The following is a 216,375-nucleotide window of genomic DNA, read 5'->3' as shown; positions in this document are numbered from 1 at the left end:
TGCGCGTGGTGGCCGGTCTGGGTGAGCAGCCAGCTCGGCAGGCCCTCCCACCTGGCGGGGGCCGTCCTCTGCGAAGGGGTCTCCATGCGGCGAGTCTAACAATCGTTTGGCGCTCTAATGATTGTGTTACTGTTCGGGGGTCAAACGTTAGCCCGTCGCACGTTCTGTCGGCGGACGAGTCCTCCCCTGGAGCCGACGCCATGATCACGCCGTTCCGCATCGACATCCCCCAGGCCGACCTGGACGACCTGGCCGACCGCCTCGCCCGCACCCGCTGGCCCAACGAGGTCGCCGGCGCCGGATGGGACTACGGTTTCCCGCTCGCGCGCCTCAAGGAGCTGGCCGAGTACTGGCGCACCGGCTACGACTGGCGCGCCCAGGAGGCGCGGCTGAACGAACTCCCGCACTACACCACCGAGATCGACGGCCAGACCATCCACTTCGTCCACGTCCGCTCCCCGCGGCCGGACGCGCTCGCCCTGGTCCTCACGCACGGCTGGCCCGGCTCGTTCCTGGAGTTCCTCGACGTCATCGAGCCGCTCTCGCGCGACTTCCACCTGGTGATCCCGTCCATCCCCGGCTTCGGCTTCTCCGGGCCGACCAGCGAACGCGGCTGGGACGCGGCCCGGACCGCCCGCGCCTGGGCCGAGCTGATGCGCCGCCTGGGGTACGAGCGCTACGGCGCGCAGGGCGGCGACTTCGGCGCCGGCATCTCCGTCGCGCTCGGCGCCGCCGCGCCGGAACACGTCGTCGGCGTGCACGTCAACTACCTGCCGACCAGGCCCGACCCCGACGTCGAGGTCTCCGCGGCCGACGAGGCCCGGCTGGACACGGTCCGGCGGCTGATGGCGAACCGCCCGCCGTACCAGGCCCTCCAGGCGCTCACCCCGCAGACCATCGGCTACGCGCTGACCGACTCGCCGGTCGGCCAGCTCGTCTGGATCGCCGAGCGGTTCGCGCAGTGGACCGACCCGGCGACGCCGGTCGACGACGACCGGATGCTCACCGACATCTCGCTGTACTGGCTGACCGCGACGGCGGCCTCGTCGGGCCGGTTCCACCGCGACAACCCGCGGGGGAACGCGCCGCGGTGCCGGGTGCCGCTGGGCGTGGCCGTCTTCGCGCACGACATCACGCTGTCGGTGCGGCCCCTGGCGGAGCGGCTGTACGACATCAGGCACTGGTCGGAGTTCGACCGCGGCGGCCACTTCGCGGCGATGGAGGTCCCGGAGCTGTTCGCCGAGGACGTCAGGGCGTTCTTCCTCGACCGGCTGAAGGAGGGCTGACGGGGCGCCGGTTCGGGACGGTCAGCCGGCACCGGCCGTGTTCGCAGGCGCGCTCCAGACGGCCCCGCGAGACGGCCGACACAGGAAGCCCGCGCGTTTACGCGTGGGTGGAGTCACGAGCCCAGTTCACAGTCCTTCGACCCGCATGTCACGGGCGTGTCCTGAGAGGAGCCGGCGTGCAACTGGGGCAGGCGGGGCAACGTCTGGTGGGTCGTACTGCCCGTTCGAACAGAGCGGGGCACCCCCACACGGAGGAAGACAGCATGCGCGTCCGGAAGATCTCGGTGTTCACCACAGCCGCTGTGGCCGCCTGCCTCGCGCTGACGGCCTGTGACGGCGGCGGTTCCGACGACACCTCGGCCTCCGCCGAGTCCTCGACGGCCACCGACTCCAAGGAGACCGGCTCCGACGCCAGTTGCACCGACCAGCTCGACTACACGGGGGACCCGCGGTCGAACGCGGAGATCAACTCCATTGGTGAGGAGACCGGTACGTGCCCGGAGCCGCAGGTGGGTGGTTCGGAGGCGGGTTCTTCGGGGGACGCCGAGGTGAGCTGCACGGACGAGTTCGACTACTCGGGGGACCCGCGGTCGAACGCGGAGATCAACTCCATTGGTGAGGAGACCGGTACGTGCCCGGAGCCGCAGGTGGGTGGTTCGGAGGCGGGTTCTTCGGGGGACGCCGAGGTGAGCTGCACGGACGAGTTCGACTACACGGGGGACCCGCGGTCGAACGCGGAGATCAACTCGATCGGTGAGGAGACCGGTACCTGCCCCGACCCGCAGGTGGCCGACGACCAGGCGGGCACGCCCCGCGAGCCCGGCATGGAGTGCACGGACCAGATCAACTACGCCGGGGACACGCGGCCGAATGCCGAGATCAACTCCATCGGTGAGGAGACCGGCTACTGCCCCCCGGTCCAGCAGCAGTGACGCCTCAGTGGTCGGTGGCGAGGTGGAGTTTGAGCAGGTCCACCCCGTAGTCGTTGCCGTTGGGTGTGCGGATGATGGTGTGGATGTGCTGCTGCGTCGGCTCCCCGCCCATGCCGCCCATGCCGCCACCGGGGGCGCCGCTGCTTGAGGCGTCGTCCCCGGTGTTGTAGGCGAGTGGCGACTGGGCGTCGTACTCGATGAGGACGACCGGGCTGTGGACGCGGTAGTAGAACGCCGAGTCGTCGTCCGTCTCGCCGAGCCAGTAGAAGTACGTCTCGTCCAGGTGGTCCTCGATCTCCCGCATCCGCACCTCGGCGTGCCCGCTGTCCATGTAGCCGACGTACACGCGCACCAGGTCGAGGAGCTTCTCCCGCTGGGCGGAGTCGAGTTCCGAGCCGGCCAGGCCGGCGTAGGGCAGTTCGAGGTTGTCCTGGCCGGCGCCCGCCTTCATGTCCGTGCCGCTCTTCCCGGTCTCCGAGTCGATCACCTCGGCCTGCTGCGCGCTGCTCAGGGAACGCAGCAGCGCGAGGCCGGCCTCGGTCTCGTTCGTGAAGAGGGTGATCTCCTCGCCCTCGTAGGTGGCCGAGGTGGGCTCGGAGCCCATGAACGTCGGGGTCATGACGACCTGGTCGCCGAGGACGAAGTAGTTGATGGCGAGGTGGTGACCCTCGTACTGGAAGCCCCATGGGTCCGTGGTCGAGGGGGTGCCCATGAAGGTGAAGAAGTAGTGCCCCTCGGTGAGGGTCTCCTTGCCGCCGCCGTTGTAGTCGCCGAGGAACGCGTTGAGCTTCATGATGTTGCGGGACTGTTCGAGGCCGTCGGCCGACAGGGCCTCGCCGAGCAGGGCGTAGCCGAGTTCGCGCTGCTCGTCGGTGAGGTCGCCCATCCGGACGCCGGCGCGCTCGTAGCCGTCGACGTTGCTCCAGGCCAGCCACTCGTCCGCGTCGATCTCGAAGGTGCACGAGCGGCGCTCGCTCGACGACAGCGCGTCCAGGAAGCGCTGGGCCGCGGTGACGGTGCCGTCCGTGGAGACGCCGGTGGAGTGGATCGAGTAGAGGTCGTCGACGACCGTGCCGTCCGTGGTGAGGCCGACGAAGTCGGCGTACTTCACCTCCTCGGCGCCGGGTCCCATGCCGCCGGGACCGCCGGACGGCATGCCGCTCGGGGAGTCCGTGGCCGCGGACGTGCTCGACGTGTCGGAGGAGTCCGTGGAGCAGCCGGTCATGGTCGCCACCGCGGCGACGCCGCCGGCGAGCAGTGCCTTGTTCATGAACCAACGACGCGTGTGCTCGGCCTGGGGCGAGCGGGGCTTGTGTCCGTGCATGGGGCTCAGTCTGCACGGGCAATATGAGGAAACCATGAATGTGCGCTGTGACGGCGATCAGTGTCGGTGCCGGGGTGGGATTCGCCGCAGGATTGCGGAGAGCGTGCAGGTCAGAGCGGTGAAGCGGGCTGATTCCCTATCTCGTCGCGCCGAATTCCGGCCCGTGGAACGGCTTTTTGAATGAATAGCCGTTACGCCTTCCGTGGGGCGCGGCGTTGTCCGGGCCACTTTCTTTTCCTTGCATGAGCCGGATGCGTCAGCCGGTGGCGAGGAGGGTGCGGGCGAGGGCGCGGAGGTCCTCGTCCGGATGGCCTTCGTCGAAGGGGAGGGAGTCGCCGAGCACGCGGCGCGGGGAGTCCGCGAAGGATCGGAGGGCGGGCCGCAGCTCCCCGGGTATGTCACCCGCGGCGGCCAGGGCTCTCAGGGCGCGGAGGCCGACGGGTGTCGCCCCGACCAGTCCGGTGAGGACGGGGACGGCGCGGTCGGGGGAACCGGTGATCCGGTGGTGCGCCTCGGCCGCCGCCGCCCGGGTCCACTCGTACCCGGAGGTCAGCATGGGCTCGACGAGGGGCAGCAGCGGTACGGCCGCGGCGCCCAGCGGGTGGAGGGCGTCGAGGTGCCAGTGCGTCGGACCCGGCGAGGTGAGCAGGTCGTCGAAGGTGCGCAGCGCCGGTCCCGCGTCGCCGGTCAGCCGGTGGTGTGCCGCGGCGGCCGCCGCGCGCAGCGCGGGCTCGGCGCTCCCCGTGGCCTCGGCCAGCAGGGTGATGACCTCCTGCTCCGGCGTGCCGTGGAGCCCCAGCAGGCGCGCGGCGGCGACGGGCGCGCGGCGGGTCCGCAGGCAGTCGAGCAGTTCGGGCTGCGCGGCGCGGGCGGCGGCGCCGAACGCGCCGAGGGCGTCGACCAGGGCGGATCCCTCGTTCCCCGTGGCGCCCGCCGCCAGCTCGCGGCGTATCACCGGTATCAGGCGGTCGGCGGCCCCGGGGAAGGACGCCGCCGCCGACCGGAGCGCCTGCGCGTCGGGCCGGGCCGGCAGCAGGCCGAGGGCGCGCGGATCACGGGCCCGCGCGAGGGCCAGGAGCGCGGGCACGGCCACCTCGCCGTCCTCCGCGCGCGCGTGGTGGTGGAGCGCGTCACGGAGGCCGGCGCCCGGCTCCGGCAGGAGGGCGGCCCAGTGCCCGACGGTGCGCAGGCCGTGCGCGAGGGAGCGGGCGTCCCTCCGGTGCGGCAGGGCGGCGAGCAGCAGGCCGACGACCGCCGGCTCCCGGTCCCGCCACGTCCGCGCGATCTCCTCGGCCAGCCACGAACCGCGGAAGCCGAGGTCCCCGGCCGCGATCCACTGCCCGGCCACGGTCAGCCCCGCGTCCGGGTCACGCAGGAGGAGGCGGGTGAGGGCCTCGTCCCGCGTCTCGCCGCCGGACCAGGGGAAGTCGTCGTCGCCCGGGTCGGGTTCGGCGCCGTCGGCGGCGATGACCCCGACCAGCCCGGCCGGCCAGGGCGGCTCCCGGCGCCCGGCGGCGAGGACGGCCGCGGCCAGCCTGACCTCCGGCAGCGGGCTGTCGAGCGCGGCCACCTCCCGGCCGAACCGGGCGAGGACGACCGCCGCGTCCGCCCGCACGGCGGGCACGGGGTCGCCGGCGTACAGGGCGTCGATCCGGGCCGTGGCCGCCGCGCGCGGGCCGGGCGGGAGCAGCCCGGCCACGGCCGCGACCACCCGGAGCGCCGCCCGGCGCACCGGCCGCTCGGGGGAGTCGAGGCAGGGCAGCAGGTCCGGGAGGAGGCGGCACAGTTCGGCGCAGACGGCGGCGGTCGGGCTGTCCGGCCAGTACGGGGCGTCGATGTCCTCCGGGTCGTGACCGGCGAGGGCGGCGATGAGCATCAGCACCCGGTCGGCCCGGTCCGGGACGTGCCGCGCGGCGTGGGCGAGGAAGGGGACGGCGGGCGCCGACGCGGAGTACACCGTGCCCTGGTGGTGGATGGTGCCGAACAGCTCGTGGATCGCCTCGTCGGCCGCCGCGCCGTCCTCGTCGTACAGCGCGCCGAGCAGCTCGGGGACGTCGTCGGCGGGGCCGTAGGCGTGGGTCAGGGTGTGCCAGGGGACGTCGTGCAGTTCGGCCGGCGGTCGCATGGTCCGTACTCCTCGGTCGATCGGTACGGCCGACCCTAACGATCACCACTGACAATCCCCGCGCGCCAGTTCGGCGGCGTAGGCGCGGAGCAGGGCGTGGTGGCCGTACCGGCCGGGGCGGTGTTCGGTCAGCAGGTGGACGCGGGTCAGTTCGGCGAGCAGGGCACGCGCGCGGTGTTCCGGCTCGCCCAGCAGGGCGGCGGCCGACGCGACGGTCACCGGCCGGTCGCCGTGCCGGCCGAGCAGCCGGAAGAGCCGGGCCGCGTCCGCGCCGGCGGCGTCGTACGAGCGGGCGAACGCCGCCCGGACGCCGGCCGCCGGATCGCCGTGCTCGAACACGTCCAGGAGGCCGCCGGCCCCACCGGCCGGCGCGTCCAGCGGGAAGTCCGGGTCGAGCGCGGCACGGGCGGCCACGGCCACCAGGGCCAGCGGCAGCCCGGCGGACAGCGCGGCGAGCCGTTCGGCCGCCGCGGGCTCGGCCGCGACCCGGTCCGCGCCGATCCGGCGGGCCAGCAGGTCCCGCGCGTCGGCCGGCGGCAGCGGCCCGAGGGGGACGGGCCGGGCGCCCTCGGCGGCGACCAGCGCCGCGAGCCGGTCGCGGCTCGTCACCACCGTGAGGCAGCCGGGCCGGCCGGGCAGCAGGGGCCGGACGGCCTCCGCGTCGCGCGCGTCGTCCAGCAGCAGCAGGACGCGCCGGCCGGCCAGCGCGCTGCGGAACAGCGCGAGCCGGGCGCGCCCGTCGGCGGGCTGGTGCGACGGGGGTATGCCGAGCGCCTCCAGGAACCCGGCCGCCGCGTCGGCCGGGTCGAGCGGTGCCTCGCCCGGCCGGGAGCCGCGCAGGTCGGCGTGGAGCTGGCCGTCGGGGAACCGGTCGCGTATCCGGTGCGCCCAGTGCAGGGCGAGCGCCGTCTTGCCGACCCCGGCGCCGCCGACGACGGCCACGGGCGGCAGGGGGTGCGGGGTGGCGGCGAGCAGGCCGTCGAGACGGGCCAGTTCGCTGTCCCGGCCGGTGAACGACGGCGGCTGCGGCGGGAGCTGCCGGGGCAGGACGCCGTGGTCCGCGCTGCCGCCGGGCGTCCCGTGCTGGGCGCCGCGCAGCAGCTCCGCGTGCGTGTCGCGCAGCAAGGGGCCGGGCTCCACGCCCACTTCGGCCCGCAGCCGGGCACGGGTGGCGGCGTATGCGGCGAGCGCCTCGGGCGTACGCCCGCACCTGTGCAGCGCGAGCATGAGCTGGGCCGTGAGCCGTTCGCGGAACGGGTGGCGCTCGGCGGCCCGGCGCAGCTCGCCGACGGATTCCGCGTGCAGTCCCGCGTCCAGCCTGGCGCCGAACCAGGTCTCCAGCGCGCCGAGCCGCCGTTCGTGGAGCCCGGGACCCTCCAGTGCGCGCAGCGGCTCCGTCACCCCGCCGAGCGGCGGGTCGTGCCACAGCGCGAGGGCGTCCCGCAGGAGATCGGTCGCCGGCCCGGCGCGGCCGTCGGCGAGTTCGGCCCTGGCCCGCTGCACGGCGTCGTCGAAGACGTGCAGGTCGAGTTCGCCCGGCCGGACGCTGATCAGGTAGCCGGGCGGGCGGCGGACGATGGTGTCGCGGCCGACGAGTCTGCGCAGCTCCGAGATGTGGACCTGGATCTGGCCGCGGGCGCTGGGCGGCGGGTCGTCGCCCCACAGGAGGTCGGAGAGACGCTGGTCGGACACGACGCGGCCCGCGTCGATGAGCAGCGCCGCGAGGACGGTCCGCCGCTTCGGCCCGGCGAGCGGCAGGTCGCCGTCGGGGCCGGTGAGGGAGACGGGGCCAAGGATCCGGTAGTGCATCGTGCGGGCCTCGACTCGACTCGGCGGCGGTCCGGGCGGCCCTGCCCGGCGCGGCGCGCCCCACCGTACAGGCGCTCCCGGGGCGGCGGCCCGTCAGGAACGGGGCGCCGGCTCCTCGTCGGCGGGCGGCGCCACCGGGCAGGCGGCCGCGCGGCGGCGGCGCGACACCTCGCGGCGGTAGCCGCCGGGCCTGTCCTCCCGCCGTACGGCGAGCGCGTCGGCGACCATGCCGCGGGACTCGGGGAGGCTGTCGTCGTCGGCGGCGACGAACTCGAACCGTCCGAGCGTCTCCGGCCGGTACGCCTCGGCCGGGACCGGCTGGACGGCGAACAGCGGGTAGCGGCGGGAGAGCCTGACCACCTCGTCGCTGCGGCGGAAGCGCAGGTTGCCCACCAGCGGGCCGTGCCACCAGCCCGTCTCGATCAGCCCGTCCTGCACCTCGTACGTGAGGCTGCCCGGGAGGTTGGGGACGGAGCGCACCAGCAGGCTCCAGTCCGGCGGGGTCCTGGCGATCAGGCCGGTCCAGACCTGCAGGAGTCCCGGTTCGGGAGCGGCGGAGAGGACCGGCAGGCCGAGGACGGGGTCGTCCGGCGGGTCACCGCCGAGCAGCCGCAGCATGGTCCCGGCGGCGACGTCGGTCAGCGGCAGCCAGTCGGACCAGCCCTCGGCGAGCCAGCGGAACGACGATCCGTCCCACTTGAGGAAGCAGTCCACGGGCGGGTACAGGTACCAGCCGAATCCCGAGGCGGCGCGCAGCGGTTCGCAGTGGGAGACGGCCCGGAAGGGCGCGGTGCCGAGGGCGGCGGGGTCGGCGGCCGTGGGCGGCACGGCGCCGTCGAAGCAGGCGCGGAAGGAGAAGGGCGTGGTCGTCAAAGGACCGGTACCTCTTCCTGACACGGCCGGCCCCGGGCGCGGTGGGCGCCCGGAGCCGGCCGGTACGGGTGGTGCGGAGTGATCGGTGCGGCCGGTCAGCGGCGGGTGCCGCGCACGGCGGCCACCAGCTCGTCGGAGCTGCGGGCGGCCGGCCAGCCGAGGCTCATGCGCACGGGCACGACCAGCGCGTCGCGCAGGAGGGCGGCCTCGCGGCCGGCGGCGGTGGACGTGGTCGAGGTGGTCGTGGTGGCCATGTCAGTACCTCCAGTGCTGGGGGTGCGCGGATCGCGCGACCATGCTGGACCACGGTTCTTCGGAAACGCTTCGGAAACGCTTCTTTTCGATCGGGTCGATGCGCGGCGCAATCGCCGTCAGGCCGCCGGGTGGGGGCTGCGCATCGTGCCGGTGTACGCCTCGGGCGCGCCGTCCAGGTGCTCGCCCACCGCCGCCATGAACTCCCGCAGCAGCGGCGTCGCGTTGTGCCGGTCGAGGTCCTCGCGCGAACGCCACACCTCGTACAGGAAGAACCGGCCGTCCTCCTGCTCGTGGAGGTGGTACTCGAGGCTGCCCGCGTGCTGCCGGGACGGTTCGACCAGGTCGGTCAGGAGCGTCCGCAGGGCGGCGGCGTGGCCGGGCTTCGGGGTGAGGAAACCGTAGAGGGAGACGGGCGTGACCGTCGCTGTCGTCGTCATGTCCCCGACCGTAGGATGTGACATCGGTGTGAGTTTCAAGCCGGATGCCTGTGGGGTGGGTCACATGAAGATCGGGGAGCTGTCCCGGACGACGGGCGTCGCCGTCCGCCTGCTGCGGTACTACGAGGAGCAGGGGCTGCTGGCGTCCCGCCGTAGCGAGGGCGGTCACCGTCACTACGCGCCGGACGCCCCGGAGACCGTCGCCCGCATCCGCACCCTGCTCGCGGCCGGGCTCCCCACCCGGGTCATCCGCGAGCTGATGCCCTGTCTCACCGGCGACGGCTCGGGGGTGCAGGCGTGTGTCATCGACCACGTCAGGACGCGGCTCGCCGACCTCGACTCCCGCATCGACGACCTGGTGCGGGCGCGTACGGCGCTCGGCGGCATCCTCGACGCGTCCGCGGCCTGACCGGCAACGTCGGGGATATTGACGCGCGTTGAGGGCCGGGGGAGGATTCCGGGCGAGCTTCGGGAGGCAATGTGAAGAAGTCCGGACTGTTGCGCGCGGGAACCGTTCTGTCGCTGGCCGGCGCCCTGGTCGCCGGCGCCTCGGTGACCGCCTCGGCCGGTGAGGCCGGGGCGCAGGCGTCCTGCCCGTCCACATCCCTGTGTCTGATCAAGAACAACGTGACCGTGCTGGAGTTCGACGAGGTCGGTCCGTGGACGTACTTCGACGAGCCGCTGGCGGCGCCGATCGAGGTCGCCAACATGCGGACGGAGACCGTGTGGATCCTCCACGCCAGCGGATCGGCGCAGTGCATCTCACCGAGGACGATGGTCGACGTGCCGTGGGGCGCGTTGGAGGCCGTGCGGGTCGACGACAGCGAGGATTGCGAACTCCTGTGACCCGGGCCGCCGCCACGGCGTCTCACGCCGTGGCGGCGCCGAGGAGTTCGCGCAGCCGCAGCGCGTAGCCCGACGGGTGGCTCGTGCTGCCGTTGTGGCCGCCCGGCAGGTCCACGACCGCCGTGCCGAGCAGGTCCGCGAGGGCGTACGCGCAGCGGCGGTCGAAGACCTCCCCGGGGGTCGTGCGGCCGACGGCCGGGACGATGCGCGTGGGCACGTGCCGGAGGGCGGCCGTGTCCAGGGTGTCGCGCAGGACCGCCGTGAAGTCGTGGCGGATGAAGCGGTCGAAGTCGGCGCGGCGCCGCGCGTCGATCGGCTGGGGTGTCAGATCGGGCTCGTTGTCCGGCCCCGCGGGGTCGATGCCGAGGGCGTGGGCGATCTCCGCGAGTGCGGCGGCGAGGCCGGAACGCTCGTACGTCTTCTGGATCGCGACGAGTTCGCGCTCGTGGGCGGTGCGCGCCGCCGTGTCGGGCAGCAGGCGGGGTGCGACGGGTTCGTGGGCGATCAGCGTGTGGAGCCGGCCGGGGTGGCGCACCGTCATGTGCAGGCCGATGACGGCGCCCATGCTGCAGCCGAGCATCGCGGCCGGCTCGTCGGTGACGGCGGCGAGGACGCGGGCCGCGTCGTCGGCGTGCTCGGTGAGCGCCGTCGTGCGCGCGGGGTCGTGCGGGTGGCTGCGGGACAGGCCGCGCCGGTCGTACGTGACGATCGTGAAGGTGTCGACGAGCCGCGCCGCGAGGTCGGCGGTCCGGTCGGCGCCGCCCTCGCCGCTCTGGCCGATCAGCAGGACGGGACCCGTGCCGCGCACCTCGTAGTACAGGTGGGCGCCGGGGGCGTCGAGGGTGCCGGCGGCGGGGGAGATGCGCTGTCGCATGGGGTCGCTCCTCGGTCTCGTGGTGGTGGGGCGGTGGCAACCCTAGTCCATCGAATTAGATACATCAATACCGATGGATCGATGTCGATGTACATTCGGCGGATGAACGGAGTCGACCTCTTCCTGCTGGGCCGCGCGCTCATGAAGATCGGTGAGGACGCCATGCCCGAACCGCCGGGCGGCGCGGGCGCCCACCCCGGCAGCGCCCGGACCACGCTGATTGCCGCCAGCGACATCGCCGCCCACCCCGACACCACCGTCGGCGAGATCACCGCGCGCACCGGGCTGCCGCAGAGCCAGATCTCCACCGCCGTCGCCCGGCTGCGGGCGGCCGGTGCCGTCACCACCGCGCCGGACCCCGGCGACCGCCGCCGCGTCCTGGTACGGGCCGCGGCCGAGCCGTCCGCCCGGGTCGCCGAGATCCGGGCGGCGGACGTGGACGACGCGCTCGCCGCCGCCACCGGACTGCGCGACCCGCGGGAGCTGCGCGAGGTCGTCGACGCCCTCGACGTCCTCGCGCGCCACCTCGTCGTACGCCGCACACCCGGCGGCTGATCCCCGTTTTACGCATGCCGTAACACGGACCGGTTACCGTTCCCACAGAACGGAACAGAACTGCTCCGCATCGGAGAAACGCGTTGGTGAAACGATCAAGCGTGCGCCGCCCCACTCTGGAGGACGTGGCGCGGCGCGCGGGTGTGTCACGCTCCACCGTCTCGCGGGTGATCAACGGCGAGCCGGGGGTGAGCGCCGAGGTCGCCGAACGGGCGCGGAAGGCCGTCGCCGAGCTCGGCTACGTGCCGAACCAGGCCGCGCGCCGCCTGGTCACCCACCGCAGCGGCGCCGTCGCCGTCGTCGTGACCGAGCCGAGACGGCGCCTCTTCGTCGATCCCGTCTTCGACGGTCTGCTGCACGGCATCCGCGGCGAACTCCTGCGGCACGGGGCGCAGCTCGTCCTCCTCTTCGTCGAGGAGGACGACGACTACGCGCGCGTCGCCCACTTCCTGAGCGGCGGCCACGTGGACGGCGCGCTGCTGTTCTCGCTGCGGGCCGACGACCCGCTGCCCGGCATGATCGACCGGCTCGACCTGCCCGCCGTCTTCGGCGGCCGCCCGGTCCTCGGCCCCGGCCGCTGGGGGCGCGGCCACACCTACGTCGGCGCGGACGACCGCGGCGGCGCCGCCGAGGCCGTCCGCCACCTGCGGTCGCTCGGGCGCCGGCGCATCGGCACGATCACCGGGCCGCTCGACCAGGTGTCGTCGCTCGACCGCCTCGACGGCTACCGCGACGTGCTCCCGGACGCCCCGCCCCGCATGGTCGTCGAGGGCGACTACTCCCGGGAGGGCGGCGCCGACGCGATGGCCGTGCTGCTCGGCCGGTGCCCCGACCTCGACGCCGTCTTCGTCGCCTCCGACAAGATGGCGTCCGGCGCGCTCCAGGTGCTGCGCGAACGCGGGCGCGCCGTGCCGGAGGACGTGGCCGTCGTCGGGTTCGACGACCTCGCGTCCATCGCCGAGGCGACCGATCCGCCGCTGACCACGGTCCGGCAGGACACGGAGGAGATGGGACGGCTGATGGCGCGGCTGCTGTTCGACGACACGCGGGACGACCGGGGCGCGCCGGCCGGCCGCGCGCCGGCGTCCGTGGTGACGCCGACGCGCCTCGTGCTGCGGAAGTCCGCCTGAGCGGGGCGGCCGGGGTCAGTCCCGGCCGCCCATCCGGTCCTCCGGCGACAGGTGTTCCACCGTCACGCCCGTGTCCGTGAAGGTGCGCGTGACGGTGCCCGACGTGTAGACCCACAGGATGCGCAGCGGCACGTCGCCGACATTGCGGAACAGGTGGGGGACCGGCGACGGGACGTACGTCGTGTCGAACCGGCCGAGGCGCGTCACCTCCCCGTCCACGACGACCTCGGCCTCGCCGTCGAGGACGGTGACGTGCTCGTCGCAGTTGTGCGAGTGCATCGGCGCGCCGCTGCCCACCGGGTAGACGCTCATGCCGCTGGTGATGCGGTTCTCGCCGCCCGCCACGGGCGTCGTGACCAGCGGCGTCGTGGCGACCGAGCCGCCCCGGTCGAGCACCTGGACCTCGGACACCTTGATGATCACGGTCATGTCGTCTCCCTCCGTCCGGCCTGCGCGCGGAACGAGGTTAGGCACGACGGGCCGTTCCCGAGCGTCACGCGGCGTGCAGCTTTACGTTGCGTCCCGGGGGCCTGTGACCCCTCCCACAGAGCTGTACGTTGCTCCGCAATCGACCCCTCCCGGCCGTCAGGCCCCCGAGGCAAAGGCTGCGACAGCTCATGAGACTTCCGCCCATCAGCCAGGACGACATGACCGAACGGCAGGCCGAGATCGGCGCGCGCATCGCCGGGCGCCGGGGTGCGGTGCGCGGACCGTTCCGCGTCTGGCTGCACAGCCCGGAGCTGTGCGAACGCGTCGAGGCGCTGGGGGCGTTCGCGCGCTTCGAGTCGAGCCTCCCGGTGCGGCTGCGGGAGTTGTCCCTGCTGATGGCTGCGCGCCACTTCGACGCGCAGTACTCGTGGAATGCCCACGTGGACAAGGCGGTCGAGGCCGGCCTGCCCGCCGACGCGGTCCGCGCCATCGCCGAGCGCCGCGAGCCCGCCTTCGACCGCGAGGAGGACGCGGCCTTCCACCGGTTCTGCCGCGAGCTGCTGGAGGACCACTTCGTCGGCGAGGACACGTTCCGCGCGGCGGAGAAGCACTTCGGCGCGCGGGGGCTGGTGGACGCGGTCGGCTCGCTCGGCAACTTCAGCATGCTCGCGATGTGCCTCAACGCGTTCGAGGTCGACCTCCAGCCGGACCGCACGCCGCCGTTCCCCGACATCCGGGGGTACGGCCGGGCGGCGGCGGAGGCGGAAGGCGATCCCCGGTGAGCCGGGCACCCCGGCCCGTGGCCGAACGGCGCGCCGCCCCGGCCGGGCCGCAGCCGGCCGAGCCGGTCATCCGGGTGCGCGGCGTGACGAAACGATTCGGCGGCGCGCTGGCCCTGACGGACGTCAGCCTCGACGTCCGCCCCGGCGAGATCCACGCGCTGATGGGCATGAACGGCGCCGGCAAGTCGACCCTCGTGCAGATCCTGTCGGGCGTGCACGACCCGGACGAGGGGCACATCGAGATCGCCGGCCGGCCGCACGCCCAGCTCACGCCCCGCCTGGCGCGGCGGCTCGGCATCTCGACCGTCCCGCAGCGCAGGGAACTCGTCATGAGCCTCACGGTCGCCGAGAACGTCATGCTCGGCGACCTCCCGAACCGCCGCTCCGTCGTGGGCTGGCGCGCGGTGCGGCGGGCCGCCCGCTCGGCGCTCGCCGAACTCGGCATCGCCGTGGACGCCGAGGCCGTGGCCGGCGACCTGACCGTCGCGGAGCAGACCATGGTCGAGGTCGCGCGGGAGGTGCGGCGCGGCGGCCGCGTCCTCGTGCTGGACGAGCCGACCGCCTGCCTCGGCGCCGAGGCGGCCGAGCAGATCCGGACGCTGGTGCGCCGGCTGCGCGACGGCGGTGTCGCCGTCATCTACATCTCGCACCACATCGACGAGGTCCTCGGCCTCGCCGACCGCGTGACGGTCCTGCGCGACGGGGCCGTGGTGCGCAGTACGGAGGCCGCCGGCACGGACGAGGGCACGCTCGTGCGCGACATGGTGGGCCGCGACGTCGTCTCCTGCCGCCCCGACCGCGCGCCCGCGTCCGACGAGGTCGGGCTCGCCGTGCGGGACCTGTGCGACGGCCGCGGCATCGACGGCTTCGGTGTCGAGGTGCGCAAGGGCGAGATCGTGGCCGTGCTCGGGCCGGCCGGGGACGCGCAGGCCCGCCTGTTCGACCTGCTGTCGGGGCGCCGCAGGCCCCGGCGCGGGACGCTGACGGTCGGCGGTACGGCCGTCCCGTTCGGGCGCGTGTCCCGGTCGCTCGGCAGCGGGCTGCGCTGTGTGACGGGGGACCGGCGCACGCTCGGCCTGGTCCCCGAACTGTCCGTGGACGAGAACATCATGCTGGCGCGCGACCGCCTGGAGCGCCGCCGCCTGCACCGCACCGGGGCGCTGGCCCGCCGCGCCGCGCCGCTGCGCGACACGTACCGCGTGCGGGCGCTGTCGGCGAACCCGCCGGTGGGCCGGCTGTCCGGCGGCAACCAGCAGAAGGTCCTCCTCGCCAAGTGGCTCGGCACGGGACCCGCGGCCTGCTTCCTGGAGGACCCGACCAACGGCGTGGACGTCGCCGCCATGGCGGAGATCCACACGCTCATCGACCGGCTGGCGGAGTCGGGGGCGGCCGTCCTGCTGGCCTCGTCGTCCGCCGAGGAGGTGATGCGCCTGGCCGACCGCGTCGTCGTCGTACGCGGTGGCCGGACGGTCGCCGAGCACGACATCGGCCGCATCGGGCGCGACGAGCTGGTCGCCACCGTCCTGGGAGGAGAACTGTCATGAGCATCGGTTCACCCACCGGGGCCGCGGGCCGGACGGCCGAGCGGCCCCCCGCGACCCCGCCGGGCCGGCGCCGCGCCGCGTCGGCCGTCCTCACCGTCCCGCACGCGGGGCTGCTCGCCGTCCTGGTGCTGCTCGTGGTGTTCGCGAGCCTCCGCACGGACGCGTTCCTGACCTCGACCAACCTCCTGAACGTGCTGCGGCAGGTCAGCGTCACGGCCGTCATCGCCGGCGGCCTCACGCTCCTGATGACCGCGGGGGGCATGGACTTCTCGATGGGCAGCAACGTCGCCGTCACCACGGCTGTCGCGGCGCAGCTCATCGACCACGGCAACCCGACGTGGCTGACGGTCGTCCTGTCCATCGCGCTGGCCACCGCCATCGGCCTGGTGAACGGCCTGGTCGTCACGTTCACGAGCCTCGCGCCGTTCGTCGCGACCCTGGCGACGGCGACTCTCCTCGACGGGGTGGCGCTGCTCGTCATCGGGGGCCTCAGCATCACCATCGGGACCCGCCTCACCGCGCTGGGCAACGAGTCGTTCCTCGGCCTGCCCTACCTGCTCATCGTCGCGGTCCTCGTGCTGGCGGGCATCGCCCTGCTGATGCGGTACACGGTGTTCGGCCGGGACGCGTTCGCCATCGGCGGCAACGAGGACGTCGCGCGCCTCAGCGGGATCAACGTCGCGCGCGACAAGCTGATCCTGTACGCGTCGGCCGGCGCGCTGTCGGGCCTCGCCGGCATCATGCTGCTGTCCCGGCTGGGCGCGAGCAGCCCCGGCACGGGCGGGCTGCCGCTCCAGCTCACCGCCGTCGCGGCCGTCGTCATCGGCGGCACGTCGCTCCAGGGCGGGCGCGGCACCGTCGTCGGGACGGCGCTTGGCGTGCTGCTGCTCCAGGTCGTCGCCAACGTCCTTAACCTGCTGGAGATCTCCTCCTACTACCAGCAGATCGCTGTCGGTTCCGTGCTGCTGATCGCGGCCATCGCGAACCTGTTCCAGCATCGCCGGCTCTGACCGCCGGCGCGGCTCCTCGCAGTACGGCGCACGTCCGCACCCCTGTCCGCACACTTCACCCGCACACCGAAAGGCGGCTCCGCCATGCCTTCTTCCGCCCGCCGTACGTCCGTCGCGCTGACCGCCGCGCTCAGCTCCGCCGCCCTGCTGGGCGGCTGCGGGTCGGGCTCGGGGTCCGGCTCCGACGACGGCGTGACCCTCGGTTTCGTCAACGGCGCCAACACGGAATTCCACACCTGTCTGCAAAGAGCCGTCACCGCGGAGGTGGAGGCGGGTGACGCGGAACTGCTCACCGCGAACTCGAACCAGAATCCCGGCACCGAGCTGTCCAACATCGAGGACATGATCTCCCGGCAGGTCGACGCCCTCATCGTGCAGACGGTCAACGTGGACGCGCTGGAGGGCGACATCGCCAAGGCGCGCGCCGCCGACATCCCGATCTTCCTGACGTCGGTGATCACCGAGGACACCTCCGAGATCCTCGGCGCCGTCGTCGTGGACCTGCCGGCGGTCGGTGCGCTGGACGCCGACTGGGTCGCCCAGGACGCCGGCGGCGCGCAGGTGGAGGCGGCCGTGATCGCGGGCGCGCCGGGCGCCGCGTCCGACCTGCTGGTCGAGGGGTTCACGGGCGCCCTGCCGGACAACGTCGAGGTGGTCGCGAACCAGCCGGGCATGTTCAACCGGGCGGACGCGCAGGACGTGGCCGAGAACATCATCCAGGCGCACCCGGACCTGCAGTACGCGTTCGTCGCCAACGAGGAGATGGCGTTCGGCGCGCTCAACGCCTTCGAGGCGGCCGGCGCCGACGTGAAGATCGTGACGGTGAACGGCACGGCGGACGGCCTGGCCGCCGTCGAGGACGGCCGGTTCGCCGCCACCGTCGCCAACTCGGCGACCCAGACGGGGCAGCTCGCCGTGCGGAACACCCTCGCGCTGCTCGACGGCGAGGACGTCGAGAAGATCGCGCAGACCCCGATCACGCTCATCACGCGGGAGAACGTCGCCGAGGCGCCGCAGTACTGCCTGGAGGACTGAGCCCACGACACCGGGAAAGAGTCCGACGAATCCGTGATCACCATCTGTCGCCGGGCGGCGGGACGGATCTATATTCGGCCGGGGGCAGCGCCGCCTCTTCCGCTGCCCGAGCCGGAGGAGGAGCCCCATGGATCGCCTTCTTGTCATGCGCAGTTTTGTCACGGTCGCGAAGGTCGGCAGCTTCAGCGGTGCCGCGAAAGTGCTGGGCGCGTCGGGATCGCTCATCTCGCGCCATGTGGCGGACCTGGAGAAACAACTCGGCGTCCAGCTCGTGAACCGCACCGCGCGTTCGGTGAGTCTCACCGAACCCGGGGTGCGGTACAGCGGTTTCGCCCAGCGCATTCTGGACGAGATCGACGCCGAGGACGACAACATCGCCGAACTCCACGACCGCCCCGAGGGTCCGCTGTCCGTCATCTGCCCGAAATGGATCGGGAGTCTCGATCTCGGTGACGCCATCGCCGCGTTCTCCGTCGCGCACCCCAAAATCGCGGTGCGGTTCGAACTCGGCGGCATGTCGGACCGGACGTACGAATTCCTGGACGACGGTTTCGACGTCGCGTTCCACACGCGGGATCCGCGCGACTCCAACGTGCGGCTGAAGAAGATCGCCTCGCTGCCGTTCGTCCTGTGCGCCGCCGAGTCCTACCTGGCCCGGCACGGGGCGCTGACCTCGCCGAACGACCTCGCGTCCCACGAGTGCCTGGTCCATGTGAACGACCCGGTGTGGCGCATCGGACACGGCCACGCGAGCACCCTCCACAAGATACGCAACATCGCCTTCCTCTCGAATTCCTACATCGCTCTGCAGAAAGCCGCGGTGCACGGCAGGGGAATCGCGCTGATTCCCCACCGGCCCGCTTACGACGACCTCATGAGCGGCGCCCTGCGCGTCCTGCTCCCGGAACTCGGTGTGCCCGACCGGTCCCTCTACGCGATCTACGGCCCCGCCCAGAACACCCCCCGCAAGGTCCGGGTCTTCCTGGACTTCCTGACGTCCTGGTTCGCGGGCAACCCCATCCCCGCCTTCCACGAGACGGCCGGCGCCGCGAGCCCGCGCGGCGCGCAATGAACGGTTGAACACCGTGCGGCGTCCCGCGTATTGAACGCCGCGCCACCGCGTTTCTAGGATCAATGCCTGCCGGTGGCCCCTCGGCCTTTGCGCCGGCGAGAAAGGTGACGGCAGTGGGAATCCAGCGCATCGAATCGGTCACGTACAGCGTCACGGATCTCGCGGAGTGCGTCCGTTTCTTCGGGGATCTGGGACTCGAACTCGTCTCGGACGACGGCCACCGCGCCGTGTTCGAGACCCTGGTGGGCCAGACCCTCCGGCTGGAGACCGGGGACCTGCCCGGCCTGCCGCCGCCCGTCGAGCCCGCCCCGACCGTGCGGGAGGTGGTGTGGGGCGTCGACACCCCCGCCGAACTGGACCGGCTCGCCGCCGCCGTCGGCGCCGACCGGCCCGTGCGGCGCGGCGACGACGGCACGTACCACGCCGCCGACGAGTCCGGGTTCGGCGTCGGCCTGGCACCGGCGCGCCCGCGCGACCCGGGGCCGGTCGCCGCCCGCACCGGCAACACGCTCGGCCGCGTCACCCGCTGGAACGCCTCCGTGACCTCCGTCGGGCGGGTCAGGCCGCTGCGGATGTGCCATGTCGCGCTCAACATCCGCAAGGCGGGCCGCCGGGCCGCGGTCGCGTTCTACACCGACCGCCTCGGCTTCACCCCGACCGACATCGTCGAGCCCATGGGCACGTTCATGCAGTGCGAGGGCGACGACGACCAGCACAACTTCCTGCTCTGCCACCGGCCCGACCGGGCGGGCGTCAACCACGTCTCGTTCGAGGTGCCCGGCTTCGACGACGTCATCGAGGGCGGCAACCACATGGTCGGCCGGGGGTGGCGGGAGGCACGGCGCCTCGGCCGGCACACCGTCGGGTCGAACGTGTTCCGGTTCGTCCACGCCCCGTGCGGCGGCCGTGTGGAGTACGCGGCCGACATGGACCGCGTGGACGCCTCGTACGGCACGCGGGTCCACGAGACGGCGCCGCCCCACCACATCTGGACGCTGCGCGGCTCCCGGGACACCGAGGGCGGCCAGGAGCGCGCGCAGTGACCCGACCGCAGAAGGTGACCATGACCCCCGAGCAGTCCCCGACCGATCCGTCCCCCGCCGTCTTCCCCACCGTCCGCATGTACATCGCCGGCCAGTGGTGCGCCGGCGCCGCCGGCCGTACCGCCCCGGTGCTGAACCCCGCCACCGGGGAGCCGGTCGGGGACGTCCCGCTGGCCGAGCCGTCCGACCTCGACCGGGCCGCCGACGCCGCCGCCGACGGCTTCGCGGTCTGGCGCGCCGTGCCCGTCGCCCGCCGCACCGCGCTCCTGCACGACGCCGCCGACCGCCTGACCGCGCGCGCCGACCACGTGGGGCGCGTCATGACGCTGGAGGAGGGCAAGCCGTACGCCGAGGCGCGCGGCGAGGTCCTGCGCGTCGCGGACACGCTGCGCTGGTACGCGGAGGAGGCACGCCGCGCGTACGGGCGGATCATCCCGTCAGCGCCGGGCACGCTGCTCAGCGTCCGGCGTGAACCCGTAGGCCCCGTCGCGGCGTTCACGCCGTGGAACTTCCCGGCCGGCTCGCCCATGCGGAAGATCGCGGGCGCGCTCGCGGCCGGCTGCTCGATCGTCGTCAAGGCGTCCGAGGAGACCCCGGCCACGGCGTGCGAGATCGTCCGCTGCTTCGACGAGGCGGGTCTGCCGCCGGGCGTGCTCAACCTGGTGTTCGGCGACCCCGCCGAGGTGTCGGCGCGGCTGATCGCCTCCCCGGTGACGCGTCTCGTCGCGTTCACCGGCTCGGTCCCGGTCGGCAGGCTGCTCGCCGCGGCGGCGGGCGCGGAGATGAAGCCGGTGCTGATGGAGCTGGGCGGGCACGCGCCGGTCATCGTCTGCGCCGACGCCGATCCGGTGCTCGCGGCCCGCCGCGCGGCGGCGGCCAAGTTCGCGAACGCCGGCCAGGTCTGCACGTCGCCGAGCCGTTTCCTGGTGCACGAGAGCGTCCACGACGCGTTCGTCGCCGCGTTCGCCGAGGCCGCCGACGCGGTGGTCGTCGGGGACGGCCTTGAGCCGGGCGTCACGATGGGGCCGCTGGCGAACGAGCGGCGCCTCGCCGCGACGGCCGCGTTCGTCGCCGACGCCGCCGGGCGCGGCGCGAAGATCGTGCGCGGCGGGGAACGCCAGGGCCGGCGCGGCTGGTTCTTCCCGCCCACACTGCTCACGGACGTGCCGCCGGACGCCGAGATCCTGCACGAGGAGCCGTTCGGCCCCGTCGCGCCCGTCGTCCCCTTCACCGACCTGGACGACGCCGTCGCCACCGCCAATTCCCTGCCCTACGGCCTCGCGGCGTACGGCTTCACGCGGTCGGCGGCCACCGCGGAACGCCTCGTGGCGGACCTGGAGGCCGGCATCCTCTCCATCAACCACTGCGGCGGCTCCGTGCACGAGGCACCGTCCGGCGGCGTCAAGGCCAGCGGCCACGGCCGCGAGGGCGGCCCCGAGGGGCTGGACGCGTACCTCGTCACGAAGCGCGTCTCCCACCTGCTGGGGGACTGACCGGCGATGAGACTCTGCCGCATCGCCGTCGACGGGCGGCCCCGCTCCGGCCGCGTCGACGGGGACGTCATCCACCTGCTGGACGGGCCGCCCCTGGACGGCGGGGCGCGCGCCACGGGCGAGACCGTGCCGCTCGCGTCGGCCACGCTGCTGCCGCCCGTCATACCCGGCGTGTTCTACGCCGTCGGGCTCAACTACACGCGGCACGCCGAACACGCCCTGGCCACCGGGTACGCCACCGCCGTGCCGGAGCGCCCCGAGGTCGGCTACCGCGCCAACAACGCCCTGATCGGCCACGGCGCGCCCATCGTCAAGCCGCGCGAGGTGACCGGCCGCTTCGAGGCCGAGGGCGAACTCGTCGCCGTCATCGGCCGCACCCTGCGCCGCGCGAGCCCGGCCGAGGCGCGGGAGTCCGTCCTCGGCTGGACGATCGGCAACGACGTCAGCGCACGCGCCTGGCAGCACGAGGACCGGACGCTGTGGCGCAGCAAGAACAGCGACACGTTCAAACCGATGGGTCCCTGGATCGAGACGGACGCCGATCCGCTCGCGGCGACCACCACCGTGCGCGTCAACGGCGAGACGCGCGCCGCCTTTCCCACCGGGGCGATGATCTTCGACCCCTGGGAGTACATCGCCGAGACGACGCGCTGGATCACGATGCACCCCGGTGACGTGCTGTGGATGGGGGCCGACACCGCCTGCGCGATCGGGCCGGGCGATGTCGTGGAGATCGCGATCGGCGGGATCGGCGTGTTGTCCAACCCCGTGCGGGCCGAGTCCGGCCCGCCGCCCGAGAGGAAGAGCCGATGAGCAGCAGCCCCAAGTACATCCACCACGTGAACTTCCCGACGACCGACCCCGAACGCACCAAGGAGTGGTACGCGAAGGTCTTCGGTCTCAAGCCGATCCAGGCGAAGAGCAACACCCGCGTCCTGCTGATGACGCGCGGCGACTTCGACCTGCACTTCACGCCGGTCGAGGAGATGGACCGCATGGCGCCGTACCACTTCGCCATCGAGGTGGAGGACTGGGACGGCTTCCTCGCCCACCTGAAGGAGCTGGGGGTACGGCACACCCGGCCGGTCGAACGCCCGGAGAACCGGTCGAAGTTCTGCTACATCCACGACCCCGACCACACCATGATCGAACTGGTGTACCACGGCAACCGTCCCTCCTGAGCGCGTGCGAGACGAGGAGAACGCCATGGGCTTCGCCCACTCCGACGGCACTTCCATCTACTACGAGCGGCACGGATCGGGACCCGCCGTGCTGTTCGTCCACGGCTCGGGCGGACACCACGCGGCCTGGTGGCAGCAGGTCGCGCCGCTGCGCGAGCGGTACACCGTCGTCACCGTCGACCTGCGGGGCTTCGGCAACTCGGACTCCACCATGCCGGAGTTCGACAGCCAGGACTTCCCCGAGGACATCGTCGCCGTCCTCGATCAGGAGGACCTGCGGGACGTACTGCTCGTCGGCCAGTCCATCGGCGCGGTCGCCGCGCTGCGGGCCGGCCTGCGCCGTCCCGACCGCGTCGGCGGCGTCGTCCTGGCCCACTCGCTGGGCGGCATCGACCACCCCGAACTGTCGGCGCTGGTCGCGGCCGACCGCGCCGAGGCCGTCAAGCTGCCCGTCCTCGACCGGCTGCTGAGCAGGGACTTCCAGAAGCGCGAACCGGCCCGCACGCTGCTCTTCCAGCAGATGGGCACGTTCAACACGGCGAAGATGGCCGACCTGCGGAACCTGTCCACCGGCGGGCCGACCGTCAACGAGGTCACCGCCTCCGGGCTGCCCGTCTGCTTCCTGGCCGGTGCGAACGACGCGGTCCTGAGCGCCGCCACCGTCACCCGCGCCCACGAACTGCTGCCCGGCTCCCGCCTCGAACTCGTCCCCGGCGCGCCCCACTCCATGTACTGGGAGGCGCCCGAACTGTTCAACGCCGCCGTCGTCCGCGTCCGCGACGACCTGACCCACCGGAGCGCCGCCGTATGAGACTGACCCTGGACGAGGCGGAGGACATCGTCGCCGCGGCGCAGAAGGCCGGCCGCGCGCTGGGCAAGGCGCTCAGCATCGCCGTCGTCGACGCGGGCGGCTTCACGCTGCTCGTGAAACGCTCGGACGGCGCCCGGCCGCTCACCCCGAGCATCGCGACGGCGAAGGCGTACACGGCCGCCGTGATGGAGCGGCCCACGCACATGCTGCACGCCTGGGCCGACAGCAACCCCGGCTTCTTCGCCCAGCTCTCGCGGATGGGCACCCACCCGATCCTGGCGGCCGAGGGCGGTGTCACCGTGCAGCGGGACGGCGAGATCCTCGGCGGCCTCGGCGTCGCGGGCGGCACCGGGGACGAGGACCGGCGGATCTGCGAGGACGTACTCGCCGGCCTCGGCTACCAGTTGGAGTTCCGGGCGTGGGGCGGCGCCCCGCGGGAGGGCACGGCGGAGGGGCACCATGGCTGACACGTTCAAGTTCCGCATCGACCACCACGGCAGCCTCGTCCGGCCGCAGGAACTCCTCGACGCCCGGCGCCGCCGCGCGCAGGGCGGCCTGGACGGGGCCGGGCTGCGCGCCGTGGAGGACCAGGCCGTCGCCGACGCCGTGCGCGCCCAGCGGCGGCTCAGCCTGTCGGTCGTCACCGACGGCGAGTTCCGGCGCGAGGACTTCAGGGGCGCCGTCCTCGACGCGGTGACGGGCTTCCGCCGCACCGGGGCCACCGAGGACGACGGCCTCGCCCGGTGGGTCGCCGACGGCGAGCCCAAGGCCGGGGGACCGCTGATCGCCGACCAGGTGGCGGCCGTCGCCGCGCTCACCGTCGTCCCGGCGAAGGCGACCCTGCCGTCCCCCGCGTACCTCGCCGGCCGCTGCTTCGACCCGGACGCGACGCCGTTCGGCAGCGCCCGCGAGCTGGGCGACGCCCTCGCGCGGATCGTCCGCGACGAGATCGGCGCGCTGATCGCCCGGGGCGTCCGCTGCGTCCAGCTCACCAACCCGGACTACGCCCACCACCTGTCCGGCGGCGGGGCGCCCGGCCTCGGCCTGGCGGACGCCCTGGCCGTCGACGCGGCCGCCGTCGCCGTCGGGGACAAGCCGTCCGACGTCCGCATCGGCCTGTGCCCGGCGCACCGCGCGCCCGCCGAGGTGGCCGGGGCGGTCGCGGAGCGGCTGTTCACGGAGGTGCCGGTGGACCGGTGGATCCTGCCGTACTGCGCGGGCACCGAGGCCGAGACACGGCTGCTGCGGGCCGTCCCCGCCGACCGGGACGTGTGCCTCGGCATCGTGGACCCCGCGGCCCCCGGCCTTGAGGACGTCGACACGATCATGGACCGCATGGACGTGGCGGCGGCCTGCAAGGACATCGACGACCTGGCCGTGAGCCCGAGCGCCGGGTTCTCCGACGTGGCGGGGCGCGCCCCGCTGCGGGCCGAGGACCAGTGGCGGAAGCTCGTCCATGTCGAGACGATCGCCCGCATGTGCTGGGGCAACGAGCTGTAGGGGCCGGTACGTGAAGGGGTGTCCCCGGGCCGCGCGGCCCGGGGACACCCCCGTGTCAGATCACGTCGCCGAACCACACGGTCCGCGCCGTGAGCCGGGGCCGCACCGTGCGGGCGATGTGCTCCGCGAAGTGCGGCGTCCGCGTGTGCGCCTCGAACGCGTCCCGGTCGGCGTACTGCTCGTACAGCGTGAACGCGGCGTCGCCGCTCGCGTCCTCGGCGTCGGCGTGCACGACATAGGCGCGGTTGCCCGGCTCGCGCAGCGTCGACTCCCGCATGCGCAGCAGCGCGTCACGGACGGCGGGCGCGTCGCCGGGCGCGCACCGGTAGTGGGCCACAACGGCGTACGGCATGCGTTCCTCCTGATCAGGTGTGCTTCTGCCGGGCCGATCCCACCACGATCGGCGCCCGGTGCGGAGTGCGGGGAACGCAACCAATGCATGCCGCGCAGCGCGTGGTCGGGACCACGCGCCGTTCCTATCGTGGGGGCATCGAGGCGGGCTCCCGCGATCCCTTCTTCCGTCCTGAGGAGCAGTCATGTCCGTAACGTCCCTTGAGGTCCTCGCGGGAGGGCGGTGGGTGACCTCCGGCGCGTGGGTTGACGTCTTCGACCCGACCGACACCCGCGAGCCCGTCGCCCGGGTCCCCGCCCTGTCGCCCGAGGACGTCGAGCGGCTGTACGACGCGGCGGAGGAGGGCTTCGCGACGTGGCGCGCCACCTCGCCGTTCGTCCGCGCCAGGGTGCTGACCGACGCCGCCGCGCTCCTGCGGGAGCGGGCGGACGAGGTCGCCGGCACCGTCGTCACGGAGATGGGGAAGACACGGGCCGAGGCGCGCGGCGAGGTCGAGAAGTCCGCCGACTTCCTCGCCTACTACGCCGGCGTCGCCCGCGACGGCTACGGCACGCTGCTCCACGACGCGCGCCCCCACACCCGCGCGGAGTTCCGGCGCGAGCCGCTGGGCGTCGTCCTCGCCATCACGCCGTGGAACGACCCGCTGCTGACGCCGGCCCGCAAGCTGGCGCCCGCCCTCGCCGCGGGCAACGCCGTCGTCCTGAAGCCCGCGAGCGAGACCCCCATGTCGGGCCTCGCGCTCGCCCGCGCGCTGCACGACGCCGGCCTGCCCGCCGGTGTGCTGGGCGTCGTGACCGGCCGGACGTCCCGCATCTCGGAGGCGCTCACCGGGGACCCGCGCATCGCCGCCGTCACCTTCACCGGCGGCAACGAGGTGGGGGAGCGGCTGCGGCTCGCCCTCGCCACCCGCAACGTCCGCTTCCAGGCCGAGATGGGCGGCAAGAACGCCACCGTCGTGCTGGCCGACGCGGACCTGGACGCCGCGGCGGACGCCGTGATCGCCGCCGGCTTCGGCCAGGCCGGACAGCGCTGCACCGCGACCAGCCGGGTGCTCGTCGAGGAGCCGGTGCACGACCGGTTCGCCGAGCTGCTGCGCGAACGGGTCGCCGCCCTGCGGGTCGGCCCCGGCAAGGACGCCGGCACGGCGGTCGGTCCGCTCGTCGGCCCGGCGCAGCGCGACAGCGTCCTCGCCGACACGGCGCTCGCCGTGGAGCAGGGCGCCAGGATCGCGGTGGGCGGCGGCGTCCCGGACGACGCGGCCCTCGCGCACGGCTGCTACGTCACGCCGACCGTCCTCACCGACGTCACGCCCGAGATGGACATCTGGCGGCACGAGGTCTTCGGACCCGTCGTGGTGCTGCGGCGGGTGGCCGGCCTCGACCAGGCGATCGACGAGGTGAACGACTCGGACTTCGGGCTCGCCGCAGCGGTCTTCACCCGGGACCTGGCCGCCGCGCACCGGTTCGCGGACGAGGCGGACTGCGGCCAGATCGCCGTCAACACCACCACGTCCGGCTGGGACGTGCACCACCCGTTCGGCGGTTTCCGGGACTCGGGCTCGGCGTTCAAGGAGCAGGGCACCGAGGCGCTGCGCTTCTACACCCGGGTCAAGACCGTCGCGATCCACTTCGGCGCGTGACGCGCGCCGCCGTGAGGAAGGAGGTGGCGCATGGCTGACGAGGTCATCGGCGTCGTGGGGGCCGGCGTCGTCGGGCTCGCGATCGGCCGGGAGCTCGCCGCGCGCCGGCCGGGGACGCGCGTCCTGGTGCTGGAGAAGGAGGACCGGGTCGCCGTCCACCAGACGGGCCACAACTCGGGCGTCGTCCACGCCGGCATCTACTACGCGCCCGGCAGCCTGAAGGCGCGCCTGTGCACGCGGGGCCGCGGCATGCTGCGGGAGTACTGCGGCGAACGCGGGCTGCCGTACGACGAGTGCGGCAAGCTCGTCGTCGCCGTCGACGAGGCGGACGTGGCGCGGCTCGACGCGCTCCACGCGCGGGCGGGCGACAACGCGGTCCCGGGGCTGCGGCGCGTGGACGCGGCCGGCATCCGCGAGATCGAGCCGCACGCCGCCGGGCTCGCGGCCCTCCACTCGCCGCACACCGCCATCACCGACTACACGCTGATCGCGCGGGCGTTCGCCGACGACATCGCGGCGGCCGGCGGCGAGGTGCGGTGCGGCTTCCCCGTCACGGGCATCCACCGGGACGGCGGCGGCCTGCGCGTGGCGTCGGGCGAGCGGTCGGAGGCGGTGGACCGGCTCGTCGTGTGCGCGGGCCTGCACGCCGACACCGTTGCGGGGCTCGCGGGCGACGGGGCGGCGCCGCGGATCGTGCCGTTCCGCGGGGAGTACATGCGGGTGTCGGCGGAGAAGGCGCCGCTGGTCAGGGGGCTGATCTACCCGGTGCCCGACCCGCGGTACCCGTTCCTCGGCGTCCACTTCACGCGCCGCGTGTCGGGCGACGTGGAGGTCGGCCCGAACGCGGTCCTCGCGCTCGCCCGCGAGGGCTACCGCAGGCGCGACGTACGCCCCGGCGACCTGCGCCGCACCCTCGCCTGGCCCGGCTTCTGGCGCATGGCCCGCCGCCACTGGCGCACCGGCGCCGGCGAGATGCGCGGCTCCCTCTCCAAGCGCGCCTACATGAAGGCCGCGCGCCGCTACGTACCGGAGATCGGCGCGGCGGACGTCGTGCGCGCCGGCGCGGGCGTACGGGCGCAGGCGCTCGACCGGGACGGCGCGCTCGTGGACGACTTCCGCATCCACCGCGCGGGACCCGTCACCGCGATCCGCAACGCGCCGTCCCCGGCGGCGACCTCGTGCATGGCCATCGCCGAGCACGTCGTGGACGCGCTCCACGACGGCACGGCGGACTGAGACCCGCCGGACCCCACGGCACCGCACTCACCACAGGAGGCACCACCCATGTTCGTCGTCGACTCCCAGGTCCACATCTGGAAGGAAGAGGCCCCCGACCGCCCCTGGGTCCCGGGCGCGCGGGAGCGCATCCGCCTCAACGGGCACCGCGAGGACCCGTTCAGCTACGAGGAGTGCCTCGCCATGATGGACGAGGCGGGCGTCAACCGGGCGCTGCTCCTGCCGCCGTCGTGGGAGGGCAACCGCATCGACTACTCGCTCGAGGCGTGCGAGGCGTACCCCGAGCGGTTCGGCATCATGGCGCGCATCCCGCAGAACGACCCGGTCGAGGGCACCGCGATGCTCCGCGACTTCGCGCAGAACCCGTACGTGAAGGGCACCCGCCTCACGTTCCACCGGCCGCAGGACCGCAACTGGATGATCGACGGCACCAACGACTGGTACTGGCCGGTCGCCGAGGAACTGGGCATCCCCACCATGGTCCACGCGCCGGTGTGGAAGGCCGAACTGGGCGCGATCGCCGAGCAGCACCCCGGGCTCAAGATCATCATCGACCACATGGGCATCATGGCCCGCTGCGTGGACGACGCCATCGGCTACTGGGTCTCCGAGACCGCCGACCTGTTCAAGCACCCCAACATCTACGTGAAGGTGTCCGCGCTCCCCGGCTACTCGACGCACCCGTTCCCGAACCTCAACATAGAGAAGTACGTCCGGGAGATGGTCGACAAGATGGGTCCCGAACGCTGCTTCTGGGGCACCGACATCACCCGCCTCCTCGGGCACGGCATCGGCTACACCGACACCATCGAGCAGTTCACGAAGCACTTCCACTTCACCGCCGACGAGCTGGAGTGGATCATGGGGCGGGGCATCTGCGAGTGCCTCGGCTGGCCGATCGAGGGCTGAGGCGCGGCCGTGACCCAGCACGAGAACCAGCACCGCGCCGACGGCGGTGACGCCGTCGTCGCCGCCTTCCGCGCCGTCGGCGCCGACCACATCTTCTCCTCACCGGGCTCCGAGTGGGCGCCGGTGTGGGAGTCGCTGGCCCGGCACCACCGCGACGGCCTGCCGTGCCCCGGCTACCTCGACCTCACGCACGAGACGGTCGCCGTGGGCATGGCGACCGGCTACGGGCTCGTCACGCGCCGCCCCCAGGGCGTCCTGCTGCACGCCGGTCCCGGGCTGCTCCAGGGCTCGTGCGCCATCCACGGCGCGCTGCTCGCCGGCGTGCCGATGGTGATCGCGTCCTCCGAGTCCACGACCTACGGCGACGGCCCGGGCCCCGACCCGGGCGGCCAGTGGTACCGCAACCTGTCGGTCGTCGGCGGGCCGCACGCGCTCGCCGCACCGTTCGTGAAGTGGGCCAACCAGGCCGCGAGCGTCGCCACGCTCCCCGCGATGCTGACGCGCTCGGCCGAGCTGGCCGCGCGCGCCCCCGCCGGTCCCGTCTACCTCAACGTGCCGCTTGAGGTGCTGCTCGACCCGTGGGACGGTCGGGAGCCGGCGCCGGTCGCCCCCCGGGGCACGACGGTCGGCGCCCCGGCGGAGGTCGCCGCCGTCCTGGACCTGCTCAGGTCGGCGGACAACCCGGTCGTCGTCACCGAGACGGCCGGGCGCGAGGCGGACGGCATGGCGGCGCTCGTCGTGCTCGCCGAGGCTCTGGCCGTCCCGGTCGTGGAGCCGAACTCGGCGGTGTGCGCCAACTTCCCGAGGACGCACGAGCTGCACGCCGGCGGCGACATCGAACCCTTCATGGACGAGGCCGACCTCATCGTCCTCGTCAACTGCCGGGCGCCGTTCTACCCGCCGAGCAGGCGCCCGGCACGCGCCACGATCGTCGTCATCGACGAGGTGCCGCAGCGCCCGCACATCGCCTACCAGGTGCTGCACGCCGACCACTACCTGGAGGGCGAGGTCGCCCCGACCCTCCGCGAACTCGCCCGGCTGGCCCGCGAGACGCCGCCGGAGCCCGCCGTCCTCGCGCGCCGCCTGGAGACGCAGCGCGCACGGCACCGGGCCGGCGCCGCGTCGATCGAGGCGGTGGAACGGCGGGCCGGCGAGGCGCCGTCCGGCATCGACCCGGTCCTCCTCGCGGCCACCCTGCGGCGGGTCGTCGACGAGGACGGCGACGACCCGGTCGTCGTGGACGAGAGCATCACGCACAGCCGGATCGTGCAGCGTCACCTGCTGCGTTCGACGCCCGACTCGTACTTCTACGTGCAGGGCGGCCTCGGGCAGGGCATGGCGGTCGCGCTGGGCGTGAAGCTCGCGGCGCCCTCGCGGCCGGTCGTCCTCACGATCGGGGACGGCGCGTTCCTCTACAACCCGGTCATCGCCTCGCTCGACGCGGCACGGGCGCGGGGACTCCCGCTGCTGATCGTCGTCTTCAACAACCACGAGTACCGCTCGATGAGGATGAACCACCTGCGGTTCTACCCGGACGGCGCGGCCGTCGCGACGGGCGAGTTCCTCGGCACCGACCTGAGCGGCCAGCCCGAACTGGCGAGCTTCGCCGAACCGTTCGGCATGCACGGCGAGACGGTCACGGCGCCGGACGAGCTGGCGCCCGCGCTGTCCCGCGCGTGGAAGGCCGTACGGGCCGGCACGACCGCGATCGTCGACGTCTCCGTGACCCGCTGACCCGACCACAGACGGGAGCACCACCCATGCCACCAGCGAAAGTCGTCGTCCCGGCGGACGCGCTGACCGCGTTCACGAACGACCTGTTCCGCCGCTCGGGGCTCGGCGCCGACGAGGCCGCCACGCTCGCCGGCGTCCTGATGTGGGCGAGCCTGCGGGGCGTCGACTCCCACGGCGTGTCCCGCGTCCCCCGCTACCTCGAACTCCTCGCCTCGGGCGAGGCGAACACCGCGCCGGAGATGCGCACCACGTCGGGCGCGCCGGGCGTCGCCGTCATCGACGCCGACCGCGCGCCGGGTCCCGTGGCGCTCACGGCCGCCGCCGACGAGGCGGTGACGCGCGCCCGCGCGAACGGTGTCGGCGCGGTCTCCGTGCGCGGCACCGTCCACACCGGCGCCATCGGCTACTACACGTCCCGCATCGCCGGGGCGGGCCTCGTCGGAGTCGCCGTCGTCGCCGGCATGCCGAACATGGCCTACCCCGGCGTCCGGGGCGCGGCCGTCGCGACCAGCCCGCTGTCGGTCGCCGTCCCGGCGCGCGACCGGCCGCCGGTCCTGCTCGACATGGCGACGGCCACGATCGCGCTCGGCCGGATCGCCCAGTACCGGGCGAGCGGGCGGCCGCTCCCGGAGGGCGCCGCCGCGACGGCCGACGGCGAGCCCACGACCGATCCGGCGCTGGCGAAGATGCCGCTGCCGCTGGGCGGCGCCAAGGGCGCGGGCATGTCGCTGGTGTTCGAGCTGCTGACGGGCGTCCTCGTGCAGGCGCCGATCCTCGCCGCGTTCCACGGCGGGGAGCCCGAGGGCAAGGCGCACCGGCAGAACGCGCTGCTCATCGCCCTCGACCCGGCGGCGTTCGGCGACGCGGACGCCCTCCCCGACGACGTGGGCCGCACCCTCGACGTCCTGAAGGGCCTGCCGCGCGCGGACGAGGGCGCCGGGATCACGTACCCGGGCGAGCGCAGTGCCGCGACCGCCGCCGAACGGGCGCGCGACGGCGTGCCGGTGGGCGCGAAGGTGTGGCAGGCGCTCACCGGGGCGGCCGGCCGGCTCGGCGTACCGCTGCCCGCGCCGGTGGCCGGCTGACCGGGGGGAGGAGGAACCATGGCGGAGCGTCCAGGACGCCGCAACCCGCGTGTCACGACGGCGCGGGTGCTGCGGGTCGATCGGCTCACCCCGCGCATGACGCGTGTCGTCCTGGGCGGTCCGGGGCTCGCGGGGTTCACGGCGGGCCGGTTCACCGACCACTACGTGAAGCTGCTGTTCCCGGTGCCGGGCGTGGCGTACCCGGAGCCGTTCGACCTGCGGCGCATCCGGGACGAACTGCCGCGCGACCGGTGGCCGCGCACCCGGACGTACACCGTGCGCCGCTGGGACGCGGAGCGGCGCGAGCTGTCCGTCGATCTGCTGCACCACGGCGACAAGGGGCTCGCGGGGCCGTGGGCCGTGCGGGTCCGGCCGGGCGACGCGATCCGTTTCGCCGGTCCGGGCGGCGGCTACGCGCCCGACCCGGCGGTCGGCCACCACCTGCTGGCCGGCGACGAGACGGCGTGGCCGGCCGTCGCGGCGACGCTGGAGCGGCTGCCGCCGGGCGTACGGGCGGTGGCGTACGTCGAGGTCGCCGGTCCTGAGGAGGAGCAGCCGGTGACGACGGCGGCCGACGCCACCGTCCACTGGCTGCACCGGAACGGCGGCCGGGTCGGCGACGCACTGCTCCGCGCGGTGCGGGACGCCCCGGCGCCGCCGGCGGACGACGTGCAGGCGTTCGTGCACGGCGAGGCGGGGTTCGTACGGGACCTCCGACGCCTGCTGCGCACCGAGTGGGGCGTGCCGGGGGAACGCCTGTCGGCGTCCGGCTACTGGCGGCTCGGCCAGGACGAGGACGGCTGGCAGGCGTCCAAACGGGACTGGAACCGGAGCATCGAGGAGGAGGACACGGCACCCTGACGACGGCTACGCGCCCCACCTGGCGGTGACGGCCGCGCGTTCGCGCCACTGCCGCACACCGGGACCGTCCGGCTCCCACCGCTCGCAGAACTGGCGCAGCGCCTCGCACCTGGCGAGCATGGCCGCCCTGCGCACCGGCCAGGGCGGCACCTCGCGGCCGTAGGCGCGGAAGAAGTCACCGAGCGCGTGACGGTGTGCGGGGTGGTGCATGCGGACGATCCACTCGCACCAGGCCAGGTCCTCGACCGGCTCGCCGATGCGCGCGAACTCCCAGTCGATCACGGCGGTGACCTCGCAGGTGGCGGGATCGAGCAGGACGTTGTTCGGCCCGAAGTCACCGTGCACCAGCACCGGTCCCGGCGCGATGTCATGGATACGCCGCAGCACCTCACCGCAGCCCGCGAGGACATCCCCGGCCCGGCCGGAGTCGAGCAACTCCTGCCCCTGCACACCGGCGACGAACCCGAGCGTGAGCGAGGACGCGCTCACACCGACCACGGGCGGAACGGGAACACGCCCACGCAGCCGGACAAGCACCGCACGCTCACGCCGCAACCGCGCACGGGCATCAGGCCCCTCGTACGTCTTCAGGACAACGACCCCGTCACCGACGGTCCGATTGGTGTACCCATGCTTCAACGGACGCATCCGCCGATGATCGGCCATGGGCGGCGCCCGGTTCTATCCTGATAGGTGAGGTGACCGGCGGACTGCGGGGTGCCCATGGACGGGAACGACGTCAGCGGGCGTCGGGTCAGGCGGGCGCGGCTCGACCGGGACTGGACGCAGGAGCGGTTGGCCGAGCGGGCGGGCGTGCACGTCAATGTGGTCAAGAAGATCGAGGCGGGCGGGGCCGCGCGTATCGACACGTATCACGCTCTGGCGCGGGCGCTGGGGCTCCGGACGAGCCAGTTGTTCGAGACGCCGGGGATGGGCGCCGACACGCACGCCGACGACCGGGCCATGGCTCTGCTGGAGCTGCGCCGGGCCATCGCTCCGCCGATCGGGCTGGACGGCCGCGTTCCGGTGGACGAGGCCGGGCCGGTGGACCTGGTGAGCCTGCGGCGTACGGCGGACACCCTCGTCGGTGCTTACTACCGGGACGACTACCGAGAGTTGGGGCGGCTGCTGCCCCCGGTGGTCATGGCCGCACGGCAGGCGGTCGAGGACCTGGGGGCCGAGGCGGCGGCGCTGCGGGCCGACGTCCTGCTGATGGCCGGCCGGTACCTGACACAGGTGCGCGCCTACGACCTCGCACACACCGCGCTGCGTGAGGCCATGGAGGAGGCGGCGCGGGCCGGGGACCGTACGCGGGCGGCGGGCGGTGTCTGTCTCCAGGGCTGGATGCTGCTGCGCCAGGGGCGGTTGGACGAGACGGAACGGCTGGCCGTTGACACGGCGGACCAGGTGGAGCCGCGCCTGTCCCGGGCATCCCGCGCCGAACTCGGGGTGTGGGGACGTCTGCTGATGCGCGGCTCGGCTGCTGCTGCCCGGAACAACCGTCCGCAGGAAGCGCGTTCTCTGCTCCGCGCGGCGCGGACGGCCGCCATGGCGCTCGGAGGCCGGAGTGCGAACGACCCGTACAGCTGGGGCAGGTTCGATCTGCCCGGGGTCGTTATGCAGGGCATCGAGAACCACGCGGTGGGCGGGCACCCGGCTCGCGTGGTGGGGCTTGCCCGCCGTATCCCGCCCCGCCTCCTCGCGGGCCTGACACCCAACACGCGGAACCGCCACGTGCTGGACGTGGCGAACGCCCATGCCCGGCTGCGGCAGCCCGACGATGCATTGCGGCTCATGGCGGGCCTGCGCGAGACGACACCGGATTGGCTGCGCCACCAGGGCCTCGCCCGCGACACGTTCCGCTGCGCACGGGAGAGCCGCCGCAGACCTCTGACCTCCACACACCGGGAACTCGGGGAATTCCTGGGCCTCCCGTAGCACCCGGCCGGGACGGTCTCACGTCTCGATGAGCCCGGCCCACTTCGCCAGGACGGTCAACTCCGGCTTGGACCGGCGGTGCAGCGACACGAGCACTCGCAGGACCTCACGTGCCATGGGGTGGATGCGGGTCATCTGCGGTGCTGCTTCCCTGGCGCGCATGAGGGAGGTCAGGGCCGCGTCCCGGTCGCCGGCGGCCAGGTGCGCCCGTGCGGCGTCGATGTGGAGGTGGCCCACCCGCGTGGGTGCCAGTCCGGCGGGCGGCGACGTGACGAGGCGGCCGGCCATCGCCACCGCCCGGCGGGGGCGCTCCAGTTCGATGTGCGTGGCCAGCTCGTGCAGGACCGTGTTGCCCGGCCCGAACGTGAGGTTGTGCCGGTGACGGTCCTTGCCGGGGAGGCGTTCGGCGAGTCGCTGGGCGTGGCGCAGGTGGTGCTGTGTCGTGCCGTCGTCCCGTGCGCGGGACGCCAGGGTGACGGCGCGCAGGTGGAGACTGCCGGCGGCGACGAGTGCGGCCACGCTGTCACGGCCCGAGGCCGCCCACGTGGTGAGGGCACGGTCGGTGACCGCGAGACCTTCCAGGTAGTCGCCGGCGGACTGGAAGGTGCCCGCCTCGCTCCAGGCGGCGGCCATCTGCGCGACCGGCGCCCAGGTCTGGGAGGCCGCCCACTCCTGCCGCGCCGCCACGACGTCCGCGAGGTCCGGGTAGCCGAGGCGGTGGGCGATGGTGAACGCGCACCCGTAGGCGTCCACGAGCAACTGCCACGCCTCCGGGTCACCGGTGTCGTGCGCGTGGGCCACGGCCCGGCCGATCAGGTCGGGGAGCACGGGGAGCAGGTGGGCGTAGTCGGTGGACGCCCGCATGGCCGAGGCGGCGGCGACGTCGGCCGTGAGGGTGTCGGGCCGGACGTCGGTGATCCGTGGATGGCGGTGCCTGCGCACGGCCGACCGGAGGGCGTCGATGAGTTCGGGGCCGGGGGATTCGGCATAGGGCTGTCCGTGGAGAACGGGCAGCGGGATGCCGAGCGCCGAGGCGATGGCCGCCGCCACGGCCGGCCGGCAGGCCCGGTCGCCGACCTCGATCTTGCTCAGCAGGGACTTGGAGATCTTCGCGCGGTCGGCAAGCCTCTGCTGCCCCCAACCGCGCGCCTTCCGCTGGACGGCGATGACTTCACCGACAGCCGTGGGCGCGTCAGCACTGTGCATATGTTGAGTCTTCCCCACCGCATGCTGCTTCCGCCGTCGAACAGCGGGTACTCACCCCCGGTTTGTGCAACTTCTGTGTGCGTTCGAGCGCCCTGCCCGTAGTTGTCTGATCACTACAGGCGATGACGGCTGATACGGAGGCGTCCATTGACGAACCTCGACCACGAGGCGATGCGGCGGGATATCCGCCGTGCGCGCGAGTTGTATACCGCCCAGAGAGACGACGTGGCGCTCACAGCAGTCACGGACCGACTCCGGACACATCTCAGGACGCTGATTCCGCTGTTCTCCGCGCTTTTGCCGAGCGACCAGGGCGAGGCCGAACGCGTTGAGGCCGCTGTTGAGTCTGCGCAGTACCTGTTGGCGGTGGAGCCCGCGCCCGGGGTGTTGGCGCGGTTGGTGCACATGCAGCTCTTGTCGGATGCCGTGTCTGCTTTGAGCGCACGTCTGCGAACCGAGGGAGGCGCTATTGCGATGCGCCGGAGCCGAGAACTCACAGCTTGCCCCGATCCGGTACAGGAAAGGGGGCCGGGGAGCAGGGGCATCACCGGTCTTGAGGGGTCGGTCGGTGAGGACTCGGGCGGGGCGGAGGGTGAGTCGTGAGCGCCGGTCTTCGATGTGGGAGTTGTGGTGCGGCTGGTCCGGCGTTGGTGGTGATCTCGTTGGTGCAGGCTGAGTCGGCGGGATGGTCGCAGCATGCGTGTCGTCCGTGTCTGTTGGCCTGCCGGCTGATCCCGGTCGTGCATCATCCGGTGTCGAGTTGGGGTGAGCCGCATCAGTGGCCGGACGAGGTGCCGGACGACTTGGTGGTGCGGTTGGCCGACCTGGCGCCGGGTGTGACGCTTCAGCCGGTGGTGACCCGCCTGTTCCGGGCGGTGCGGGGGAAGGCCGAGCACGGGATCGTGGCGGCCGTGGATGAGCTGCGGGCTGCTGTGGATGCTGCTCCGGGGCCGTTGTGCATGTACTGCGAGACCACCGGCGAGCCGCTGATCACCGTGGCAGCGGGGGAAGCGTCGGCCGGTCCCGGGCGCGGGTTCCAGGCGTGCCGTGGCTGCATGGTCGAACAGCGGCTTGTTCCGTTCCTTGCTCACCCGAGCAGCAGCCGGGGAGACCTGCACTACTGGCCCGAGATCGTTCCCACCGACCTCGTGCGGCGGCTCGCCGATCTGGACGAGGACCAGTTGGCCGACGTACAACCCGCCGTGGACCGACTCTGGCCCGCCGCCACCCTGGCTGCCGCACAAGCGACCGCCGACCTGGAACGAGACGCCGCCCGCGCCATCGCCGCCGACGCCGTCGACGTCCTGCACACCGCCGTCCGCGACATGGCGCCGGAGGCCGGGACGTGACCGGCGCCTGGGTCGTCCTGGCTCTGGCCGGTGCCGGACTCGCCGCGTGGGCCGGACTGTTCGTCCACATCGCCCGCACCGTCGCCCGAGCACTCGACCAGGAACCAGCCCCCTGAACCGGCGGCGCACCCGCTGGCCATGAGCGGGTGCGCCGCCACCCGGGATGCCGGTTCGGGCGGTGCCGGTCACCAGGTGGCGCCGGCGGGCTCCTCGATCGTCGTGTTGATGCGGTTGAAGAAGTTGGTGAGGCCGATCATCAGGATGATCGCGGAGAGCTGCTCCTCGGTGAAGTGGTCGGCGGCCTCGTTCCACACGTCGTCGGGGACGGCCTTGCCGGAGCGGTCGGCGATCCGGGTGGCGGCCTCCGTCAGGGCCAGGGCCGCGCGCTCCTCGTCGGTGAAGAACGGCGCCTCGCGCCAGGCGGCCACGGCGTGCAGGCGTTCGTCGGTCTCGCCGTGCTCCTTCGCGCCCGTGATACCGGCGAACACGCAGGCGCTGCACCCGTTGATCTGGCTGGCCCGCAGGTGGACCAGCTCCAGGGTCTGCGGGGAGACGCCGCCCTGGTACATGGCCTTGTAGATGTTCTGGATGCCCTTCATGGCGTCCGGGAGGACGAGCGCGGGGTTCTTCATCCGGGCGGCGGCGGTGGCGACGGCGTTCATTCTGTTCTCTCCTCGGTGCCGGTTAGCGTCTGTCACTGGACCGACGGATTCGAACGCGAGGATGTGACAGGTGAGCGAAAACTTTTCTCTGGCCGACCGTTTCGACGCGGAACGGTCCGCGCTCCGGGCGGTGGGATACCGCATGCTCGGCTCGCTCGCCGAGGCGGAGGACGCCGTTCAGGAAGCGTGGTTCAGGCTCAGCCGCACCGATGTGGGTGACGTGAAGAACCTGGGTGCCTGGCTGACCACGGTCGTGGGCCGGATATGCCTGGACATGCTGCGCTCGCGTGCGTCACGGCGTGAGGACCCGCTGCCCGAGCAGGACGGGTCGGTCCGGCTCCCGGACCCGGTGGTCACCGCGCTGGCCCGCGTCGACCCCGAACAGGAGGTCCTGGTCGCGGACTCGGTGGGCATCGCGCTCATGATCGTGCTGGAGACGCTGTCCCCGGACGAACGGCTCGCCTTCGTCCTGCACGACATGTTCGACGTGCCCTTCGACGACATCGCTCCCGTCCTCGGCCGGACCACGGCCTCCACCCGGCAGCTCGCCAGCCGCGCCCGCCGCCGGGTCCAGGGCGCCACCCCGGCGGCCGACACGGACAACGCCCGCAAACGCGACGTCGTGGACGCCTTCCTGACCGCCTCCCGCGGCGGCGACTTCGACGCGCTCGTGTCGGTCCTGCACCCCGACGTGGTCGTGCGTTCCGACGGCGGCACGCTCATCCCGAGTCTCATGCGGCGCGGCGCGGGCGACGTGGCGTCCCAGGCGATCACCTACGCCCGCTTCGCGGCGGACGCGCGTCTGGTGCTGGTCAACGGCACGCCCGGTGTTGTGTCGTTCGCCGAGGGCCGGCCCCTGTCCGTCATGTCGTTCACCATCCAGGACGGCCTCGTCACGGGGATCGACATCCTGACCGACCCCGACCGCCTGTCCACGCTCGACCTGACCGCCTGACCGGTAGCGCCACTGCGCAGCGGACGCCGCCCGAGGAGGCGGCACCGCTCACTCGCCCCCGCCGGTCTCCGCCCGCCACTGAGCCAACAGCTCCCGCCTGCCGACCGTATCGGGGTGCTCCGACCCGAGCACACGCTCCGAGTCGGCCACTGCCTCTGCGAGAAGGACAAGGGCCTCCTCGGTGCGATTCACCTGCCAGTAGGAGGCGGCGAGGTTGGCGCGTGCGATGAGGGTGTCGGGGTGGCCGGGTGGGAGGGTGCGTTCGCGGGCGGCGAGGACCTGTTCCTCCATCGGGATGGCTTGGTCGGTGCGGCCCGTCTCGGCGTAGGAGGCGGCGAGGTTGGCGCGTGCGATGAGGATGTCGGGGTGGTCGGGCGGCAGGGTGCGTTCGCGGACGGCCAGAACGTGTTCCCCGATGCGGACGGCCTCATCGGCGCGGCCCGCCCGGTTGTAGGAGAACGCCAGGTTGATGCACGTGAGGAGGGTGTCTGGGTGGTCGGGCGGGAGGGTGCGTTCGCGGACGGCCAGGACGTGTTCCCCGATGCGGATGGCCTCGTCGGTGCCGCCCATTTCGTTGTAAAAGGCGGCGAGGTTGGCGCGTGCATGGAGGGTGTCGGGGTGGTCGGGCGGGAGGGTGCGTTCGCGGACGGCCAGGACCTGTTCCTCCAGCCGGATGGCCTCGTCGGTGCGGCCCATTGCGTTGTAGGAGACGGCGAGGTTGGCGCGGGCGAGGAGGGTGTCGGGGTGGTCGGGTGGGAGGGTGCGTTCGCGGGCGGCGAGGACCTGTTCCTCCATCCGCGCGGCTTGGTCGGCGCGGCCTGCCTGGCTGTAGGTGGCGGCGAGGTTGGCGCGGGCGAGGAGGGTGTCGGGGTGGTCGGGTGGGAGGGTGCGTTCGCGGGCGGCCAGGATATGTACCCCCAACTGGATGGCCTCGTCGGTGCGGCCGGCCTGGCTGTAGGCGACGGCGAGGTTGGTGCGCAGGACGCCGACGTCAGGATGTTCCGCACCCAGGATCCGGTTCGCCGTGTCGATGGCGCGTGACCAGTGATCGATCGCGGCGGTGAACTGTCCGACTTCCCTCAGGCTCCGGCCCACCAGGAACAGAACAGCGTGGCCGCCCTCCGCGCCGGTGTCCCACAGGGCGTCGCCGGCATGGAACGCGAGCGCGCCGGCGTTGGCTCGCAGCACATCGACGAGGGCCCAGTCGGGCTCATGCTCTTCCGGCCACAGCTCCAGGAGGGCATTCGCGGCGTCCTGGGCCGCCGCGTTGAGCACCGAATCGGACAGCGTGTCGCGCACCGCGCGGGCCGTCATGGCGTGGATGCGTACGGCCCGGTCACCGGCCCGGGGCTCGTGCGTGATGAGGCTGTAGGTGTGCAGGAGCCGTAGTGTCGCCCGTGCCTCGTCCGCTGTCACCCCGCGCTCCTCGCCCAACGCCGCACGGAAGTCCGTCAGGGAGAGAAGTACGGCTTCGGTCCGCCAGAGTGCCTCCGGGTGTCCCGCCGGGTCGAGGAGAGCGGTCAGGACCAGCGTCGGGAGGGCGAGTCCGGCCGAATCGGCGGCGGCGGCCGCCTCCAGTGACAGCAGCAGCGCCGCGCCGACCTCGCGCGGGTAGCCGTCCCCGGCGGTGGGCATCAGGGCGTCGAGCCGGGTGCCGCTGTCCGACAGCCTGTGCCGGTAATCACCGCAGGTGACGGCCTCGTTGACCAGGTAGGCCGCCGCGTGCGCGAGGGCCAGCGGCAGCCGTCCCAGGTCCTCCACCAGGACGCCCGCGTCCTCGTCCAGCAGGTGCTCCGCGTCCTCCTCCGCGAGTCGCCTGCGGAGATAGGCGAGGGCCTCGGCGGTCGAGTAGACGTCGATGTCGACGACCGCCCGGCCCCCGCCGGACAGCGCGGCGTCCCGGCGGCGGGTCGTCGCCAGGACGCGGCCCAGCCTCCCGGGCGCGGTGGGCGGCCACCACGGGGCGACGGCGGCGGGGTCGCTGAGGTCGTCCAGCACGATCAGCCACGACCGGTCCGTCGCGGCCAGCCACTCACGGAAGGCGTGGGCGTCGGCCTCGGCGTCCTCGCCCAGTGCCCCCGGAACGGCCAGGTGATGGGCGGCACGGGCATACGCGGCGACGACCTGTTCGGTCTCGGCCGCGTCCACCCACACGATCAGCTCGGTCCCCTCGCGGTCGGCGAGGCGGGCGTAGTGGGCGGCGAGCTGCGACTTGCCGACGCCGCCCCCGCCGCGCAGCACCTGCGTCAGGACGACGGTGCCGCTGCGCTCCCGCGCCCGGTCGATCCGCTGCTGGACCTCGGCCCGGTGCTGGAACGCGGCGGCCTCCTGCGGCACGGAACCGAGCCGGACCGGCCACGTCACCTCGGCGCGCGGCGGCAGGACGTACTGGTGCACGACCTTGGTGACGCTCGCGTGGGGGCCGATGGCGGAATCCGTCGTGTCCCCGACCACCGCGACGGCCTTCTTCGCCACCGTGAGACCGGCCTCGGGAGAGGGCGCGGGGGCTTCGGCGCGGCGACCGCGACGCCACAGCGGCGGTGTCATGAACGCTTGCTGTCCTCCCCGATCGCGCTGTCCGTGACATGGCCGAAAGCCGCCGTCCCGCCGGGGGCGACATCGACGTCACCGGACGGCGGTGCGACCGGCGTGCCGGGAGCCGGGGCCGTGCCGGCCGGGCCGGAGACCGAGGCGCCCTTGCCTATCGCGCTGCCCGTGCTGCTGCCCACGAGGAGGGTCCCGCCGCTCCCCACGCGGACGGCGCCGCCGCTTCCCCCGCCCCGGTACAGGGCGATGACCGACACCACGAGTCCGGCGAGCGAGGCGACCGTGCCGGCCACTCCCGCCGCCTGGGACGCCGCGTTCAGGTCCGCCCGCACCAGCAGCAGGACGAGCCCCGCCGTCGCCAGCGCACTGACCACCGCGACGGTCCACGCCACCGCCCGCCCCTTGTTCGACACGCCCGCCTCCCTCTCCCCGATCGCCCGGCAACGCTCTGTGACAGGAGATACGCACGGCGCGGCGCGATGGTTCCGCAGCCGCCGCGGATTCAGGCCGTCCGGCCTCCGCGGATTTCGATACGGGCGTTGCGTAAATGCGGGAACCAGCCTAAGCTGATTTACGCAACGCTCGTAGCGAAAAGGGAAGTGGCGCTGTGGAACCAACTGGGCGACGCGGGCGACCGCGGTCCGAAGCGGCTGACGCCCGCATCCTCGACGCGGCGCTGGAGTTGCTGCTCGATCGCGGTTATGACCGGCTCTCGGTCGACGAGGTCGCCCTGCGGGCCGGGGTCGCCAAGACCACGCTGTACCGGAGATGGCCCACCAAGGACCACCTGATCGTCGCCGTGGTCGCGCGGCGCCAAGACGTCGTGCCGGTGGAGTACAGCGGGGACGTCCGTGCGGATCTCACCCGCTATCTGGGCGAGATCGTCACCGGCCTCCACCAGATGCGGCAGGCGGGCCGCCCCGCCACGTCGGGCGACGCCTCCGCGGGCCTGGTCGCGGAGGTCGCCGCGGCGGCCGCCCGCCACGCCGACGTCGGGGCAGCGGTCCAGGCGATGTTCCACCGCCGTAACGCTCTGGTGCTGACGCTGCTCGAACGCGCCCGCGAAAACGGAGAGCTGCGTGCCGACGTCGAGCCCGAGGTCCTGTTCGACCAGCTCGCCGGCGCCCTGTACTACCGGCTGCTCGTCACCGGCCGCCCCCTCGACGCGTCGTACGTCGACCGTCTGGTCGCCTGCGCACTGCGCGGCGCGTCCGCCTGAAACCCACTCGCCGTACGAGGGAGGTCGCACCATGCGCTCGACCACCGACACGCAGGCCGATGTCGCCTCGGCACCCATCCCAAGGAAATCCGCCCTCGCCGGCGGCTTGGGCCTGCCGGAAGGCCTCGACGACACCTACGACCAGCTCGTCCAGATGTATCTCGCCAACCTGGGGAACGAATCATGAGGATCCCGCTGTCTGTCGCAGGCGTACTGTTCCTGCTCTACCCCGCTCTCCGCCCGTGGGAGGACGAGTCCACCACCTCGGGCGCCGCCGCCGCGATGGGCTCCACCGCGTGGATCGTCTCGCACCTGTGTGCGATGATCGGGTTCATCCTGGTCGCGATCGCACTGCTGCCGATCAACCGCGTGGCGGCGATCGTGTTCTGGATCGGCGCCGGCCTGACGCTGCCGTACTACGGCGCCGAGAGCTTCGGCCTGCATGCGATCGCCAACCAGCCGCACGTCCTCGACCTGGCCGAGGACGTGCGCTACAACCCGTTCGCGATGACGATGTTCGGGCTCGGGCTGCTGACCATGGCGGCGGGCGCGATACTCGTCGCGGCCCGGACGCGCACGGTGCCGGCGGTCCTGTTCGCGGTCGGGTTCGGGCTGTTCCTGCCGCAGTTCTTCAGTCCGCCCGCACTGCGGATCGCGCACGGCGTACTGCTCGCGGCTGCCTGCGTATGGCTGGCCCGGGACGCGAAGCGGGTCCAGCCCGCGCCGGTCCCGGCCTGACTGAGAGGCGTCGAACCCGAGCATCCGGCCCGGCCCGGGCTAGTGCCGCGTCAGGCAAGGTTTGCCCGTCAAGGAGCGGCGTCCGGTGCGGTGCATCGCAAGGCGCCGGATCGCAGCTCATACCCGTCGTATTCGCGCGATTCGGCAACGCAGCGAGGTGCCGTGCCGGGCGACGCGACGGGGCGAACCTTGCCTGACGCGGCACTAGGTGCTCGGGTTCGACGCCCACGGGGAGGGTCGCGCCGCTCCCCACGCGGACGGCGCCGCCGCTTCCCCCGCCCCGGTACAGGGCGATGACCGACACCACGAGTCCGGCGAGCGAGGCGACCGTGCCGGCCACTCCCGCCGCCTGGGACGCCGCGTTCAAGTCTCCCCGCCCCTTGCCCGACACACCCGCCGCCATGGCGGCCTCCCTCTCCCCGATCGCCCGGCAACGCTCTGTGACAGGAGATACGCACGGCGCGGCGCGATGGTTCCGCAGCCGCCGCGGATTCAGGCCATGGCGGCCCGATTGGGCCACTGGTGCGGAAAACGGGGCGAAAACGAGTCTTTCGCGGCTTTTGGCCGGTTCTCCAGGATGTCGTGACAGCGATCCCCGGAGGAACCGTATGACTGTCTCCCGGCGTTCCCTCCTCCTCGCGGGCGGCGCCGCCGCCCTGGGCGCGGGGCTGCCGCGCGCGTCCGTCGCCGTATCCGGTGAGACGCCCCTGCGCCGCGACGTGGCGACCCTGATCGACCCCGCCACGGGCGCCTGGGACCCCGCGCTCCACTGGTACGCGAAGGCCGTCGGCTGGATGAAGCGGCAGCCCGTGGACCGGTGGGACTCGTGGCTCTTCCAGGCGTACACGCACGGCAAGCCCGAGGCCGCGCCGGACGACCCGCCGGAGTGGCGCCAGTGCCCGCACGGCAGCCCGCTCTTCCTGCCGTGGCACCGCTGGTACGTCCTCCGCTTCGAGCGGATCGTGCGGCGCGTCATCGTGGAGGAGTTCGGCCGCGACGACCAGGCGGCGTGGGCGCTGCCCTACTGGAACTACGCCCACCTCGGCCCGGACGGCGACCCCGGCGGCTCGGCCGGGTCCCGCCGTGTGCCGCTCGCCTTCCGGCAGCCGTACCTCCCCGCCGCCCACGGGGACGCGCCGGAACCCAACCCCCTCCACCTCCCGTCCGGCGACCCGGCGGGCCGGTGCCTCCGCGACGACGAGGCCATGGGGTGGGACATCGTCGCACCGGACCGGGCGATGGCGGAGCCCGCCTTCGGCCCGGACGAGGAGGGCACGGACCCGCGCGCCGGCTTCTCCGCCACGCTGGAGCTGTACCCGCACGGCCTCGTGCACGACGCGGTGGGCGGGCTGCTGGGCGCGGTTCCGACAGCCGCGCAGGACCCCCTCTTCTGGCTCCACCACGCCAACGTCGACCGCCTCTGGGCCGCGTGGCTCGCCCGGCCGGGCCACACCCTTCCCGAGGGGCAGCACTGGCCGGGGGAGCGGCCGGACCACACGGGCGGGACGGGGCGCCTGCCGTATCTGCTGCGGGACGAGTACGGCCGGCGGCACCTCCTCACCGGTCCCGTCTTCGCCTTCCCCGACGACGCCTACCGCTACGACTCGCTGACCGACGGCACGGGCACGGGCGCCGCACCCGCCGCCGTGCTCATGGCGCAGCCGCCGCGCGGCGGCAGCCCGGTGGCCGACTCGGCCGGCGGCGTGCGGCTCGGCGACCGGCAGGTCGTCCTCCCCCTCGAACCGGTGGACGCACTCGCAGGGACGTCCCTCGCGGACGCGCTGGACGGCGACCGCCGCGTCGTCCTCACGCTCGACGGCGTCGCGGCGGACCACCCGCCGTGCGAGACGTTCGCGGTGTTCCTGGGCGGCGACACGGCGGACACCGACACCTCGGGACCGGCGTTCGTCGGCCACCCGGTGTTCTTCGGGGCGGCGGCGCGGCCGGGGCACGGGGCGGCGGGCGACGGTAGATCGTTCCACTTCGACGTGACGGGGAACCTGGCGGCGCTGCGGGCCGCCGGCTCCGCGAGCGGCCGGGACGTGCCGGCGGTGCGGATCGTGCCGGGGCGCGGGGCCGTGCACGAGGCGGCCGCCCCGCGCATCGGAGCGGTACGCCTCACCGTCGTCTGACGGGGCGCACCGCGCCGGTGCAACGTTTTCCACAGCATCGGCCCCGCTGTGGAAAACGTTGTCGGCCCGGCAGGACGGTCAGCCGGCGTCCCGGCCCAGGAGGGCGAGCAGCCGCCGCTGCGGCGTGACGTGCCCGGCGATCGGGACGGCGGGCGCGTACATGCCCGTGGCCGCGAACCGCCCGGCGACCGGTTCGATGGCGGTCAGGCACACGTTCACCGCCTCCTCGTCCAGGGGCACGCCGAGTTCCGCCGCCATGGCGAGGCTCCGCTCGACCGTCATCCCGTCCTGGTGGGCGGGGACGGTGACGCCGGGATCGACGGCCGTCAGCAGCTCCCGCACCGCCACCGCCGTGCCGGCCCAGGCCGCGGCCGGGTCGCCCGTGACGGCCCCGGCCGGGTCCGCGAGCGGCTGTCGCGGTCCCTGCCCGGAGATCAGGGAGGCGACCTGCCGCTGTCCGTCGATCAGGTACCCGATGACGTGCGGGCCGGTCCAGCCGGGGCACGGCGAGGGCCGGCGCCAGCGGTCGGCCGGGACGCGCGCGACCACGTCGCCCACGCCGTCCAGGGCGCGCCCGTAGCACGCGACGGTGTCGTTCACGGTGTGTCGTCCTCCCGGGCGTCCGCCGACAGATACGGGGCGATGGCGTGCCGGGCGGCCCGGGCGAGCGGGGCCGCCGCGCCGTCCGGCGCACCGCCGCTCCCGAGGAGCCAGGCGCGGGTGTACTCGTGCGCGGGACCGGTCCAGACGACGACGCCGAGCGCCGGTTCGCCGTCCCACCCGCGGCCGCGCAGCCAGTCGGCGACGGTCCCGGAGAACGCGCGGCTGCGCGCCGCGATCCCGGAGGCTTCCGTGAGCGCCGTACCCATGCCACGCCGGGCCGCCCGCCCCGGCCGCCCCGGCCGCGTCGGTGCCGGGTGCGGGCGGCCGGGGCAGGGAACATCTCTACCGTCCGCCGCCACCCCGACCAGGAGCGTCCATGTCCCCGACCGTCCCGCCGGCCGGCGTGATCCCGCCCGTCTGCACCCCCCTGACCCCCGACGGCGCCGTGGACACCTCGTCACTGGTCCGGCTGGTCGACCACCTGACGGACGCCGGGGTGGACGGCCTGTTCGTCCTCGGCTCCACCTCGGAGGCCGCGTTCCTCACCGACGCGCAGCGCCGCACGGTCGTGGAGACGGTCACCCGCCACGTCGCGGGCCGCGTGCCCGTCCTCGCGGGCGTCATCGACATGACGACGCCCCGCGTCCTCGACCACGTCCGCGCCGTCCTGGCCGCCGGCGCCGACGCGGTGGTGGCGACCGCGCCGTTCTACGCCAGGACGCACCCCGCCGAGATCGACCGGCACTTCCGGCTGCTGTCCCGCGAGGCCGGGGCGCCGGTCATCGCCTACGACCTGCCCGTGTCCGTGCACACGAAGCTGAGCGCCGGCACCGTCCTCGCCCTGGCCGCCGACGGCGCCGTCGCGGGACTGAAGGACTCAAGCGGCGACCTGGGCACCCTGCGCGAGATCATCATGGCCGCGCCGCCCGGCTTCGCCGTCCTGACCGGCTCGGAGGTCGCCGTGGACGCGGCCCTGCTGATGGGCGCCACCGGCGTCGTGCCCGGCCTCGGGAACGTCGACCCCGACGGCTACGTCCGGCTCGTCCGCCACTGCGCGGAGGGCCGCTGGGCGGAGGCCCGCGCCGAGCAGGACCGGCTCGCCGCGCTGTACGGCCTCGTGCACGTCGGCGCGTCCACCCGGATGGGCCGCGGCTCGTCGGCCCTCGGCGCGTTCAAGGCGGCGCTGCGGCTGCGCGGCGTGATCGACCACGCCACGCTCGCCGAACCGCAGATCCCGCTGTCCGACGAGGAGGTCGCGCGGGTCGCGCGGCACCTGGCGGCCGCCGGCCTGCTGTGAGCCGGCGACCGCCGTCCCGGCCGGTTCAGGCCACCCGGCAGCGCAGGGGCCGCCCCGCCAGCGCCCGGTCCGCCTCCTCGGCCGCGAGGCGCTGCAGCGCCCGGAGCGACTCGGTCGAGTAGAACGCGGCGTGCGGCGTGAACACGACGTTCGGCAGGTCGCGCAGCGGCGAGTCCGACGGCAGCGGCTCGGGCGCGAGCACGTCGAGCGCCGCGGCGGCGACCCGGCCCGCGCGCAGGGCACCGGCGAGGGCGTTCGTGTCGACGAGAGCGCCCCGGGAGGTGTTGACCAGGACCGCGCCGGGCCGCATCCGGGCGAGGTTCCGCGGCCCGATGAGGTGGTGGGTGTCGGGCGTCGCGGGGGCGTGCAGGGAGATGGCGTGCGCCTCGGCCAGCAGTTCGGGCAGCTCGACCAGTCCGGGTCCGCCGGGCGGCCCGGCGGCGGGGTCGGCGTACGGGTCGGTGGCCAGCACGCGGAAGCCGAAGGCGCGCAGCCGCCGGTGCACGGCGAGGCCGATCTGCCCGAGGCCGACGAGTCCGACGGTGGTCGCGGAGAAACTGGGCAGCGGTCCGACGTCTGCGGGCGCGCACCAGCCGTCCCGGCGGATGGCCCGGTCGTAGACGGGCAGCCGGCGCAGGAGGGCGAGCAGGCTGGCGACGGCGTGGTCGGCGACGGTGTCGGTGCCGTAGTCGGGCACGTTGGCGACGCGGACGCCCAGGTCGCGGGCGGCGGCCACGTCCACGTTGTCGTAGCCGATGCCGTAGCGGATCACGGTGGCGCCGGGCGCGAGGGCCGCGAGCACCGGGCGGGTCACCGGGGCGAAGTTGACGAACGCGACGTCGGCGCCGGCCACGGCCGCGCGGGTCTCCTCCTCGGTGACGCAGTGGTGCTCGGCGAACTCGGCGGCGTGCCGCTCGGCGACCGCCCGTTCCTCGGCCACCGCGCCGAACGCCTGGTCGGTGACGACGACGCGGGTCACAGCAGCCCCCGGCGGGTGAGGTTGGTCATCAGCGCGCGGATGCCGAACGTCCAGGGCGGGGCCGTCTCGCTGTGCCCGACGGCGTTCACCAGGGTGCCGAGACGCGGGGCGGAGATCCGCACGATGTCGCCGAGGTGGTGCGTGAAGCCCTCGCCGGGGGCGTCCCGGTCCTGCGTCGGGGCGAACATCGTGCCGGTGAACAGCATCATCCCGTCCGGGTACTGGTGCAGCCGGCCCATGGCCTGGGCGAGCAGGTCGAGCGGGTCGCGGCTGATCTCGCGCAGGGAGCTGACGCTCTCGATCCGGAACCCGTCCGTGCCGGTGACGGTGAGGGTGATGTCCGTGGCGCGGGCGTCGTCGATGCCGAAGCCGTCGTCGAACAGCCGGATGAACGGGCCGATGGCGCACGAGGCGTTGTTGTCCTTGGCCTTGCCGAGCAGCAGGGCGCTGCGCCCCTCGACGTCCCGGAGGTTGACGTCGTTGCCGAGGGTGGCGCCCACGGCCCGGCCACGGGAGTCGGCGGCGAGAACGAGTTCGGGCTCGGGGTTGTTCCAGGTGGAGCGGGACCAGACGCCTGTCCCGGCGCCGGTGCCGACCGACGAGAGCACGGGTGCCTTGGTGAAGACCTCGGCGTCGGGGCCTATGCCGACCTCCAGGTACTGCGACCACAGGTCCTCGGCGATCAGCACCTCCTTGACCCGGGCGGCGTCGGGGGAGCCGGGCACCAGGTCGCCGATCCGTCCGCCGATGACCTCCTGGACGCGGGCGCGTATCCCGGCGGCGCGGGCGCGGTCGCCGGCGGCGCGTTCCTCGATGACGCGTTCGATCATGCTGCGGACGAAGGTGACGCCGCACGCCTTGAGGACCTGCAGGTCGCAGGGGGCGAGCAGGCGGGGCGCGTCCCCCGCGGGCGCGTCGCCGGCGAGGGTGGCGGCGAGCACCTCGGCCACCGGCCAGGTGCGTTCGACGGGGGCGGTGGCGGCCAGCGCGACGGCGTCCGGCCGGTCGAGCAGGTCCGCGACGGTCGGGGCGTGCGGGGTGAGGTCGGCGAGCGTGTCGCCGCGGAGCGCGACGACCGAGGGGCCGCCGTCCGCCGGGTCGTGGAGGCGGCCGACGAGGGTGGCGCGGTCGGCGTCATCGGGCAGGATCGTGGCGAGGTGGTCGGTGAGGTTCATGGTGCGGTCGGCTCCCTGCGGGCGTGGCGGCGTGCCAGGTCCCGGTAGTGGTCGGCGTTGCGGCGGATGTCCGCGGCCTCGTCCCCGGTCAGTTCACGGCGCACCCGGCCGGGTACGCCGGCGACGAGCGAGCCCGGCGGCACCCGGGTGCCCTGGAGCAGCACGGTGCCGGCGGCGACGAGCGAGCCGCGCCCGACGTGCGCGCCGTTGAGCAGGACGGCGCCCATGCCGATCAGCACGTCGTCCTCCACGGTGCAGCCGTGCACGACGGCGCGGTGCCCGATGGAGACGCCCGTGCCGACGAGGACGGGGAAGCCGGGGTCGGCGTGCAGCACGGAGCCGTCCTGCACGTTGCTGCCCCGGCCGATGACGATGCGTTCGGTGTCGGCGCGGGCCACCGCTCCGTACCAGAGGCTCGCGTCGGCCCCGAGCCGGACGGCGCCGACGGCGGTGGCGGTGGGCGCCAGCCAGGCGCCCGGGGCGAGTTCGGGCGTGTGGTCCTCGAACGGGATGGCGGTCATGCCGGGGCCAGCCGGTACCAGCGGGCGGCGGTGGCGCCGCGGATCATGGCGAGGTCGGCGGGGCCGGCTCCCGCGCGCGCCGCCGCTTCGGCGAGGTCGGCGAGCGCGCGCCCGTAGTCGCGGCGCAGCAGGACGACCGGCCAGTTCGACGCGAGCAGCAGGCGTTCGGGACCGAAGACGTCCAGCGCGTGCGCGACGTACGGCACCAGGGCCTCGGGGTCCCAGCGGTCCCAGGCGGTGAGGACGTCGATCCCGATGGAGAGCTTGCAGGCGACGCCGGGCAGCGCGGCGAGCGCGGCCAGGTGTGCGGCCCACGGCCCGGGCGTCCCGGTCTCCACCGGCGGCCTGGCGAGGTGGTCGACGATGATCCGCAGCTCCGGCACCGCGGTGGCCAGCGCCGTGACGTTCCGCACCTGCTCGGCGGTGACGGGGACGACGTCCCAGGTCAGGCCGCGGTCGGCCAGGTCGGTGAAGAGGGCGCGGACATCGGGCCGGTTCAGCCAGTCGAGAGGGTCCCGGCCGACGAGCGTGCGTACGCCCCGCAGCGACGGGTGCGCGGAGCGGGCCAGTTCGGCCCGCGCGGCGGGGGGATCGGCGAGCGGCAGCCAGCCGACGACGCCGGCCACGTAGTCGGCCGAGTCGGCGTAGGCGGCCAGCCGGTCGTTCTCCTCGGGGGTGTCGACGGACTGCACCAGGACGGTGGCGTCCACGCCGGCCGCGGCCAGCTCGGCGCGCAGGTCGGCCGGGTCGTAGTCGCGGTCGATCGCGTGGTGGTCGGGCGTACGCCACGCCTGGTGCTGGCGGGCGACGCGCCAGAAGTGGTGGTGGGCGTCGATCACGGGCATGGCGGGTGGCATCAGCGGCCCTCCCAGCGGGGCGTGCGGTGGTCGAGGAAGGCGGCGACGCCCTCCCGGAAGTCGGCGCTGCCGTAGCAGCGGCGCAGCAGGTCGTCGGTGTCGGCGGCGGCGCCGGCAGCGAGCAGCCGGCGGTCGGTCTCCTTGAGGGCGGCCAGGGTGAGCGGGGCGCAGTCGGCCAGTCTCCCGACCAGGTCAGCGGCGCGTTCCTCCAGCAGGTCGCGGGGCACGACCTCGTGCACCAGGCCGGCGGTGTGCGCCGTCACGGCGTCGAGCAGTTCGGCGGTGAGCAGCATGGCCATGGTGCGGCCCGAGCCGAGCCGGTCCTTGAGACGGGCGACGACCGGCGCGGGCAGGCAGTTGCCGAGCGTACGGGCGACGGGCGCGCCGAACACCGCGTCGGGCGTGGCGATCAGCAGGTCGCAGACGGCGGCGAGGGCGAGACCGCCGCCGACGGCCGGACCCTCGACGACCCCGACCAGGGGGGCGCGCAGCCCGGCGAGCCGGTCGAGGACGCGGCCGACGCGCCGCTCGTACTCCAGCCCGTCCGCTCCCGCGCCGTCGAAGCCGGCGAAGTGCCGGATGTCGGTGCCCGCGGCGAACGCCCGGCCGCCGGCGCCGCGCAGCACCACCACCCGCACCCCGGCCCCGTCGGCCACGGCGCAGGCTTCCGCCAACTGCTCGTACATGGCGAACGTGAGGGCGTTGCGGCGCTCGGGGTGGGCCAGCGTGATACGGACGACGTCACCGTCCCGGTGGACGAGGACCCGGCCCCCGCTCACCGGCCGGCCTCCGCCGCGTCCGCTTCCCGGCCGCGGCGTATCTCGGCCAGGACCTCCTCGGTGTGCTCGCCGATCAGCGGCGGGTGACGGCGGATGACGGCCGGGCTCGCGCCCAGGGTCAGCGGCGATCCCAGCACCTTGACGCGGCCGGCGACCGGATGGTCCAGCTCCCGCACGAGGCCGCGGGCCCGCACGTGCGGGTCGTGGTCGAGCACCTGGGCGTAGTCCAGGATCGGCCCCGCCGGTACGCCGGCGGCGAGCAGGGCGTCCACCCAGGCGCCGGTGTCGTCCTCGGCGAGCCGCTCCTCCAGCAGCGCGGCCAGCTCGTCGCGGTTGCGCATGCGGTCCATGTTGGTGGCGAAGCGCGGGTCGTCCGTGAGGTGTCCGAGGCGGAGGGCTTCGCACAGGTTCCGCCACAGACGCTGGTTGTTGGCGCCGACGGTGAGGTGGCCGTCGCGGGTGCGCAGCGCCTGGTAGGGGGCGGACATGCGGTTGGCGGAGCCGAGGGGCTTCGGCGCCGCACCGGTCGCCCAGTACTCGGTGGACTCCCACACGGACATGGCGATCACGGCCTCGTACAGCGAGGTCTCCACCTGCTGGCCGCGGCCGGTGCGCTGCCGGTACAGGACGGCGGCGAGGATGCCGCTCACCAGCAGCAGGCCGGCCCCCAGGTCGCCCACGGGCAGACCGTTCTTGACCGGACGGCCGCCGGGTTCGCCGGTGACGCTCATGGCGCCGGTCATCCCCTGGGCGATCAGGTCGTAGCCGGGGCGCCGGGCGTACGGGCCGCTGCTGCCGAAACCGGAGACGCTCGCGTAGATCAGCGCGGGGTTGAGCGCGGACAGCGTCGCGTAGTCGGCGCCGAGCCGTTCCGCCACTCCCGGGCGCCAGTTGTGCACGACGACGTCGGCGGTGCGGACCAGGTCGTGGAGGTCGGCCGTCCCCTGGGCGGACTTGAGGTCGAGGCACACGCTGCGCTTGTTGCGGTTGAGGGCGAAGAACGCGGTGGAGTCACGGCCCTCGCCGCTCTCGCCCCAGGAGTGCCTGGTCTGGTCGCCGCCGCCGGGGTTCTCGACCTTGATGACGTCGGCCCCGAGGTCGCCGAGGACCATGGTGCAGAACGGGCCGGCCATCACCTGGGTCAGGTCCACCACCCGCAGTCCGGCGAGTGCCGTGGCGTCGGGGTCCGTCTGGTCGTGCATGGTGATCTCTCTCCTGGGGGTCAGGCGGCGAGGCCGGCGTTGGCTTCCTCGAAGAACGCGTCGACGGCCTCGGGCACGGACGCGCTCCCGAAGGCGATGTCCTCGTAGGCGCGGGTGAAGGCGGACTCGAAGACGGCCATGTAGCCGGGCGGGTACAGGACGATGGGCGGGTCGTCGGCGACGATCTGCTGGTAGAGGGTCAGTTCCTGCCGCTTGAGGTCGGGCTGCTCGGGGTCGTCGAGCTGGCGCTGCAGCAGTTCGGTGTTGGTGACCGCGCCGTTCGCCGAGGCGTACAGGTCACCGCTGCGCTCGTCGTTGGCCCAGAAGTCGATGAACGCCGCGGCGGTGGGCACGTTCTCGCAGTTGCGGGGGATGGACATGCCCGAGGTGATCAGCACGTTGCCGGAGCCGGCCGGGCCGCTGGGCAGCGGGAGGGTGGTCAGCCGCTCGCCCGTGCCGGTGCCGTCCAGGGTGCCCTGGGCCGGGGTCAGCGCGTTGCCCGGGCGGTTGTCGCTGAGCACGTCGCCCTGGGCGACGTAGCTGGCCTCGGGCGAGGTGGGCTCCTCCGAGTTGGCGGCCGGGGAGTTCGTCAGGCCCTCGCCGGCCATGTCCTGCCACATCTGCCAGTACTCGGTGAGCAGGTCCTTGGAGAAGCCGAGCCGGTTCCCGTCGAACATCGTCCCGCCGAGGCCCTGGACGTAGGCGATGAAGAAGTTCGGCAGGCCGCCGCGGAGTGCGGTGGGCGCGATGTCGTCGGGCAGGGCGGCGTCGGCGTCCCGGAGGAACGCGAGGTAGTCGTCCCAGTCGTAGCCGGGCCGGGGCAGCGCGACGCCGGCCTCGTCGGCCAGGGTCTCGTTGACCATCAGCGAGTCGTACGCCGCTCCCGTGGGCAGCATGTACAGCTTGCCGTCCGGGCCGCGTCCGGTGTCGAGGACGGCCTCGGGGATGTGGCTGACGTCGATGGCGCCGGACTCGATCATCGGGTCGAGGGGCAGCAGGGTGTCACGGACGGTGAAGTCGCCCAGGGTGCGGGCCTGGAGCTGGGTGACGCAGGGCATGTTCCGGCCCGCGCCCTGGACGTTGAGGCGTTTGAAGTAGTTGCCGAAGTCGGCCGCCTCGCGTTCGACGTGCGTGCCGGGGAACTGCTCCTCGAAGATGTCGGCCACCTCGTTGGTGACCGCGTTGCGGGACGCGGAGCCCCACCAGGAGAAGCGGATGTCCCCGGTGATCTCGCCCTGCCCGCGCAGTTCGGCGTCGGTGTGGTCGGGCATGCCGTGGCCGCAGGCCGCGGTGAGCAGCGCGAGCAGGGTGGCGGCGCCGGCCGCCAGGGGGCGGCGCCGGAAGCGGAGTCTCATCAGCGTCTCCTCATTTCAGACCGCTGGTGGCGATGCCCTCGACGAGGAGTTTCTGGGCGGCGATGAAGAAGCCCAGGACCGGCACGAGCGAGAGGGTGGACATGGCGAACAGGGAGCCGTAACTGGACTGCCCGGTGGCGTCGAGGAAGGACGCGAGCCCCTGGGAGACGGTCCAGGTGTCCGGTTCGGTGAGGTAGAGCATCGGGCCGAGGAAGTCGTTCCAGGTGTTGATGAACGTGAACAGGGCGGTCGTGCCGAGCGCCGGTACGGACAGCGGGACGATGACCCGCCGGAAGATGCCCCAGTGGCCGCAGCCGTCGATGCGGGCGGCGTCGTCGAGGCTGCGCGGCAGCGCCCGGATGAACTGCACCATCAGGAAGATGAAGAAGGCGTCGGTGGCCAGGATCTTGGGGACGACCAGCGGCAGCAGGGTGTTCACCCAGCCGAGCTGGTTGAACATGATGTATTGCGGGACGAGCGTCACGTGGTACGGCAGGAGCAGCGTGGCGATGACGAGCGCGAACAGCACCTTCTTGAAACGGAAGTCCAGCCGTGCGAACGCGTAGGCGGTCAGGGAGCAGCTCACGAGATTGCCGATGATGCACAGCACCGTCAGGGTCAGTGAGTTGAGGAAGAAGCGGGAGAAGTTGAGCTGGTCGCCGCCGCTCCAGCCCTGGGTGTAGTTGTCGGTGGTGAAGTCGCCCGTGAACAGGCCCAGGGTCGTGAAGACCTTGTTGTCGGGGCGGAAGGACGCGCCGAACATCCACAGCAGCGGGTAGAGCATGAGCACCAGCAGGATGATCATGACGCTGTGTTTGGCCAGGGCGCGGAGCAGCGGGCTCCGGGTGGGCCGGCTGCCGAAGAGCGGGCGGCGCGGGCGGCGGGCCGCGCGGACGGTCGTGGTCATCGTTCGTCTCCGTAGTGGACCCAGTACCGGGTGCTGAACATGAGGAGCCCCGCGAAGATCGCGAGTCCGAGGACCAGCACCCAGGCCATGGCCGCCGCGTAGCCCATGTTGAGCTGGGCGAAGCCCTGTTCGTAGAGGTAGAGCGTGTAGAACATGGTCGAGTCGGAGGGGCCGCCGGTGCCGTTGCTGACGACGTAGGCGCCCGTGAACGCCTGGAACGCGTTGACCACGCTGAGTAGGAGGTTGAAGAAGATCAGCGGTGACAGCGTCGGCAGGGTCACGGAGCGGAAGCGGCGTACCGGTCCCGCGCCGTCCACCGCTGCCGCGTCGTACAGCTCCTGCGGGATCTGCCGCAGGCCGGCCAGGAAGATGACCATGGCGGAGCCGAACGTCCACACCTGCAGGATCACGATGGTGTAGAGCGCCGAGCCGGGGTCGCCGATCCAGCTGCCGTGGTCGATGCCGATGGAGCCCAGCGCCTTGTTGACGATGCCTTCCTCGCCGAAGATCTGCCGCCACAGCGCCGCCACCGCCACACTGCCGCCGATCAGCGACGGCATGTAGAACAGGGCGCGGTAGCCGGTGAGGAACCGCAGGCCGCGGTTGAGGACCATGGCCAGGCCGAGGGACACCGCCAGCAGCAGCGGCACGGACCACAGGACGTAGGTGAGGGTGACGTCCACCGACGAGAAGAACCGCGGGTCGGTGGTGAACATCCGCCGGAAGTTGTCCAGACCGATCCACTCCGGCGAACTGGACAGGTCGTAGCGGGTGAACGCCAGGTACAGCGAGAACAGCATCGGGCCGATGGTGAACACCAGCATGCCGATGAGCCACGGGGTGAGGAACGCGTAGGCGGCCCGGTTGTCCCCTCTGGCACGGCGGCCCTTGGACAGGGTGCGGGGTGGCTCGGGCCGGGTGGGCGTCCCGGTGCCTCCCGATCTCCCGCCCGCGTTGTTTTCCTTCATCGCGAAACCTCCGCAGGGGCGTGATGCGGCTCCGGCGGATCAGCGCCGCCGCGCCGAGCGCGCGTGTCTCTCCACGCGGTCGGCCATGGTCTGGGCGAGGAGCCCGGTCAGGGGGAGGGCGACGCCCGCGGCGCGGGCCGCGGCCGTCACCTCCCACAGGTCCTTGCTCCAGGGGCGTTCGGACACGGGTGTCCCGCCCGCGTCGTACGCGTCGGCGACGTCGTCGAAGAAGCCCCAGTGGCGTGCCACCCATGAGTCGCCGGTGCCGCCGGACACCGCGCCGAGGACGTCCTCGGCGCCGACGCCGTGGGCGGCCGCCAGGTCGAGCGCCTCGTGGGCGCCGGCGAGTGCGGCGAACATCATGAGCTGGTTGGCGAGTTTGACCGCCGCGCCGGCCCCCGGCGGGCCGACGTGCCGCACGTCGGAGCCGACCGTCTCCAGCACCGGGCGGGCGCGGTCCAGGTCTTCGGCCGCGCCGCCCACCATGACGGACAGGTCGCCGCGGGCGGCACGTTCGGCGCCACCGCTGACCGGTGCGTCCAGGAGGCCGACGCCGTGTTCGGCGGCGCGTGCCGCGAGCGCGCGCGCCGTCTGCGGCAGGACCGTGCTGTGCACCAGGACCAGCGCGCCGTCCGGCAGCGCGGGCAGCAGCGGAGTCAGGATCGCCTCGACCGCCGCGTCGTCCGGTACGGCGAGGGCGAGGACGTCGCAGGCGGCGAGGTCGGCGTCGCCCGACGCCGGGAGCGCGCCGAGCGCGGCGCACTCCTCGGCCCGGCCCGGGGCGCGGTCGGCGACGGTCAGCCGCCAGCCGCTCGCCAGCAGTGCCTCCGCCATCGGCCGGCCCAGGTTGCCCAGGCCGATGAAGCCGACGCGGGTGGATTCGCGGGCGATCACAGGACCGAGTCGTCCAGCGGCCGGCCGAGCTGCTCGTAGATGCGGCGGCGGCCGATCTTGTCGTTGTCCAGTTCCTGGCGGGCGTACTTGGCGACCGTCTCGGCGTGCTCGACCGGGACCGCCACCACGCCGTCCCCGTCCGCCACCACGATGTCGCCGGGGCGGATCAGGACGCCGCCGATGTCCACCGGCACCTGGAGGGAGTCGAACTCCACCCGGCCCTGGACCATGCTCTGGGCGCGGTAGCGGCAGAAGATGGGGACCTCCTGCATGATGCACTCGTCGGTGTCGCGGACCCCGCCGCTGGTCAGCACGCCGGTGGCGCCGGCCGCGTGCCACTCGAGCGAGTTGTTGGAGCCGACCTCGCCGACCGGCAGCCCGGCGGACTGGATCACGACGATGTCGCCCTGCTCGATGGTCGGCGTGATCCGGTTCGGGTAGATCTCGCGATACCAGCGGCCGGCCCACTCCGTGTACTCCTCGGGAGTCAGCGGCGGCACCGCCTTCTCCGACGGCCGCAGCCGCATGGTGCGGGCGATGCCGGTCATCCGCGCGCCCTGCCACAGAGGGGTGACGTCCGGGGAGACGGTGCCCTTGGCGTGCAGTCCGGCCCAGTCCAGGCCGTCACGGACGTCGGCGACGCGAAGTCCGTCGAAAAGGCGGAGCAGTTCAGCGTTTCCCATTGCAGAATCTCGATCCCGATCTGGTGCGGACCCATCCGGTTCGGCTGGGTGACTATTGTCTACAATAGTTTTCGCGGTGGTGGCAAGACCCTGGAACGATGAGGTTGTTCGACAGCCACCGCGATCCCAGACCTTCATCGAAAGGGCTCCCCATGGCATCCCAGGCCGCCAGCGACCGCGATCGTCTGAACCCGCCGAGCCTCGTCCAACTCGCCGCCGGCGCCATGCGCAAGATGATCCTGTCCGGCGAACTGGGGCCGGGGGACCGGCTGATCGAGCTGGTGCTGACGGAGCGCCTCGGCATCAGCCGGCCCCCGCTGCGCGAGGCGATGCGCCTGCTGGAGCAGGAGGGCCTGATCGTGGTGCAGCCGCGGCGCGGCGCGGTCGTGGCCACGCTCACCGACCGGGACGTGTACGAAATCCTCACGCTGCGCTCGGCACTTGAGCGCACGGCGGTCGAACTGGGCGTGCCCGTGCGGACGCCCGCGAGGATGCGGGCCTGCCGGGACGCGCTCGAGCGCATGGCCGAGGCAGCACGCGCGGCGGACCGGGCCGCACTGGTGGAGGCCGGGTACGCCTTCCACGCCTCGATCGTGGCCCTCGCGGGGCATCGGCGGATCGACGAGATCTACGCCTCCCTGCACCGCCAGCTCCTGCTGTGCATGGCGCGGAACCTGTACGTCCGGGAGCGGTACTACGAGGACCTGGAGTCCCATGTCGCGCGGCACCGCTACCTGTTGGAGCTGATCGAGGCGGGCGACCCGCAGGCCGTGCTCGATGAGCTGGCGGTGCACGGCGAGCGGTCGTTCTCCGGTGCCGACGAAATGCGCGCGGGCGGCGGGGCGCCGGAGGCGGGCGGTGGCGCGGAGGCGGACCGGGCGGTGCGGTAGTCAGGGGTGCCACCGGCCCGCTGTGAGGCGGTGGCGCGGAGGCGGACCGGCGGTGCCATGCTTGTCCGCGTGTCACGTCACCGTCAGCGCCGCGCCGCAGCCGTCACCGCGGCGGCCGCCGCCCTGCTCGCGCTCGCCGCGTGCGGCGGCGAGGCGGACGGCGGCGACGACGGGAACACGAACGGCATGGAGCAGGCGGCCTACCGCGCCTGCCGCGCCTACGTGGACGGCGTCGCCGGCGTCGGCATGACGGCGGCGGAGCGCGCCGACCTCGCCGAATCGGTGCACTCGGCGGCCTCCGGGTCGGGCGTCGCCCCGATCCGTGACGCCGCCGACGTCCTCGCGCGCACGGCCGCGTCGGGCGCGGACGACGACGAGTGGGAGATGGCCGCCGACGCGTTCGGCGTCGCGTGCATCGAGAACGGCTGGAGCACCACCGGCTGACACCGCCGACCGCGGACGCCTCCGACGGCTTCCGCCCGGATCACCGCTCCCGGCGCTGCGTCCCCAGCCACGCGTCGAACGTCGTCGGCGCGATGTGCGCGTCCTCGCCGGGCAGCAGGGCGTTACCCGCCATCTCGGGACCGAACAGCCCCGACCACGTGGGCACGAGCCGGACCGACCGCCCGCGCGCCGCGTGCGTCCGCCGCGCCATGTCCACGAGGTCCTGCGGCTCGGGACCCGCCACATCGGGGTGCCGGCCCCGCGGCTCGCCGGCCGCGACGCGGGCCAGCACGTCGGCGACGTCGGCGGGCGCCACCGGCTGCACCAGCAGCGGCGCGATCGTGGCGGTGCCGTCCTGCTCGGTCCAGCCCGTCACGGTCGCGGCGAAGTCGTGGAACTGCGTGGCGGGGACGACCGTCCACGGCACCGGCCCCTCCGCGACGAGACGCTCCTGCTCCCGCTTGCCCGCGTAGTGCGCGTTGCCGTCGACACGGCCGATGCCGGCGATCGACAGCAGCACATGGTGGCGGACGCCCGCCCGCTCCTCGGCGGCGAGCAGGTTCCGGGTGGCGGTGCCGAAGTACGCGACGGCCTCGTCCCGGTCGGTGGCCGCGCTGTTCGTGGTGTCGACGACGGCCTCCGCTCCGGTCAGGGCGGCGTCGAGGCCGTCACCGGTCGACAGATCGACACCCAGCGAACGGCTGACGCGTACGACGTCGTGCCCGTCCCGTTCGAGTGCGGCGACGGTGAGTGCTCCGATGTTGCCGGTCGCGCCGGCCACGGCGATCCGCATGGTGATCTCCCTCATCTCTCGGTGCGGTGACCCTATCTCGGATGATCTGGACGTTCAATGACCAGAATTACGGGCATGCCGCTGACGTGCCGCGCCGTGCCGCGGCGACGCGGCGGCGTTACGGTCGCAGTCATGCGCACAGTGATCGCGGGTGGACATGGCAAGATCGCGCGGCGGCTGGAGAGGCTGCTCGCCGCGCGCGGCGACCGGGTGGCCGGCCTCATCAGGAACGGGGACCACGCCGCCGACCTCCTCACGGACGGCGCGGAACCGATCGTCTGCGACCTGGAGACCGCCTCCGTCGAAGAGGTGGCCCGGCACCTGGCCGGTGCCGACGCGGCGGTGTTCGCGGCCGGCGCGGGACCGGGCAGCGGGGCGGCGCGCAAGGACACGGTGGACCGCGCGGCGGCGGTGCTGTTCGCGGACGCGGCCGAGCACGTCGGCGTGCGGAGGTTCGTCGTGGTGTCGGCGATGGGCACCGACGGGCCGCCCCCGCCCGGGACCGACCCGGTGTTCGCGGCGTACCTGGTGGCGAAGGCGGCGGCGGACGACGACGTCCGGCGCAGGCGGGGGCTGTTCACGACGATCCTGCGGCCCGGCCGCCTCACCGACGACCCGGCGACGGGCCGCGTACGCCTCGCGGCCGAACCCCTGGAACGCGGCTCCGTCACCCGGGACGACGTGGCGGCCGTCCTGGCCGGCCTCCTCGACGCACCGGGCACGGCCGGACTGACCCTCGACCTGATCGGCGGCGACACCCCCGTCCCGGACGCGATCGCGGCGGTGTCCACCCCCTGACCCGCCCCCGGCGCGCACCGCGCCGCCCGGCACCGACGTAGAACGATGCACCGCCCGGCCCGCCCCTGTCGCACGGGGGGTGGGGCCGGGCGGTGCACCGTGCTTGACCGGCGCTCGCGGATCCCGCCGCCGACCGGTCCACCCGCGAGGGAAAACGATCCACTCCCGCACAAGCCGATGCCGGGGCGGTCGATGGCGGGTATCGGTGGAACGATCCACCAGCTCCGGGCGACTACGTGCTGTCCGGTGGCCCGTCGGACTCAGGCGCCCACTGTCCCGTCGACACCCTCACGCAGAAGGTCCGCGTGCCCGTTGTGGCGGCCGTATTCCAGCAGCACGTGCACCATTACCATCCGCAGCGACACGTCCTCACCCCAACGCGGCTGATGCCCGGCCCGGTCCAGCGACTCGGCCTCCCGCTCGATACGGCGCGAGTTCTCCACCTCGGCCTCCCAGGCCGCGAACGCCTCCCTCCGGGTCGACGCGCTCGCGTCGTAGGCCGCCTGGAAATCGATGTCGGCGGACCAGACCATGGGCGCGTCGTTGTCCTCGAACACCCGACGGAACCAGGCGCGCTCCACCTCCGCCATGTGCCGCACCAGACCGAGCAGCGAAAGCCCGGGCGGCGGCATCGACCGCTCCCGCAACTCCTCATCGGTGAGCCCTTCGCACTTCATGGCGAGGGTGGCGCGGTGGTAGTCGAGGAAAGCCCGCAGCATGTCGCGTTCGCTCCCGAAACGGGGTGGTCCCATGCGCCTGTCGTCGGTCATCGGCCGTGCTCCTCGTCCGCGCCCGTGTGCGGGGCCGGGCGTCCGCTCCCGACGCCCGCGTTCCCCGCGAGGCCCGCCGACCGGACCTGACTGTCCCCACGATGGGCGCTGGGCGCGGGAATCGGCAAGGAAGGAGAACGATGCACCACTCGGCCCGCTTCCGTCGCTCAGCGAGAACAGTGGGCGGTGCATCGTTCTACCTGACTCGTGCGCGGTGGCGGAACGCCGCCGGGGTCGGCCGTGGACAACGATGCACAACGAGGGGTGTGATCCGGTCGCCGGTCCCCGTCCGGTGGGCACGGCCGCCTGCCGGCGCGTAGAACGTTGCACCCGCGACGGCGGCGTCAGCCCGTCGACTGGCGGGGGAGTTCCGGACCGCCGCCGCCCTTGTCCTCCGGCGCCCCGCAGTACTCGCGCACCGCGCTCGTCCGGGCCACCACCCTGCCGCGGTGGATCACGAGCCGGCTGTACGCCAGCGACAGCGCGCCCGCCACCGATTCCCCGCGCACCGCGAGCAGCTCCGCCGGGAAGCCCGCCTCCACCCGCACCTCCGGCGCGCCGATCGCCGCCCGCGCCCGCGCGCTCACCGCCGCGTACGCTCCGGCCGGCCGCAGCGCCCCGTGCGACGCGAGCTGGTACGCCGCGTCCAGCGGGTCACCGCGCCCCACCGGGTTCGCCGCGTCCCGCAGTGCCCCGCCCCCCGCCGCCACTCGCACACCCGCCGTCGCGAGCAGCCGCGCCGGCGTGCCGCCGGGGCCGCCGCCCGCCGCCGCGTCCGCGAGCCCGCACGGCCCCTGCGGCAGGCACACCACCGTCACCCCGGACGCGGCGAGGTGCTCCGCCGCCCGCACCGCCACGTCGGCGGGCAGCCGCGCCAGACCGTCGCACGGCCCGATCACCACGCCGAACCGCGCCGCCCCCGCCGCCGAGGCGAGCCGCGCGAGACGCGCCGGGTCGTCACCCGCCGTGTGCAGGTCCACCGGGCACCCGTGCTCGTCCGCCAGGTCGAGCACCAGGTCGGCGTACCCCGCCGGGTCGGGGTCGAGGTCGGGAGCGCCGCCGAGGGCGCAGACGCCCATCTTCGCCGCGTCCCGCAGCATGGCCCGGTTGTCCGCCCCCGCGCGCCCCGTCAGCAGGCGGGGAACGGCGACGGTCCGCAGGTCCGCCAGGTCGCGGAGCGCGGCGCGCGCCTCCAGGGCGGCCTCCAGCGCGCCCAGCCCCACCGCGTCCCCGATGCGCACATGGGTTCGCTGAGTGGTGGCGCCGTGCCCCAGCTGGACGAGCGCGGCCTCGGTCACGCGGCGGCGCAGCGCGCCGGACGTGGCGTCCGGCGGGGCGCCGCCCGCCGTGAGGGCGGTGTCGTGGTGGGCGTGCGGCTCGGCGGGCGCGGGCAGCAGGAGCCAGCCGGCGAGGTCGACACGGGCGGCCCCGTCCGCGACCCGCCCGGCGAGGCTGTCCCGCGTGCCCACGGCGGCGATCCGCCCGGCGGCCAGCAGGACGTCCACGGCACGCCCGTCGGCCAGCCGGGGGCCGGTGAGGACAAGACGGTCATCGGGCATCGCTTGGGAGCGTACGGGGCGTGCGCGCGCGGATGCGGGACGTGCCGATCGCGGGCCGGCCCCCCGGCCGCCGGGAGCGTTACCGATTTCGCCTTCCGGGCGGAACCGTGTAATCTCTTCAGCGCTCGCCCCAATAGCTCAGTCGGCAGAGCGTCTCCATGGTAAGGAGAAGGTCAACGGTTCGATTCCGTTTTGGGGCTCTGGGGTAGTTGAGGCGTCCGGCGAGGTTGTCCGGGTGTCCGTCCACCCCTGAGGCGGCGTAGCTCAGTCGGTAGAGCAAACGGCTCATAATCGTTGTGTCACCGGTTCAAGTCCGGTCGCCGCTACCACGAAGTAGCCGATTGCGGGGTCGGTCCTCCGATCGGCTACTCTCTTCTGTGTTCACATAGGTACGACCGTACGACCGTCCATTCCGTCAAGGAGCACTCACGTGGCTGCCACCGACGTCCGCCCGAAGATCACGCTGGCCTGCGTGGAGTGCAAGGAGCGGAACTACATCACCCGGAAGAACCGGCGCAACGACCCGGACCGCCTGGAGATGAAGAAGCACTGCCCCCGCTGCAACGCGCACACCGCCCACCGCGAGACGCGCTGAGCACCGGCCACCGGCCAGCACAGAAGAATCACCGTTCCACAGCCCTCGAAGAGGCCGTGCCCGTCCCGGGGCGCGGCCTTCTTCGTGTCTGTCCGCCGTTCCCGTTGTCTGTCCCCGCGTGATGCGGTGAAAGGGATGTGAGGCCCGCGATGGCACTGGACCAGTCGTTCGTGGGGCGGACGTATCCGCCCACCGAGCCGTACGAGGTCGGCCGGGAGAAGATCCGCGAGTTCGCCGTCGCCGTCGGCGACCCGAACCCGGCCTACACCGACCGGGAGGCCGCCGGGGCGCTCGGGCACCCGGACGTGATCGCGCCGCCGACGTTCGTGTTCGCGATCAGCTTCGCCGCCGCCCGGACGGTGATCCAGGACCCGGCGCTCGGCCTCGACTACAGCCGCGTCGTGCACGGTGACCAGAAGTTCGTGTACTCCCGCCCGGTGCGCGCCGGCGACCGGCTGACCGTCACGTCCACGATCGACGCGATCTCCTCCCGTGCGGGCGCCGACATGGTCGACGTCAGGGGCGAGATCCACGACGCGGACGGCGAGCACGTCGTGACCGTCGTCACGAAGCTGGTGGCCCGCGCCGTGGAGCCCGCGGGGAACGAGGGAGGTGCCGCGTGACGGCCCGTGTCAGGTACGCCGATGTCGAGGTGGGCACCGAGCTGCCGGCCGCGGAGTTCCCCGTCACGCGGGCCGCGCTCGTGCGGTACGCGGGGGCGTCCGGCGACTTCAACCCGATCCACTGGAACGAGCGCTTCGCGCGGAGCGTCGGCCTGCCCGACGTCATCGCGCACGGCATGTTCACCATGGCCGAGGCCGTCCGCGTCGTCACCGACTGGGCGGGCGACCCGGCGGCCGTCGTCGAGTACGGCGTGCGGTTCACGAAGCCGGTCGTCGTGCCGGACGACGACAAGGGCGCGGTCATCGAGGTGACGGCGAAGGTCGGCGCCAAGCTGGACGACGAGGCCCGCACGGTCCGCGTGGACCTGACGGCGCGCAGCGCGGGCGAGAAGGTCCTCGGCCTGTCCCGCGCGGTCGTACGGCTGGCCTGACGGCGCACCCCCGCTTGACAGCTAAGTGATTGGTCACTAACTTTCTTCCCATGGCCAAGGAGAGCACCCGGATGTCCGCGGCGGAGCGGCGCGAGAGCGTCATCCGCGCGGCCATCACGGAATTCGGACGCGGGGGGTACGACGGCACGTCGACGGCCGCCATCGCCCGCCGCGTCGGGGTCTCCCAGCCGTACCTCTTCCGGCTCTTCCCCGACAAGCGGGCCATCTTCCTCGCCGCCGCCGAACGCTGCAGCCTCGCCATCGGGCAGACGTTCGAACGGGCGATGGAGGAAGCGGGGGAGGGGCTGAGCCCGGCCGATGTCGAGGAGACGCTCGGGCACGCGTACGCGCGTCTGATCACCCGCGACAGTGATCTGCTGATGTTCCAGATGCAGATGTACCTCGCGGCCCTCACGGCGCGTACCAGCGGTGACGAGGCGTTCGCCGAGGTGATCCGCGGGTACTGGCGCGGGCTCTGGGACGCCGCGCACCTCGTCCTGGGGGCCGACACGGAGCGGACCGGTGAGTTCTTCGGCACCGGGATGCTCATCAACGTCCTGCTGTCCATGGGCTTTCCGGGCGACGACCCGGTGTGGACGGCCTGCGGTGAAGCCTTCCTCTCGCACCTGAGGGCGGCGTCCGCCGCGTCCGGCCCCCCTGGCCCCTCCGACTCGACCGCCTGACCCGGCCGCGCGTGCCGGTACCGGCCACGCGCGGCCCTTTTTTCGGCCCCCGAAAGTTATTGACCGATCACTACCTGACTGTCCCCCGGAGGACACCGTGGCAGGAACGGCACCACCCACCACCGGCGCGACGCCGTCGCGCGCCCTGATCGTCTGGACCCTCGTCCTCACCGGCGCCGCCACCTTCATGGCCGCGCTCGACAACCTGGTCGTCACCACCGCCATCCCCGTCATCCGCGAGGACCTCGGCGGCGGCCTGGACGACCTGGAATGGATCGTCAACGCCTACACCCTCCCGTTCGCCTGCCTCCTGCTGCCGGCCGCCGCCCTCGGCGACCGGATCGGCCGCCGCCGCGTCTTCGCGCTCGGTGCCGCCGTCTTCACCCTCGCCTCGGCCGGCGCCGCCCTGGCGGACTCCACCGGCCTCCTCATCGCCGCCCGCGCGGTCCAGGGCGTCGGCGCCGCCGGCATCTTCCCGCTGAGCATCACCCTGATCACGGCCGCCGTCCCCGCCGCGCGGCGCGGCGCGGCCCTCGGGATCTGGGGCGCCATCAACGGCCTGGCCGTCGCCGGCGGCCCCCTCGTCGGCGGCGCCATCACCGAACACATGTCCTGGCACTGGATCTTCTGGCTGAACGTGCCGATCGGTGTCGCCCTCGTCCCGCTGATCCGCGCCCGCATAGCCGAGAGCCGCGTCGAGGGCACCCGCCTCGACCCCGTGGGCACGGTCCTCGTCAGCGCGGGCCTGTTCGGCGTCCTCCTCGGCATCGTGCGCGGCAGCGAGCACGGCTGGACCTCAGGCAGCGTCCTCACCGGCTTCGTCGTCGGCGGGCTGCTGCTGATCGCGTTCGTCGCCTGGGAGCTCCGCACGCCCTCCCCGATGCTGCCCATGCGGCTCTTCCGCTCCCGCGCCTTCAGCACCGTCAACGCGGCCGGACTGCTGATGTACGCCGGGATGTTCGGCTCGATCTTCCTGCTGACCCAGTTCCTGCAGTTCATCCAGCACTACTCGCCGACCGAAGCCGGCCTGCGGATGCTGCCGTGGACCGCCATGCCGCTGGTCGTCACCCCGTTCGCCGGCGCCCTCGCCGACCGCATCGGCGGCCGCCCGATCGTCGCCACCGGCCTCGTCGCGATGGCCACGGGCCTGGGCTGGATCGCCGTCCTCGCCGACCCGGACGTGAGCTACGTCAGCCAGGTCCCGGCGTTCGTGCTGTGCGGCGCGGGCATGGCCCTGTTCTTCGCGGCCGTCAGCCCGATGGTCATGGGGGCCGTGCAGCCCCGTGAGCAGGGCATCGCCTCCGGCGTCAGCAACGCCCTGCGCGAACTCGGCGGCGCCCTCGGCGTCTCCGTCCTCGCGTCCGTCTTCGCCGCCAACGGCGGGTACGAGACGCCGCAGCGGTTCACCGACGGCCTCACCCCCGCCGTCTGGGGCGGCGTCGCCGCACTGCTGGCGGCCGCCGTGACGATCCTGCTGTTCCCCACCCGCCGCGAGCCCGCCCCCGCGCCGGCGGAGATGCCCGCGCCGGAACGCGAGACCGTGACCGTCTGAGCACCGCCGGAGGACCTCCGGCACACGTCACCGCGACGCCCGCCCACCCCACCGGGGTCGGCGGGCGCGCGTTCGCGCCCCGGGCCAGACCCTAGAGCGCCGCGCCCACCATCACCGGCTCGTTCGTCAGCGTCACACCGAACGCGTCCCGCACCCCGTCCCGCACCTCACGGGCCAGCGCCACGATGTCGGCCGCTGTCGCGCCGCCCCGGTTGGTCAGCGCCAGGGTGTGCTTGCCCGAGATCCGCGCCTGCCCCGAGCCCCACCCCTTCGAGAACCCCGCGCGGTCGATCAGCCACGCCGCCGACGTCTTCGTACGCCCCTCGCCGTCCGGATACGCCGGCGGCAGGATCTCAGGCCCCAGCTGTCCGGCCACCCGCTCCAGGAACGCCGCCCACGCTCCCTCGTCCAGCACCGGGTTGGTGAAGAACGACCCCGCCGACCACGTGTCGTGGTCCTCCGGGTCGAGCACCATCCCCTTGCCCGCCCGCAGCTTCAGCACCGCGTCCCGCGCCGCGGCCACCGGCACCCGGTCGCCCGGCTCGACCCCGAGCGTCCGCGCCGTCTCCGCGTACCGGACCGGCCCGGACAGACCCGCCGCGTCCTCCAGGCGCAGCCGCACCCGCAGCACCACGAAGCGCCCCGGATCCGCCTTGAACCGGCTGGTCCGGTACCCGAAGCCGCACGCGTCGCCCGGCAGCGTCACCACCCGGTCCGCCGCACGGTCGAACGCCACCACCTCCGCGATGACGCCCGACACCTCCTGGCCGTACGCCCCCACGTTCTGGATGGGCGTGGCCCCCGCCGACCCCGGCACACCCGCCAGACACTCCACACCCGCGAGCCCCGCGTCCACCGTGCGGGCGACGGCGTCCGACCACCGCTCGCCGGCCGCGAGCTCGAGACGCTCCCCCTCCAGGGCGAAACCGCGCGTCGCGATCCGCAGCGCCGTGCCCCGGAACCCCTCGTCGGCGATGAGCAGGTTGCTGCCGCCCGCGATGATCAGCAGCGGTGTCCCGCCGGCGTCCGCCGCGCGGACCGCCTCGACCACCTCCTCGTCGGTGGTGGCGGTCACCAGCCGGTCCGCCGGCCCCCCCACCCGGAACGTCGTCAGTGTCGCGAGCGGCGCGTTACGGATCTCCTGCACCCCGCCAGCATACGGGCGCCCCCGATCCGCGGCCGGGCGATGAGTTCCGCGCCCGCCACGGGTCAGCACGGACGGCGGGCACCGCACACCCGCCGACCGTTCCCACCGGAAGGACACCCATGCCCCGCATCGTGACCAACCTCTGGTTCGACACCCAGGGCGAGGAGGCGGCCCGCTTCTACGTCTCCGTCTTCCCGAACTCGTCCGTCACCCGCGTCACCCACTACACCGAGGCCGGCCCCCGCCCCGCCGGCACCGTCCTCACCGTCGACTTCCTCCTCGACGGGCAGCCCTTCACCGCGCTCAACGGCGGCCCCGAGTTCACGTTCAACGAGGCCGTCTCCCTCCTCGTCGAGTGCGCCGACCAGGCCGAGGTGGACCACTACTGGTCCGCGCTCGGCGAGGGCGGCGAGGAAGGCCCCTGCGGCTGGCTCAAGGACCGCTACGGCCTGTCCTGGCAGGTCGTCCCCACCCGCCTCGAAGAGCTGGTCACCGACCCCGACCCGGAGCGCGCCCGCCGCGCCACCGAGGCCATGCTCGCCATGGGCAAGCTCGACATCGCCCGGCTGGAGGCCGCCGCCGACGGCACCTGACGCCGCACCGCCGCACGGGCGCGCGGAGGCGGGATCACGGCAGGACGGCCAGGCCGCCCGCGATCAGCCGCTGCCACGACGTCAGCTCCGCCTCCGCCGCGTCCGTCCGCCACAGCGCGCACGGCAGTATCCCCGGCTCCAGCAGGTCGAGACCCTCGAACAGCCCCAGGATCTCCTCGTCCGTCCGCCACCGGCCCCGCCCCAGCGACTGCTGCAGGATCGCCTCGAGACGCGCCGACTCCTCGTCCCGCTCGCTCCGGAAGTGACTGATGTAGAAGTGGCTGCCGGACGGCACGCCCTCCCGCCACACCCGCATCAGCGCCCGCGGGTCCTCGTCGTCGTTCACGTGGTGCAGGATCGCCGAAAGCACCACGCCCACCGGCCGCCCGAAGTCGATCAGCTCGCGGACCTCGTCGTGCTCCAGGACGCCCGCCGGGTCCCGCAGGTCCCCCTGCACGACGACGGTCCGCTCGTTCTCCGCGAGCAGGGCGCCGCCGTGCGCCAGCACGACCGGGTCGTTGTCCACGTACACGACGCGCGACTCCGGCGCGTGCCGCTGCGCGACCTGGTGCACGTTGTCGGCCGTCGGCAGGCCGCTCCCTATGTCGATGAACTGCCGTATCCCCGCCTCGCTCATCGCCCCGACCGCCCGAACGAGCGCCCGCCGGTTGTCGAACGCGATGATCCGCGCGCCCGGGATGCGGGTGATGAAGACATCGCTCAGCTCCCGGTCCACGGCGTAGTTGTCCTTGCCGCCCAGCAGGTGGTCGTACACCCGGGCGATGCTCGGTTTCGTCACGTCGATGCCGGGGACCACCACCGGATCCTGCGCGAAGTATTCCGCCGCGAAATCCGCGCCGTCGCCCATGCCGCCACCCATCCGTCGTTCCCCTTCGCGACCTCACCACCGGAGGTGGCGATCACTCTAGGCGCGCCCCGCACCGGCACGGAAGCGCCCAACGCCCGCCCCGACAGCGCGCGTTGGCGGACGGATGCCCCCGCCTCACACGGCCAGCCACCCGTCGATGTCCAGCAGCACCTTCTCCCGCACGTCCTCCGGCGCCGCCGATGCCCGCACCGACTGCCGCGCCAGCTCCGCCAGCTCGTGGTCGGTGAACGCGTGGTGCTCCCGCGCGATCTCGTACTGCTCGGCGAGCCGCGACCCGAACAGCAGCGGATCGTCCGCCCCCAGCGCCATCGGCACCCCGGCCCGCCACAGCTTCCGCAGCGGCACGTCCGCCAGCTCCTCGTACACGCCGAGCGCCACGTTCGACGCCGGGCAGACCTCGCACGTCACCCGCGCCGCCGCCAGCCGCTCCAGCAGCACCGGGTCCTCGGCCGCCCGCACCCCGTGCCCCACACGGGCCGCCCGCAGGTCGTCCAGGCAGTCCCGCACGCTCTCGGGACCCGACAGCTCACCGCCGTGCGGCGCCGCGAGGAGACCGCCGTCCCGCGCGATCGCGAACGCCCGGTCGAAGTCGCGCGCGAAACCGCGCCGCTCGTCGTTGGACAGCCCGAAACCCACCACGCCCCGGTCCCGGTAGCGCACCGCGAGGCGGGCCAGCGTCCGGGCGTCCAGCGGGTGCTTCATGCGGTTGGCCGCCACCAGGACCCGCATCCCGAGCCCGGTGTCCCGCTGCGTCGTCTCCACGGCGTCGAGGATGATCTCGAGCGCCGGGATCAGCCCGCCGAGCCGGGGCGCGTACGACGTCGGGTCGACCTGGATCTCCAGCCACCGCGACCCGTCCCGCAGGTCCTCCTCGGCGGCCTCGCGCACCAGCCGCTGGATGTCCTCCGGCTCCCGCAGACAGGCGCGCGCCGCGTCGTACAGCCGCTGGAAGCGGAACCAGCCGCGCTCGTCCGTCGCCCGCAGCCGCGGCGGCCTGCCGCTGCTCAGCGCGTCCGGCAGGTGGACGCCGTACTTGTCGGCCAGGTCGAGCAGCGTCCCGGGGCGCATCGACCCCGTGAAGTGCAGATGCAGATGCGCCTTCGGCAGGGCACGGACGTCACGTACACGTTCCATCCCAGGATCTTGCCGCATCCGGCGACCCGCCCGGTAGTCGGGTGACCCGCCGGGGCGTGCGCCCGAACACGGGTCCGCCCGCGCCCCCGGTCGGAGGACCGGGGACGCGGGCGGACCGCGCGGAGGTGCGGGGAGGCGTCAGTCCCGGGCCTCCGCGAGCAGCTTCTGGAGCCGCGAGACGCCCTCGACCAGGTCGTCGTCGCCGAGCGCGTACGACAGGCGCAGGTACCCCGGCGTGCCGAACGCCTCACCCGGCACCACCGCGACCTCGGCCTCCTCCAGCAGCAGGCCCGCCAGCTCCAGGCTGTCCTGCGGCCGCCGGCCGCGGATCTCCTTGCCGAGCAGCGCCTTCACCGACGGGTAGGCGTAGAACGCGCCGGCCGGCTCGGGGCACGTCACCCCGTCGATCTCGTTCAGCATGCGCACGATCGTGCGACGCCTGCGGTCGAACGCCGACCGCATCTCCGCCACCGCGGTCAGGTCGCCCGACACGGCGGCGAGCGCGGCGGCCTGCGCGACGTTGCTCACGTTCGACGTGGCGTGGGACTGCAGGTTGGTCGCGGCCTTGATCACGTCGCGCGGGCCGACCAGCCAGCCCACGCGCCAGCCCGTCATGGCGTACGTCTTCGCCACGCCGTTGACGACGACGCAGCGGTCGGCGATGTCCGGCACGACGGACGGCAGCGACGTGAACCGCGTGTCCCCGTACACGAGGTGCTCGTAGATCTCGTCCGTGAGGACCCACAGGCCGTGCTCCAGCGCCCAGCGGCCGATCGCCTCGGTCTGCTCGCGGCTGTAGACGGCGCCGGTCGGGTTCGAGGGGGAGACGAACAGCAGGACCTTCGTCCGCTCGGTGCGGGCCGCCTCCAACTGCTCGACGGTCGCGAGGTAACCGCTGGTCTCGTCCGTCACGACCTCGACGGGCACGCCGCCGGCCAGCCGGATCGACTCCGGGTACGTCGTCCAGTACGGCGCGGGGACGATGACCTCGTCGCCCGGGTCGAGGAGGGTCGCGAACGCCTCGTAGATCGCCTGCTTGCCGCCGTTCGTCACCAGGACCTGGGACGCGTCGATCCCGTAACCCGAGTCGCGCAGCGTCTTGGCGACCAGCGCCTCCTTCAGCTCCGGCAGGCCGCCGGGCGGCGTGTACCGGTGGAAACGCGGCTCGCGGCAGGCCGCCTCGGCGGCGGCCACGATGTACTCCGGGGTCGGGAAGTCCGGCTCGCCTGCGCCGAACCCGATCACCGGGCGGCCGGCGGCCTTGAGGGCCTTCGCCTTGGCGTCGACGGCCAGCGTGGCGGACTCGGAGATCGCGCCGACACGGGCCGAGACGCGGCGCCCGGCGGCCGGCGCGACCGGCGGCTCTGCGGGGGAGGAGGAAGTCGCACTCATACAGGCATCGTCCCAGACCCGTACGGGCCGGGGCACTCGGGTTGTCCCGCCCCCGCGCGGGGCGCGGCGGGGGCGCGCGATCACGCGGGACGCCACTTGCCGTTCGACGCCCGGCGCTTCAGCACGTACACTCCTCACCGGTGGCGCCGCATGCGGTACGTTGTCGGCACCACACGGCAAAGGGTCGTAGCTCAATTGGTAGAGCACTGGTCTCCAAAACCAGCGGTTGGGGGTTCAAGTCCCTCCGGCCCTGCTACACGCAAGGTGCACAGCCGTCCGGGTGGACCGGGCGGCTTATGACCATGACCGGGATCAGGTGAGGACGAGTGGCTGGGATCACAGACTCCGTGGAGGCGCCCGAGCCCCAGCCCCGCGGTGAGGGCACCGGTAGCGGCGCCGGCAAGAACGGCGGCCGCCGCGGCAAGCGTGCCAAGCGGGGCCCCCTCGGCCGTCTCGCCCTGTTCTACCGGCAGGTCGTCGCGGAACTGCGCAAGGTCGTCTGGCCGTCGCGGCGCCAGCTCTCCACCTACACCACGGCGGTGATCGCTTTCGTGGTCGTCGTCATCTGCATCCTCACCGTGCTTGACTGGGGATTCAGCCGGGCCGTCGAGTACGTCTTCGGCTGAGCCCGTCAACCCCGTGTCCGGAAGCGCAGGAAGAAGCAGCAATCGTGTCTGACCCGTACCGCAACGACGCCGCGTCCCCCGAGACCGAGGCCGACGAGACCGCAGGCGACCTCGTCGATGAGGCGGACACCGCCCACGCGGACGAGCCCGGCGCGGACGAGGCTGCCGAGCCCGAAGCCGCCGAGGACGAGGCGGCCGAGGACGCCGAGCCCGGCGACGACGCGGAAGAGGCCGAGGCGGCCGACGAGGAGCCCGAGGAGACGGAGCCGGTCGACCCGGTGGCCCAGCTCCGCGAGGAACTGCGCACGCTCCCCGGCGAGTGGTACGTGATCCACACCTACGCGGGCTACGAGAACCGCGTGAAGACCAACCTCGAACAGCGCGCCGTCTCCCTCAACGTCGAGGACTACATCTTCCAGGTCGAGGTGCCGCAGGAAGAGGTCGTCCAGATCAAGAACGGCGACCGCCGCACCATCAAGCAGAACAAGCTCCCCAGTTACGTCCTCGTCCGCATGGACCTGACGAACGAGTCCTGGGGCGTCGTCCGCAACACCCCGGGCGTCACCGGCTTCGTGGGCAACGCCTACGACCCGTACCCGCTCACCCTCGACGAGATCGTGAAGATGCTCGCGCCCGAGGTCGAGCAGAAGGCCGCCGAGGCGGCGGCCGAGGGCGGCGCGGCGGCCGGCCGCAAGGTCGAGGTGCAGGTCCTGGACTTCGAGGTCGGCGACTCCGTCACCGTCACGGACGGCCCGTTCGCCACGCTCCAGGCCACGATCAACGAGATCAACCCCGACTCCAAGAAGGTCAAGGGCCTCGTCGAGATCTTCGGCCGCGAGACCCCGGTCGAGCTGAGCTTCGACCAGATCCAGAAGAACTGAGCCACGGGATTCGGTCCGGCCGGTGCCCAGGGGGGCGCCGGCCGGATTTTGGCCGTAAGGCGGTACCCGTTACCGTGGTCCGGTATGCCTCCGGCCGACGAGCCCGTCCGGCGGCACTCCCAACACACAGCAGAGGTAGAGGACCCGACACATGCCTCCCAGGAAAAAGGTCACCGGGCTGATCAAGCTCCAGATCCAGGCCGGCGCCGCGAACCCCGCGCCGCCCGTCGGTCCGGCGCTCGGCCAGCACGGCGTCAACATCATGGAGTTCTGCAAGGCCTACAACGCGGCGACCGAGTCGCAGCGCGGCTGGGTCATCCCGGTGGAGATCACGGTCTACGAGGACCGCTCCTTCACCTTCATCACGAAGACCCCGCCGGCCGCGAAGATGATCCTCAAGGCCGCGGGCGTGGAGAAGGGCTCCGGCGAGCCCCACAAGACCAAGGTCGCCAAGATCACGCGCGACCAGGTCCGGGAGATCGCCACCACCAAGATGCCCGACCTGAACGCCAACGACCTGGACGCCGCCGAGAAGATCATCGCCGGCACCGCCCGTTCCATGGGCGTCACCGTCGAGGGCTGAGCGCCTCCCGGCACGTCCCCCTTCTCCCGTGGCAGGGCCCGCGCTGGCCCGTACCACGACTCCCGACCAGCTTGGAGCAGCAGTGAAGCGCAGCAAAAACCTCCGCAGCGCGGACGCCCGGATCGACCGGACCAGCGTCTACGCGCCCCTGGAGGCCGTCCGTCTCGCCAAGGACACCTCGACCGCCAAGTTCGACGCGACCGTCGAGGTCGCCATGCGCCTGGGTGTGGACCCGCGCAAGGCCGACCAGATGGTCCGCGGCACCGTCAACCTCCCGCACGGCACCGGCAAGACCGCCCGGGTCCTGGTCTTCGCGACCGGTGACCGTGCCGCGGCGGCGGAGGCCGCGGGCGCCGACCACGTCGGCTCCGACGAACTGATCGAGCGTGTCGCCGGCGGCTGGCTGGACTTCGACGCCGTCGTCGCCACCCCGGACCTCATGGGCAAGGTCGGCCGCCTCGGCCGTGTCCTCGGTCCGCGCGGTCTGATGCCGAACCCGAAGACCGGCACCGTCACCCCCGATGTCGCCAAGGCCGTCACCGACATCAAGGGCGGCAAGATCGAGTTCCGCGTGGACAAGCACGCGAACCTCCACTTCATCATCGGCAAGGTGTCCTTCGACGAGCGTCTGCTCGTCGAGAACTACGCCGCCGCCCTGGAGGAGATCCTGCGCCTGAAGCCGTCCGCGGCGAAGGGCCGGTACCTCAAGAAGGCCGTCATCAGCACGACGATCGGCCCCGGCATCCCGGTGGACACCAACCGCACCCGCGACCTGCTCACCGAGGACTCCCTCGTCTGACGCACGCCGCGACAGCAACACCGAGACCGCCCCCGCGCCCCGTGGCGCGGGGGCGGTTCCCGTGTTCCCCCGGAACACCGCCGTATGCGGGGAGTAACCGTCCACATCCCGTGGAAGACGAGCATGCACGACACCCGACCACGGTCTGAGGGGACAGACATGCGATCGACACGTGTGCGCTCGTGGACGCGGACCACCGCCCTGGGAGGCGCCGCCGTGCTGCTGCTGGCCGGTACGGCCGCCTGCGGGGGCGGGGGCGACGACGAGTCCGGCGGTGGCGGCGACAGCGGTTCGGCGGCCTCGGAGGGGGCGGGAGGAGACGGCGGGTCGGGGGACGCGGCCGAGGCGGTCCGCGCGGCGGCCGACAGCGCTGACGGCACGCGGTCCGCCGCGTTCGACGCGACCCTGACCGGCTCCGACGCCATGGGCGGCGAGGTGCGGTTCAGCGGCGACATGGCCTGGGGCGACGAGCCCGCGCTCGACGCGACGATCGAGGGCGCCGCCCTCGGCGGCGGCGGGACCGGCGCGCCGGACAGCCTCCCGGTGCTGTGGCAGGGCGACACGATGTGGGCCGACCTGGGCGACACCCTGGCCGAGTCCTTCGACGGCCGCCACTGGCTGCGCATCGACCTGGCCGAGCTGGCCGAGGAGGCCGAGCGGGACGGCGACGACGCGCTCGCCCGCGGGCTGGCCGACGGCATGGCCACGGCCGCCCAGGACCCGGGGCGGCAGATCGCGCTCCTGCTGTCGTCGCCGGAGATCGAGTCCGCCGGCGAGGAGGAGGTCGGCGGCGAGGAGGCCGAGCACTACCGGGGCACCGTCACGGTCGAGGAGGCCCTGTCCGCCGGCGGCGGGGACGGGCTCACCGAGGAGCAGCGCGAGCAGCTCACCGAGACCGCCGAGCAGCAGGGCATCGACAGCTACACGATCGACGTGTGGGTGAACGAGGACGACTTCCCGGTGCGTCTGCGCCAGGAGTACGAGACGAACGCCGGGCCGGTGACGTACGAGATCACCTACAGCGACTTCGGCACCGAGGTGGACGTCCAGCCGCCCGTCGACGGCGAGACGGTGAGCATCGCGGAGCTGGCCGAGTCCTCGTCGGACACGCAGGCGGGCTGAGCGCCCCGCCGGGTCCCGTTCGTGCCCGCCGCCGGATTTGCGTCGGCGGCGGGCACTGGCCTACCCTTCCTGTGAAGCCAAAGACCGCTGGTTGCCGTCGTGCGTCCGTACGGATGTGCGAGGGCCGAAGGATCCGCTGATGCGGGCGACCTGCGCAGGTGTTCGTGCATGACCTCCAGGCGCTCATGGCAGACCCGGTGTCCACCCCCGGGCCGTCGTACGAGCCCGGACCGTCCGCCCCGAGCGCCAGCGCCGGGGCGTTTCGTTTGCGTCCAGCTCCCTTCCGTGCGGTTCGAATCACCCGGAAAGTCCCGGAAGGAGGGCCGAGGTTATGGCGAGCACCGACAAGGGCGCGGCGGTTGCGGAGATCAAGGAGAAGTTCGAGAACTCCCACGCGGCCGTCGTCACCGCGTACACCGGTCTCACCGTGGCCCAGCTCAAGCAGCTGCGCCGTTCACTCGGTGAGAACGCCCAGTACCGTGTGGCGAAGAACACGCTGAGCAAGATCGCGGCCAACGAGGCCGGGGTCACCGGGCTCGACGAGTTCTTCAAGGGCTCCACGGCCGTCGCGTTCGTGACCGGTGACCCGGTCGAGACGGCGAAGGGCCTGCGCAACTTCGCCAAGGAGAACCCCGCGCTCGTCATCAAGGGCGGTGTCCTCGACGGCAAGCCCCTGAGCGCGGCGGAGATCGAGAAGCTCGCGGACCTCGAGTCCCGCGAGGTGCTGCTGGCCAAGCTGGCCGGCGGCATGAAGGCGTCCATGGCCAAGGCCGCGGCGACCTTCCAGGCCCCGCTCACGAAGTTCGTCCGCACCGCGGACGCGCTGCGCGAGAAGGTCGAAAAGGGCGGTTCCGGCGAGGCCACTCCGTCGGAGTAGGCAGACGCCGCCCGCACCACCCCCGGTTGTGTTCCCGGCACCCGCCGAGGGACCCAGAGACATGGAAGGACCGCCATCATGGCGAAGCTGAGCCAGGACGAGCTGCTCGAAGAGTTTGCCGGCATGACCCTGCTGGAGCTGTCGGACTTCGTGAAGAAGTTCGAGGAGAAGTTCGACGTCGAGGCCGCCGCGCCGGCCGCCGTCGCCCTGCCCGCCCAGGGTGGTGGCGCCGCCGCCGAGGCCGAGCCGGAGAAGGACGAGTTCGACGTCGTCCTCACCAGCGCCGGTGACAAGAAGATCCAGGTCATCAAGGTCGTGCGCGAGCTGACCTCCCTGGGTCTGAAGGAGGCCAAGGAGCTGGTGGACGGCGCCCCGAAGCCCGTCCTCGAGAAGGTCAACAAGGAGGCCGCCGACAAGGCCAAGGAGTCCCTCGAGGGCGCCGGCGCCGGTGTCGAGGTCAAGTGACCCTCTGCCGCTGACGCGACAGCGGCCCCCTGCCGTCCGGCGGGGGGCCTCCCAGGGGCGATCACCCAGCAGGGTGATCGCCCCTGGGCGTTGTGGCGGCCGCCTCCTTGCCCCCGCCGGGGAGGCGGGTATGGTGATCTTCGGTCACCCCGGGGGCCTTGACGAACCGGAGCGGGCGCGCGATTCTCAGGTCGCGCCGCCGGAACGGTTCATGATCCGAGGCATGGATGTCCGGCGGAGTGGGAAGTGATGCGGCAGGAAGATCCGCGGCCGGCGACCGAGGCGGCCGGGCGTGGATCACGGAAGGCACGGCACGAGGACACCGAGGGCTCGTTGGTCGATAGAGGCATTGGACATCAGTGGGCCTTGTGGCTACACTGACCCTTTGCGCTGCCTAGCTGCTCCCTGCCCGTCACCAGGGGGGCCGGTACGCGCGCAGAGAGTCCGAGCCCTCGGAAGGACCCCCTCTTGGCCGCCTCGCGCAACGCCTCGACCAACAGTACGAATAACGGCACCAGCACCGCACCCCTGCGTGTCTCTTTTGCGAAGATCAAGGAGCCTCTCGAGGTTCCGAATCTCCTTGCGCTGCAGACCGAGAGCTTTGACTGGCTCCTCGGCAACGACGCCTGGAAAGCCCGCGTCGAGGCCGCGCTTGACAGTGGACAGGACGTTCCCCGGAAGTCCGGTCTGGAGGAGATCTTCGAGGAGATCTCCCCGATCGAGGACTTCTCCGGGTCCATGTCCCTGACGTTCCGGGACCACCGTTTCGAGCCGCCGAAGAACTCGATCGACGAGTGCAAGGAGCGCGACTTCACGTACGCCGCGCCGCTCTTCGTCACCGCCGAGTTCACGAACAACGAGACCGGTGAGATCAAGTCCCAGACGGTGTTCATGGGCGACTTCCCGCTCATGACGGACAAGGGCACCTTCTGCATCAACGGTACCGAGCGCGTCGTCGTCTCGCAGCTCGTCCGTTCCCCGGGCGTCTACTTCGACAGCAGCATCGACAAGACCTCGGACAAGGACCTCTTCTCCGCCAAGATCATCCCGTCCCGGGGTGCCTGGCTGGAGATGGAGATCGACAAGCGCGACATGGTCGGCGTGCGCATCGACCGCAAGCGCAAGCAGTCCGTCACCGTGCTGCTGAAGGCCCTGGGCTGGACCTCGGACCAGATCCTCGAGGAGTTCGGCGACTACGAGTCGATGCGCGCCACCCTGGAGAAGGACCACACCCAGGGGCAGGACGACGCGCTGCTCGACATCTACCGCAAGCTCCGTCCGGGCGAGCCGCCGACCCGCGAGGCCGCGCAGACCCTCCTGGAGAACCTGTACTTCAACCCGAAGCGGTACGACCTGGCCAAGGTCGGCCGGTACAAGATCAACAAGAAGCTCGGCGGTGACGAGCCGCTGGACGCCGGTGTCCTGACCGTCGAGGACATCGTCGCCACGATCAAGTACCTGGTCCGCCTGCACGCCGGTGAGACGGAGACCACCACCTCCGCGGGCCGGACGATCGTCGTCGAGACCGACGACATCGACCACTTCGGCAACCGCCGCCTGCGCAACGTCGGCGAGCTCATCCAGAACCAGGTCCGCACCGGCCTGGCCCGCATGGAGCGCGTCGTCCGCGAGCGCATGACCACCCAGGACGTCGAGGCGATCACGCCCCAGACCCTGATCAACATCCGGCCGGTCGTCGCCTCCATCAAGGAGTTCTTCGGCACCAGCCAGCTCTCCCAGTTCATGGACCAGACCAACCCGCTCTCCGGGCTCACCCACAAGCGCCGCCTGTCGGCGCTGGGTCCCGGCGGCCTCAGCCGTGAGCGGGCCGGCCTGGAGGTCCGTGACGTGCACCCCTCGCACTACGGCCGCATGTGCCCGATCGAGACCCCGAGGGTCCGAACATCGGCCTCATCGGCTCGCTGGCCGCCTTCGGCCGGGTCAACGCGTTCGGCTTCGTCGAGACCCCGTACCGCAAGGTCACCGAGGGCGTCGTCACCGACGAGGTCAACTACCTGACCGCCGACGAGGAGGACCGGTTCGTCATCGCCCAGGCGAACGCCCGCCTGACCGACGACTACCGCTTCGCCGAGTCCCGCGTCCTGGTCCGCCGCCGCGGCGGTGAGGTCGACTACGTGCCGGGCACCGAGGTCGACTACATGGACGTCTCGCCGCGCCAGATGGTGTCGGTCGCGACCGCCATGATCCCGTTCCTCGAGCACGACGACGCGAACCGCGCCCTCATGGGCTCGAACATGATGCGCCAGGCCGTGCCGCTCATCCAGGCCGAGGCGCCGCTGGTCGGCACCGGCATGGAGTACCGCTCGGCCGTGGACGCCGGCGACGTCATCAAGGCCGACCGGGACGGCGTCATCACCGACGTCTCGGCCGACTACATCACCGTCCAGTACGACGACGGCACCAACGTCACGCACCGGCTGGCGAAGTTCCACCGCTCCAACCAGGGCACCTCCTTCAACCAGAAGGTCCTGGTCGAGGAGGGCGACCGCGTCGTGACCGGCCAGGTCATCGCCGACGGCCCGTCCACCGAGCGCGGTGAGATGGCCCTCGGCAAGAACCTGCTCGTCGCGTTCATGCCGTGGGAGGGCTACAACTACGAGGACGCGATCATCCTCTCCCAGCGCCTGGTGCAGGACGACGTCCTCTCCTCGATCCACATCGAGGAGCACGAGGTCGACGCCCGCGACACCAAGCTCGGCCCCGAGGAGATCACCCGGGACATCCCGAACGTCTCCGAGGAGGTCCTCGCCGACCTCGACGACCGCGGCATCATCCGCATCGGCGCCGAGGTCGAGGCCGGCGACATCCTGGTCGGCAAGGTCACCCCGAAGGGCGAGACCGAGCTGACCCCGGAGGAGCGCCTGCTGCGCGCCATCTTCGGCGAGAAGGCCCGTGAGGTCCGCGACACCTCCCTGAAGGTGCCGCACGGCGAGACCGGCAAGGTCATCGGCGTGCGCGTCTTCGACCGCGAGGAGGGCGACGAGCTGCCGCCCGGCGTGAACCAGCTCGTCCGCGTCTACGTGGCCCAGAAGCGCAAGATCACCGACGGTGACAAGCTCGCCGGCCGCCACGGCAACAAGGGCGTCATCTCCAAGATCCTGCCCGTCGAGGACATGCCGTTCATGGAGGACGGCACCCCGGTGGACATCATCCTGAACCCGCTGGGCGTCCCCTCCCGCATGAACCCGGGCCAGGTCCTGGAGATCCACCTCGGGTGGCTCGCCTCCCAGGGCTGGAAGGTCGAGGGCACCGACGCGGAGTGGAAGGAGCGCCTCGCCGCCATCGGCGCCGACGACGTCGACCCCGGCACGAACGTCGCCACCCCGGTGTTCGACGGCGCCCGCGAGGACGAGATGGCCGGCCTCTTCGAGTCCACCATCCCGAACCGCGACGGCGACCGCCTGGTCCTGCCGTCCGGCAAGGCGCGGCTGTACGACGGCCGGTCCGGGGAGCCGTTCCCCGACCCGATCTCCATCGGCTACATGTACATCCTCAAGCTGCACCACCTCGTGGACGACAAGCTGCACGCCAGGTCCACCGGACCGTACTCGATGATCACCCAGCAGCCGCTGGGTGGTAAGGCCCAGTTCGGCGGTCAGCGCTTCGGCGAGATGGAGGTGTGGGCGCTGGAGGCGTACGGCGCCGCCTACGCCCTCCAGGAACTCCTGACGATCAAGTCCGACGACGTGACCGGCCGCGTGAAGGTCTACGAGGCCATCGTCAAGGGCGAGAACATCCCGGAGCCCGGCATCCCGGAGTCCTTCAAGGTGCTCATCAAGGAGATGCAGTCCCTGTGCCTCAACGTGGAGGTGCTGTCCAGCGACGGCATGTCCATCGAGATGCGCGACACCGACGAGGACGTCTTCCGCGCCGCGGAGGAGCTCGGCATCGACCTGTCCCGGCGCGAGCCGAGCAGCGTCGAAGAGGTCTGACGGGTCCGGCCGGGGAGGCGCCGCGACACGGCCTCCCCGGCCAGCCCCGGGACCCCGTTCAGACCACCACACACGACCCTGAGAGGGATTGACGAGAGTGCTCGACGTCAACTTCTTCGACGAGCTGCGGATCGGCCTGGCCACCGCTGACGACATCCGTCAGTGGTCGCACGGCGAGGTCAAGAAGCCGGAGACCATCAACTACCGCACCCTCAAGCCCGAGAAGGACGGCCTCTTCTGCGAGAAGATCTTCGGCCCCACCCGGGACTGGGAGTGCTACTGCGGCAAGTACAAGCGTGTCCGCTTCAAGGGCATCATCTGTGAGCGCTGCGGCGTCGAGGTGACCCGCGCCAAGGTGCGCCGTGAGCGGATGGGCCACATCGAGCTGGCCGCGCCCGTCACCCACATCTGGTACTTCAAGGGCGTCCCCTCGCGCCTCGGCTACCTGCTCGACCTGGCGCCGAAGGACCTGGAGAAGGTCATCTACTTCGCCGCGTACATGATCACGTACGTGGACGAGGAGCGCCGCACCCGCGACCTGCCCTCCCTGGAGGCGCAGATCTCCGTCGAGCGCCAGCAGATCGAGCAGCGCCGCGACGCCGACCTGGAGACCCGCGCCAAGAAGCAGGAGGCGGACCTCGCCGAGCTGGAGGCCGAGGGCGCCAAGGCCGACGCGCGCCGCAAGGTGCGCGAGGGCGCCGAGCGCGAGATGAAGCAGCTCCGCGACCGCGCGCAGCGCGAGCTTGACCGTCTGGAAGAGGTCTGGACCCGCTTCAAGAACCTCAAGGTCCAGGACCTGGAGGGCGACGAGCTGCTCTACCGCGAGCTGCGTGACCGCTTCGGCACGTACTTCGACGGGTCGATGGGTGCCGCGGCGCTGCAGAAGCGCCTGGAGACCTTCGACCTGGAGGAGGAGGCCGAGCGGCTGCGGGAGATCATCCGCACCGGCAAGGGCCAGAAGAAGACCCGTGCCCTGAAGCGGCTGAAGGTCGTCTCGCCGTTCCTGCAGACCTCGAACAGCCCGAAGGGCATGGTCCTGGACTGCGTCCCGGTCATCCCGCCGGACCTGCGCCCGATGGTGCAGCTCGACGGTGGCCGCTTCGCGACCTCCGACCTGAACGACCTGTACCGCCGCGTCATCAACCGGAACAACCGCCTGAAGCGCCTTCTCGACCTCGGTGCCCCCGAGATCATCGTGAACAACGAGAAGCGCATGCTCCAGGAGGCCGTGGACGCGCTGTTCGACAACGGCCGGCGCGGCCGTCCGGTCACCGGCCCCGGCAACCGTCCGCTGAAGTCGCTGTCCGACATGCTCAAGGGCAAGCAGGGCCGCTTCCGCCAGAACCTGCTGGGCAAGCGCGTGGACTACTCCGCGCGTTCCGTGATCGTCGTCGGACCGCAGCTCAAGCTGCACCAGTGCGGTCTGCCGAAGGCGATGGCGCTTGAGCTGTTCAAGCCGTTCGTGATGAAGCGCCTGGTGGACCTCAACCACGCGCAGAACATCAAGTCGGCCAAGCGCATGGTCGAGCGCCAGCGCACCGTCGTGTACGACGTCCTCGAAGAGGTCATCGCCGAGCACCCGGTGCTGCTGAACCGCGCCCCGACCCTGCACCGCCTCGGCATCCAGGCGTTCGAGCCGCAGCTCGTCGAGGGCAAGGCCATCCAGATCCACCCGCTCGTGTGCACCGCGTTCAACGCGGACTTCGACGGCGACCAGATGGCCGTGCACCTGCCGCTGTCGGCGGAGGCGCAGGCCGAGGCCCGCATCCTCATGCTGTCCTCGAACAACATCCTGAAGCCGGCGGACGGCCGGCCGGTGACCATGCCCACCCAGGACATGGTGCTCGGCCTGTTCTTCCTCACGACGGACGAGGAAGAGCGCGAGGTCAAGGGCGAGGGCAGGTCGTTCGCCTCCACCGCCGAGGCGATCATGGCGTTCGACGCCGGGGAGCTGTCGCTCCAGGCGAAGATCGACATCCGCTTCCCGGTGGGCTCGGTGCCGCCCCGCGGCTGGACCCCGCCGGCCCCGGCCGACGAGGACGGCCAGGGCGCCGAGTGGCAGCCGGGCGACAGCTTCCGGATGCGCACCACGCTGGGCCGGGCGCTCTTCAACGAGCTCCTGCCCGAGGACTACCCGTTCATCGACCGGTCCGTGGGCAAGAAGCAGCTCTCCCAGATCGTCAACGACCTGGCCGAGCGCTACCCGAAGGTCATCGTCGCCGCCACCCTGGACAACCTGAAGTCCGCCGGTTACCACTGGGCCACGCGCTCCGGTGTCACCGTCGCGGTCTCCGACATCGTCGTGCCGCCGGTCAAGAAGGACATCCTGGCCAACTACGAGGCGCTCGACGAGAAGGTCCAGAAGCAGTACGAGCGCGGCCTCATCACCAAGGACGAGCGCACCCAGGAGCTGATCCGCATCTGGACCCTGGCGACCAACGAGGTCGCCGAGGCCATGAGCGAGAACTTCCCGAAGGTCAACCCGATCTTCATGATGGTCGACTCCGGCGCCCGCGGAAACATGATGCAGATGCGTCAGATCGCGGGTATGCGCGGCCTCGTCTCCAACGCGAAGAACGAGACGATCCCGCGTCCGATCAAGGCGTCGTTCCGCGAGGGCCTCACCGTGCTGGAGTACTTCATCTCCACGCACGGCGCCCGCAAGGGTCTCGCCGACACCGCCCTGCGCACCGCCGACTCCGGGTACCTGACCCGTCGTCTGGTGGACGTGTCGCAGGACGTGATCATCCGCGAGGAGGACTGCGGCACCGAGCGCGGGCTCAAGCTCGTCATCGCGGCCAAGGGTCCCGACGGCGTGCTGCGCAAGGCGGAGGACGTCGAGAGCAGCGTGTACGCCCGCTGCCTCGCCGAGGACATCGTCGTGGACGGCAAGGTGCTGGCGCCCGCCGGCACCGACCTGGGCGACGTGCTCATCGACGAGCTGGTCGGTCACGGCGTCGAGACGGTGAAGACCCGTTCCGTCCTGACCTGCGAGTCGGCGGTCGGCACCTGCGCCATGTGCTACGGGCGCTCGCTCGCCACCGGCAAGCTGGTGGACATCGGCGAGGCGGTCGGCATCATCGCCGCCCAGTCGATCGGTGAGCCCGGCACGCAGCTCACGATGCGGACGTTCCACACCGGTGGTGTCGCCGGTGAGGACATCACGCAGGGTCTGCCGCGTGTGGTCGAGCTGTTCGAGGCCAGGTCGCCGAAGGGCGTCGCGCCGATCTCCGAGTCGGCGGGCCGCGTGCGGATCGAGGAGACCGAGAAGACCAAGAAGGTCGTCGTCACCCCGGACGACGGGTCCGACGAGACGTCCTACCCGGTCTCCAAGCGCGCCAGGCTGCTGGTGGGCGAGGGTGACCACGTCACGGTCGGCCAGCCGCTGACCGTCGGCGCGGCCAACCCGCACGACGTGCTGCGCATCCTCGGCCAGCGCGCGGTGCAGGTCTACCTGGTGGGCGAGGTCCAGAAGGTCTACAACTCCCAGGGTGTCGCGATCCACGACAAGCACATCGAGATCATCGTCCGGCAGATGCTGCGCCGGGTGACGATCATCGAGTCGGGCGACGCGGAGCTGCTGCCGGGCGAGCTGGTGGAGCGCTCGAAGTTCGAGAGCGAGAACCGGCGCGTCGTCGCCGAGGGCGGTCACCCCGCCTCCGGCCGTCCGCAGCTCATGGGCATCACCAAGGCGTCGCTGGCCACCGAGTCGTGGCTGTCGGCGGCGTCGTTCCAGGAGACGACCCGGGTGCTCACCGACGCGGCGATCAACGCCAAGTCGGACTCCCTGATCGGCCTCAAGGAGAACGTGATCATCGGTAAGCTCATCCCGGCCGGTACGGGCCTGTCCCGCTACCGCAACATCCGGGTCGAGCCGACCGAGGAGGCGAAGGCCGCGATGTACTCGGCCGTCGGTTACGACGACATCGACTACTCGCCCTTCGGCACGGGCTCCGGGCAGGCCGTCCCGCTGGAGGACTACGACTACGGTCCGTACCAGGGCTGAGCCGGCCCGCCGTCGCGCGTACGGCGTTCCACGGCCCGTCCGGGTGGCTTCCGAGCCGCCCGGGCGGGCCGTTCCGCGTGGTGGTGCCGTGGTGGCCGGAAGGGCCGTTCCGCCCGGCACGGGGGCTTGACGGATTCGTTTTGACCCCGGCGCGTGCGATAGGTACCCTCTGACCTTGTGCCTGGGGTGTCCCCTGCGCTTTTTCGCCGCAGTGCGGACTCCGGGATCTGCGCACCTCACCTCCCCGCCTCGCGAGGAGCGCGGTTGTCCGCAGTCTCTCCGACACACCCGACCGCGTGGGTCGGTGGTGGCCCAGGTTAGCTTCAACGAGATCGGCACAGAGAAACCGGAGATACGGTGCCAACGATCCAGCAGCTGGTCCGCAAGGGCCGGCAGGACAAGGTCGAGAAGAACAAGACGCCCGCGCTCGAGGGTTCGCCCCAGCGCCGCGGGGTCTGCACGCGTGTGTTCACGACGACCCCGAAGAAGCCGAACTCGGCCCTCCGCAAGGTCGCCCGTGTGCGACTGAGCAACGGGATCGAGGTCACGGCCTACATTCCGGGCGAGAACCACAACCTTCAGGAGCACTCCATCGTGCTGGTGCGCGGTGGCCGTGTGAAGGACCTGCCGGGTGTCCGTTACAAGATCATCCGCGGTTCCCTCGACACCCAGGGTGTCAAGAACCGCAAGCAGGCCCGCAGCCGCTACGGCGCCAAGAAGGAGAAGTAAGAATGCCTCGTAAGGGCCCTGCCCCGAAGCGTCCGGTTCACATCGACCCGGTCTACGGCTCCCCTCTGGTGACGTCGCTGATCAACAAGGTGCTGCTGAACGGCAAGCGCTCCACCGCCGAGCGCATCGTCTACGGCGCCATGGAGGGCCTGCGGGAGAAGACCGGCAACGACCCGGTCATCACCCTGAAGCGCGCCCTGGAGAACGTCAAGCCCACCATCGAGGTCAAGTCCCGCCGCGTCGGTGGCGCCACCTACCAGGTGCCGATCGAGGTCAAGCCGGGCCGTTCCTCCACCCTGGCCCTGCGCTGGCTGGTGGGCTACTCGCGCGCCCGTCGTGAGAAGACGATGACCGAGCGACTGATGAACGAGCTGCTCGACGCGTCGAACGGGCTGGGTGCCTCCGTCAAGAAGCGCGAGGACACCCACAAGATGGCCGAATCCAACAAGGCCTTCGCGCACTACCGCTGGTAGTCGCGCCCCATCGAGACCGAGAGAAGACTGAAGCCATATGGCTACCACTTCACTTGACTTGGCCAAGGTCCGCAACATCGGGATCATGGCCCACATCGACGCGGGCAAGACGACGACCACCGAGCGCATCCTGTACTACACCGGCATGAGCTACAAGATCGGTGAAGTTCACGACGGTGCCGCCACCACCGACTGGATGGAGCAGGAGCAGGAGCGCGGCATCACGATCACGTCCGCCGCCGTCACCTGTCACTGGCCCCTCGAGAACGTCGACCACACGATCAACATCATCGACACCCCGGGCCACGTCGACTTCACGGTCGAGGTGGAGCGCTCGCTGCGCGTCCTGGACGGTGCCGTCACGGTGTTCGACGGTGTCGCCGGCGTCGAGCCGCAGTCCGAGACGGTGTGGCGTCAGGCCGACCGCTACGGTGTGCCGCGTATCTGCTTCGTGAACAAGCTGGACCGCACGGGTGCGGACTTCTTCCGCTGCGTCGACATGATCGTCGACCGGCTGAAGGCCACCCCGCTGGTCATGCAGCTCCCGATCGGCGCCGAGGCCGGCTTCCAGGGCGTGGTCGACCTCGTCCGCATGAAGGCCCTCGTCTGGTCCGAGGAGACCAAGCTCGGCGAGATGTACGACGTCGTCGACATCCCGGCCGACCTCCAGGAGCAGGCCGAGGAGTGGCGCGGCAAGCTCGTCGAGGCCGTCGCCGAGAACGACGAGGAGATCATGGAGCTGTACCTGGAGGGCGAGGAGCTCTCCGAGGAGCAGCTGTACACGGCGATCCGCCGTGTCACCCTGGCCTCCACCGGCACCGGTGACACCACCGTGACCCCGGTGTTCTGCGGCACCGCGTTCAAGAACAAGGGCGTGCAGCCCCTGCTCGACGCAGTCGTGCGCTACCTGCCGTCGCCGCTGGACGTCGAGGCCGTCGAGGGCACCTCGCCCCGCAACCCCGACGAGGTCATCACGCGCCGGCCGTCCGAGGAGGAGCCGCTGGCCGCCCTGGCGTTCAAGATCGCCAGCGACCCGCACCTCGGCAAGCTCACCTTCATCCGGGTCTACTCCGGCGTGCTCCAGGCGGGCGCGCAGGTGCAGAACTCCGTGAAGGAGAAGAAGGAGCGCATCGGCAAGATCTACCGGATGCACGCCAACAAGCGTGAGGAGATCGACCGCGTCGGCGCCGGCGACATCGTCGCCGTCATGGGTCTGAAGCAGACCACGACCGGTGAGACCCTCGCGGACCCGGCGCACCCGGTGATCCTCGAGTCGATGGACTTCCCGGCCCCGGTCATCGAGGTCGCCATCGAGCCGAAGTCCAAGGGCGACCAGGAGAAGCTGGGTGTCGCCATCCAGCGCCTGGCCGAGGAGGACCCGTCCTTCCAGGTGAAGTCCGACCAGGAGACCGGTCAGACCATCATCTCGGGCATGGGCGAGCTTCACCTCGACATCCTCGTCGACCGGATGAAGCGCGAGTTCAAGGTCGAGGCCAACGTCGGCAAGCCGCAGGTGGCCTACCGCGAGACGCTGCGCAAGTCCGTCGAGCGGCTCGACTACACCCACAAGAAGCAGACGGGTGGTTCGGGCCAGTTCGCGAAGGTCCAGATCGCCCTGGAGCCCCTCGAGGGCGACGGGTACGAGTTCGAGAACAAGGTCACCGGTGGCCGCATCCCCAAGGAGTACATCCCCTCGGTGGACGCCGGCTGCCAGGAGGCGATGGAGTTCGGCGTGCTCGCCGGCTACCCGCTGACCGGTGTCAAGGTGACCCTGCTCGACGGCGCGTACCATGAGGTCGACTCGTCCGAGATGGCCTTCAAGATCGCCGGTTCCATGGCGTTCAAGGAAGCCGCGCGGAAGGCCGGCCCGGCCCTCCTCGAGCCGCTGATGGCCGTCGAGGTCACCACGCCCGAGGACTACATGGGCGATGTGATCGGTGACATCAACTCCCGCCGTGGCCAGATCCAGGCCATGGAGGACCGCAGTGGTGCCAAGGTCGTCAAGGCCCTGGTCCCGCTGTCGGAGATGTTCGGTTACGTCGGTGACCTCCGTTCCAAGACGTCGGGTCGCGCGAGCTACAGCATGCAGTTCGACTCCTACGGTGAGGTTCCGCGGAACGTCGCCGAGGAAATCATCGCGAAGGCCAAGGGCGAGTAACCCTTTAGGCTGGAGCCAGAGGGTGTCCGGGGGCCTCGCGCCCCCGGTCGCCCAGCCCTTCAGCGAAGCGGTCAAGGGCATCCCCCTCGGGGTCCTGACCGGTTCGGTCGATCATCCTGAAACCCGCTCGCGCACCGCGGACGGGCGTACAGCATCAGTCCACAGGAGGACCCCAGTGGCGAAGGCGAAGTTCGAGCGGACTAAGCCGCACGTCAACATTGGCACCATCGGTCACATCGACCACGGCAAGACGACGCTTACCGCGGCGATCACCAAGGTGCTGCACGACGCGTACCCGGACGTGAACGAGAGCTTCGCGTTCGAGAACATTGACAAGGCTCCCGAGGAGCGTCAGCGCGGTATCACGATCTCCATCGCGCACGTCGAGTACCAGACGGAGAACCGTCACTACGCTCACGTGGACTGCCCGGGTCACGCCGACTACATCAAGAACATGATCACCGGTGCCGCCCAGATGGACGGCGCCATCCTCGTGGTCGCCGCCACCGACGGCCCGATGCCGCAGACCAAGGAGCACGTGCTCCTGGCCCGCCAGGTCGGCGTTCCGTACATCGTCGTCGCGCTGAACAAGGCCGACATGGTGGACGACGAGGAGATCATGGAGCTCGTCGAGCTCGAGGTCCGTGAGCTCCTCACCGAGTACGAGTTCCCGGGCGACGACGTCCCCGTCGTCAAGGTCTCCGCGCTGAAGGCGCTGGAGGGCGACCCGGAGTGGGCCAAGAGCGTGCTCGAGCTCATGCAGGCCGTCGACGACGCGATCCCGCAGCCGGAGCGTGACGTCGACAAGCCGTTCCTGATGCCGATCGAGGACGTCTTCACGATCACCGGCCGCGGCACTGTCGTGACCGGCCGTATCGAGCGCGGCATCCTCAAGGTCAACGAGACCGTGGACATCATCGGTATCAAGGACGAGAAGGCGACGACCACCGTCACCGGTATCGAGATGTTCCGCAAGCTCCTCGACGAGGGTCGCGCGGGTGAGAACGTCGGTCTGCTCCTCCGCGGCATCAAGCGTGAGGACGTGGAGCGCGGTCAGGTCGTCATCAAGCCGGGTTCGGTCACGCCGCACACCGAGTTCGAGGCGACGGCCTACATCCTGTCGAAGGACGAGGGTGGCCGCCACACCCCGTTCTTCAACAACTACCGCCCGCAGTTCTACTTCCGCACGACGGACGTGACCGGTGTGGTGAACCTCCCCGAGGGCACCGAGATGGTCATGCCGGGCGACAACACCGACATGCGCGTCGAGCTGATCCAGCCCGTCGCCATGGAGGAGGGCCTGAAGTTCGCCATCCGCGAGGGTGGCCGGACCGTGGGCGCCGGCCAGGTCACCAAGATCATCAAGTGACCTGACGCCTCAGGGCGACCTGGACCCCACTCCCCGCACCGCGGGGGGTGGGGTTCTCGCGTTCCGGGCGCGCGCCGTCGTCCGTTCGGCGCTGATATCGACCGTTCACCGCGTGAGGCTGCGAGGGTTCCGGCAGGGTGTGTGACGCTCCTTGCCTTTCCGGAGCACTCGTCCCCCCTGACAGGAGCTGGTGAATGACGACGACGCCGCATTCCGTTCCCGAAGCCGGCGGGCCACCGGGCGGTGATCTGGAGGCGCGGTCGGCCGCGATGCACGACGACCCGAGGTTCCGCGAACTGCGGAGCCGACTCGTCCGCTTCGTCCTGCCGGCGAGCGTCGTGTTCCTCGCCTGGTACCTGCTGTACGTCCTGATGTCGGCCTACGCGCGCGGTGTGATGGCGCACAAGATCGTGGGCAGCGCCAACGTCGCGCTCGTCTTCGGACTCCTCCAGTTCGTCACGACGTTCGGCATCGCCATCCTCTACTCCCGCTACGCGGGCCGCAGGTTCGACCCGCTGGCCGACGAACTGCGCGCCGAGCTCGACCCCGACCCGGCCGTCCCCGCCGCCCGGAAGGGGGACGACGCGTGATCACCCTCGCGGAGGAGAGCACGTCCCAGGAGCGCCTGATCACCATGCTCCTGTTCTCGCTGCTGATCGCCGTGACCATCGGCGTGACGGTGTGGGCCAGCCGGCGCACCAAGTCGGCCGCCGACTTCCACTCCGGCGGGCGCGGCTTCTCGGGCCTGCAGAACGGGTTCGCGATCGGCGGCGACTACATGTCGGCCGCCTCGTTCCTCGGCATCGCGGGCATGATCGCGCTGTTCGGGTACGACGGGTTCCTGTACTCGATCGGCTTCCTCGTGGCCTGGCTGGTGGCGCTGCTGCTGGTCGCCGAGCTGCTGCGGAACTCCGGTCGCTTCACGATGGCCGACGTGGTGTCGTACCGCATGCGGCAGCGGCCCGTGCGCACGGCGGCGTCGGTGTCGACGCTCACCGTCTCGATCTTCTACCTGCTGGCCCAGATGGTCGGCGCCGGCGCCCTGGTCGCGCTGCTCCTCGGCATCGAGGAGGGCGACACGTACCTCGGCATGAGCGCGGACACGGCGAAGATCGTCGGGATCGTCGTCGTCGGCATCCTGATGGTGGTGTACGTGTCGTTCGGCGGCATGACGGGCACCACGTGGGTGCAGATCATCAAGGCCGTCATGCTGATGGGCGGCGCGCTGCTGGTGACGGCGCTGGTGCTGTCGATCTACGACTTCGACCTCGGCGCGCTGATGAACGACGCGTCGAAGGCGGCGGGGACGGGTGACGCGTTCCTCGAACCGGGGCAGCGGTACGGCGTCGAGGTCGCCGGCGACGCGTGGCAGACCCTCGTCAACAAGCTGGACCTCATCTCGCTGGGGCTCGCCCTGGTGCTCGGCACGGCGGGCCTGCCGCACATCCTGATCCGCTTCTACACGGTGCCGGACTCGAAGACCGCGCGGAAGTCCGTCAACTGGGCCATCGGCATCATCGGCACCTTCTACCTGCTGACGCTCGTCCTCGGCTTCGGGGCGGCGGCGCTGGTGGGCAGCCAGGCCATCAGGGAGCAGAACTCGGCGGGCAACACGGCCGCGCCGCAGCTCGCCGAGGCGGTCGGCGACCACTTCGGCGGGGACACGCTGGGCGCGATCATGCTGGCGTTCATCGCGGCGGTGGCGTTCGCGACGATCCTCTCGACGGTCGCGGGGCTCACCATCGCGTCGTCCTCCTCGCTCGCGCACGACTTCTACAACAGCGTGCTGCGCAAGGGGAAGGCGGCGGAGAAGGAGGAGCTGCGGGTCGCGCGGTTCGCGGCCATCGGGGTCGGCGCGGTGTCGATCGTGCTGGCCGTGTTCGCGCAGGACCTGAACGTCGCGTTCCTCGTGGCGCTGGCGTTCGCCATCGCGGCGTCGGCGAACCTGCCGGTGATCCTCTTCAGCCTGTTCTGGCGGCGGTTCAACACGCGGGGCGCCGTCGCGGGGATCTACGGCGGACTCATCGCCTCGGTGGGGCTCGTCTTCTTCTCGCCGGTCGTCTCGGGCAAGACGGACGCGGAGGGCAAGAACCTCTCGCTGTTCCCGGACGGCGTGGACTTCTCCTGGTTCCCCCTGGAGAACCCGGGGCTCATCTCGATCCCGGTCGGTCTGCTGTGCGCGGTGATCGGCACGCTGACCTCGAAGGAGGAGGACCCGGAGCGGTTCGCGCGCCTCCAGGTGCGCGCCCTCACCGGCGCCGGCGCGGAGCGGGCCACCACGAACCACTGACCGCCGCCCCCCACCGCCCGGGGCCCCGGGCTTCCCCTCCCGAGGCCCCGGGCACCTCCATGCCGGGGCATCCCGGCGGCCCGGCGCGAGCGCCTCCCCGGCGCCGCGCCCGGGCGGTGGCAGGCTGCGGGGTCACGGGCGCCCGGCGGGCGGGCGCCGCGAGCGCGAGGAGCAGCCATGGCGCGGATCGCCGTGTTCGGAGCGGGCGGGACGATCGGCCGGTGCGTCGTACGGGAGGCCCTGGACCGGGGCCACGAGGTCACCGCCGTCGTCCGCGACCCCGCGCGGCTCGCCGACCCGGACCCCGACCTGATCGTCGAGACCGGCGATGTGCTGGACCCGGCGACCGTCAGCGCGGTCGGGCGCGGGCGTGACGTGGTGGTGAGCGCGGTGGGCGGCGGTGACGGTCCGGGGCACGCGGCGCTCATCGAGCCGTCCGCCGAGTCCCTGGTCGCGGGCCTGCACGCGCTGGGCGGCAGGGCGCCGCGTCTGATCATGGTGGGCGGCGCCGGCTCGCTGCGGACGCCGGACGGGAAGCAGGTGTGGGACACGCCGGGGCTGCCTCCCGGGGTTCTGCAGATCATGCACGCGCACGGCGACGCGCTGGCGTACCTGCGCGGCATCACGAGCGAGCTGCGCTGGACCAGTCTCAGCCCGGCGGGGACGATCGAGCCGGGCGACAGGACCGGCGCGTACCGGACCGCCCTCGACGACCTCGTCACCGGACCCGGCGGGGAGAGCCGCATCTCGACCGAGGATTACGCCGTAGCACTGGTGGACGAAATCGAGCGGCCCGCGCACGTCGGACGCCGTTTCACCGTGGGGTATTGAGCACACGGCGCGCGGCGGTGCTGCCCGAAGGTGTGAACGCCGTGAAACCGGGGGCAACGTAGCCCCGCATGCGGTCACACTGGGCGCATGAAGGATTACCGGAAGAACGCGCCGCGCCACCTGACCTTCCGGGTGGCCCACCGGGACGACCCCGTCTCGGAGGTCACCGAGCAGGACGCGCTGCTGGCCGCCGAGCACTTCCCGCATGTCGTCCTGCGCGGCCCGGTCTTCGGCTACGCCGTCCAGACGCCCGACATCGACCCCGCCTGGCGGCTGGTCAGTTCGGTCACCGACGGTTTCCCGCAGCACTCACGGGACGGCCTCAACTCCCACCTGTGGTTCATGGCGAAGGACGAGACCCGGCCCGGCGACGTCCTGCGCGAGCAGCTCCTCGCGGCCGTCGCGCGGCTGGAGACCGAGCCGGTCGACGAGGTGGAGGTCGGGGACGCCCGCTACCGCATCGTGCGGGCGGACGAGTTCGCCCGCATCGGCCCGCAGGGTCTCGAGGGGCCGCGCCCCACCGACCCGGACGACCCCGGCCGGGACATCGGCGACCACCGCGCCCGCGTCCCGGAGGACCGCACCAAGGGCTTCATCGTGGACCACGCCAGCCCCACCGGCGTGATGGAGAGCATCCAGCGCATGGAGCTGCTCACCCTCCACTACCAGGCGGAACGCATCCCGGAGCAGGTCCGCGAGCACTCGCGCGCCGCCCTGACGACGCACCCGGGCGTCGTGCTGCTGCCCGCGGCCTTCACGTTCGCCGAGCGCAGGACGAACTCGTGGGAGCCCATGGCCTGCCTCCAGTCCACGCCGTCCGAGGCCCGCGCCACGCTCTACAACTACCTGGCCGAGTTCCTGCCGAAGCTGGAGCCAGAGGTCTCCGCCGAGGACGCGGCGACCTGCGCGGCGGCCGCCGAGGAGTTCAGGATCGGCCCGCCGCGCGACGCGCTGGACGTCCTCGGCCGCCACTTCCGCGTCATCCGTGTCGAGCGGCTGATGCGGGTCGGCCCGGACGGCCCGGAGCCGCCGCGGCCGTCCGACGTCGATCCGTACGGGCCGAGCGAGATCCATCCGCCGCTCGCGGAGTTCGAGGAGATGGAGGCGCGGCGCGCCGCCGGCCTGGAGGACGACGCCCTCGGCGGTTCCTGAGGCCGTCCGTGACGGCGGGGGAGCGGGCGGCCCCGGTCACGGCACCAGGACGACCTTGCCCCGCACCCGCCCGCTCTCGCACAGCTCGTGCGCCTTCGCGGCGTCCGTGAGCGGCAGGGTCTCCGTCACGCACGGGCGCAGCCCCTCCCGGTCCACGAGAGCGGCGAGGGCGGTCAGGGCCTCGGGGGACGGTTCGAGGTTGACCTCGAGGAACCGCCTGCCGCTCGCGGCCGCCCGCTCCTTGACGACCGTCCGGTCGAACCCGCGCCCCACCACGTCGATCACCACGCCGTCCGGGGCGAGCGTGGCGAGCGACCTGAGCCCGACGTCGCCGCTGATCGTGTCCAGGACCAGGTCGATGTCCCGGAGATCCGTGAAGTCCTCCCGGCCGATGACCTCGTCGGCGCCGAGGTCCCGTACGAAGGTGTGCTTGGCCGCCCGTGCCGTGCCGATCACATGGGCGCCCCGGGCGTGGGCGATCTGCACGGCGAAGTGCCCGACGCCGCCCGCAGCCCCGTGGATGAGCACCCGCTGCCCCGCCCGTACCCGGCCCGCCGGCACCAGCGCCTGCCAGGCGGTCAGCCCGGCGATGGGCAGTGCGGCGGCGTGGATGTGGTCGACGGCCGCCGGTTTGGCCGCGATCCACGCCGCGGGCACGACCACGTAGTCAGCGTGGGAGCCGCGCGGCGGGGGCGTCCACCCGTACACCTCGTCGCCGGGCCGGAAACCGCCGGCGTCCCCGCCCGTCTCCGCCACCACGCCGCTGAACTCGTGCCCCAGGGTGAACGGCGGGGGGCCGAAGCGCCGGATGAAGCCGGAGCGCACCTTCAGGTCCGCCGGGTTGAGGCCGGTCGCGCGCACGCGCACCAGGATCTCGCCGGGGCCGGGCGCGGGCCGCTCGGCCGCCACGACCTCGAGCACCTCGGGTCCGCCGAGGGACCGCTGACTGATCATTCGCATCGTCGGCATGCGGTCATCCTCGGCAGTCGCGGTATCGCTTGTAAAGTAGGCACCTGTTTGATAGGTAGGTACCTCATGGATACTGAACGGGTCACTGAACGGGACGCCGCCTGGACCGCGCCGTCCGTCGAGTGCCCCTCCCGGACCGTCCTCGAAGTACTGGCCAACAAATGGGTGCTGTACGTGCTGGGCGCCCTGCGGCAGCACGACGGCCCGATGCGCTTCAACCAGCTCGGCCGCGTCCTGCCCGGCATCACGCAGAAGATGCTGACCCAGACCCTGCGCACGCTGGAGCGCAACGGCCTGGTGGCCAGGCGCGTCTACCCGACCGTGCCGCCACGCGTCGAGTACGCGCCCACGCCCCTCGGGTACGAGGCCGGACGGCTGACCATGCTCATCGGCGAATGGGCGCTCACCCACGTCGACGAGATCCTCACCGCCCGCGCGGCCTTCGACGACCGGACCGCCACCCCGCCCGCGCCCATCGGCTGACCGGCGGCGCCGCCCGTATCGAGGCGGCGTCTTCTGTCATGGGCCTACTGGGCGCCGCCCCGCTCGGCTACGGTCGGGCCATGCTGGAGCGGATACGGGGGCGGGGGGACGGCGGCGGCGCGGCCGCCGGGAGCCGGGCGACCGTGCGGCTCCTCGGCGTCGTCCGCGACCTCGACACCGACCTGCGCGACGGGCTCACCGGCCGGGGCGCCACCGCCGCCGCCCGCCGCCTGCGCAGACTCCTCGCCGCCGGCACCGTCGTCCTCGCCGACCTCGACGGCCGGCCCGTCGCCGTCGCCGGGGAGCCCCCGGCCGACGACGACCTCGCCGCCCTCCTCGACCGCGCCTTCGAGGACGCCACCACCGCCCGCCGCGCGCCCTGGACCGCCGCACCGCTCACCGTCGCCGGCGAACTGTCCGGCGCCCTCGTCACCGACGCCGGCTCCGACGCCGAGGTGACCGCCGTCGCCGGGCTCGTCGCACGCTCCCTCGACCACGCGGCCCTGCGCCGCGCCCGCAGCCGCATCGCCCAGGCCGACCTGCGGACCCTGCGCGCGCAGATCTCCCCCCACTTCCTCCACAACGCCCTCGCCGTCATCGGCGCCCGCATCCGCACCGACCCCGACCGCGCCCGCACGCTCCTCAACGACTTCGCCGACTACCTCCGCTACAGCTTCTCCGCCACCGGCGACTACGCCACCGTCGCCGACGAACTGCAGGCCGTCCAGACCTACCTCGAACTCCAGCGCGCCCGCTTCGACGACCGCATGGACCTCACCGTCCGCATGGCGCCCGACATCCTGCCCGTCGCCATCCCCTTCCTCACCGTCCAGCCCCTCGTGGAGAACGCCGTACGGCACGGCCTCGAACCCAAGCCGGGACCCGGCTCCATCAGCGTCACCGGCTACGGCGAAGGCCCCCTGTGCGTCATCGAGATCGAGGACGACGGCGTCGGCATGGACCCCGCCCTCGCCCGCGCGATCCTCGCCGGCAGCGGCCCCCCGGCCCGCCGCGTCGGCCTGGCCAACGTCGACCAGCGCCTGCGCACCGTCTACGGCCCCGAGTACGGCCTGGTCATCGAGACGGCCCCCGGCGGCGGCACCAAGGTCGCCGTCCGCGTGCCGCGCTTCATGCGGGGAGTGGTGGCGGACTGATGGCGCTGCGCGTGCTCGTCGTCGAGGACGAGACCGTCACCCGGCAGGAACTCGCCCGCATGCTCGCCGCCCTGCCCGAGACCGGCCCGGTGCGGGAGGCCGACGGCGGCGAGGCGGCCGTCCGGCTGCTCGGCACCGGCAGCTTCGACGCCGTCTTCCTCGACATCTCCATGCCGGGGCTCGACGGGATGGCCGTCGCCCGCGTCCTGCGGATGCTGTCCGCGCCGCCCGCCATCGTCTTCGTCACCGCGTCCGAACGGCACGCCGTCGAGGCGTTCGGCATCGGCGCCGCCGACTACCTCCTCAAGCCCGTCCGCGCCGAACGTCTCGCCGAGGCCGTCGCCCGCGTCGCCGCACCCCGGGGCCGGACGGGCGCCGCGGCCCGTGACCTGGACGAACTGGCCGTCGTCCAGGTCGAGACCGGCCGCCGCACCGTCTTCGTCCGCCGCGACGACGTGCACTACGCCGAGGCCCAGGGGGACTACGTCCGGCTGCACACCGCCGCCGGTACCCACCTCGTACGCCTCTCGCTGTCCCACCTGGAGGAGGTCTGGGGACCCGCCGGGTTCGTGCGCGCGCACCGCGGCTACCTCGTCGCCGTCCACTGGGTGCGCGATCTGCGGGCTTCAAGCTCCGCCGGGCTCCTGGCCCGTACGCCCGCCGGTGAGGTGCCGGTCAGCCGACGGCACGCCCGCGCCCTCAAGGAACGGCTGCTCGCCGCGTTCCGGGACCCCGCGCCGTGACCGGCGGCCACCCGCGGCGCGTCCGCGTCACCAGCCCGCAGACCCGCATCGCGCTCGCGCGCCGCCGCCGTCCCGCGCACGCCCCGCCGCCGGCCGTCGCGCCGGGACCGGGGCCGGGGGACACCGACCCGGCCGGCACCGAGGCCGCGCGGACCCTGTTCGCACGGCAGCGGCGCATCGCGCTGCGGACCATGGCCGCGCTCGGGGCGCTCCTGTTCGGCCTCAGCGGGCTGCTGGCCGCGCTGCCCGCACTCGACCGGATCACCGTCCTCGGCTTCCCCGCGTCCTGGCTGCTGCTCATGGCCGCCGGCTACCCCGCGCTGCTCGTCATCGCCGTCCTCCACGTCCGCGCCACCGAACACGCGGAGGACGGCGCACGCGGCGCACCGCCACGGCACGGGGGGTCCTGACCGTGCCGGGGCTCGTCACCATCGGCCTCCTCGTCACCGCGAGCATGGTCATCGGCGTGTACGGCGTCCGCGCCGCCCGCGCCACCACCCCCGACTTCCTCGTCGCCTCGCGCCGCGTCGCCCCCGGCTGGAACGCCCTCGCCATCGCGGGCGAGTACGTCTCCGCCGCGTCCGTCCTCGGCCTCGCCGGACTGATGCTCAAGTACGGCATCGGCAGCCTCTGGTACGCGGTCGGCTTCACCGCCGGCTACGTCGTGGCCGCCGCGCTCGTCGCCGGCCCGATGCGCCGCTCCGGCGCGTACACCGTCCCCGACTTCGCCGACTACCGCCTGGGGTCCCGGCCGATCAGGCGGCTGTGCGCCGTGATCGTCCTCGTGATCATGTGGCTGTACCTCGTGCCGCAGTTCAAGGGCGCGGGCGTCGTGCTGCACCTGGTCAGCGGCACGCCGTACTGGGTCGGCGTCGTCCTCGCCGGCGCCGTCGTCACCGTCTCCATCACGGTGGGCGGCATGCGCTCGGCGACCTACGTGCAGGCGTTCCACTACCTGGTGAAGCTCCTCTTCATCGCCGTGCCCGCCGTCTTCCTCGTCGTCCGCGCCGGCGCCGACGCCCGCTCGGAGGCGCTGCGCGTCGACGTCACCGAGTGGAGCCGTCCGCTGCTCGACATCGAGGGGGCCGGGCAGCCGCTGCTCGCCACCTGGTCCGTGCTGCTCGCCACGACCCTCGGGGCCGCCGGGCTGCCGCACGTCGTCATGCGCTTCCACACGAGCGCCACCGCCAGGACCGCGCGGCGCGTCGCGGTGGGCGTGATCGTGCTGCTCGGCCTCTTCTACCTGTTCCCCGCCGTGTACGGGCTGCTCGGGCGCGTCTTCACGCCCGGGCTCGGGACCGGCGGCGACACCGACACGGTCACGATCGTGCTGCCCGGCGCGATCGTCCCGGGCGCCTGGGGGTCGGTGCTGACGGCGGTGGTGGCGACGGGGGCGTTCGCCGCGTTCCTGTCCACCTCGTCCGGGCTGCTGCTCGCGCTGGCCGGCGGCCTCACGCACGACCTGTCGCGGGCGAGCGTGCCCCGGCTGCGGCGGGCGGTGGCGGCGGGCGCGCTGGTGGCCGTCGTGCTGTCGCTGCCGGCGCGCTCGGTGGACATCAACGTGGCGGTGGGCTGGGCGTTCGCCGTGGCGGCCTCCACCTTCTGCCCGCTGCTGGTGCTCGGGATCTGGTGGCGCGGGCTGACGCCGGCCGGCGCCGCCGCCGGGCTCGTGGCGGGGGTGCTCTCGGCGACGGGGGCGGCGCTCGCGTCCGTGGTGACGGAGGCGGCCGGGGCCGCGGCCGTCCTGCTGGCCCAGCCCGCGGCATGGACGGTTCCGCTCGCGTTCGCGGTGATGGTGGCCGTCTCCAGGGCCGGGCCGCCGCCGCCCGCCTGGGCGGAACGCGCGGTGCTGCGGCTGCACGCGCCCGACCCGCCGCATCACTGATGAGAGTGATGTCACACTCCGGGTGGTTGACGGCGGTGGGGCGGGGGTCCGGGGCGCCCGCGGGCGGCCAACACCGGCGCGGCGCGCGGCGGGTGCGGGAGGCGGCGGGGGAGTGCGCATAGCAGGCCCCGCGCGAAGGACGGCGGCGGGGTGGCGCGCGGGGCCGGAATCCTTGGGCCGATTGGCCCCGCCGCCGCACGATGTGGCACACTGACCAGGTTGCTCGGTCGCAAGCCGATGCCGCGCGCCTCCCGCCGGGAGGACCGGAAGCGAGTCCCACTGTATTCGTCGCCCCTGATCAGGTGCGGAAATACCGGGATCTTCCGGGAAGCGTGCGCGGGGCTGCGGCCAGGCACCCGGTGGATGTTCTCCCCACACTCCTCACGGAGGAAACCCCCTGCGGTGAAATCCGGGAACGAGTACGACACGCCCGACCGCGTGGGTCGGAGCGGAGGGGGGTTCCGACGGGTGCCGGAGCGTGAAGAAGAGACAGGGACGACGAAGTAGCCATGGCGGGACAGAAGATCCGCATCCGGCTCAAGGCCTACGACCACGAGGTCATCGACAACTCGGCGAAGAAGATCGTCGAGACGGTGACCCGCACGGGAGCGTCGGTCGCGGGCCCGGTGCCGCTGCCCACAGAGAAGAACGTGTACTGCGTCATCAAGTCGCCGCACAAGTACAAGGACTCGCGCGAGCACTTCGAGATGCGCACCCACAAGCGGCTGATCGACATCCTCGACCCCACCCCCAAGACCGTTGACTCGCTGATGCGCCTGGACCTTCCGGCCGGCGTCGACATCGAGATCAAGCTCTGAGAGGCGCGGAAGAGAGATGACCAAGCAGATCAAGGGCGTCCTGGGCGAGAAGCTCGGCATGACCCAGGTCTGGGACGAGAACAACCGTGTCGTCCCGGTGACCGTGGTCAAGGCCGGCCCCTGCATCGTGACCCAGGTGCGCACCAACGACCGCGACGGCTACGAGGCCGTCCAGATCGCCTTCGGCGAGATCGACCCGCGCAAGGTGAACAAGCCCCTCAAGGGCCACTTCGCCAAGGCCGACGTCACCCCGCGCCGCCACCTGGTCGAGCTGCGGACCGCCGACGCCGCCGAGTACACCCTCGGCCAGGAGATCACCGCCGAGGTGTTCGACTCCGGCGTCAAGGTCGACGTGACCGGCAAGACCAAGGGCAAGGGCACCGCCGGTGTCATGAAGCGCCACGGCTTCCGCGGTCTCGGCGCCTCCCACGGCACCCAGCGCAAGCACCGCTCGCCGGGCTCCATCGGCGGCTGCGCCACCCCGGGCCGCGTGTTCAAGGGCCTGCGCATGGCCGGCCGTATGGGCAACGAGCGCGTCACCACCCAGAACCTGACCGTCCACGCCGTTGACGCGGAGAAGGGACTGCTGCTCATCAAGGGCGCCGTCCCCGGTCCCAACGGCGGCCTCGTCCTGGTCCGCACTGCGGCCAAGGGGGCGTGAGTTGAGCCATGACCAAGACCATTGACATCCTGTCCCCGGCGGGCGAGAAGACCGGCACCGTCGAACTCCCCGCGGAGATCTTCGACGCGAAGGTCAGCGTCCCGCTGATCCACCAGGTCGTCGTCGCCCAGCTCGCGGCCGCCCGCCAGGGCACGCACAAGGCGAAGACCCGCGGCGAGGTCCGCGGCGGTGGCAAGAAGCCGTACCGCCAGAAGGGCACCGGCCGCGCCCGCCAGGGTTCGACCCGCGCCCCGCAGTTCACCGGCGGTGGCGTCGTGCACGGCCCCGTGCCGCGTGACTACACGCAGCGGACCCCGAAGAAGATGAAGGCCGCCGCCCTGCGCGGTGCCCTCACCGACCGGGCGCAGCACGACCGCGTGCACGTCGTCAGCGGCGTCGTCGACGGCGAGATCTCGACCAAGGGCGCCCGCGGGCTGTTCGGCAAGATCGCCGAGGACCGCAAGCTGCTGCTGGTGGCCGAGCGCTCCGACCGCGAGTCCTGGCTGTCGGCGCGCAACCTGCCCAGGGTCCACGTGATCGACCCCGGCCAGCTCAACACGTACGACGTGCTCGGCTCCGAAGACGTCGTCTTCACCAAGGCCGCCTTCGACCGCTTCGTGGCCGGCCCGGCCGCGGCCGCCAAGGTCGCGTTCGACAAGACGCCCGAGGGGAGCGACGCCCGATGAGCGACGAGGCACGCACCGCCGAGGTCTCCAGCAAGGAGTTCTCCGCACCGCACGACATCCTGATCAAGCCCGTCGTGTCCGAGAAGAGCTACGCGCTGCTCGACGAGAACAAGTACACGTTCATCGTCGACCCGCGCGCCAACAAGACCCAGATCAAGCAGGCCGTCCAGGCGGTCTTCTCGGTCAAGGTCGTCGGGGTCAACACGATCAACCGGCAGGGCAAGCGCAAGCGCACCCGTACCGGTTTCGGTCGGCGCGCCAACACCAAGCGCGCCATCGTGACCCTTGCCGAGGGCGAAAGCATCGACATCTTCGGCGGCCCGGTCCTCTCCTAGCGAGAGCCGGTCCGTCCGATACCGGACGAGGACTAAGACATGGGAATCCGCAAGTACAAGCCGACGACGCCGGGCCGTCGAGGCGCCAGCGTCGCCGACTTCGTCGAGATCACGCGGTCCACGCCGGAGAAGTCGCTGGTCCGCCCCCTGCACAGCAAGGGTGGCCGGGACAACGCCGGTCGCGTGGCCGTCCGCCACCAGGGCGGTGGCCACAAGCGCGCCTACCGCCTGATCGACTTCCGTCGGCACGACAAGGACGGCGTGCCCGCGAAGGTCGCGCACATCGAGTACGACCCGAACCGCACCGCCCGCATCGCGCTGCTGCACTACGCGGACGGCGAGAAGCGGTACATCATCGCGCCGGCCCACCTGAAGCAGGGTGACCGCGTGGAGAACGGCGCCGGCGCCGACATCAAGCCCGGCAACAACCTGCCGCTGCGCAACATCCCGGTCGGTACCGTCATCCACGCCATCGAGCTCCAGCCGGGCGGCGGCGCGAAGTTCGCCCGCTCCGCCGGTGCGTCGGTCCAGCTCCTCGCGAAGGAGGGCCGCATGGCCCACCTCCGCATGCCGTCGGGTGAGATCCGCCTGGTCGACGTCCGCTGCCGCGCCACCGTCGGCGAGGTCGGCAACGCCGAGCAGTCGAACATCAACTGGGGCAAGGCCGGCCGGATGCGCTGGAAGGGCGTCCGGCCGAGCGTCCGCGGCGTCGTGATGAACCCCGTCGACCACCCCCACGGTGGTGGCGAGGGCCGGACCTCGGGTGGTCGCCACCCGGTCTCGCCCTGGGGCAAGAAGGAAGGCCGTACGCGCTCGCCGAAGAAGGCCAGCAACAAGTACATCGTCCGCCGCCGCAAGACGAACAAGAAGCGCTAGGAGCAGGTTCGATGCCGCGCAGTCTCAAGAAGGGACCCTTCGTCGACGACCACCTGATCAAGAAGGTGGACGCGCAGAACGACACGGGGTCCAAGAACGTCATCAAGACCTGGTCCCGCCGCTCGATGATCGTCCCGGCCATGCTGGGCCACACGATCGCGGTGCACGACGGCCGTAAGCACGTCCCGGTGTTCGTCACCGAGTCGATGGTCGGCCACAAGCTCGGCGAGTTCGCGCCGACCCGCACGTTCCGCGGTCACGTCAAGGACGACCGCAAGTCGCGGCGTCGCTGAGCGGGGTGCGCAGATCATGACCGACTCCCCGACCGACACCGAAGGGACAACCATGGAAGCCGTGGCTCGTGCGCGGTACATCCGCGTCACGCCCATGAAGGCCCGCCGTGTGGTGGACCTCATCCGCGGCAAGGGCGCCACCGAGGCGCAGGCCGTCCTGCGGTTCGCCCCGCAGGCCGCGAGCGTTCCGGTGGGCAAGGTGCTCGACAGCGCCATCGCGAACGCCGCACACAACTTCGACCACACCGACATCGACGACCTCTACGTCAAGGAGGCATACGTCGATGAGGGTCCGACCCTGAAGCGGTTCCGGCCGCGCGCCCAGGGCCGTGCCTACCGGATTCGCAAGCGCACCAGCCACATCACCGTGGTCGTGGGCAGCAAGGAGGGAACCCGGTAATGGGTCAGAAGGTCAACCCGCACGGGTTCCGCCTCGGCGTCACGACCGACTTCAAGTCGCGCTGGTACGCCGACAAGCTCTACAAGGACTACGTCAAGGAAGACGTGGCCATCCGCCGCATGCTGACGCAGGGCATGGAGCGCGCGGGCATCTCCAAGGTGGAGATCGAGCGCACCCGTGACCGCGTCCGCGTCGACGTCCACACCGCCCGGCCGGGCATCGTCATCGGCCGCCGCGGCGCGGAGGCCGACCGGCTCCGGGGCAACCTGGAGAAGCTCACCGGCAAGCAGATCCAGTTCAACATCCTCGAGGTCAAGAACCCCGAGCTGGACGCGCAGCTCGTCGCCCAGGCGGTCGCCGAGCAGCTGTCCTCCCGCGTCTCCTTCCGTCGTGCGATGCGCAAGTCGATGCAGAGCACGATCAAGGCCGGCGCCAAGGGCATCAAGATCCAGTGCGGCGGTCGTCTCGGCGGCGCCGAGATGTCCCGCTCCGAGTTCTACCGCGAGGGCCGCGTGCCCCTGCACACGCTGCGCGCGAACGTGGACTACGGCTTCTTCGAGGCCCGCACCACCTTCGGCCGCATCGGCGTGAAGGTGTGGATCTACAAGGGCGACGTCAAGAACATCGCCGAGGTCCGCGCCGAGAACGCCGCCGCCCGCGCCGGCAACCGTCCCGCCCGTGGCGGCGCCGACCGCCCGGCCCGTGGCGGCCGTGGCGAGCGCGGTGGCCGTGGCCGCCGTCCGCAGCAGGGCGCGCCCGCCGCCGAGGCACAGAAGGCCGACGCGACCGCGGGGGCTCCGGCCGCCGAGGCCGCGGGCACCAACCAGTCGACCGGCTCCGCCGGAGGGGAGAGCTGAGGCATGCTGATCCCTCGCAAGGTCAAGTACCGCAAGCAGCACCACCCCAAGCGGAGCGGTCAGGCGAAGGGTGGCACGGAGGTCGCGTTCGGTGAGTACGGCATCCAGGCCGTCACCGCCGCCTACGTGACCAACCGGCAGATCGAGGCCGCGCGTATCTCGATGACCCGGCACATCAAGCGTGGCGGCAAGGTCTGGATCAACATCTACCCGGACCGCCCGCTGACCAAGAAGCCGGCCGAGACCCGCATGGGTTCCGGCAAGGGTTCGCCGGAGTGGTGGGTCGCGAACGTCAAGCCGGGGCGCGTGATGTTCGAGCTGTCCTACCCCAACGAGAAGATCGCTCGTGAGGCGCTCACCCGCGCCGCTCACAAGCTTCCGATGAAGTGCCGGATCGTCCGGCGCGAGGCAGGTGAGGCGTGATGGCTGCCGGTACCAAGGTCTCCGATCTGCGCGAGCTGAACGACGAGGAGCTCGTCGTGAAGCTGCGCGAGGCGAAGGAGGAGCTGTTCCGCCTCCGCTTCCAGGCGGCGACCGGTCAGCTGGAGAACAACAGCCGGCTCCGCGCCGTGCGCAAGGACATCGCCCGGATCTACACCCTCATGCGGGAGCGCGAGCTCGGCATCGAGTCGGTGGCTCCCACCGGTGACGCCGGGGCGGGTGACAACGCCTGATGAGTGAGAAGACTGTGACTGAGACCACCGAGCGCGGCCGGCGGAAGACCCGGGAGGGTCTGGTCGTCAGCGACAAGATGGACAAGACCGTCGTCGTCGCTGTCGAGGACCGGGTGAAGCACGCCCTGTACGGCAAGATCATCCGCCGCACCAGCAGGCTCAAGGCGCACGACGAGCAGAACGCCGCGGGTGTCGGCGACCGCGTCCTCCTGATGGAGACGCGGCCGCTGTCGGCCACGAAGCGCTGGCGCGTCGTAGAGATTCTGGAGAAGGCGAAGTAACGACATGATCCAGCAGGAGTCGCGACTGCGCGTCGCCGACAACACGGGTGCGAAGGAGATTCTCTGCATCCGCGTTCTCGGTGGTTCCGGGCGCCGCTACGCGGGCATCGGCGATGTCATCGTCGCCACCGTCAAGGACGCGATCCCCGGCGGCAACGTGAAGAAGGGTGACGTCGTCAAGGCGGTCATCGTGCGCGCCGTCAAGGAGCGCCGCCGGCCGGACGGTTCCTACATCCGGTTCGACGAGAACGCCGCCGTCATTCTGCGGAACGACGGCGACCCCCGCGGCACCCGTATCTTCGGCCCCGTGGGCCGGGAACTGCGCGAGAAGAAGTTCATGAAGATCATCTCCCTCGCGCCGGAGGTGCTGTAACCGATGAAGATCAAGAAGGGCGACCTGGTCCAGGTCATCACCGGCAAGGACAAGGGCAAGCAGGGCAAGGTCATCGTGGCCTACCCGCGCGAGGACCGCGTCCTGGTCGAGGGTGTCAACCGGGTCAAGAAGCACACCAAGGCCGGACAGACGGCCCGTGGCTCGAAGACCGGCGGCATCATCACGACCGAGGCTCCCATCCACGTGAGCAATGTCGCGCTCGTCGTGGAGAAGGACGGCAAGAAGGTCACCACCCGGGTCGGATACCGCTTCGACGAGGAGGGCAACAAGATCCGCGTTGCCCGCCGTACCGGTGAGGACATCTGATGACGACTGCCACCACCAGCAGCGCGCCGCGTCTGAAGACGCGGTACCGCGAAGAGATCATCGGCAAGCTGCGTGACGAGTTCAGCTACCCGAACATCATGCAGGTGCCGGGCCTGACCAAGATCGTGGTCAACATGGGTGTGGGCGACGCCGCGCGCGACGCCAAGCTCATGGAGGGCGCCGTGCGCGACCTCGCCACGATCACCGGTCAGAAGCCGACCGTGACGAAGGCCCGCAAGTCCATCGCGCAGTTCAAGCTGCGCGAGGGCCAGCCCATCGGCGCCCATGTGACGCTGCGGGGCGACCGGATGTGGGAGTTCCTGGACCGGCTGCTGTCGCTGGCGCTCCCGCGCATCCGTGACTTCCGCGGCCTGTCGCCGAAGCAGTTCGACGGCCGGGGCAACTACACCTTCGGTCTCACGGAGCAGGTCATGTTCCACGAGATCGACCCCGACCAGATCGACCGGGTGCGCGGCATGGACATCACCGTCGTCACCACGGCGAACACCGACGAGGAAGGCCGTACCCTGCTGCGTCTCCTCGGTTTCCCGTTCAAGGAGGCGTGACCGATGGCGAAGAAGGCCCTGATCGCCAAGGCCGGCCGCAAGCCGAAGTTCTCGGTGCGCGGGTACACCCGCTGCCAGCGCTGCGGACGTCCGCACTCCGTGTACCGCAAGTTCGGTCTGTGCCGGGTCTGCCTCCGAGAGATGGCGCACCGCGGCGAGCTGCCGGGCGTCACGAAGAGCTCCTGGTAACACCGACTACGCCGTAGGTCCCCCGGAAGCGGGGAAACCCCGGCGAGAGAGGCCCAAGGCCGTTTCATGACCATGACCGACCCGATCGCGGACATGCTCACCCGTCTGCGCAACGCGAACTCGGCGTACCACGACTCCGTCGTGATGCCGCACAGCAAGATCAAGACGCACATCGCGGAGATCCTCCAGCAGGAGGGCTACATCACCGGCTGGAAGACCGAGGACGCCCAGGTGGGGCGCGCCCTGGTCCTCGAGCTGAAGTACGGCCCGAACCGCGAGCGTTCCATCGCCGGCATCAAGCGGATCTCGAAGCCGGGCCTGCGGGTCTACGCGAAGTCCACCAGCCTGCCGAAGGTCCTCGGCGGCCTGGGCGTCGCGATCATCTCGACATCGCACGGCCTGCTGACCGACAAGCAGGCGCAGAAGAAGGGCGTGGGTGGGGAAGTCCTCGCCTACGTCTGGTAACGGAAGGGAACGGAGGAAGAGCCATGTCGCGCATCGGCAAGCAGCCCATTCCGGTTCCCGCCGGTGTGGAGGTCACCATCGATGGCCGCACGGTGGCCGTGAAGGGGCCGAAGGGTTCCCTGAGCCACACCGTCGCCGCCCCCATCGAGGTGTCCCGCACGGAGGACGGCACCATCCTGGTGTCCCGTCCCAACGACGAGAACCGCAACCGTGCCCTGCACGGCCTGTCCCGCACCCTGGTCAACAACATGATCACCGGTGTGACGCAGGGTTACATCAAGAAGCTCGAAATCAGCGGTGTCGGCTACCGTGTCCAGGCCAAGGGCTCCAACCTGGAGTTCTCCCTCGGCTACAGCCACCCCATCCTGGTCGAGCCCCCGGAGGGCATCACCTTCACGGTCGAGAACCAGACGCGCTTCAGCGTCGAGGGCATCGACAAGCAGAAGGTGGGCGAGGTCGCAGCCAAGATCCGCAAGCTGCGCAAGCCCGACCCGTACAAGGCCAAGGGCGTCAAGTACGAGGGCGAAGTCATCCGCCGCAAGGTCGGAAAGGCTGGTAGGTAGTAGCCATGGCATACGGTGTCAAGATCGCCAAGGGCGACGCGCGCAAGCGGACCGCCACGAAGCGGCGGCACATCCGCATCCGGAAGAAGATCTCCGGTACGGCCGAGCGTCCGCGCCTGGTCGTCACGCGCTCGAACCGGCACATGGTCGCGCAGGTCGTGGACGACTCCGTCGGCCACACCCTGGCGTCCGCCTCGTCCCTGGACGCGTCCATCCGCGGCGTGACCGGTGACAAGAGCGACAAGGCCAAGCAGGTCGGCGCACTGGTCGCCGAGCGTGCGAAGGCCGCCGGCGTGGAGTCCGTCGTGTTCGACCGCGGCGGCAACAAGTACGCCGGGCGCGTCGCCGCGCTGGCCGACGCCGCCCGCGAGGCGGGGCTCAAGTTCTGAGCCGGTCCCGCTACGAGTAACTGAGGAAGGTAATCCAATGGCTGGACCCCAGCGCCGCGGTGGCGGCGCCGGTGGCGGCGAGCGGCGGGACCGTAAGGGCCGGGACGGCGGCGCTGCCGCCGAGAAGACCGCGTACGTCGAACGCGTCGTCGCGATCAACCGCGTCGCCAAGGTAGTGAAGGGTGGTCGTCGCTTCAGCTTCACCGCGCTGGTCGTGGTGGGCGACGGTGACGGCACCGTGGGTGTCGGATACGGCAAGGCCAAGGAGGTGCCGGCCGCCATCGCCAAGGGTGTGGAGGAGGCCAAGAAGCACTTCTTCAAGGTCCCCCGCATCCAGGGCACCATCCCCCACTCGATCCAGGGTGAGGAGGCCGCGGGTGTCGTGCTGCTGAAGCCGGCGTCGCCCGGTACCGGTGTGATCGCCGGTGGCCCGGTGCGTGCCGTGCTGGAGTGCGCCGGCATCCACGACGTGCTCAGCAAGTCGCTCGGCTCCTCCAACCCGATCAACATCGTGCACGCCACGGTGGCCGCTCTGAAGGGCCTGCAGCGCCCCGAGGAGATCGCGGCCCGCCGCGGCCTGCCGCTGGAGGACGTCGCTCCCGCCGCTCTGCTGCGGGCGCGTGCCGGGGTGGGTGCGTGATGGCACAGCTCAAGATCACCCAGGTGAAGTCCCGGATCGGGAGCAAGCAGAACCACCGCGAGACGCTGCGCTCCCTCGGGCTGCGCCGCATCAACGACGTGGTGGTGAAGGAGGACCGTCCCGAGATCCGCGGCATGGCGAACACCGTGCGGCACCTCGTGACGGTCGAGGAGGTGGACTGAGATGGCGGACCTCGCCAAGGACACCCAGGCCGGCGACCGCAGCGAGCCCCTGGGCCTGCACAACCTCAGCCCCGCCCCCGGCGCCAGGAAGGCCAAGATCCGTGTGGGTCGCGGTGAGGCGTCCAAGGGCAAGACCGCGGGCCGCGGTACCAAGGGCACCAAGGCCCGGTACCAGGTCAAGGCGGGCTTCGAGGGCGGTCAGCTCCCGCTGATCCAGCGGCTGCCGAAGCTCAAGGGCTTCCGCAACCCCGCCCACAAGCAGTTCCAGGTCGTCAACCTCGACCGGCTCGCCGCCCTCTACCCCGAGGGTGGCGAGGTGACGGTCGCGGACCTGGTCGCCAAGGGCGCGGTGCGCAAGAACGAGCTGGTGAAGGTCCTCGGATCGGGTGAGATCTCCGTGGCGCTCACGGTGACGGTGGACGCCGTCTCCGCGTCCGCCAAGGAGAAGATCACCGCCGCGGGCGGGACCATTACCGACCGTTCCTGAACAAACCGGATATCGGTCGGTAGGGAACGTGAGTGACCGGGGATGCCCAGAGAGAAGGGCATCCCCGGTCAGTCGTTCCAGCCCGGCGGTTACGCCGGTAAGGTGGCGTGCGTTGTCGCCTCAAGACTGCTAGTTGTGCCTCATCCCGTTGGACTTCAAGACCGAAACCTCTCGCGCACGACGCGGGGGGCGCAGGAGGAGCCGTGCTCACCGCGTTCGCACGGGCGTTCCAGACGCCCGACCTGCGTAAGAAGCTGCTCTTCACCCTTGGCATCGTCGTGGTGTTCCGGCTCGGACAGCATGTGCCGGTGCCGGGCGTCAGCTTCCAGAACGTCGACCAGTGTGTGAAGGAGGCCGATGCCGCCGGTGCTGGTTCCGGCCTGTTCGGTCTGGTCAACATGTTCAGTGGCGGCGCCCTGCTGCAGCTGACGATCTTCGCGCTCGGCATCATGCCGTACATCACGGCGAGCATCATCCTGCAGCTGCTCGTCGTCGTGATCCCCCGGCTGGAGGCCCTCAAGAAGGAGGGGCAGGCCGGTCAGGCGAAGATCACACAATACACGCGCTATCTCACGATGGCGCTCGCGGTGCTCCAGGCCACCGGCCTGGTGGCGACCGCCCGCAGTGGCACCCTCTTCCCCTCGTGCTCCGTGGGTGGCGACATCATCCCGGACGAGGGCCTCTTCACCACGATCGTCATGGTGATCGCCCTGACCTCCGCGACCGCGCTGATCATGTGGATGGGTGAGCTGATCACCGACCGCGGCATCGGCAACGGCATGTCGATGCTGATGTTCGCCTCCATCGCCGCCGGCTTCCCGGCCGCGATGTGGCAGATCAAGCAGCAGGGCAGCCTGGCCGGCGGCTGGATCGAGTTCGGCGTGGTGGCGCTGTGCGGCATGGCCATGGTGGGCCTTGTCGTGTTCGTGGAGCTGGCCCAGCGCCGCATCCCCGTCCAGTACGCCAAGCGGATGATCGGCCGTCGCTCGTACGGCGGCACCTCGACCTACATCCCCCTCAAGGTGAACCAGGCCGGTGTGATCCCGGTCATCTTCTCCTCGTCCCTGCTCTACATCCCCCAGCTCATCGTCCAGTTCGCCGGCACGGATTCCGGTGGTTGGACCGACTGGGTGCAGCGGTACTTCACGAAGGGTGATCACCCCCTCTACATCGCGGTGTACTTCCTGCTCATCGTGTTCTTCGCGTTCTTCTACGTGGCCATCACGTTCAACCCTGAGGACGTGGCGGAAAACATGAAGAAGTATGGTGGGTTCATCCCGGGTATCCGGGCGGGCCGCCCCACGGTCGAATACCTGAGCTACGTGCTGAACCGCATCACCTGGCCCGGGTCGCTCTACCTGGGGCTCATCGCCCTGGTGCCCATGGTGGCGCTGGTCATGTTCGACGCGCAGCAGGACTTCCCCTTCGGTGGCACCTCGATCCTGATCATCGTGGGTGTGGGCCTGGAAACGGTGCGGCAGATCGAGAGCCAGCTCCACCAGCGTAATTACGAAGGGTTCCTCCGCTGATGCGCATCGTCCTCGTCGGTCCGCCGGGTGCGGGCAAGGGCACACAGGCCGCCCTGCTCGCCGAGCGCCTGTCGATCCCGCACATCTCCACCGGTGATCTGTTCCGCGCGAACATCCGCCAGGGCACGGAGCTCGGCCGCCGCGTCAAGTCCATCCTGAACGAGGGCGGCCTCGTCCCCGACGAGATCACCCTCGCGATGGCCGCGGACCGCATGGCGCAGCCGGACGCCGAGGACGGTTTCCTGCTCGACGGCTTCCCCCGCAACATCGTCCAGGCCAAGGCGCTGGACGACGTGCTGGGGGAGGCCGGGCAGCGTCTCGACGCGGTCCTGGACCTGGAGGTCCCCGAGGACGAGGTGGTCAAGCGCATCGCGGGCCGCCGCACCTGCCGCAACGACAGCAGCCACACCTTCCACGTCGAGTACAAGCGCCCGAAGCAGGAGGGCGTGTGCGACGTGTGCGGCGGCGAGCTGTACCAGCGGGAGGACGACCGGGAGGACACCGTCCGCCGCCGGCTCGCGGTCTACCACCAGGAGACCGAGCCGATCATCGACTACTACCGCGAGCAGGGGCTCGTCGCCACCATTCCGGCGCTCGCCCCCGTGCCCGAGGTGACCCGGCGGGCCGTGGAGGCCCTGTCGGAACGCGCCGCCTGATCCGGCGGCGCGGGGAGAGGGAAGCGCATGCTGGAGCTGAAGACACCCGAGCAGATCGCGCACATGCGTGCCGCAGGTCTGGTGGTCGCCGAGATACACCGCCGGACGGCGGAGGCGGCGGTCCCGGGTGCCAGCACCAAGGACCTGGACGACGTCGCCGCCCAGGTCCTGGCCGACCACGGTGCCAAGCCGAACTTCCTCGGCTACGGCGGCTTCCCCGCGACGATCTGCACCTCCGTGAACGACGTCGTCGTCCACGGCATCCCGGACCGCGCGACGGTCCTGAAGTCCGGCGACATGATCTCCATCGACGCCGGCGCCATCGTGAACGGCTGGCACGCCGACGCGGCGATCACCGTGTTCGTCGGCGACGGCCACGGCGCCGAGCTGCTGGAGCTGAGCCGCGTCACCGAGGACTCCCTGTGGGCCGGTATCGCGGCCATGCGCAAGGGCAACCGCCTCGTGGACATCTCCCGCGCCGTCGAGACGTACGTCCGGCGCCAGCCGCTGCCCCCGGGCGGGAAGTACGGCATCGTCGAGCAGTACGGCGGGCACGGCATCGGCAGCGAGATGCACATGGACCCCCACCTGCTGAACTACGTGGACCGCCGGCGGGGCCGCGGGCCGCGCCTCGTGCCGGGGATGTGCCTCGCGATCGAGCCGATGCTGACGCTCGGCACCCCGAAGACGCACGTCCTGGCCGACGAGTGGACCGTGAAGTCGAACGACGGCACCTGGTCCTCGCACTGGGAGCACTCCGTCGCCCTGACGGAGGAGGGGCCGATCGTGCTGACCGCCCCGGACGGCGGCCGCGCGCGGCTGGCCGCCCTCGGCGTCACGGCGGCGCCCGACCCGCTCGCGTAGTCCGTTTCGTGATCTCTCTTCGGGGGAATGGATCACTGATTCGTCTTTTCGGGTGGGCAGGCGTAAACTGACCCTTCGGTCCTGGTGCACCCATGCGTTCAGGGCTGTCCAGGTAGCCGATCCCGGAAGGTGAAGCGCTCAAGTATGGCCAAAAAACAAGGGCCATCGAGATCGAGGGCACGGTCGTCGAATCTCTCCCGAACGCGATGTTCAGGGTGGAGCTTCAGAACGGGCACCAGGTCCTCGCGCACATCAGCGGCAAGATGCGGATGAACTACATCCGTATTCTTCCCGACGACCGGGTCGTGGTGGAGCTCTCTCCCTACGACCTGACGCGCGGGCGGATCGTCTACCGCTACAAGTAGATCGAGATCAGTGGATCTCTCGACCCGGAGAACCTCAGAACCATGAAGGTCAGGCCGAGCGTCAAGAAGATCTGCGACAAGTGCAAGGTGATCCGCCGCCACGGCCGGGTCATGGTCATCTGCGAGAACCTGCGCCACAAGCAGCGCCAGGGCTGATCGCGGCGGGCCTGCACTCACGCAGCCGCTTCCACACGCCACACACAGATACGCAGTCGCCCGACCCCTCGCGCGCCGCGCGCGGGGACGACACCCCCGGTCGGAGGCCGGGGACCCGGAGCGCTCCCTCGGGAGCCCCAGGGAACGGCGCTGCGGCAGACCTCCACTACCGCTACAGGAGCCAGATCAATGGCACGCCTCGCAGGCGTTGACCTTCCGCGCGACAAGCGCGTCGAGGTCGCCCTCACCTACGTCTTCGGCATCGGGCGCACCCGTGCCAAGGAGACCCTGGCCGCGACCGGGGTGAACCCGGACACGCGCGTCCGTGACCTCGTCGAGGACGACCTCGTCAAGATCCGTGACTACGTGGACGCCAACCTCAAGACCGAGGGTGACCTCCGCCGGGAGATCCAGGCCGACATCCGCCGCAAGGTCGAGATCGGCTGCTACGAGGGCCTGCGCCACCGGCGTGGGCTGCCCGTGCACGGCCAGCGCACCAAGACGAACGCGCGCACCCGCAAGGGTCCGCGCCGCGCGATCGCCGGTAAGAAGAAGCCGGGCAAGAAGTAGTCCGCACCGGAACCTTTCCATCAGGTCCGGTAGCAGGACCGATCACCTCAGCAGGAGTTAGGACCAGATGCCTCCTAAGGGCCGTACGGCCGGCGCCAAGAAGGTGCGCCGCAAGGAGAAGAAGAACGTCGCTCACGGGCACGCCCACATCAAGAGCACGTTCAACAACACCATCGTCTCGATCACCGACCCCACGGGCAACGTGATCTCCTGGGCCTCCGCCGGCCACGTCGGCTTCAAGGGTTCCCGGAAGTCCACGCCGTTCGCCGCGCAGATGGCCGCGGAGAGCGCCGCGCGCCGTGCGCAGGAGCACGGCATGCGCAAGGTCGACGTCTTCGTGAAGGGCCCGGGGTCCGGTCGTGAGACCGCGATCCGCTCCCTCCAGGCGACCGGCCTGGAGGTCGGTTCGATCCAGGACGTGACCCCGACCCCGCACAACGGCTGCCGCCCGCCGAAGCGCCGCCGCGTCTGACCAGGTGAAGTAGGAGACTGATAGACAATGGCGCGTTACACCGGGGCCGACTGCAAGCGTTGCCGTCGGGAGAAGCAGAAGCTCTTCCTCAAGGGAGCCAAGTGCGAGAGCGCTAAGTGCCCGATCGAGATCCGTCCTTACCCCCCGGGTGAGCACGGACGCGGGCGCACCAAGGACAGCGAGTACCTGCTGCAGAAGCGCGAGAAGCAGAAGTGCGCGCGTATCTACGGTGTCCTGGAGAAGCAGTTCCGCGGGTACTACAACGAGGCCAACCGGCAGACCGGCAAGACCGGTGAGAACCTGCTGCGCATCCTCGAGACCCGCCTCGACAACGTGGTCTACCGGGCCGGCTTCGCCAAGTCCCGCGACCACGCCCGTCAGCTCGTCCGGCACGGCCACATCACGGTCAACGGCCGGAAGACCGACATCCCCTCGGCGCGCGTGTCGCCCAACGACATCGTCGAGGTCCGTGAGTCCTCCCGCAACCTGACCCCCTTCGAGGTGGCCAAGGCGGAGGCCGGCGAGAAGACCGTTCCCGCGTGGCTGGAGACCGTCCCCGCGCAGCTTCGGATCCTCGTCCACTCGCTGCCCGAGCGCCAGGTGATCGACACCCAGGTGCAGGAGCAGCTCATCGTCGAGCTGTACTCGAAGTAGTACGGCCCGGCACACGCTCGTCACGGGGTACGGGCGGGCCGGCCGCGCGCCGGCCCGCCCGTACGTCCGGGGGAGCGGTGTTCCACCTGTTGTCTGGCTCGGCATCAAATAGCGGGTGCCGAAGACTGGAGTTCCTCACATGCTGATCGCTCAGCGACCGTCACTGACCGAAGAGGTCGTGGACGAGTTCCGTTCCCGGTTCGTCATCGAGCCGCTGGAGCCGGGCTTCGGCTACACCCTCGGCAACTCCCTGCGGCGTACCCTCCTCTCCTCGATCCCGGGCGCGGCTGTCACCAGCATCCGGATCGACGGTGTCCTGCACGAGTTCACCACCGTGCCGGGCGTCAAGGAGGACGTGACCGACCTCATCCTCAACATCAAGCAGCTCGTCGTCTCCTCGGAGCACGACGAGCCGGTCGTGATGTACCTGCGCAAGCAGGGTCCCGGGCTCGTCACCGCCGCCGACATCGCGCCGCCGGCCGGTGTCGAGGTGCACAACCCCGACCTCGTTCTCGCCACCCTGAACAACAAGGGCAAGCTGGAGATGGAGCTGACCGTCGAGCGCGGTCGCGGCTACGTTTCCGCGGTGCAGAACAAGCAGGCCGGTCAGGAGATCGGCCGCATCCCGGTGGACTCGATCTACAGCCCCGTGCTGAAGGTCACCTACAAGGTCGAGGCCACCCGTGTCGAGCAGCGCACCGACTTCGACAAGCTGATCGTCGACGTCGAGACCAAGGAGGCCATGCGGCCGCGTGACGCCATGGCGTCGGCGGGCAAGACGCTGGTCGAGCTGTTCGGCCTCGCGCGCGAGCTGAACGTGGACGCCGAGGGCATCGACATGGGCCCGTCGCCGACGGACGCGGCGCTCGCCGCCGACCTGGCGCTGCCCATCGAGGAGCTGGAGCTGACCGTCCGCTCCTACAACTGCCTGAAGCGCGAGGGCATCCACTCGGTGGGCGAGCTGGTGGCCCGGTCCGAGGCGGACCTCCTCGACATCCGCAACTTCGGCGCCAAGTCGATCGACGAGGTCAAGGCGAAGCTGGCCGGCATGGGCCTGGCCCTCAAGGACAGCCCGCCCGGATTCGACCCGACCACCGCGGCCGACGCGTTCGGCGCGGAGGACGACGGCGACCCGGGCTTCGTGGAGACCGAGCAGTACTGAGCCGACCGGCCCCGGGCCGTCCGTCATCCGGCGGGCGGCCCGGCGGCCGATCCGCCGCCGGGGCTCCCCGGCGGCTCCGCTGACACCGGTACCTGGTACGGCCGGTGCAGAACCGACAGGAGAGAGTCATGCCTACGCCCACCAAGGGCCGCAGGCTGGGCGGCAGCCCCGCCCACGAGCGTCTGATGCTGGCGAACCTCGCCACCTCGCTGTTCGAGCACGGCCGGATCACCACGACCGTCGCCAAGGCGCGCCGGCTGCGTCCGGTGGCCGAGCGGCTCATCACCAAGGCGAAGAAGGGCGACCTGCACAACCGTCGCCAGGTGATGCAGACCATCCGTGACAAGAGTGTCGTGCACACCCTGTTCACGGAGATCGGTCCGAAGTTCGCCAACCGTCCGGGCGGCTACACCCGGATCACCAAGCTCGGCCCGCGCCGCGGCGACAACGCGCCGATGGCCGTGATCGAGCTGGTGGAGGCCCTCACCGTGCAGCAGGAGGCGGTGGGCGAGGCCGAGGCGGCGACGCGGCGTTCCGTGAAGGAGTCCGACGCGGCCAAGGCCACCGCGGACACCGAGACGGAGGCCGTGAACGAGGCCGCCGACGAGGCGAAGGGCGAGACCGCGGAGGAGTCCTCCGAGGACAAGTGACGCCCGCCCGCGCACAGTGCCGGTGCCCGTTCCCCGAGCCGGGGGACGGGCACCGGTGCGTTGGGGGATCCGCGTCACTTTGTTCACCCTGTGGCCGGCGGCGGGTACTGTCCATACCGCTGCGTATGGCGAAGGGGGTTTCCATCCTGGGAACGGCCATGCGCGCGTGCGAGGAGACAGTTGTGAAGAACGTACGACGGAGTGCGGTGCTCGGGACGTCGGCGGCGCTGCTGGCGCTCGGTCTGGGGACCGCGCCCGGAGCGGTGGCCGCCGAGTCCGCGGCTGCCGCGTGCACGCACCCGAGCTGGTCCAACCGGGACGCGGGGGTCGGGTCCCTCGAGGGCAGCAGGTACGAAGCCCCGCTCCACTCCGGGCCGAACGCGGGCTGTCCGGTGGTGGGTGAGGCCCTGTTCCACATGGACATCTACTACCACTGCTACGTCATCAACTCGGCCGGGAACTCCTGGAGTCACGTCCGCGCCTACAACCGTTTCGACGGTGAGTCCATCAACGGCTGGATCTGGGACGAGTACCTGGACGACTTCGGGTCCACGCGCGCCTGCTGATCCCCTCGCGCCCGGTCACCTCCGCGTCCCGCCCCGTCCGTACGGGGCGGGCGCTCGTGGGCGGGCGGCGGGTACTGTCCATACTGCTGCGTATGGCGAAGAGGTCTCCAACAGGGAGCGGCCATGCGCGAGTGCGAGGAGACAGTCGTGAAGGACATACGACGGAGCGTGGTGCTCGGGACGTCGGCAGCGCTGCTGGCGTTCGGTCTGGGGACCGCGCCCGGGGCGGTGGCCGCCGAGACCGCGGCAGCCGCGTGCACGCACCCGGACTGGTCCAACAAGGACGCGGGGGTTGGGTCGCTCGAGGACGGCAGGTCGTCGGCCCCGCTCCATTCCGGGCCGAACGCGGGCTGTCCGGTGGTGGGTGAAGCCCTGTTCTACATGGACATCTACTACCACTGCTATGTCTTCAACTCGGCCGGTAACACCTGGAGTCACGTCCGCGCCTACAACCACTTCGACGACGACTCCATCAACGGCTGGATCTGGGACCCGTACCTGGAGGACGTCGGGTCCACGCGCGCCTGCTGATCCCCTCGCGCCCGGTCACCTCCGCGTCCCGCCCCGTCCGTACGGGGCGGGACGCCTTTCGTTGACGAAAGTCGGGGGTGGAGGCGCCGTTCGGCAGATACGGGGCGGGGGTGCCGCTTCCTAGCGTGGTCCGCGTCGATGGTCCGCTGACGACGGAAGGGCGCGGGAGACGACGTGATCACGCTGGAGGGGCTGACGAAGCGCTACGGGGACTCCGTGGTGGTGGACGGGCTCGACCTGACGGTGGCGGGGGGCCGGGTCACCGGGTTCCTCGGGCCGAACGGCGCGGGCAAGTCCACGACGATGCGCATGATCCTGGGGCTCGACCGGCCCACGGCGGGACGGGCGCTCGTGGGCGGGCGGCCGTACGCCGAACTGCGGCATCCACTGCGCGAGGTCGGCGCGCTGCTGGACGCGAAGGCCGTGCACCCGGGCCGCTCGGCGCGCACGCACCTGCGGGCGCTGGCGCGTACGCACGACATCCCGGAGCGCCGGGTGGACGAGGTGCTGGCGACGGTGGGTCTGACGGAGGTCGGGGGGCGGCGTGCCGGCACGTTCTCGCTGGGCATGAGCCAGCGCCTCGGGGTGGCCGCGGCGCTCCTCGGCGACCCGCGGGTGCTTGTCCTCGACGAGCCGGTGAACGGTCTCGACCCGGACGGGGTCATCTGGATCCGGGAACTGATCAGGTCGCTGTCGGCCGAGGGCCGGGCGGTGTTCGTCTCCAGTCATCTGATGAGCGAGATGCAGCTCATGGCGGATCAGCTCGTGGTGATCGGGCGGGGCCGGCTGATCGCCGACGCGCCGCTGGCGGAGGTCATCGGGGCGAGTTCCGGGGTGGCCGTCGTCGTGGGGAGCCCGGACCCGGCGGGGCTCGCGGCGCTCGGCGAGCTGCTGGCGGGCGAGGGGGCGCGTGTGTCGGCCGAGCCGGGCGGGCGGCTCGCGGTGGGGGGCGTCTCCGCCGAGCAGGTGGGTCTCGCCGCGTACCGGTCGGGCCTGCCGCTGTCCGAACTGACGACGCGGCAGCCGTCGTTGGAGGACGCCTACCGGGAACTGACCGCCGACGCGGTGCGGTTCGCGGCGTCCTGAACCGGTGGCGTACGGGGATCGAGCGAGGAACGGAAGAGGCATGGAGACGCGTGTGTGGCGCGGGACGCTGGGCTCGGAGTGGATCAAGTTCTGGTCGGTGCGGTCCACTTGGTGGGCGCTGGCCAGCACGGTGGTGCTGATGGCGCTCGTGTCGCTGGTCATGGGCATCGACTTCGCGGGTGACGTGGAGGCCGGGGAGAGCGCGGACGGGCTGACGCTGTCGATCGGGGAGCCGGCGAGCGAGTCCGTGATGCTGGCGCAGTTCGGTGTCGTGGCGCTGGCGATGCTGGCGATGACGACGGAGTTCTCGACGGGCTCGCTGCGGGTGACGCTGACGGCGGATCCGGCGCGGGGCCGTGTGCTGGCGGCGAAGACGATCGTCGTGACGGCGGTGACGCTCGTGCTGGGCGCGGTGGCGGCGTGCGTCGGGCTCGCGGCGTCGGCGGTCGGGCTCGGGGAGTACGGCACGGGCGGCGCGGGGGAGCTGTTCGGGGACGGCGTGGCGATCGTGCTGTACCTCGTGCTGACGGCCGTCCTGACGGTCGGTGTGGCGGCGTGGATCCGCAGTTCGGCCGGCACGATGAGCGTCGTCCTGACGGTGATGCTGGCGCTGCCGATGGTCGCGGCGACGACGGGCGCCGAGTACCTGCCGGGGCGCGCGGGGCTGATCCTGCTGGACAGCGACACGGCGAACCCGCTGTCGCCGGTCGCGGCGGTGGTCGTCATCGCCGCGTGGGCGGCGCTCGCGCAGGGGATGGGGTACGCGGCGCTGCGGCGGCGGGACGCGTGACGCGGGGACACCGGCCGTAGGATCATCCGTTCATGGACATGGAGGGAATGGTCGCCGTGCCGCCGGGACGGGTCACGCTGTCGGACCGGCGGACGCGGCGTACCTGGCCCGTCGAGGTGGCGCCGTACCGGCTCGCGGCGGTCCCGGTTACGCGCGCGCTGTACGCGGAGGTCACTGGCGGCGCCGCGCCTGGGGAGGGCGAGGGGCGGCTGCCCGTCGCCGAGGTGTCGTGGCGGGACGCGGTCGCGTTCTGCGACGCCCTGTCGCGGCGGGAGGGCCGCACGCCCGCCTACGCGTCCGGCGGTGACGACGTCGTTCCGGACACGGCCGCCGACGGGTACCGGCTGCCGACCGAGGCCGAGTGGGAACACGCCTGCCGCGCCGGGACGACCGGGCCGCGCCACGGCCCGCTCGACGACATCGCCTGGTACCGCGCCACGTCGGACGGGCGTCCGCACGAGGTGGGCGGCAGACAGCCCAACGCGTGGGGCCTGCACGACATGCTGGGGAACGTGTGGGAGTGGTGCTGGGACCTGTACGACCCGGAGGTGTACGGGACGTACAGGGTGCTGCGCGGGGGCGGCTGGTTCGACGAACACTGGAGCTGCCGCGCATCCGTACGCCGCCGCAGCCACCCCGCGTTCCGCGTGGACGACGTGGGCTTCCGCGTGGCACTCACCGGCCACGGCTGACGAGCGGCGCGGCGTCAGCGCAGGACGACCGGATTGCTCAGTGCCGCCATGTGGCCTTCACTGTCCCTGACTTCGACGCGGATGAAGGTCGATTCGGCGGCCGTGGTGTGCCATTCGGCGGTGGCCGGGGCCGTGCCGGGGATGTGCGTGCGGTGGGTGCTGCCGCGTTCGGTGCGGAAGTCGATCGTGCCGTCGGGGACGCCCCGCACCGTGACGCGTGCCGTGGCGGGTGCGCCGCCGGTCGTCAGCCGGTCACCGATGCCCGCCGTCCGGCCGGCGGCGGAGACGGTGACCGCGAGACCGACGGCGGCCGACGCGGCGATCCAGCTCCGGCCGGCGCCGAGGCCGGCGAGCAGCGCCCCGGGGGTCGGCGCGTCGGCCAGGACGACGGTGTGCGGGGTGCCGATCTGACCCGCCAGGTGGGCGTCGCTGTCGCCCATGGCGGGCCGCCAGTGCCCCCGGGGGACGTCGGTGGCGAGGGCGCGTTCCCAGGTGGCGAGGGCCGCCTCGTTGTCCGCCTGCCAGGGTCGTCCGGACGCCCACGGCCCGTTCCACACCTCGACGGCGTCGAAGCCGGCGAGCGGGTACCGGAACGCGCCGGTCGGGTAGGGGGCGTGCGGGTGGGCCGCCACGCACAGCCCGCCGACGCCGTGCACCTCGGCCAGTCGCGCGCCGATCGTGCCGTCGTGCGCCGTGCCGCGCCAGTCGATGACCTGCCCCGCTGCGAGCCCGAGCGCCAGCCAGTGCCCGGACGACGTGGTGACCTCCTCGCCGGGGATGACGAGCGGGCCGCCGTCGGCCGTGCGCCACGCGTCGAGGCCGGCGGCGGCGTTGTGCTCCGTGACGGCGATGAAGTCGAGCCGCGCCGCGCGGGCCTCGGCCAGCAGGCGCTGCGGGGTCAGTTCACCGTCGGAGTGGACCGAGTGCACGTGGCAGTCGCCCCGGTACCAGCGCCGTCCCGATGCCGGCATGGCGCGCTCCGTCCTCAGTGGGTGGTGGGTTCGCGGTCCTCGTCCACGATGTCGGCCTTGTGTGCCAGGACGGCGGCCTGGACGCGGTTGCGTACGCCGAGGCTCGTGAAGATCGCGGTCATGTGGGCCTTCACCGTGCCCTCGACGAGGTGCAGGCGGCGGGCGATCTCGGCGTTGGACAGGCCGGCGCCGACGAGGGCGAGGACGTCGCGTTCCCGCGCGGTCAGCCGTGCGACCTGCTCGCCGGCCGTGCTGGTGCCGCGCTGCCGGGTGTCCTGCCCGAGCCGGGCGATGACGCGGCGCGCGACGCGCGGCGAGAGGTACGCGGCGCCGTCCGCCGCCGCCCGGATGCCGGTGAGGAGGTCGCGCGGGTCACCGGACTTGAGCAGGAAGCCGGTCGCGCCGCCGTCGAGGGCGCGCACGATGTACTCGTCCTCGCCGAAGGTCGTCAGGATGACGACGGCCGTCCCGGGCAGGGCGCGCCGCAGCTCCTCGGTGGCGGCGAGGCCGTCGAGCCGGGGCATGCGGATGTCGAGGACGGCGACGTCGGGCCGGTGCCGCAGCGCCAGTTCGACGGCCTCCCGGCCGTCACCGGCCTCGGCGACGACCTCGAACCCGGGGCTCATCTCCAGGATGGCGCGGATACCGGCACGGATCATCGGCTCGTCCTCGGCGAGGAGGACACGCAGACGCCGTGCCGGTCGGTCCGTATCAGTCACGGTGCCAGCGTACGGGGGGCGGTGGACGGCTCCCCGCCCGGTGCCTCGCCGGCCGGGGCCGTCCACCCGGAGAACGAGGGGAGCGGGTGGTCCGCGTCTGCAAGCCAGGGGTGTTGTGTGCCGTCCGGGGTCACCGTGAGGCCGAAGCAGTCGATGGCCGGGGAACCCTGACCCTGCCACCATTCCAGCGCCCCGGACACCTCGTCCCACAGCGCGCGCGGGCCGGACTGGCGTACGGTCGCCGTGGGTTCGCCGTGCCTGAAGGTGACCGACGCCCAGCAGCGTGACCCCTCGGTCATGTCGAAGAACCACAGCGTGGACGCCTCGTCGCCGGCGTCCAGCAGGTGGGCGCAGTGCGGCACGCAGAGTCCGAGGACGAACGACGGGCCGCCGAAGCGCCGGTCCTCGCCCAGGTCGGCCAGCGGCACCGTCGTGGCGGACTCGGCGGCGTCCCCCGGGTACGGGCCGACATGGTCGCGGAAGCGGTCCCAGTCGAGCCGCTGGGCGCGGAGCTTCATGAACTCCAGCGGGCGCAGGAACGGGCCGCTCGCGCTGCCGTCCTCGGCCACGGTCAGGCGCAGGAGGGCGTCCTCGTTCGAGTAGTGCGTGCCCCACGGGGCCACGATCAGCCCGCCGGGGCGGGTCTGCCGCAGCCATGCAGGGGGGACGTCCCGGACGCCGACCGTGGCGATCAGGCGGTCGTATGGCGCCCCGTCCGCGTACCCGTCCCGACCGTCGCCGCACACGACGTGCGGGCTCGCGCCGGCCTCGCGGAGCGCCGTGCGCGCGCGTGCCGCGACGGCCGGGTCGATCTCGACCGTGACGACCCGGCGGTCGCCGAGGCGGGCCGCCAGGAGCGCGGCGTTCCAGCCTGTGCCGCCGCCGATCTCCAGCACGCGCGCGCCCGGGAACACGTCGAGGTCGGCCAGCATGCGCGTGACGACGGACGGCATGCTCGCCGAGCTGGTCGGCAGCCGGCCCGGGGCCTCGCCGGCGTGCTGTCCGTCGTCCCACTGGGTGGTGACCGGGACATCGGCGTACGCGTACCGCTCCCACGTGGCGGGGTCGGTCCGGCGGTCCACCGCGCGGCTGGCGCGTGTGGCCATGTCATAGGGCCACATGAGGTCGGGCAGGAAGGCGGCACGGGGCACCGCCTCGAACGCGGGCGCCCAATCGGCGGTCAGCGCGCCGGAGTCGAGAAGGAGCCGCGTCAGCTCCGCCCGGGGGCCGACGCAGTCCGTGCGATCGTTCCGCACGTTCACTTGCGGTGTTCTCCGTCTCATCTGGGTGGACCGCCTTCGGCGACGGGGTGTCGTCCGGCGGTTCGGTGTGTGGGCACAAGGCGAGGCAAGCATGGGCCGGTGCATGATCGACCGTGCCCGATCGGACGCGTCATCACTCAAGAGAGTCAATCGCCCTCGCGATCAGTGTCCGCGCGTCCGCGCCGTGCACGGCCGATTCGACGAGGCCCTTGAATGCCTGGGAGTACGCGCGGATCTCGCTCGGCCGTGCGATGGTGAGGAACGCGGAGACGAGTTCCACGTTCACCTGGGAGTCGTCGAAGATCCAGAAGTCCTCGACGGGCCAGAGCGCGGAGCGGTCGGCGTCGAGCGGGATGATGCCAAGACTCACGTTCGGCAGTGCACTGAGCGACGAGAGGTGCGCGAGCTGCCCGGCCATGGTTTCCGCTCCACCGATACGGTGTCGGAGCACACTTTCCTCCAGCACAACAGCGAACCTGCGCCGCCCGTCGTGCAGGACGCGTTGCTTGTCGACGCGGACCTGCACGGCCGCTTCCACGTCGTCCGGAACGGCACGCCGGTCCCGAATGGCCCTCAGAAGGGCATGGACGTACGCGCGGGTTTGAAGCGGTCCGGGAATCAGCCACGACGAGTACGCGCGGAAGTTCTTCGTCCGCTCCCACAGGGGGACGACCGACTCCTGTGCGCGCTTCAGTCCGGAACGCTCCATCCGCCGCCACTCGACGTACGCCCCGTCGATGACCCGGGTTGTCGCGATCAGGTCGGCGGCCTGGTCCGGCACGCCGCACAACCGTGCCCATAGCCGCAGGTCGCTATCCGACGGGGCGGTGCGTCCGTGTTCCAGCCGGCTGCATTTGCTCGGATGCCAGCCGGCTCGATGAGCCAGCTCCCTCCCGGTGAACCCGGCATCCCTCCGCATGTCGCGCAGACGCGTCCCGAGGGCTTCCCGGGCTTGCTGGACGCTGGATGAAGAAGGCATGTTCGGTCTGGTGTCGTGCTGGTCAGGCGGCTCTGTACTCCTCGTGCGGGATCGCGGCTTCCCACAGTGTGTCGAACGCCGTGGCACATCCGGAGACGACTTCCGGGGCTGTCACCAGCTCTTCGCCGGTCATCCGGCCGTCGCCGTCGAAGTGGTTGAACAGCACCGTTGAGCGGTCGAACAGCCACAGGTCGTTTCCCGGCAGCAGGAGCGCGTTCGCCTGTCGGCGGGGCAGCCAGCGCACCTGTTCGCCCGCTTTGATGTTGTGCCCGGTCGTCAGGTCGTACTCGTAGCGGATGTAGGCGCTCACCGGCTCGGAGACGACCCGGGCACGGCGGACCTCGACGCCCCGTGAGACGGCGGATGACACCAGATCGATCCACCACGGCCAGCGCTCGGCCGGATCGAATCGATCGCCCGCCTGCCACGCGGCGAAGGCATCGTCCTCCTCGTAGCCGTCGCGCATCTCCAGGTGGTACGCGCTGCTCCGCGCCGAGCGGAACAGTTCTTCGAACCTAATGCTCACTGGTGCCCTGCACCTCCGGGAAAAACTGCATCATGCGGGGCGGGAACTCGATCACGGTCTCATGCGGTGGAATGTCCATCTCCGCCAGTCGTTCGTGATCGGTGACCCGCCAGCCCTGCAGAATGTAGTTCCCGGTCTCGTCGTCCAAGTACACAGTCGGAGAGCCGTTGTTCGGGCTCTCGGGGTCTTTGCCCAACCTACGCAGGGCCATGGGGTCCTCCGGTTTCTCACGGAAACGCCGACGTGGGGGAGCGTGCACTGCATCCGTTGGCCCCTGCCAGTGGATTGCACGAACTTGCGCGGACCGCCGCGCGATCCGTGCTCTTCGGGGCCTTGTGCGCGAGGTCAGTCGGAGGTGTCGTCGGTCGGTGTGTCCAGGAGCAGTCTGTCCTTCGACACCAGGTGGTCGTCGCGGAAGCACAGGCGGTAGACGTGGGTCGGGGAGAATCTCTCGCTCGCCGCGTAGTACTGGCAGGTCGAGCCCGGCGGGGGTGCCGGTTCGTCGTCGGGGCGCTGGGCGAACTCGCCGCCCGGGAGGCTGCGGTCGATCACCGTGCGGGAGTCGCCGATCTCCAGGGCGTCGTACGTCTCCGCGTCGAGTGCCGGTACGCCCGCGACGGCCACGTACACCGAACCCGCCAGCGCCACCCCGCCCACCGTGATGCCGACGGCCTTGGCGAAGCCGCGGCGCAGGGTCCTGCGGCCGATGACCAGGGTCTCGGAGTGGTCGCCGGACGGTGCCGGGTCGCGGTCGGCGGGGGAGGTGGGGCGGTGCGGCAGGTCGGCGGCGACCCGGTAGCCGCCGTCGTCCGTCGGGCCGGTGTCCAGGGTGCCGCCGAGGAGGCGTACGCGCTCCCGCAGGCCGGTCAGGCCGTGGCCGCTGCCCGGGGCGCGGGCGGCGGTGGCGGGGGCCGGCGGCGGGTCGTTCGTGACGCGCGCGGTCGTGACGCCGTCGCCGTGGTGGACGGTGACGCGGACCGGCGCGCCCGGGGCGTGCTTGGCTGCGTTGGTCAGGGCCTCCTGCACGAGGCGGTGCAGCGCGTGGGCCGTCATGGGCGACAGGTCGTCCGGCGCGGTGCCGGTGGTGTCGAGGGTGACCGTCATGCCGGAGGCGCGGCAGCGGTCGGCGATCTGCCCGGGTGTCTCGACGGCCGGGGTGACGGGGGCGGCGGGGTCGTCGCGCAGGACGCCGATGATCTCGTGGAGGCGTTCGGTGGCGGCACCGGCGCCGGCGCGGAGTTCGGCGGCCTGGGCGCGGACGCGGGGGTCGAGGTCGGGCGTCATCTCCAGGACGGCGGCGCGGACGGCGAGGAGGCCGAGGTCGTGGCCGAGGGAGTCGTGCATGTCCTGGGCGATGCGGGCGCGTTCCCGCAGCCGGGTCTGCTCGGCGACGAGAGCGGCCTCGTGTTCGAGGCGGCGGGCGCGCCGCCAGCCGGCCTCGTCGAGGGCGAGGCGCTGGTACGTGTAGCGGCCGACGAGCCAGGGGAGGAGGGCGAGGATCAGGAGTTCGAGGGGGACGAGGGCCAGTTCGCGTACCGGGTCATCGCCCAGCAGTGGCATCGCGCAGGACGGCAGTACGGCGCAGGCGACCCAGCCGGGCGTACGGGGGCGTCGGGTCGGGTAGCGGCCGGCCAGGAATGCGATGAGGGCGACGGCGGCGTAGCAGCGGTCGTCCCAGGCGGCGGATGACACCGCGATGACCAGGGCGGCCGGGGGCAGGAATCGGTGGACCGCGCCCGTTGCCACGATGATGCCCGTGAGGGCGAGACCGTGGTTGGCGCTGGGTATGCCTTCGGCGTTGACGCTCAGGACGCCGCAGAGGGCCAGGACCCACAGCCCGGCCTCCGCCAGGAGTCCGGGCCGCCGGCCGGAGAACCCGTTCGCCGCCGCGCCGGTGCTGTCGTCCGTCGCGTTCATGTGACGAGCGTACCGGCGGGTTCGTGGCGGGCTTGAGTCTCCAGCCGCTGGAGACCGCAGGCTGTACGGCATGACCGGCGAACCGCTCCTCACCATCGGCGACCTGTCCCGCCGCACCGGCCTGCCCGTGCGGACGATCCGGTTCTGGTCCGACGAGGGACTGGTTCCGCCGACCGACCGCACCCCCGCCGGCCACCGGCTGTACGACACGGCCGCGCTCGCCCGGCTCGCGCTCGTCCGCACGCTGCGCGACCTCGGCGTCGACCTCGCCGCCGTCCGCCGCGTCGTGGCGCGCGACCTGTCGGTGCCGGAGGTGGCCGCCGCCCACGCGGACGCCCTGGACGCGCAGATCCGCACCCTGCGGATGCGGCGTGCCGTGCTGCGCGTGGTCGCCGCGCGGGGGTCCACCACGGAGGAGATCGCGTTCATGCACCGACTCGCCCTGCTGTCCGACGAGGAACGCCGGCGGCTGATCCACGACTTCATCGACGCCGCGTTCGGGGGGCTTGAGGCCAACCCCGAGTTCGTCGCCATGATGCGCGGCGCCATGCCGGACCTGCCGGACGACCCGACGCCCGAGCAGGCCGACGCCTGGGTGGAGCTGGCGCAGCTCACGCAGGACCCGGCGTTCCGGGCCGCCGTGCGCCGCATGGCCGAGCACCAGGCCGCCGACCGATCGGCGGGCGACGACACCGGGCTGCACCACGAGCTGACCGCGTACGTCCGGGAGACCGTCGGCGAGGCGCTGGCGGCGGGCGTACGGCCGGACGCGCCGGAGGCGGGACCGTACGCGGCGCGGATGCTCGCCCGGTACGCGGAGACGTTCGGCCGCCCCGACGACGCGGCGCTGCGCGGCTGGGTGCTGGAGCGTCTCGACGCGGGGAACGACCCGCGCGCCGAGCGGTACTGGCACCTGCTGGCCGTCATCAACGGGTGGCCCGTGCCGCCGTCGCTGACGCCCGTCTTCGCGTGGTTCACCGAGGCCTTGCGGGCGGCGGAGGAGGGGTGAGCGGGGCGGTGTCCGTCCCCGGGAGGACATCCGGGGACGGACAGGCACCGCGCGAGTTCCGTCCGCAGGCGCTCGAAGACGACAGCCGTCCGTTCCTAGCGTGTGGGCCACCACGTCGCGGCGCTTCCGCCGCGGCGGAAGCGCGAGGAGGACACTGCCCATGAGACGCGGAGGACTGGCCGGTGCCGTGGCGGCCGTGATCGCGGCCGGCGTACTGGCCGGCGGGGTCGCGCGCGCCGACGAGCCGGAGGCCGCGCCGCGGCTGGCCGAGCCGGGCGGGCGCCACCCGGTCGGCATGGAGACGGTGCATCTGGTGGACGAGGACCGGGCCGACCCGTGGGTGCCGGACGAGCGGCGCGAGCTGATGGTCTCCGTCTGGTACCCGGCCGCCGAGCCGTCGGACACGCCCGCCCCGTACATGACCCCGGACGAGTCGGCGGCGTACCTGGGGGCGGCCGGGCTCCCGCTGGATCCCGACCTGCTGAGCACCGTCGTGACGCACGCGACCGTCGGTGCCGAGCCGGTGCGCACCCGCCGGGGGCTGCCGCTCGTGCTGCTCTCCCCGGGCTTCGGGATGCCGCGCGCGACGCTGACCGGACTCGCGGAGGAGCTGGCGAGCCGCGGCTACGCCGTCGCCGGGATCGGGCACAACCACGAGGCGGACGGCACCACGTTCCCCGACGGGCACACCACCGGCTGCACCGCGTGCGGCGACCCGGACTGGCCGGCGGTCGGGGCCGTACGCGCCGCCGACGTGTCCTTCGTGCTGGACGAGCTGACCGGGGACGCCCCGGCCTGGGAGCACGGCGGCATGGTCGACGACGGGCGCGTCGCCATGGTCGGGCACTCGGCGGGCGGCTTCAGCACGATTCCGGCCATGCTGGCGGACCGGCGTGTCCGGGCGGCCGTCGGCATGGACGGCAACTTCCACTATCCGAACGACACGCCCATCGGCCGGCCGGTGCTGATGATGGGCGGGCCGAGCCACGTGCCGGGCGGCCCCGATCCGACGTGGGACGAGACCTGGGACGAGCTGACCGGCTGGAAGCGGTGGGTGAGCGTCGGCGGCGCCGGACACCTCTCCTTCACCGACGTGGCACCGCTCGGCGAGCAGGTCGGCTTCCCTCTGCAGGACCTCGACGGGGCGCGGTGCGACGCGATCACGCGCGCGTACGTCACGGCGTTCGTGGACCGGCACCTGCGGGGACGGGACGCCCCGCTGCTCGACGGCGCCTCGGCGCGCTACCCCGAGGTGCTGTTCCACGACCCCGCGTAAATGTTTTACAGGTGTAATACCTGCTAAAATGAACGTATGCCCACCGTCGTCACCTCCCCGCGCCGTCTGTCCGCCCCGCCGCTGCCCGTACTCGCGTCGCTCCGCCTCGCGCGGCCGTCCGACTCGTGGCACAAGCGGGCGTTCAGCGTCCTGATCGCGGCCGGGGTCCCGATCGTGGTGCTGCTCGCCATCGGCCGGCTCGACCTCGCGATGTACACGATGGGCGGCTCGTTCTGCGCCCTGTACGGCCACGACCTGCCCTACGCCGCCCGCGCGCGGACCGTGGCGTGGGTCGTGGCCGGCATGGTCGCCGGCTCGGGCGCGGGCCTCGTCACCGGCGCCCTCACCGACTCGCTGCCCGTGCTGATCGCCGTCGGATCACTCCTCGCGGCGGTGCAGAAGACGGTCTGCGACGGCGTCCGCATCGGGGCGCCGGGGCCGGTCATCCTGACGTTCATCTCGTCCGCGTGCCTCTTCGCCGACCAGCCGCTGGGGCGCGTCCCCGAACTGCTGCTCCTGACCCTGGTGGCCGGCGTCCTCGGCTGGCTCGTCACCCTCGCGCCCGCGCTGCTGCGCCGTGACGGCCCGGAGCGCCGCGCCACCGCGCGCGCCCTCCTCGCCGCCGCCCGCCTCATCGACGCCGGTCCCCTCCACAGCCCCGCCGTCTCCCGTGCCGCCGACGGCGCGGACGCCGCTGCATGGCACGCCCTGCTGGCCGCACGCCCGCACGACGCCGCCCGGCACACGCCCCTGCGGCGCCTCCTCCTGCACGCCGAGACCACCGCCGCCGACCCCACCGCCGGGCCTGCCGACGCCGCACGGCTGCGGTCCTGGGCGCGCCTGCTGCGGCGGCGCGGCCCCGTACCGATCCCTGCGTGGGACGGCCTGCGCGGCACCGCCATGGAGGAGCAGCTCCTCGGCATCGAGGCCGAGCTGGCCGAGGCGCGCCCCCACCGTGCCCGGGGGCCGGCCCTGCGGGCGTTCGCCCCCGGCTCGCCGCTCCTGCCGATCGCGCTGCGCACCGGCCTGGGCTGTCTCCTGGCGGGCGGCGCCGCTGCGGCCCTGGGCGTGGGCCGCCCGTACTGGGCCATCGTCACGGCCGCCGCCATCTACCAGGCGAACGTCACCCTCACGTGGGGCCGCGCACTGCAGCGCGTCATCGGCAACGCCCTGGGCGTCCTGCTGTTCGCCGCCGCCGTGCCGCTGATCCACCTGGGACCCGTCGCGCTGGCGTGCTGCTGCCTCGTGCTGGCGTTCGCGGCGGAGGCGTTCATCACACGGAACTACTGGCTCGGCAGCCTGTTCGTGACGCCGATGGCGCTGCTGATCACCGAGTTCGGGCGGCGCCAGTCGTCCGGCGGGCTGATCGCGGACCGAGTCCTCGACACGGTCACCGGCGCCGTGTTCGGCCTGCTGGCCGTCGTCCTGGTCACGAACCGGCGCGCCCTGGCCCGGGTGCCCCGCCTGACGGCCGCCGCCGACCGCGCCCGCGCCGAGACGGAACGGCACCTCGCCGCCGGCGACCCCGCCCCCGCCGCCCTGGAGGCCGCGCGCCGCCGCCTCGCCACCGCACTGGCCGACCTGCGCGCCGCCACCGACACGGCGGCGGGGGAGTGGCGCCACCGCACCGTCGCCGTACCGGACGTGCTGCGCGTCGAGCAGGCCGGACACCGTACGCTCGCCGCTGCGGTCCGCTACCGCACCCGAGCCCACACCGCAGCCGACACGGAAGGCCCGCGCAGCGATGCCGCACCCCGAGACACCGACGCCCCCGCAGGCCGGGGCGGGACGGCCGCCGCGTGACGGCGCCGGCGACGACACCGTGGCCGTCGTCGTCCGCCAGTGGCGGTCCGTCCTGCCCGGCATCGACACCGCCCCGATGGAGCTGATCGGCCGCGTCAACCGCTGCGCCGCGCTCCTCCAGCAGGCCGAGGAGGCGCCGCTGCGCCGGGCCGGGCTGACGCGGGCCGAGTTCGACCTGCTGGGCGCGCTGCGCCGCACCGGACACGACCTGAGCCCGGGCGACCTGGTGCGGGAGACGTTCTCGTCCGGCGCCGCCGTCACCAAGCGCGTGCGGCAGCTCCAGGAACGCGGCCTGCTGCGGCGGCGCGGCGACACCCACGACCGGCGGGCCGCGCTCGTCAGCCTCACCGACGAGGGCCGCGCGCTCGTGGACCGGCTGATGCCGGAGCAGCTCGCGTACGAGCGGTCCATCCTCGGCGGCCTGGACGAGGCGGCGCAGCGGGAGCTGTGCGAGGGGCTCGGCGAACTGCTCGGCCGCCTCGAGGGCCGCATCGCCCGCCCCGTGGAGGGCGGGTAGGCTCCCGGGCGTGAGGTGAACTCCCGTGTGGCGGCGGCCCGGTGGTCCGGGGACGCGCCGCCACGGACGCGTAGCGCAGACGCCCGTCCGCTCCCGACCCGGAGTCCACCCATGCCGCGGATCCCTGCCTCCCTGTCCGACGTACTCGCCCTCGCCGACGCCGATCCGGCGGTCCTGGGCGTGATCCTCAGCGGTTCGCGCGCCCACGAGGGGATGCCGACCGACCGTTCCGACGACGACGTCCACATCGTGGTGGGGGACGGCCGCCCGTCGGTCTTCGACGGCCTGGACGGCCACCGTTCCGCGCGCCTCGACCTCGTCGTCATGACGCTGGACGCCTTCCGCACGCGCGGCCTGCCCGGCGACCCCGCCGCCTGGTCGCGCTACGCGTACGCCCGCGCCGCCGTACTCCGCGACGCGAGCGGCGGAACGGTCACCCGCCTCCTCGACCGCAAGCGCGCCCTCACCGCGGAGGAGGGCCGTACGGCCGCGCGCGGGTGGCTCGACGCGTACACGAACCAGACGTACCGGTCCCTGAAGAGCCACCGCGACGGGCGGCCGGACGCCGCGCACCTCGACGCGGCGGAGGCCGTTCCGTACCTGCTGGAGACCGTCTTCGCCCTGCACCTGCGGGTCCGCCCGTACAACAAGTACCTGCGGTGGGAGCTGGAACGGCACCCGCTCGGCGCCGGCGTGTGGTCCGCCGGGTCTCTCCTGCCGCGCCTGGAACGGGTCGTGGCGTCGGGCGACGCGGGGGAGCAGCGGTCGCTGTTCGGCGACGTGGAGCGGGCCGCCCGCGCGGCCGGGCACGGGGACGTACTGGACGCGTGGGGCGACGACCTGGCGCTGCTGCGCGGCTGACGCGGTGGGCCACCGGGTGCCGAGGGGGAAGTACGGCCGGTGGCCCGCGCGCGTCCCTCAGTGGTGGCCGGAGTCGAGGCTTTCCAGGTGCAGCCGGATCGTCTCGCTCATCTCGATGGCCAGGGCGCGGAGTTCGTCGAGGGTGAGCTGCCGCTCCTCCTCGTCGTCCCCGGCGCTGTCGAGGTACTCGGGCTCGTTCGTCTCCTCCGTCCCGCTCACCGCGCCGCCGCCTTCCTCAGCACCTCGGTGAGGCGGACGGCGACGTGGACGGGGCAGCGGCCGAGTTCGACCAGGGGGAGCGGGTAGAGCCCGGCGTAGGTCACCGGGTCCACGCCGAGGGACGGGAAGGTCAGCCCGTGGAGTGCGAGCGCGTCCCGGAGTTCGTCCGTGGCCTGCTCGACGTCGTGCATGGCCTGCTGTGGTGCCAACTGTTCGACCTTTCAATGCAAAGGGTGATCGGGCACTCACAGCCTGCCGCGCCTGGGCTACGGTGAAAACCGTCTGAAGTGCGCAGCGCGCCGAGCGGCGAAGGGGAGTCACGCCATGGCCAACAGGAAGGACCTCAAGCCCGGCGACTCGCCGGCGGCGTTCTGCGGCGCGTACATGCGCGACCACCGCGAGCGGGCCGGCCTGACCCTGGAGGCGCTGGCCGTCCGCGTCTTCTCCGGCGCGGGCTACCTGGCCCAGATCGAACGCGCGGAACGCCGCCTCCAACCGGAGCTCGGCATCCTGCTGGACCGCGAGTTCGACACGGGCAAATTCTTCGAGGACCTGGCCACGGCGCTCTGCAAGACAGCCGGACACGCTGAGCACTTCGTTCGGGCGGCTGAGTTCGAGAAGTCCGCAGAAGCGATTCACGAGTACGTCCCGGGCGTAGTGCCGGGCATGCTCCAGATCGAGCCCTATGCCAGGGAGATCATCGAGGCGGCCGACCCGTACCGGTCGGCCGACAAGATCAATGCGCTGCTTGCAGCTCGTTTGGAGCGCTCCGAGTCGCTCTTGCTGGCGGGCAAGGTCAAGTACTGGGCCGTGCTGCCGGAGGCAGTGATCAGCGCGCGTATTGGCGGTCCGCAGACGATGAGACTGCAGTTGGAGCACATCGCAAACTTGGTCCGTGAGAAGCGAGCGGTGATCCAGATCCTTCCTGCGGATGCCACCGCTGCCCCTGCGGCGACTCTGATGATGGAGCTGATGACCTTCGCCGAGGGGCAGCCTCTGGTGTTCTTCGAGACGGATCACGCTGGCCAGCTCATCGACGATCCGGCTTTGGTGCAGGCGCACATCAGGTCCTACGATTGGCTCCGGGCGGGCGCCCTGCCGCCGGAAGCGTCCCTCAAGCTGATCCGGGACAAGATCGAGGAGCTGGGCGAGTGACCGACGCGCACGGGGCGAACGACCTATCGTGGCGTTCTTCCAGTTACTCCAGCGGCAACGGTGGCAACTGCGTCCAGGTCGCGGACGCCGTCGTCGGCGCTGTCCCCGTGCGCGACAGCAAGTGCGCAAGCGGCCCTGTTGTGTTCGTCACCACTCCCGCGTGGCGGGCCTTCGTCGGCGCGCTCGGCCTGCCACTGGGCCGGTATGGCAAGGGAACCGGCACTCGGTGAAGGCCCCGACTCGTCTGCGCCGTCCCTCAGTACTGGCGAACCGACCGCAGGGTGCAAGTACGCGTCCGCTCTCGTGACGAAGGCCCCCGCCGCGTGGCGAGGGCCGGTCACTCGGGGGCGGGTCACCCGTGGCGCTTGGCGAACTGCACGAGACCATCGAACCCTTCACGGGTCAGGGCCAGGTGCGGGCTGTTCGGGGTCTTGCTGTCACGGACCAGGAAGTCACCAGTCGCGCGCGCGTGGTCGGGAGCCCATTGGACGCACTGCCCTCCCTGACCATCGCTGTACGTGCTGCCAACCCAACGCATGTCACGCGGATCCGTTGTGCTGCTCATTCGCGTGTTCCTCCATGATCGAGTGGATAAGGCGCAGTGACCGGGCCTCTGACTCGGCCGAAGCGCGCAGCCGCTCGTACATGGCCGTCCAGTCGCGTACGGCCGTCGCGGAGTCGTTCACGTGCCCATGCCCTGTCGTCTCCGAGTACAGAACCGTTGTCCCGTCGGCTTGCGTAAGCAGCGTAAACGGGAGCCCGGACGCGGGGGCACCCGCTTTGAACCGGAGGACCTGCAGAGTGACGTGAGGGCTCGCGGCCAACCCGAGCAAGCGGTCAAGCTGTCCAACCATGACGGCAGAGCTACCAACCACCGTCCGCAGGACCGCTTCGTGAAGGATCACCCACAGAAGGGGCGGAACCTCGCGCTCAAGGATCTCGTGACGCCGCAACCGGAGTTCGACCCGGCGCATGATCTGCGCGTCCGTCTCGCGTGGGTGCGCTGCTCGGTACACGGCTTCGGCGTACTCCGCCGTCTGTAGCACACCCATAACGAACGCGTTTGAGTAGTCCTCTACCTTTGCCGCACTTTTCTCAAGCTCGATATAGGGAACGAACCACTCAGGGTGTCCTTGCTTGCTCAGCTTGTTCCGAAGACGGAGGTAGACCCCCGGAGTACCGGCTACGCGGTCCATAGCCATTGCGAACGCTTCCGACGCCAGAACGGTGCCGTTTTCAACCTTGCTGATCTGTGCTTGCTGGTAGTGCAGCTTTTCAGCGAATGCACCTTGCGAGAGCCCCAGCGCGTCCCGCAGTGCTTTCGCCTCTTCACCGAAGTACGCGGCGCCGTTCGCTGGCTCGCGCACCTGATCGGCTGCCTCGCTCACGTGTTCAACTCACCCTTATTCCGTATCGGTTGGAATGGCTCCCAGCCTGTTGAGCGTACGCCCGTGATGGTGATGATAGGAGCACGCAACGTGAGTAACCGTCTTGCGAGAGGGAGAACGAACAGCGGTGTACGGATCGACCGCGCCGCAGCAGACGGAGGAACGGCCGCCGGAGCGTGGGACGCCGGACCACGGCCCGATGATACGGAAGGTGGGGAAGTGCCAGGCCGCAGCGGGGCGTCGTGCGCGATCCCTCGCCGAGTTCGACGGAAGTAAGGAGACGGACGCAAGCGTGCTGATGCGTCAGCGTGAGAGACAGGAACACTGCGAATGACTCGCCGGGAGTCCTGACGTGCCCTATTCGGTCGTGCGGGGCGAACAGCAGAACCGGCACCGGTCGTCGGGTGGGCTGCAAGTGCGCATCGATAACGAAAAGTTCCCCGTATGGGCAGAGTCGAAGGAGGGGGAAATGGAAGATTTCACACCCCCAGTGAAGCGTGTTCGCGACTTCGAAAAATTGTTCACCAGCAAGGCGCGGCGGCGGGTGCAGTCACCGGCTGAGACATACGAGTACAAGAAGACCTCGGGTTCGTCCGATGGCGCCAAGACGTACGACACCACCGCCGTCTGAACCGTTCGGCTTCAACGCCCGAGGGGGCGGCGTTGCCGCGCCCCTCGGGCTCCCCGAAGGGAGAGCACGCGTGATCAAGTTTCGCCTTACTCCGTATGCCAGCACGGTATGGACGTGGAACGGGAGCGGGTATGTCACTACCGACCGGATGAGCGAGATCGTTCCCTATGGTCATCCCTTGGTGGAACACGTCGCTGTCACGGACGGTGCCCGCACACTTCTCGTTGTGCGTGAGTGCGTCGCTGGCCGGGAAACGCGTGATACCGCGCTCCGCGACGTCACACCTGGCGAGTTCGACGAGGCCCGTACTCTGGCGGAGCAGTGGCCCACGGACTACGTACTCGTAGAGACCTCCCCTGGTGAACCGTGCCGTGTAACCGCTGGCCCCGGGGGTGTCGCGCCGCTCTATGTCGCGCACGACCGCACAAGCCTGCACGGGTCATGGGACATGGCTGACCTTGCCGAGCATGCCGCCGGCCTCAGCTCACGTGAGGTCGCGCGGCTGCTGGTCTACCGGCCCCGGTACGGTGCCGAAACGGTGTTCCGGGGCATCTACCGCGTGACCGAACGCGCGACTGCCATCTGCGGTGGTCACCTCCACCTGCACTACCCCGAGCCGGTATTGCACAGTGGACCGCGCGAACTGGCCTCCGACGCCGATGTTCTCGGGGCGTTCGTGGAAGCGATGGACGATGCTCTCGACCTCCGGCCGATCGATCGTGTGGAAACGGTGCTGCACCTCACGGGCGGGTTCGACTCCGGCACTGTGGGAACCCGCCTCGCCGAGCGATACCCGGGTCGCTTCCCCACCGCCGCCCTCATGATCGCCGGCCCGGGGCGCGTCCATCAGATCCGCCGACGTTCGGAGATCCTCAAGACGCTGCCGTTCGGGGAGCCGGATCACCTGATCGACGCCCTGGAGTATGCGCCGTTGTCACGCGAGTGTGCCCGGGTCAGGGGTGAGAGGATCAGCCCGTACGAGGAGCCTCTTCACCGGCCGTTCACCGTGCTGACCGAGGCCCTGGCGCGCCAAGGTGCTCGCGTGGTGGTGACCGGGCTGGGTGGAGACGAGATGGTCGCTCTGTCGCAGGCGGAGTATCCGCACAAGTCCATGGGCGAGATCGGCGACGGCCTGCCTTGGATCGGGGACCGAGCGCGCGCCGCGCTGGAGTTCGCCGACGACGGCATCGCCCCGCCCGCTGCCGTCAACTCGATGACTCTGCTGTCGCTGGAGACCACGGCGCCCGTACTCATGCGGGCGGGCATCTGGCCCGTGCATCCTTTCGCCCATCCGGGCATGGTCCAGCTCGGCGAATGGTTGCCCATGCACTGGCGGGAACTCAAGCAACTACAACGCCGCAGGCTTGCCGCACTCGGGCTGAGCGCGGACGTCACCGAATCCCGAGAGCGTGAGTCGTTCGCGGAAATCGTTCAGCACACGCTCACCACGATTGCCCGTCCACTGTTCGCTGAGATGTTCCGCGACGGTTCGCCGCTCTTTGACGAGAAGCTGGTGGACCCCGACGACCTTCGCGTCGCTGTGCGCCGGCTGGCTGAAGGGCCGTACCGCGAGGACGGAGACGCGCAGTTGCTCGAAGTCCTGGACCTCCACTTTGCCGCTCGATCGTTCCTCTAGTCTCGTTCAACCATCAGGAGGCGCCGTGTTCGCCATGCGTCCGGCCACAGCCGATGACATCCCCGCCGTCGAAAGGGTGATCCTCGCCCGCTCCGGTTGGCTGGAGGAGCGCGGGCTCCCGAGCTGGCGGGAGTACGCGGCCGAACTGGCGCGGCAGGCGGAGAACCCTGATGGTGACGTGTGGGTCCTTGCCGAGGATGACGGGCGCGTCATCGGATGCACCACCGCGCAGGAACAGACTCCCCCCTGGGGTTGGACGGAAGAGGAACTGAACGAGCCGGCTCACTACCTGTACTCGACGGTCACCGACCCTGCCTACCGCGACATGAAGCCGGGAACCGTGATGGCGCTCTGGGCGGTGAACCGGGCAGCGCGGCAAGGGCGCAAGTGGGTTCGCCGTGGCTGCCACTTCCCCGAATTGGTGAGGTATTACGAGACCCAAGGGTTCAGGTTGGTACACGAAGTGCAGCGCACGCACACCAAGGTCTACCTCATGGGCCGACGGGCCGAGCGCGTCACGGACTTGGAAGAACGGTTCAGGGCGTTGTCGGGACCCCCGGAGAGCCCCGCGCAAGCGCTTGACCTCTGAGCGCCCACCGGAGGGAACGTCCGCTGTTGGATGCGGGCTCGCCCGGAGTCGCAGCGGCGTCGTCACGTGACGGTCAGGCGCGCGCTGGGTTTCTCGATCACCACGCCGTCCGGCTGCTCCGCGTCGTTGCGGCGGTAGGCGCGTACCACGGGGTCGCCGGTGCGGCGTGCGGTCCGGTCCCACCTGACGACCGCGTCGGCCAGGGAATCGCCGAGACGATGGCGGTCGGGGCCGTGGCTGATCACGCCCAGTTCGAAGTGGTCATGCTGCTCCGGCGCCTGGCGCAGGGCCAGGTACGCGAGAGAGCTGCCGTTCCACACCGTGGCCGCGCCGGTCCCCAGGACCCAGCCGACCAGTCCGCGTTCCGCCGCGACTCCGGAAGCCCGCAGCCGGCCGTACGGGGCGAGTGAGCCGGCGAGCCAGACGTCGAGCCGGGGCAGCAGTCCCTCCGAGCCGTTCAGACGTACTCCGGTCCACGTCTCGTGGCTGTGGGTGGAGAACGCCTGCTGGAGGGCCGGTTCGTCGCAGGGCTGGTTCTCGTCAACGACGAGGCGTACGTCATCACCGGCCAGCTCGATCGTCCGGGGCGCGTGCGCGCTCCTCCCCTGCATGGCCAGGAACCCGGACACGATGGAGGCGTCGCTGCGCAGGTGCCCTTCCTCCCGGACGAAGGCGAGTGTGCGCGCAAGCCCGCGGAACCGGAGGGGCACGATCAGACGTCCGTCCGGGGCCAGTTGGTCGAACCATGCGTCCGGGAGGTCGGCCGATCCGGTGGTCACGACGATGCGGTCCCACCCGCCGTCCGGGGCCTCGGTCAGCGGCAGCGCGCCGTCACCCGTCCTGATGCGCACGCGCTCGTACCCGGTCTCGCCGAGCAGCCGCCGTGCGCGACCGGTGATGTCCGGATCGATGTCCAGGCTGGTGACAGCTCCGGTCGGGCCGACGATCTCGGCCAGCAGCGCGGCATTGCAGCCACCCGAACCGATCTCCAGCACGCGCATGCCCGGTGTCGGCCGGGCGGCCTCCAGCATGCGTGCGTGGAGCCAGGGCGCGGTGACCGAACTGACCGCGCGTCCGTCGTCCGCGCGCTTGGTGAAGATGGCTTCCGGTGCCCCGTACACCTGTTCCGCCGGCACCTCTGGGGCGAAGCGATGGCGCGGGACGGCCCGGAACGCGGCTTCCACGGAGGAGGACACGATGGCGCCGCGCTCCACCAGCCCTCGTACCATCCGTTCGCGCAGTTCTTCCGGGCTTGTATCTGCCGCAGTCGTCATGCCACTTTCCTTCGTCACGCTGTGCCTGACCTCATTCCGTCCCCGGCGGGGCCTCGAAGCAGAGGTCCAGCGCCTCGCGCGGATTCTCCAGGGCGATTTCGGCGGCCTCGCCCTGTGAGGTGACCTCGAACTCACGGCGGCGCGCCACGTACCACTCGCCATCCTGCGTGATCGTGGCTGTCACATGAGGTGTTCTCGCGGGCCTGCCGGCAGTCTTGCGCGTGCTTCCTTGCTGGTCAGCGGCCTGGCCCTGCTGTCACCCGCGTCGGGGAAACGTCTCTCGCAGGCCCGCCGGGTATTAGTCCGGTGATCGAAATCGAAAATATCGGCGAGCGTTGATCCGGCCGTTGAATGACGTCTTGTTTCCCGCCGGTCCGGCTTCTTGCCCACGAGGCCGCTCCCCTCCAAGCGACGTGTGCCGGCCCAGTGGTGGCGCGCTCGTGGATGCGCGGGCGTGGTCTTCGGGTGGGGTCAATCGGCCATGCGTGTCTTTCCTGCCATGTCCGAATCCCTATCCGGCCTCATTCGTGGAGCCCTGAATTGTCAGTGGCTACTGCTGAACTCCATCTCCAGGCGAGCCGCACAGGGCGGCGAGCGCCGGCAGGGAATGAGGGAAGCGGTGCCACGCAAGGTAGTTCCGGAAGGGTTCGTGCACGTCAGGTCGTACATTCGGCGGAAGCCGTCCGCCGGGGGGAGGCCGAAGCTCAGCGGTTGGGCGATCGCGGGTCTCGTCGCAGGCGTGTGGCTTTGGGGGCAGGTCATCGGATTCGGCGGTTCCGATGAGCGGGAGACCCCGCCGCCGAGCACCTCGGTATCGGAAGCGGCGGAGCGCTGATGGCCCGGCGTCGGTCCCGATGGGCACGTCGTCCGCGCGGAGCCGCTGATCTGCTCGGAGCGCTCCTGGTGCTCCTGGCGGCGGTCTGGGTGGTGGTCCGAGTGGTGGAAACGGCCGTCGGCCTCCTGCTCGCGGCATGGCCCGTTCTTGTCGTGGCGGCTGTCGGTGGCGGGGTGCTGCTCGCCCTGCGGGAACGCCGTCGCGCGGCGGCCGCACGGGTGCGGGCGGCCATGATCGCCCGGCTGCGCATCACCCTCGCCGATCTGGACTCCATGGGTGACAAGAGCTTCGAGTTCGCGCTCAGTAACCTGCTGATACGCGACGGTTGGCGGGCGCGGGTCGTCGGAGGAACCGGCGACCAATCGGCCGACGTGATCGGCGACCACGAGCGGTGGGGACGCATCGTGCTCCAGGCCAAGCACAGCCGTACCGGCGGCAAGGTCCGCTCCGCCGTGATGTATCAGGTGAACGGCACCGCGGGACCTGTGCACGGTGCCGACAGCGCGGTCGTCGTCACGAACACAGCCTTCACGCGCGATGCCATGGCATGGGGGGAACGCCACCGCGTGCACTGGGCCGATCGCGACCGTCTCCGCGCCTGGGCCGAACTCGGCACACCGCTCCATGACCTGCTCCGTCTCCCGCGACGGCGCACGCGATTCCCCAGGAAGTGGCGGACGTCCGGCGCGGCGCCCCGGGCGTCGGGACCGCCAGTGCCCGGATCATCTGCTTGAGGCGGCTTCGACATCCCCGGTGGCAACAGAGTTGAGCGACTGGGGGTGCCGGATCAGGCGTCAGGGAGGCGTCCCGGTCAGGCGGGTGGGGTCACGAAGCCGGTCAGGGCGCGCAGGCCCCGTACCACCTCGGGCGCTTCGGGTGCCTGGTCCGGGTCGGTCAGCCACTGGGTCATCAGGCCCGTGAAGAGAGCCATCTGCGCCGCGCCCAGTGTGCGCGCGTCCGTGTCGTCGATCTCGTCCTCCGGAGTGCTCAGCAGCAGCGCGGCGAGGCCCCGCCGTCCCTGGGCCTGGCCGCCCGCCAGGTAGGCGCGCAGGTCGTCGGAGTGCTCGGCCTGGAGCAGCGCCTCCAGTGTCGCCAGCCAGAGGGTCCGGTCCTCCCGGAACGACGTGATGATCGACGCCCACAGGGCCTCGTAGCGTTCGGCCGGGGTGCTGTCCGTCCCGCCGAAGGAGGCGAGGGCGCGCCCGAGGCGGGTGCCCCACTCGTCGATCGCCTCGATGAGCGCGGCGTTCAGCAGCGCCTCGCGGGAGCCGAAGTGGTAGCCGATGGCGGCCATGCTCACGCCGCCGGCCGCCGCGGTGATGTCGCGCACCGTGGTCCTGGCCCAGCCCTTCTCCTCCAGGCAGCGCCTGGCACCCGACAGCAGGTCCTCTCGATTTCCCATGCGGGGCACGCTACCCGAAGACTTGCGCGGACGCATTGGGCGAGCGTCTTGTGCAAGCGCCCAAAAACTGGCTATGGTCATGCCGCAGTCACCGATTCGAGGGAGCAGCCATGCGCCACATCCGTCCCGCCCGCCGTCTGATCGCCCTGTCCGCCGTCACCGTCCTCGCCGCCGGGGCACTCGGCACCGGCACCGCCGCCGCCAGGAGCCCCCACCGGGACGGCGGCCCGGCCGAGGCGCTGAACCGCGCCGCCCGCCCGCTCGGCGACCTCGCCTCGCTCGGCCGCATGATCGGCGACGCCCGCGTCGTCGGCCTCGGCGAGGCGAGCCACAGCGCCCACGAGTTCTTCACGCTCAAGCAGCGCGTCTTCCGCCACCTCGTCGAGGCCAAGGGCTTCACGACCTTCGCGCTGGAGGTGAGCTGGAGCACGGGCCTGCGGCTCGACGCCTACGTCACCCGGGGCGCCGGCGACCCGGCGCGCATCATGGACGAGGAGTTCGTGGGCGAGTACGCCTTCTGGAACACCGAGGAGTACCTCGACCTCATCCACTGGATGCGCCACTACAACGTCACGCACCCCGACCGGCCGCGGCTCCGGTTCGTCGGCAACGACCTCGGCTACGCAGGTCCGGAGGCGTTCGACCAGGTCACCGACTACCTCGCCCGCCACCGCCCCGCGCTCGCCGACCGCGTGGCCGCGCTGTACGAGGGGCTGCGGCCGGCGGACGGTACGCAGGCCGGCGCGTGGATGGCCGCGCAGCGCGCCGGGGACATCGACGCCCGCCGCGCCCAGGCCGAACGGGCGGACGCGGCGCTGGCCCTGCTGCGCGACGAGGCCGCGCCCGCGGACGGCGCGTACGCGCGGGCCGTGCAGAACGCCACCGCCATCGCCCAGAGCTTCACCGCCTACGCCTACCCGGACGAGCGGTTCCCCGAGCGGATGCGGTACCGGGACCAGGTCCTCGCGGCCAACACGGCCTGGTGGGTGCGCAACGAGGGCGGCCGGGTCCTGCTCGCATCCAGCAACGGCCACGTCGGCTACGTCAGCGACAACCCGGAGATGTTCCCCCGGCCCGCCGGCGCCTTCCTGCGGGACGACCTCGGCGACGACTACGTCAGCGTCGGGCTCACCTTCAACGAGGGAACGATCAACGCCCTGCCGGACTTCCTCGCCCAGCAGCCCGGGACGTACACCGTCGATCCCGCCCCCGAGGGGTACAACGAGCACACCCTCGACCGGGTCCGCCTGCGCGACTTCAGCATCGACCTGCGGACGGTGCCCCGCGCCGCGCGCGAATGGCTCGGCGAGGCGCGCCCCACCCGTTCGTACGGCCTGTACTGGTCCACGGAGGCGCCGGAGATCGCGCTCGGCGCGTCGTACGACATCCTCGTCCACCTGCACGAGGTCGAGGCCGGGCACCTGCGGTGACGCGCGGGGGGCCTCAGACGGCGGCGGGCCGGGCCGGCTCCGGGTGGCCCGCGCCGAGCGGGGTCAACGGCCGTCGGGCAGGTCACCGTCGGCGAGCCGCACCGCATCGGCCCGGCACACCTCGACAGTCCGCGCGACACCCCCCGGCGGGGCCCATCGCACGGACTCGACCGCGGGGCCGTGCCGCTGGTCGAAGAAGCAACGGCCCTCCGGCGCGGGGGAGTCCAGCCCCAGGCGCCTGTCCAGCCGCTCCAGAGCCACGCGGCCCTCGGCCAGGATGCCGGGCACGTCCGCCGGGGGAGCGCTCTTGGCGCGTTCGTACGCGTCCAGCGCCAGGGAGTGGTCGGCCAGGTGCCGGTAGGTGGTGCCCAGATCGCCGGGCGTGAACGGATGTACGGAGAGCAGCGCGCCGAACTCGGTGATGGCCCGCTCGGCGTTCCGGGCCTGCCGCTCGGGGTCCACGCGGGCGCGGTACCCGGCCCGGCGCCACTCCGCGCTCCCGGCGCCGGAGCCCTCGGACGCACGACCCCGCTCCTTCGCGGCCCTCCGGTCCACGGGGCGTGCCGTGGGGGCGGGCATGGTCCGCCGCGCCGAGCGGCGGCCCAGGCGGTACAGCGTCCCCGCCAGCGCGGCGGCGAGCACGAGGTACCAGACGACGTACGCCACCGGTGGCGGCGCCTCGATGGCGAAGGCCAGCGCAACCATGGTCACCACGAACAGCCAGACCCCGTGCAGCACCCCGTACAGCAGGGCTGCGAACAGGAGACGGCGGCCCGCGGAACGGGGGGACGTGGCGGAGGCCCGTGGACCCGGTACGCGGTAGTACGCCGCGCCCAGGCCCGCCGTGATCACCGCGTAATGCAGCGCCGCAACCCCGCTCCCGCTCGACACGCCGACCACGAGGAAGAGCTCCGCGACCGCCACCTGCGCGAGAGCGACCAAGGCCCCGAACCGCACGGCGGTCCGCACGGACACGCCCTGCCGCGCGCTGTCCCGCCCGACCAGCGTCAACCGCCGCTCCGTCATCACCGGCCCGTCCCTTCCGCGTCACGCATCGACACCATCCGGCACGATGCCCCGGGCGGCCCCGCGCTTCCAGGGCGGAAACCCATCACACGGACTCAGCCCTCGTTGCCCGCATCCGGCAACGAGCCATCCGGCACCTCGATCCCTCGAGAACGGGACCCACCGGTGACGAGCCCACGCCCCTCCCGCCACCGCCCCGGGCTCGCCGACGGCCTGGCCGCGCTGTACGAGGGCCGGCGGACGGGACGTGGCCCGCGCGACTTCGGCATCGACCCGCGTACGGCGCCCCCCGCCGCACGCGAGTGGCTCGGCGAGGCCCGGCCCACCCGCACGAGGTCGAGGCCGGGCACCTGCGGTGACGCGCGGGGGCCTCAGACGACGGCGATGGCGTCGATCTCCACGAGGCAGCCCGGGTTCAGGCCCGCGACGACGTGGACCGTGATGGCGGGCGGCGGGTCGGCCCGGTCCCACACCTCCTGGAACGCCGCCACGCCCTCGTCGAACGAGTGGCCGTCCACGACGGCGATGGTCCAGCGGACGATGTTCCCGAGGGTCGCGCCCTCGCTCTCCAGGATGACCGCGAGGTTCCGGAAGATCTGCCGGGCCTGCTCCCCGACCGTGGGCCCGACGACCCGGCCGTCCGGGCCGACGCCGTTCTGCCCGCCGATGTAGATCGTCTTCGCCGGCCGCTCCACCACGACGGCCTGGCTGAAGGCCGGACTCCGGTGCAGCCCCTCCGGGTTGATGTGCCGTACGCCCATGCGTCGCCTCCACTGGTGCATGAAACTGTTTTAAGGGGTTTCCCGTGGGGACCCCAGTTATAGTGGTTTCATGCGAGCGAACGCAACCGGACGCGTGCTGACGGACTCCCGGGGGACGTCGTTCCGTTACGACGCCGGCGCGGTCTGCCTCGACTTCGCCCACACGGGCGGCGAGGGCCGCTACGCGGTGTTCGAAACCCTCCACGAGCCCGGTGACCTGGGCGCGTGGCTGGCCCAGCCGCCGCTGTCCGCCGGGCCGACGGTCCCCGTGACGGCCCGTGAGCTGGCCGCCGCGAAGGCCCTGCGGCAGGCGATCTGGGAGACGGCGCACGCCCGCGCGGCACACCGGCCGCTGCCCGGCACCGCCGTGGACACCATCAACCGGGCCGCCGCGGGACCACCCCTCGTCCCCGCACTCGGCGCCGACGGCACGACCGCGCGGTGGGCCGCGCCGGTCCGGGCGGCGCACGCCCTGTCCAGCCTGGCCCGGGAGATGATCGACCTGCTGTCGGGGCCGCTCGCCGGACGCGTCCGCGTCTGCGCGAGCGACGATTGTCCGCTGGTGTTCGTCGACTCGTCCCGCCCCGGCGCGCGGCGCTGGTGCTCGATGGAGCGCTGCGGCAACCGCCACAAGCTCCGCGCCCACCGCGCCCGCCGGTCGGTGGAAGACGGTGGGCGACCCCTGTAAGGATCCGGACGGCGCCGGACAGTACCGGGGCATGGAGTCGGACGAACAGGCTGAATACCTCGACCGGTTGTTCCGGTCGACATTCCATCGGGTGATGGCCTACTGCCTGCGTCGCGCCCCCGGACCGGTCGCGGAGGACGCGGTCGCCGAGGTGTACGCGGTGGCGTGGCAGCGCCGCCGCGACCTGCCGGGCGACGAGCGGGACGCCGTGCCCTGGCTGCTCGGGGTCGCCCGCAAGGTCCTCGCCAACCAGCGGCGCGGCCGGCACCGCTGGGCACGGCTGCTCCGGCGCGCCGGTGACCTGGCCGTCCCGCCGCCCGCCGGGGGCGAGGGGCCGGACATCTCCGCCGCGCTCGCCACGCTGTCGGCCACCGACCGGGAGGCCCTGCGCCTCGCGTACTGGGACGGGCTGTCCCACCGCGAGATCGGCGTGGTGCTCGGGATCTCCGAGGGCGCCGCCACCACCCGCCTGCACCGCGCACGGACACGCCTGCGCGCGCGGATCGTCCGAAACCGCCCCGCCCACCCGGCCAAGCCCGAAGGGACACCCCATGCTCGATGACGAACTCGACGCGGCGATGCGCGGAACCGACCCGCTGCGGGGGCGCGAACTCCCCGCCGCGGACAGCCCGTACGCGACCCGGATCATGGACCGTGCACGCGCGGCCGGGCGCCGCGCCCCCCGGCGGCGGCGCGTGTGGGCGATCCCCCTCGCGGCCGGGTTCGCCGTGGCCGGCGCCACGGCGGCGGCCCTGGCGTGGGTGGCGGGCGACGGCGCCGGACACGCCCTCGACACCACCGCCGTGGACTGCAAGGGGCCGAACGGCGACGCGCACATCCCGTTCAACGCCGTGCGGGACGACCCGGCCGACCTGTGCCGTACGGAGTGGAACGCGGTCTTCGCCGAGCCGGCGCCCGACCTGCTCACCGCCTGCGTGGACAGTTCGGCGCAGGGCTCGATCCAGGTGTACCCGGGCGGACGTGACGTGTGCGCCGAGCACCGTGCCGACCCGTACGCGGGGGTGACCGACGAACAGCTCGCGTTCGCGCGCCTCCGCCTCGGCGTGGAGGACCTGTTGGGCGAGGGCGGCTGGGAACGGTGCCTGCCGCGCGAGGAGGTGGAGGCGGCCATCGACACGCTGCTCGCCGACAACGGCCTCACGGACTGGACGCTGCACACCACCGTGGACGACGAGCACTCCTGCTGGCACCTCGGGCACTACTTCGAGGACGAGCGGGAGATCTGGATCCAGCCGGCGGTGTGACTGCGGCGCGGGCGGGCGGCATCCGGGGCCGGCCGTCCGCGCGCCCGCGTCTAGAGTTGCGGGCGACCGGCGGACGCGAGGGAGGGGAGTGCCGATGACGCCGCGTGTGCGCGCCCACGAGGCGGACGGCACGGTGTGGGACGACCCGTCCGGGGACCGGCTGCACGACCTGATCGCGGACCTGAACCTCCGGTTCGACTTCCTGATCGTGGAGCGTCTCGACCTGGAGCCGGCCGACCAGCACTACATCCAGGTCCGGCTGAACGAGGACCTGAGCCACACCGTCGAGTACCGCGAGGGCGGTCCCGACGCCCACTGGACGGCCGATCTGCCGCACCGCGACGACCCGTGGGGCGTCGAACCCGTCGCCGACGTGGTCACGAGCTGGGCGGCGGAAGGCGACGAGGCGTGGCGCGGCGCCCTGCCGTGGCGGAAGTGGCGGGAGGGGCCGGAGGGCTGAGCGGTACGGGAACCGCGCGTGGCCGAGAAGCGTGTCACCGCAACGGACGGCCGCCCGGCCGGACGCCCTCGGCAAGGAAGCACCCATGCGCGCACCGCTCCTCCGCACCGCCCTGCCGGCCGCCGCCCTGGCCGCCGCGGTCCTGTCGCTGACGGCCTGCGACGACGACGCGACCGACACACCGGACCGGGGCGCCGCCACCGAGCAGGCACCGGCGGAGGAGGAGACGCCGGCCGACGCGTACGCCGCTTACGGAGGGCTGTACGAGGCCGACCCGGCCGACCCCGGGCACAGCGGCGAGTTCCTCATCGGCGACTCGTCCCGGGACGGCCTGGCCGAGGTGGCGTTCAGCGCCGACGGCACGCCGGAGGGCGACCTGTGCTTCGGCGAACTCGGCACCGACGGGCACTTCGCGTTCCCCGACGGCGGCTGCGCGCTGGAGGGCGGCCCCGGCGCCTGGCCGGACCACGAGGGCGACCTGACGCTGGACGGGGACGGCGTCCTCACCGTCACCTGGGCGTCTGGCACGACGACCGGCTACCTGGCCAACGGCACGTACGGCCCCGGCCTGTCCGACGAGGACGCGGAGGAGGTCACCGGGATCTTCGCGGTGCTGCGGCAGGACTACGCCTGGCACTAGGCTCCCGGCCGCCGGTGCAGGGCGAGACCGGACGTGCCGGGCGCCTCGGCGCCCTCGCGCAGCACCTTCTCGCGGTCGTAGTCGGCGTCCAGCCGGCGGAACCGCACCGGCTCGTCCGTGAACAGCCCGTCGAGGCGCCGCTTGTACGCCCGCGTCGCCTCGCCGAACGCCTCGTCCGACAGGCCCATCGTCCCGTGCACGCCGAACGGTTCGAGCGGCGTCATCCCGGTGTACCAGAACAGGCCGTGCTGGACGGGGAAGAGGATGTCCTCCAGGTGACCGTGGACGCCCCGCTCGCCGAACGACGCGGCGTGCCCACCCGTCGTCACGGACACGAGCGCACGCCGGCCGCCGAGCGCGCCCTCGGTGTACGGCGGCGGCAGGGCCGGGCCGTGCGCGTATCCGGCCGTGAACACCCGGTCGATCCAGCCCTTCAGGATCGCGGGCACGGAGAACCACCACAGCGGGAACTGGAGGATCACCGCGTCCGACCACGAGACCTTCTCCTGCTCGGCCGCTATGTCGGCCGACAGGCGGCCGTCGAGCGTCGCCCGCTGGGAGACGGTCTGGACGTCGAGCCGCTCGTCCGGGGCGTGGCCGGGGTAGTCGTCCGCGTCGAGGGCGGCCTTCCACTTCATCGCGTACAGGTCGGACACCTGCACCTCGTGGCCCGCGGCGCGGAGTTCGTCCATGGCGAAGCGGGTCAGCGCGGCGTTCAGGGAACGCGGCTCGGGGTGGGCGGCGACGACGAGGATCTTCTTCGGGGAGCCGGTTCGCGGCGTGGTCTCGGTCATGCCCACCACGCTCCACCGGGCGCGCGACGGCAGCCAGTACCCGCTTCGACCGGCGGAATCGCGATCCTGGTGTCCGCGGGACCAGGATCCGTCGTTGCCCTGCGCGGCAGCCGCCGCGTAGGGTCGTACGCGTGAACACCGGACCGGCGCGACGCCACGCACGGATCGGCGACCCGGTGGCCGACTGACCGCACGGCGGGTGCCCGGCAGGCACCCCCTTCGCGCGGCACGCGGCCCCCCGGCGCCCGGCACGACGAGCATCCATCTCCGTGTCGAGCGACGAACGAGGTCAGCCGCATGCCAGTCACGTTCAACCACACCATCATCGCCGCGAGGGACCGGGCCGAGTCGGCCCGCTTCTTCCGCGACCTCCTCGAACTCCGGGACGCGCCGTCCTGGGGGATCTTCACCAACCTCCACCTGGACGGCGGGGCGCTGCTCCAGTTCGCCGAGCCGCCGGTCGAGATCCAGATGCAGCACTACGCGTTCCTCGTGGACGACGAGCTGTTCGACCGGGCGTACCGGCGGCTGCGCGAGCAGGGGATCGAGCACTGGGCCGACCCGCAGATGCGGCGCCCCGGCGAGATCAACCACGGGCACGGCGGACGCGGCGTGTACGTCAAGGACCCCGCGGGCCACGCGATCGAACTGATCACCCACCCCTACGTGTGACGGCGGCCGGCCCTCCGGAGTCCGCTCCGGTACGGGCCGGCACCGCCCCGTACGCGGATGTCCGCACCGACCCGTGCCCCGGCATCGGCCTTTTCCTAGGGTGCCCGTATGACCATCGACACGGGGACCGCCGGCTCGCTCTTCGACTCCCTCCGGGCGGACGCCATCACCGGTCCGGACCGGCTCCGCGAGCTGTATCCGCGGCCGAACCCGCACGCGCTCCGCAAGGAGACCGACCGCCTGACCGACGGGACCCGGGCGCTGATCGGCTGTTCCTCGCTGGTGTTCATCGGCAGCGCGGACGGTGCGGGCCGGGCGGACGTGACGCCGCGCGGCGGCCCGGCCGGGTTCGTCTCGGTGCTGGACGAACGGACCCTGGCGATCCCCGACGCGACCGGCAACAAGCGACTCGACACCCTGCACAACGTGCTGGAGACCGGACGCGCCGGACTGCTCTTCCTCATCCCCGGCCGCCCGACCACGCTGCGGGTCAACGGCCGCGCCTGCGTCTCCGCGCGCCCGGAGCTGCTCGCCCGGCTCACTCCCGTGGGGAAACCGCCGGTCACCGCGATCGTGGTGCACATCGAGCAGGTCTACCCGCACTGCCCGAAGTCGCTGATGCGCGCGGGCGCCTGGGACCCGGAGCGCTGGGTCCCCGCCGACGCCCAGCCGACCAGCGCCGAGGTGACGCTGGCGCAGCTGAACGTGCCGGGCCTGACCGTCGAGCGGATCGAGGAGGCCGAACGCGAGTCGCTGAGGCTCCGCTACGAGTGAACGCCGCGGACGCTAGGCGGTCGGCCTGCCCAGGGCGGTGAGGACCGCGCGCGCCTGCGCGGTGGCCGCCCCGGCGTCGGTGCTGAGGGGGCGCAGGACGACGGTGCTCGCGCCGGCCTCCCACAGTTCGGTGACGCGCGCGGCGGCCGTCGCGGCGTCCCCGGCGGCCATGAACACGTCGTCGGGCGGTATGCCGAGCCACCGCGCGGTGTCCGCGACCACCGGCGCGACGGTCCGGGCGACCTCGCCGGGGTCGTCCGAGACACACAGGTAGGCGAAGACGGTGAGCCGGTCGTCGCCCCAGGGGCGGGGCGCCGCGGCGCGGCCCCGGTCGGCGAGGGCCAGGGCGGCGGCGATACGGGCCGGTCCCTGGCCCTCCGAGAGGATCAGGCCGTCGGCCACCCGGCCGGCCAGTTCGAGGGACTTCGGCCGGACGACGCCGGCGACGACCGGCGGCGGCACGGCGGGCGGGTGCACCAGACGTACGCCGTCCGCCGTGACGGCGCGGCCCGCCAGGTCGGCCCGTTCGCCGTGCAGCAGCGCGCGGACGACGGTGATCGTCTCGCCGAGCAGGGCGAGTTTCGCGGGTGTCGCGGCGCCGACGCGTTCCATCCACTCCGGTACGCCGTGGCCGATTCCCGCCGCCAGCCGGCCGGGGAAGACGCGGGCGAGCGTGGCCAGTTCCATCGCGAGCAGCGTGGGGTTGCGCAGCGGCGCCGGGGTGATGCCGATGCCGAGCCGCAGGCGGTCCGTGGCCGCCAGGGCGACGGCCGCCGACGACACGGCGCCGGCCCACTCCAGGTCCTCCACGACCCACAGGTCGTCGGCGCCCGAGCGCTCCGCCACGCGCGCGAATTCGGCCAATTCCTCGGGGTGCAGATCTCTGTCGAACATCACGCCGATACGTTTCTTCACGTGCCAAGCCTACGGCCGGAAAACACCGGGTTCCCATCCGGTTTCCGCCACTTGACGGGTGACATGGCCTCGCCAGAATTCGGCCGCCCGGCGCGCCCACCGTGCCGCTGTGATGCTTCCCACAAAACGACAAGCACCCCCAATTACCAACGCGTAACTGTCGGTTCGCGATCTACTGTGGGCGCCGAGCGTCAATACTGAGCTTGGTTGTGCACCAACAGGGGAGTAGTCAGCTTGCCCACCATGGACAGCCTTGCCTCCGCGTCCGCCGAACCGGAGGCGTCAATCGAATATTTCGACAGCATTGTGGGCCGGGGAGTCCGTCTCCGGATCGGGGAGCGGTCGTACATCGACTGCGCGTCCGGTACCTTCAATCTGTCCCTCGGCTACTCGAACCGGCAGGTCATCGACGCCCTGCACGCCCAGCTGGAGAGGGCGAGCCACCTCTCCTCGGAATTCACCCGTGCGAAGTCCGAGCAGGTCTTCCGGCTCCTGAAGCCGTTCCTGCCCGAGCACATCGGCGCGTTCTGGTTCCGCGACATCACCGGTTCCACTGCGAACGAGTGCGCCATCCGCATCGCGCAGAAGGCGACCGGAAGAACGGACGTCGTCTCGCTGTTCCTGTCCCACCACGGGCAGAGCGCGGCGGCCACCGCATTATCCGGAAACGCCTTCCGGCAGCGCAGTTTCTCGCTGCCCTTCGCGGGGTCGGTGAAGATTCCCGCCCCCGACTGCGCCAACTGCTTCTACCGCCAGTCCCCCGATTCCTGCGGAATGCTGTGCGCGCGGCGGCTGGACGATTTTGTTGAATTCGCATCCAGTGGCCGGGTGGCCGCGCTCCTCATCGAGCCGGTCCTCGGCAACGGCGGCAATCTGGTGCCGCCCGCCGGATACTACGGCGTGCTGCGCGAGGTCTGCGACCGGCACGGCATCCTCGTCATCGCCGACGAGGTGCAGACCGGCTTCGGCCGCACCGGCACCTTCTTCGCCTCCACCGGCATCGCGGCCGACCTGCGGCCCGACATCATCACGTTCGCCAAGGGGGCCGGCGGCATCGGCATCCCCGCCGCCGGCGTCGTCATGCGGCCCGAGCTGGACGTCCTCGAGCCGTGGGAGCACTCCTCCACCTCGGGCGCCAACCCGCTGTCGCTCGTCGCGATGGAGGAGACCGTCCGCCACATCAGGGACCACGGCGTGCTGGAGGGCGTCACCCGGACGTCCGCCGTCGTCGAGGCCGGCCTGCGCGCGCTGGAGGATCGTTTCTCCTGCGTGCGGAACGCCCGGGGCGTCGGCCTCATGCGCGCCTTCGACCTGCCGACGCCGCAGGACGTGGCCCGCTTCATCACGGTCGCCAGGGACGAGGGACTGATCCTGCGCGGCAGCCGCTACGGCTTCGGCACGGCCGTCAAGGTACGGCCCCCGCTGATCGTCACCGAGGACGAGGCCCACGAGATCGTCGACCGCCTGACGTCGGCGCTGATCCGTTTCGAGAAGGACGAGGACCCCCGATGACCCCGCACGACACCATGACGGCGCTCAAGTTCCGCGGCCCCTGGGACATGGCGCTGACCGAGGTGCCCCGGCTGCACGCCACCGGCCCCGACGACGTGGTGGTGGACATCGCGTACACCGGGATCTGCGGCACCGACCTCGGCGTCGTCTCCGGCTCCTACCCGGTGGCCGTGCCCGGCGTGACGCTCGGCCACGAGTCGACCGGCATCGTCGCCGAGACCGGCCCCGAGGTCACCTCGGTCACGGTCGGGGACCGCGTCGTCATCAACCCCACGCCGTACTGCGGGGTGTGCCGCATGTGCCGGACCAACCGCATCAACCACTGCGAGGGCAAGCACGGCACAGAGAGCGGCATCAGCTACGACGGCACGTACGCCCACCGGTACCGGACCACCTCGGGCTTCCTGCGCCGCGTCCCCGACCACATCCCGCTGCGCGCCGCCGCCCTCACCGAGCCGCTGAGCTGCGTCGTCTCCGGGGTGCGCAAGCTGACCCCGCCGTCGCTGTCCGCCCACACCGTCGTCTTCGGCGCCGGGCCGCTCGGGCTGCTGTACGCGTGGGCGCTGACGCTGAAGGGCCTGTCGCCCGTCGTCGTCGAGAACGCCCCCGCGCGGCTCGCGTTCGCCACCAAGGTGCTGCCCGCGTCCATCCCCGCCTTCGCGTCGCTGGACGAGGCGCGCCGCAGCCACTTCGGCGACCCGGCAGCGCCGCTCGACGTCGTCGTCGACACCACGTCCGGGCTGCTCGAATCGCTCTACGAGGAGCTGGCGCCGGGCGGCACGTTCCTGTCCATCGGCCTGAAGAGCCGCGCGGTCTCGCTCGACGCGATGCACCTGGCCGACCGCAGCCTGTCCGTCATCGGGTCCATCGACTCGCTGCACGGCTCGTTCGACGAGGCGTTCCACCTCGTCACCTCCGGGCGGATCCCGGTCGAGCGGCTGGTCAGCCATGTCGTGCCGATCGCGGACTACGAGGAGGCGTTCGCGCTGCTCGGCTGCGACATACCCGGCAGGACGCTGACCGGCGCCGGCACCGAGAGCTGCAAGGTCCTCATCGCGTCGGGCGCTGAGCCGGCGGGGGAGGAGCGGTGAGGTTCAGCGTCGTCATCCCCTACCGGCAGCGGCTCGCGAACCTGCGGCTCGCCCTGTCCTCCCTCGCCGAACAGACCCTGCCGCGCGACGAGTTCGAGGTCGTCGTCGGCGCGCTCGACTACTCGCCCGAGTACACGGCAATGTGCGCGGGCTTCCTCGACCGGCTCGACATCGTCTCCGTCCTGTCGCCCGCGCCCTGGCAGGTCGGGCACGCCCGCAACCTCGCGCTGCGGCAGGCGAGGGGCGACGTGATCGTGTGCCTCGACGCCGACATGACCGTGCCGCCCGGCTTCCTCGCCGGCCTGTGGGAGCGGCACTACGCGTACGGCCAGCGGGTGTGCGTGACCGGCCAGATGCTCGACTACGACAACAACGGCAGCGACGTCGCCGAGGTGACCGCCCGGCCGTGGGAGCACTACCGCGCACAGCTCGCCGCCCTGGAGGCACGGGCTGCGGCGGGCGACGGCGTACGGGACGACCCGCGCCTCGGGACGCCGCACGTCATCCCGTGGGCGTACGCCTGGACGGCCCTCGTCGCGGTGCCGCGCGCCCTGGTCGAGGAGCACGGGCTGTACTTCGACCCGGAGTTCCACGGCTACGGCGTCGAGGACCTGGAGTGGGCCTACCGCATCGCCGCCACGGGCACCCCGGTCGTGATGGCGCCCGACGTGTACGGCATCCACCTGCCGCACGCGCGGAACGTCGCGGCCAACAAGGAGACGGAGACCCGCAACTACCGGTACTTCGTCCGCAAGTGGCCCGGACCCGACACGGAACTCGCCGCAGCTTTCGGCGACTTCGAGGCCAACGCGATGGCGCGCGAGTACCGCGCGGCGCTCGCGGGCGCGGCCGGTCCCGGCCGGTCCCTGGCCGTGGTGCGGTCCGGCGACCGGCTGTGGATCGGGGCCGAGGCGGACGCGGCGGGCGGCGCGGTGACGGGCGGACCGTTCCCGGCGGGGGCGGAGACGCTGCCGCTCGGAGGTGTCGCGCTGCCGTTCGACGACGGCGGCATGGGCGAGGTCCGCGTCCTGCCGGCCGTCGGACGGCTGCCCGCGCGCTACCGTGACGCCGTCCTCGCCGAGGCGCGGCGCGTGGCCGCCTCCGGCACGGTGACGGAAGGGGACGCGGCATGAACGGTTTCGGCGCCGGCTTCGACGGCATGCGCTGGCTGAACGAACCCCCCGCGTGGTCCGTCGAGTCCGGCCTGCTGACCGCCACGACCGGTGAGCGGACCGACTTCTGGCGCGAGACGTTCTACGGCTTCGTCCGCGACGACGGTCACTTCCACCACCGGGAGGTCACCGGCGACTTCACGGCCCGCGTCACCCTGTCCGGCGACTACGCGACGCTCTACGACCAGGGCGGCCTCATGGTCCGCGCGGACGAGCGGACCTGGCTGAAGGCGGGCGTCGAGTACACGGACGGCGTCCCGCACGTCAGCGCCGTCCTGACGCGCGGGCACTCCGACTGGTCCGTGCTGCCCGCGCCGGACGCCGCCGACCGGGTCGAGCTGCGCGTCACCCGGCACGGCGACGCGCTCCGCGTCCAGTACCGGCGGGCCGACGGCGGCTGGCAGTTGCTGCGGCTCGGGTACCTGCCGCTGCCGGAGACGTGCCTCGTCGGGGTCATGTGCTGCTCGCCGGAGCGTGCCGGATTCACCGCGCGGTTCACGGACTTCGCCGTGACCGCGCCCATTCCGAGGGACCTGCATGACTGAGCTGCCGACGCTGCTCGGCCTGGCCGTCCGCGCCGCCCACCGGGGCGGCGCGGAGCTGGCCGCGCGGGCGGGCCGCGCCACCGGCGTCGGGCACAAGTCCACGCCGACCGACCCGGTCACCGACGCCGACCGGGCGAGCGAGGCGGCCGTCACCGAGCTGCTGACCGCCGAGCGGCCGGGTGACGGGCTGCTGGGCGAGGAGGGTGCGGAGCGTCCTTCGGAGACGGGCCTGCGGTGGGTGCTCGACCCGCTGGACGGCACGGTCAACCACCTGTACGGCATCCCGCACACGGCCGTCTCGGTCGCCTGCGAGCGGCTGGGCGACGACGGCGTGTGGCGCGCGGTCGCCGGGGTGGTGTGCGACCCGGCGCGCGGCGAGACGTTCACCGCGACGCTGGGCGGCGGCGCCCGGCTGAACGGCGCGCCGGTGCGCGTCAACGACCCGGTGCCGCCGCCGTCGGCGCTGGTCGCGACGGGCTTCGCGTACGGGGCCGGGTCCCGCGCGCGGCAGGCCGCCGTCGTGCCGGGGCTGCTGCCGCGCATCCGCGACATCCGCAGCGGTGGCAGCGCGGCGCTGGAGCTGTGCTGGGTGGCGTGCGGGCGTACCGACGCCTACTACGAGGACGAGCTGGCGCCGTGGGACACCGCTGCGGGTGCCCTGATCGCGGCGGAGGCCGGGGCGCGGACGACGGTCCTGCCGCCGTCCGGCGTCCTGGCGGCGGGACCGGCGTTGCACGCGGAGCTGGCGGCCCTGCTGACGGGCTGACCGGCACGGCCGCCCGCGCCGTCCCGTAGGTTGACCGGTCATGAGCGACGGGATCGCCGAGGACGAACTGACCGGTCCGTGGAAGGGCTTCGCCGCCGCGCCGGTGACGGGCGGCGGCGGCGCGGGCGTGCTCGTGCTGTCCGGGTCGAGCGGCCGGATCGAGCGCGAGCGGTGCCGCCTGTTCGCCCGCGCCGGAGTGACGGCGGTGTCCGTGCGATGGTTCGGCGGGGCGGGGCAGCCGCCCGGCGTCTGCGAGGTACCTCTTGAGACCTTCGCCGACGCGGCCGGGCTGCTGCGGGAGCGCGGCGCGGCGCGCGTCAGTCTCCTCGGCACGTCCAAGGGCGCGGAGGCGGCGCTGCTCGTCGCGGCCCTGACCGGCTGCGCGGACGCCGTGATCGCGCTCGCCCCGACCTCGGTGTGCTGGGCCAACGTCGGACCGGGCCGCGACGGCCGGGACCGCCCGTACCGTTCGAGCTGGACGTGGCGCGGACGGCCCGTGCCGTTCGTCCCGCTCGACGGTTCCTGGACGCCGTCGGAGCCGGAAGGCGCGCCGGTGGCGGTGCGCGGGTGGTACGAGCGCAGCCTCGTGACGTACGCGGATCTGCTGCCCGCCGCCGCCATCCCGGTGGAGCGGGCCGTGGCGGACCTGGTGCTGGTCGCGGGTGGCGCCGACCGGATGTGGCCGTCCGCGCGCTTCGCCGGTGAACTCGCCGCGCGGCGGACGGCCGCGGGGCGCGGCGCGGCGGTCGTCGTCCGGGCCGACGCGGGCCACCGGACCGTGTTCCCGGGCGAGTCCGCGCCGCCCCCGTCCCCGCGCTTCGACCACGGCGGCACCCCGGAGGCGGACGCGGCACTGGGCGCCGAGGCATGGCCGCACGTCCTGTCGGCCGTACGCGGCGGCGCCTGAGACGCCGGTTCCGCCGGAGGGGGTCAGCCCAGGTGCTGCCGGAAGAAGCCGGCGGGTTCGGGGGCGAAGACGTCGTCGTGACGGACCCGGGGGCCGGCGGAACAGCCGCTCGCCGTGGGGATGTGCTCCAGGTACGGCCTGGTGTCGGCGTCGTACGGGTTGACCGTGTCCGCGCCGCCCCGGCGGATGCCCACGGGCACCCGCACGGTCGCCAGACTTTCCGGGGTCACGGGAGCGCGTCAGGTCGCCGTCGCGCCGGCGGGGGCCGCGAGGCGGGCCAGGGCGGTGGCGTCCGGGGTGTCCTCGGTCGCGGAGAACACGTGGATCTCCAGGCCGGAGTCACCCGTCCCGGCCGGTACCCGCAGGATCTGGTAGTCCAGGTGCAGCAGGCCGGCCGCCGGGTGCCGCAGGCGTTTGCGGCCCGCGACGCACACGATGACCTCGCCGGTGGCCCACATGCGGGCGAAGTCGGCGCTGCTGTCCGCCAGTTCGGCGATGAGCGCGGTCAGCTCCGCGTCGTCCGGGTAGCGGCCCGCGAACACCCGGAGCTGGCCCACGGTCTCGCGCGCCCGCTCCTCCCAGTCCGGGAACACCTCGCGCGACGCCGGGTCGAGGAAGAGGTAGCGGGCGTGGTTGCGGTCGCGGCGGCCCGGGTCGGCCAGGCCGCCGATGAGTTCGGTGCCGAGCGCGTTCCACGCCACCACGTCGAGCCGGTGGTTCGTGACGAACGCGGGGAACTCGTCCAGGCCGTCCAGGACCCGGCGCAGCAGCGGGCTGACCGTCGCCCGGGGCGCGGGGCCGCGCCGGGCGGCGGCCAGCGTGGCGAGGTGCTGCCGCTCCGGCACGTCGAGGCGCAGGGCGCGGGCCAGCGCGTCGAGGATCTCGGGGGACGGCGCGGTGGCGCGGCCCTGTTCGAGCCGCACGTAGTAGTCCACGCTGATGCCCGCCAGGTGGGCCAGCTCCTCGCGCCGCAGGCCGCGCACCCGGCGGCGGGTGCCGGCGGTGATGCCGACGTCCTCCGGCGCGACGCGCCCGCGCCGGGCGCGCAGGAAGCTCCCGAGCGCCCGGTGGGGGTCGGTCGCGCCGCTCGCGTCGTTGCTGCCGTCCATACGTTCCAGTATGCGCGGCGGGGCACGGACGGTCCGCGTCAGGAGAAGTCGGTGATGACGACGCGGGCGGTGCTGCCGTCCTTCAGCGCCTCGTACCCGGCGTCGATGCCGTCCAGGCGGATCTCCCGGGAGACCAGGTCGTCCAGGTTCATCCGGCCCTGCAGGTACATGGCGGCGTAGAAGGGGATGTCCCGCTTGAGGTTCGACGACCCCATGTAGACGCCCTGGACCTTCTGCGACCCGCTCAGCGCGACGAGCGAGCTGACGTCCACGCCCGCGTCGTTCGAGCCGACGCCTATCAGGTACAGGCCGCCGCCCTTGCCGAGCATCCGCATGCCCTGGGCGGTGACCGGGCGGACGCCCACGAAGTCGAAGACGTGGTCGGCGCCGGTGCCGGTGATGTCGTGGACCGCCTCGACCGGGTCGGTGGTGCGGGAGTTGACGACGTGGGTGGCGCCGAACGCGCGGGCGCGCTCCAGCTTGGCGTCCTCGATGTCCGTGACGATGATCGTGCCGGCGCCGGCGAGCCGGGCGCCGCTGACCGCGTTCAGGCCGACGCCGCCCGCGCCGATGACGACGACGCTCTCGCCCTGCCGGACGTCCGCGCTGTTCAGCACGGCACCGGCGCCGGTGAGCACGCCGCAGCCGATGAGGGCCGCCTGCGCCCACGGCATCTCGTCGGGGACGACGGCGAGCTGGTTCTCGTGGACGAGGGCTTCCTGCGCGAAGCCGCCGAGCGCCATGCCCTGCGCGACGGGCGCGCCGTTCCAGGTGATGCGCGGGGGCTGCCCGGGGGAGCGCAGGGTGGCCTCCGGGCGGAGGCAGATGTGCGTACGGCCGCCGAGACAGTTCACGCAGGCCCCGCAGTGCTGGATCAGGCTGCCGACGACGTGGTCGCCGACCTTCACCTGCGTGACCTCCGGACCCGTCCCGGTGACCACGCCGGCCACCTCGTGGCCGAGGACGACGGGGAACTCGCCGCCGATGAAGGTGGCGACGCTCAGGTCCGAGTGGCACAGGCCGGACGCCCGCACCTCCACGCGGACCTCGTGTCCGGCCGGTGCGGCCAGCTCGACCTCCTCGACGGTGAAGCCCTGCCCCAGACCCTTGGTGACGGATGCCTTCATGATCGTGCTTCTTTCCTGTGCGAGCCGCCGGTCACGGCACGGCGGCCGGGAGGGGGCCGCGCGCGGGGCCGGCGGTGCTGAGGAGCGTCGGCGCGGGGCGCGGTCGTGGTGACGGCGGAGGGGCCGGGAGCGATGCTTCCCGGCGGCTCCGCCACTGCCGTCATCATGGCACCGCCCGGCCGAAAAGAAAAGAGACACGTGTCGATCAACGCAGGTGGTGAGGGTGTGCATGGGCTGCGTTAGGCTGCTCGGGATGTCAGGTGCAACGCAGCGTCCGCCCGGCGGCGGCGACGGGGGGACGGCGGATCTCGACGTCCGCGCCCGGCGCACCCGCGACCGCCTGCGCGCGGCCGTTCTGCGGCTGGCGTCGGAGCGGCCCGTGGAGGACGTCGCGGTGGCCGACCTCGTACGGGAGGCCCGCGTCAACCGCACCACCTTCTACAAGCACGCCGCCACCCCTGCGGCCGTCCTGGAGCAGGTGCTGTACGCCGACCTCGACCGGGTCCGCGCCGGGTGGATCGCCGACGCCCTGGCCGCCGAACTGCCCGTCCCCGTGATCTGGGAGCGCGCGTCCGGGGCGCTGCTCGACCACCTGGAGCGTCACGACGCCCTCTACACCGTCGGCCTCGTGGGGCGGCGCAGCGCGGTGCTCCACCGCCTGCTCGTCGACCACTTCACGGCCTCGGTCCGCGCCCTCCTCGACCGTGACCCGGAGAAGCTGCCGGACGGCGAGGGGCCGGCCGAGTGGCGCCTGGACGCGTACAGCCGCTTCGTCGCGCACGGGGAGGCGGGGATCGTCGAGGCGTGGCTGTCCCGCCCGGCGCCGCGCGACCGCCCGCTGTTCGTCTCGGCGGCCGCGGCCCTGCTCCCGCCGTGGCTCGCCGCCCGGCCGCACCGGCCCTGACGCCACCGCGACCGGGCCCGCCGCTCACACGGCTGTCGTGGCGCGCAGGTGCGCCAGGGTGGCCTCGCGGTCGATGCCCAGGTGGGCCGTCACCGCGGCGACGGGGTCGGTCGCGTCGCAGTCGAGGAGCGCCGCGAGAAGGTGTTCCGGCGTGATCCGCCGGCCGCCGCCCCGCCGTGCCTCCGCCAGGGCGCGGGGGAGGACGGCGCGCGCGCCCGAGGTGAACGGTGTGCGCTTGCCCGACGCGGGGACCGGCGGCCGTTCGACGCCCTGCGTGTGGATGCCGATGGCCGCGAGCGCCTCCCGGTCCAGGTCCGCGAGGGCCGAGCGCGCGGTGTCGGCGTCCGCGACGAGGGCGCGGGCCGCCGCCGGTTCGCGCAGGACCCCGAGGAGCAGGTGTTCCGTGCCGATGCGGCGGTCGCCGCGCAGCCGGGACTCCTCCAGTGCCGAGGAGACCGCCGCGCGGGCCGCGCCCGTGAACTGTTCGAACATCGCGTCTCACTTCCCGTGCTTGGCGTGCGCGGACTGCCGTGACACGCCGAGGGCGTCGCCGATCTGCTCCCAGGACCAGCCCTGCTCCCTGGCCCGTGCGACGGCCGCCGCCTCGACCTGTTCGGCCAGGCGGTGCAGGGCGCCCACGGCCCGCAGTCCGACGGCCGGGTCGTGCGAGCGAAGGCGTTCCGAGAGGTCTCCGGCGTCCATGCCTGTCAGCCTGGCCTGACAGTCCTCCGCGTGTCAACCCAGCCTGACAGGAAATGCGGGCATCCCGCTGCTCCATGCGGGCGACGGCGGGTGGGGCGTACGCGGGCCGGTGGTGCCGTGTGTCGCGCGTTTGCCCAGGTAGGCGGCCGGCGACCGGTGCCGCACGGGAGGCGGGGGTACGCAACACAGGAAATCGGATATACGCCATCAAATGCTCACAACTCGATACGCTCCTCCGCATGTCATCTGTGCTGACCGCCGCGCGCCCCCATCGGGCGCCGACACCGACGACCACCGTGGCCGTGGTCGGCCTCGGCTACGTCGGACTGCCCACCGCCATCGCGCTGCGGACCGCGGGCCACCGGGTCGTCGGCCTGGACGTCGACCCCCGGCGCATCGACCTCATCACCCGGGGCGGCGCCGACCTCCTGCCCCACGACCAGGACCGCCTCGGCGCGTACGTCGGCCGCCCCGGCTTCGCCCTCACCGGCGACCCGGCCGCGCTGGCCGGCGCGGACGCCGTCGTCGTCTGCGTGCCCACCCCCGTCGACCGCCACCTCGTCCCCGACCTGACCGCCCTGCGCGCCGCCTGCGAGACGGTCGTACGGCACGCCAGGGCCGGCCAGACGATCGTCCTCGCGTCGACCAGCTACGTCGGAACGACCAGGGAACTGCTCGTCGGCCCGCTCGCCGCCCGCGGCCTCGTACCGGGCCACGACGTGCACGTCGCCTGCGCCCCCGAACGCGTCGACCCCGGCCGTCCCAAGCACGCCCAGGAGACGACCACCCGCGTCGTCGGCGGACTCAGCCCGGCGTGCGGCCTGCGGGCCGCCGAGATCCTGCGCGGCACCGCCGGTGCCATCCACACGGTCGGCTCCCCGGAGGCCGCCGAGCTGACCAAGCTGCTGGAGAACACCTTCCGGGCCGTCAACATCTCCCTCGCCAACGAGTTCGCCGACATCGCCGGCGGCCTCGGCCTCGACCCGGCCGAGATCGTCGAGGCGGCGGCCACCAAGCCGTTCGGCTTCATGCCGTTCTGGCCGGGACCCGGCGCCGGCGGCCACTGCATCCCCTGCGACCCCCACTACCTGCTGTGGCAGTCCCGCGCCCGCCGTACGCCGCTGCCGGTGACCGAGGCCGCCATGACCGCCCTCGCCGCACGCCCCGGCGCCGTCGCCGAACGCGCGCTCGGCCTGCTGGCCGAGCGCGGGGTCCCCCGGCACGACGCCCGCGTGCTGGTCGTCGGCGTCGCCTACAAGCCGGGGGTCGCGGACGTCAGGGAGTCGCCCGCCGTCGAAATCCTCGCGGCCCTGTCCGCCGCCGGCGTCCGTGTCGCGTACACCGACCCGCTGATCCCCGCCCTCACGGCCGGCGGGCGCGTCCTGCGCCACCTCGACCCGTGGGCTCCGGCCGGCGACCCCGAGGACACGGGTCCCGCCTGGGACCTGGTGGTCGTGCACACGGCCCACCCGGGGCAGGACCTGACCTGGCTCGACGAACGCACGCCCGTACTGGACGCCACGTACCGGCTGCGCGACGTGGGACACCGGGTGGTCCTGTGAGCGCGCCACCGCGGACCGCGGCCCTGCCCGCCGCCCGGCGCACCGTCCCAGCTCCCCTCCCCGTTCCGGCGGCCGCCGACCGCGGCCGGCCGCGCCGCTCCCGGCTCCTCCTGGCCGCGCCCCTGCTGCTCCTCGCGTGGGGCGTGCCCAGGCTGGCGCAGGCCGTGACCCCCGTGCCCGCCCCGGCCGCCGCGTACGGCCTGCTGGCGATCGGCCTGTCCGCCGCCATGATGGTGCTCGCCTACCGCCGCTACGACGACCCGGCCGAGACCGTCATGCGCCGCAGGACCGCCGACGCCGCCGCCTTCCCCGCCCTGCCGGAGCGGCCGTCGGTGAGTTTCCTGCTCGCCGTGAAGGACGAACGCGACCGCGTCGAGGCGTGCGTACGCTCCATGGCCGCCAGCACATGGCCCGACCTGGAGATCGTCGTGGTGGACGACGGGTCCACCGACGGCACCGGCGACATCCTCCGCCGCCTCGCCCGCGAACTGCCCGTCCGGCTCGTCACGCTGGAGCGGAACATGGGCAAGAAGCACGCCCTCGTGCGCGGGGTGGCGCACGCCGGCGGGCAGGTCATCGCGTTCACCGACTCCGACTGCGTCCTCGCGCCCGACGCCCTCGCCCGCTGCGTCGCCGCACTCCGGCGGCACCCCGAACTCGGCGCGGTCAGCGGCCACGCCCGCGCCCTCAACGTGGGCCGCAGCCGCCTCGCGCGGCTCCAGGACGTCTGGTACGAGGGGCAGTTCCGCATCGCCAAGGCGGCGGAGTCGGCGTTCGGCGCGGTCACCTGCGTCTCCGGGCCGCTCGCCGTCTTCCGGCGGGAGGCGATCGAGGACCACCTGCCGGCCTGGGCCGGGGACCGGTTCCTCGGCGCCGAGTTCCGGTTCGCCACCGACCGCCAGCTCACCGGCTGGGTCATCGGCCAGCGGTGGCGGCGCACGGCGGCACGGCCGCGCCCCGCCGCGGCGGCGCACGCCGCGCGCCCGTGGCGCACCGCGTACTGCCGCTCCGCCTGGGTGTGGACGGCGGTGCCCGAGACACCCCGCGCGTTCCTCCGTCAGCAGGTGCGGTGGAAGAAGAGCTTCCTGCGCAACCTCGTCTTCACCGGCGGCTTCATGTGGCGGCTCGGCGCCGTGCCCGCGCTGCTGTACTACGGCCACGCCGTGCTGGTCCTGGCGTCGCCGTTCATGGTGGCGGCCCACCTCCTGTGGTGGCCCGTGCAAGGGCTCTGGGTGCTGACCGCCCTCTACCTGGCCGGCGTGCTCGTCAAGGGCCTCGCCTGGGGGCTCGCCTACCGGCTGGACCATCCCGGCTGCCCGCACTGGCGGTTGCGGCCCCTGATGAGCCTGCTGTCGGCCACCGCCCTGGCCTGGCTCCTCCCGTACGCCCTGCTGACGATCCGGCGCGGCGTCTGGACGCGGGGGGTGGCCCGGTGAACCGGCGGCGCTCCGGCCTCCGTTCCACGGCCGCCGCGCTGCTGGCGCTGTGCTCCGTGCTCGCCCTGGGCCTCACGCCGCAGACGGCGCACGCGTCCGCTCCCACGGTCGTCAGCCTCACGTTCGACGACGGGTACACGACGCACTGGACCGAGGCGGCGCCGATGCTCGAACGCCACGGCCTGCGCGCCACGTTCTACGTCAACACCGCCCGCATCGACCGCTCCGGCAGGCTCACGACCGACGAGGTGCGGCAGCTCGCCGACGCCGGGCACGAGATCGGCGGGCACACGCTCGACCACGCCCGGCTCACCGACGTCACGGCCGACGAACGGCGCCGGCAGGTCTGCGACGACCGCGACACCCTGCGCGGACTCGGCCTGCCCGCCACCACGTTCGCCGCCCCCTTCGGAGCGTCCGACGCGGACACGATGCGGGAGATCGCGTCCTGCGGCTACACGGCGGCGCGGGACGTGGGCGGCCTGGTCGACTGCGACGGCTGCCCGCCCGCCGAGACGTTGCCGCCCCGCGACGCCTACGCGATCCGCACGCCGTCCTCGGTCGGCGAGGGCACCACCGTGGCCGGCCTGAAGGCCATGGTGCGCGGCGCGGAGACCGCCGGCGGCTGGCTCCCGCTGGTCTTCCACCACATCTGCGACCCGTGCGAGGGCAATGCGGGGACCAAGGCGATCGCGCCGCGCGACCTGGAGCGGTTCCTGGCGTGGCTGGCCGCGCGCGAGGGGCGCGGCACCGTCGTGGCCACCGTCGCCGACGCGCTCGCCCGGGGCGGCGGGAGCTGACGGACGGCCCGCCGTCAGGCGGGTGGGGCGTACTGGGCCTCGCCGTGGCCGAACGACCAGTCGGCCGGGGCGTTCTCGGTCAGGACGACGACCACGTTGCGCGGCTCGGCGGCCCCGTACTCCGCGGCCAGTTCGGCGATCCGCCGGTACAGCGTCCGCTTCTGCTCCGGCGGCCGGCCGGCGCGCAGGGTGATCGACACGATGACGACGCCGTCGTCGCGGTCCACGCCCGGATAGCCGCCGTACCGCAGGGTGCCGTCGTGGCCGGTCAGCACGTGGAAGAGGTCGTCGGGCGGGAATCCCATGGCTTCGCCGAGGGCACGGTGGACGGCCCGGGACAGCGCGTCGAGGCGCTCGGGGCCGGCGTTCAGGGCGTCGATGCGGACGAGCGGCATGGCGGCGGTCTCCTTCCGGCGCGGCCGGGACCGGTCGCGCCGGACGCATCATACATACCAGTAGGTATAGAACGGGGCGGGTGGTCGCGGGCCTGTTCCCGTACGGGCCGCGCTCCTACGCTGGAAGCCACCCATCGCGTGGGGGAGGGCGCCATGGACGGCTCGGCGGTTCTCGTGGTCCTGGCCCTCGCCGCCGTCCTGCTGTGGCTCGCCCGCCGCGGCGAGGCCGGTCCCGGCCGGGGCGGCGACCTCGGCCCCTACCTGCGCGCGGCCCGCAGGGAGGCCCGGCTCGCCGCCAGGGCGCGGGCGGCCGGGGACCGGCGCCTGGCCGAGATCACGGCGGCCGGCGCCGACTTCGCGCGGCGCGCGACCGCCCAGGGCCTCGCCCCGGACGCCGAGCTGTGGTCGTCGGACGGCGGAACGGTGCCCGCCTGGCGCGTCGGCTCCCTCCACGTCGCCCCGGACGGCACCGTCTACGGCCCGGACGCACCGCTCGCCGAGCCCCTCACCAGCGCCTCCCGGGTCCCCGCCTGCACCTCGGCCGAGGGCGTGGAGACGTTCAAGCGCGCCCTCGCGCGGAGACTCGTGGCGGGCGGCTGACCGGCTCCCGCGGCCGCCCCGCACAATGGCCGCATGGAACCTTCCGCGCCCCCCACGCCCCGGCCGTCCACCCCGTTCACCATCGGTTTCGACCTCGACATGACGCTGGTGGACTCACGGCCCGGCATCGCCGACACCTACCGGGCGCTCGCCGCCGAGACGGGGACCTTCATCGACGCGGACCTCGCCGTCAGCCGGCTCGGTCCGCCGGTGGAGCAGGAGATCGCGCACTGGTTCCCGGCCGACCGGGTCCGCGCCATGAGCGACCGGTACCGCGCCCTGTACCCGGCCCACGGTGTCGAGGGCACACTGCCGCTGCCCGGCGCGCGCGAGGCCCTGGACGCCATCAGGGCGCGCGGCGGACGCTCCATGGTCGTCACGGCGAAGCACACGCCCAACGCCCGCCTGCACATCGAGCACCTGCAGCTGGCGGCGGACGTCCTCGTCGGCGACCTGTGGGCCGAACGGAAGGGCGTGGCGCTGCGCGAACAAGGCGCGAGCGTGTACGTCGGCGACCACGTGGGCGACGTACGGGCGGCCACCGCGGCCGGAGCACTGTCGGTGTCGGTGACGACCGGCCCGTGCGACGAACACGAACTGCGCTCGGCCGGCACCGCCGTCGTCCTGCCGGACCTGCTGTCGTTCCCGACCTGGCTGGACAACTGGCTGGAGGGGCATGGAGAGAACGCCGGAGCGTAACCACCGAACGAAGAGAGACGGCAGTGACAGAACCGACGGACATCCGCCGGGACGTGACCGACGAGCAGTGGGCGAACGCCCGGCTGATCTGGGACTACCACCTGATGGGTCACGAACTCCGGCCGGCGGACGCGGCCATCGGCCTCGGCAGCCATGACCTCGGCGTGGCGACGAGGACCGCCGAACTCCACCGGGCCGGGTTCTTCCCCGTCCTCGTCTTCACCGGCGGGAACAGCCCCACCACAGCGGCCCGCTTCCCGCGCGGCGAAGCCGTCCACTACCGGGAGCACGCGATCGCCCTGGGTGTGCCCGAGGCGGCCGTCCTGCTGGAGCCGCACGCGGCCAACACCGGTCAGAACATCGTCCACTCCCGGCGGGTCCTGGCCGAGGCGGGCGTTACCCCGGCATCCGTGCTGCTGGTCTCCAAGCCCTACATGGAACGTCGTGCGTACGCCACGGTCCGCAAACTCTGGCCCGGGGTCGACGTGCGCTGCGCCTCGGAAGCCCTGGAGCTCGACGACTACGTCACGAGCATCGGTGACGAAAGGCTCGTCCTGGACATGCTCGTCGGCGACCTTCAGCGGGTGATCGAGTACCCAAAGCTCGGCTTCGCCATCGAACAGGACGTCCCGGACGACGTGCTCGCCGCGTACGGAGGCCTCGTCTCCGCGGGTTTCACCAGCCGTCTCATCGCGCCCTGACGCGAACCGGGTGGCACGGCTCAGGTGGGCAGGCCACAGCGGGCGGGCGCCGTCGTACCCATGGGTGTCGTCCCGCCGGGTTTGTCGGCGTTTCGCCCGATGGGCCGCCTTGGGGGAGGCATGAAAAGAGCGAAGGAAGACACAGCTTTCCCTCGCCACTCTCAACGTATAGCGCACCCGGGGGCTTGCGGCAAGGCCCCCGTCGTGCCGCACAATCGCTCATCCAATGCCGGAACCTGTCGGAATGGGTGGTTCGCGAAGTGTGTGCAATGTTGTCGGCGCAGGAGCGTCGTGGTGGTGTGTTCGAGCTTGCCGATCGGCTCGCCGCCAAGGCCGACCCCGCGCTGATCGCCGCCGACGAGCGGCACTTCGCGGCCGTCGCCGGGAGTCTTGAGCGGTCCGTCGCCGAGCTGTCCGGGCGGCTCGACGCGCTCCGCAGGGCGCCCGGCGGACTCGGCCGCGAGGCGATGGACCGCGACGCCGAGATCCACCGGCTCACCGCCCGGCTGCGCGCCCTGAGCCGCTTCGGTCTCGACCTGTGCCTCGGCCGCATCGTCTCCGCCGACGACCCCGAGCCCGTGTACATCGGTCGGCTCGGCCTCACCGACGAGACGGGCCGCCGGCTGCTCATCGACTGGCGCACCCCGGCGGCCGAGCCGTTCTTCGCCGCCACCCACGCCGACCCGATGGGCCTCGCGAGCCGCCGCAGGTACCGCTGGACCGGCGGCCGGATCAGCGACTACTGGGACGAGGTGTTCGCCGCCGACGCGTTCGATGGGCACGCCGCGCTCGACGACCAGTCCGCGTTCATCGCGAGCCTCGGCGGCGACCGGTCGGCCCGGATGCGGGACGTGCTCGGCACCATCCAGGCCGACCAGGACGCCATCATCCGCGCCGGCTCCCGCGGCGCGCTCGTCGTGGACGGCGGCCCCGGCACCGGCAAGACCGTCGTCGCCCTGCACCGCTCCGCGTACCTCCTGCACGCGGATCCGCGGCTCGGCCACCGCAGGGGCGGCGTGCTGTTCGTCGGCCCCCACCGGCCCTACCTGGCGTACGTGTCCGACGTCCTGCCCAGCCTCGGCGAGGAAGGGGTGCAGACCTGCGTCCTGCGGGACCTCGTCCCCGAGGGTGCGTCCGCCGTCGCCGAGGCGGATCCCGAGGCGGCCCGGCTCAAGTCGTCCGCCGACATGGTCCGGGCCGTCGAGACGGCCGTCAGGTTCTACGAGGAGCCGCCCACCGAGGACCTGATCGTCTCGACCCCCTGGGACGACATCCCGTTGAGCGCCGGCGACTGGGCCGAGGCGTTCGACGCCGTCGAGCCGGGCACCCCGCACAACGAGGCGCGCGAGCAGATCTGGGAGGAACTCGCCACCCTCCTCCTGCAGCGGATCGACGGCGACGACGTGCCGCCCGACCTGTTCCGCCGGTCGCTGCGCGCCGACCGTGACCTCGTCACCGCGCTGAACCGCGCCTGGCCGCTGCTGGAGGCGACCGACCTCGTCGGCGACCTGTGGACGGTGCCCGCCTACCTGCGGATGTGCGCCCCCTGGCTCACTCCCGACGAGGTACGGCGGCTGCGGCGGACCGACGCGCACGCGTGGACCGTCGCCGACCTGCCGCTCCTCGACGCCGCCCGGCACCGGCTCGGCGACCCCGAGGCGGCCCGCCGCAGGCGCCGGCAGGACGCCGCGCTCGCCGCCGAACGCGCCCGCATGGCCGACGTCATCGACGACCTGCTGCGGGCCGACGACGACGGCGAGGGCGCCGTCACGATGCTGCGCGGGCAGGACCTGCGGGACAGCCTGGTGGACGAGGCCGCGGCACCCATCGCCGACCCCGACCGGCTCGCGGGACCGTTCGCCCACGTCATCGTCGACGAGGCGCAGGAACTGACCGACGCGGAATGGCAGATGCTGCTGCTGCGCTGCCCGTCGCGGAGCTTCACCATCGTCGGGGACCGGGCGCAGGCGCGGCACGGCTTCACCGAGTCGTGGCGCGAACGGCTCGGCCGCGTCGGCCTGGACCGGATCGGGATGGCCTCCCTGAGCATCAACTACCGCACGCCGGAAGAGGTCATGGCGGAGGCCGAGCCGGTCATCAGGGCCGCCCTGCCGGACGCCAACGTGCCGGTCTCGGTGCGCGCCGGCGGCATCCCCGTCACGCACGGGTCCGCCGCCGACCTGCCCTCGGTGATCGACGGCTGGCTCGCCGCGAACGCCGACGGCGTCGCCTGCGTCATCGGCGCCCCGGCGTTCCCCGAGCGGCCGCGCGTCAGGTCGCTGACCCCGGCGCTGGCGAAGGGCCTGGAGTTCGACCTGGTCGTCCTCGTGGACCCGGAGGCGTTCGGCGACGGCGTCGGCGGCGCGGTGGACCGCTACGTCGCGATGACACGGGCGACCCGGCAGCTCGTCGTCCTCACGGGCGGCTGAGCGACGCGTTCACCCGCCGTGGACGATCTCCAGCTCCCATTCGTGCCGCCGCTGTGCGTGCAGCCGCCAGTAGTGCTCGGCTATGTCCCGCGGATCGAACGCCGTGCCCGGCGCGACCGGGCCGGCCACGGTCACGGTGGCCACGTGGACGCCCGAGGACCCGTACTGCGCATCCAGGAGTGCGACGAGCGCCCGCACACCTGCCTTGCCGAGCGAGAGGCTCACGTACTCCGGCTTCGGCTCGGGCATGCCGCCGGTGACGATGAACGAACCGTTCCCTCGGCTCGCCATCGCCGGTGCCACATGGGCGGCCGCGGTGAGCGCTCCCACCACGTTGACCGCCCAGGCGTCCAGGTGGGCACGTACGGACAACTCGCCGGGCCTGTCGGGGCGGATGAGCGCCGCGTTGTAGACCACGGCGTCCGGCGGGCCGAGTTCCTCCGCCGCGGCGTCGAGGGCGGCCCGCAGCGCCGTCTCGTCGGTACTGTCGGCGGTCAGGGGGACGACGCGCGGACCGACGTCCCCGACCGCGTCGGCCACGGCCGTCGCCGTCCGACGGGTCCGGGCGATGACGGCGGCGGGAAGCCCCGCACGCGCGAACCGGCGGGCGACCGCCTGCCCGATCCCCGGTCCCGCTCCGATGACCACAACTCCCGGCATAGCCGCTCCCTCTCACCCGTCAGCGCTTCTGGGAGCAAGCTAAGGTCTCTCATCGGTGTGAGGGTCAAGAGCGAAGTGGGGCCGCATGAGAATCGGTGACGTGGTACGCCGGACCGGCGTCAGCCAGCGGCTCTTGCGTTACTACGAGGAGCAAGGACTGCTGCGGCCCGCGCGGCTGCCCAACGGGTACCGCGAGTACACCGAGGCGGACGTCGCGACGGTCCACCGCGTCCGCACGCTGCTCGACGCCGGTCTTGGCACCGCCGTCATCGCGCGCCTGCTGGACTGCGTCCACGAGGACGGCGACGTCATGGCGCTGTCGTCGTGCCCGGGCACGATCGGCCGTCTCCGCCGCGAGCAGGCCCGTATCGCCGGCGAGGTCGCGCGACTCCAGGCGTCCCACCGGGCACTGGGCACCCTGCTGGCCGCCACCCTCCCGGAGCCGGAGCCGGCACCGCCGATCAACGGGTGACCAGGGGCCGCCCGGCGTCAGCCGTGGTCCGGGCCGCCGTCGCGTGCCGTGCGGCGCTGGTGCGCGATGGAGCGCAGCAGGCCCGCCGCCGCGATCAGGAAGCCGACGCCCATCAGCATCGACACCGCGTACGCGACGGACGGCAGCGGGTCCGTGCCGATGAACAGCGGGACGACCGTGACCAGTGTCGCGATCGCGCCGACGAGGAAGACGACACCGCCCGTCCGCACGAGCGCGTCCCCTGGATTGTTGTCACTCACCCCTCCAGGGTCGCAGACGCCCGGGCCGCGGCATACTCCGGCCGTGCCCTGGGCAGTCATCCTCCGAAACGGCCCGGCGGCATCTTGTCACCGGGCCGGGGCCGGTTAGCCTTGGCTGCGAGGCGGGTCCAGCGGCCCGCCGTACCTGTATGACGAGTGCGAGGACGGGGACACGTGCCTACCGGCAAGGTGAAGTGGTTCAACAGTGAGAAGGGCTTCGGCTTCCTCTCCCGCGACGACGGCGGTGACGTCTTCGTCCACTCCTCCGCCCTGCCCAGCGGTGTCGACACCCTGAAGCCGGGCCAGCGCGTGGAGTTCGGCGTCGTCGCCGGGCAGCGCGGTGACCAGGCGCTCTCCCTCACCCTGCTCGACCCGGTGCCGTCCGTGGCCGCAGCGCAGCGGCGCAAGCCCGACGAACTGGCCGGCATCGTGCAGGACCTCACGACGCTGCTCGAAGGCATCTGCCAGCAGTTGGAGCGCGGCCGCTACCCCGAGCGCGCCAGCGGCCGCAAGGTCGCCGGCATGCTGCGTGCCGTCGCCGACCAGCTCGACGTCTGACGCGGGCGGAGTTCAGGAGTCGAGGGCCGTCGTGGCCGGCAGGAGTCCCTCGCCGGCCGCGCGCGTCAGCAGCTCCCGCACGGCGGCGTGGCCGGCCTCGCCGAGATCGGCCGTGAAGTCGTTGACGTACAGGCCGATGTGGGCGTCGGCGACGGCCGGGTCCATCTCCTGCGCGTGCGCGAGGACGTAGGCGCGGCTCGCCGCCGGGTCGTCCCACGCCTGCCGCACGGAGGCGCGGATCGCGTCGGTGACGGCCCGCAGCCGCTCCTCGCCGAGCGACCGCTTCGCGATGATCGCGCCGAGCGGGATGGGGTGGCCCGTCGTGCCCTCCCAGAACTCGCCCATGTCCGCGACCTTGTGCAGCCCGTAGCCCCGGTACGTGAAGCGCGCCTCGTGGATGACGAGACCCGCGTCCACCTTCCCGTCGCGCACGGCCGGCATGATCTCGTGGAACGGCAGCACCACCACCTCGCCGACGCCGCCCGGCACCTGCGCCGCCGCCCACAGCCGGAACAGCAGGTACGCCGTGGACTTCACGCTCGGCACCGCCACCGTCCTGCCGGTCAGGTCGAGCGGCCCGGCGCCCTCCGTCCGCGTGAGGACGAGCGGCCCGCAGCCGCGGCCCAGCGCGCCGCCGCACGGCAGCAGCGTGTACCGGTCCAGCACGTACGGCAGGACCGCGTACGACACCTTCAGGATGTCGCCCTCGCCGCGCTCGGCCATGGCGTTGGTGATGTCGATGTCGGCGAACGTCACGTCGACCGGCGGCGCGCCCGCGACCCGGCCGTGCGCCCACGCGTGGAAGACGAACGTGTCGTTCGGGCAGGGGGAGTAGGTGATGCCGAGCGGCCGCTCCGCGCCGGTGGTGGGGGACGTCATGAGTGATCTCGCTCCTTCGCATGCGGGGTCGCCGCGGCCCAGGCCCGCAGGGCCGGTCCGGCGGCGGTGAACGCCCGGGTCAGCGCCGCCAGGGCCTCGGGGACGCGCCAGCCGGCGCGGTCGCGGGGGCCGACGGCGTTGGACACCGTGCGGATCTCCAGGACGGGCAGTCCGTGCAGCGCGGCGGCGGTCGCGACGCCGGCGCCCTCCATCGCCTCGGCGACCGCGCCCCGGTGGCGCGCGGCGAGCGACGCGGCGCGCTCGGCGGTGCCGGTCGCCGTCGAGACGGACAGGACGGGGCCGACGACGGCGCCCGTCGCGCCGGCGACGGCCCGGGCCAGGTCCGGGTCCGGGCGGTGCGCGACCGTGCCGAAGCCGAGGGCCGCGGCGTCCGTGAAGCCCTCGGCCGTGTCACTGCCGAAGTCGGCGGTCAGGATGTCGGACGCCACGACCGTCCCGCCGACCGGGACGGCCCCGGCGAAGCCGCCGGCGATGCCGGCCGAGACGACCAGCCCGTGGCCGCCGCCGAGGGCGAGCGCGGTGGCCGTCCCCGCGGCGGCGGCGGCCGGTCCGGCGCCGGCGGCGAGCACGTCCAGCTCGACGCCGTCGCACAGGGGCACGCGCGCGAGTCCGAGGCCGCCGGTGAGGGGACGCCGCACGGGCGCGCCCCGCCCGGCGCGCGCGACCGCCTCGCCCTCCGCCGCGACGGCGGTGGTGACGAGGATCCGCAGCATCGAGGGGGCGCCCGTCGGCTCAGTCCTCGTCGTCCGTCGAGATCCGCGCGCCCCAGACGCCCTCGGCCTGCTCGTACAGGTCCTGGATGGTGGCGATCTGCGCCATGTCGAACCCGTCCACCACCTTGACCAGGGTCACCCGCGCCGGGCCGCCCGTGGGCTGCCCGCCCTGCTGCGCGACCTGGCTGTCGGCCTGCGCCGCGGCCTGCGTGATCGTGTCCACCGGCACGGTCTGGTACGTCGAGGTGTACGGCTCGTTGAGCGGCAGATCGTTGACCAGGACGATCCAGCCGCCGCCCTCGGCGATCTCCGGGTCCACGCCGATGCGGAACGTCTCACCGGGCTTCGCGGTGAACGACGGCACGTCCTCGGACGCCGCGCACTCCTGGCCGCGCTCGGCGCCCAGCGTGTCGCCGCCGCCGGCCCAGCAGTCGTGGTCGGCCTCGGCGGACTCCGTGCCCGCGTTCAGGGTGAAGTGGGCGCTCGGCGTCGGCGCGTCGCAGCCGGTCAGCGCGGCGAGACCCAGCGAAACAGCGCCGACGGCAAGAGTGGAGCGGATGGCGCGGCGGCGCCGGTTCGTGGAGAGCGCAGTCATGCGGGCAGGGTACCCGCGCGCCCCGTCCTCACCGGACTCGGGGGTGCGACGTGCCGCGCCGTACGGCGCCCAGCAGCGCGCGCAGGCTGAACGCCAGCCCGACGAACACGAGACCCGCCGACACCCACATGCCCAGCTCGCCGTTCAGCGGCAGCCCGATGCCGATCGCACCGCCCAGGACCCACGCCATCTGCACGGCCGTCTCCGAGCGGGCGAACGCCGACGTCCGCACGACCTCGGGCACGTCGCGCTGGATCATCGCGTCGAGCGACAGCTTCCCCAGCGCCTGGCAGACGCCCGCGACCGCGCACACCAGCACGACGGTGCCCGCCGCGTAGTGGAGCCCGGCGGCCGCGGTGGCGGTGAGGGCGAGCAGCAGCATGACGAGGAGGATCAGCTCGGGGGCGCGGTCGCGCAGCCAGTTGCCGAGGAGGTTGCCGGACGCGTTGCCCGCGCCGGCGGCCAGGCCGACCAGGCCGAGCGAGAACGCCGCCGTCAGCCCCGGCAGCGACTCCGAGCGCAGCAGGAACGCCATGAAGAACAGCAGGAACCCGGACAGCGCGCGCAGCGACGCGTTCGCCAGGAGGGCCTTCGCCACCGGCGATCCGCCGGCCGGGAGCAGCCCGCCGCGCCCGCCGTCGTCCCGTTCCCTGGCCAGGGCGGCGCGGGTCTCGCGGAGTTCGGCGAGGTGGTACGTCCGCTCGCCGCGCGCCAGGTCCACCTGCCCGGGCAGCCGGAAGGAGAGGAACGCGCCGACGACGGTGATGGCGCAGGCCGCGTAGAGGGGCCAGCGTTCCCCGAGGGCGCCGAGCGCGAGGCCGAGCGGCGCGGCGGCGCCGGCCGAGATGAGGCCCGTCAGCGTTATCCGGGCGTTCGCCTTCACCAGGGAGATGCGGGACGGCAGCAGGCGCGGCACGACGGCGGCCCGCACGATGTTGTACGCCTTCGAGCAGACCATCACGCCGAGCGCCGCCGGGTACAGGGCGAGCCCGCCGCCCGCGACGGCCGCCGCGATGACGAGGGCCAGCGTGCCGCGCGCGAGGAGCGCCCCCGCCATCGCGGCGCGCCGCCCGTGCGGCACCCGGTCGAGCAGCGGGCCGATGACGGGCGCCAGCAGGATGAAGGGGGCCATCGTGATGGCCAGGTAGAGCGCGACCCGGCCGCGCGCCTCCGCGGTCGGCACGGAGAAGAAGATGGTCGACGCCAGCGCCATCGTGACGAGCATGTCGCCGGCGGAGTGCACGGCGTGCAGCTCGATCAGTTTCGAAAGCCCCGTCTCGCCCGCGCCCTGAGCGGTCGTCGCGCGGCGGATGCGGCGTCCGACGGCGAGCGGGACGGCCCGTACGGCATGGCCGGCGGACCGGGCGCCGCGGGTGAGGCGGCCCGAGCCGGTCTTGGGGTCGGTGTCGGACGAACTGCCAGCGGCCACGGTCTCAAGCCTACGCATATGCGACCCCCCGGTTCCTGCTGCGCGCACTGCTGTCCTGCCGGTTTTCACCGGTGTTCCCGACGGGCGGGCGTGCCGTTCCGGTTACCCCGTGGGGGCGTGCGCGAACGGGGCGCGCGGACGGGTTCACGACGCGCCGGCGCCCGGCCGCCGGGTGCCCGGGGGTCCGGCGGCGGACGTGGGCGGCGACCGGTCGGGGCGTGCGGTAGCGTGGGCGGACGGTGCGCCTTGCCTCGTTCAGCACGACGTCTGCAGCGGTCCCAGAGTCCGCTCCGTCGGCTCCGTTCGCCCCCTGGCGCCCGCACCGGTACGACGGCGGAGGAGAGAGAGTTCTCGTGAATGCTGGGATGCGAAGCCGTACGCCCGACCGGCTCTGCGCCGAGGCGGTGGACGTGGCCCGCGACGCGGCTGCCAGGGCCGCGCACCCGCAGCCGCTCGGGGCGTATCTCGGGGCCGTCGCCGAGGGCGACCGGCTGGTGACCCACCTCTTCGCCAGCGAGGACCCCGGCTACCCGGGGTGGCGCTGGGGCGTCACGGTCGCGCGCGCCGCGCGCGCCAAGTACGTCACGGTGGACGAGGTGGCGCTCACCCCGGGGCCCGACGCGCTGCTCGCCCCCGCCTGGGTGCCGTGGCACGAGCGGCTGCGGCCGGGCGACCTCGGCCCCGGCGACCTGCTGCCCGCCGAGGACGACGACCTGCGGCTCGAACCGGGCTGGACCCCCGGCACTGCCGAGGCCCCCGAGCACGCCACCGCCGAGCGCGCCCAGGTCACGGATGTCGCGCTCCAGCCCGGTCTCGGCCGGCGGCGCGTCCTGTCGTGGGCCGGTGTCAGCGAGGCGGCGGACCGCTGGGAGGAGACCCACGGGCCGCGCACGCCGATGGCGGAGAACGCCCCGGGGCCGTGCGTGAGCTGCGGGTTCCTGCTGCCGATGGCGGGTCAGCTGCGGCAGGCGTTCGGTGTCTGCGGGAACGGCTACTCGCCCGCCGACGGCCGGGTCGTGTCCCTGGCGTACGGCTGCGGCGCGCACTCGGAGGCGGCGCGGGCGCCCGAGCCGCAGCGGCCGGCCCCGCCGGTCATCGACCACATGGGCGCCGACCCCCTGTGACCGGCGGCTCCGCGGCGGCCCGCCCCGGGCCGCCGCGGGCGTGACCCACCGGAATCCGGGCGCTACCGCACACCCGGTACTGTCGCACCCGTGACCACCGACCACAGCGACGATCCCTTCGACACCGGACGGTTGCGGTCCGGCGTGCTCAGCGCCTGGTCCGCCTCGCCGGCGCGCTTCCGCGAGGACGCGAACGCGGAGGAGGACCTCGCCAGGGGCGGCTACCGCGACCGCCTCGTCGTCGAGCTGGCGCAGAACGCCGCCGACGCCGCGGCGCGCGCCGGCGAGCCGGGGCGCCTGCTGCTGTCCCTCCGCGACGGGACCCTGGTCGCCGCGAACACCGGTACGCCCATCGACGCGGCGGGCGTCGAATCGCTGTCCACGCTGCGGGCCTCCGCGAAGCGCGACGGCGAACCGGCCCCCGGCAGCGGCACGGCCCCGCCGGGCGCGCGGGGCGCGGTCGGCCGCTTCGGCGTCGGGTTCGCCGCCGTCCTCGCGGTGAGCGACGCCCCGGCCGTGGCGAGCGCGACCGGCGGGGTGCGCTGGTCCCTCGCCGAGGCGACGGCGCTGGCCCGGGAGACCGCCGAGGGCAACGACCGTCTCGTCGCCGAACTCGACCGCCGCGCCGGCGAGCGGCACGCCGTCCCGCTGCTGCGGCTGCCGCTGCCCGCGCAGGACCTCACCGTGCCGGACGGGTACGACACCGCCGTCGTCCTGCCGTTGCGCGACGTGGCGGCCGAGGACCTGGCGAACCGGCTGCTCGACGGCGTGGACGACACGCTGCTCCTCGCGCTGCCGGGGCTCGTCGAGATCACCGTCGTCACGCCGAGCGGCGAGCGGACGCTGACCCGCGCCCAGTTCGGCCCCTACACGCAGATCACGGAGGAGCCGGGACCGGCCGGCAGCGCCGTGCGCTCCACGCGCTGGCGCGTCGCGACCGCGAGCGGCGAGGCCGACCCCGAGCTGCTGGCGGACCGTCCGCTGGAGGAGCGGGAGCGGCCCCACTGGTCCCTCACCTGGGCCGTGCCCGTCGACGCGGAGGGCGCCCCCGCCGCGCCCGCGAGCGCGCCCGTCGTCCACGCGCCGACGCCGACGGACGACCCGCTGGGCCTGCCGGCGCTGCTCATCGCCTCGTTCCCGCTGGAGCCGACGCGCCGCCACGTCGCGCCCGGCCCGCTCACGGACTTCCTGCTGCGCCGCGCCGCCGACACGTACGTCGAGCTGCTGACCGCCTGGCGGCCCGTCACGGCCGGGACGCTGCAGCTCGTTCCCGGGCCGCTGGGGCGCGGCGAGCTGGACGGCGCGCTGCGCGTGCTGCTGCTCGACCGGCTGCCGGGCGCCGCGTTCCTGCCGAGCGGGGCGCCGCCCGGCGGCGAGGACGCCCCGGAGGCGCTGCGCCCGTCCGAGGCCGAGCTGGTGGAGCGCGCGGGCGCCGACACCGTCGCCGTCCTCGCCGAGCTGTTCCCGCACCTGCTGCCGGCCGGGCTCGAACGCCGCGCGGAGCTCCGCGTCCTGGAGGTGACCCGCGTCCCCCTCGGGGAGGCCATCGACCGCCTGGCGGGCGTCGAGCGGCCCGCCGAGTGGTGGTGGCGGCTGTACGAGTCGCTCGCGGGCGTCGATCCCGAGCTGCTGACGGGGCTGCCCGTGCCGCTGGCGGACGGCCGTACCGTCATCGGGCCGGGACGGGTGCTGCTGCCCGTCGCGGGCACCGACCCGGACGCCCTCGGGCGCCTCGGCCTGCGGATCGCGCACCCCGACGCGGCGCACCCGCTGCTGGAGAAGCTGGGCGCCGCCCCGGCGACCCCGCGCGCGGTCCTGACGAGCCCGCAGGTGCGGGCCGCCGTCGCCGCGTCCGCCGACCCGGACGCGTGGGACGGCCGTGACGTGTGGGACGAGGACGCGGTCCCGGCGGCCGAACTGGCCGGCATCGTCCTCGGCCTCGTACGGGACGCGGGGCTGCGGCCCGGCGACGAACCGTGGCTCGCCGCCCTCGCGCTGCCCGACGAGGACGGCGAACTCTCCCCGGCCGGCGACCTGGTGCTGCCCGGCAGCCCGTTCCAGGAGATCATCCGCCCCGGTGAGCTGCCCGCCTGCGACGCCGCGCTCGCCGAACGGTGGGGCGCGGGGCCGCTCACCGCCGTGGGCGTGCAGGCCGACCTCGCGCTGGTGCGGGCCGGTGACGTCGTCCTCGACCCGGACGAACTGGAACCGCGCGACAGCGCCTTCGCCGAACCCGACGACATCGGCCTCCTCGACGCCGTGGACGTGTGGTGCGAGGACCTCCTCGACGCCCTGCCCGGCACGGACCTCCCGCCGGTCGCCGCCGAGGTGCTGGCCGTCCGCGACCTGGAACTCGTGGACGACGACCAGTGGCCCCGCGCCCTGGCCCTCATCGCCGGGTCCCCCGAGCTGCGGGCCGCGCTGACGGCGCCGGTGCGCGTCCGCATGCCCGACGGCACGGTCGAGACGGCCCGCCCGTACACGGCGTGGTGGCTGCGCGGCGCCCCGGTGCTCGACGGCCGCCGCCCGGCGGGCCTGCGCGCGGCCGGCGGCGACCCGCTGCTCGCCGGCCTGTACGAGGACGCCGACACGGCGGACGTGGACGACGAGGTGCTGCACGCCCTCGGCGTGCGCACGTCCGCGCGCGCCCTGCTCGCCGAACCGGGCGGCGCCGCCGACCTGCTGGCGCGCCTCGCCGACCCGGAGGTCACGGGCGTGACGGCCGCCCAGCTCCACGGCCTGTACGCGCTGCTGGCCCGCCTCGACCCGGAGGACGTGACGCTGCCGGACGAGGTGCGGGCCGTCGTGGACGGCGAGGTGCGGATCGTTCCCGTGGCGTCCGCGCTGGTGGCGGACGCGCCGGACCTGCTGCCGCTCGCCGCGGGCCGCGCGCTGCTCCCGGTGCCGCCGGGGCTCGCGGCGGACCTGGCGTCGGTGCTGGACGTGGCGCCGCTGAGCGCGGCCCTGCCGGCGCCGCCGCCGGCGGGCGGCACGGAGCGCGCGGTGCCGGACGCCGCCCGCGCCCTGCTGGGCGACGACACCCCGGCGACGTATGTGGAGCACGACGGACTCGTCGTGGACGGCACGGAGATCGCGTGGCGGCTGACGGCGGACGGGGTGCTGCACGCGGCGACGTTCGAGGGGCTCGCGGCCGGGCTCGCGTGGGCGACGGGCCGGTGGCCCCGCAGGTTCGAGCTGGCCGCGCTCCTGGAGGACCCGGCGCGGGCCGCGGAATTGGAGACGGCGCGATGGTTCGACTGAGGCGGGCCGTGGCGGTGGCGGCGCTGCTGGTGCCGCTGCTGTCCTGCGGCTCGGGCGGTTCCGGCGACGGCGACAACGCGGGGACGGACGAGGCGGGCGGGGCCACCGCCACGGCGACGGAGGCCGCGTCCCCGGCACCGGCTGAGTCCGAGCCGTCGGAGGAGCTCGAGGAGTCCGAGCAACCGGCCGGGACCGAGCAGCCGGACGATGCCGCGGGTGCCGCGGGCGACTGGTGGCGGCCGGCAGCCGGTACGGACTGGCAGTGGCAGCTCACCGGCGAGATCGACACCTCCGTGGACGCCCCGGTGTACGACATCGACGGCTTCGAGACCGACGCCTCGGTCGTGGACGGACTCCACGCCGACGGCCGCAAGGTCATCTGCTACATCAACGTCGGCGCGTTCGAGGACTGGCGCCCCGACGCGGCCGACTTCCCCGACGAGGTCATCGGCAACGACCTGGCGGAGTGGGAGGGCGAACGCTGGCTGGACGTCCGGCGGCTCGACGTCCTCGAACCCATCATGGCCGCCCGCTTCGACATGTGCGCCGAGAAGGGCTTCGACGCCGTCGAGCCGGACAACATGGACGGCTACGACAACGACCCCGGCTTCCCCCTGACCAGGGCGGACCAGATCGCGTACAACCGCATGATCGCCGACCTCGCCCACGAGCGCGGCCTCGCGGTCGGCCTGAAGAACGGCCTGGACCAGATCGACGAGCTGGTCGACGACTTCGACTTCTCCGTCAACGAGGAGTGCGCCCACTACGAGGAGTGCGAACTCCTCACGCCGTTCATCGAGGCGGGCAAGCCGGTGTTCCACGTGGAGTACGAGATGACCACGGACGAGTTCTGCCCCATCACGCAGCCGCTCGGCTTCAGCTCCCTCGCCAAGAACTGGGACCTCGACCCCTGGCGCGAGACCTGCCCCGCGCCCTGACCGCCGCGCGGGAGGGTCAGCCGGCCTCGCGGGCGGCGGCGGCGCGGATGGCGGCGTCGCGGCGGCGTACGAACCAGATGCCGAACGTCCCGAGGCCCGCGCCCGCCAGGCACGCCCACAGCCACCACGTGTGCCCGTGGTCGGCGAACCAGCCGTAGAAGGGGAGCTGGGCGAGGAACAGGACCGTCCACACGACGGTGCCCGTCACGATCGTGCCGACCACCGGGCCCTCCAGGGGCTCGGGGGCCTCGCGTTTGCCGTCCGTCAGGTCTGCCCAGCGCATGGGCTCAGCGTACCCGGCGGTGATCGGCGTGGAGTGCGTCACTCCACCGGCCTACGTGGAATGTCCGCCGTCCGATGAGCGTAATATATTTCGTTAGACAAGCTAAAGACCCCCTGGCGGTGACGCATGCCCCACCTCAAGCTGGACAGCCCCCCGGACGCCGACGCGGTGAACGAGCTGCGCATGGCCGTCCTGCGGCTCTCCCGGCGGCTGCGCCACCTGAGCACGGACCGCACGCTCAGTCTCGCCGAGCTGTCGGCCCTCGGCACGCTCGTGCGCTGCGGACCGCTCGCCCCGGGCGAGCTGGCCCGCAAGGAGCACGTGCAGCCGCCGTCCATGACGCGCATCCTCGCGCTGCTCCAGGAGCGCGGCCTCGTCGCCCTCGCGCCGCACCCGGAGGACCGCCGCCAGAAGCTCGTGGCCGCGACCGACGAGGCGGCCGAGGTGGTCACCGCGAGCCGGGCCAAGCGGAACGAGTGGCTGGCCGCGCTCGCCGAACAGCTCGACGAGGAGGAGTGGGCCACGCTCCGCTCGGCGGCCCCCGTCCTCCACCGCCTCGCCCACCTCTGACGGACCTTCCCGCACCACAGCACCACCGCAGTACCGCAGCACAGCACCGCAGCACGACCGAACCACCCGCACCACAGCACGGCGCGCACGCGCGCAGCGCACGAAGGAGTGTTGACCCTTGAGTCCGGGACCCGGAGCAGACTCCGCACCCGCACCCCTGACGACCACCGACAAGATCTCCACCTTCAGTTCCTTCCGGATCCGGAACTACCGGATCCACTTCGCGTCCTCCGTCGTGTCGAACATCGGCACGTGGATGCAGCGCATCGCCCAGGACTGGCTGGTCCACGAACTGACCGACTCGGCCGCAGCCGTCGGCATCACCATGGCCCTCCAGTTCCTCCCGATGCTGCTCTTCGGTCTCTACGGCGGTGTCCTCGCCGACCGACTCGACAAGCGCCGCCTGCTGCTCGCCACCCAGGGCGCGCTGGGCGTGACGGGCCTGACGCTCGCCGCCCTGACGCTGTCCGGCGTGGTGGCCGTCTGGCACGTGTACGCCGTCGCGTTCGTCGTCGGCCTGGTCACGGTCGTGGACAACCCGGCCCGCCAGACGTTCGTCTCCGACATGGTCGGACCGCGCCTCCTGCGCAACGCCGTGTCCCTCAACTCGGGGAACTTCCAGTCCGCCCGCCTCGTCGGCCCCGCCGTCGCCGGTGTGATGATCTCGGCCGTCGGGTCCGGGTGGGCGTTCCTGCTCAACGGCCTGTCGTTCGCCGCGCCGATCATCGGACTGCTGATGATGCGCACCTCCGAGCTGAACCCCGCCGAGCGCGCCCCGCGCGGCAAGGGCCAGCTCCGCGAGGGCCTGGCCTACGTCGGACGGCGGCCCGATCTGCTGTGGCTCATCGTGCTGGTCGGCTTCATCGGCACGTTCGGGTTCAACGCGGCGATCTGGCTCGTGGCGTTCACCGACACCGTGTTCCACTCCGAGGCCGGCACCTACGGCCTGCTGAACTCCCTGATGGCCGCCGGATCCGTCGTCGGCGCCCTGCTGGCGGCGCGCCGCACGAGCCGGCGGACGCGGTTCACGGTGGCGGCCGGCGCGCTGTTCGGCGTGGCGCTGTTCGCGGCGTCCCTGGCGCCCTCGTTCTGGCTGTTCGCGCTGCTGATGCCGGTCGTCGGCATCATGTCGCTCACCTTCCAGGTCACGGCGAACTCCAGCATCCAGCTCGGCAGCGACCCGGCGATGCGGGGGCGGGTGATCAGCCTGTTCATGATGGTGTTCGTCGGCGGCACCCCGATCGGCGGTCCGCTCACGGGCTGGATCACCGACGAGTTCGGCGCCCGCATGGGCATGGCGTCCGGTGGCCTGGTCTGCCTCCTGTCCGCGATGGGCGTGGCGCTGGTCCTGGCCAGGATCGGCGGCCTGCGGCTGGAGATCAGCCTGCGCCCCGGCCGGCGGCGCGTGGCGTTCGTGCCGCGCGAGGCGAAGGAGATGACCGCCACCGCCTGACGCCCGGCCCCGGGCTCCTCTCGACGGCGCCCGTCCCGCATCATGGGACGGGCGCCGTTCCGTGCGTGAGGGCGCCGGGGAGAAGGGGGAACGGGTGAGGCTCTTCGCCGCTGTGGTGCCCACCGACGAGGTGGTCCGCGAACTGACCGGGGCCGTCCGCGGCCCGGCCGCCCTGCCCGGCGCCGACGGCCTGCGCTGGAACGCGGCCGTCGACTGGCACGTGACGGTCGCCTTCTACGGCGAGGTCCCGGACGACGGGCTGCCCGCCCTGCGCGCCGGCCTCGTCCGCGCGGCGGCGGGGACCCGGCCGTTCACGCTGGGACTCACGGGCACCGGGACGTTCGGCGACCGTGTGCTGTGGGCCGGCGTCGGCGGCGACGTGCCGGCCCTGACGCGGCTGGCGGGGACCGTACCGCCCGGCGCGTCCGGCCACGACGGCTACCGGCCGCACCTCACGCTCGCGCGTGCCCCGCGCGGCGGCGCCGGCCTCGCGCCGTGGACGGCGGCCCTCGCCGGCCTGCGGACGTCCCCCTGGGAGGTGACCCGCCTCGCGCTCATGGGCAGCGAGACCGGACACCCCTACTCGACGGAGGCCACCTGGCCGCTGGGCGTACCGTTGGTCCCGTGAACGCCAGGACAAGGACCAGGATCGTGACGGCCGCCCTCGTGGCCCTCCTCGCCGTCGTGGCACTCGCGGCGGTCTTCGGCTGAGCCGTCCCGCACGGGTGAACCCCGCGCTCCCGGGCACGGGCGTCACCGGTGTCGTGCCATGCTGCGCCGCATGGATCCGAACCGGTTCGACGGCTACGTCCGCACCGGCCCGACCGGCCACCTGCCGCTCCGCGACGCCGCACGGCAACTCGACGCCGTCGTGCGCTACGCGGCGGCCGCCCGGGCGCTCCAGGCCCGTCTGGAGGAGCACGGCGATGTGCCCGCCGCCGACCCGGAACGCGCGCTCGACTTCGCCCACGACGCCCCGTACGTGCGGCTGGCCGACGACGACGGCGAGGTCGTCGCCGTCGTCGTCTCACCCGCCGTCATCGAGGTACTGGCGGACGCCCTCGGCCTGACCGCCGCCGCACTGGCCCGCGCCACCGGCACGGACACCCCCGTCACGACGGACGCCCTGCGGACACGCCTCCCGCTCCCGCGCTGACCGGGACCGTCACCAGGCGAACGCCTCCGGGGACGGGCCGGGGCCGGGGAAGATGTCGTCGAGGCCGGCCAGTACGTCGGCGTCCAGCTCCAGGTCCACCGCGCGGACGGCCGAGTCGAGCTGCTCCCTGACCCGCGGGCCGACGATCGGGCCGGTCACGCCGGGGCGGGTCAGCAGCCAGGCGAGGGCCGCCTCACCCGGTTCGAGGCCGGCCTTCGCGAGCAGGTCCTCGTACGCCTCGATCTGCTCGCGCCTGCCGCTGTTCGCGAGCGCGTCGGCCGACCGGCGTCCGGCGGCGCCGCCCTCGCGCTCCTTGCGGACCGCGCCGCCCAGCAGGCCGCCCGCCAGCGGCGACCACGGGATGACGCCGAGGCCGTAGCCCTGGGCGGCCGGCAGCACCTCCATCTCGGCGCGGCGCTCCACCAGGTTGTACAGGCACTGCTCGCTGACCAGGCCCAGGGACCCGCGCCGCGCGGCGGCCTCGTTGGCGCCGGCGATGTGCCAGCCGGCGAAGTTCGACGAGCCGGCGTACAGGATCTTGCCCTGCTGCACGAGGACGTCGACGGCCTGCCAGATCTCGTCCCACGGCGTGGCGCGGTCGATGTGGTGGAACTGGTACAGGTCGATGTGGTCGGTGCCGAGCCGCTTGAGGCTGGCCTCCACGTTGCGGCGGATGCTGAGGGCGGAGAGGCGGTCCGTGTTGGGCCAGGGGTCCTGTCCGGTCGGCGTGGTGCTGCCGTAGACCTTGGTGGCGAGGACGACCTTCTCGCGGCGCCCGCCGCCCCGCGCGAACCACGAGCCGAGGATCTCCTCGGTGCGGCCCCTGGAGTCCGGGCCGCCGTAGATGTTGGCGGTGTCGAAGAAGTTCACGCCCGCGTCGAGGGCGGCGTCCATGAGAGCGTGGCTGTCCTCCTCGGTCGTGAACGGACCGAAATTCATCGTGCCGAGGACGATGCGGCTGACCTTGAGACCCGTGCGTCCGAGCTGTGTGTACTGCATGATCGCCAGACAACTCCCTGGAGTGCGCTCCACGCAAGAGGCGACGCCCGTGGCGGACCGTCGGGTCCGGCACGGGCGTCGGCCGGTGTGCGGGCGCTCCCCCGGCGCCCCGGGGGATCAGGCGCGGCGGGCCTGGAGCGTCACGACGGCGGCGGCCGCGACACCGACCACCGAGCCGAGCAGGGCCAGCCAGATGCCGGCGCCGGCGGAGATGTCGATGGCGTCCAGCACGGCGTCGATCTGCTCGGACGACACGCCCTCCGACTCGCCCTCGGCCCGCACGGCGCGGTCCGGGGAGATCACGTTCAGGACGGCGAAGACGAGGCTCACGAGGTTCGCCACGATGGAGACGGTGGCGAAGAGCACGTTCTTGCGGAGCAGGGCGACGACGAGCAGGGCTGCCGCGATCAGGGAGGCGATCAGCGTGTAGAGGCCGTCGCCCTCGGTGCCGCGGGTGGAGGCGTCGAGCTCACTGCTGCTGGACCAGGCGAGCACCGAGCCGAGGACGACGACGAGGGAGCCGATGATGGCCGCGATGAGAAGGTTGCGCTGCTGTCCGGCGGCGCCCCCCGCGGGCGTCGCGGACGGAGCCGCTGGGTACTGGTTGTCTGCACTCATGGCCGAAAACGTAGGTAGTGAGTGAGCATGACAGCAACGTGGTCATCCCATTTGTCGTCTCATGTACTCATCTCTTCGCCGCTTCTTCGTGCGGAGTTCGCATGTCCTCCTCATCAGGAACGAGCCCTCCCGCTTGGGCGACCGACCACAGGGCCGTGAGCGCGCACAGCGCCGCCGCCGCGGCGGTCAGCCAGACGCCGGGCGCCGAGGCGTAACCGAGGAGGACGGAGACGATCTCGTCCTCGCTCTGCCCGCTGCGGCCGAGCCCCTCGCGCGCGTAGATGCGTGCCGAACGCTCGGGGTCGAACGCGTTCAGGGCGGCCCACGCGGCGGCCCCGGCGGCCGGCAGGGCCGCGACGACCGACCACAGCGGGATGCGGGTCACGATCGCCGCGAGGTGCAGCACGCCGGCCCCGACGGCGAGCCACAGCGTGTACCTGCCGTCCCCGTCCATGCCGCTCACCTCGGCCGGACCCCAGGTCGGGTTGTCCACGGTGGCCCAGACGAGCAGGGAACCGGCCACCGCCCCGGCGGCGCACAGGATTCCCGCGACGGGCGGTAACGGGGACGGCCGGACGGTCCCGGAACGGCCCGCGGCACGGCGGCCGTTGTGTCGGTGAACGGTCATGATCGAGACGGTAGGGAACGCGATCGGTGGCGGCAATGTCGCGGAACGCGACTTCTCTATGCGTGAACGAATGTTTGCCGCGCGGTCACCGGCGTTCGCAGTTCGTCCAGAACATCGACACCCCCGGGGCCTGGCAGGCTTGGCCCATGCCCACCTGGACACCGCGCCGGTCCGGCGCCGCCGTCGCCGCTGTCGTCGCCGCCGCCCTGAGCGTCGCCCTGCCCCTCCCCGCGCAGGCCGCGGACGACGGTGAACCGGAAGCGTTCACCATCTCCGACGAGCGCATCGTCGAATCGAGCGGCCTCCAGTCGTCCGGGATCCATCCCGGCGTCTACTGGACGCACAACGACAGCGACGACACCGGCCGCGTGTTCGCCGTCGACGGCTCGACGGGCGAGACCGTCGCCACCGTGACGCTCGCCGGCGTCGAAGCCCGCGACGTGGAGGCCATCTCCCTCGGCCCCGACGGCGACCTGTACGTCGGGGACATAGGCGACAACTTCGACGGCGCGTGGAGCGAGGTGTACATCTACCGTTTCCCCGAGCCGGAGACCCTCGCCGACATCACCGTCGAACCCGAGGTGTTCACCGTCACGTACGACGACGGGCCGCGCGACGCCGAGGCGCTGATGGTCCACCCCGTCACCGGCCGCGTCTACATCGCGAGCAAGAAACGGGAGGGCGACGCCGCCCTGTACGCCGGCCCGGAGGAGCTGTCGGCGGACGGCGTGAACGTCTTCGAACGCGTCGCCGACCTCGACCTGTGGGTGACGGACGGCGCGTTCTCGCCGGACGGCACCCGGCTGCTGCTGCGCGGCTACTTCGGCGCCGGGATGTACCGGTGGACGGACGACGGCACGCCCGAACCGTTCGACCAGGTCGTCCAGGTGCCGATCCAGCAGCAGGGTGAATCGGTGACGTTCACCCGCGACGGGCGGACGCTGATGTTCGGCAGCGAGGGGGAGAACAGCACCGTCGAACCGGTCCGGCTGAAGGGCGACATGCTCCCGGACTCGGTGGCGGACGAGGACGGCGACGGCGAGGGCGACGGGTCGGGCGACGACAGCGGCTCCGGCGCGTCGGGCGACGGGGACGACGGCGGGGCCGACCTCTCCCTGTCCGGTGGGGCCGTGGCCGTCGTCGTGGTCGCCATCGCGGCCGTGCTGGGGGTGCGCCGCCTCGTCAGCCGCCGGCGGTGAGCCAGGGCCGCAGGATCTCGACGATCTCGTCCAGCGGCGGTTCCAGGGAGGCGTCGTCGGCCATCACATAGCGGTCCTCGTGCACGAACGTGTACTGGAACGCGTCGGGCGCCGGCTCGTCGAACGTCTGCGGCGGCAGCGCGGCGAACGCCTCGCCGTCCACCAGGTCGGTCAGCGTCGCCAGGTCGGCGGCGGACAGTTCGTCCCGTACGACGGTCTCGGCCGTCCCGGCGGCCCGCATCACACCGCCGCCGCCGTCCACCGCGACGAACACCCCGCCGGCCGCGCCGGCGAGCCCGCCCCGCACGCTCACGGTCAGCAGCTCACCCGGCACCTCGGCGTCCGGGGCGGCGTCGCCGCCCGCGCCGCCGCCACCGCCCCCGCCGCAGGCCGCGAGCAGCCCCACGAGCATCCCGGCCGCCACCGCGCGACGCCGTATCCGTGCCACCACGCACACCCACTCCCCGCCGGTCGGGACACCGAAGTCACCGCGCGGCCGAACGTAACACCCCATCGGGGGACGGGGAACACGCGCGGAGCGGCCCGCCGTCAGCCCTCCGCGGCGGGCCGCGCGATCCGTGCCTCCGGCAGCCGGGCCAGCACGGCGCGCACCGTCTCGTCCGGGGTCTGCCGCGAGGTGTCGAGCCACAGGCCGAGGCGGGGCGTGCCGCGGCGCAGCGCGGTGTCGAGCGACGCGACGGTCCAGCCGCCGCCGTAGCCGGTCTTGGGCCGTTCCGCCTCGCGCCGTGCGACGGCCGTGGGGGAGGGGGCGAGCACCACGACGTACAGGGACGGTGTGGTGACCGCCGCGACCCAGTCGGCCAGGTCGGGGCCGATCACGATGTCCTGCACGACCGCCGTCCACCCGGCCGCCGCGTACGTGTCGGCGGTGGCGGCCGACAGGCGGTGGCGGAGCCGGAGCTGGGCCGCCTCCTCCGGGGTACCCGCCGGCGTCGGGTCCGCGCGGCCCGTGACCATCATGCGGCGGAAGACGTCGCCGCGGACGTGGGCGGCGCGGGGCAGCCGTTCGGCGATGAGCTGGGCGACGGTGGACTTGCCGGCCGCCATGACGCCGGTGACGAGGACCACGGACGAGGCGAGCGCGGCCACCGGGTCCCGGCCGCCGGTCACGGCGCACCGTCCGTGCCGCGGAGCATCGCGGGCAGGATCGCCGTGCGGATGTACTCGTCGGACGGCGCGCTGCCGCGCATCATCACGTGCAGGAAGATCAGGGCCGGGCCGATGTCGGCGCGGACCTCCAGATCGGGCACGTCCCCCACGACGCGGCGCAGCCGCTCGTAGTGACTGTCGCGCAGGGGTGCGAACTTGGCCTCGCGCACGGCGTCCGCGAGCTGCGGGTCGGTACCGGTCAGGATGATGGAGAGCAGGGGCGTCGCGCGTTCCCCGAGGCGGGAGGCGAGGGTCTTCAGGCCGGTGACGAGGTCGGCCATCGGGTCGTCGGTGACCGGGATGTCGCGGTCCCGCGCGGCGCCGCGCAGCGCCGCGAGGACGAGGGAGCGCTTGTCCGGCCAGCGGCGGTAGAGCGCGCCGAGGCCGACCCCGGCCTCCCGCGCCACGTCCGCGACGCGCAGACCGGTGTACCCCTTCTCCTCCAGCAGCTCCAGCGTGGCCCGCAGCGCGGCCTCCCCGACCGCCGGATCGAACGGCCGCCCCGGCCGGGCGGTTGTCATGTCATCCACACGCAGACCGTACGCGACACCACGCCGCCCGGCTCCGCCGCGCCCGGAAACGGCCGTTCCCGCATCGGGGCGGCGGGAGCCGCCGCCACTGGCATGGCTGGCGACTACGGCGGCACAGCCTGGAGGGGCCGGCCTCGCCGGCGTCACGGGCGCTTCGCGAGCATCGCGGCGACCTCGCTGTGGTGGCGGATGTAGACGGCCAGGTCCTGGCTGAGCAGCTCGGTGACCCACATGAGGTCGTCCATCCGGCGCTCCAGGGGCGCCGCCAGAAGTGGCTCCCAGTGCGCGGCCCGGTTGCGCAGCTCGTGGAGTCTGCCTACCCGCCGGTCGAGCGCGCCGCGGTCGGTTCCCCGGGGGAAGGCCCGGTGGAGGTGTGGCACCCACAGGGTCTTCTCGTGTGCAGCGGATGACAGGAACCGCCACAGACCCAGTGACAGATCCGCGATGATCTTTCCCGGCGGGGCCTGCGCGCCATACCGTCCGCGGAGGCCGTCGATGGCCCGGCGGAGCTTGTCGTTGACGTCTACGTGACGTGGGCCGCGCGGGCCACCCCGCTTCTTCCGCATCAACGGTGCCCGCAGCGGGCTGGCCGGATCGTCCAGCCAGTGACCGCTCCCGGTCCAGGTCGCGTCCAGCGCCGCGGCGTAAGCATTGCGCAGCGCGACCTCGAAGTGTCCGAGATCGTGCAGGACCGCGCACGACAGCTCGCTGTTCCACTGGTACAGCCTCAGCGCCCGGGCACGGTCGCCGTCGGCCTCGTTCAAATACACTCCGTAACGGGCCGGGCTCAGCCAGGCATCCACCCATGGGCCGGCGCTTGGGGGCGAGGGAATGTGCGCCACGTTGTGTCTCCGTCGAATCCAGGTATAGTTGTGCGAGAGAAGCCCCGGTGGACCGCTGACCTTAGTGGTCATGTCGCCGGGGCTAAGCCATGTCCGGGGCCGGGCGCCCCCGTCCGCCGACGGGGTCGTGTGGTGGCCATGGGGGCAGTGTGCCGGACGGGCGGGCCGGGCGTGGGGTGTTTCGCCGGGTGGCAGACTGGCCCCCATGCAGCTTTCGTTCACCGACCTCGACGGTCCGGATACGGATGACGCCGGGGCCGGTGGGCGTCTGGAGCGCCGGTTCGACGCGCCGTTCGTGGCGCGGCTCGCGCTGCGCGAGAAGCAGGTGCAGCAGTCGTACCGGCCCGTCATCGGCATCCACAAGTGGTTCGCGCGGCGGCCCGGAAGCGTGTTCCGCAGCCTGCTGCTCGCCGAGTTCGGCGACCGCGACCTGTCCGAGGCGTACTGGCGGGGCAACCGCGTCGACGGCGTCGTCGCCGACCCGTTCATGGGCGGCGGCACCACCGTCTTCGAGTCGCTGCGCCTCGGCCTCGGCGTCGTCGCCGGTGACGTCAGCCCGATGTCGTACTGGCTGGTCAGGCAGGCCGTCGAACCCCTCGACGAGGACGCCTTCACCCGCGCCGGGCAGGAGGTCCACGCCGCCCTGAACGACCGCGTCGGCGACCTGTACGAGACCCGCTGCACCGGCTGCGGCGACACCGCGCCCGTCAAGTACTTCCTGTGGGTCAAGACGTGCCGCTGCCCCGGCTGCTCCGCGACCGTCTCCCTCTTCCCCGGCCTCCGCGTCGCCGAGTCCGTCCGCCACCCGAAGGAGGTGTACACCTGCCCGACCTGCGACACGCTGCACGAGTTCGCCAAGGGCGAGGAGCGCACCTGCCCCACGTGCGCGCGCGACCTGTCCCGGGGCAACGCCCGTCGCGGGAAGACCGAATGCCTCGCGTGCGGCCACACGTTCGCCCACGCCGACCACCTCGCGTCCCCGCCCGAGCACCGCCTCTTCGCCATCGAGTACCAGTGCTCCCACTGCTACGCGGGCACCCCGGGGCGGCAGTTCAAGAGCCCCGACGCCGAGGACCACGCCCGCGTCGGGCGTGCCGCGGACCGCCTCGCCGCCGACGACACCCTCACCGCGCTGCTGCCCGACGAGGAGATCCCCGAGGGCGACGAGACGAACCGCCTCCTGCGCTGGAAGTACCGCACGTACCGGCAGCTCTTCGGCGTCCGCCAGCAGCTCGGCCTCGCCACCCTCGCCGGCCTCCTGCGCGACGTCCCCGACCGCCGCACGCGCCACGCCCTGGCCACCGTCTTCAGCGACGCCCTGCGCTACCAGAACCTCCTGTGCCGCTACGACACCTACGCCCTCAAGTGCCAGGACATCTTCTCCGTCCACGGCTTCCCCGTCGGCCTCGTCGTCTGCGAGAACAACCTCGCCGGCATCCCCCGCGTCGGCTCAGGATCGTTCGTCCACTTCCTGGAGAAGTACGCGAAGGCCAAGCGGTACGCCCGCGAGCCGTACGAGACGCTGCCGGGCCCCGGGCCGCGGCGGACCGTCCCCGCCGCGGGCGAGACGATCGAGGCGCCCCTCACGGCCGCCGAACCGGACGGCGGCGGGCGCGCCGCGTGGCTGCGCTGCGGCCCGTCCCAGGCGATGGAGCTGCGGCCCGGCAGCATCGACGCCGTCCTCACCGACCCGCCGTACTACGACAACGTCCAGTACGCCGAGCTGATGGACTTCTGCTACGTGTGGCTGCGCCGCGTCCTCGGCGACGAGGTCCCCGAGTTCCGGGCGCCCACGACCCGCACGCCCGCCGAGCTGACCGGCAACCGGACGCTGAGCCGCGGCCTGGACGCCTTCACGGCCGGCCTGAGCGACGTGTTCACGCGGATGGCGCGGGCGCTGAAGCCGGGCGCGCCGTTCGCGTTCACCTACCACCACAACGACCCGGAGGCGTACGTCCCGCTCGCCGTCGCCATGCTGGACGCCGGGTTCACGTGCACCGCCGTCCTGCCCGCGCCCGCCGAGATGGCCGCCTCGCTCCACATCGCCGGCACGAACTCGTCCATCCTCGACTCGATCTTCGTGTGCCGCGACGCCACCACGGCCGTGCCGGAACCGGGCCTGCCGATGGACACCGCCGCCGTGGACGCCGCCGTCGCCCGCGACACCGCGAGCATGCGCGCCGGCGGCTACGCCTGCACCGCCGGGGACACCGCCTGCCTGCGCGCGGGCCACGTCGCCGCGGCGGCCGTCCGTACCCTCGCCGCCGCCGGCTGGGACGCGGCGCCGCCCGTCGAGGCCCGCATGGACGCCGTCCGCAGGGCCGTCCGCGCCCTGACCTGACCCGCGCCCCACCGTCGCACCCCCCGGAGCCCGAGATCACCGACACCCAGGACATACCCGAGACGTCCGAGCCCGCCGTCCGCCCCTACGAGGTGGACGGCATCACGCCCGGCTCCCCGCAGCTCGACGCGCTGGTGCGGACGACGTTCGCGGACCTCACGAGCCGCTTCATGACCCTGCCGCGCGGCGACGCGTTCCTCGACTACCCGGACTTCCGCGCCGGCTACGAGGCGCTGCGCCGCGCCACCGGCGGCTTCGCCCGCCTCGACCCCGGCGCCTGCCGGGCGGCGCTCGCGGAGGACGCGCGGGCGTTCGTCGTCCTGCGGACCGTCCTCGGGGTGTCGCCGCCCGAGTGGGCCGACCTGACCGCCGAGGAGACCGGCCTCGTCCTCCCGGCGGGCGCCGCCCGCATGATGGACAGCCGGGCGCGCCGCGACCCCGCGTTCTTCCGCGGCGCATCCGCGCTGGTGGGCGAGCGGGTGACGGCGATGCTGGAGGCCGCGTGCACGGTGCTCGCGCAGGGCGCCGGCGGCGTGCCGGACGGGCTCCTGCACCGGCTCGACAAGTTCGACACGGCGCACGGCCCCGAGAGCGTGGCGCACGCGGCGGCGCACGACGTGCCGTACGCCGCCGTGCTGTACGAACGGTTCCTCGGCCGCCCGTTCGCCAGCCACCGCGACGCCGTCTCGGAGATCGTCGGCGACGTGATGGAGAACGCCGTCGAGACGCTGCTCACGGCGCACGGCGTCCCGTTCCGCAGGACGCGGCGCGCCGAGCGGCTGCCCGGCTTCGAGCAGGCCCCCGACTTCTTCGTGCCGGACGAGCTGGCGCCCGCCGTCGTCATCGAGGCGAAGATCACCGGCGACGACGGGACGGCCCGCGACAAGGTGGCGCGCCTGCTGCGGCTCGCCGCCATGCGGGACGCGCGGGAGCGGGCGGGGCGGCCGTCGTTCGAACTCGTCGCGTGCGTGGACGGCCGCGGCTTCGGCGTCCGGCGGCAGGACATGCGGGACCTGCTGTGCGCGACGAACGGCAAGGTCTTCACCCTCGCGACGCTGCCCGCCCTCATCACCCACACGGGCATCAGCGCGTTCACCACGGCCTGACGCGACGGTGCCCCCCTCCGGCGTGCGGAGGGGGGCACCGGGCCGCGCGGTGACCGGGGAGGGTCAGAGGCGCTCGATCACGTAGTCGATGCAGCGGGTCAGCGCCTCGACGTCGTCCGGCGCGATCGCCGGGAACATCGCGACGCGGAGCTGGTTGCGGCCCAGCTTGCGGTACGGCTCGGTGTCCACGATGCCGTTGGCCCGCAGGACCTTCGCCACGGCCGCCGCGTCGACACCGTCGGCGAAGTCGATCGTGCCGATGACCTGGGAACGCTGCGCCGGGTCCGTCACGAACGGCGTCGCGTACTCCGACTTGTCGGCCCACGTGTACAGCCGGCCCGAGGAGTCCGCCGTGCGGCCGACCGACCAGTCGAGGCCGCCCTGCCCGTTCAGCCAGTCGAGCTGCTCCGCCATGAGGAACAGCGTGGTGAGGGCCGGGGTGTTGTACGTCTGGTTCTTCCGCGAGTTGTCGATCGCCGTGGGCAGCGAGAAGAACTCGGGGATGTGCCGGCCGGAGGCGGCGATCCGCTCGGCGCGCGCCAGGGCGGCGGGCGAGAACACCGCGATCCACAGGCCGCCGTCGGCCGCGAACACCTTCTGCGGCGCGAAGTAGTAGACGTCGGTCTCGGTGATGTCCACCGGCAGGCCGCCGGCGCCGGACGTGGCGTCCACGAGGACCAGCGCCGTCTTGTCGGCGCCCGCCACGCGCTGGATCGGGGCGGCGACACCGGTGGAGGTCTCGTTGTGCGTGAACGCGTACGTGTCGGCGCCGCGCTCGGCGCGCGGCTGCGGGAGGGTGCCGGGGTTCGCGGTGATGACGGTCGGCTCGTCCAACCACGGCGCCTTGCTGGCGGCCTTGGCGAACTTCGAGGAGAACTCGCCGAACGAGAGGTGCTGCGACTTCGCCTCGATCAGCCCGTGCGTCGCCACGTCCCAGAACGCGGTGGTGCCGCCGTTGCCGAGGATCACCTCGTAGTCGTCGGGCAGGGAGAACAGGGCGCGCACGCCGTCACGCACGCGGCCGACCAGGTCCTTGACGGGCGCCTGCCGGTGGGAGGTGCCCAGCAGGGAGCTGCCGGTCGCCGCCAGGGCGTCGAGCGCCTCGGTGCGCACCTTGGAGGGGCCCGCGCCGAACCGGCCGTCGGCGGGCTTGATGTCAGCGGGAATCTGGATATCGGCCACGAGCGCGAGCGTAGTCCTTCGGAGGCCCCCACCGCACATCGCCCCGGCTCTCACCGGCGGCGACCCGGCCGGGTAGCTTCTCCGCCGTGGCGGATCACCAGGACGGGACCGGGGCGGCCTACGACGGGGTCGTCGAACTGTACGCGTCGATGTTCGCCGACCGGCTGGAGAAGCAGCCGTTCGCGCGGAACATGATCGGCACCTTCGCCGAGCTGGTGCGTGGGACGGGGAACACACGGGCGGCCGACGTCGGGTGCGGACCGGGACACCTCACGGCCATGTTGCGCGAGCTGGGCCTCGACGCCTTCGGCCTCGACATCTCCCCGGGCATGATCGACCACGCCCGGCGCGCCCATCCCGCGCTGCGGTTCGACGTGGCGCGGATGGAGGCCCTGCCGGTCGAGGACGGCGCGCTCGGCGGCGTACTGGCCCACTACTCGATGATCCACACCCCGCCCGGAGAACTCCCCGCGCTGCTGGCCGAGCAGGCCCGCGTCCTGGCGCCGGGGGGCCTGCTCCTGGTGTCGCTCTTCGGCACGGAAGGGCCGGAACCGGTCCGCTTCGATCACAAGGTGACACCCGCCTGGAGCTGGCCCGCCGACCGTTTCGCGACCCTGCTGACCGAGGCCGGCATCCCCCCTTTCGCACGCCTGCTCCACGACCCGGCCACCGAACGCGGCTTCCTCGACACCCACCTCCTGGCCCGCCGTCCCTAGTCGGCACCTCCGGACGGTCACACCCGGCGGAACAGGGAGCCCTCGTACGTCAGTGGAGCGGGTCGGTGGCGGGGCGCGGAGGGATCGCGTCGAGCGCCGCGACGGTCTCCGGGTCGAGGTCGAGCGCCCCCGCTGCGAGATTCGCTTCGAGGTGACCCGCGGTGGCGGTGCCCGGGATCAGCAGCGTCCGGGGGCTGTGGTGGAGCAGCCAGGCAAGGCCGACCTGCGCCGGGGTGCGTCCCAGGCGTTCGGCGGCGGCGAGCACGGCCGGCTCGTCGGTCACCTTCGGTATGCCCGGGAACGCACCGCCGAGGGGGAAGTAGGGGACCCAGGCGATTCGCTCGGCTTCACACAGTTCGAGCAGTTCCTCGTCCTCACGGGCCACGAGGCTGTAGGCGTTCTGCACACACACGATGTCCGCCGGAAGTGCCCGGCGCAGGACGTCCAGGGACACGCTGCTCAGGCCGATCGCGCCGATCTTCCCCTCGTCGCGGAGCGCGGTCATCTCCGCGAGCTGGTCGTCGAGGTCGATCACCTGGTCGTCGGGCACGGGCGGTGTGATCCCCACGTCCATGCGGCGCAGGTTGACCACCGGGATCTGCTCGACCCCGAGCGTGGCGAGGTTGGCCTCGACACCGGCGCGCAGTTCCTCGGGGCGCTGGGCCACCTTCAGGGGGAAGGGGCCGTCGGGGTCGGAGGCGGCGCCGACCTTGCTGACGATCAGCACGTCGTCCCCGGGGCGCAGCGCCTCGCGGATGAGGCCGTTGACGAAGCCGCCGCCGTAGAACTCGGCGGTGTCCACGTGGTCGACGCCGAGGTCGAAGGCGTGGCGCAGCAGGGCGACGGCGGCGGAACGGTCGTCGTGGAGGCGTTCGAGCTGCATCGCGCCGTACCCGACACGCGCCACGGTGCGACCGGCCAGCTCGCCGGTACCGCCGGGGCGGGGAGTGGGGGTGGTTCCGAGAGGCATGGCTACCTGCTCCCATGAGAGACTGAGGGAAACGGAGGTTCCTCCGTTATGGCAACCGTAGCACTATCGGAGGAGCCTCCGTTTTGAATCGGTCCGCAACGCCCTCGTCCCCCACCCCGCCGGACCCCGGCGGAGCCACAGGCCGGCCGGTCCGCCGCGACGCACGGCGCAACCGCGACAAGCTCATCGCCACCGCCCAGGCCGCCTTCGCCACGGCCGAGGGCCCGGTCTCCCTGGAGGCCGTGGCCCGGGAGGCCGGCGTCGGCATCGGGACCCTGTACCGCCACTTCCCCACCCGCGAGGACCTCGTCGACGCCGTCTACGCCGCCGAACTCGACGCCGTCACCGCGTACGCCCCCGACCTCATCGGCCGGCATCCCGCCGACATCGCCCTGCGTGCCTGGATGGGCCGCTACGCCGCCTTCGTGGCGACCAAGCGCGGGATGATGGACACCTTGCGCACCGCGTTCGCCTCCGGACGCATCGCCGCCCCCTCGCGTGACCGCGTCACCGCCACGATCACCACGATGCTCGAACAGGGCGCCGCGACCGGAACCCTCCGCACGGACATCGACCCCGAAGACGTGACCACGCTCCTCCTGGGGGTGTTCGTCGCCATCACGGACGGTGCCTCCCAGGAGCGGACCGACCGCCTGCTCGACCTCCTCGTCGACGCACTCCGCCCAGGCAGAGGAGCGCGGACGGACTCATGACCCGGAGATGACGTGGTGACCGCTTGAGGTGGCCATCGCTTGGACCCTCGTCGGCTGGGTGGTGGCCCTCGCGATGGCCGCGCGGTCCTCCGGCGACCGGAGCCGATCGACGCACTGACGGTGCCCGGAGGGCGTCCCGTCGCAGTGATGAGCCCCGGTCAACGCGCTCTCAGAACAGGCCGCAACACGAGCAGGGCTGGGGGTGCTCCTGCGCCGGCGTGGCAGTGTCGACGGTGGCGTCCGTCTGCGTGGAATCGGGCATCGAACAGTCCAGCACCGGGGTCCCGGGGTCCTGCTCCACGACCGGTACGGCGGGTTCCGGCGTCGGGGACGAAGGGCCGGTCTCCGGAACCGCGACGTCGGTGGCGGCCTGCTCGGAGTCCGTCGCGGCGTCGGGCTGGGACACGGCGTGCGGCCCGTTCGGGGCGTCGGCGTTCGCCGCCGAGGAGCCCACGAGGGCGAGTGCCGCGCCCACGGCGGAGGTTCCGAGACTGACACGCAACTTGCTGCTGAGGCTGGGGCGGGGCAGTCGGTGCTGCGACATCGGCTTCCTTCGAGTGGTCGGACGGGCAGAACCTCCATGGTCCGTTCGGTGTGAGACCGTCAGAAGCCCGCAGGATGACGGAATGGCAACGGTTTTCGATTCCACGTGCGCCGATGGTTGCGACGGCGATGCCCTGCGGCGGTCTGCGGCACGGCGTGGGGGCGCCGCCGGTTCAGGGGGTGTCGTGGTCGAGTGCTCGGGCGACGGTGCGGGCGATGTGGAACATGAGCCCGGTCCACGCGACGAGCGCGCCGCTCGCCAGCCCGAGGACGATCCAGGCTGCGGTCACCGGTCGGTCTCCGGCGCCATGTCGCGGACGGCGGTGCGCAGGACGTCGACGGCGTCGGCGGCGATGGCTCGGGCCGCGTCGCGTTCCAGGTCGGCCGTCGCCTGTGCGGCGGCGAGGGTGGCGGCGGGCCAGAGTCGGTCCACGGCGGGCTGCACGTCGGCCAACTGGTCCTCGTCCAGATCGGCAAGCCGCCGCACGAGGTCGGTGGGAACGATGTCGGGCCAGTAGTGGAGGTCTCCCCGGCTGCTGCTCGGGTGGGCGACGAACGGAACAAGCCGCTGCTCCACCAGACACGGGCGGCACGCCTGGAACCCACGCCCGGGACCGGCGGTCGCCTCGCCCGCCGCGACGGTTGTCAGTGGCCCGGTGGTGGTCTCGCAGTACATGCACAGCGGCCCGGGAGCCGCATCGACAGCGGCCCGCAGCTCGTCCACGGCCGCCGTGATCCCGTGCTCGGTCTTCCCACGCACCGCCCGGAACAGGCGGGTGACGATCGGCTGCAACACGACACCCGGCGCCAGGTCGGCGAGCCGCTCGACCAGGTCGTCCGGAACCTGGTCCGGCCACTGATGCGGCTCACCCCAACTCGACACCGGATGATGCACGACCGGGATCAGTCGGCAGGCCAACAAACACGGACGACACGCATGCTGCGACCACCCCGCCGCCGACTCCGCCTGCATCAACGAGATCACCGTCAACGCCGGACCGGTCTCCCCGCACCCACCACAACGGAGAACCATGCTCACGCCCCCGCCTCCGACTCGTCCGTGTCCTGGCCGTCCGATGCGTCCGGCGGCGGGGACGGCGTCAGTGGCCCCGGCAGGCCAGTGATCGTGGGGCGGGGCGGGACGTACAGGACCTGGAGCAGTGGCATCCAGGAAGGCGCGGGCGGGGGCAGGGGGGCGGTCGTCGCCATGTTCTCACCGACCTTCGTAGGGGTCACGATGAGTCAACGACCAGGCGCGTAGCGGAGCGAGCTGCCAGACTGTCGGCCACTGTCGTCCAGTTGTCGTCCAGCACATCAGTGGGGGAGCCGTGAATGATGCGGACCGCATCCGGTCCGCGCGGGTGGCGCGCGGCTTGACGCAGGAGGGATTGTCCGCCCGCCTGGCCGTTTCGGCAGGTCGCGCTCCCACGGACGGCCCGGGCCGGAATCAGGTCTACCGATGGGAGAAAGGGCTCAGGTGTCCCACCGTGTGGCGCCCGCACCTTGAGCGGGTTCTCGGCGTTTCCTTGAACGGTTACCTTGGTGAGACCGCGCAGTCTGCGGGTATCCAAGAGGTTGAGAGCCCGGAGGAGTTGCCTGTGGACCGCCGCCAGTTCATCGGAGCAAGCGCCGTCGCCGGAGTCGCCCTCGGTGCCCCCGCGACAGCCATGGGCCGCCGACTCGGCCGCTCGGATGTGGAGCGTGCGAGGGCGCGGCTGGTGGACCTGCGCCGACTGGACGACTACAGCGGGGGCGCCGCTGTCCATCCGCTGGCGGTCCGGGAGATCGGCCACCTCGCGGGCCTGGCCGCTTCGGGCACTTACACAGAGGACGTGGGCCGGCAACTGCTCGGCACGCTCGGAGAGCTGTACCAGTTCGCCGCCTGGACGGCCTTCGACGCCGGGCACGGCGAGCAGGCACGGCGCCTCGCGCTCGCGGCGGCGAACGCAGCCAACCGATCCGGGGACCGCACTCTCGGCGCCACGGCCCTGTCTGAACTGTCCTACCTGACCGCGTCGTCCGAACACCCCGCCGAAGGAGTGGCGATGGCCCGCGCGTCGCTCGCCAACGCGCGAGGCGCGATTCCGGCGGTGCGGGTCGTTCTGGCCGACCGGCTCGCCTGGGCCTGCGCCCGCACCGGCGACGTGACGGGCGCCGAACGAGCCCTGGGTATCGGACAGGAGGCTCACGACCGGCGCGACGATGCGTCCGATGACGAGCCCGACACCGTCTACTGGATCAACCGCGACGAGTCCATGATCATGGCGGGCCGCGTCTGGTCGGCGCTCGGGCGCCACGACCGCGCTGGTGCCGTTTTCGAGACATTGACGGCGCCCTACGACGACACGCACGCCCGGGAGATGTCACTGCTGCACTGCTGGTTGGCGGATGCGCGATTGGGCGCAGGCGAGGTCGAGGGGGCAGCCACTTCCGCCCGGCGGGCAGCCGAGCTGGCTGCCCGGACGGCATCGCCGCGCACGGACGCCATGCTCAGAGACACTCTCGGCGCGTTCGGGATGCACCGGGACACCCCGGCGGTCGGTGAGCTGCTCGACACCTGGTACGACTCGCACCCGGCGTGACGAACGGCTTGTTCCTCCTCGGCGGGACCGGCTTCGCTGCTCAGCCGCGAGCACATCGCATCGCTGACGACGAGTGAACAGAGGCAGGCCGCCGTGCTCGGTCGCCGCCACGGTCGTTCCCGTCGAAGCCGCCGCCGGGCAGTCGGCGGACGCGTGTCGGTATGCGGGGGAAGCGTTCGACCAGTTGGCCGTCACCTGGTACGCGATGGGCATGGACCGCGTTCGCGAAGTGCGGCGCGCGCTCCAGCCGTGGGAGGGCGAGGCGTGCGTCCGGGCGCTGGATGATCGGCTCTACGACTGGTCCACCACGGTCAGTGCGCTGTCTCGGCGTTGAACTTGGCGATGCGCTCAGGCAGTTCGTGGAGGCCGTCGATCCGCATCGTTGCCCGGGAGGTCGCGGGGTTGTGTTGCTGGATCACGCCCCACGGGCCACGGCGGATCAACGCCGTCCGCATTCCGGCCGCCGCCGCTGGCAGGACGTCGTTGTCCAGACGATCGCCCACATAGAGCAGTTCGCGGGCGTCCACCGGGGCCGTGTCGACGGCGCGTCGGAAGAAGGCGGGGTCCGGCTTGCTCACGCCCCAGTCGTCGGACGTGGCGATCAGGTCCACGTCCGGCGTGAACAGTTCGCGCAGGATGCGCCCCGAGCGGACGGTCTGGTTGCCCGCGATGCCGAGCCACAGTCCCGCCGCGCGCAGCGCAGCGAGCGCCGGGCGGACGTCCGGGTAGAGGTCGTCCTCGCCGTAACTCTCGGGCTGCCCGGCCGCCGCACGCCTCTCGCGCTCCTCGGACAGGTCGAAGCCCGGCCGGAACACCTGGAACGTCTCGCGGTAGTCCTGCCCCCGGGCGATGACCGCACCGAACGTGGCGGCGAACGTATGCCGGGGAACGCCGAGCCAGTCGGCCCACGTCCCGTACTCCCGCGTCTCGTCCACCAGGCACTCGCCGACGTCGAACATCACCGCACGGATCATGACGGCAGGGTAACCGCGCCGAGCCGGCGTGCGGGCGGGTCAGCGCGGGGCTGTCTCGTCGTCCAGCCAGGACAGGTAGTCGGGGCTGCCGTCTGTCTCGGGGACCTCGTACGTGTGCCCGGTCCGTGCGGTGAGTCCGGCGCCGGTCAGGGTGAGGACGGTCCAGGCTGCGGTCATCGGTCGGTCTCGGGTACGACGTCGCGGACGGCGGTGTGCAGGACGTCGACGGCGTCGGCGGCGATGGCTCGGGCGGCGTCGCGTTCCAGGTCGGCGGTCGTCCGTGCGGTGGCGAGGGTGGCGGCGGGCCAGAGTCGGTCCACGGCGGGCTGTACGTCGGCCAACTGGTCCTCGTCCAGGTCGGCGAGTCGCCGTACGAGGTCGGTGGGGACGATGTCGGGCCAGTAGTGGAGGTCGCCACGGCTGCTGCTCGGGTGGGCGAGGAACGGAACAAGCCGCTGTTCGACCAGGCAGTCCCGGCACGCCTGGAACCCACGCCCGGGACCGGCGGTCGCCTCCCCGGCGGCGACGGTGATCAGCGGCTCGCCGGTGGTCTCGCAATACATGCACAACGGCCCCGGCGCAGCATCGACGGCTGCCTGCAGTTCGTCCACGGCTGCTGTGATCCCGTGCTGGGCCTTCGCACGGGCTGCGCGGAACAGGCGGGTGACGATCGGCTGCAACACGACACCCGGCGCCAGGTCGGCGAGCCGCTCCACCAGGTCGTCCGGTACCTCGTCCGGCCACTGGTGCGGCTCACCCCAACTCGACACCGGATGATGCACGACCGGGATGAGACGACAAGCCAGCAGGCAGGGACGGCACGCGTGCTCCGACCAGCCGCCGCCCGAGCCGGACGGCATGAGGGAGATCGCCGTCAGCGCCGGACCGGTCGTGCCGCACCCACCGCAGCGCGGGTCCAGGCTCACGACGCGGTCCCCGGGCCGTCCGTGTCCTCGTCGGCCGGCGTGTCCGGCAGCGCGGAGCCGAGCGGCATCACCGGCCCTTCGAGGCCGGTGATGACGGTGATGCGGGGGTCCTCGTCCCGCACGGGCGCGGGTCGTGGGACCGGGTCGATGGTGGCCATGGGCGCCTCCCCGAGGAAGTTCGTGCGCACGACCGTAGGAGCCCGGAGGGTTCACCACCCAGCGAGTTGCGCGTAGTTGCGGCCGGTCACCCCAGAGCCTCAATCGCGGCCGTGATCAGATGACGCGCACGGTCTCCGTACACCGCCTGCTGCAGCAGGCGGGCGTGTGCCTCGACGTACAGCGCGACTTCGCCCGGAGCGGTCACCGTCACCTGCGCGGCCAGCAGCTCGACGTGCACGCGCCGGTCATCGAACATCGTGAACGCCTCCACGGTCCACATCCTGCGCGCGCGAGTGGCGAACGGGATGATCCCCAGCGACACGGCCGGCAACGCCATGGCCGACAGCAGATGCCCGAGTTGGCCCGCCATGACGGCGGGCTCCCCGATCTGCGACCGCAGGACCGCCTCCTCGATCAGCATGACGAAGCGCGCGCGCCCCTGACGGGTCACGCCGGAGCGGGCCATGCGCGCCTCGACAGCCTCGGCGACATCGTTGCGGGTCCCTCGGAACTCGGCGATCGCGGACAGCAGCGCGGAGGCGTACTCCGGTGTCTGCAGCAGACCTGGCATCACGTGCGAGGAGTACGTCCGGAACAGGCGCGTGCTCTCGTACAGCGGAACGCGTGACTCCTGCAACCGCCGGAGTCCGCCGCGTTGGAGTCGCTTCCACTCGATGTACATCGAGTCGATGTCCCGGGACGCGGCGATCAGATCCGGTGCGCGTCCCGGAACGCCGCACGCGGTGCACCAGGCGCGTATGTCCGCGTCCGACGGCGCGGCCTGTCCCTTCTCCAGCCGCGTGGTCTTGGATGCGTGCCAGCCGCACTGCGCCGACACCTCACGGCCGGTGAGGCCGGCGTCGAGTCGTATCTCCCGCAGGCGCGCCGCGAGCGCGCGGCGCGCCTCTTGCGCACTGGACGAGGACGATGCGGGCACGGCGTTGGTGCAGTCGGAGTGTCAGACGCGGTACTCGGCGTGTGGAACGGCCCGCTCCCAGACTGCCGCGAACGCCACCGCGCACAGCTTGACGACGGCCGGGTCGTCCACGACTTCCGGGCCGCCGCTCGCGCCGTCGCCCGTGAAGTGGTTGAACCGGACCACCCGCTCGTCGAAGAGCCAGAAGTCGTTCCCCGGCAACGCGAGATCGGACGCACGGCGGCGCGGCAGCCAGCGCACGTCCTCGCCCGCTTCGATGTTGAGGGGAGTCCCCTCATGCTCGAAGCGGATGTAGTCACTGACGGGCTCGGACACAATCCTCGCGCGCCGCATGACGACACCGCGCTCGACGGCAGCGCTCACCAGGTCGAGCCAGCCCCGCCGTCGTCCGTGCCAGTCATGCCGACCGGCCGAGTCTCCTGTCTTCCACGCGGCGAACTCCTCGGCCTCGTCGGCGATGCCGTAGGCGTCGCGCATCTCCAGATGCACGGCCGACTGTGTGCAGTCAGCGAGCTGCTCGGCGAAGCTCGGCGGCTTCGGCGGCATCGCATGCCTCCCTCAGAACCGGGGCCATTCGGGCCGGGACGCGGACGACGGCTTCGCTGTCGGGGATCTTCCCCGTTTCGAGGCACTCGGCCGTGGTGGCGTCGTCTGCTTTCCAGCCCTGGACGACGATGTCGGCGGTCTCGTCATCAACCCATGCTGTCGGGCATTCGTCGCCGTCTGTATGAGGGTCGATTCCGATGAACCGTAGTGCCATGGCGGCCTCCGTCACGAGATGGGTTGCGCCTGCTTGCGGACGATCACCCACCCAGTGCCCGACTGTCAAGGGGTGCCTACTCAGCGTGCGTGAGGCGAGGCCCCCGCTCGGGGAGGCAGGCGGCACAGGAGCCGAACGCGCCGGCTGACGTGCCCGGCCGGAACGCGTCAGCGAGGGGCTGTCTCGTCGTCCAGCCAGGACAGGTAGTCGGGGCTGCCGTCCGTGATGGGGGTGGCGATGATCTCGGGGACCTCGTACGTGTGCCCGGCCTTGATGTGTGCCGCCAGGTCGGCGTACTTCGAGGCCGGGGTCTTGTAGGTGATGCGCCACTCCTGCTCGTTCTGCACGGCGCCGTCCCACCAGTAGACGCTGGAGATCGGCCCGTCGATCTGGGCGCAGGCGGCGAGGCGTGCCTCGACCGCCGAGCGGGCCAGTTCCTCGGCGGCCTCGCGGTCGTCGGTCGTCGTGAACACGGTGATGTAGTCGGCCATGCGCCGACGTTAGCGGGAACAGCCGCGCTCCGCCGCCGTGCGGTCACAGATCGCGGAGGCCGACGAGGACCTGTCGGAGGAGTGCGGAGTCGGGGAGTGTGTCGGAGTCCGCCGCCATGGCGGTGCGGGGCGGGCGGATCGTGATGGCGCCGTTGTCCAGCAGGTCGCTGAGCATGATCCGCACCAGGCCGATCGGTACGCGGATGTGTGCGGCGATCTCGGCCACGGACGTCGGTCTGCGGCACAGGCGGAGGACCGCCGCGTGCTCCGACGGCATGCCGGCGACCGGTTCGGCCACGCTGCTGACCAGGGTGATCAGGTCCAGCGCGGCAGCCGCGCCGGACGCCTTCGCGCGGCCCCCGGTGAGGGTGAAGAGCCGCGCGGGGTCGTCGTCCTCGTCCCGGCCCGGGGCGGTCATGCTCCGCCGCCGCCCGTGGCCGTGGACTCGCGGGGCGCGGTGGACAGGTGGTCGGCGAGCTGCTCCACCAGCTCGTGCATCGTGTGCCCGACGAGGCCGGCGTCGGCGTCGTCGTCGGCGATCAGCGCCAGATGGGCGCCCTCGCCCGCCTCGACGATGAACAGCAGGCCGCCGTGGAACTCGGTCATCGACTGCCGCACGCCGCCCGTCCCGTCGCCGAACCCGAGGGACGCGCCGTGCGCGAGGCTCTGCATCCCGGCGGCGATGGCGGCGAGCTGGTCGGCCGCGTCCTCGGTCAGCTCGGGCGACCGGCTCAGCCGCAGGCCGTCACTGGACAGGAGCAGGGCGTGCCGTGCGCCGGGTGTGCGGGTCAGCAGGCCGGCGAGGAGCCAGCCCAGCCGGTCCTGGGCATCGGCCGACGTTGGGACGGTCATGGGGCGGTCTCCTCCGGTGGCGTTGCGGGGCGGTCGGGTCGTGCGGTGACGCCCTTGGCGGCGCGGTGGAAGGCGCCGAGCCGGGCGGCGGATGCGGTGGGGGAGGGGGAACTGCCCGGGAGGGCGCGTGGTTCACGGTCCGCGCCTGTGGTGCGCGCGGGGAGCGTACGGCCGCGGCGGCGCCTCGGGAGACCGCCGGGCGCGGACGGCGCGGCCGGCTGCCGGTCGGGATCGCGGGCGATGTCCGTGGGGCGCGGGGCGGCCGGCGGCGTACGGGCCGGGCCGCCGGGCCTGGTGCGCACCGTGCGGCCCGTCTCGATGGGGGCGGCCCCGGGCCGTCCGTCGCCCGGCTCCGGCAGGACGACGAGGGCCTGCGGTACGAGCAGCAGCGCGCCCGTACCGCCGCGCGCCGAGGGCCGGAACGACACGGACAGGCCGTGCCGGCGGGACAGCGCCCCGACGACCGCGAGCCCGAGCCGCGTGCCCGCCAGGGTGGTGAGGTCGAGGGCCTCGCCGGCCACCGCCGCCTCGGCGCGGCGCAGCGCGCCCTCGCCCATCACGAGGCCGCTGTCCTCGACCGTGATGACGATGCCCGCCGGGACCGCCTCGGTGTAGACGTGGACCTCGCTGGTGGGCGGGGAGAAGTTCGTGGCGTTGTCGAGGAGTTCGGCGAGGGCGTGGATGACGCCCTCGGCGGCGTGGCCGGCGACCGACACGTCGAGCGCGGAGTGCAGGCGCACCCTGCGGTAGCCGCTGATGCGGCTCATGGCGCCCCGCAGGACGCTCTCGACGGCGATGGGGCGCGGCCAGCGGCGTCCGGACCGCGCGCCGGTCAGGACGGCGATGCTGTCGGCGAGACGGCCCGCCTGCGCGGTGCGGTGGTCGAGGTCGAGCAGGTCTTCGAGGACGGCCTCGTCGGTGTGCCGGTGCTCCATCTCGCGCAGGCTCGCCAGGGTGCTGGTGGCGAGGGCCTGCATACGGGCGGCGGCGTTCGCGCAGGCGGCGGTCGCGGCGGCCTTGGCGGTCTCGCTGCGCGCGATCTCCGTGGCCAGGAGGCGCATGATCCGGCGGGCGTTGTCGTCGGGGGGCTCGGGGAGCGCGGCGAGCGCCTTCTCGGGGGGCGTCCCGGTCCTGAGCCGGGCGACCAGGGCGGGCACGGTCTCCCCGGCGAACGCGTCGGCCACGGCCCGTTCCCGTTCGACCTCGGCGAGCAGCGCGCGGTGCCGGCCGGCCGCCCGGACGGCGAGCACCACCGCGGCGCACAGGGCGACACCGGCGACGGCCGCGCCGGCGGCGAGGGGGCGGACGTAGTCGTCGGGGGCGGTCATGACGGCCGCGGACCACGCGGCTCCCGCCAGGGCGGCGGACAGCAGCAGGGCGAGCAGTGAGTGCCGCAGCGGGGGGCGCGCCGCCGGAGGCCGCGCCGGGGGAGTCTGCGCTGTCATGAACGATCCCCTGGGCCGGAGACAGTGCTCACTGAGCACGCCGCATGAGCGATTGGGCCTCACTATAGGCGTTTTGAGGCCGGAAATGGGGTGTCTTCTATCGGAAATCCTGATCGTTTCCCTGTGTTCACCCGCGCTGACGATCGGTGTGCGGAAAGCCGTCCTGAACTGGCCTTTCCCGGGCGGGCGGTGAGCCGGTGAGCGGAACTCCGCCGTCCGGTGCAGGCTGTTGTCATGCAACGGCACACGACGGAACTGGCGGCGGCGCTGCGCGCGGCCGTGCGCGGCGGCGTCGACTTCTCCCCGGCCGGCCGCGCCCTCACCACCATGGACGCCTCCAACCACCGCCGCGTCCCGCTCGGGGTCGTCGCGCCCCGCGACGCGGCGGACGTGGCGGCCGCGCTCGCGGTCTGCCGTGAGCGCGGCGTGCCGGTCGTGCCGCGCGGCGGCGGGACGAGCATCGCGGGCCAGGCCACCGGCACGGGCGTCGTCCTCGACTTCACGCGGCACATGAACGCCGTCGTCGCGGTGGACGCGGAGGCCGGGACCGCCGTCGTGCAGCCGGGCGCGGTGTGCGACGCGCTGCGGGCGGCCGCCGCGCCCCACGGGCTGACGTTCGGCCCCGACCCGTCCACGCACAGCCGGTGCACGCTCGGCGGCATGATCGGCAACAACGCGTGCGGCTCCCACTCCGTGGCCTGGGGCACGACCGCCGACAACGTCACGCGCCTCGACGTCCTCACCTACCGGGGGGCCGCCGCGCGCCTGGAGCGGGGCGGCACGGGCGTGCCCGAGCCGCTGCGGACGGCGGTCGAGGGCCTCGTCACGGACCGGCTGGCGCTGCTGCGCACCGGCTACCCGGACCTGCCGCGCCGGATCTCCGGCTACGCGGTGGACGAGCTGCTGCCGGAGAAGGGGCGGGACTGGGCGCGGGCCTTCACGGGCAGCGAGGGCACCCTCGGGGTGGTGACGGAGGCGACCGTACGCCTGGTGCGCGCGCCCGGCGCGCGGGCGCTCGCGGTGCTCGGGTACGCCGACGAGTCGGCCGCCGCCGAGGCCGCGCCGGGGCTGCTGGGCGCGGGGCCGCTGACGGTCGAGGGCATGGCCGCCGACCTGGTGCCGTCCGAGGCGGCGCGGTCGGCGCTGCCGCCGGGCGGGGCCTGGCTGTTCGTGGAGGCGGGCGGCGCGGACGCGGCCGAGGCGGCGGCGGGCGCCCGCGCGCTGGTCCGCGCGGCGGGCGGGTCGGTCACGGGGTCGGCCGTCGTGACGGACCCGGCGGCGCAGCGGGTGCTGTGGCGGGTGCGGGAGGACGCGTCCGGCACGGCGACGCGCATGCCGGACGGCGGTGAGGCGTGGCCGGGCTGGGAGGACTGCGCGGTGCCGCCGGCGCGCCTCGGCCCCTATCTGCGGGAGTTCCGCGGGCTGCTGGCGGACCACGGGCTGCGGGGGGCGCCGTACGGGCACTTCGGGGACGGCTGCATCCACATCAGGATCGACTTCGACCTCCTGACGCCCGAGGGCATCGCGCGGTACCGGGAGTTCGGCTCGGACCTGGCGGACCTGGTGGCGGCGCACGGTGGTTCGCTGTCGGGGGAGCACGGTGACGGGCTGGCGCGCGCGGAGTTGCTGCCGCGCATGTACGGCGACGAACTGGTGGGCGTGTTCGGTGAGTTCAAGGACGCGTGGGATCCGGACGGCGGGCTGAACCCGGGCGTCCTCGCCCGCCCCGACCGGATGGACGAGAACCTGCGGTTCACCGGCCTGCCGCGTACGCCGCTGCCGGTCGCGTTCGCCTACCCGCAGGACGGCGGGGACTTCTCGGCGGCCGTGCGGCGGTGCGTCGGCGTCGCCAAGTGCCGCGAGGTGTCGGCGGGCGGCGCCGGGCAGGTGATGTGCCCCTCGTTCCGCGCGACGGGCGACGAGGCGCACTCGACGCGCGGCCGGGCGCGGCTGCTGCACGAGATGCTGCTCGGGGAGGTCGTGACGGACGGCTGGCGGTCGCCGGAGGTGCGGGACGCGCTCGACCTGTGCCTGTCGTGCAAGGGGTGCCGGAGCGACTGCCCGGTGGGTGTCGACATGGCGACGTACAAGGCGGAGTTCCTGCACCACCACTACGCGGGGCGGCGGCGTCCGGCGGCGCACTACGCGCTGGGCCGGCTGCCCGCGTGGCTGCGGCTGACGGCGGCGCTGCGGGCCGCCCCGGCCGCCAACGCGGCGGCGCGCGTCGATGTCCTCGCGGCGGTCGCGAAACGGTTCGCCGGCATCGCGCCGGAACGGGCGGTGCCGCCGGTCGCCGCGCGGCCGTTCACCCGGTGGTGGCGGGGCGCGGGCGGGCGGTTCAGGTCCGGCAGGCCGGTCGTCCTCTTCCCCGACACCTTCACCAACTACCTGTCGCCCGAGGCGGGTTCGGCGGCGGCCGAGGTGCTGTCGGCGGCGGGGCTGCGGCCGGCCGTGCCGCCGGGCGCGGTGTGCTGCGGGCTGACGTACGTCACGACCGGGCAGCTCGACGCGGCCCGCGCGGTGGGGCGGCGCACCCTCGGCCGGCTCGCGCCCGCGCTGGACGCCGGGCTGCCGGTGACCGTGCTGGAGCCGCCGTGCGCCGCCGCGCTGCGCACCGACCTGCCGGAGCTGCTGCCCGACGACCCGCGGGCCCACCGACTCGCCGATTCCGTACGGACGTTCGCCGAGACGATCGAGGAGTACGCGCCCGGCTGGGAGCCGCCGCGCGTGGACCGCCCGGTCGCCGGCCAGACCCACTGCCACCAGCACGCGGTGCTCGGCGACGCCGCCGACCGGCGCCTGCGCGAACGGGCCGGCCTGACCGGCGACCTCGCCGGCGGCTGCTGCGGGCTCGCGGGCAACTTCGGCTTCGAGAAGGGGCATTACGACGTGTCGGTCGCGTGCGCCGAGGAGACGCTGCTGCCGTCCGTACGGTCCGCCGCGCCGGGCACGGTGCTGCTGGCCGACGGCTACTCGTGCCGGACACAGCTCGACCAGCTCGGCGGCCACCGGGCGCGGCACCTGGCGGAGGTGCTGGCCGACGCCCTGCGCGGAGACCCGGCCGTCTGACGCCACGCCCGCTCCGCGTCCCCGTGCCGCCCGGCGCGCCACCGTGCGCCGGGCGGCATTCATGTGGGTGAACATCCCGGCTGAGGGGGGCCGTTGGAGCCGCCGCAGCTCAGCGCGTACGGGGCCTTGACGGTGGTGGGGCGCACTCCTACAGTGGCGTTCCGTCCGTTCAAGAGACTGTCCCTCGTTCAGAAACATGAACATCATGGGCGAGGAAACCGCCGAGCGAATGAGCCGGTATGCGCATACGTGACATCGCCATCACCCCCGTCGCCTTCCGAGACCCGCCGCTGCTCAACGCCTCGGGCGTGCACGAGCCGTGGGCACTGCGGGCCGTCGTCGAGGTGACGTCCGACGAGGGCGTCACCGGACTCGGCGAGACCTACGGCGACCTCTCCCACCTGGAGCGGCTCCGCGCGGCCGCCGCACTGCTCAAGGGCGTCGAGGTCCACGCCCACCACGCGCAGTACGCCGCCGTCGCCGCCAGCGTCGGCACGCACGTCGTCACCGACCAGCACGGCCTCACCGGCGCGGGCAGCAACCAGAAGACCGTGGACGCCGTGTTCTCCCCCTTCGAGGTCGCCTGCCTCGACATCCGGGGCAAGGCCGCCGGACTGCGCGTCGCCGACCTCCTCGGCGGCCCCGTCCGCGACGCCGTCCCCTACAGCGCCTACCTGTTCTACAAGTGGGCCGGCCACCCCGGCGCCGTGCCCGACCGGTTCGGCGAGGCCCTGGACCCCGAGGGGATCGTCGCCCAGGCACGCGCCCTCGTCGACGCGTACGGCTTCGGCTCGATCAAGCTGAAGGGCGGCGTCATGCCGCCCGACGAGGAGATCGACGCCGTCCTCGCCCTGCGCGACGCGTTCCCCGGCGTCCCGCTCCGCCTCGACCCCAACGCCGCCTGGACGCCCGCCACATCGATCCGCGTCGGCGAGGCCCTGGCCGGCGTCCTCGAATACCTGGAGGACCCGGCCCCGGAGATCGACGGCATGGCGGAGGTCGCCGCCGCCGTCCCGATGCCGCTGGCCACCAACATGTGCGTCGTCACCCACGAGCACCTGCCGCCCGCCATCGCGCGGAAGGCCATCGGCGTCCTGCTCACCGACCACCACTACTGGGGCGGGCTCCTCCGCTCCTCCCAGGTCGCCGCGCTGTGCGCCACGTTCGGCATCGAACTGTCCATGCACTCCAACACACACCTCGGCATCAGCCTCGCCGCCATGACGCACCTCGCCGCCGCCACACCCACCATCGGCCACGCCTGCGACACCCACACCCCCTGGCAGGACGGCCAGGACGTGGTGGCACCCGGCGCGCTGCGGTTCGAGAACGGCGCCGTCCCCCTCCCCGACGGACCCGGCCTCGGCGTCGAACTCGACCGCGACGCGCTGGCCCGCATGCACCAGCAGTACCTCGACTGCGGCGTCCGGCGGCGCGACGACACCGCGTACATGCGGACGTTCGAGCCCGCGTTCGTCCCCAGACGCGCCCACTGGTAAGTCCCCCCGACGACTCTCAAAGGAGCCGCGATGTCCGCGTTGGACTGGATCGTGGTCGCTGGCTACTTCCTCGTGGTGGTAGCCATCGGCTGGTGGTCGAAGAACCGCATTCACAGCGTCGCCGACTTCTTCACCGCCCGGGGGCAGATCCCGTGGTGGCTGTCCGGCGTCTCGCACCACATGTCCGGCTACAGCGCGGTGATGTTCGTGGCGTTCGCCGCCGTCGCGTACAACGAGGGCATCACCATCTACTTCTGGTGGCCGCTCACGATCGGGCTCGGCGTCGGCGTCGGCGTGTTCCTCTTCGCCGCCCGCTGGAACCGCCTGCGCGCCAAGCACGACGTCAAGTCCCCGCTCGAATACCTCACCCGCCGCTACAACCTGCCCACCCAGCAGGTCCTCGCGTACAGCGGCGCCGCGCTCAAGGTCGTCGACATCGCCGCCAAGTGGGTCGCGATCTCCGTGCTGCTGCAGGGCTTCGCCGACATCCCCCTCGAAGTCGGCATCATCTTCACGGGCGTCGCGACGATGGCGTACATGACGGTCGGCGGGCTGTGGGCCGACGTGCTCACCGACATGGGGCAGTTCGTCATCCAGGCCGTCGCGGGCTTCGCGATGCTCATCGCCGTCATGATCGAACTCGGCGCCGACTTCCCCTTCACCATGTGGGGCGACCTGCCCGAGAGCCACGGCGACCCGGTCACCGGCTCCGTCACGACCTGGCTGATCCTCGCGTTCCTGCTGGTGAAGACGTTCGAGTACAACGGCGGCATGTGGAACCTGGCGCAGCGCTACATGTCCGCGCCGTCCGGCTCCGAGGCGAAGCGGGCCGCCGCGCTCTCCAGCGCCCTGTGGCTCGTGTGGCCCCTGATCCTCTTCCTGCCCATGGTCGCGGCGCCGCTGATCGTGCCCGGCCTGACGAACGGCGAGGAGTCGTACATCGCGCTCGCCAAGGAGCTGCTGCCCGCCGGCCTCATCGGGCTCCTGCTCGCCGGCTTCTTCTCCCACACGATGGCCATGGTGGCGTCCGACTCGAACGTCATCACCGCCGTCATCACGCGGGACATCGCGCCCGTCCTGGTGCCGAAGGTGCGGCGGCTCACGGAGGGCGGGCAGCTCATGTTCGCCCGCATCACGACCGTGCTGTTCGTCGCCGTCAGCGTGACGCTCGCCATCACGACCGGGGGCGAGGGCTTCGTCCTCGACACAGTGGTGGAACTCGTCGCGGCCACCATGGGACCGATCTCCATCCCGCTGATGCTGGGGCTGCTGCCCTGGTTCCGGCGCGTCGGGCCGACGGCGGCCATCACGTCCTGGGCGGGCGGACTCCTCGTCTGGTACACCGTCCGCTACATCATGGAGGACGCCACGCAGGCGCAGATCGTGGGCCTGCCGCTGCTGACCTCCCTCGTCCTCTACATCGCCATCGGCTTCCTGAAGCCCGAGCGCACGGCCGAACGGGACGCGCTCATCGACTCCCTCGAAACCGACCCGGAACCGGGCGACACGGCCGCCGCCGAGCCGACCGTACCGCCGCAGGGACGCACCCCGGGCGTGCCCGCCGCCTGACGACGGCGGCGGTCCCGTACCGCCACCCCCCACCGCCCCGCCGGCGCGCCCCCAGCGCGCCGGCGGGGCCGGGCGCGTGTCAGGGGCGCGGGCGCAGACCGGCGAGGGCCGCGTCCACCAGGGCGTCGGCGTACTCCGGGGTCAGCGGCCCGTCGCGCTGGAGCCAGCGCGCGGCGAGGGGACCCCACAGGAGGTCCACCGCGATGTCGAGATCGATGTCGGCGTCGAGCTGTCCGGCACGCTGGGCGCTGCGCAGGCGCCGCTTCTTCATCTCGTTCATCGGACCGCCGAGCCGCTCGGCGTACTGCGCGGCCAGCTCCGGGTCGCGCCCCATCTCGATGGAGAGGGCACGCATCGGCTCGTCGTGGCCCTGGTCGTTCAGCTCGGCGACGGTGGCGCGCAGCACGAGCTTCAGGTCGGCCGCCAGGTCACCGGTGTCCGGCAGCTCGCCAGGCTCCCCGCCGTCGCCCTCGGACAGCATGAGGAACGCGTCGAACAGGACGGCGCCCTTGGACGGCCACCACCGGTAGATCGTCTGCTTGCCGACGCCGGCCCGCGCGGCGATGCCCTCGACGCTCAGCTTCGCGTACCCGACCTCGCCGACCAGCTCGAAGGCGGCCGTGAGGATCGCACGGCGGGACTTCTCACTGCGCCGCGCGGCATTCGGCGCCCGCCGTCGCACGGCAGCGTTCCCGGCCCCACTGGACTCACTCGTCATGCGCCACAGCCTACCGGAGACGAGACGAATCGTCTCGCTGTCGGGTGGGTGAGCGCTCAGATCGGCTCGACGGCGATCCGTGGGCGGCACAGTCGCCGGAGGTCGTCGGTGTCGCTGGTGAGTACGGTGACGTCGCCGTATTCCTCGTGTGCTGTGGCGGCCAGTATCGCGTCGATGCCGTATGTGTGGCCGTGCAGATTCGCGCCGGCGAGGAGTCTGCTGGCTGCGCGGGCGACCTCTTCCGTGACTGGACGCACTTTCGTCAGTGAGACCGCGTGGTCGAACGCCGCCTGCGGCACCTTCGGGTCGCGTGCTTCCACCAGTGTCGCCGCACTCGTCACGACGGCCAGGTCCGACTGGCGGGCGACGCCCAGCCACGCGGTCGCGACACGGTGACGGCGAGCGAGCTTGGAGAGAGCCTCGCTGTCGAGAACGAGGGTTCCGCTCACGCGGCGTCCGTCCGCGCGGAGTCTCCACGGTGAGCCGCGTGGTAGGCGCGGATGCGCTCGATCTTTTCCGCTACTTCGGCCGGGTCGAGCGGGCCGTGCTCGGCTTCGGCGGTGGCGATGTACTCGTCGATGGCTTCGCGCTGGAGCTGCCGCTGCACGGCTTCTTCGACGTAGGCGGAAACCCCCTGTTTGCCGGCGCGTTCGCGGATCGCCTCCAGGGTCTCGGTGCGCAGGGAAATGCTGGTGATCCGGGTTCTGCCGGCGCGGGGTGTGGTCATGGTGCCAGCTTAATACAATGGCTATTAAGGTGTGTGCGCATTGGGACGGGAACGCACCGGAGGGTGATCAGGTGCACCGCTGCGGTCGGCTGCACCGGTCAGGCGGGGGCGTCGACGAGGGAGCCGGCTGCTTCGGCGAAGGCGCGGACGCGGGCCGTGGCGCTGTCCGTCCGCCACAGCAGCCCCCACCGCAGGGGCGGCGCGTCACGCAGCAGTACGTAGGCGACGTCCGGGCGCACGTAATAGCGCCTGGCGTGGGCGCCGACCGGGAACACGCCGTGACCGGCGCCGATGAGCGTGAGCATCTCGTTGAACGTGGCTCCCGTCGGACCGGGTTCGATCGGCCGGCCCGACGGGGTGGCGCGCGGGGTGCGGTCCTCCCGCAGGGCGTCCGGCAGGGTGTCGGGGAGCTGGAGCAGCCGGACGCGCGCCAGGTCCTCCAGGGACAGCGACGCGCGGCGGGCGAAGGGATGCCCGGCGGGGACCGCGAGCAGGCGCGCCTCGGACACCAGCGCCGGTCCGGTCGCGAAGCCCGGCTCGTCGATGGGCAGCGTCCCCAGGGCGATGTCGACATCCCCGGCGCGCAGCCACGGCATGAGGTCGGTCATCTGCGCCTCACGCAGCCGGACCTCGCAGTCGGGATGACGCCGCCCGAAGAGATCCGCCGCCCTGACGAGCAACTGCCCGCCCGCCGCGCCGACGAACGCCACGCGCAGCGTCCCGGTGACGCCGCGCCCGGTGGCGACGGCCTCGTCGAACGCGGCGGAGATCCGGTCCCACGCGGGCCGCGTCCCCTCGTACAACCGCTCTCCCACCGCGGTCAGTTCGACACGACGGCTGGTGCGGTTGAACAGAGGGACACCGATCCGCCGCTCCATTCCGGCGATGATCTGGCTGACGCGCGCGGTCGAGACCCGCAGGCGCTCGGCGGTGCGGCCGAAGTGCAGCTCCTCGGCGAGGGTGAGAAACGCCTCCAGTTCGTGCCGCTCCAACACGCCTGCTCCCATCGATAAGCCTCGCTTGACGATCGTTGCACACAACCACGTTGATCGGCCCCGCCCCGGAATCGACAGTGAGTACGTCATCGCACGCAGGCGGACCGGGTTCCGCGGGAGCCACGGGACCACGCCGATCCAAGGCCGCGCCCGGCCGTGCTCTTCCCCCCGGCACCCGCCGACCACCCATGGAGGTGTTCCCCCATGTCCAACGACCGACCCGTCGGCGGCTCCGGCTTCCGGCGCCCCACGCTGGTCCTGGCCCTGCTGGCCCTCGCCCAACTGATCGTTTCGCTCGACTACAACATCGTGTACGTGGCGCTGCCCGACATCGGCGGCGACCTCGGCTTCTCCCCGCAGAGTCTCCAATGGGTGATCAGCGCCTACGCGGTGGCGTTCGGCGGGTTCCTGCTGCTCGGCGGACGCGCCGTCGACCTCTTCGGACCCCGCCGGATCTTCGTGATGGGCCTCACCCTGTATGCCGTGTCCTCGCTGGCGGGCGGACTGGCCACCGCACCCGTGCCGCTGGTGGCGGCCAGGGCGGCACAGGGGCTCGGCGGGGCGCTGCTCTTCCCCGCGACGCTGACGCTGGTGTCCACCGGGTTCACGGCGGGTCGCGAGCGCAACCGCGCCTTCGCGGTGTGGGGTACGGCCGGCGGCAGCGGCATGATCCTCGGATCGCTGCTCGGCGGGGTGCTGACCGACGCGTTCGGCTGGGCGGCCGTCTTCTTCGTCAACGTGCCGCTGGCCGCCGCGGTCGCCCTGCCGGCCCTGTCGCTCATTCCGCGCGGTGACCGCCCGTCGACCGGCCGTCGGTTCGACCCGGCCGGGGCACTCACCGGGACCGTCGGCAGCACGCTGGTCGTGTTCGCCCTGGTCCGTGGCCCCGAGTCGGGCTGGGGCGCGCCGGCCACGGCCGGGGCGGCGCTGCTCGGCGTCGCGCTGCTCGCGGCGTTCGCGGCGGTCGAGGCCCGCGGCGCCGACCCCCTGCTGCCGCCCAGCCTCCTGCGCGACCGCGACCTGCGCGCCGGCGTCCTCGTGACGTTCCTCTACATGGGCACCTTCGGCACGCTGCTGTACTTCCTCACCGTCCACTTCCAGGTGGTGCACGGCTACGACGCGATGCGCACCGGACTCGCGTTCCTCGTCCCGATGGCCGCCATCGTCGTCGGCTCCCAGCTCGCCGGACGGCTGGCCACACGTTTCGGTACCCGCCCCACGCTGGTCGCCGGCCTGGCAACCGGCGGTCTCGGCACCGTCGTCCTCGGCGCCGGACTGACCACCGACGCCTCGTACCTGTCGCTGGTGCCCGGCCTGGTCGTCCTCGGTGTCGGCCAGGGCGCGGGCTACACGCTGATGTTCGGCGCCGCCACCGCGGGGTCCCCGGCGGACCAGCAGGGCGTCGCCTCCGCCGTCGCCTCGACCGCCCAGCAGATCGGCGGCGCCGTCGGCCTGGCCGTGCTCGTCGCGATCGCGGGCGCCGGAACCGACGGGCTCGCCGGCGACGCCCTGCGCGCCGCCACCGCGGACGGGCTGCGCACCGCCGTGTTCGTCGCCGCCGCCGGGATCGCCCTCACAGCCCTGGCCGCCCTCGGCTTCACCCCCGCACGGCGCGGCGGTCCGGCCGCAGAGACCACCGCTCCGTCCCCCGTCACCGCCCCGACTCCGTGAAAGAAGGCACCCCCGTGAGCACCGCATCCCAGCCGATCGACCCGAATGCCCTGCGCGACCTGCGCTCCCGCCTGCGCGGCCGGGTCCTGCTGCCCGGCGACACCGGGTTCGACACCGCCCGCCGCCCCTGGAACCTGGCCGTCGAACAGCCGGTGGCGGCCGTCGTCGAGGCGGCCGACACCGCCGACGTCGCCGCCCTGGTCTCCCACGCCGCCGCCACCGGGTACGGCATCAGCACCCAGCCCAACGGCCACGGCGCCACCGGCCGCACCGCCGGCACCGTCCTGCTGCGCACCCGCCGCCTCGACACCCTCGACATCGACCCGGCCGCCCGCCGCGCCCGCATCGGCGCCGGGGTGGCCTCGGGCCGGGTCCAGGCGGCTGCGGCACCCCACGGGCTGACCGGACTGCCCGGCAGCTCCCCGGTCGTCAGCGTCACCGGCGTCG

Annotated in this window: 246 protein-coding genes, 3 tRNA genes and 2 pseudogenes (2 of these 251 only partly in view); 157 read left to right on the top strand and 94 right to left on the bottom strand. The window is 72.6% G+C overall.

Going from position 1 to position 216,375, the window contains the following annotated elements; all coding sequences use genetic code 11:
• Positions 1-86: the beginning of a MarR family transcriptional regulator gene (locus EMA09_RS12215; RefSeq protein ID WP_129841086.1), read on the bottom strand. The gene continues 394 nt to the left of window position 1, outside the view; 86 of the gene's 480 nt are visible here — the first part of the coding sequence; the start codon lies at positions 84-86; its stop codon lies beyond the left edge, outside the window.
• Positions 87-200: 114 nt separating this feature from the next.
• On the opposite strand from EMA09_RS12215, the gene EMA09_RS12210 reads away from it, so the two are divergent.
• Both EMA09_RS12210 and EMA09_RS12205 read left to right on the top strand, forming a co-directional pair.
• Positions 201-1,286: an epoxide hydrolase family protein gene (locus EMA09_RS12210; protein WP_129841085.1), complete on the top strand. Its 1,086-nt coding sequence runs from the start codon at positions 201-203 to the stop codon at positions 1,284-1,286.
• A 263-nt stretch (positions 1,287-1,549) separates the two neighbouring features.
• Positions 1,550-2,218 (top strand): hypothetical protein, encoded by a 669-nt coding sequence (locus tag EMA09_RS12205; RefSeq protein WP_240796361.1) that lies wholly within the window; start codon positions 1,550-1,552, stop codon positions 2,216-2,218.
• A 4-nt stretch (positions 2,219-2,222) separates the two neighbouring features.
• Here EMA09_RS12205 and EMA09_RS12200 read toward each other — a convergent pair whose 3' ends face one another.
• The 6 genes from EMA09_RS12200 to EMA09_RS12175 form a co-directional block, all read right to left on the bottom strand.
• Positions 2,223-3,542 carry a DUF3500 domain-containing protein gene (locus tag EMA09_RS12200; protein WP_129841084.1) on the bottom strand — a complete coding sequence of 440 codons (1,320 nt, stop codon included), beginning with the start codon at positions 3,540-3,542 and terminating at the stop codon, positions 2,223-2,225.
• Positions 3,543-3,798: 256 nt separating this feature from the next.
• Positions 3,799-5,667, bottom strand: coding sequence for a hypothetical protein (locus EMA09_RS12195; protein ID WP_129841083.1), 1,869 nt, complete (start codon positions 5,665-5,667; stop codon positions 3,799-3,801).
• A gap of 42 nt (positions 5,668-5,709) precedes the next feature.
• Positions 5,710-7,476, bottom strand: a complete 1,767-nt coding sequence (locus EMA09_RS12190; RefSeq protein WP_129841082.1) for a BTAD domain-containing putative transcriptional regulator — start codon at positions 7,474-7,476, stop codon at positions 5,710-5,712.
• 93 nt (positions 7,477-7,569) lie between these two features.
• Positions 7,570-8,349: a DUF6065 family protein gene (locus EMA09_RS12185; RefSeq protein WP_129841081.1), complete on the bottom strand. Its 780-nt coding sequence runs from the start codon at positions 8,347-8,349 to the stop codon at positions 7,570-7,572.
• A gap of 95 nt (positions 8,350-8,444) precedes the next feature.
• Positions 8,445-8,603 (bottom strand): hypothetical protein, encoded by a 159-nt coding sequence (locus tag EMA09_RS28345; RefSeq protein ID WP_168220714.1) that lies wholly within the window; start codon positions 8,601-8,603, stop codon positions 8,445-8,447.
• A gap of 117 nt (positions 8,604-8,720) precedes the next feature.
• Entirely contained in the window at positions 8,721-9,041 is a 321-nt protein-coding gene (locus tag EMA09_RS12175; protein WP_129841080.1) for a putative quinol monooxygenase, read from the bottom strand.
• 64 nt (positions 9,042-9,105) lie between these two features.
• Between EMA09_RS12175 and EMA09_RS12170 the strand changes: the two genes are divergently transcribed.
• Both EMA09_RS12170 and EMA09_RS12165 read left to right on the top strand, forming a co-directional pair.
• A complete protein-coding gene (locus EMA09_RS12170) occupies positions 9,106-9,450 on the top strand; it encodes a MerR family transcriptional regulator (RefSeq protein ID WP_129841079.1) in 345 nt (114 codons plus the stop codon).
• Between the two features lie 71 nt (positions 9,451-9,521).
• Entirely contained in the window at positions 9,522-9,887 is a 366-nt protein-coding gene (locus EMA09_RS12165) for a hypothetical protein (RefSeq protein WP_129841078.1), read from the top strand.
• A gap of 22 nt (positions 9,888-9,909) precedes the next feature.
• On the opposite strand, the gene EMA09_RS12160 is transcribed toward EMA09_RS12165, so the two are convergent.
• Entirely contained in the window at positions 9,910-10,761 is an 852-nt protein-coding gene (locus EMA09_RS12160; RefSeq protein ID WP_129841077.1) for an alpha/beta hydrolase, read from the bottom strand.
• A 102-nt stretch (positions 10,762-10,863) separates the two neighbouring features.
• On the opposite strand from EMA09_RS12160, the gene EMA09_RS12155 reads away from it, so the two are divergent.
• Both EMA09_RS12155 and EMA09_RS12150 read left to right on the top strand, forming a co-directional pair.
• Entirely contained in the window at positions 10,864-11,316 is a 453-nt protein-coding gene (locus EMA09_RS12155; protein WP_129841076.1) for a helix-turn-helix domain-containing protein, read from the top strand.
• 101 nt (positions 11,317-11,417) lie between these two features.
• The gene (locus EMA09_RS12150; RefSeq protein ID WP_240796360.1) at positions 11,418-12,446 is read left to right on the top strand and encodes a LacI family DNA-binding transcriptional regulator; all 1,029 of its coding nucleotides are present in this window, start codon (positions 11,418-11,420) and stop codon (positions 12,444-12,446) included.
• 15 nt (positions 12,447-12,461) lie between these two features.
• Here the strand turns inward: EMA09_RS12150 and EMA09_RS12145 are convergent, their stop codons facing one another.
• Positions 12,462-12,875, bottom strand: coding sequence for a cupin domain-containing protein (locus EMA09_RS12145; protein ID WP_129841074.1), 414 nt, complete (start codon positions 12,873-12,875; stop codon positions 12,462-12,464).
• A 188-nt stretch (positions 12,876-13,063) separates the two neighbouring features.
• Here EMA09_RS12145 and EMA09_RS12140 point away from each other — a divergent pair, with 188 nt between their 5' ends.
• The 12 genes from EMA09_RS12140 (at position 13,064) to EMA09_RS12085 (ending at position 24,346) form a co-directional block, all read left to right on the top strand.
• The gene (locus EMA09_RS12140) at positions 13,064-13,657 is read left to right on the top strand and encodes a carboxymuconolactone decarboxylase family protein (RefSeq protein ID WP_129841073.1); all 594 of its coding nucleotides are present in this window, start codon (positions 13,064-13,066) and stop codon (positions 13,655-13,657) included.
• Entirely contained in the window at positions 13,654-15,201 is a 1,548-nt protein-coding gene (locus tag EMA09_RS12135; protein WP_240796359.1) for a sugar ABC transporter ATP-binding protein, read from the top strand. The genes EMA09_RS12140 and EMA09_RS12135 overlap by 4 nt, the downstream gene beginning before the upstream one ends.
• Complete coding sequence (locus tag EMA09_RS12130; protein WP_129841072.1) at positions 15,198-16,211, top strand: ABC transporter permease; 1,014 nt, start codon at positions 15,198-15,200, stop codon at positions 16,209-16,211. Before EMA09_RS12135 ends, EMA09_RS12130 begins: the two co-directional genes overlap by 4 nt.
• Positions 16,212-16,295: 84 nt before the next feature.
• Entirely contained in the window at positions 16,296-17,246 is a 951-nt protein-coding gene (locus tag EMA09_RS12125) for a sugar ABC transporter substrate-binding protein (protein WP_129841071.1), read from the top strand.
• 127 nt (positions 17,247-17,373) lie between these two features.
• Positions 17,374-18,318: a LysR family transcriptional regulator gene (locus tag EMA09_RS12120; RefSeq protein WP_129841070.1), complete on the top strand. Its 945-nt coding sequence runs from the start codon at positions 17,374-17,376 to the stop codon at positions 18,316-18,318.
• Positions 18,319-18,431: 113 nt separating this feature from the next.
• Complete coding sequence (locus EMA09_RS12115; protein WP_129841069.1) at positions 18,432-19,361, top strand: VOC family protein; 930 nt, start codon at positions 18,432-18,434, stop codon at positions 19,359-19,361.
• 77 nt (positions 19,362-19,438) lie between these two features.
• Positions 19,439-20,854 carry an NAD-dependent succinate-semialdehyde dehydrogenase gene (locus EMA09_RS12110; protein ID WP_129843990.1) on the top strand — a complete coding sequence of 472 codons (1,416 nt, stop codon included), beginning with the start codon at positions 19,439-19,441 and terminating at the stop codon, positions 20,852-20,854.
• Between the two features lie 6 nt (positions 20,855-20,860).
• Entirely contained in the window at positions 20,861-21,667 is an 807-nt protein-coding gene (locus EMA09_RS12105; protein WP_129841068.1) for a fumarylacetoacetate hydrolase family protein, read from the top strand.
• On the top strand, positions 21,664-22,035 hold the full coding sequence (locus tag EMA09_RS12100; protein WP_129841067.1) for a VOC family protein: 372 nt from the start codon (positions 21,664-21,666) through the stop codon (positions 22,033-22,035). Before EMA09_RS12105 ends, EMA09_RS12100 begins: the two co-directional genes overlap by 4 nt.
• Before the next feature lie 25 nt (positions 22,036-22,060).
• Complete coding sequence (locus tag EMA09_RS12095; protein WP_129841066.1) at positions 22,061-22,846, top strand: alpha/beta hydrolase; 786 nt, start codon at positions 22,061-22,063, stop codon at positions 22,844-22,846.
• Positions 22,843-23,313 (top strand): heme-binding protein, encoded by a 471-nt coding sequence (locus tag EMA09_RS12090; protein WP_129841065.1) that lies wholly within the window; start codon positions 22,843-22,845, stop codon positions 23,311-23,313. The genes EMA09_RS12095 and EMA09_RS12090 overlap by 4 nt, the downstream gene beginning before the upstream one ends.
• Entirely contained in the window at positions 23,306-24,346 is a 1,041-nt protein-coding gene (locus tag EMA09_RS12085; RefSeq protein WP_129841064.1) for a methionine synthase II (cobalamin-independent)-like protein, read from the top strand. The genes EMA09_RS12090 and EMA09_RS12085 overlap by 8 nt, the downstream gene beginning before the upstream one ends.
• Before the next feature lie 55 nt (positions 24,347-24,401).
• Here the strand turns inward: EMA09_RS12085 and EMA09_RS12080 are convergent, their stop codons facing one another.
• The gene (locus EMA09_RS12080) at positions 24,402-24,698 is read right to left on the bottom strand and encodes an antibiotic biosynthesis monooxygenase family protein (RefSeq protein WP_129841063.1); all 297 of its coding nucleotides are present in this window, start codon (positions 24,696-24,698) and stop codon (positions 24,402-24,404) included.
• Between the two features lie 184 nt (positions 24,699-24,882).
• On the opposite strand from EMA09_RS12080, the gene EMA09_RS12075 reads away from it, so the two are divergent.
• Genes EMA09_RS12075 through EMA09_RS12050 form a run of 6 tightly spaced genes read left to right on the top strand, consistent with a single transcriptional unit; the run spans position 24,883 to position 32,162 of the window.
• On the top strand, positions 24,883-26,337 hold the full coding sequence (locus tag EMA09_RS12075) for an aldehyde dehydrogenase family protein (RefSeq protein ID WP_129841062.1): 1,455 nt from the start codon (positions 24,883-24,885) through the stop codon (positions 26,335-26,337).
• Positions 26,338-26,367: 30 nt separating this feature from the next.
• Positions 26,368-27,573, top strand: a complete 1,206-nt coding sequence (gene lhgO, locus EMA09_RS12070) for an L-2-hydroxyglutarate oxidase (RefSeq protein WP_129841061.1) — start codon at positions 26,368-26,370, stop codon at positions 27,571-27,573.
• A 48-nt stretch (positions 27,574-27,621) separates the two neighbouring features.
• Positions 27,622-28,482: an amidohydrolase family protein gene (locus EMA09_RS12065; RefSeq protein WP_129841060.1), complete on the top strand. Its 861-nt coding sequence runs from the start codon at positions 27,622-27,624 to the stop codon at positions 28,480-28,482.
• Positions 28,483-28,491: 9 nt separating this feature from the next.
• The gene (locus tag EMA09_RS12060) at positions 28,492-30,216 is read left to right on the top strand and encodes a thiamine pyrophosphate-dependent enzyme (protein WP_129841059.1); all 1,725 of its coding nucleotides are present in this window, start codon (positions 28,492-28,494) and stop codon (positions 30,214-30,216) included.
• Between the two features lie 26 nt (positions 30,217-30,242).
• Entirely contained in the window at positions 30,243-31,301 is a 1,059-nt protein-coding gene (locus EMA09_RS12055; RefSeq protein ID WP_129841058.1) for an Ldh family oxidoreductase, read from the top strand.
• Between the two features lie 18 nt (positions 31,302-31,319).
• On the top strand, positions 31,320-32,162 hold the full coding sequence (locus EMA09_RS12050; RefSeq protein WP_129841057.1) for a siderophore-interacting protein: 843 nt from the start codon (positions 31,320-31,322) through the stop codon (positions 32,160-32,162).
• A gap of 6 nt (positions 32,163-32,168) precedes the next feature.
• On the opposite strand, the gene EMA09_RS12045 is transcribed toward EMA09_RS12050, so the two are convergent.
• The gene (locus tag EMA09_RS12045; protein WP_129841056.1) at positions 32,169-32,810 is read right to left on the bottom strand and encodes a phosphotransferase; all 642 of its coding nucleotides are present in this window, start codon (positions 32,808-32,810) and stop codon (positions 32,169-32,171) included.
• A gap of 75 nt (positions 32,811-32,885) precedes the next feature.
• Here EMA09_RS12045 and EMA09_RS12040 point away from each other — a divergent pair, with 75 nt between their 5' ends.
• A complete protein-coding gene (locus EMA09_RS12040) occupies positions 32,886-34,100 on the top strand; it encodes a helix-turn-helix transcriptional regulator (RefSeq protein ID WP_129841055.1) in 1,215 nt (404 codons plus the stop codon).
• Between the two features lie 18 nt (positions 34,101-34,118).
• Here EMA09_RS12040 and EMA09_RS12035 read toward each other — a convergent pair whose 3' ends face one another.
• On the bottom strand, positions 34,119-35,306 hold the full coding sequence (locus EMA09_RS12035; protein ID WP_129841054.1) for a helix-turn-helix transcriptional regulator: 1,188 nt from the start codon (positions 35,304-35,306) through the stop codon (positions 34,119-34,121).
• Between the two features lie 147 nt (positions 35,307-35,453).
• On the opposite strand from EMA09_RS12035, the gene EMA09_RS12030 reads away from it, so the two are divergent.
• Both EMA09_RS12030 and EMA09_RS12025 read left to right on the top strand, forming a co-directional pair.
• The gene (locus tag EMA09_RS12030) at positions 35,454-35,909 is read left to right on the top strand and encodes a DUF6415 family natural product biosynthesis protein (protein WP_129841053.1); all 456 of its coding nucleotides are present in this window, start codon (positions 35,454-35,456) and stop codon (positions 35,907-35,909) included.
• Between the two features lie 59 nt (positions 35,910-35,968).
• Positions 35,969-36,655: a hypothetical protein gene (locus EMA09_RS12025; RefSeq protein ID WP_129841052.1), complete on the top strand. Its 687-nt coding sequence runs from the start codon at positions 35,969-35,971 to the stop codon at positions 36,653-36,655.
• Between the two features lie 185 nt (positions 36,656-36,840).
• Here EMA09_RS12025 and EMA09_RS12020 read toward each other — a convergent pair whose 3' ends face one another.
• Positions 36,841-37,317, bottom strand: a complete 477-nt coding sequence (locus EMA09_RS12020) for a carboxymuconolactone decarboxylase family protein (protein ID WP_129841051.1) — start codon at positions 37,315-37,317, stop codon at positions 36,841-36,843.
• 70 nt (positions 37,318-37,387) lie between these two features.
• Between EMA09_RS12020 and EMA09_RS12015 the strand changes: the two genes are divergently transcribed.
• Complete coding sequence (locus tag EMA09_RS12015; protein ID WP_129841050.1) at positions 37,388-38,272, top strand: sigma-70 family RNA polymerase sigma factor; 885 nt, start codon at positions 37,388-37,390, stop codon at positions 38,270-38,272.
• Between the two features lie 48 nt (positions 38,273-38,320).
• Here EMA09_RS12015 and fxsT read toward each other — a convergent pair whose 3' ends face one another.
• On the bottom strand, positions 38,321-40,819 hold the full coding sequence (gene fxsT, locus EMA09_RS12010; protein ID WP_129841049.1) for an FxSxx-COOH system tetratricopeptide repeat protein: 2,499 nt from the start codon (positions 40,817-40,819) through the stop codon (positions 38,321-38,323).
• Positions 40,816-41,232 carry a hypothetical protein gene (locus tag EMA09_RS12005; protein ID WP_129841048.1) on the bottom strand — a complete coding sequence of 139 codons (417 nt, stop codon included), beginning with the start codon at positions 41,230-41,232 and terminating at the stop codon, positions 40,816-40,818. Before EMA09_RS12005 ends, fxsT begins: the two co-directional genes overlap by 4 nt.
• Positions 41,233-41,426: 194 nt before the next feature.
• Between EMA09_RS12005 and EMA09_RS12000 the strand changes: the two genes are divergently transcribed.
• The 4 genes from EMA09_RS12000 (at position 41,427) to EMA09_RS11985 (ending at position 44,908) form a co-directional block, all read left to right on the top strand.
• Positions 41,427-42,038 (top strand): TetR/AcrR family transcriptional regulator, encoded by a 612-nt coding sequence (locus EMA09_RS12000; protein ID WP_129841047.1) that lies wholly within the window; start codon positions 41,427-41,429, stop codon positions 42,036-42,038.
• Between the two features lie 31 nt (positions 42,039-42,069).
• Complete coding sequence (locus EMA09_RS28340; protein ID WP_168220713.1) at positions 42,070-42,225, top strand: hypothetical protein; 156 nt, start codon at positions 42,070-42,072, stop codon at positions 42,223-42,225.
• Complete coding sequence (locus EMA09_RS11995; RefSeq protein ID WP_129841046.1) at positions 42,222-42,776, top strand: hypothetical protein; 555 nt, start codon at positions 42,222-42,224, stop codon at positions 42,774-42,776. Before EMA09_RS28340 ends, EMA09_RS11995 begins: the two co-directional genes overlap by 4 nt.
• A 608-nt stretch (positions 42,777-43,384) precedes the next feature.
• Complete coding sequence (locus EMA09_RS11985) at positions 43,385-44,908, top strand: tyrosinase family protein (protein WP_129841044.1); 1,524 nt, start codon at positions 43,385-43,387, stop codon at positions 44,906-44,908.
• Between the two features lie 78 nt (positions 44,909-44,986).
• On the opposite strand, the gene EMA09_RS11980 is transcribed toward EMA09_RS11985, so the two are convergent.
• Both EMA09_RS11980 and EMA09_RS28335 read right to left on the bottom strand, forming a co-directional pair.
• Positions 44,987-45,508 carry a maleylpyruvate isomerase N-terminal domain-containing protein gene (locus EMA09_RS11980; RefSeq protein WP_168220712.1) on the bottom strand — a complete coding sequence of 174 codons (522 nt, stop codon included), beginning with the start codon at positions 45,506-45,508 and terminating at the stop codon, positions 44,987-44,989.
• Positions 45,505-45,777 (bottom strand): hypothetical protein, encoded by a 273-nt coding sequence (locus tag EMA09_RS28335; RefSeq protein ID WP_168220711.1) that lies wholly within the window; start codon positions 45,775-45,777, stop codon positions 45,505-45,507. Before EMA09_RS28335 ends, EMA09_RS11980 begins: the two co-directional genes overlap by 4 nt.
• Positions 45,778-45,887: 110 nt before the next feature.
• Between EMA09_RS28335 and EMA09_RS11975 the strand changes: the two genes are divergently transcribed.
• Positions 45,888-46,808, top strand: coding sequence for a dihydrodipicolinate synthase family protein (locus EMA09_RS11975; protein WP_129841042.1), 921 nt, complete (start codon positions 45,888-45,890; stop codon positions 46,806-46,808).
• Between the two features lie 25 nt (positions 46,809-46,833).
• Here EMA09_RS11975 and EMA09_RS11970 read toward each other — a convergent pair whose 3' ends face one another.
• Genes EMA09_RS11970 through EMA09_RS11920 form a run of 11 tightly spaced genes read right to left on the bottom strand, consistent with a single transcriptional unit; the run spans position 46,834 to position 57,128 of the window.
• Entirely contained in the window at positions 46,834-47,787 is a 954-nt protein-coding gene (locus EMA09_RS11970) for a C-terminal binding protein (protein WP_129841041.1), read from the bottom strand.
• Complete coding sequence (locus tag EMA09_RS11965) at positions 47,784-48,962, bottom strand: fumarylacetoacetate hydrolase family protein (RefSeq protein WP_129841040.1); 1,179 nt, start codon at positions 48,960-48,962, stop codon at positions 47,784-47,786. The genes EMA09_RS11970 and EMA09_RS11965 overlap by 4 nt, the downstream gene beginning before the upstream one ends.
• The gene (locus tag EMA09_RS11960; RefSeq protein WP_129841039.1) at positions 48,959-49,483 is read right to left on the bottom strand and encodes a gamma carbonic anhydrase family protein; all 525 of its coding nucleotides are present in this window, start codon (positions 49,481-49,483) and stop codon (positions 48,959-48,961) included. Before EMA09_RS11960 ends, EMA09_RS11965 begins: the two co-directional genes overlap by 4 nt.
• Positions 49,480-50,340 carry an amidohydrolase family protein gene (locus EMA09_RS11955; RefSeq protein WP_129841038.1) on the bottom strand — a complete coding sequence of 287 codons (861 nt, stop codon included), beginning with the start codon at positions 50,338-50,340 and terminating at the stop codon, positions 49,480-49,482. Before EMA09_RS11955 ends, EMA09_RS11960 begins: the two co-directional genes overlap by 4 nt.
• Positions 50,340-51,119, bottom strand: coding sequence for an enoyl-CoA hydratase (locus EMA09_RS11950; protein ID WP_129841037.1), 780 nt, complete (start codon positions 51,117-51,119; stop codon positions 50,340-50,342). The genes EMA09_RS11955 and EMA09_RS11950 overlap by 1 nt, the downstream gene beginning before the upstream one ends.
• Positions 51,116-52,321, bottom strand: coding sequence for a CoA transferase (locus EMA09_RS11945; protein ID WP_129841036.1), 1,206 nt, complete (start codon positions 52,319-52,321; stop codon positions 51,116-51,118). Before EMA09_RS11945 ends, EMA09_RS11950 begins: the two co-directional genes overlap by 4 nt.
• A 20-nt stretch (positions 52,322-52,341) precedes the next feature.
• On the bottom strand, positions 52,342-53,676 hold the full coding sequence (locus EMA09_RS11940) for an extracellular solute-binding protein (RefSeq protein ID WP_129841035.1): 1,335 nt from the start codon (positions 53,674-53,676) through the stop codon (positions 52,342-52,344).
• A 10-nt stretch (positions 53,677-53,686) separates the two neighbouring features.
• Positions 53,687-54,583, bottom strand: a complete 897-nt coding sequence (locus tag EMA09_RS11935) for a carbohydrate ABC transporter permease (protein WP_129841034.1) — start codon at positions 54,581-54,583, stop codon at positions 53,687-53,689.
• Positions 54,580-55,551, bottom strand: coding sequence for a sugar ABC transporter permease (locus EMA09_RS11930; protein ID WP_129841033.1), 972 nt, complete (start codon positions 55,549-55,551; stop codon positions 54,580-54,582). The genes EMA09_RS11935 and EMA09_RS11930 overlap by 4 nt, the downstream gene beginning before the upstream one ends.
• Positions 55,552-55,590: 39 nt before the next feature.
• Complete coding sequence (locus EMA09_RS11925; RefSeq protein WP_206305939.1) at positions 55,591-56,445, bottom strand: NAD(P)-dependent oxidoreductase; 855 nt, start codon at positions 56,443-56,445, stop codon at positions 55,591-55,593.
• Entirely contained in the window at positions 56,442-57,128 is a 687-nt protein-coding gene (locus EMA09_RS11920; protein ID WP_129841032.1) for an RraA family protein, read from the bottom strand. Before EMA09_RS11920 ends, EMA09_RS11925 begins: the two co-directional genes overlap by 4 nt.
• Before the next feature lie 152 nt (positions 57,129-57,280).
• On the opposite strand from EMA09_RS11920, the gene EMA09_RS11915 reads away from it, so the two are divergent.
• Positions 57,281-58,018, top strand: a complete 738-nt coding sequence (locus EMA09_RS11915; protein WP_129841031.1) for a GntR family transcriptional regulator — start codon at positions 57,281-57,283, stop codon at positions 58,016-58,018.
• A gap of 69 nt (positions 58,019-58,087) precedes the next feature.
• A complete protein-coding gene (locus EMA09_RS11910; RefSeq protein WP_129841030.1) occupies positions 58,088-58,462 on the top strand; it encodes a hypothetical protein in 375 nt (124 codons plus the stop codon).
• A 40-nt stretch (positions 58,463-58,502) separates the two neighbouring features.
• Here the strand turns inward: EMA09_RS11910 and EMA09_RS11905 are convergent, their stop codons facing one another.
• Entirely contained in the window at positions 58,503-59,270 is a 768-nt protein-coding gene (locus EMA09_RS11905) for an NAD(P)H-binding protein (RefSeq protein ID WP_240796358.1), read from the bottom strand.
• Positions 59,271-59,387: 117 nt separating this feature from the next.
• Between EMA09_RS11905 and EMA09_RS11900 the strand changes: the two genes are divergently transcribed.
• Entirely contained in the window at positions 59,388-60,053 is a 666-nt protein-coding gene (locus EMA09_RS11900; RefSeq protein ID WP_129841029.1) for an NAD(P)H-binding protein, read from the top strand.
• 260 nt (positions 60,054-60,313) lie between these two features.
• On the opposite strand, the gene EMA09_RS11895 is transcribed toward EMA09_RS11900, so the two are convergent.
• A complete protein-coding gene (locus EMA09_RS11895) occupies positions 60,314-60,823 on the bottom strand; it encodes a DinB family protein (protein ID WP_129841028.1) in 510 nt (169 codons plus the stop codon).
• Positions 60,824-61,167: 344 nt separating this feature from the next.
• Complete coding sequence (locus tag EMA09_RS11890) at positions 61,168-62,382, bottom strand: hydrolase (protein WP_129841027.1); 1,215 nt, start codon at positions 62,380-62,382, stop codon at positions 61,168-61,170.
• Positions 62,383-62,509: 127 nt separating this feature from the next.
• On the opposite strand from EMA09_RS11890, the gene EMA09_RS11885 reads away from it, so the two are divergent.
• The 7 genes from EMA09_RS11885 (at position 62,510) to EMA09_RS11855 (ending at position 66,266) form a co-directional block, all read left to right on the top strand.
• A tRNA-Thr gene (locus EMA09_RS11885) sits at positions 62,510-62,582 on the top strand.
• A 53-nt stretch (positions 62,583-62,635) separates the two neighbouring features.
• Positions 62,636-62,711, top strand: a tRNA-Met gene (locus EMA09_RS11880).
• 101 nt (positions 62,712-62,812) lie between these two features.
• Positions 62,813-62,977 carry a 50S ribosomal protein L33 gene (gene rpmG, locus EMA09_RS11875; RefSeq protein WP_077059582.1) on the top strand — a complete coding sequence of 55 codons (165 nt, stop codon included), beginning with the start codon at positions 62,813-62,815 and terminating at the stop codon, positions 62,975-62,977.
• A 149-nt stretch (positions 62,978-63,126) separates the two neighbouring features.
• Positions 63,127-63,600, top strand: a complete 474-nt coding sequence (locus EMA09_RS11870) for a MaoC family dehydratase N-terminal domain-containing protein (protein WP_129841026.1) — start codon at positions 63,127-63,129, stop codon at positions 63,598-63,600.
• The gene (locus EMA09_RS11865) at positions 63,597-64,031 is read left to right on the top strand and encodes a MaoC family dehydratase (protein ID WP_129841025.1); all 435 of its coding nucleotides are present in this window, start codon (positions 63,597-63,599) and stop codon (positions 64,029-64,031) included. The genes EMA09_RS11870 and EMA09_RS11865 overlap by 4 nt, the downstream gene beginning before the upstream one ends.
• Positions 64,032-64,081: 50 nt before the next feature.
• Positions 64,082-64,714 (top strand): TetR/AcrR family transcriptional regulator, encoded by a 633-nt coding sequence (locus EMA09_RS11860; RefSeq protein WP_240796357.1) that lies wholly within the window; start codon positions 64,082-64,084, stop codon positions 64,712-64,714.
• Positions 64,715-64,811: 97 nt separating this feature from the next.
• The gene (locus EMA09_RS11855) at positions 64,812-66,266 is read left to right on the top strand and encodes a DHA2 family efflux MFS transporter permease subunit (protein WP_240796356.1); all 1,455 of its coding nucleotides are present in this window, start codon (positions 64,812-64,814) and stop codon (positions 66,264-66,266) included.
• Between the two features lie 91 nt (positions 66,267-66,357).
• Here the strand turns inward: EMA09_RS11855 and EMA09_RS11850 are convergent, their stop codons facing one another.
• Positions 66,358-67,413, bottom strand: a complete 1,056-nt coding sequence (locus tag EMA09_RS11850; RefSeq protein ID WP_129841024.1) for a UDP-N-acetylmuramate dehydrogenase — start codon at positions 67,411-67,413, stop codon at positions 66,358-66,360.
• Between the two features lie 119 nt (positions 67,414-67,532).
• On the opposite strand from EMA09_RS11850, the gene EMA09_RS11845 reads away from it, so the two are divergent.
• A complete protein-coding gene (locus EMA09_RS11845) occupies positions 67,533-68,006 on the top strand; it encodes a VOC family protein (RefSeq protein WP_129841023.1) in 474 nt (157 codons plus the stop codon).
• 34 nt (positions 68,007-68,040) lie between these two features.
• On the opposite strand, the gene EMA09_RS11840 is transcribed toward EMA09_RS11845, so the two are convergent.
• From EMA09_RS11840 to EMA09_RS11830, 3 genes are all read right to left on the bottom strand, one after another.
• Positions 68,041-68,886: an SAM-dependent methyltransferase gene (locus EMA09_RS11840; RefSeq protein ID WP_240796355.1), complete on the bottom strand. Its 846-nt coding sequence runs from the start codon at positions 68,884-68,886 to the stop codon at positions 68,041-68,043.
• A 123-nt stretch (positions 68,887-69,009) separates the two neighbouring features.
• A complete protein-coding gene (locus EMA09_RS11835) occupies positions 69,010-70,029 on the bottom strand; it encodes an adenosine deaminase (RefSeq protein WP_129841022.1) in 1,020 nt (339 codons plus the stop codon).
• A 138-nt stretch (positions 70,030-70,167) separates the two neighbouring features.
• Positions 70,168-71,421, bottom strand: coding sequence for a pyridoxal phosphate-dependent aminotransferase (locus EMA09_RS11830; RefSeq protein ID WP_129841021.1), 1,254 nt, complete (start codon positions 71,419-71,421; stop codon positions 70,168-70,170).
• A gap of 180 nt (positions 71,422-71,601) precedes the next feature.
• On the opposite strand from EMA09_RS11830, the gene EMA09_RS11825 reads away from it, so the two are divergent.
• The 18 genes and pseudogenes from EMA09_RS11825 to EMA09_RS11740 all read left to right on the top strand — a co-directional run bounded on the left by EMA09_RS11825 (position 71,602) and on the right by EMA09_RS11740 (position 93,735).
• A tRNA-Trp gene (locus tag EMA09_RS11825) sits at positions 71,602-71,674 on the top strand.
• Between the two features lie 73 nt (positions 71,675-71,747).
• Positions 71,748-72,047 (top strand): preprotein translocase subunit SecE, encoded by a 300-nt coding sequence (secE, locus tag EMA09_RS11820; RefSeq protein WP_129841020.1) that lies wholly within the window; start codon positions 71,748-71,750, stop codon positions 72,045-72,047.
• Positions 72,048-72,091: 44 nt separating this feature from the next.
• Positions 72,092-72,928, top strand: a complete 837-nt coding sequence (gene nusG, locus EMA09_RS11815) for a transcription termination/antitermination protein NusG (RefSeq protein WP_129841019.1) — start codon at positions 72,092-72,094, stop codon at positions 72,926-72,928.
• Between the two features lie 151 nt (positions 72,929-73,079).
• On the top strand, positions 73,080-73,511 hold the full coding sequence (rplK, locus tag EMA09_RS11810) for a 50S ribosomal protein L11 (protein WP_077059571.1): 432 nt from the start codon (positions 73,080-73,082) through the stop codon (positions 73,509-73,511).
• 82 nt (positions 73,512-73,593) lie between these two features.
• Positions 73,594-74,310, top strand: a complete 717-nt coding sequence (gene rplA / locus EMA09_RS11805) for a 50S ribosomal protein L1 (protein ID WP_129841018.1) — start codon at positions 73,594-73,596, stop codon at positions 74,308-74,310.
• A gap of 159 nt (positions 74,311-74,469) precedes the next feature.
• Positions 74,470-75,432: a hypothetical protein gene (locus EMA09_RS11800; protein WP_129841017.1), complete on the top strand. Its 963-nt coding sequence runs from the start codon at positions 74,470-74,472 to the stop codon at positions 75,430-75,432.
• A gap of 331 nt (positions 75,433-75,763) precedes the next feature.
• A complete protein-coding gene (gene rplJ, locus EMA09_RS11795) occupies positions 75,764-76,309 on the top strand; it encodes a 50S ribosomal protein L10 (protein WP_129841016.1) in 546 nt (181 codons plus the stop codon).
• Positions 76,310-76,387: 78 nt separating this feature from the next.
• The gene (gene rplL, locus EMA09_RS11790; RefSeq protein WP_129841015.1) at positions 76,388-76,774 is read left to right on the top strand and encodes a 50S ribosomal protein L7/L12; all 387 of its coding nucleotides are present in this window, start codon (positions 76,388-76,390) and stop codon (positions 76,772-76,774) included.
• A gap of 468 nt (positions 76,775-77,242) precedes the next feature.
• Positions 77,243-80,727 (top strand): annotated as a pseudogene (gene rpoB / locus EMA09_RS11785) (DNA-directed RNA polymerase subunit beta).
• Between the two features lie 97 nt (positions 80,728-80,824).
• A complete protein-coding gene (locus EMA09_RS11780; protein WP_129841014.1) occupies positions 80,825-84,733 on the top strand; it encodes a DNA-directed RNA polymerase subunit beta' in 3,909 nt (1,302 codons plus the stop codon).
• A 357-nt stretch (positions 84,734-85,090) separates the two neighbouring features.
• Positions 85,091-85,462 carry a 30S ribosomal protein S12 gene (gene rpsL / locus EMA09_RS11775; protein ID WP_049572471.1) on the top strand — a complete coding sequence of 124 codons (372 nt, stop codon included), beginning with the start codon at positions 85,091-85,093 and terminating at the stop codon, positions 85,460-85,462.
• 2 nt (positions 85,463-85,464) lie between these two features.
• Positions 85,465-85,935: a 30S ribosomal protein S7 gene (rpsG, locus tag EMA09_RS11770; RefSeq protein ID WP_129841013.1), complete on the top strand. Its 471-nt coding sequence runs from the start codon at positions 85,465-85,467 to the stop codon at positions 85,933-85,935.
• 37 nt (positions 85,936-85,972) lie between these two features.
• Entirely contained in the window at positions 85,973-88,093 is a 2,121-nt protein-coding gene (gene fusA, locus EMA09_RS11765; protein WP_129841012.1) for an elongation factor G, read from the top strand.
• A gap of 175 nt (positions 88,094-88,268) precedes the next feature.
• Positions 88,269-89,462: an elongation factor Tu gene (gene tuf, locus EMA09_RS11760; protein ID WP_129841011.1), complete on the top strand. Its 1,194-nt coding sequence runs from the start codon at positions 88,269-88,271 to the stop codon at positions 89,460-89,462.
• 194 nt (positions 89,463-89,656) lie between these two features.
• Positions 89,657-90,052, top strand: a complete 396-nt coding sequence (locus EMA09_RS11755) for a DUF485 domain-containing protein (protein ID WP_129841010.1) — start codon at positions 89,657-89,659, stop codon at positions 90,050-90,052.
• A gap of 44 nt (positions 90,053-90,096) precedes the next feature.
• Positions 90,097-91,752 (top strand): cation acetate symporter, encoded by a 1,656-nt coding sequence (locus EMA09_RS11750; protein ID WP_206306059.1) that lies wholly within the window; start codon positions 90,097-90,099, stop codon positions 91,750-91,752.
• 177 nt (positions 91,753-91,929) lie between these two features.
• Positions 91,930-92,583 (top strand): NAD(P)H-binding protein, encoded by a 654-nt coding sequence (locus EMA09_RS11745; protein WP_129841009.1) that lies wholly within the window; start codon positions 91,930-91,932, stop codon positions 92,581-92,583.
• An 87-nt stretch (positions 92,584-92,670) separates the two neighbouring features.
• Positions 92,671-93,735 (top strand): DUF5954 family protein, encoded by a 1,065-nt coding sequence (locus tag EMA09_RS11740; RefSeq protein ID WP_240796354.1) that lies wholly within the window; start codon positions 92,671-92,673, stop codon positions 93,733-93,735.
• A 36-nt stretch (positions 93,736-93,771) separates the two neighbouring features.
• On the opposite strand, the gene EMA09_RS11735 is transcribed toward EMA09_RS11740, so the two are convergent.
• On the bottom strand, positions 93,772-94,704 hold the full coding sequence (locus EMA09_RS11735) for an NADP-dependent oxidoreductase (RefSeq protein WP_129841008.1): 933 nt from the start codon (positions 94,702-94,704) through the stop codon (positions 93,772-93,774).
• Between the two features lie 66 nt (positions 94,705-94,770).
• On the opposite strand from EMA09_RS11735, the gene EMA09_RS11730 reads away from it, so the two are divergent.
• From EMA09_RS11730 to EMA09_RS11535, 41 genes are all read left to right on the top strand, one after another.
• Complete coding sequence (locus EMA09_RS11730; RefSeq protein WP_129841007.1) at positions 94,771-95,187, top strand: helix-turn-helix domain-containing protein; 417 nt, start codon at positions 94,771-94,773, stop codon at positions 95,185-95,187.
• Positions 95,188-95,267: 80 nt separating this feature from the next.
• The gene (locus EMA09_RS11725) at positions 95,268-96,341 is read left to right on the top strand and encodes a histidine kinase (RefSeq protein ID WP_129841006.1); all 1,074 of its coding nucleotides are present in this window, start codon (positions 95,268-95,270) and stop codon (positions 96,339-96,341) included.
• The gene (locus tag EMA09_RS11720; protein ID WP_129841005.1) at positions 96,341-97,084 is read left to right on the top strand and encodes a LytTR family DNA-binding domain-containing protein; all 744 of its coding nucleotides are present in this window, start codon (positions 96,341-96,343) and stop codon (positions 97,082-97,084) included. The genes EMA09_RS11725 and EMA09_RS11720 overlap by 1 nt, the downstream gene beginning before the upstream one ends.
• Positions 97,081-97,494: a hypothetical protein gene (locus EMA09_RS11715; protein WP_129841004.1), complete on the top strand. Its 414-nt coding sequence runs from the start codon at positions 97,081-97,083 to the stop codon at positions 97,492-97,494. Before EMA09_RS11720 ends, EMA09_RS11715 begins: the two co-directional genes overlap by 4 nt.
• A 2-nt stretch (positions 97,495-97,496) precedes the next feature.
• Complete coding sequence (locus EMA09_RS11710) at positions 97,497-98,969, top strand: cation acetate symporter (protein WP_206305938.1); 1,473 nt, start codon at positions 97,497-97,499, stop codon at positions 98,967-98,969.
• 509 nt (positions 98,970-99,478) lie between these two features.
• The gene (gene rpsJ / locus EMA09_RS11705; RefSeq protein ID WP_016473429.1) at positions 99,479-99,787 is read left to right on the top strand and encodes a 30S ribosomal protein S10; all 309 of its coding nucleotides are present in this window, start codon (positions 99,479-99,481) and stop codon (positions 99,785-99,787) included.
• A gap of 16 nt (positions 99,788-99,803) precedes the next feature.
• The gene (gene rplC / locus EMA09_RS11700; protein ID WP_129841003.1) at positions 99,804-100,448 is read left to right on the top strand and encodes a 50S ribosomal protein L3; all 645 of its coding nucleotides are present in this window, start codon (positions 99,804-99,806) and stop codon (positions 100,446-100,448) included.
• Between the two features lie 8 nt (positions 100,449-100,456).
• A complete protein-coding gene (gene rplD / locus EMA09_RS11695) occupies positions 100,457-101,134 on the top strand; it encodes a 50S ribosomal protein L4 (RefSeq protein ID WP_129841002.1) in 678 nt (225 codons plus the stop codon).
• Positions 101,131-101,469, top strand: coding sequence for a 50S ribosomal protein L23 (gene rplW / locus EMA09_RS11690; RefSeq protein WP_129841001.1), 339 nt, complete (start codon positions 101,131-101,133; stop codon positions 101,467-101,469). Before rplD ends, rplW begins: the two co-directional genes overlap by 4 nt.
• Positions 101,470-101,508: 39 nt before the next feature.
• Complete coding sequence (gene rplB, locus EMA09_RS11685) at positions 101,509-102,345, top strand: 50S ribosomal protein L2 (protein ID WP_129841000.1); 837 nt, start codon at positions 101,509-101,511, stop codon at positions 102,343-102,345.
• A gap of 11 nt (positions 102,346-102,356) precedes the next feature.
• Positions 102,357-102,638 carry a 30S ribosomal protein S19 gene (rpsS, locus tag EMA09_RS11680; protein WP_129840999.1) on the top strand — a complete coding sequence of 94 codons (282 nt, stop codon included), beginning with the start codon at positions 102,357-102,359 and terminating at the stop codon, positions 102,636-102,638.
• Positions 102,639-102,690: 52 nt separating this feature from the next.
• Complete coding sequence (gene rplV, locus EMA09_RS11675) at positions 102,691-103,038, top strand: 50S ribosomal protein L22 (RefSeq protein WP_129843982.1); 348 nt, start codon at positions 102,691-102,693, stop codon at positions 103,036-103,038.
• Entirely contained in the window at positions 103,038-103,895 is an 858-nt protein-coding gene (gene rpsC, locus EMA09_RS11670; protein ID WP_129840998.1) for a 30S ribosomal protein S3, read from the top strand. Before rplV ends, rpsC begins: the two co-directional genes overlap by 1 nt.
• Before the next feature lie 3 nt (positions 103,896-103,898).
• Complete coding sequence (gene rplP / locus EMA09_RS11665) at positions 103,899-104,318, top strand: 50S ribosomal protein L16 (protein WP_129840997.1); 420 nt, start codon at positions 103,899-103,901, stop codon at positions 104,316-104,318.
• Positions 104,318-104,569, top strand: coding sequence for a 50S ribosomal protein L29 (rpmC, locus tag EMA09_RS11660; protein WP_129840996.1), 252 nt, complete (start codon positions 104,318-104,320; stop codon positions 104,567-104,569). The genes rplP and rpmC overlap by 1 nt, the downstream gene beginning before the upstream one ends.
• The gene (gene rpsQ / locus EMA09_RS11655; RefSeq protein ID WP_129840995.1) at positions 104,569-104,850 is read left to right on the top strand and encodes a 30S ribosomal protein S17; all 282 of its coding nucleotides are present in this window, start codon (positions 104,569-104,571) and stop codon (positions 104,848-104,850) included. Before rpmC ends, rpsQ begins: the two co-directional genes overlap by 1 nt.
• Before the next feature lie 4 nt (positions 104,851-104,854).
• On the top strand, positions 104,855-105,223 hold the full coding sequence (gene rplN / locus EMA09_RS28330) for a 50S ribosomal protein L14 (RefSeq protein ID WP_086158585.1): 369 nt from the start codon (positions 104,855-104,857) through the stop codon (positions 105,221-105,223).
• A 3-nt stretch (positions 105,224-105,226) separates the two neighbouring features.
• Positions 105,227-105,550: a 50S ribosomal protein L24 gene (gene rplX, locus EMA09_RS28325; protein WP_168220710.1), complete on the top strand. Its 324-nt coding sequence runs from the start codon at positions 105,227-105,229 to the stop codon at positions 105,548-105,550.
• On the top strand, positions 105,550-106,116 hold the full coding sequence (rplE, locus tag EMA09_RS11645) for a 50S ribosomal protein L5 (RefSeq protein WP_129840994.1): 567 nt from the start codon (positions 105,550-105,552) through the stop codon (positions 106,114-106,116). Before rplX ends, rplE begins: the two co-directional genes overlap by 1 nt.
• Positions 106,117-106,119: 3 nt before the next feature.
• Positions 106,120-106,305, top strand: coding sequence for a type Z 30S ribosomal protein S14 (locus EMA09_RS11640; protein WP_052849158.1), 186 nt, complete (start codon positions 106,120-106,122; stop codon positions 106,303-106,305).
• Positions 106,306-106,371: 66 nt separating this feature from the next.
• Positions 106,372-106,770, top strand: coding sequence for a 30S ribosomal protein S8 (gene rpsH, locus EMA09_RS11635; RefSeq protein ID WP_129840993.1), 399 nt, complete (start codon positions 106,372-106,374; stop codon positions 106,768-106,770).
• Between the two features lie 23 nt (positions 106,771-106,793).
• Entirely contained in the window at positions 106,794-107,333 is a 540-nt protein-coding gene (rplF, locus tag EMA09_RS11630) for a 50S ribosomal protein L6 (protein WP_129840992.1), read from the top strand.
• Between the two features lie 5 nt (positions 107,334-107,338).
• Positions 107,339-107,722 (top strand): 50S ribosomal protein L18, encoded by a 384-nt coding sequence (gene rplR, locus EMA09_RS11625; protein WP_129840991.1) that lies wholly within the window; start codon positions 107,339-107,341, stop codon positions 107,720-107,722.
• 37 nt (positions 107,723-107,759) lie between these two features.
• Positions 107,760-108,362: a 30S ribosomal protein S5 gene (gene rpsE / locus EMA09_RS11620; RefSeq protein ID WP_129840990.1), complete on the top strand. Its 603-nt coding sequence runs from the start codon at positions 107,760-107,762 to the stop codon at positions 108,360-108,362.
• Positions 108,362-108,544, top strand: coding sequence for a 50S ribosomal protein L30 (rpmD, locus tag EMA09_RS11615; protein ID WP_129840989.1), 183 nt, complete (start codon positions 108,362-108,364; stop codon positions 108,542-108,544). The genes rpsE and rpmD overlap by 1 nt, the downstream gene beginning before the upstream one ends.
• Before the next feature lies 1 nt (position 108,545).
• Entirely contained in the window at positions 108,546-109,031 is a 486-nt protein-coding gene (gene rplO / locus EMA09_RS11610) for a 50S ribosomal protein L15 (protein WP_129840988.1), read from the top strand.
• Between the two features lie 203 nt (positions 109,032-109,234).
• Complete coding sequence (gene secY / locus EMA09_RS11605) at positions 109,235-110,560, top strand: preprotein translocase subunit SecY (RefSeq protein ID WP_129840987.1); 1,326 nt, start codon at positions 109,235-109,237, stop codon at positions 110,558-110,560.
• Positions 110,560-111,216: an adenylate kinase gene (locus tag EMA09_RS11600; protein ID WP_129840986.1), complete on the top strand. Its 657-nt coding sequence runs from the start codon at positions 110,560-110,562 to the stop codon at positions 111,214-111,216. Before secY ends, EMA09_RS11600 begins: the two co-directional genes overlap by 1 nt.
• 27 nt (positions 111,217-111,243) lie before the next feature.
• Entirely contained in the window at positions 111,244-112,080 is an 837-nt protein-coding gene (gene map / locus EMA09_RS11595) for a type I methionyl aminopeptidase (protein ID WP_129840985.1), read from the top strand.
• Positions 112,081-112,244: 164 nt separating this feature from the next.
• Positions 112,245-112,445: a translation initiation factor IF-1 gene (gene infA / locus EMA09_RS11590; protein ID WP_206306057.1), complete on the top strand. Its 201-nt coding sequence runs from the start codon at positions 112,245-112,247 to the stop codon at positions 112,443-112,445.
• A 42-nt stretch (positions 112,446-112,487) separates the two neighbouring features.
• Positions 112,488-112,601, top strand: coding sequence for a 50S ribosomal protein L36 (rpmJ, locus tag EMA09_RS11585; RefSeq protein WP_049567412.1), 114 nt, complete (start codon positions 112,488-112,490; stop codon positions 112,599-112,601).
• A gap of 189 nt (positions 112,602-112,790) precedes the next feature.
• On the top strand, positions 112,791-113,171 hold the full coding sequence (gene rpsM / locus EMA09_RS11580) for a 30S ribosomal protein S13 (protein ID WP_129840983.1): 381 nt from the start codon (positions 112,791-112,793) through the stop codon (positions 113,169-113,171).
• A gap of 67 nt (positions 113,172-113,238) precedes the next feature.
• Positions 113,239-113,643 (top strand): 30S ribosomal protein S11, encoded by a 405-nt coding sequence (gene rpsK, locus EMA09_RS11575; protein WP_004571845.1) that lies wholly within the window; start codon positions 113,239-113,241, stop codon positions 113,641-113,643.
• Between the two features lie 27 nt (positions 113,644-113,670).
• Positions 113,671-114,297 carry a 30S ribosomal protein S4 gene (gene rpsD, locus EMA09_RS11570; protein WP_129840982.1) on the top strand — a complete coding sequence of 209 codons (627 nt, stop codon included), beginning with the start codon at positions 113,671-113,673 and terminating at the stop codon, positions 114,295-114,297.
• Between the two features lie 139 nt (positions 114,298-114,436).
• A complete protein-coding gene (locus EMA09_RS11565; protein WP_129840981.1) occupies positions 114,437-115,459 on the top strand; it encodes a DNA-directed RNA polymerase subunit alpha in 1,023 nt (340 codons plus the stop codon).
• Positions 115,460-115,587: 128 nt separating this feature from the next.
• The gene (gene rplQ, locus EMA09_RS11560) at positions 115,588-116,109 is read left to right on the top strand and encodes a 50S ribosomal protein L17 (RefSeq protein WP_129840980.1); all 522 of its coding nucleotides are present in this window, start codon (positions 115,588-115,590) and stop codon (positions 116,107-116,109) included.
• A 182-nt stretch (positions 116,110-116,291) separates the two neighbouring features.
• Positions 116,292-116,675 carry an SH3 domain-containing protein gene (locus EMA09_RS11555; RefSeq protein WP_129840979.1) on the top strand — a complete coding sequence of 128 codons (384 nt, stop codon included), beginning with the start codon at positions 116,292-116,294 and terminating at the stop codon, positions 116,673-116,675.
• Positions 116,676-116,822: 147 nt separating this feature from the next.
• Positions 116,823-117,206 carry an SH3 domain-containing protein gene (locus EMA09_RS11550; protein ID WP_240796353.1) on the top strand — a complete coding sequence of 128 codons (384 nt, stop codon included), beginning with the start codon at positions 116,823-116,825 and terminating at the stop codon, positions 117,204-117,206.
• A 174-nt stretch (positions 117,207-117,380) separates the two neighbouring features.
• Positions 117,381-118,292, top strand: a complete 912-nt coding sequence (locus tag EMA09_RS11545; protein WP_129840978.1) for an ATP-binding cassette domain-containing protein — start codon at positions 117,381-117,383, stop codon at positions 118,290-118,292.
• A gap of 40 nt (positions 118,293-118,332) precedes the next feature.
• Positions 118,333-119,082, top strand: a complete 750-nt coding sequence (locus EMA09_RS11540; RefSeq protein WP_129840977.1) for an ABC transporter permease — start codon at positions 118,333-118,335, stop codon at positions 119,080-119,082.
• Between the two features lie 32 nt (positions 119,083-119,114).
• Positions 119,115-119,774, top strand: a complete 660-nt coding sequence (locus tag EMA09_RS11535; RefSeq protein WP_129840976.1) for a formylglycine-generating enzyme family protein — start codon at positions 119,115-119,117, stop codon at positions 119,772-119,774.
• Positions 119,775-119,788: 14 nt separating this feature from the next.
• Here the strand turns inward: EMA09_RS11535 and EMA09_RS11530 are convergent, their stop codons facing one another.
• The 7 genes from EMA09_RS11530 to EMA09_RS11500 all read right to left on the bottom strand — a co-directional run bounded on the left by EMA09_RS11530 (position 119,789) and on the right by EMA09_RS11500 (position 126,148).
• Positions 119,789-120,745 (bottom strand): CehA/McbA family metallohydrolase, encoded by a 957-nt coding sequence (locus EMA09_RS11530; protein WP_129840975.1) that lies wholly within the window; start codon positions 120,743-120,745, stop codon positions 119,789-119,791.
• Between the two features lie 14 nt (positions 120,746-120,759).
• Positions 120,760-121,464, bottom strand: a complete 705-nt coding sequence (locus tag EMA09_RS11525; RefSeq protein ID WP_168220594.1) for a response regulator transcription factor — start codon at positions 121,462-121,464, stop codon at positions 120,760-120,762.
• Positions 121,461-122,726 carry a methyltransferase domain-containing protein gene (locus EMA09_RS11520; RefSeq protein WP_346655824.1) on the bottom strand — a complete coding sequence of 422 codons (1,266 nt, stop codon included), beginning with the start codon at positions 122,724-122,726 and terminating at the stop codon, positions 121,461-121,463. Before EMA09_RS11520 ends, EMA09_RS11525 begins: the two co-directional genes overlap by 4 nt.
• Before the next feature lie 133 nt (positions 122,727-122,859).
• A complete protein-coding gene (locus EMA09_RS11515) occupies positions 122,860-123,705 on the bottom strand; it encodes a helix-turn-helix transcriptional regulator (RefSeq protein WP_129840972.1) in 846 nt (281 codons plus the stop codon).
• 22 nt (positions 123,706-123,727) lie between these two features.
• Positions 123,728-124,231: a DUF6879 family protein gene (locus EMA09_RS11510; RefSeq protein ID WP_129840971.1), complete on the bottom strand. Its 504-nt coding sequence runs from the start codon at positions 124,229-124,231 to the stop codon at positions 123,728-123,730.
• On the bottom strand, positions 124,221-124,442 hold the full coding sequence (locus EMA09_RS11505) for a hypothetical protein (protein ID WP_129840970.1): 222 nt from the start codon (positions 124,440-124,442) through the stop codon (positions 124,221-124,223). Before EMA09_RS11505 ends, EMA09_RS11510 begins: the two co-directional genes overlap by 11 nt.
• A 134-nt stretch (positions 124,443-124,576) precedes the next feature.
• Positions 124,577-126,148, bottom strand: coding sequence for a histidine kinase (locus tag EMA09_RS11500; RefSeq protein WP_168220709.1), 1,572 nt, complete (start codon positions 126,146-126,148; stop codon positions 124,577-124,579).
• A 70-nt stretch (positions 126,149-126,218) separates the two neighbouring features.
• Here EMA09_RS11500 and EMA09_RS11495 point away from each other — a divergent pair, with 70 nt between their 5' ends.
• From EMA09_RS11495 to EMA09_RS11475, 5 genes are all read left to right on the top strand, one after another.
• A complete protein-coding gene (locus tag EMA09_RS11495; RefSeq protein WP_129840968.1) occupies positions 126,219-127,157 on the top strand; it encodes a MerR family transcriptional regulator in 939 nt (312 codons plus the stop codon).
• A 160-nt stretch (positions 127,158-127,317) separates the two neighbouring features.
• On the top strand, positions 127,318-128,433 hold the full coding sequence (locus tag EMA09_RS11490; RefSeq protein ID WP_129840967.1) for an alpha/beta hydrolase: 1,116 nt from the start codon (positions 127,318-127,320) through the stop codon (positions 128,431-128,433).
• Positions 128,434-128,469: 36 nt separating this feature from the next.
• Positions 128,470-130,236 carry an FUSC family protein gene (locus tag EMA09_RS11485; RefSeq protein WP_129840966.1) on the top strand — a complete coding sequence of 589 codons (1,767 nt, stop codon included), beginning with the start codon at positions 128,470-128,472 and terminating at the stop codon, positions 130,234-130,236.
• Positions 130,178-130,753: a MarR family transcriptional regulator gene (locus EMA09_RS11480; RefSeq protein ID WP_129840965.1), complete on the top strand. Its 576-nt coding sequence runs from the start codon at positions 130,178-130,180 to the stop codon at positions 130,751-130,753. Before EMA09_RS11485 ends, EMA09_RS11480 begins: the two co-directional genes overlap by 59 nt.
• A 111-nt stretch (positions 130,754-130,864) precedes the next feature.
• Entirely contained in the window at positions 130,865-131,614 is a 750-nt protein-coding gene (locus EMA09_RS11475; protein ID WP_129840964.1) for a hypothetical protein, read from the top strand.
• 57 nt (positions 131,615-131,671) lie between these two features.
• Here EMA09_RS11475 and EMA09_RS28320 read toward each other — a convergent pair whose 3' ends face one another.
• The gene (locus EMA09_RS28320; RefSeq protein ID WP_168220708.1) at positions 131,672-131,833 is read right to left on the bottom strand and encodes a hypothetical protein; all 162 of its coding nucleotides are present in this window, start codon (positions 131,831-131,833) and stop codon (positions 131,672-131,674) included.
• The gene (locus EMA09_RS11470; protein WP_346655823.1) at positions 131,830-132,042 is read right to left on the bottom strand and encodes a hypothetical protein; all 213 of its coding nucleotides are present in this window, start codon (positions 132,040-132,042) and stop codon (positions 131,830-131,832) included. Before EMA09_RS11470 ends, EMA09_RS28320 begins: the two co-directional genes overlap by 4 nt.
• Positions 132,043-132,157: 115 nt before the next feature.
• Here EMA09_RS11470 and EMA09_RS11465 point away from each other — a divergent pair, with 115 nt between their 5' ends.
• Positions 132,158-132,988: a helix-turn-helix transcriptional regulator gene (locus EMA09_RS11465; protein ID WP_129840963.1), complete on the top strand. Its 831-nt coding sequence runs from the start codon at positions 132,158-132,160 to the stop codon at positions 132,986-132,988.
• On the top strand, positions 132,985-133,218 hold the full coding sequence (locus EMA09_RS11460; protein WP_129840962.1) for a DUF397 domain-containing protein: 234 nt from the start codon (positions 132,985-132,987) through the stop codon (positions 133,216-133,218). Before EMA09_RS11465 ends, EMA09_RS11460 begins: the two co-directional genes overlap by 4 nt.
• A 122-nt stretch (positions 133,219-133,340) precedes the next feature.
• Here the strand turns inward: EMA09_RS11460 and EMA09_RS11455 are convergent, their stop codons facing one another.
• The gene (locus EMA09_RS11455; protein ID WP_129840961.1) at positions 133,341-133,553 is read right to left on the bottom strand and encodes a DUF397 domain-containing protein; all 213 of its coding nucleotides are present in this window, start codon (positions 133,551-133,553) and stop codon (positions 133,341-133,343) included.
• Positions 133,528-134,376 carry a helix-turn-helix transcriptional regulator gene (locus EMA09_RS11450; RefSeq protein ID WP_129840960.1) on the bottom strand — a complete coding sequence of 283 codons (849 nt, stop codon included), beginning with the start codon at positions 134,374-134,376 and terminating at the stop codon, positions 133,528-133,530. The genes EMA09_RS11455 and EMA09_RS11450 overlap by 26 nt, the downstream gene beginning before the upstream one ends.
• A gap of 352 nt (positions 134,377-134,728) precedes the next feature.
• On the opposite strand from EMA09_RS11450, the gene EMA09_RS11445 reads away from it, so the two are divergent.
• The 3 genes from EMA09_RS11445 (at position 134,729) to EMA09_RS11435 (ending at position 137,232) form a co-directional block, all read left to right on the top strand.
• Entirely contained in the window at positions 134,729-135,007 is a 279-nt protein-coding gene (locus EMA09_RS11445) for a hypothetical protein (protein WP_129840959.1), read from the top strand.
• Between the two features lie 70 nt (positions 135,008-135,077).
• Complete coding sequence (locus EMA09_RS11440) at positions 135,078-136,643, top strand: asparagine synthase-related protein (RefSeq protein WP_129840958.1); 1,566 nt, start codon at positions 135,078-135,080, stop codon at positions 136,641-136,643.
• A gap of 34 nt (positions 136,644-136,677) precedes the next feature.
• Positions 136,678-137,232: a GNAT family N-acetyltransferase gene (locus EMA09_RS11435; RefSeq protein WP_206306055.1), complete on the top strand. Its 555-nt coding sequence runs from the start codon at positions 136,678-136,680 to the stop codon at positions 137,230-137,232.
• Between the two features lie 62 nt (positions 137,233-137,294).
• Here the strand turns inward: EMA09_RS11435 and fxlM are convergent, their stop codons facing one another.
• Positions 137,295-138,506 (bottom strand): methyltransferase, FxLD system, encoded by a 1,212-nt coding sequence (fxlM, locus tag EMA09_RS11430; protein WP_129840956.1) that lies wholly within the window; start codon positions 138,504-138,506, stop codon positions 137,295-137,297.
• A 31-nt stretch (positions 138,507-138,537) separates the two neighbouring features.
• Positions 138,538-138,690, bottom strand: a complete 153-nt coding sequence (locus tag EMA09_RS11425) for a type II toxin-antitoxin system HicB family antitoxin (protein ID WP_129840955.1) — start codon at positions 138,688-138,690, stop codon at positions 138,538-138,540.
• A gap of 650 nt (positions 138,691-139,340) precedes the next feature.
• On the opposite strand from EMA09_RS11425, the gene EMA09_RS11415 reads away from it, so the two are divergent.
• Positions 139,341-140,075, top strand: coding sequence for a restriction endonuclease (locus tag EMA09_RS11415; protein WP_129840954.1), 735 nt, complete (start codon positions 139,341-139,343; stop codon positions 140,073-140,075).
• A gap of 77 nt (positions 140,076-140,152) precedes the next feature.
• On the opposite strand, the gene EMA09_RS11410 is transcribed toward EMA09_RS11415, so the two are convergent.
• On the bottom strand, positions 140,153-140,743 hold the full coding sequence (locus tag EMA09_RS11410; RefSeq protein WP_129840953.1) for a TetR/AcrR family transcriptional regulator: 591 nt from the start codon (positions 140,741-140,743) through the stop codon (positions 140,153-140,155).
• A gap of 110 nt (positions 140,744-140,853) precedes the next feature.
• On the opposite strand from EMA09_RS11410, the gene EMA09_RS11405 reads away from it, so the two are divergent.
• Positions 140,854-142,173 carry an erythromycin esterase family protein gene (locus EMA09_RS11405; protein WP_129840952.1) on the top strand — a complete coding sequence of 440 codons (1,320 nt, stop codon included), beginning with the start codon at positions 140,854-140,856 and terminating at the stop codon, positions 142,171-142,173.
• Between the two features lie 63 nt (positions 142,174-142,236).
• On the opposite strand, the gene EMA09_RS11400 is transcribed toward EMA09_RS11405, so the two are convergent.
• Positions 142,237-143,199: a hypothetical protein gene (locus EMA09_RS11400; protein WP_129840951.1), complete on the bottom strand. Its 963-nt coding sequence runs from the start codon at positions 143,197-143,199 to the stop codon at positions 142,237-142,239.
• Between the two features lie 371 nt (positions 143,200-143,570).
• Positions 143,571-143,960 (bottom strand): RidA family protein, encoded by a 390-nt coding sequence (locus tag EMA09_RS11395; RefSeq protein ID WP_129840950.1) that lies wholly within the window; start codon positions 143,958-143,960, stop codon positions 143,571-143,573.
• A 70-nt stretch (positions 143,961-144,030) separates the two neighbouring features.
• Between EMA09_RS11395 and EMA09_RS11390 the strand changes: the two genes are divergently transcribed.
• The 5 genes from EMA09_RS11390 to EMA09_RS11370 all read left to right on the top strand — a co-directional run bounded on the left by EMA09_RS11390 (position 144,031) and on the right by EMA09_RS11370 (position 147,013).
• Positions 144,031-144,648: a CGNR zinc finger domain-containing protein gene (locus EMA09_RS11390; RefSeq protein ID WP_168220707.1), complete on the top strand. Its 618-nt coding sequence runs from the start codon at positions 144,031-144,033 to the stop codon at positions 144,646-144,648.
• A gap of 31 nt (positions 144,649-144,679) precedes the next feature.
• The gene (locus EMA09_RS11385) at positions 144,680-145,210 is read left to right on the top strand and encodes a sigma-70 family RNA polymerase sigma factor (RefSeq protein ID WP_129840949.1); all 531 of its coding nucleotides are present in this window, start codon (positions 144,680-144,682) and stop codon (positions 145,208-145,210) included.
• Complete coding sequence (locus EMA09_RS11380; protein ID WP_129840948.1) at positions 145,200-145,913, top strand: hypothetical protein; 714 nt, start codon at positions 145,200-145,202, stop codon at positions 145,911-145,913. The genes EMA09_RS11385 and EMA09_RS11380 overlap by 11 nt, the downstream gene beginning before the upstream one ends.
• A gap of 94 nt (positions 145,914-146,007) precedes the next feature.
• Positions 146,008-146,373 (top strand): hypothetical protein, encoded by a 366-nt coding sequence (locus EMA09_RS11375; RefSeq protein ID WP_129840947.1) that lies wholly within the window; start codon positions 146,008-146,010, stop codon positions 146,371-146,373.
• Between the two features lie 85 nt (positions 146,374-146,458).
• Positions 146,459-147,013, top strand: coding sequence for a hypothetical protein (locus EMA09_RS11370; protein WP_129840946.1), 555 nt, complete (start codon positions 146,459-146,461; stop codon positions 147,011-147,013).
• Here the strand turns inward: EMA09_RS11370 and EMA09_RS11365 are convergent.
• Entirely contained in the window at positions 147,010-147,807 is a 798-nt protein-coding gene (locus tag EMA09_RS11365) for an NAD(P)H-dependent oxidoreductase (protein ID WP_129840945.1), read from the bottom strand. The two genes, EMA09_RS11370 and EMA09_RS11365, sit on opposite strands and share 4 nt — an antisense overlap.
• 297 nt (positions 147,808-148,104) lie before the next feature.
• On the opposite strand from EMA09_RS11365, the gene EMA09_RS11360 reads away from it, so the two are divergent.
• Both EMA09_RS11360 and EMA09_RS11355 read left to right on the top strand, forming a co-directional pair.
• Positions 148,105-148,479: a VOC family protein gene (locus EMA09_RS11360; protein WP_129840944.1), complete on the top strand. Its 375-nt coding sequence runs from the start codon at positions 148,105-148,107 to the stop codon at positions 148,477-148,479.
• A 108-nt stretch (positions 148,480-148,587) separates the two neighbouring features.
• On the top strand, positions 148,588-149,253 hold the full coding sequence (locus EMA09_RS11355; protein ID WP_129840943.1) for an MSMEG_1061 family FMN-dependent PPOX-type flavoprotein: 666 nt from the start codon (positions 148,588-148,590) through the stop codon (positions 149,251-149,253).
• Between the two features lie 12 nt (positions 149,254-149,265).
• On the opposite strand, the gene EMA09_RS11350 is transcribed toward EMA09_RS11355, so the two are convergent.
• Positions 149,266-150,147, bottom strand: a complete 882-nt coding sequence (locus EMA09_RS11350; protein WP_129843977.1) for an LLM class flavin-dependent oxidoreductase — start codon at positions 150,145-150,147, stop codon at positions 149,266-149,268.
• A 264-nt stretch (positions 150,148-150,411) separates the two neighbouring features.
• Between EMA09_RS11350 and EMA09_RS11345 the strand changes: the two genes are divergently transcribed.
• From EMA09_RS11345 to EMA09_RS11320, 6 genes are read left to right on the top strand one after another with little or no spacing between them, the layout of a single operon-like run.
• Positions 150,412-151,680: an aminotransferase class III-fold pyridoxal phosphate-dependent enzyme gene (locus tag EMA09_RS11345; RefSeq protein ID WP_129840942.1), complete on the top strand. Its 1,269-nt coding sequence runs from the start codon at positions 150,412-150,414 to the stop codon at positions 151,678-151,680.
• Complete coding sequence (locus EMA09_RS11340) at positions 151,677-152,771, top strand: alcohol dehydrogenase catalytic domain-containing protein (RefSeq protein ID WP_206305937.1); 1,095 nt, start codon at positions 151,677-151,679, stop codon at positions 152,769-152,771. The genes EMA09_RS11345 and EMA09_RS11340 overlap by 4 nt, the downstream gene beginning before the upstream one ends.
• Positions 152,768-153,904, top strand: a complete 1,137-nt coding sequence (locus EMA09_RS11335; RefSeq protein WP_129840941.1) for a glycosyltransferase — start codon at positions 152,768-152,770, stop codon at positions 153,902-153,904. The genes EMA09_RS11340 and EMA09_RS11335 overlap by 4 nt, the downstream gene beginning before the upstream one ends.
• A complete protein-coding gene (locus tag EMA09_RS11330; RefSeq protein WP_240796352.1) occupies positions 153,901-154,488 on the top strand; it encodes a DUF1349 domain-containing protein in 588 nt (195 codons plus the stop codon). The genes EMA09_RS11335 and EMA09_RS11330 overlap by 4 nt, the downstream gene beginning before the upstream one ends.
• The gene (locus EMA09_RS11325) at positions 154,481-155,254 is read left to right on the top strand and encodes an inositol monophosphatase family protein (RefSeq protein ID WP_129840940.1); all 774 of its coding nucleotides are present in this window, start codon (positions 154,481-154,483) and stop codon (positions 155,252-155,254) included. Before EMA09_RS11330 ends, EMA09_RS11325 begins: the two co-directional genes overlap by 8 nt.
• A 40-nt stretch (positions 155,255-155,294) precedes the next feature.
• Positions 155,295-156,161: an acyl-CoA thioester hydrolase/BAAT C-terminal domain-containing protein gene (locus EMA09_RS11320; RefSeq protein WP_129840939.1), complete on the top strand. Its 867-nt coding sequence runs from the start codon at positions 155,295-155,297 to the stop codon at positions 156,159-156,161.
• A 23-nt stretch (positions 156,162-156,184) separates the two neighbouring features.
• Here EMA09_RS11320 and EMA09_RS11315 read toward each other — a convergent pair whose 3' ends face one another.
• The 3 genes from EMA09_RS11315 to EMA09_RS11305 are packed head-to-tail and all read right to left on the bottom strand — an operon-like array spanning position 156,185 to position 158,397.
• On the bottom strand, positions 156,185-156,391 hold the full coding sequence (locus EMA09_RS11315; RefSeq protein ID WP_240796351.1) for a hypothetical protein: 207 nt from the start codon (positions 156,389-156,391) through the stop codon (positions 156,185-156,187).
• 9 nt (positions 156,392-156,400) lie between these two features.
• Positions 156,401-157,270: a helix-turn-helix transcriptional regulator gene (locus EMA09_RS11310; RefSeq protein WP_129840938.1), complete on the bottom strand. Its 870-nt coding sequence runs from the start codon at positions 157,268-157,270 to the stop codon at positions 156,401-156,403.
• Positions 157,271-157,308: 38 nt separating this feature from the next.
• Positions 157,309-158,397 (bottom strand): zinc-binding dehydrogenase, encoded by a 1,089-nt coding sequence (locus tag EMA09_RS11305; protein WP_129840937.1) that lies wholly within the window; start codon positions 158,395-158,397, stop codon positions 157,309-157,311.
• A gap of 253 nt (positions 158,398-158,650) precedes the next feature.
• On the opposite strand from EMA09_RS11305, the gene EMA09_RS11300 reads away from it, so the two are divergent.
• Positions 158,651-159,301, top strand: coding sequence for a TetR family transcriptional regulator (locus EMA09_RS11300; protein ID WP_129840936.1), 651 nt, complete (start codon positions 158,651-158,653; stop codon positions 159,299-159,301).
• Between the two features lie 24 nt (positions 159,302-159,325).
• Here the strand turns inward: EMA09_RS11300 and EMA09_RS11295 are convergent, their stop codons facing one another.
• The gene (locus EMA09_RS11295) at positions 159,326-159,793 is read right to left on the bottom strand and encodes a Clp protease N-terminal domain-containing protein (protein WP_129840935.1); all 468 of its coding nucleotides are present in this window, start codon (positions 159,791-159,793) and stop codon (positions 159,326-159,328) included.
• Between the two features lie 6 nt (positions 159,794-159,799).
• Positions 159,800-160,003: a helix-turn-helix domain-containing protein gene (locus tag EMA09_RS11290; RefSeq protein ID WP_129840934.1), complete on the bottom strand. Its 204-nt coding sequence runs from the start codon at positions 160,001-160,003 to the stop codon at positions 159,800-159,802.
• Between the two features lie 239 nt (positions 160,004-160,242).
• Here EMA09_RS11290 and EMA09_RS11285 point away from each other — a divergent pair, with 239 nt between their 5' ends.
• From EMA09_RS11285 to EMA09_RS11275, 3 genes are read left to right on the top strand one after another with little or no spacing between them, the layout of a single operon-like run.
• Positions 160,243-161,565, top strand: a complete 1,323-nt coding sequence (locus EMA09_RS11285) for a nucleotide sugar dehydrogenase (protein ID WP_129840933.1) — start codon at positions 160,243-160,245, stop codon at positions 161,563-161,565.
• The gene (locus EMA09_RS11280) at positions 161,562-163,001 is read left to right on the top strand and encodes a glycosyltransferase (protein WP_240796350.1); all 1,440 of its coding nucleotides are present in this window, start codon (positions 161,562-161,564) and stop codon (positions 162,999-163,001) included. Before EMA09_RS11285 ends, EMA09_RS11280 begins: the two co-directional genes overlap by 4 nt.
• Positions 162,998-163,801: a polysaccharide deacetylase family protein gene (locus EMA09_RS11275; protein ID WP_168220706.1), complete on the top strand. Its 804-nt coding sequence runs from the start codon at positions 162,998-163,000 to the stop codon at positions 163,799-163,801. The genes EMA09_RS11280 and EMA09_RS11275 overlap by 4 nt, the downstream gene beginning before the upstream one ends.
• Before the next feature lie 14 nt (positions 163,802-163,815).
• On the opposite strand, the gene EMA09_RS11270 is transcribed toward EMA09_RS11275, so the two are convergent.
• Positions 163,816-164,196 (bottom strand): tautomerase family protein, encoded by a 381-nt coding sequence (locus EMA09_RS11270; RefSeq protein ID WP_129840931.1) that lies wholly within the window; start codon positions 164,194-164,196, stop codon positions 163,816-163,818.
• Between the two features lie 153 nt (positions 164,197-164,349).
• Here EMA09_RS11270 and EMA09_RS11265 point away from each other — a divergent pair, with 153 nt between their 5' ends.
• From EMA09_RS11265 to helR, 4 genes are all read left to right on the top strand, one after another.
• Positions 164,350-164,796, top strand: coding sequence for a hypothetical protein (locus EMA09_RS11265; RefSeq protein ID WP_129840930.1), 447 nt, complete (start codon positions 164,350-164,352; stop codon positions 164,794-164,796).
• A 33-nt stretch (positions 164,797-164,829) separates the two neighbouring features.
• On the top strand, positions 164,830-165,495 hold the full coding sequence (locus EMA09_RS11260) for an HAD hydrolase-like protein (protein ID WP_129840929.1): 666 nt from the start codon (positions 164,830-164,832) through the stop codon (positions 165,493-165,495).
• A 23-nt stretch (positions 165,496-165,518) separates the two neighbouring features.
• Positions 165,519-166,196: a YdcF family protein gene (locus tag EMA09_RS11255; protein ID WP_129840928.1), complete on the top strand. Its 678-nt coding sequence runs from the start codon at positions 165,519-165,521 to the stop codon at positions 166,194-166,196.
• A 269-nt stretch (positions 166,197-166,465) separates the two neighbouring features.
• Entirely contained in the window at positions 166,466-168,625 is a 2,160-nt protein-coding gene (gene helR, locus EMA09_RS11250) for an RNA polymerase recycling motor ATPase HelR (RefSeq protein ID WP_129840927.1), read from the top strand.
• 9 nt (positions 168,626-168,634) lie between these two features.
• Here the strand turns inward: helR and EMA09_RS11245 are convergent, their stop codons facing one another.
• Complete coding sequence (locus tag EMA09_RS11245; protein ID WP_129840926.1) at positions 168,635-169,285, bottom strand: SDR family NAD(P)-dependent oxidoreductase; 651 nt, start codon at positions 169,283-169,285, stop codon at positions 168,635-168,637.
• A gap of 85 nt (positions 169,286-169,370) precedes the next feature.
• Between EMA09_RS11245 and EMA09_RS11240 the strand changes: the two genes are divergently transcribed.
• Entirely contained in the window at positions 169,371-169,757 is a 387-nt protein-coding gene (locus tag EMA09_RS11240) for a MerR family transcriptional regulator (RefSeq protein ID WP_129840925.1), read from the top strand.
• 17 nt (positions 169,758-169,774) lie between these two features.
• Here EMA09_RS11240 and EMA09_RS11235 read toward each other — a convergent pair whose 3' ends face one another.
• Positions 169,775-170,017 (bottom strand): hypothetical protein, encoded by a 243-nt coding sequence (locus tag EMA09_RS11235; RefSeq protein WP_129840924.1) that lies wholly within the window; start codon positions 170,015-170,017, stop codon positions 169,775-169,777.
• 174 nt (positions 170,018-170,191) lie between these two features.
• Here EMA09_RS11235 and EMA09_RS29285 point away from each other — a divergent pair, with 174 nt between their 5' ends.
• The gene (locus EMA09_RS29285) at positions 170,192-170,575 is read left to right on the top strand and encodes a cold-shock protein (RefSeq protein ID WP_129840923.1); all 384 of its coding nucleotides are present in this window, start codon (positions 170,192-170,194) and stop codon (positions 170,573-170,575) included.
• 12 nt (positions 170,576-170,587) lie between these two features.
• Here EMA09_RS29285 and EMA09_RS11225 read toward each other — a convergent pair whose 3' ends face one another.
• From EMA09_RS11225 to EMA09_RS11210, 4 genes are read right to left on the bottom strand one after another with little or no spacing between them, the layout of a single operon-like run.
• Entirely contained in the window at positions 170,588-171,454 is an 867-nt protein-coding gene (locus tag EMA09_RS11225; protein WP_129840922.1) for a 1,4-dihydroxy-6-naphthoate synthase, read from the bottom strand.
• Positions 171,451-172,188 (bottom strand): futalosine hydrolase, encoded by a 738-nt coding sequence (locus EMA09_RS11220; protein ID WP_206305936.1) that lies wholly within the window; start codon positions 172,186-172,188, stop codon positions 171,451-171,453. Before EMA09_RS11220 ends, EMA09_RS11225 begins: the two co-directional genes overlap by 4 nt.
• A 19-nt stretch (positions 172,189-172,207) precedes the next feature.
• Complete coding sequence (locus EMA09_RS11215) at positions 172,208-172,783, bottom strand: hypothetical protein (RefSeq protein ID WP_129840921.1); 576 nt, start codon at positions 172,781-172,783, stop codon at positions 172,208-172,210.
• A 28-nt stretch (positions 172,784-172,811) separates the two neighbouring features.
• Positions 172,812-174,230 (bottom strand): MFS transporter, encoded by a 1,419-nt coding sequence (locus EMA09_RS11210; protein ID WP_129840920.1) that lies wholly within the window; start codon positions 174,228-174,230, stop codon positions 172,812-172,814.
• A 347-nt stretch (positions 174,231-174,577) separates the two neighbouring features.
• Between EMA09_RS11210 and EMA09_RS11205 the strand changes: the two genes are divergently transcribed.
• From EMA09_RS11205 to EMA09_RS11195, 3 genes are all read left to right on the top strand, one after another.
• A complete protein-coding gene (locus EMA09_RS11205) occupies positions 174,578-175,336 on the top strand; it encodes a DUF3027 domain-containing protein (protein ID WP_129840919.1) in 759 nt (252 codons plus the stop codon).
• A gap of 90 nt (positions 175,337-175,426) precedes the next feature.
• Positions 175,427-178,597: a molecular chaperone Hsp90 gene (locus EMA09_RS11200; protein WP_129840918.1), complete on the top strand. Its 3,171-nt coding sequence runs from the start codon at positions 175,427-175,429 to the stop codon at positions 178,595-178,597.
• Positions 178,585-179,535: an endo alpha-1,4 polygalactosaminidase gene (locus tag EMA09_RS11195; RefSeq protein ID WP_129840917.1), complete on the top strand. Its 951-nt coding sequence runs from the start codon at positions 178,585-178,587 to the stop codon at positions 179,533-179,535. Before EMA09_RS11200 ends, EMA09_RS11195 begins: the two co-directional genes overlap by 13 nt.
• Positions 179,536-179,551: 16 nt before the next feature.
• Here EMA09_RS11195 and EMA09_RS11190 read toward each other — a convergent pair whose 3' ends face one another.
• The gene (locus tag EMA09_RS11190) at positions 179,552-179,818 is read right to left on the bottom strand and encodes a DUF2530 domain-containing protein (protein WP_129840916.1); all 267 of its coding nucleotides are present in this window, start codon (positions 179,816-179,818) and stop codon (positions 179,552-179,554) included.
• Positions 179,819-179,944: 126 nt separating this feature from the next.
• On the opposite strand from EMA09_RS11190, the gene EMA09_RS11185 reads away from it, so the two are divergent.
• The 4 genes from EMA09_RS11185 (at position 179,945) to EMA09_RS11170 (ending at position 182,997) form a co-directional block, all read left to right on the top strand.
• Entirely contained in the window at positions 179,945-180,388 is a 444-nt protein-coding gene (locus EMA09_RS11185) for a MarR family transcriptional regulator (RefSeq protein ID WP_129840915.1), read from the top strand.
• Between the two features lie 118 nt (positions 180,389-180,506).
• Positions 180,507-181,841, top strand: a complete 1,335-nt coding sequence (locus EMA09_RS11180; RefSeq protein ID WP_129840914.1) for an MFS transporter — start codon at positions 180,507-180,509, stop codon at positions 181,839-181,841.
• Positions 181,842-181,935: 94 nt separating this feature from the next.
• Positions 181,936-182,469 carry an RNA 2',3'-cyclic phosphodiesterase gene (thpR, locus tag EMA09_RS11175; RefSeq protein WP_168220705.1) on the top strand — a complete coding sequence of 178 codons (534 nt, stop codon included), beginning with the start codon at positions 181,936-181,938 and terminating at the stop codon, positions 182,467-182,469.
• A gap of 153 nt (positions 182,470-182,622) precedes the next feature.
• Positions 182,623-182,997 (top strand): hypothetical protein, encoded by a 375-nt coding sequence (locus tag EMA09_RS11170; RefSeq protein ID WP_129840912.1) that lies wholly within the window; start codon positions 182,623-182,625, stop codon positions 182,995-182,997.
• 9 nt (positions 182,998-183,006) lie between these two features.
• Here EMA09_RS11170 and EMA09_RS11165 read toward each other — a convergent pair whose 3' ends face one another.
• From EMA09_RS11165 to EMA09_RS11155, 3 genes are all read right to left on the bottom strand, one after another.
• Positions 183,007-183,996, bottom strand: a complete 990-nt coding sequence (locus EMA09_RS11165) for an aldo/keto reductase (RefSeq protein WP_129840911.1) — start codon at positions 183,994-183,996, stop codon at positions 183,007-183,009.
• Between the two features lie 117 nt (positions 183,997-184,113).
• Positions 184,114-184,614: a hypothetical protein gene (locus tag EMA09_RS11160; protein WP_129840910.1), complete on the bottom strand. Its 501-nt coding sequence runs from the start codon at positions 184,612-184,614 to the stop codon at positions 184,114-184,116.
• A gap of 67 nt (positions 184,615-184,681) precedes the next feature.
• Positions 184,682-185,242 carry a hypothetical protein gene (locus tag EMA09_RS11155; protein WP_129840909.1) on the bottom strand — a complete coding sequence of 187 codons (561 nt, stop codon included), beginning with the start codon at positions 185,240-185,242 and terminating at the stop codon, positions 184,682-184,684.
• A 146-nt stretch (positions 185,243-185,388) separates the two neighbouring features.
• On the opposite strand from EMA09_RS11155, the gene EMA09_RS28315 reads away from it, so the two are divergent.
• On the top strand, positions 185,389-186,441 hold the full coding sequence (locus tag EMA09_RS28315) for a hypothetical protein (RefSeq protein WP_168220704.1): 1,053 nt from the start codon (positions 185,389-185,391) through the stop codon (positions 186,439-186,441).
• Here EMA09_RS28315 and EMA09_RS11145 read toward each other — a convergent pair.
• The 4 genes from EMA09_RS11145 to EMA09_RS11130 form a co-directional block, all read right to left on the bottom strand.
• Complete coding sequence (locus tag EMA09_RS11145) at positions 186,425-186,892, bottom strand: hypothetical protein (RefSeq protein WP_129840908.1); 468 nt, start codon at positions 186,890-186,892, stop codon at positions 186,425-186,427. The two genes, EMA09_RS28315 and EMA09_RS11145, sit on opposite strands and share 17 nt — an antisense overlap.
• Before the next feature lie 98 nt (positions 186,893-186,990).
• Complete coding sequence (locus EMA09_RS11140) at positions 186,991-187,572, bottom strand: AAA family ATPase (protein WP_276324179.1); 582 nt, start codon at positions 187,570-187,572, stop codon at positions 186,991-186,993.
• On the bottom strand, positions 187,569-188,132 hold the full coding sequence (locus tag EMA09_RS11135; protein ID WP_240796654.1) for a TetR/AcrR family transcriptional regulator: 564 nt from the start codon (positions 188,130-188,132) through the stop codon (positions 187,569-187,571). Before EMA09_RS11135 ends, EMA09_RS11140 begins: the two co-directional genes overlap by 4 nt.
• Before the next feature lie 152 nt (positions 188,133-188,284).
• Complete coding sequence (locus tag EMA09_RS11130) at positions 188,285-188,911, bottom strand: hypothetical protein (RefSeq protein ID WP_240796349.1); 627 nt, start codon at positions 188,909-188,911, stop codon at positions 188,285-188,287.
• Positions 188,912-189,188: 277 nt separating this feature from the next.
• Between EMA09_RS11130 and EMA09_RS11125 the strand changes: the two genes are divergently transcribed.
• Complete coding sequence (locus EMA09_RS11125) at positions 189,189-191,324, top strand: DUF1156 domain-containing protein (RefSeq protein ID WP_129840905.1); 2,136 nt, start codon at positions 189,189-189,191, stop codon at positions 191,322-191,324.
• Positions 191,325-191,416: 92 nt separating this feature from the next.
• Entirely contained in the window at positions 191,417-192,430 is a 1,014-nt protein-coding gene (locus EMA09_RS11120) for a hypothetical protein (RefSeq protein WP_129840904.1), read from the top strand.
• 63 nt (positions 192,431-192,493) lie between these two features.
• On the opposite strand, the gene serC is transcribed toward EMA09_RS11120, so the two are convergent.
• Positions 192,494-193,612: a phosphoserine transaminase gene (gene serC, locus EMA09_RS11115; protein WP_129840903.1), complete on the bottom strand. Its 1,119-nt coding sequence runs from the start codon at positions 193,610-193,612 to the stop codon at positions 192,494-192,496.
• Positions 193,613-193,698: 86 nt separating this feature from the next.
• Between serC and EMA09_RS11110 the strand changes: the two genes are divergently transcribed.
• Positions 193,699-194,328 (top strand): class I SAM-dependent methyltransferase, encoded by a 630-nt coding sequence (locus tag EMA09_RS11110; protein WP_129840902.1) that lies wholly within the window; start codon positions 193,699-193,701, stop codon positions 194,326-194,328.
• Between the two features lie 49 nt (positions 194,329-194,377).
• On the opposite strand, the gene EMA09_RS11105 is transcribed toward EMA09_RS11110, so the two are convergent.
• Positions 194,378-195,298 carry an aldo/keto reductase gene (locus EMA09_RS11105; RefSeq protein ID WP_129840901.1) on the bottom strand — a complete coding sequence of 307 codons (921 nt, stop codon included), beginning with the start codon at positions 195,296-195,298 and terminating at the stop codon, positions 194,378-194,380.
• Between the two features lie 83 nt (positions 195,299-195,381).
• Between EMA09_RS11105 and EMA09_RS11100 the strand changes: the two genes are divergently transcribed.
• The gene (locus tag EMA09_RS11100) at positions 195,382-196,011 is read left to right on the top strand and encodes a TetR/AcrR family transcriptional regulator (protein ID WP_129840900.1); all 630 of its coding nucleotides are present in this window, start codon (positions 195,382-195,384) and stop codon (positions 196,009-196,011) included.
• Positions 196,012-196,180: 169 nt separating this feature from the next.
• On the opposite strand, the gene EMA09_RS11095 is transcribed toward EMA09_RS11100, so the two are convergent.
• From EMA09_RS11095 to EMA09_RS28310, 3 genes are all read right to left on the bottom strand, one after another.
• On the bottom strand, positions 196,181-196,555 hold the full coding sequence (locus EMA09_RS11095) for a hypothetical protein (RefSeq protein WP_129840899.1): 375 nt from the start codon (positions 196,553-196,555) through the stop codon (positions 196,181-196,183).
• Between the two features lie 285 nt (positions 196,556-196,840).
• Complete coding sequence (locus EMA09_RS11090; RefSeq protein WP_129840898.1) at positions 196,841-197,449, bottom strand: hypothetical protein; 609 nt, start codon at positions 197,447-197,449, stop codon at positions 196,841-196,843.
• 140 nt (positions 197,450-197,589) lie between these two features.
• A complete protein-coding gene (locus EMA09_RS28310; RefSeq protein WP_168220703.1) occupies positions 197,590-197,763 on the bottom strand; it encodes a hypothetical protein in 174 nt (57 codons plus the stop codon).
• A 389-nt stretch (positions 197,764-198,152) separates the two neighbouring features.
• Here EMA09_RS28310 and EMA09_RS11085 point away from each other — a divergent pair, with 389 nt between their 5' ends.
• Together EMA09_RS11085 and EMA09_RS28950 are read left to right on the top strand one after the other, a co-directional pair.
• Positions 198,153-199,136: a twin-arginine translocation signal domain-containing protein gene (locus tag EMA09_RS11085; RefSeq protein WP_168220702.1), complete on the top strand. Its 984-nt coding sequence runs from the start codon at positions 198,153-198,155 to the stop codon at positions 199,134-199,136.
• 121 nt (positions 199,137-199,257) lie between these two features.
• A pseudogene (locus EMA09_RS28950) lies at positions 199,258-199,470 on the top strand (transcriptional regulator); the annotation flags it as partial.
• On the opposite strand, the gene EMA09_RS11075 reads toward EMA09_RS28950, so the two are convergent.
• From EMA09_RS11075 to EMA09_RS11035, 11 genes are all read right to left on the bottom strand, one after another.
• Positions 199,448-200,110 (bottom strand): HAD family hydrolase, encoded by a 663-nt coding sequence (locus tag EMA09_RS11075; RefSeq protein WP_129840896.1) that lies wholly within the window; start codon positions 200,108-200,110, stop codon positions 199,448-199,450. The pseudogene EMA09_RS28950 and the gene EMA09_RS11075 sit on opposite strands and share 23 nt — an antisense overlap.
• A 39-nt stretch (positions 200,111-200,149) precedes the next feature.
• Positions 200,150-200,287, bottom strand: coding sequence for a hypothetical protein (locus EMA09_RS28305; protein WP_168220701.1), 138 nt, complete (start codon positions 200,285-200,287; stop codon positions 200,150-200,152).
• A complete protein-coding gene (locus tag EMA09_RS11070; RefSeq protein ID WP_129840895.1) occupies positions 200,284-201,036 on the bottom strand; it encodes a hypothetical protein in 753 nt (250 codons plus the stop codon). Before EMA09_RS11070 ends, EMA09_RS28305 begins: the two co-directional genes overlap by 4 nt.
• Positions 201,033-201,194, bottom strand: coding sequence for a hypothetical protein (locus tag EMA09_RS28300; RefSeq protein WP_168220700.1), 162 nt, complete (start codon positions 201,192-201,194; stop codon positions 201,033-201,035). Before EMA09_RS28300 ends, EMA09_RS11070 begins: the two co-directional genes overlap by 4 nt.
• Before the next feature lie 86 nt (positions 201,195-201,280).
• On the bottom strand, positions 201,281-202,132 hold the full coding sequence (locus tag EMA09_RS11065) for a helix-turn-helix transcriptional regulator (RefSeq protein WP_129840894.1): 852 nt from the start codon (positions 202,130-202,132) through the stop codon (positions 201,281-201,283).
• A gap of 21 nt (positions 202,133-202,153) precedes the next feature.
• Entirely contained in the window at positions 202,154-202,678 is a 525-nt protein-coding gene (locus tag EMA09_RS11060) for a DUF6879 family protein (RefSeq protein WP_129840893.1), read from the bottom strand.
• Positions 202,638-202,892: a hypothetical protein gene (locus EMA09_RS11055; protein ID WP_129843971.1), complete on the bottom strand. Its 255-nt coding sequence runs from the start codon at positions 202,890-202,892 to the stop codon at positions 202,638-202,640. The genes EMA09_RS11060 and EMA09_RS11055 overlap by 41 nt, the downstream gene beginning before the upstream one ends.
• A gap of 167 nt (positions 202,893-203,059) precedes the next feature.
• Complete coding sequence (cutA, locus tag EMA09_RS11050; RefSeq protein WP_129840892.1) at positions 203,060-203,383, bottom strand: divalent-cation tolerance protein CutA; 324 nt, start codon at positions 203,381-203,383, stop codon at positions 203,060-203,062.
• Positions 203,384-203,426: 43 nt separating this feature from the next.
• Positions 203,427-203,801 (bottom strand): DUF742 domain-containing protein, encoded by a 375-nt coding sequence (locus EMA09_RS11045; protein WP_129840891.1) that lies wholly within the window; start codon positions 203,799-203,801, stop codon positions 203,427-203,429.
• Positions 203,798-204,235, bottom strand: coding sequence for a roadblock/LC7 domain-containing protein (locus tag EMA09_RS11040; protein WP_129840890.1), 438 nt, complete (start codon positions 204,233-204,235; stop codon positions 203,798-203,800). The genes EMA09_RS11045 and EMA09_RS11040 overlap by 4 nt, the downstream gene beginning before the upstream one ends.
• Positions 204,232-205,680 (bottom strand): ATP-binding protein, encoded by a 1,449-nt coding sequence (locus EMA09_RS11035; protein WP_129840889.1) that lies wholly within the window; start codon positions 205,678-205,680, stop codon positions 204,232-204,234. Before EMA09_RS11035 ends, EMA09_RS11040 begins: the two co-directional genes overlap by 4 nt.
• Positions 205,681-205,914: 234 nt before the next feature.
• On the opposite strand from EMA09_RS11035, the gene EMA09_RS11030 reads away from it, so the two are divergent.
• The 3 genes from EMA09_RS11030 (at position 205,915) to EMA09_RS11020 (ending at position 211,817) form a co-directional block, all read left to right on the top strand.
• Complete coding sequence (locus tag EMA09_RS11030; RefSeq protein ID WP_129840888.1) at positions 205,915-208,749, top strand: FAD-binding and (Fe-S)-binding domain-containing protein; 2,835 nt, start codon at positions 205,915-205,917, stop codon at positions 208,747-208,749.
• A gap of 239 nt (positions 208,750-208,988) precedes the next feature.
• The gene (locus tag EMA09_RS11025) at positions 208,989-210,248 is read left to right on the top strand and encodes a glucarate dehydratase family protein (RefSeq protein ID WP_129840887.1); all 1,260 of its coding nucleotides are present in this window, start codon (positions 208,989-208,991) and stop codon (positions 210,246-210,248) included.
• A 30-nt stretch (positions 210,249-210,278) separates the two neighbouring features.
• Positions 210,279-211,817 (top strand): sodium:solute symporter family protein, encoded by a 1,539-nt coding sequence (locus EMA09_RS11020; RefSeq protein ID WP_129840886.1) that lies wholly within the window; start codon positions 210,279-210,281, stop codon positions 211,815-211,817.
• A gap of 79 nt (positions 211,818-211,896) precedes the next feature.
• On the opposite strand, the gene EMA09_RS11015 is transcribed toward EMA09_RS11020, so the two are convergent.
• The 4 genes from EMA09_RS11015 to EMA09_RS11000 form a co-directional block, all read right to left on the bottom strand.
• The gene (locus EMA09_RS11015) at positions 211,897-212,535 is read right to left on the bottom strand and encodes a TetR/AcrR family transcriptional regulator (protein ID WP_129840885.1); all 639 of its coding nucleotides are present in this window, start codon (positions 212,533-212,535) and stop codon (positions 211,897-211,899) included.
• Positions 212,536-212,591: 56 nt separating this feature from the next.
• Complete coding sequence (locus EMA09_RS11010) at positions 212,592-212,984, bottom strand: DNA-binding protein (RefSeq protein WP_129840884.1); 393 nt, start codon at positions 212,982-212,984, stop codon at positions 212,592-212,594.
• Entirely contained in the window at positions 212,981-213,262 is a 282-nt protein-coding gene (locus tag EMA09_RS11005; protein WP_129840883.1) for a hypothetical protein, read from the bottom strand. The genes EMA09_RS11010 and EMA09_RS11005 overlap by 4 nt, the downstream gene beginning before the upstream one ends.
• A gap of 98 nt (positions 213,263-213,360) precedes the next feature.
• Positions 213,361-214,257: a LysR family transcriptional regulator gene (locus EMA09_RS11000; RefSeq protein ID WP_129840882.1), complete on the bottom strand. Its 897-nt coding sequence runs from the start codon at positions 214,255-214,257 to the stop codon at positions 213,361-213,363.
• 204 nt (positions 214,258-214,461) lie between these two features.
• Here EMA09_RS11000 and EMA09_RS10995 point away from each other — a divergent pair, with 204 nt between their 5' ends.
• Complete coding sequence (locus EMA09_RS10995; protein WP_129840881.1) at positions 214,462-215,928, top strand: MFS transporter; 1,467 nt, start codon at positions 214,462-214,464, stop codon at positions 215,926-215,928.
• A gap of 14 nt (positions 215,929-215,942) precedes the next feature.
• On the top strand, positions 215,943-216,375 hold the start of the coding sequence (locus EMA09_RS10990) for an FAD-binding oxidoreductase (RefSeq protein WP_240796348.1). The gene runs 899 nt beyond the window's last position; the window shows 433 of its 1,332 coding nt (coding positions 1-433); it begins with the start codon at positions 215,943-215,945; its stop codon lies beyond the right edge, outside the window.

It is taken from the genome of Streptomyces sp. RFCAC02 (assembly GCF_004193175.1).
Lineage (GTDB): Bacteria > Actinomycetota > Actinomycetes > Streptomycetales > Streptomycetaceae > Streptomyces.
The sequence above is the reverse complement of the archived record's forward strand: the minus strand, read 5'-3'. Positions and strand labels throughout refer to the sequence as shown.

What these genes read in the sequence shown, in the direction of transcription:
- EMA09_RS12210 (WP_129841085.1), top strand. Translation starts at nt 201, where the DNA reads ATGATCACGCCGTTCCGCATCGACATCCCCCAGGCCGACCTGGACGAC.
- EMA09_RS12205 (WP_240796361.1), top strand. Translation starts at nt 1,550, where the DNA reads ATGCGCGTCCGGAAGATCTCGGTGTTCACCACAGCCGCTGTGGCCGCC.
- EMA09_RS12200 (WP_129841084.1), bottom strand. Translation starts at nt 3,542, where the DNA reads ATGCACGGACACAAGCCCCGCTCGCCCCAGGCCGAGCACACGCGTCGT.
- EMA09_RS12195 (WP_129841083.1), bottom strand. Translation starts at nt 5,667, where the DNA reads ATGCGACCGCCGGCCGAACTGCACGACGTCCCCTGGCACACCCTGACC.
- EMA09_RS12190 (WP_129841082.1), bottom strand. Translation starts at nt 7,476, where the DNA reads ATGCACTACCGGATCCTTGGCCCCGTCTCCCTCACCGGCCCCGACGGC.
- EMA09_RS28345 (WP_168220714.1), bottom strand. Translation starts at nt 8,603, where the DNA reads ATGGCCACCACGACCACCTCGACCACGTCCACCGCCGCCGGCCGCGAG.
- EMA09_RS12175 (WP_129841080.1), bottom strand. Translation starts at nt 9,041, where the DNA reads ATGACGACGACAGCGACGGTCACGCCCGTCTCCCTCTACGGTTTCCTC.
- EMA09_RS12170 (WP_129841079.1), top strand. Translation starts at nt 9,106, where the DNA reads ATGAAGATCGGGGAGCTGTCCCGGACGACGGGCGTCGCCGTCCGCCTG.
- EMA09_RS12160 (WP_129841077.1), bottom strand. Translation starts at nt 10,761, where the DNA reads ATGCGACAGCGCATCTCCCCCGCCGCCGGCACCCTCGACGCCCCCGGC.
- EMA09_RS12155 (WP_129841076.1), top strand. Translation starts at nt 10,864, where the DNA reads ATGAACGGAGTCGACCTCTTCCTGCTGGGCCGCGCGCTCATGAAGATC.
- EMA09_RS12145 (WP_129841074.1), bottom strand. Translation starts at nt 12,875, where the DNA reads ATGACCGTGATCATCAAGGTGTCCGAGGTCCAGGTGCTCGACCGGGGC.
- EMA09_RS12140 (WP_129841073.1), top strand. Translation starts at nt 13,064, where the DNA reads ATGAGACTTCCGCCCATCAGCCAGGACGACATGACCGAACGGCAGGCC.
- EMA09_RS12130 (WP_129841072.1), top strand. Translation starts at nt 15,198, where the DNA reads ATGAGCATCGGTTCACCCACCGGGGCCGCGGGCCGGACGGCCGAGCGG.
- EMA09_RS12125 (WP_129841071.1), top strand. Translation starts at nt 16,296, where the DNA reads ATGCCTTCTTCCGCCCGCCGTACGTCCGTCGCGCTGACCGCCGCGCTC.
- EMA09_RS12120 (WP_129841070.1), top strand. Translation starts at nt 17,374, where the DNA reads ATGGATCGCCTTCTTGTCATGCGCAGTTTTGTCACGGTCGCGAAGGTC.
- EMA09_RS12110 (WP_129843990.1), top strand. Translation starts at nt 19,439, where the DNA reads ATGTACATCGCCGGCCAGTGGTGCGCCGGCGCCGCCGGCCGTACCGCC.
- EMA09_RS12105 (WP_129841068.1), top strand. Translation starts at nt 20,861, where the DNA reads ATGAGACTCTGCCGCATCGCCGTCGACGGGCGGCCCCGCTCCGGCCGC.
- EMA09_RS12100 (WP_129841067.1), top strand. Translation starts at nt 21,664, where the DNA reads ATGAGCAGCAGCCCCAAGTACATCCACCACGTGAACTTCCCGACGACC.
- EMA09_RS12095 (WP_129841066.1), top strand. Translation starts at nt 22,061, where the DNA reads ATGGGCTTCGCCCACTCCGACGGCACTTCCATCTACTACGAGCGGCAC.
- EMA09_RS12090 (WP_129841065.1), top strand. Translation starts at nt 22,843, where the DNA reads ATGAGACTGACCCTGGACGAGGCGGAGGACATCGTCGCCGCGGCGCAG.
- EMA09_RS12085 (WP_129841064.1), top strand. Translation starts at nt 23,306, where the DNA reads ATGGCTGACACGTTCAAGTTCCGCATCGACCACCACGGCAGCCTCGTC.
- EMA09_RS12080 (WP_129841063.1), bottom strand. Translation starts at nt 24,698, where the DNA reads ATGCCGTACGCCGTTGTGGCCCACTACCGGTGCGCGCCCGGCGACGCG.
- EMA09_RS12075 (WP_129841062.1), top strand. Translation starts at nt 24,883, where the DNA reads ATGTCCGTAACGTCCCTTGAGGTCCTCGCGGGAGGGCGGTGGGTGACC.
- lhgO (WP_129841061.1), top strand. Translation starts at nt 26,368, where the DNA reads ATGGCTGACGAGGTCATCGGCGTCGTGGGGGCCGGCGTCGTCGGGCTC.
- EMA09_RS12065 (WP_129841060.1), top strand. Translation starts at nt 27,622, where the DNA reads ATGTTCGTCGTCGACTCCCAGGTCCACATCTGGAAGGAAGAGGCCCCC.
- EMA09_RS12055 (WP_129841058.1), top strand. Translation starts at nt 30,243, where the DNA reads ATGCCACCAGCGAAAGTCGTCGTCCCGGCGGACGCGCTGACCGCGTTC.
- EMA09_RS12050 (WP_129841057.1), top strand. Translation starts at nt 31,320, where the DNA reads ATGGCGGAGCGTCCAGGACGCCGCAACCCGCGTGTCACGACGGCGCGG.
- EMA09_RS12045 (WP_129841056.1), bottom strand. Translation starts at nt 32,810, where the DNA reads ATGCGTCCGTTGAAGCATGGGTACACCAATCGGACCGTCGGTGACGGG.
- EMA09_RS12040 (WP_129841055.1), top strand. Translation starts at nt 32,886, where the DNA reads ATGGACGGGAACGACGTCAGCGGGCGTCGGGTCAGGCGGGCGCGGCTC.
- EMA09_RS12035 (WP_129841054.1), bottom strand. Translation starts at nt 35,306, where the DNA reads ATGCACAGTGCTGACGCGCCCACGGCTGTCGGTGAAGTCATCGCCGTC.
- EMA09_RS12020 (WP_129841051.1), bottom strand. Translation starts at nt 37,317, where the DNA reads ATGAACGCCGTCGCCACCGCCGCCGCCCGGATGAAGAACCCCGCGCTC.
- fxsT (WP_129841049.1), bottom strand. Translation starts at nt 40,819, where the DNA reads ATGACACCGCCGCTGTGGCGTCGCGGTCGCCGCGCCGAAGCCCCCGCG.
- EMA09_RS28340 (WP_168220713.1), top strand. Translation starts at nt 42,070, where the DNA reads ATGCGCTCGACCACCGACACGCAGGCCGATGTCGCCTCGGCACCCATC.
- EMA09_RS11995 (WP_129841046.1), top strand. Translation starts at nt 42,222, where the DNA reads ATGAGGATCCCGCTGTCTGTCGCAGGCGTACTGTTCCTGCTCTACCCC.
- EMA09_RS11985 (WP_129841044.1), top strand. Translation starts at nt 43,385, where the DNA reads ATGACTGTCTCCCGGCGTTCCCTCCTCCTCGCGGGCGGCGCCGCCGCC.
- EMA09_RS28335 (WP_168220711.1), bottom strand. Translation starts at nt 45,777, where the DNA reads ATGGGTACGGCGCTCACGGAAGCCTCCGGGATCGCGGCGCGCAGCCGC.
- EMA09_RS11975 (WP_129841042.1), top strand. Translation starts at nt 45,888, where the DNA reads ATGTCCCCGACCGTCCCGCCGGCCGGCGTGATCCCGCCCGTCTGCACC.
- EMA09_RS11965 (WP_129841040.1), bottom strand. Translation starts at nt 48,962, where the DNA reads ATGAACCTCACCGACCACCTCGCCACGATCCTGCCCGATGACGCCGAC.
- EMA09_RS11960 (WP_129841039.1), bottom strand. Translation starts at nt 49,483, where the DNA reads ATGACCGCCATCCCGTTCGAGGACCACACGCCCGAACTCGCCCCGGGC.
- EMA09_RS11955 (WP_129841038.1), bottom strand. Translation starts at nt 50,340, where the DNA reads ATGCCACCCGCCATGCCCGTGATCGACGCCCACCACCACTTCTGGCGC.
- EMA09_RS11945 (WP_129841036.1), bottom strand. Translation starts at nt 52,321, where the DNA reads ATGCACGACCAGACGGACCCCGACGCCACGGCACTCGCCGGACTGCGG.
- EMA09_RS11940 (WP_129841035.1), bottom strand. Translation starts at nt 53,676, where the DNA reads ATGAGACTCCGCTTCCGGCGCCGCCCCCTGGCGGCCGGCGCCGCCACC.
- EMA09_RS11935 (WP_129841034.1), bottom strand. Translation starts at nt 54,583, where the DNA reads ATGACCACGACCGTCCGCGCGGCCCGCCGCCCGCGCCGCCCGCTCTTC.
- EMA09_RS11930 (WP_129841033.1), bottom strand. Translation starts at nt 55,551, where the DNA reads ATGAAGGAAAACAACGCGGGCGGGAGATCGGGAGGCACCGGGACGCCC.
- EMA09_RS11920 (WP_129841032.1), bottom strand. Translation starts at nt 57,128, where the DNA reads ATGGGAAACGCTGAACTGCTCCGCCTTTTCGACGGACTTCGCGTCGCC.
- EMA09_RS11915 (WP_129841031.1), top strand. Translation starts at nt 57,281, where the DNA reads ATGGCATCCCAGGCCGCCAGCGACCGCGATCGTCTGAACCCGCCGAGC.
- EMA09_RS11905 (WP_240796358.1), bottom strand. Translation starts at nt 59,270, where the DNA reads ATGAGGGAGATCACCATGCGGATCGCCGTGGCCGGCGCGACCGGCAAC.
- EMA09_RS11900 (WP_129841029.1), top strand. Translation starts at nt 59,388, where the DNA reads ATGCGCACAGTGATCGCGGGTGGACATGGCAAGATCGCGCGGCGGCTG.
- EMA09_RS11895 (WP_129841028.1), bottom strand. Translation starts at nt 60,823, where the DNA reads ATGACCGACGACAGGCGCATGGGACCACCCCGTTTCGGGAGCGAACGC.
- EMA09_RS11890 (WP_129841027.1), bottom strand. Translation starts at nt 62,382, where the DNA reads ATGCCCGATGACCGTCTTGTCCTCACCGGCCCCCGGCTGGCCGACGGG.
- EMA09_RS11870 (WP_129841026.1), top strand. Translation starts at nt 63,127, where the DNA reads ATGGCACTGGACCAGTCGTTCGTGGGGCGGACGTATCCGCCCACCGAG.
- EMA09_RS11860 (WP_240796357.1), top strand. Translation starts at nt 64,082, where the DNA reads ATGGCCAAGGAGAGCACCCGGATGTCCGCGGCGGAGCGGCGCGAGAGC.
- EMA09_RS11845 (WP_129841023.1), top strand. Translation starts at nt 67,533, where the DNA reads ATGCCCCGCATCGTGACCAACCTCTGGTTCGACACCCAGGGCGAGGAG.
- EMA09_RS11840 (WP_240796355.1), bottom strand. Translation starts at nt 68,886, where the DNA reads ATGGGTGGCGGCATGGGCGACGGCGCGGATTTCGCGGCGGAATACTTC.
- EMA09_RS11835 (WP_129841022.1), bottom strand. Translation starts at nt 70,029, where the DNA reads ATGGAACGTGTACGTGACGTCCGTGCCCTGCCGAAGGCGCATCTGCAT.
- EMA09_RS11830 (WP_129841021.1), bottom strand. Translation starts at nt 71,421, where the DNA reads ATGAGTGCGACTTCCTCCTCCCCCGCAGAGCCGCCGGTCGCGCCGGCC.
- rplK (WP_077059571.1), top strand. Translation starts at nt 73,080, where the DNA reads ATGCCTCCCAGGAAAAAGGTCACCGGGCTGATCAAGCTCCAGATCCAG.
- EMA09_RS11800 (WP_129841017.1), top strand. Translation starts at nt 74,470, where the DNA reads ATGCGATCGACACGTGTGCGCTCGTGGACGCGGACCACCGCCCTGGGA.
- rplJ (WP_129841016.1), top strand. Translation starts at nt 75,764, where the DNA reads ATGGCGAGCACCGACAAGGGCGCGGCGGTTGCGGAGATCAAGGAGAAG.
- rplL (WP_129841015.1), top strand. Translation starts at nt 76,388, where the DNA reads ATGGCGAAGCTGAGCCAGGACGAGCTGCTCGAAGAGTTTGCCGGCATG.
- rpsG (WP_129841013.1), top strand. Translation starts at nt 85,465, where the DNA reads ATGCCTCGTAAGGGCCCTGCCCCGAAGCGTCCGGTTCACATCGACCCG.
- fusA (WP_129841012.1), top strand. Translation starts at nt 85,973, where the DNA reads ATGGCTACCACTTCACTTGACTTGGCCAAGGTCCGCAACATCGGGATC.
- EMA09_RS11755 (WP_129841010.1), top strand. Translation starts at nt 89,657, where the DNA reads ATGACGACGACGCCGCATTCCGTTCCCGAAGCCGGCGGGCCACCGGGC.
- EMA09_RS11750 (WP_206306059.1), top strand. Translation starts at nt 90,097, where the DNA reads ATGCTCCTGTTCTCGCTGCTGATCGCCGTGACCATCGGCGTGACGGTG.
- EMA09_RS11745 (WP_129841009.1), top strand. Translation starts at nt 91,930, where the DNA reads ATGGCGCGGATCGCCGTGTTCGGAGCGGGCGGGACGATCGGCCGGTGC.
- EMA09_RS11740 (WP_240796354.1), top strand. Translation starts at nt 92,671, where the DNA reads ATGAAGGATTACCGGAAGAACGCGCCGCGCCACCTGACCTTCCGGGTG.
- EMA09_RS11735 (WP_129841008.1), bottom strand. Translation starts at nt 94,704, where the DNA reads ATGCCGACGATGCGAATGATCAGTCAGCGGTCCCTCGGCGGACCCGAG.
- EMA09_RS11730 (WP_129841007.1), top strand. Translation starts at nt 94,771, where the DNA reads ATGGATACTGAACGGGTCACTGAACGGGACGCCGCCTGGACCGCGCCG.
- EMA09_RS11725 (WP_129841006.1), top strand. Translation starts at nt 95,268, where the DNA reads ATGCTGGAGCGGATACGGGGGCGGGGGGACGGCGGCGGCGCGGCCGCC.
- EMA09_RS11720 (WP_129841005.1), top strand. Translation starts at nt 96,341, where the DNA reads ATGGCGCTGCGCGTGCTCGTCGTCGAGGACGAGACCGTCACCCGGCAG.
- rpsJ (WP_016473429.1), top strand. Translation starts at nt 99,479, where the DNA reads ATGGCGGGACAGAAGATCCGCATCCGGCTCAAGGCCTACGACCACGAG.
- rplC (WP_129841003.1), top strand. Translation starts at nt 99,804, where the DNA reads ATGACCAAGCAGATCAAGGGCGTCCTGGGCGAGAAGCTCGGCATGACC.
- rplD (WP_129841002.1), top strand. Translation starts at nt 100,457, where the DNA reads ATGACCAAGACCATTGACATCCTGTCCCCGGCGGGCGAGAAGACCGGC.
- rplW (WP_129841001.1), top strand. Translation starts at nt 101,131, where the DNA reads ATGAGCGACGAGGCACGCACCGCCGAGGTCTCCAGCAAGGAGTTCTCC.
- rplB (WP_129841000.1), top strand. Translation starts at nt 101,509, where the DNA reads ATGGGAATCCGCAAGTACAAGCCGACGACGCCGGGCCGTCGAGGCGCC.
- rpsS (WP_129840999.1), top strand. Translation starts at nt 102,357, where the DNA reads ATGCCGCGCAGTCTCAAGAAGGGACCCTTCGTCGACGACCACCTGATC.
- rplV (WP_129843982.1), top strand. Translation starts at nt 102,691, where the DNA reads ATGGAAGCCGTGGCTCGTGCGCGGTACATCCGCGTCACGCCCATGAAG.
- rpsC (WP_129840998.1), top strand. Translation starts at nt 103,038, where the DNA reads ATGGGTCAGAAGGTCAACCCGCACGGGTTCCGCCTCGGCGTCACGACC.
- rplP (WP_129840997.1), top strand. Translation starts at nt 103,899, where the DNA reads ATGCTGATCCCTCGCAAGGTCAAGTACCGCAAGCAGCACCACCCCAAG.
- rpmC (WP_129840996.1), top strand. Translation starts at nt 104,318, where the DNA reads ATGGCTGCCGGTACCAAGGTCTCCGATCTGCGCGAGCTGAACGACGAG.
- rpsQ (WP_129840995.1), top strand. Translation starts at nt 104,569, where the DNA reads ATGAGTGAGAAGACTGTGACTGAGACCACCGAGCGCGGCCGGCGGAAG.
- rplN (WP_086158585.1), top strand. Translation starts at nt 104,855, where the DNA reads ATGATCCAGCAGGAGTCGCGACTGCGCGTCGCCGACAACACGGGTGCG.
- rplX (WP_168220710.1), top strand. Translation starts at nt 105,227, where the DNA reads ATGAAGATCAAGAAGGGCGACCTGGTCCAGGTCATCACCGGCAAGGAC.
- rplE (WP_129840994.1), top strand. Translation starts at nt 105,550, where the DNA reads ATGACGACTGCCACCACCAGCAGCGCGCCGCGTCTGAAGACGCGGTAC.
- EMA09_RS11640 (WP_052849158.1), top strand. Translation starts at nt 106,120, where the DNA reads ATGGCGAAGAAGGCCCTGATCGCCAAGGCCGGCCGCAAGCCGAAGTTC.
- rpsH (WP_129840993.1), top strand. Translation starts at nt 106,372, where the DNA reads ATGACCATGACCGACCCGATCGCGGACATGCTCACCCGTCTGCGCAAC.
- rplF (WP_129840992.1), top strand. Translation starts at nt 106,794, where the DNA reads ATGTCGCGCATCGGCAAGCAGCCCATTCCGGTTCCCGCCGGTGTGGAG.
- rplR (WP_129840991.1), top strand. Translation starts at nt 107,339, where the DNA reads ATGGCATACGGTGTCAAGATCGCCAAGGGCGACGCGCGCAAGCGGACC.
- rpsE (WP_129840990.1), top strand. Translation starts at nt 107,760, where the DNA reads ATGGCTGGACCCCAGCGCCGCGGTGGCGGCGCCGGTGGCGGCGAGCGG.
- rpmD (WP_129840989.1), top strand. Translation starts at nt 108,362, where the DNA reads ATGGCACAGCTCAAGATCACCCAGGTGAAGTCCCGGATCGGGAGCAAG.
- rplO (WP_129840988.1), top strand. Translation starts at nt 108,546, where the DNA reads ATGGCGGACCTCGCCAAGGACACCCAGGCCGGCGACCGCAGCGAGCCC.
- EMA09_RS11600 (WP_129840986.1), top strand. Translation starts at nt 110,560, where the DNA reads ATGCGCATCGTCCTCGTCGGTCCGCCGGGTGCGGGCAAGGGCACACAG.
- map (WP_129840985.1), top strand. Translation starts at nt 111,244, where the DNA reads ATGCTGGAGCTGAAGACACCCGAGCAGATCGCGCACATGCGTGCCGCA.
- rpmJ (WP_049567412.1), top strand. Translation starts at nt 112,488, where the DNA reads ATGAAGGTCAGGCCGAGCGTCAAGAAGATCTGCGACAAGTGCAAGGTG.
- rpsM (WP_129840983.1), top strand. Translation starts at nt 112,791, where the DNA reads ATGGCACGCCTCGCAGGCGTTGACCTTCCGCGCGACAAGCGCGTCGAG.
- rpsK (WP_004571845.1), top strand. Translation starts at nt 113,239, where the DNA reads ATGCCTCCTAAGGGCCGTACGGCCGGCGCCAAGAAGGTGCGCCGCAAG.
- rpsD (WP_129840982.1), top strand. Translation starts at nt 113,671, where the DNA reads ATGGCGCGTTACACCGGGGCCGACTGCAAGCGTTGCCGTCGGGAGAAG.
- EMA09_RS11565 (WP_129840981.1), top strand. Translation starts at nt 114,437, where the DNA reads ATGCTGATCGCTCAGCGACCGTCACTGACCGAAGAGGTCGTGGACGAG.
- rplQ (WP_129840980.1), top strand. Translation starts at nt 115,588, where the DNA reads ATGCCTACGCCCACCAAGGGCCGCAGGCTGGGCGGCAGCCCCGCCCAC.
- EMA09_RS11540 (WP_129840977.1), top strand. Translation starts at nt 118,333, where the DNA reads ATGGAGACGCGTGTGTGGCGCGGGACGCTGGGCTCGGAGTGGATCAAG.
- EMA09_RS11535 (WP_129840976.1), top strand. Translation starts at nt 119,115, where the DNA reads ATGGACATGGAGGGAATGGTCGCCGTGCCGCCGGGACGGGTCACGCTG.
- EMA09_RS11530 (WP_129840975.1), bottom strand. Translation starts at nt 120,745, where the DNA reads ATGCCGGCATCGGGACGGCGCTGGTACCGGGGCGACTGCCACGTGCAC.
- EMA09_RS11515 (WP_129840972.1), bottom strand. Translation starts at nt 123,705, where the DNA reads ATGCCTTCTTCATCCAGCGTCCAGCAAGCCCGGGAAGCCCTCGGGACG.
- EMA09_RS11505 (WP_129840970.1), bottom strand. Translation starts at nt 124,442, where the DNA reads ATGGCCCTGCGTAGGTTGGGCAAAGACCCCGAGAGCCCGAACAACGGC.
- EMA09_RS11500 (WP_168220709.1), bottom strand. Translation starts at nt 126,148, where the DNA reads ATGAACGCGACGGACGACAGCACCGGCGCGGCGGCGAACGGGTTCTCC.
- EMA09_RS11495 (WP_129840968.1), top strand. Translation starts at nt 126,219, where the DNA reads ATGACCGGCGAACCGCTCCTCACCATCGGCGACCTGTCCCGCCGCACC.
- EMA09_RS11490 (WP_129840967.1), top strand. Translation starts at nt 127,318, where the DNA reads ATGAGACGCGGAGGACTGGCCGGTGCCGTGGCGGCCGTGATCGCGGCC.
- EMA09_RS11485 (WP_129840966.1), top strand. Translation starts at nt 128,470, where the DNA reads ATGCCCACCGTCGTCACCTCCCCGCGCCGTCTGTCCGCCCCGCCGCTG.
- EMA09_RS11480 (WP_129840965.1), top strand. Translation starts at nt 130,178, where the DNA reads ATGCCGCACCCCGAGACACCGACGCCCCCGCAGGCCGGGGCGGGACGG.
- EMA09_RS11475 (WP_129840964.1), top strand. Translation starts at nt 130,865, where the DNA reads ATGCCGCGGATCCCTGCCTCCCTGTCCGACGTACTCGCCCTCGCCGAC.
- EMA09_RS11465 (WP_129840963.1), top strand. Translation starts at nt 132,158, where the DNA reads ATGGCCAACAGGAAGGACCTCAAGCCCGGCGACTCGCCGGCGGCGTTC.
- EMA09_RS11455 (WP_129840961.1), bottom strand. Translation starts at nt 133,553, where the DNA reads ATGAGCAGCACAACGGATCCGCGTGACATGCGTTGGGTTGGCAGCACG.
- EMA09_RS11435 (WP_206306055.1), top strand. Translation starts at nt 136,678, where the DNA reads ATGCGTCCGGCCACAGCCGATGACATCCCCGCCGTCGAAAGGGTGATC.
- fxlM (WP_129840956.1), bottom strand. Translation starts at nt 138,506, where the DNA reads ATGACGACTGCGGCAGATACAAGCCCGGAAGAACTGCGCGAACGGATG.
- EMA09_RS11415 (WP_129840954.1), top strand. Translation starts at nt 139,341, where the DNA reads ATGGCCCGGCGTCGGTCCCGATGGGCACGTCGTCCGCGCGGAGCCGCT.
- EMA09_RS11410 (WP_129840953.1), bottom strand. Translation starts at nt 140,743, where the DNA reads ATGGGAAATCGAGAGGACCTGCTGTCGGGTGCCAGGCGCTGCCTGGAG.
- EMA09_RS11405 (WP_129840952.1), top strand. Translation starts at nt 140,854, where the DNA reads ATGCGCCACATCCGTCCCGCCCGCCGTCTGATCGCCCTGTCCGCCGTC.
- EMA09_RS11400 (WP_129840951.1), bottom strand. Translation starts at nt 143,199, where the DNA reads ATGACGGAGCGGCGGTTGACGCTGGTCGGGCGGGACAGCGCGCGGCAG.
- EMA09_RS11395 (WP_129840950.1), bottom strand. Translation starts at nt 143,960, where the DNA reads ATGGGCGTACGGCACATCAACCCGGAGGGGCTGCACCGGAGTCCGGCC.
- EMA09_RS11390 (WP_168220707.1), top strand. Translation starts at nt 144,031, where the DNA reads ATGCGAGCGAACGCAACCGGACGCGTGCTGACGGACTCCCGGGGGACG.
- EMA09_RS11385 (WP_129840949.1), top strand. Translation starts at nt 144,680, where the DNA reads ATGGAGTCGGACGAACAGGCTGAATACCTCGACCGGTTGTTCCGGTCG.
- EMA09_RS11380 (WP_129840948.1), top strand. Translation starts at nt 145,200, where the DNA reads ATGCTCGATGACGAACTCGACGCGGCGATGCGCGGAACCGACCCGCTG.
- EMA09_RS11375 (WP_129840947.1), top strand. Translation starts at nt 146,008, where the DNA reads ATGACGCCGCGTGTGCGCGCCCACGAGGCGGACGGCACGGTGTGGGAC.
- EMA09_RS11370 (WP_129840946.1), top strand. Translation starts at nt 146,459, where the DNA reads ATGCGCGCACCGCTCCTCCGCACCGCCCTGCCGGCCGCCGCCCTGGCC.
- EMA09_RS11365 (WP_129840945.1), bottom strand. Translation starts at nt 147,807, where the DNA reads ATGACCGAGACCACGCCGCGAACCGGCTCCCCGAAGAAGATCCTCGTC.
- EMA09_RS11360 (WP_129840944.1), top strand. Translation starts at nt 148,105, where the DNA reads ATGCCAGTCACGTTCAACCACACCATCATCGCCGCGAGGGACCGGGCC.
- EMA09_RS11355 (WP_129840943.1), top strand. Translation starts at nt 148,588, where the DNA reads ATGACCATCGACACGGGGACCGCCGGCTCGCTCTTCGACTCCCTCCGG.
- EMA09_RS11350 (WP_129843977.1), bottom strand. Translation starts at nt 150,147, where the DNA reads ATGTTCGACAGAGATCTGCACCCCGAGGAATTGGCCGAATTCGCGCGC.
- EMA09_RS11345 (WP_129840942.1), top strand. Translation starts at nt 150,412, where the DNA reads ATGGACAGCCTTGCCTCCGCGTCCGCCGAACCGGAGGCGTCAATCGAA.
- EMA09_RS11340 (WP_206305937.1), top strand. Translation starts at nt 151,677, where the DNA reads ATGACCCCGCACGACACCATGACGGCGCTCAAGTTCCGCGGCCCCTGG.
- EMA09_RS11330 (WP_240796352.1), top strand. Translation starts at nt 153,901, where the DNA reads ATGAACGGTTTCGGCGCCGGCTTCGACGGCATGCGCTGGCTGAACGAA.
- EMA09_RS11325 (WP_129840940.1), top strand. Translation starts at nt 154,481, where the DNA reads ATGACTGAGCTGCCGACGCTGCTCGGCCTGGCCGTCCGCGCCGCCCAC.
- EMA09_RS11320 (WP_129840939.1), top strand. Translation starts at nt 155,295, where the DNA reads ATGAGCGACGGGATCGCCGAGGACGAACTGACCGGTCCGTGGAAGGGC.
- EMA09_RS11310 (WP_129840938.1), bottom strand. Translation starts at nt 157,270, where the DNA reads ATGGACGGCAGCAACGACGCGAGCGGCGCGACCGACCCCCACCGGGCG.
- EMA09_RS11305 (WP_129840937.1), bottom strand. Translation starts at nt 158,397, where the DNA reads ATGAAGGCATCCGTCACCAAGGGTCTGGGGCAGGGCTTCACCGTCGAG.
- EMA09_RS11300 (WP_129840936.1), top strand. Translation starts at nt 158,651, where the DNA reads ATGTCAGGTGCAACGCAGCGTCCGCCCGGCGGCGGCGACGGGGGGACG.
- EMA09_RS11295 (WP_129840935.1), bottom strand. Translation starts at nt 159,793, where the DNA reads ATGTTCGAACAGTTCACGGGCGCGGCCCGCGCGGCGGTCTCCTCGGCA.
- EMA09_RS11290 (WP_129840934.1), bottom strand. Translation starts at nt 160,003, where the DNA reads ATGGACGCCGGAGACCTCTCGGAACGCCTTCGCTCGCACGACCCGGCC.
- EMA09_RS11285 (WP_129840933.1), top strand. Translation starts at nt 160,243, where the DNA reads ATGTCATCTGTGCTGACCGCCGCGCGCCCCCATCGGGCGCCGACACCG.
- EMA09_RS11270 (WP_129840931.1), bottom strand. Translation starts at nt 164,196, where the DNA reads ATGCCGCTCGTCCGCATCGACGCCCTGAACGCCGGCCCCGAGCGCCTC.
- EMA09_RS11265 (WP_129840930.1), top strand. Translation starts at nt 164,350, where the DNA reads ATGGACGGCTCGGCGGTTCTCGTGGTCCTGGCCCTCGCCGCCGTCCTG.
- EMA09_RS11260 (WP_129840929.1), top strand. Translation starts at nt 164,830, where the DNA reads ATGGAACCTTCCGCGCCCCCCACGCCCCGGCCGTCCACCCCGTTCACC.
- helR (WP_129840927.1), top strand. Translation starts at nt 166,466, where the DNA reads ATGTTGTCGGCGCAGGAGCGTCGTGGTGGTGTGTTCGAGCTTGCCGAT.
- EMA09_RS11245 (WP_129840926.1), bottom strand. Translation starts at nt 169,285, where the DNA reads ATGCCGGGAGTTGTGGTCATCGGAGCGGGACCGGGGATCGGGCAGGCG.
- EMA09_RS11240 (WP_129840925.1), top strand. Translation starts at nt 169,371, where the DNA reads ATGAGAATCGGTGACGTGGTACGCCGGACCGGCGTCAGCCAGCGGCTC.
- EMA09_RS11225 (WP_129840922.1), bottom strand. Translation starts at nt 171,454, where the DNA reads ATGACGTCCCCCACCACCGGCGCGGAGCGGCCGCTCGGCATCACCTAC.
- EMA09_RS11220 (WP_206305936.1), bottom strand. Translation starts at nt 172,188, where the DNA reads ATGCTGCGGATCCTCGTCACCACCGCCGTCGCGGCGGAGGGCGAGGCG.
- EMA09_RS11215 (WP_129840921.1), bottom strand. Translation starts at nt 172,783, where the DNA reads ATGACTGCGCTCTCCACGAACCGGCGCCGCCGCGCCATCCGCTCCACT.
- EMA09_RS11210 (WP_129840920.1), bottom strand. Translation starts at nt 174,230, where the DNA reads ATGCGTAGGCTTGAGACCGTGGCCGCTGGCAGTTCGTCCGACACCGAC.
- EMA09_RS11205 (WP_129840919.1), top strand. Translation starts at nt 174,578, where the DNA reads ATGCGAAGCCGTACGCCCGACCGGCTCTGCGCCGAGGCGGTGGACGTG.
- EMA09_RS11195 (WP_129840917.1), top strand. Translation starts at nt 178,585, where the DNA reads ATGGTTCGACTGAGGCGGGCCGTGGCGGTGGCGGCGCTGCTGGTGCCG.
- EMA09_RS11190 (WP_129840916.1), bottom strand. Translation starts at nt 179,818, where the DNA reads ATGCGCTGGGCAGACCTGACGGACGGCAAACGCGAGGCCCCCGAGCCC.
- EMA09_RS11185 (WP_129840915.1), top strand. Translation starts at nt 179,945, where the DNA reads ATGCCCCACCTCAAGCTGGACAGCCCCCCGGACGCCGACGCGGTGAAC.
- EMA09_RS11170 (WP_129840912.1), top strand. Translation starts at nt 182,623, where the DNA reads ATGGATCCGAACCGGTTCGACGGCTACGTCCGCACCGGCCCGACCGGC.
- EMA09_RS11165 (WP_129840911.1), bottom strand. Translation starts at nt 183,996, where the DNA reads ATGCAGTACACACAGCTCGGACGCACGGGTCTCAAGGTCAGCCGCATC.
- EMA09_RS11160 (WP_129840910.1), bottom strand. Translation starts at nt 184,614, where the DNA reads ATGAGTGCAGACAACCAGTACCCAGCGGCTCCGTCCGCGACGCCCGCG.
- EMA09_RS11155 (WP_129840909.1), bottom strand. Translation starts at nt 185,242, where the DNA reads ATGACCGTTCACCGACACAACGGCCGCCGTGCCGCGGGCCGTTCCGGG.
- EMA09_RS28315 (WP_168220704.1), top strand. Translation starts at nt 185,389, where the DNA reads ATGCCCACCTGGACACCGCGCCGGTCCGGCGCCGCCGTCGCCGCTGTC.
- EMA09_RS11135 (WP_240796654.1), bottom strand. Translation starts at nt 188,132, where the DNA reads ATGACAACCGCCCGGCCGGGGCGGCCGTTCGATCCGGCGGTCGGGGAG.
- EMA09_RS11125 (WP_129840905.1), top strand. Translation starts at nt 189,189, where the DNA reads ATGCAGCTTTCGTTCACCGACCTCGACGGTCCGGATACGGATGACGCC.
- EMA09_RS11105 (WP_129840901.1), bottom strand. Translation starts at nt 195,298, where the DNA reads ATGCCTCTCGGAACCACCCCCACTCCCCGCCCCGGCGGTACCGGCGAG.
- EMA09_RS11095 (WP_129840899.1), bottom strand. Translation starts at nt 196,555, where the DNA reads ATGTCGCAGCACCGACTGCCCCGCCCCAGCCTCAGCAGCAAGTTGCGT.
- EMA09_RS28310 (WP_168220703.1), bottom strand. Translation starts at nt 197,763, where the DNA reads ATGGCGACGACCGCCCCCCTGCCCCCGCCCGCGCCTTCCTGGATGCCA.
- EMA09_RS11075 (WP_129840896.1), bottom strand. Translation starts at nt 200,110, where the DNA reads ATGATCCGTGCGGTGATGTTCGACGTCGGCGAGTGCCTGGTGGACGAG.
- EMA09_RS28305 (WP_168220701.1), bottom strand. Translation starts at nt 200,287, where the DNA reads ATGACCGCAGCCTGGACCGTCCTCACCCTGACCGGCGCCGGACTCACC.
- EMA09_RS28300 (WP_168220700.1), bottom strand. Translation starts at nt 201,194, where the DNA reads ATGGCCACCATCGACCCGGTCCCACGACCCGCGCCCGTGCGGGACGAG.
- EMA09_RS11060 (WP_129840893.1), bottom strand. Translation starts at nt 202,678, where the DNA reads ATGCCGCCGAAGCCGCCGAGCTTCGCCGAGCAGCTCGCTGACTGCACA.
- EMA09_RS11055 (WP_129843971.1), bottom strand. Translation starts at nt 202,892, where the DNA reads ATGGCACTACGGTTCATCGGAATCGACCCTCATACAGACGGCGACGAA.
- cutA (WP_129840892.1), bottom strand. Translation starts at nt 203,383, where the DNA reads ATGGCCGACTACATCACCGTGTTCACGACGACCGACGACCGCGAGGCC.
- EMA09_RS11045 (WP_129840891.1), bottom strand. Translation starts at nt 203,801, where the DNA reads ATGACCGCCCCGGGCCGGGACGAGGACGACGACCCCGCGCGGCTCTTC.
- EMA09_RS11040 (WP_129840890.1), bottom strand. Translation starts at nt 204,235, where the DNA reads ATGACCGTCCCAACGTCGGCCGATGCCCAGGACCGGCTGGGCTGGCTC.
- EMA09_RS11035 (WP_129840889.1), bottom strand. Translation starts at nt 205,680, where the DNA reads ATGACAGCGCAGACTCCCCCGGCGCGGCCTCCGGCGGCGCGCCCCCCG.
- EMA09_RS11030 (WP_129840888.1), top strand. Translation starts at nt 205,915, where the DNA reads ATGCAACGGCACACGACGGAACTGGCGGCGGCGCTGCGCGCGGCCGTG.
- EMA09_RS11025 (WP_129840887.1), top strand. Translation starts at nt 208,989, where the DNA reads ATGCGCATACGTGACATCGCCATCACCCCCGTCGCCTTCCGAGACCCG.
- EMA09_RS11020 (WP_129840886.1), top strand. Translation starts at nt 210,279, where the DNA reads ATGTCCGCGTTGGACTGGATCGTGGTCGCTGGCTACTTCCTCGTGGTG.
- EMA09_RS11015 (WP_129840885.1), bottom strand. Translation starts at nt 212,535, where the DNA reads ATGACGAGTGAGTCCAGTGGGGCCGGGAACGCTGCCGTGCGACGGCGG.
- EMA09_RS11005 (WP_129840883.1), bottom strand. Translation starts at nt 213,262, where the DNA reads ATGACCACACCCCGCGCCGGCAGAACCCGGATCACCAGCATTTCCCTG.
- EMA09_RS10995 (WP_129840881.1), top strand. Translation starts at nt 214,462, where the DNA reads ATGTCCAACGACCGACCCGTCGGCGGCTCCGGCTTCCGGCGCCCCACG.